General features: G+C 66.2%; 206 protein-coding genes, 2 tRNA genes, 1 other RNA gene and 2 pseudogenes (2 of these 211 running past the window's edge). 74 read left to right on the plus strand and 137 right to left on the minus strand.

The genetic code is table 11. The features are described from left to right. From KEC55_RS08970 to KEC55_RS09000, 7 genes are all read right to left on the minus strand, one after another. Positions 1 to 695, minus strand: partial view of a YhfC family intramembrane metalloprotease gene (locus KEC55_RS08970; protein WP_282505074.1) — the 5' portion only. It extends 94 nt beyond the left edge of the window; only the first 695 of its 789 coding nucleotides appear in the window; it begins with the start codon at positions 693 to 695; its stop codon lies beyond the left edge, outside the window. 54 nt (positions 696 to 749) lie between these two features. Beyond that, positions 750 to 1,793: a LacI family DNA-binding transcriptional regulator gene (locus KEC55_RS08975; RefSeq protein WP_282505075.1), complete on the minus strand. Its 1,044-nt coding sequence runs from the start codon at positions 1,791 to 1,793 to the stop codon at positions 750 to 752. Positions 1,794 to 2,125: 332 nt separating this feature from the next. Beyond that, positions 2,126 to 3,091: a 2-hydroxyacid dehydrogenase gene (locus KEC55_RS08980; RefSeq protein WP_282505076.1), complete on the minus strand. Its 966-nt coding sequence runs from the start codon at positions 3,089 to 3,091 to the stop codon at positions 2,126 to 2,128. Positions 3,092 to 3,094: 3 nt separating this feature from the next. Continuing rightward, complete coding sequence (locus KEC55_RS08985) at positions 3,095 to 4,375, minus strand: MFS transporter (RefSeq protein ID WP_176047928.1); 1,281 nt, start codon at positions 4,373 to 4,375, stop codon at positions 3,095 to 3,097. 168 nt (positions 4,376 to 4,543) lie between these two features. Then, entirely contained in the window at positions 4,544 to 5,536 is a 993-nt protein-coding gene (locus KEC55_RS08990; protein ID WP_282505079.1) for a sugar kinase, read from the minus strand. A gap of 28 nt (positions 5,537 to 5,564) precedes the next feature. Next, on the minus strand, positions 5,565 to 6,329 hold the full coding sequence (locus KEC55_RS08995; protein ID WP_282505081.1) for a sugar phosphate isomerase/epimerase family protein: 765 nt from the start codon (positions 6,327 to 6,329) through the stop codon (positions 5,565 to 5,567). 160 nt (positions 6,330 to 6,489) lie between these two features. Then, on the minus strand, positions 6,490 to 7,383 hold the full coding sequence (locus KEC55_RS09000) for a LysR family transcriptional regulator (protein ID WP_176047925.1): 894 nt from the start codon (positions 7,381 to 7,383) through the stop codon (positions 6,490 to 6,492). Positions 7,384 to 7,495: 112 nt separating this feature from the next. On the opposite strand from KEC55_RS09000, the gene KEC55_RS09005 reads away from it, so the two are divergent. Both KEC55_RS09005 and KEC55_RS09010 read left to right on the plus strand, forming a co-directional pair. Continuing rightward, the gene (locus KEC55_RS09005; RefSeq protein WP_282505084.1) at positions 7,496 to 8,563 is read left to right on the plus strand and encodes a YeiH family protein; all 1,068 of its coding nucleotides are present in this window, start codon (positions 7,496 to 7,498) and stop codon (positions 8,561 to 8,563) included. Between the two features lie 103 nt (positions 8,564 to 8,666). After that, positions 8,667 to 10,400 (plus strand): ClcB-like voltage-gated chloride channel protein, encoded by a 1,734-nt coding sequence (locus tag KEC55_RS09010; protein ID WP_282507510.1) that lies wholly within the window; start codon positions 8,667 to 8,669, stop codon positions 10,398 to 10,400. Positions 10,401 to 10,427: 27 nt separating this feature from the next. Here the strand turns inward: KEC55_RS09010 and KEC55_RS09015 are convergent, their stop codons facing one another. Next, entirely contained in the window at positions 10,428 to 11,048 is a 621-nt protein-coding gene (locus tag KEC55_RS09015) for a TetR/AcrR family transcriptional regulator (protein ID WP_282505085.1), read from the minus strand. Between the two features lie 177 nt (positions 11,049 to 11,225). On the opposite strand from KEC55_RS09015, the gene KEC55_RS09020 reads away from it, so the two are divergent. The 4 genes from KEC55_RS09020 (at position 11,226) to KEC55_RS09035 (ending at position 18,207) form a co-directional block, all read left to right on the plus strand. Continuing rightward, the gene (locus tag KEC55_RS09020; protein WP_282505086.1) at positions 11,226 to 12,335 is read left to right on the plus strand and encodes an efflux RND transporter periplasmic adaptor subunit; all 1,110 of its coding nucleotides are present in this window, start codon (positions 11,226 to 11,228) and stop codon (positions 12,333 to 12,335) included. Beyond that, a complete protein-coding gene (locus KEC55_RS09025) occupies positions 12,332 to 15,481 on the plus strand; it encodes an efflux RND transporter permease subunit (RefSeq protein ID WP_282505087.1) in 3,150 nt (1,049 codons plus the stop codon). The genes KEC55_RS09020 and KEC55_RS09025 overlap by 4 nt, the downstream gene beginning before the upstream one ends. A 2-nt stretch (positions 15,482 to 15,483) precedes the next feature. After that, positions 15,484 to 17,058 carry an efflux transporter outer membrane subunit gene (locus KEC55_RS09030; protein WP_282505088.1) on the plus strand — a complete coding sequence of 525 codons (1,575 nt, stop codon included), beginning with the start codon at positions 15,484 to 15,486 and terminating at the stop codon, positions 17,056 to 17,058. A gap of 120 nt (positions 17,059 to 17,178) precedes the next feature. Further along, positions 17,179 to 18,207 carry a MerR family transcriptional regulator gene (locus KEC55_RS09035; RefSeq protein WP_282505089.1) on the plus strand — a complete coding sequence of 343 codons (1,029 nt, stop codon included), beginning with the start codon at positions 17,179 to 17,181 and terminating at the stop codon, positions 18,205 to 18,207. A gap of 65 nt (positions 18,208 to 18,272) precedes the next feature. Here the strand turns inward: KEC55_RS09035 and KEC55_RS09040 are convergent, their stop codons facing one another. The 4 genes from KEC55_RS09040 to KEC55_RS09055 all read right to left on the minus strand — a co-directional run bounded on the left by KEC55_RS09040 (position 18,273) and on the right by KEC55_RS09055 (position 21,225). After that, positions 18,273 to 18,497 (minus strand): helix-turn-helix domain-containing protein, encoded by a 225-nt coding sequence (locus KEC55_RS09040; RefSeq protein WP_006488139.1) that lies wholly within the window; start codon positions 18,495 to 18,497, stop codon positions 18,273 to 18,275. Between the two features lie 8 nt (positions 18,498 to 18,505). After that, positions 18,506 to 19,066 carry a DUF2975 domain-containing protein gene (locus KEC55_RS09045; RefSeq protein ID WP_282505090.1) on the minus strand — a complete coding sequence of 187 codons (561 nt, stop codon included), beginning with the start codon at positions 19,064 to 19,066 and terminating at the stop codon, positions 18,506 to 18,508. A gap of 156 nt (positions 19,067 to 19,222) precedes the next feature. After that, entirely contained in the window at positions 19,223 to 19,750 is a 528-nt protein-coding gene (locus KEC55_RS09050; protein ID WP_282505091.1) for a M949_RS01915 family surface polysaccharide biosynthesis protein, read from the minus strand. A gap of 77 nt (positions 19,751 to 19,827) precedes the next feature. After that, positions 19,828 to 21,225 (minus strand): sigma-54 interaction domain-containing protein, encoded by a 1,398-nt coding sequence (locus tag KEC55_RS09055; protein ID WP_282505092.1) that lies wholly within the window; start codon positions 21,223 to 21,225, stop codon positions 19,828 to 19,830. Between the two features lie 253 nt (positions 21,226 to 21,478). Here KEC55_RS09055 and KEC55_RS09060 point away from each other — a divergent pair, with 253 nt between their 5' ends. From KEC55_RS09060 to KEC55_RS09070, 3 genes are read left to right on the plus strand one after another with little or no spacing between them, the layout of a single operon-like run. Further along, positions 21,479 to 22,363, plus strand: coding sequence for an MBL fold metallo-hydrolase (locus KEC55_RS09060; protein ID WP_282505093.1), 885 nt, complete (start codon positions 21,479 to 21,481; stop codon positions 22,361 to 22,363). Between the two features lie 34 nt (positions 22,364 to 22,397). Then, positions 22,398 to 24,065, plus strand: a complete 1,668-nt coding sequence (locus KEC55_RS09065) for a bifunctional protein tyrosine phosphatase family protein/NAD(P)/FAD-dependent oxidoreductase (RefSeq protein ID WP_282505095.1) — start codon at positions 22,398 to 22,400, stop codon at positions 24,063 to 24,065. Between the two features lie 18 nt (positions 24,066 to 24,083). Next, positions 24,084 to 24,890: a sulfite exporter TauE/SafE family protein gene (locus KEC55_RS09070; protein WP_282505097.1), complete on the plus strand. Its 807-nt coding sequence runs from the start codon at positions 24,084 to 24,086 to the stop codon at positions 24,888 to 24,890. Positions 24,891 to 24,987: 97 nt separating this feature from the next. On the opposite strand, the gene KEC55_RS09075 is transcribed toward KEC55_RS09070, so the two are convergent. The 4 genes from KEC55_RS09075 to KEC55_RS09090 all read right to left on the minus strand — a co-directional run bounded on the left by KEC55_RS09075 (position 24,988) and on the right by KEC55_RS09090 (position 29,070). Then, positions 24,988 to 25,809, minus strand: coding sequence for an ABC transporter permease subunit (locus KEC55_RS09075; RefSeq protein WP_282505099.1), 822 nt, complete (start codon positions 25,807 to 25,809; stop codon positions 24,988 to 24,990). Continuing rightward, positions 25,806 to 26,732: an ABC transporter permease subunit gene (locus KEC55_RS09080; RefSeq protein WP_282505101.1), complete on the minus strand. Its 927-nt coding sequence runs from the start codon at positions 26,730 to 26,732 to the stop codon at positions 25,806 to 25,808. Before KEC55_RS09080 ends, KEC55_RS09075 begins: the two co-directional genes overlap by 4 nt. Beyond that, positions 26,729 to 27,889: an ABC transporter ATP-binding protein gene (locus tag KEC55_RS09085; protein ID WP_282505103.1), complete on the minus strand. Its 1,161-nt coding sequence runs from the start codon at positions 27,887 to 27,889 to the stop codon at positions 26,729 to 26,731. The genes KEC55_RS09080 and KEC55_RS09085 overlap by 4 nt, the downstream gene beginning before the upstream one ends. Positions 27,890 to 27,975: 86 nt before the next feature. Continuing rightward, positions 27,976 to 29,070, minus strand: a complete 1,095-nt coding sequence (locus KEC55_RS09090) for a polyamine ABC transporter substrate-binding protein (protein ID WP_282505104.1) — start codon at positions 29,068 to 29,070, stop codon at positions 27,976 to 27,978. 394 nt (positions 29,071 to 29,464) lie between these two features. On the opposite strand from KEC55_RS09090, the gene KEC55_RS09095 reads away from it, so the two are divergent. Further along, a complete protein-coding gene (locus KEC55_RS09095) occupies positions 29,465 to 29,668 on the plus strand; it encodes a DUF1289 domain-containing protein (RefSeq protein WP_282505105.1) in 204 nt (67 codons plus the stop codon). Between the two features lie 74 nt (positions 29,669 to 29,742). Here KEC55_RS09095 and KEC55_RS09100 read toward each other — a convergent pair whose 3' ends face one another. From KEC55_RS09100 to KEC55_RS09110, 3 genes are all read right to left on the minus strand, one after another. After that, the gene (locus KEC55_RS09100; RefSeq protein ID WP_282505106.1) at positions 29,743 to 30,384 is read right to left on the minus strand and encodes an OmpW/AlkL family protein; all 642 of its coding nucleotides are present in this window, start codon (positions 30,382 to 30,384) and stop codon (positions 29,743 to 29,745) included. Positions 30,385 to 30,449: 65 nt separating this feature from the next. Then, positions 30,450 to 31,640 carry an NAD(P)H-dependent flavin oxidoreductase gene (locus tag KEC55_RS09105; protein ID WP_282505107.1) on the minus strand — a complete coding sequence of 397 codons (1,191 nt, stop codon included), beginning with the start codon at positions 31,638 to 31,640 and terminating at the stop codon, positions 30,450 to 30,452. Between the two features lie 123 nt (positions 31,641 to 31,763). Next, entirely contained in the window at positions 31,764 to 33,200 is a 1,437-nt protein-coding gene (locus tag KEC55_RS09110) for an aldehyde dehydrogenase family protein (protein WP_282505108.1), read from the minus strand. Between the two features lie 124 nt (positions 33,201 to 33,324). Here KEC55_RS09110 and KEC55_RS09115 point away from each other — a divergent pair, with 124 nt between their 5' ends. Both KEC55_RS09115 and KEC55_RS09120 read left to right on the plus strand, forming a co-directional pair. After that, positions 33,325 to 34,086, plus strand: coding sequence for a hypothetical protein (locus KEC55_RS09115; RefSeq protein WP_282505109.1), 762 nt, complete (start codon positions 33,325 to 33,327; stop codon positions 34,084 to 34,086). A 297-nt stretch (positions 34,087 to 34,383) separates the two neighbouring features. After that, the gene (locus KEC55_RS09120; protein WP_069745285.1) at positions 34,384 to 34,749 is read left to right on the plus strand and encodes a hypothetical protein; all 366 of its coding nucleotides are present in this window, start codon (positions 34,384 to 34,386) and stop codon (positions 34,747 to 34,749) included. A gap of 153 nt (positions 34,750 to 34,902) precedes the next feature. Here KEC55_RS09120 and KEC55_RS09125 read toward each other — a convergent pair whose 3' ends face one another. Then, a complete protein-coding gene (locus KEC55_RS09125; protein WP_282505111.1) occupies positions 34,903 to 35,382 on the minus strand; it encodes a DUF2501 domain-containing protein in 480 nt (159 codons plus the stop codon). 297 nt (positions 35,383 to 35,679) lie between these two features. Between KEC55_RS09125 and KEC55_RS09130 the strand changes: the two genes are divergently transcribed. Continuing rightward, positions 35,680 to 36,219, plus strand: coding sequence for a hypothetical protein (locus KEC55_RS09130; protein WP_282505113.1), 540 nt, complete (start codon positions 35,680 to 35,682; stop codon positions 36,217 to 36,219). Between the two features lie 58 nt (positions 36,220 to 36,277). Continuing rightward, positions 36,278 to 36,853 (plus strand): polysaccharide deacetylase family protein, encoded by a 576-nt coding sequence (locus tag KEC55_RS09135; protein ID WP_282505115.1) that lies wholly within the window; start codon positions 36,278 to 36,280, stop codon positions 36,851 to 36,853. Between the two features lie 12 nt (positions 36,854 to 36,865). On the opposite strand, the gene KEC55_RS09140 is transcribed toward KEC55_RS09135, so the two are convergent. Next, positions 36,866 to 37,858: a phosphotransferase gene (locus tag KEC55_RS09140; RefSeq protein WP_282505117.1), complete on the minus strand. Its 993-nt coding sequence runs from the start codon at positions 37,856 to 37,858 to the stop codon at positions 36,866 to 36,868. Between KEC55_RS09140 and KEC55_RS09145 the strand changes: the two genes are divergently transcribed. Beyond that, positions 37,857 to 38,546 (plus strand): cephalosporin hydroxylase family protein, encoded by a 690-nt coding sequence (locus KEC55_RS09145; protein ID WP_282505118.1) that lies wholly within the window; start codon positions 37,857 to 37,859, stop codon positions 38,544 to 38,546. The two genes, KEC55_RS09140 and KEC55_RS09145, sit on opposite strands and share 2 nt — an antisense overlap. Here KEC55_RS09145 and KEC55_RS09150 read toward each other — a convergent pair. The 6 genes from KEC55_RS09150 to KEC55_RS35110 all read right to left on the minus strand — a co-directional run bounded on the left by KEC55_RS09150 (position 38,503) and on the right by KEC55_RS35110 (position 43,703). Next, on the minus strand, positions 38,503 to 39,708 hold the full coding sequence (locus tag KEC55_RS09150; protein WP_282505120.1) for a glycosyltransferase: 1,206 nt from the start codon (positions 39,706 to 39,708) through the stop codon (positions 38,503 to 38,505). The two genes, KEC55_RS09145 and KEC55_RS09150, sit on opposite strands and share 44 nt — an antisense overlap. A 7-nt stretch (positions 39,709 to 39,715) precedes the next feature. After that, on the minus strand, positions 39,716 to 40,783 hold the full coding sequence (locus KEC55_RS09155; RefSeq protein WP_282505121.1) for an asparagine synthase-related protein: 1,068 nt from the start codon (positions 40,781 to 40,783) through the stop codon (positions 39,716 to 39,718). Continuing rightward, a complete protein-coding gene (locus tag KEC55_RS09160) occupies positions 40,780 to 41,658 on the minus strand; it encodes a 4Fe-4S cluster-binding domain-containing protein (RefSeq protein ID WP_282505122.1) in 879 nt (292 codons plus the stop codon). The genes KEC55_RS09155 and KEC55_RS09160 overlap by 4 nt, the downstream gene beginning before the upstream one ends. 1 nt (position 41,659) lies before the next feature. Continuing rightward, complete coding sequence (locus KEC55_RS09165) at positions 41,660 to 42,655, minus strand: phosphotransferase enzyme family protein (RefSeq protein ID WP_282505124.1); 996 nt, start codon at positions 42,653 to 42,655, stop codon at positions 41,660 to 41,662. Continuing rightward, positions 42,656 to 43,405: an FkbM family methyltransferase gene (locus tag KEC55_RS09170; protein ID WP_282505125.1), complete on the minus strand. Its 750-nt coding sequence runs from the start codon at positions 43,403 to 43,405 to the stop codon at positions 42,656 to 42,658. Between the two features lie 193 nt (positions 43,406 to 43,598). After that, positions 43,599 to 43,703, minus strand: a complete 105-nt coding sequence (locus KEC55_RS35110) for an ABC transporter ATPase (RefSeq protein ID WP_432625182.1) — start codon at positions 43,701 to 43,703, stop codon at positions 43,599 to 43,601. A gap of 62 nt (positions 43,704 to 43,765) precedes the next feature. On the opposite strand from KEC55_RS35110, the gene KEC55_RS09175 reads away from it, so the two are divergent. After that, the gene (locus KEC55_RS09175; protein ID WP_282505126.1) at positions 43,766 to 44,755 is read left to right on the plus strand and encodes an integrase; all 990 of its coding nucleotides are present in this window, start codon (positions 43,766 to 43,768) and stop codon (positions 44,753 to 44,755) included. Positions 44,756 to 45,168: 413 nt separating this feature from the next. On the opposite strand, the gene KEC55_RS09180 is transcribed toward KEC55_RS09175, so the two are convergent. From KEC55_RS09180 to KEC55_RS09200, 5 genes are all read right to left on the minus strand, one after another. Continuing rightward, positions 45,169 to 46,494, minus strand: coding sequence for a hypothetical protein (locus KEC55_RS09180; protein WP_282505127.1), 1,326 nt, complete (start codon positions 46,492 to 46,494; stop codon positions 45,169 to 45,171). 153 nt (positions 46,495 to 46,647) lie between these two features. Beyond that, on the minus strand, positions 46,648 to 46,986 hold the full coding sequence (locus KEC55_RS09185; protein ID WP_282505128.1) for a hypothetical protein: 339 nt from the start codon (positions 46,984 to 46,986) through the stop codon (positions 46,648 to 46,650). A 186-nt stretch (positions 46,987 to 47,172) separates the two neighbouring features. Further along, positions 47,173 to 47,574 carry a hypothetical protein gene (locus KEC55_RS09190; RefSeq protein WP_282505129.1) on the minus strand — a complete coding sequence of 134 codons (402 nt, stop codon included), beginning with the start codon at positions 47,572 to 47,574 and terminating at the stop codon, positions 47,173 to 47,175. A 23-nt stretch (positions 47,575 to 47,597) separates the two neighbouring features. Next, positions 47,598 to 47,891, minus strand: a complete 294-nt coding sequence (locus KEC55_RS09195; protein ID WP_076885857.1) for a hypothetical protein — start codon at positions 47,889 to 47,891, stop codon at positions 47,598 to 47,600. Then, complete coding sequence (locus tag KEC55_RS09200) at positions 47,888 to 48,508, minus strand: recombinase family protein (RefSeq protein WP_282505135.1); 621 nt, start codon at positions 48,506 to 48,508, stop codon at positions 47,888 to 47,890. The genes KEC55_RS09195 and KEC55_RS09200 overlap by 4 nt, the downstream gene beginning before the upstream one ends. A 247-nt stretch (positions 48,509 to 48,755) precedes the next feature. Between KEC55_RS09200 and KEC55_RS09205 the strand changes: the two genes are divergently transcribed. Then, on the plus strand, positions 48,756 to 49,442 hold the full coding sequence (locus KEC55_RS09205) for a hypothetical protein (protein ID WP_282505136.1): 687 nt from the start codon (positions 48,756 to 48,758) through the stop codon (positions 49,440 to 49,442). A 335-nt stretch (positions 49,443 to 49,777) separates the two neighbouring features. Further along, positions 49,778 to 50,242, plus strand: a complete 465-nt coding sequence (gene gvpU, locus KEC55_RS09210) for a gas vesicle accessory protein GvpU (RefSeq protein ID WP_282505137.1) — start codon at positions 49,778 to 49,780, stop codon at positions 50,240 to 50,242. Between the two features lie 376 nt (positions 50,243 to 50,618). Here gvpU and KEC55_RS09215 read toward each other — a convergent pair whose 3' ends face one another. Next, on the minus strand, positions 50,619 to 51,563 hold the full coding sequence (locus KEC55_RS09215; protein ID WP_282505138.1) for a hypothetical protein: 945 nt from the start codon (positions 51,561 to 51,563) through the stop codon (positions 50,619 to 50,621). 1,971 nt (positions 51,564 to 53,534) lie between these two features. Then, the gene (locus tag KEC55_RS09220; protein WP_166964663.1) at positions 53,535 to 55,127 is read right to left on the minus strand and encodes an ABC-F family ATPase; all 1,593 of its coding nucleotides are present in this window, start codon (positions 55,125 to 55,127) and stop codon (positions 53,535 to 53,537) included. 173 nt (positions 55,128 to 55,300) lie between these two features. Here KEC55_RS09220 and KEC55_RS09225 point away from each other — a divergent pair, with 173 nt between their 5' ends. Beyond that, a complete protein-coding gene (locus KEC55_RS09225) occupies positions 55,301 to 55,753 on the plus strand; it encodes a lipocalin-like domain-containing protein (RefSeq protein WP_282505139.1) in 453 nt (150 codons plus the stop codon). A 6-nt stretch (positions 55,754 to 55,759) separates the two neighbouring features. Here KEC55_RS09225 and KEC55_RS09230 read toward each other — a convergent pair whose 3' ends face one another. Next, positions 55,760 to 58,066 carry an AsmA family protein gene (locus KEC55_RS09230; RefSeq protein ID WP_282505140.1) on the minus strand — a complete coding sequence of 769 codons (2,307 nt, stop codon included), beginning with the start codon at positions 58,064 to 58,066 and terminating at the stop codon, positions 55,760 to 55,762. Between the two features lie 152 nt (positions 58,067 to 58,218). On the opposite strand from KEC55_RS09230, the gene KEC55_RS09235 reads away from it, so the two are divergent. Further along, positions 58,219 to 58,920, plus strand: coding sequence for an ABC transporter ATP-binding protein (locus KEC55_RS09235; protein WP_282505141.1), 702 nt, complete (start codon positions 58,219 to 58,221; stop codon positions 58,918 to 58,920). After that, positions 58,917 to 59,720 carry an ABC transporter permease gene (locus KEC55_RS09240; protein WP_089467547.1) on the plus strand — a complete coding sequence of 268 codons (804 nt, stop codon included), beginning with the start codon at positions 58,917 to 58,919 and terminating at the stop codon, positions 59,718 to 59,720. Before KEC55_RS09235 ends, KEC55_RS09240 begins: the two co-directional genes overlap by 4 nt. Positions 59,721 to 59,760: 40 nt before the next feature. On the opposite strand, the gene KEC55_RS09245 is transcribed toward KEC55_RS09240, so the two are convergent. From KEC55_RS09245 to KEC55_RS09255, 3 genes are all read right to left on the minus strand, one after another. Further along, entirely contained in the window at positions 59,761 to 60,234 is a 474-nt protein-coding gene (locus tag KEC55_RS09245; RefSeq protein WP_282505144.1) for a PliI family lysozyme inhibitor of I-type lysozyme, read from the minus strand. A 217-nt stretch (positions 60,235 to 60,451) separates the two neighbouring features. After that, positions 60,452 to 61,003, minus strand: coding sequence for a DUF6013 family protein (locus KEC55_RS09250; protein ID WP_282505146.1), 552 nt, complete (start codon positions 61,001 to 61,003; stop codon positions 60,452 to 60,454). Positions 61,004 to 61,162: 159 nt separating this feature from the next. Continuing rightward, positions 61,163 to 62,179 (minus strand): zinc-binding alcohol dehydrogenase family protein, encoded by a 1,017-nt coding sequence (locus KEC55_RS09255; protein ID WP_282505147.1) that lies wholly within the window; start codon positions 62,177 to 62,179, stop codon positions 61,163 to 61,165. 124 nt (positions 62,180 to 62,303) lie between these two features. Here KEC55_RS09255 and KEC55_RS09260 point away from each other — a divergent pair, with 124 nt between their 5' ends. Next, positions 62,304 to 63,245, plus strand: coding sequence for a LysR family transcriptional regulator (locus KEC55_RS09260; RefSeq protein ID WP_282505149.1), 942 nt, complete (start codon positions 62,304 to 62,306; stop codon positions 63,243 to 63,245). A gap of 167 nt (positions 63,246 to 63,412) precedes the next feature. Then, entirely contained in the window at positions 63,413 to 64,258 is an 846-nt protein-coding gene (gene serB, locus KEC55_RS09265) for a phosphoserine phosphatase SerB (RefSeq protein WP_282505151.1), read from the plus strand. An 87-nt stretch (positions 64,259 to 64,345) separates the two neighbouring features. Here the strand turns inward: serB and KEC55_RS09270 are convergent, their stop codons facing one another. The 4 genes from KEC55_RS09270 to rimO all read right to left on the minus strand — a co-directional run bounded on the left by KEC55_RS09270 (position 64,346) and on the right by rimO (position 68,565). Further along, a complete protein-coding gene (locus tag KEC55_RS09270) occupies positions 64,346 to 65,527 on the minus strand; it encodes a cystathionine beta-lyase (RefSeq protein WP_282505152.1) in 1,182 nt (393 codons plus the stop codon). A 113-nt stretch (positions 65,528 to 65,640) separates the two neighbouring features. Continuing rightward, a complete protein-coding gene (locus tag KEC55_RS09275; protein WP_282505153.1) occupies positions 65,641 to 66,183 on the minus strand; it encodes a hypothetical protein in 543 nt (180 codons plus the stop codon). 90 nt (positions 66,184 to 66,273) lie between these two features. Beyond that, positions 66,274 to 67,200, minus strand: a complete 927-nt coding sequence (locus KEC55_RS09280; protein ID WP_282505154.1) for a sugar kinase — start codon at positions 67,198 to 67,200, stop codon at positions 66,274 to 66,276. A 3-nt stretch (positions 67,201 to 67,203) separates the two neighbouring features. Next, the gene (rimO, locus tag KEC55_RS09285) at positions 67,204 to 68,565 is read right to left on the minus strand and encodes a 30S ribosomal protein S12 methylthiotransferase RimO (RefSeq protein ID WP_059234056.1); all 1,362 of its coding nucleotides are present in this window, start codon (positions 68,563 to 68,565) and stop codon (positions 67,204 to 67,206) included. A gap of 707 nt (positions 68,566 to 69,272) precedes the next feature. Between rimO and KEC55_RS09290 the strand changes: the two genes are divergently transcribed. Genes KEC55_RS09290 through KEC55_RS09300 form a run of 3 tightly spaced genes read left to right on the plus strand, consistent with a single transcriptional unit; the run spans position 69,273 to position 72,418 of the window. Next, on the plus strand, positions 69,273 to 69,653 hold the full coding sequence (locus KEC55_RS09290; RefSeq protein WP_282505155.1) for a hypothetical protein: 381 nt from the start codon (positions 69,273 to 69,275) through the stop codon (positions 69,651 to 69,653). A 57-nt stretch (positions 69,654 to 69,710) separates the two neighbouring features. Then, complete coding sequence (locus KEC55_RS09295) at positions 69,711 to 71,075, plus strand: M16 family metallopeptidase (RefSeq protein ID WP_282505156.1); 1,365 nt, start codon at positions 69,711 to 69,713, stop codon at positions 71,073 to 71,075. Further along, positions 71,072 to 72,418 (plus strand): M16 family metallopeptidase, encoded by a 1,347-nt coding sequence (locus KEC55_RS09300; protein WP_282505157.1) that lies wholly within the window; start codon positions 71,072 to 71,074, stop codon positions 72,416 to 72,418. The genes KEC55_RS09295 and KEC55_RS09300 overlap by 4 nt, the downstream gene beginning before the upstream one ends. A 291-nt stretch (positions 72,419 to 72,709) precedes the next feature. Here the strand turns inward: KEC55_RS09300 and KEC55_RS09305 are convergent, their stop codons facing one another. Next, positions 72,710 to 72,856, minus strand: a complete 147-nt coding sequence (locus KEC55_RS09305) for a PAAR domain-containing protein (protein WP_282507542.1) — start codon at positions 72,854 to 72,856, stop codon at positions 72,710 to 72,712. 27 nt (positions 72,857 to 72,883) lie between these two features. Beyond that, positions 72,884 to 72,967: pseudogene (locus KEC55_RS09310) on the minus strand (PAAR domain-containing protein); the annotation flags it as partial. Between the two features lie 312 nt (positions 72,968 to 73,279). On the opposite strand from KEC55_RS09310, the gene KEC55_RS09315 reads away from it, so the two are divergent. Then, positions 73,280 to 73,534 (plus strand): hypothetical protein, encoded by a 255-nt coding sequence (locus tag KEC55_RS09315; protein WP_176047872.1) that lies wholly within the window; start codon positions 73,280 to 73,282, stop codon positions 73,532 to 73,534. A 166-nt stretch (positions 73,535 to 73,700) separates the two neighbouring features. Here the strand turns inward: KEC55_RS09315 and KEC55_RS09320 are convergent, their stop codons facing one another. The 7 genes from KEC55_RS09320 to KEC55_RS09350 all read right to left on the minus strand — a co-directional run bounded on the left by KEC55_RS09320 (position 73,701) and on the right by KEC55_RS09350 (position 82,080). Beyond that, positions 73,701 to 74,546, minus strand: a complete 846-nt coding sequence (locus KEC55_RS09320) for a lysozyme inhibitor LprI family protein (protein WP_282505159.1) — start codon at positions 74,544 to 74,546, stop codon at positions 73,701 to 73,703. A gap of 404 nt (positions 74,547 to 74,950) precedes the next feature. Then, positions 74,951 to 75,517, minus strand: coding sequence for a polyhydroxyalkanoate synthesis repressor PhaR (gene phaR, locus KEC55_RS09325; RefSeq protein ID WP_011549704.1), 567 nt, complete (start codon positions 75,515 to 75,517; stop codon positions 74,951 to 74,953). A gap of 118 nt (positions 75,518 to 75,635) precedes the next feature. Next, entirely contained in the window at positions 75,636 to 76,376 is a 741-nt protein-coding gene (locus KEC55_RS09330; protein ID WP_166964704.1) for a 3-ketoacyl-ACP reductase, read from the minus strand. 121 nt (positions 76,377 to 76,497) lie between these two features. Beyond that, complete coding sequence (locus KEC55_RS09335) at positions 76,498 to 77,679, minus strand: acetyl-CoA C-acetyltransferase (protein WP_282505165.1); 1,182 nt, start codon at positions 77,677 to 77,679, stop codon at positions 76,498 to 76,500. 99 nt (positions 77,680 to 77,778) lie between these two features. Next, positions 77,779 to 79,662, minus strand: coding sequence for a class I poly(R)-hydroxyalkanoic acid synthase (phaC, locus tag KEC55_RS09340; protein ID WP_282505166.1), 1,884 nt, complete (start codon positions 79,660 to 79,662; stop codon positions 77,779 to 77,781). 360 nt (positions 79,663 to 80,022) lie between these two features. Then, positions 80,023 to 80,862: a peptidoglycan editing factor PgeF gene (gene pgeF / locus KEC55_RS09345; protein ID WP_282505167.1), complete on the minus strand. Its 840-nt coding sequence runs from the start codon at positions 80,860 to 80,862 to the stop codon at positions 80,023 to 80,025. Positions 80,863 to 80,868: 6 nt separating this feature from the next. Continuing rightward, a complete protein-coding gene (locus KEC55_RS09350; RefSeq protein WP_282505168.1) occupies positions 80,869 to 82,080 on the minus strand; it encodes an RluA family pseudouridine synthase in 1,212 nt (403 codons plus the stop codon). 41 nt (positions 82,081 to 82,121) lie between these two features. Here KEC55_RS09350 and KEC55_RS09355 point away from each other — a divergent pair, with 41 nt between their 5' ends. Further along, positions 82,122 to 82,946 (plus strand): outer membrane protein assembly factor BamD, encoded by an 825-nt coding sequence (locus KEC55_RS09355; RefSeq protein ID WP_176047168.1) that lies wholly within the window; start codon positions 82,122 to 82,124, stop codon positions 82,944 to 82,946. Positions 82,947 to 83,067: 121 nt separating this feature from the next. Here the strand turns inward: KEC55_RS09355 and KEC55_RS09360 are convergent, their stop codons facing one another. The 3 genes from KEC55_RS09360 to KEC55_RS09370 form a co-directional block, all read right to left on the minus strand. Continuing rightward, a complete protein-coding gene (locus KEC55_RS09360; protein WP_282505170.1) occupies positions 83,068 to 85,317 on the minus strand; it encodes an ATP-dependent DNA helicase in 2,250 nt (749 codons plus the stop codon). A 55-nt stretch (positions 85,318 to 85,372) separates the two neighbouring features. Beyond that, entirely contained in the window at positions 85,373 to 85,588 is a 216-nt protein-coding gene (locus KEC55_RS09365) for a YdcH family protein (RefSeq protein ID WP_006478692.1), read from the minus strand. A gap of 76 nt (positions 85,589 to 85,664) precedes the next feature. Next, the gene (locus KEC55_RS09370) at positions 85,665 to 86,417 is read right to left on the minus strand and encodes a hypothetical protein (RefSeq protein WP_282505171.1); all 753 of its coding nucleotides are present in this window, start codon (positions 86,415 to 86,417) and stop codon (positions 85,665 to 85,667) included. A 160-nt stretch (positions 86,418 to 86,577) separates the two neighbouring features. On the opposite strand from KEC55_RS09370, the gene KEC55_RS09375 reads away from it, so the two are divergent. Beyond that, positions 86,578 to 88,902, plus strand: coding sequence for a Tex family protein (locus KEC55_RS09375; protein ID WP_282505173.1), 2,325 nt, complete (start codon positions 86,578 to 86,580; stop codon positions 88,900 to 88,902). A 404-nt stretch (positions 88,903 to 89,306) separates the two neighbouring features. After that, positions 89,307 to 90,332 (plus strand): terpene synthase family protein, encoded by a 1,026-nt coding sequence (locus KEC55_RS09380; protein WP_282505175.1) that lies wholly within the window; start codon positions 89,307 to 89,309, stop codon positions 90,330 to 90,332. A 22-nt stretch (positions 90,333 to 90,354) separates the two neighbouring features. Here the strand turns inward: KEC55_RS09380 and KEC55_RS09385 are convergent, their stop codons facing one another. From KEC55_RS09385 to ndk, 17 genes are all read right to left on the minus strand, one after another. After that, complete coding sequence (locus tag KEC55_RS09385; protein WP_282505177.1) at positions 90,355 to 92,271, minus strand: potassium transporter Kup; 1,917 nt, start codon at positions 92,269 to 92,271, stop codon at positions 90,355 to 90,357. Between the two features lie 274 nt (positions 92,272 to 92,545). Further along, on the minus strand, positions 92,546 to 93,142 hold the full coding sequence (locus tag KEC55_RS09390) for a phosphoribosyltransferase (RefSeq protein ID WP_006485899.1): 597 nt from the start codon (positions 93,140 to 93,142) through the stop codon (positions 92,546 to 92,548). A 7-nt stretch (positions 93,143 to 93,149) separates the two neighbouring features. After that, entirely contained in the window at positions 93,150 to 94,496 is a 1,347-nt protein-coding gene (locus KEC55_RS09395) for an adenylosuccinate synthase (protein WP_176047174.1), read from the minus strand. 113 nt (positions 94,497 to 94,609) lie between these two features. After that, complete coding sequence (locus tag KEC55_RS09400) at positions 94,610 to 95,758, minus strand: ATP phosphoribosyltransferase regulatory subunit (protein WP_282505181.1); 1,149 nt, start codon at positions 95,756 to 95,758, stop codon at positions 94,610 to 94,612. Positions 95,759 to 95,859: 101 nt separating this feature from the next. Continuing rightward, entirely contained in the window at positions 95,860 to 96,051 is a 192-nt protein-coding gene (locus KEC55_RS09405) for a DUF2065 domain-containing protein (RefSeq protein WP_006478685.1), read from the minus strand. A 36-nt stretch (positions 96,052 to 96,087) separates the two neighbouring features. Beyond that, a complete protein-coding gene (gene hflC, locus KEC55_RS09410; RefSeq protein ID WP_282505184.1) occupies positions 96,088 to 96,987 on the minus strand; it encodes a protease modulator HflC in 900 nt (299 codons plus the stop codon). 15 nt (positions 96,988 to 97,002) lie between these two features. Further along, positions 97,003 to 98,349 (minus strand): FtsH protease activity modulator HflK, encoded by a 1,347-nt coding sequence (hflK, locus tag KEC55_RS09415; RefSeq protein WP_282505185.1) that lies wholly within the window; start codon positions 98,347 to 98,349, stop codon positions 97,003 to 97,005. Between the two features lie 47 nt (positions 98,350 to 98,396). Continuing rightward, positions 98,397 to 99,572 (minus strand): GTPase HflX, encoded by a 1,176-nt coding sequence (gene hflX, locus KEC55_RS09420; protein ID WP_175029016.1) that lies wholly within the window; start codon positions 99,570 to 99,572, stop codon positions 98,397 to 98,399. Positions 99,573 to 99,644: 72 nt separating this feature from the next. Next, positions 99,645 to 99,884 carry an RNA chaperone Hfq gene (hfq, locus tag KEC55_RS09425; protein WP_014896913.1) on the minus strand — a complete coding sequence of 80 codons (240 nt, stop codon included), beginning with the start codon at positions 99,882 to 99,884 and terminating at the stop codon, positions 99,645 to 99,647. Between the two features lie 142 nt (positions 99,885 to 100,026). Beyond that, complete coding sequence (gene der, locus KEC55_RS09430; protein WP_176047178.1) at positions 100,027 to 101,364, minus strand: ribosome biogenesis GTPase Der; 1,338 nt, start codon at positions 101,362 to 101,364, stop codon at positions 100,027 to 100,029. A gap of 247 nt (positions 101,365 to 101,611) precedes the next feature. After that, positions 101,612 to 102,757, minus strand: coding sequence for an outer membrane protein assembly factor BamB (gene bamB, locus KEC55_RS09435; RefSeq protein ID WP_174433730.1), 1,146 nt, complete (start codon positions 102,755 to 102,757; stop codon positions 101,612 to 101,614). Positions 102,758 to 102,799: 42 nt separating this feature from the next. Then, the gene (locus tag KEC55_RS09440; protein WP_282505187.1) at positions 102,800 to 103,429 is read right to left on the minus strand and encodes a tetratricopeptide repeat protein; all 630 of its coding nucleotides are present in this window, start codon (positions 103,427 to 103,429) and stop codon (positions 102,800 to 102,802) included. Positions 103,430 to 103,484: 55 nt separating this feature from the next. After that, positions 103,485 to 104,825, minus strand: a complete 1,341-nt coding sequence (gene hisS, locus KEC55_RS09445) for a histidine--tRNA ligase (protein WP_176047180.1) — start codon at positions 104,823 to 104,825, stop codon at positions 103,485 to 103,487. Positions 104,826 to 104,845: 20 nt separating this feature from the next. Further along, the gene (gene ispG, locus KEC55_RS09450) at positions 104,846 to 106,150 is read right to left on the minus strand and encodes a flavodoxin-dependent (E)-4-hydroxy-3-methylbut-2-enyl-diphosphate synthase (RefSeq protein WP_282505188.1); all 1,305 of its coding nucleotides are present in this window, start codon (positions 106,148 to 106,150) and stop codon (positions 104,846 to 104,848) included. 112 nt (positions 106,151 to 106,262) lie between these two features. After that, positions 106,263 to 107,276 carry a helix-turn-helix domain-containing protein gene (locus tag KEC55_RS09455; RefSeq protein ID WP_282505189.1) on the minus strand — a complete coding sequence of 338 codons (1,014 nt, stop codon included), beginning with the start codon at positions 107,274 to 107,276 and terminating at the stop codon, positions 106,263 to 106,265. Between the two features lie 164 nt (positions 107,277 to 107,440). Further along, positions 107,441 to 108,580 (minus strand): 23S rRNA (adenine(2503)-C(2))-methyltransferase RlmN, encoded by a 1,140-nt coding sequence (rlmN, locus tag KEC55_RS09460; protein WP_282505190.1) that lies wholly within the window; start codon positions 108,578 to 108,580, stop codon positions 107,441 to 107,443. Between the two features lie 55 nt (positions 108,581 to 108,635). Then, a complete protein-coding gene (ndk, locus tag KEC55_RS09465; RefSeq protein ID WP_011352265.1) occupies positions 108,636 to 109,061 on the minus strand; it encodes a nucleoside-diphosphate kinase in 426 nt (141 codons plus the stop codon). A 249-nt stretch (positions 109,062 to 109,310) separates the two neighbouring features. Here ndk and KEC55_RS09470 point away from each other — a divergent pair, with 249 nt between their 5' ends. After that, entirely contained in the window at positions 109,311 to 110,009 is a 699-nt protein-coding gene (locus KEC55_RS09470) for a Bax inhibitor-1/YccA family protein (RefSeq protein WP_006761414.1), read from the plus strand. A 63-nt stretch (positions 110,010 to 110,072) separates the two neighbouring features. Here the strand turns inward: KEC55_RS09470 and rlmD are convergent, their stop codons facing one another. Beyond that, entirely contained in the window at positions 110,073 to 111,470 is a 1,398-nt protein-coding gene (gene rlmD, locus KEC55_RS09475; protein ID WP_176047183.1) for a 23S rRNA (uracil(1939)-C(5))-methyltransferase RlmD, read from the minus strand. A gap of 220 nt (positions 111,471 to 111,690) precedes the next feature. On the opposite strand from rlmD, the gene KEC55_RS09480 reads away from it, so the two are divergent. After that, positions 111,691 to 112,545 (plus strand): endonuclease/exonuclease/phosphatase family protein, encoded by an 855-nt coding sequence (locus KEC55_RS09480; RefSeq protein WP_282505191.1) that lies wholly within the window; start codon positions 111,691 to 111,693, stop codon positions 112,543 to 112,545. Between the two features lie 30 nt (positions 112,546 to 112,575). Here the strand turns inward: KEC55_RS09480 and KEC55_RS09485 are convergent, their stop codons facing one another. From KEC55_RS09485 to ffs, 10 genes are all read right to left on the minus strand, one after another. Beyond that, on the minus strand, positions 112,576 to 113,352 hold the full coding sequence (locus KEC55_RS09485) for a 3'-5' exonuclease (protein ID WP_282505192.1): 777 nt from the start codon (positions 113,350 to 113,352) through the stop codon (positions 112,576 to 112,578). Between the two features lie 3 nt (positions 113,353 to 113,355). Then, positions 113,356 to 114,444 (minus strand): RNA polymerase sigma factor RpoS, encoded by a 1,089-nt coding sequence (rpoS, locus tag KEC55_RS09490; protein WP_282505194.1) that lies wholly within the window; start codon positions 114,442 to 114,444, stop codon positions 113,356 to 113,358. An 11-nt stretch (positions 114,445 to 114,455) separates the two neighbouring features. Beyond that, complete coding sequence (locus KEC55_RS09495; protein WP_176047187.1) at positions 114,456 to 115,343, minus strand: peptidoglycan DD-metalloendopeptidase family protein; 888 nt, start codon at positions 115,341 to 115,343, stop codon at positions 114,456 to 114,458. A 5-nt stretch (positions 115,344 to 115,348) separates the two neighbouring features. Then, positions 115,349 to 116,281 (minus strand): protein-L-isoaspartate(D-aspartate) O-methyltransferase, encoded by a 933-nt coding sequence (locus KEC55_RS09500; RefSeq protein ID WP_282505197.1) that lies wholly within the window; start codon positions 116,279 to 116,281, stop codon positions 115,349 to 115,351. Continuing rightward, the gene (gene surE, locus KEC55_RS09505; RefSeq protein ID WP_282505199.1) at positions 116,278 to 117,039 is read right to left on the minus strand and encodes a 5'/3'-nucleotidase SurE; all 762 of its coding nucleotides are present in this window, start codon (positions 117,037 to 117,039) and stop codon (positions 116,278 to 116,280) included. Before surE ends, KEC55_RS09500 begins: the two co-directional genes overlap by 4 nt. Positions 117,040 to 117,264: 225 nt before the next feature. Continuing rightward, positions 117,265 to 118,470: a CaiB/BaiF CoA transferase family protein gene (locus KEC55_RS09510; RefSeq protein WP_006496407.1), complete on the minus strand. Its 1,206-nt coding sequence runs from the start codon at positions 118,468 to 118,470 to the stop codon at positions 117,265 to 117,267. A gap of 48 nt (positions 118,471 to 118,518) precedes the next feature. Beyond that, on the minus strand, positions 118,519 to 119,115 hold the full coding sequence (recR, locus tag KEC55_RS09515) for a recombination mediator RecR (protein ID WP_034181272.1): 597 nt from the start codon (positions 119,113 to 119,115) through the stop codon (positions 118,519 to 118,521). 31 nt (positions 119,116 to 119,146) lie between these two features. Then, positions 119,147 to 119,473 (minus strand): YbaB/EbfC family nucleoid-associated protein, encoded by a 327-nt coding sequence (locus KEC55_RS09520; protein WP_014896896.1) that lies wholly within the window; start codon positions 119,471 to 119,473, stop codon positions 119,147 to 119,149. A gap of 95 nt (positions 119,474 to 119,568) precedes the next feature. After that, complete coding sequence (locus KEC55_RS09525) at positions 119,569 to 121,929, minus strand: DNA polymerase III subunit gamma/tau (protein WP_282505203.1); 2,361 nt, start codon at positions 121,927 to 121,929, stop codon at positions 119,569 to 119,571. A 127-nt stretch (positions 121,930 to 122,056) separates the two neighbouring features. After that, positions 122,057 to 122,155: signal recognition particle sRNA small type (ffs, locus tag KEC55_RS09530), an RNA gene on the minus strand. Between the two features lie 390 nt (positions 122,156 to 122,545). Between ffs and trxA the strand changes: the two genes are divergently transcribed. The 8 genes from trxA (at position 122,546) to KEC55_RS09570 (ending at position 131,153) form a co-directional block, all read left to right on the plus strand. Continuing rightward, positions 122,546 to 122,872 (plus strand): thioredoxin TrxA, encoded by a 327-nt coding sequence (gene trxA, locus KEC55_RS09535; RefSeq protein WP_006402348.1) that lies wholly within the window; start codon positions 122,546 to 122,548, stop codon positions 122,870 to 122,872. Positions 122,873 to 123,067: 195 nt separating this feature from the next. Continuing rightward, positions 123,068 to 124,330, plus strand: a complete 1,263-nt coding sequence (gene rho, locus KEC55_RS09540; protein ID WP_006478662.1) for a transcription termination factor Rho — start codon at positions 123,068 to 123,070, stop codon at positions 124,328 to 124,330. Between the two features lie 131 nt (positions 124,331 to 124,461). After that, on the plus strand, positions 124,462 to 124,962 hold the full coding sequence (locus KEC55_RS09545) for a MerR family transcriptional regulator (RefSeq protein ID WP_282505204.1): 501 nt from the start codon (positions 124,462 to 124,464) through the stop codon (positions 124,960 to 124,962). Then, positions 124,959 to 126,515 carry an MFS transporter gene (locus KEC55_RS09550; protein ID WP_282505206.1) on the plus strand — a complete coding sequence of 519 codons (1,557 nt, stop codon included), beginning with the start codon at positions 124,959 to 124,961 and terminating at the stop codon, positions 126,513 to 126,515. Before KEC55_RS09545 ends, KEC55_RS09550 begins: the two co-directional genes overlap by 4 nt. 38 nt (positions 126,516 to 126,553) lie before the next feature. Next, positions 126,554 to 127,387: a zinc-dependent peptidase gene (locus KEC55_RS09555; RefSeq protein WP_282505208.1), complete on the plus strand. Its 834-nt coding sequence runs from the start codon at positions 126,554 to 126,556 to the stop codon at positions 127,385 to 127,387. 158 nt (positions 127,388 to 127,545) lie between these two features. After that, complete coding sequence (locus tag KEC55_RS09560) at positions 127,546 to 127,806, plus strand: type B 50S ribosomal protein L31 (protein ID WP_006753671.1); 261 nt, start codon at positions 127,546 to 127,548, stop codon at positions 127,804 to 127,806. 144 nt (positions 127,807 to 127,950) lie between these two features. After that, positions 127,951 to 129,783: an ArnT family glycosyltransferase gene (locus tag KEC55_RS09565; RefSeq protein WP_282505210.1), complete on the plus strand. Its 1,833-nt coding sequence runs from the start codon at positions 127,951 to 127,953 to the stop codon at positions 129,781 to 129,783. 2 nt (positions 129,784 to 129,785) lie between these two features. Then, complete coding sequence (locus KEC55_RS09570; protein ID WP_282505212.1) at positions 129,786 to 131,153, plus strand: MATE family efflux transporter; 1,368 nt, start codon at positions 129,786 to 129,788, stop codon at positions 131,151 to 131,153. A gap of 11 nt (positions 131,154 to 131,164) precedes the next feature. Here the strand turns inward: KEC55_RS09570 and lipA are convergent, their stop codons facing one another. From lipA to KEC55_RS09600, 6 genes are all read right to left on the minus strand, one after another. Then, on the minus strand, positions 131,165 to 132,130 hold the full coding sequence (gene lipA / locus KEC55_RS09575) for a lipoyl synthase (protein ID WP_282505214.1): 966 nt from the start codon (positions 132,128 to 132,130) through the stop codon (positions 131,165 to 131,167). Between the two features lie 2 nt (positions 132,131 to 132,132). Beyond that, complete coding sequence (locus KEC55_RS09580; RefSeq protein ID WP_282505216.1) at positions 132,133 to 133,248, minus strand: acetoin dehydrogenase dihydrolipoyllysine-residue acetyltransferase subunit; 1,116 nt, start codon at positions 133,246 to 133,248, stop codon at positions 132,133 to 132,135. A 4-nt stretch (positions 133,249 to 133,252) separates the two neighbouring features. Further along, the gene (locus KEC55_RS09585; protein ID WP_176047198.1) at positions 133,253 to 134,257 is read right to left on the minus strand and encodes an alpha-ketoacid dehydrogenase subunit beta; all 1,005 of its coding nucleotides are present in this window, start codon (positions 134,255 to 134,257) and stop codon (positions 133,253 to 133,255) included. A gap of 54 nt (positions 134,258 to 134,311) precedes the next feature. Then, positions 134,312 to 135,295, minus strand: coding sequence for a thiamine pyrophosphate-dependent dehydrogenase E1 component subunit alpha (locus KEC55_RS09590; protein WP_282505217.1), 984 nt, complete (start codon positions 135,293 to 135,295; stop codon positions 134,312 to 134,314). A 77-nt stretch (positions 135,296 to 135,372) separates the two neighbouring features. After that, positions 135,373 to 136,149: an SDR family NAD(P)-dependent oxidoreductase gene (locus KEC55_RS09595; RefSeq protein ID WP_282505219.1), complete on the minus strand. Its 777-nt coding sequence runs from the start codon at positions 136,147 to 136,149 to the stop codon at positions 135,373 to 135,375. A 59-nt stretch (positions 136,150 to 136,208) separates the two neighbouring features. Next, the gene (locus KEC55_RS09600) at positions 136,209 to 137,267 is read right to left on the minus strand and encodes an ATP-NAD kinase family protein (protein WP_282505220.1); all 1,059 of its coding nucleotides are present in this window, start codon (positions 137,265 to 137,267) and stop codon (positions 136,209 to 136,211) included. A 518-nt stretch (positions 137,268 to 137,785) separates the two neighbouring features. Between KEC55_RS09600 and KEC55_RS09605 the strand changes: the two genes are divergently transcribed. Then, the gene (locus KEC55_RS09605) at positions 137,786 to 139,702 is read left to right on the plus strand and encodes a sigma-54-dependent Fis family transcriptional regulator (RefSeq protein ID WP_282505221.1); all 1,917 of its coding nucleotides are present in this window, start codon (positions 137,786 to 137,788) and stop codon (positions 139,700 to 139,702) included. 27 nt (positions 139,703 to 139,729) lie between these two features. On the opposite strand, the gene KEC55_RS09610 is transcribed toward KEC55_RS09605, so the two are convergent. Then, positions 139,730 to 140,173, minus strand: coding sequence for a carboxymuconolactone decarboxylase family protein (locus tag KEC55_RS09610; protein ID WP_282505222.1), 444 nt, complete (start codon positions 140,171 to 140,173; stop codon positions 139,730 to 139,732). After that, positions 140,157 to 140,618, minus strand: coding sequence for a MerR family transcriptional regulator (locus tag KEC55_RS09615; protein WP_282505223.1), 462 nt, complete (start codon positions 140,616 to 140,618; stop codon positions 140,157 to 140,159). Before KEC55_RS09615 ends, KEC55_RS09610 begins: the two co-directional genes overlap by 17 nt. 286 nt (positions 140,619 to 140,904) lie before the next feature. On the opposite strand from KEC55_RS09615, the gene KEC55_RS09620 reads away from it, so the two are divergent. Together KEC55_RS09620 and KEC55_RS09625 are read left to right on the plus strand one after the other, a co-directional pair. Next, positions 140,905 to 141,516, plus strand: coding sequence for a ComEA family DNA-binding protein (locus KEC55_RS09620; RefSeq protein WP_282505224.1), 612 nt, complete (start codon positions 140,905 to 140,907; stop codon positions 141,514 to 141,516). A gap of 88 nt (positions 141,517 to 141,604) precedes the next feature. Beyond that, positions 141,605 to 142,042, plus strand: coding sequence for a YidB family protein (locus KEC55_RS09625; RefSeq protein WP_176047206.1), 438 nt, complete (start codon positions 141,605 to 141,607; stop codon positions 142,040 to 142,042). A 104-nt stretch (positions 142,043 to 142,146) separates the two neighbouring features. Here KEC55_RS09625 and clpB read toward each other — a convergent pair whose 3' ends face one another. Next, positions 142,147 to 144,744 (minus strand): ATP-dependent chaperone ClpB, encoded by a 2,598-nt coding sequence (gene clpB / locus KEC55_RS09630; protein WP_282505225.1) that lies wholly within the window; start codon positions 144,742 to 144,744, stop codon positions 142,147 to 142,149. A 157-nt stretch (positions 144,745 to 144,901) separates the two neighbouring features. Next, a complete protein-coding gene (locus KEC55_RS09635) occupies positions 144,902 to 145,420 on the minus strand; it encodes an Rrf2 family transcriptional regulator (RefSeq protein ID WP_282505226.1) in 519 nt (172 codons plus the stop codon). A gap of 251 nt (positions 145,421 to 145,671) precedes the next feature. Here KEC55_RS09635 and KEC55_RS09640 point away from each other — a divergent pair, with 251 nt between their 5' ends. Further along, positions 145,672 to 146,232: a group III truncated hemoglobin gene (locus tag KEC55_RS09640; RefSeq protein ID WP_282505228.1), complete on the plus strand. Its 561-nt coding sequence runs from the start codon at positions 145,672 to 145,674 to the stop codon at positions 146,230 to 146,232. Positions 146,233 to 146,305: 73 nt separating this feature from the next. On the opposite strand, the gene moaE is transcribed toward KEC55_RS09640, so the two are convergent. The 6 genes from moaE to KEC55_RS09670 all read right to left on the minus strand — a co-directional run bounded on the left by moaE (position 146,306) and on the right by KEC55_RS09670 (position 152,687). Beyond that, the gene (moaE, locus tag KEC55_RS09645; RefSeq protein WP_282505230.1) at positions 146,306 to 146,782 is read right to left on the minus strand and encodes a molybdopterin synthase catalytic subunit MoaE; all 477 of its coding nucleotides are present in this window, start codon (positions 146,780 to 146,782) and stop codon (positions 146,306 to 146,308) included. Positions 146,783 to 146,841: 59 nt separating this feature from the next. Next, positions 146,842 to 147,099 (minus strand): molybdopterin converting factor subunit 1, encoded by a 258-nt coding sequence (gene moaD / locus KEC55_RS09650; RefSeq protein WP_011352296.1) that lies wholly within the window; start codon positions 147,097 to 147,099, stop codon positions 146,842 to 146,844. 19 nt (positions 147,100 to 147,118) lie between these two features. After that, positions 147,119 to 148,366, minus strand: coding sequence for a molybdopterin molybdotransferase MoeA (locus tag KEC55_RS09655; protein ID WP_282505233.1), 1,248 nt, complete (start codon positions 148,364 to 148,366; stop codon positions 147,119 to 147,121). Positions 148,367 to 148,600: 234 nt separating this feature from the next. Then, the gene (gene thrC / locus KEC55_RS09660) at positions 148,601 to 150,052 is read right to left on the minus strand and encodes a threonine synthase (protein ID WP_282505234.1); all 1,452 of its coding nucleotides are present in this window, start codon (positions 150,050 to 150,052) and stop codon (positions 148,601 to 148,603) included. A 14-nt stretch (positions 150,053 to 150,066) separates the two neighbouring features. Next, the gene (locus tag KEC55_RS09665; RefSeq protein ID WP_282505236.1) at positions 150,067 to 151,395 is read right to left on the minus strand and encodes a homoserine dehydrogenase; all 1,329 of its coding nucleotides are present in this window, start codon (positions 151,393 to 151,395) and stop codon (positions 150,067 to 150,069) included. Between the two features lie 53 nt (positions 151,396 to 151,448). Further along, positions 151,449 to 152,687: a pyridoxal phosphate-dependent aminotransferase gene (locus KEC55_RS09670; protein WP_176047214.1), complete on the minus strand. Its 1,239-nt coding sequence runs from the start codon at positions 152,685 to 152,687 to the stop codon at positions 151,449 to 151,451. A 318-nt stretch (positions 152,688 to 153,005) separates the two neighbouring features. On the opposite strand from KEC55_RS09670, the gene KEC55_RS09675 reads away from it, so the two are divergent. The 11 genes from KEC55_RS09675 to KEC55_RS09725 all read left to right on the plus strand — a co-directional run bounded on the left by KEC55_RS09675 (position 153,006) and on the right by KEC55_RS09725 (position 164,838). Beyond that, a complete protein-coding gene (locus KEC55_RS09675) occupies positions 153,006 to 153,380 on the plus strand; it encodes an Mth938-like domain-containing protein (protein ID WP_012328660.1) in 375 nt (124 codons plus the stop codon). Positions 153,381 to 153,504: 124 nt separating this feature from the next. Continuing rightward, positions 153,505 to 155,181, plus strand: a complete 1,677-nt coding sequence (locus KEC55_RS09680) for a glycosyltransferase family 39 protein (protein WP_176047215.1) — start codon at positions 153,505 to 153,507, stop codon at positions 155,179 to 155,181. Between the two features lie 13 nt (positions 155,182 to 155,194). Then, complete coding sequence (locus KEC55_RS09685; RefSeq protein ID WP_153488433.1) at positions 155,195 to 155,566, plus strand: SMR family transporter; 372 nt, start codon at positions 155,195 to 155,197, stop codon at positions 155,564 to 155,566. Between the two features lie 130 nt (positions 155,567 to 155,696). After that, complete coding sequence (locus tag KEC55_RS09690; protein WP_282505240.1) at positions 155,697 to 156,848, plus strand: DegT/DnrJ/EryC1/StrS family aminotransferase; 1,152 nt, start codon at positions 155,697 to 155,699, stop codon at positions 156,846 to 156,848. 6 nt (positions 156,849 to 156,854) lie between these two features. After that, the gene (locus tag KEC55_RS09695; protein ID WP_282505242.1) at positions 156,855 to 157,892 is read left to right on the plus strand and encodes a glycosyltransferase; all 1,038 of its coding nucleotides are present in this window, start codon (positions 156,855 to 156,857) and stop codon (positions 157,890 to 157,892) included. Then, a complete protein-coding gene (locus tag KEC55_RS09700) occupies positions 157,889 to 158,836 on the plus strand; it encodes a formyltransferase (protein ID WP_282505244.1) in 948 nt (315 codons plus the stop codon). The genes KEC55_RS09695 and KEC55_RS09700 overlap by 4 nt, the downstream gene beginning before the upstream one ends. After that, a complete protein-coding gene (locus KEC55_RS09705; protein ID WP_282505245.1) occupies positions 158,833 to 159,888 on the plus strand; it encodes a bifunctional UDP-4-keto-pentose/UDP-xylose synthase in 1,056 nt (351 codons plus the stop codon). Before KEC55_RS09700 ends, KEC55_RS09705 begins: the two co-directional genes overlap by 4 nt. 13 nt (positions 159,889 to 159,901) lie before the next feature. Continuing rightward, positions 159,902 to 160,798 carry a polysaccharide deacetylase family protein gene (locus KEC55_RS09710; RefSeq protein WP_282505246.1) on the plus strand — a complete coding sequence of 299 codons (897 nt, stop codon included), beginning with the start codon at positions 159,902 to 159,904 and terminating at the stop codon, positions 160,796 to 160,798. A gap of 110 nt (positions 160,799 to 160,908) precedes the next feature. Beyond that, entirely contained in the window at positions 160,909 to 161,370 is a 462-nt protein-coding gene (locus KEC55_RS09715) for a peroxiredoxin (RefSeq protein WP_006756046.1), read from the plus strand. Positions 161,371 to 161,703: 333 nt separating this feature from the next. Continuing rightward, positions 161,704 to 163,506, plus strand: a complete 1,803-nt coding sequence (locus tag KEC55_RS09720) for a PhoH family protein (RefSeq protein ID WP_282505247.1) — start codon at positions 161,704 to 161,706, stop codon at positions 163,504 to 163,506. Between the two features lie 237 nt (positions 163,507 to 163,743). Continuing rightward, positions 163,744 to 164,838, plus strand: a complete 1,095-nt coding sequence (locus KEC55_RS09725) for a C40 family peptidase (RefSeq protein WP_282505248.1) — start codon at positions 163,744 to 163,746, stop codon at positions 164,836 to 164,838. Between the two features lie 151 nt (positions 164,839 to 164,989). On the opposite strand, the gene KEC55_RS09730 is transcribed toward KEC55_RS09725, so the two are convergent. The 10 genes from KEC55_RS09730 to KEC55_RS09775 all read right to left on the minus strand — a co-directional run bounded on the left by KEC55_RS09730 (position 164,990) and on the right by KEC55_RS09775 (position 172,612). Then, positions 164,990 to 166,000 (minus strand): inorganic phosphate transporter, encoded by a 1,011-nt coding sequence (locus KEC55_RS09730; protein ID WP_021156518.1) that lies wholly within the window; start codon positions 165,998 to 166,000, stop codon positions 164,990 to 164,992. A gap of 10 nt (positions 166,001 to 166,010) precedes the next feature. Further along, a complete protein-coding gene (locus KEC55_RS09735) occupies positions 166,011 to 166,637 on the minus strand; it encodes a DUF47 domain-containing protein (RefSeq protein ID WP_096503051.1) in 627 nt (208 codons plus the stop codon). A 138-nt stretch (positions 166,638 to 166,775) separates the two neighbouring features. Further along, complete coding sequence (locus tag KEC55_RS09740) at positions 166,776 to 168,158, minus strand: replicative DNA helicase (protein WP_282505249.1); 1,383 nt, start codon at positions 168,156 to 168,158, stop codon at positions 166,776 to 166,778. A 135-nt stretch (positions 168,159 to 168,293) separates the two neighbouring features. Continuing rightward, entirely contained in the window at positions 168,294 to 168,746 is a 453-nt protein-coding gene (gene rplI / locus KEC55_RS09745) for a 50S ribosomal protein L9 (protein ID WP_039366989.1), read from the minus strand. Positions 168,747 to 168,773: 27 nt separating this feature from the next. Then, positions 168,774 to 169,049, minus strand: a complete 276-nt coding sequence (gene rpsR, locus KEC55_RS09750) for a 30S ribosomal protein S18 (protein WP_011657068.1) — start codon at positions 169,047 to 169,049, stop codon at positions 168,774 to 168,776. Between the two features lie 4 nt (positions 169,050 to 169,053). Continuing rightward, complete coding sequence (priB, locus tag KEC55_RS09755) at positions 169,054 to 169,353, minus strand: primosomal replication protein N (protein ID WP_282505252.1); 300 nt, start codon at positions 169,351 to 169,353, stop codon at positions 169,054 to 169,056. 40 nt (positions 169,354 to 169,393) lie between these two features. Beyond that, complete coding sequence (gene rpsF, locus KEC55_RS09760; RefSeq protein WP_004193673.1) at positions 169,394 to 169,768, minus strand: 30S ribosomal protein S6; 375 nt, start codon at positions 169,766 to 169,768, stop codon at positions 169,394 to 169,396. Positions 169,769 to 170,009: 241 nt separating this feature from the next. Further along, positions 170,010 to 170,906, minus strand: coding sequence for an anti-sigma factor family protein (locus tag KEC55_RS09765; RefSeq protein ID WP_282505265.1), 897 nt, complete (start codon positions 170,904 to 170,906; stop codon positions 170,010 to 170,012). Beyond that, positions 170,896 to 171,537, minus strand: coding sequence for an RNA polymerase sigma factor (locus tag KEC55_RS09770; protein WP_282505266.1), 642 nt, complete (start codon positions 171,535 to 171,537; stop codon positions 170,896 to 170,898). The genes KEC55_RS09765 and KEC55_RS09770 overlap by 11 nt, the downstream gene beginning before the upstream one ends. A 163-nt stretch (positions 171,538 to 171,700) precedes the next feature. Further along, positions 171,701 to 172,612, minus strand: a complete 912-nt coding sequence (locus tag KEC55_RS09775) for a LysR substrate-binding domain-containing protein (protein ID WP_282505267.1) — start codon at positions 172,610 to 172,612, stop codon at positions 171,701 to 171,703. A 172-nt stretch (positions 172,613 to 172,784) separates the two neighbouring features. On the opposite strand from KEC55_RS09775, the gene gcl reads away from it, so the two are divergent. The 4 genes from gcl (at position 172,785) to lysM (ending at position 177,276) form a co-directional block, all read left to right on the plus strand. Next, the gene (gene gcl, locus KEC55_RS09780) at positions 172,785 to 174,560 is read left to right on the plus strand and encodes a glyoxylate carboligase (RefSeq protein WP_282505268.1); all 1,776 of its coding nucleotides are present in this window, start codon (positions 172,785 to 172,787) and stop codon (positions 174,558 to 174,560) included. 43 nt (positions 174,561 to 174,603) lie between these two features. Next, on the plus strand, positions 174,604 to 175,413 hold the full coding sequence (gene hyi / locus KEC55_RS09785) for a hydroxypyruvate isomerase (RefSeq protein WP_011657073.1): 810 nt from the start codon (positions 174,604 to 174,606) through the stop codon (positions 175,411 to 175,413). Positions 175,414 to 175,454: 41 nt separating this feature from the next. Next, on the plus strand, positions 175,455 to 176,348 hold the full coding sequence (locus KEC55_RS09790) for a 2-hydroxy-3-oxopropionate reductase (RefSeq protein WP_176047230.1): 894 nt from the start codon (positions 175,455 to 175,457) through the stop codon (positions 176,346 to 176,348). Positions 176,349 to 176,805: 457 nt separating this feature from the next. Next, on the plus strand, positions 176,806 to 177,276 hold the full coding sequence (gene lysM, locus KEC55_RS09795; protein ID WP_059233962.1) for a peptidoglycan-binding protein LysM: 471 nt from the start codon (positions 176,806 to 176,808) through the stop codon (positions 177,274 to 177,276). 90 nt (positions 177,277 to 177,366) lie between these two features. Here lysM and KEC55_RS09800 read toward each other — a convergent pair whose 3' ends face one another. Beyond that, positions 177,367 to 178,389 carry an asparaginase gene (locus KEC55_RS09800; RefSeq protein WP_282505269.1) on the minus strand — a complete coding sequence of 341 codons (1,023 nt, stop codon included), beginning with the start codon at positions 178,387 to 178,389 and terminating at the stop codon, positions 177,367 to 177,369. Positions 178,390 to 178,659: 270 nt separating this feature from the next. Here KEC55_RS09800 and KEC55_RS09805 point away from each other — a divergent pair, with 270 nt between their 5' ends. The 3 genes from KEC55_RS09805 (at position 178,660) to KEC55_RS09815 (ending at position 180,492) form a co-directional block, all read left to right on the plus strand. Further along, a complete protein-coding gene (locus tag KEC55_RS09805; RefSeq protein ID WP_176047233.1) occupies positions 178,660 to 178,950 on the plus strand; it encodes a PsiF family protein in 291 nt (96 codons plus the stop codon). A 257-nt stretch (positions 178,951 to 179,207) separates the two neighbouring features. Next, positions 179,208 to 179,657, plus strand: coding sequence for a hypothetical protein (locus tag KEC55_RS09810; RefSeq protein ID WP_176047234.1), 450 nt, complete (start codon positions 179,208 to 179,210; stop codon positions 179,655 to 179,657). A gap of 247 nt (positions 179,658 to 179,904) precedes the next feature. Beyond that, positions 179,905 to 180,492, plus strand: coding sequence for a BPSL1445 family SYLF domain-containing lipoprotein (locus KEC55_RS09815; protein WP_059233959.1), 588 nt, complete (start codon positions 179,905 to 179,907; stop codon positions 180,490 to 180,492). Between the two features lie 95 nt (positions 180,493 to 180,587). Here the strand turns inward: KEC55_RS09815 and KEC55_RS09820 are convergent, their stop codons facing one another. The 9 genes and pseudogenes from KEC55_RS09820 to mltG form a co-directional block, all read right to left on the minus strand. Then, the gene (locus KEC55_RS09820; protein ID WP_175848316.1) at positions 180,588 to 181,652 is read right to left on the minus strand and encodes a glycosyltransferase family 4 protein; all 1,065 of its coding nucleotides are present in this window, start codon (positions 181,650 to 181,652) and stop codon (positions 180,588 to 180,590) included. 277 nt (positions 181,653 to 181,929) lie between these two features. After that, complete coding sequence (locus KEC55_RS09825; protein WP_282505274.1) at positions 181,930 to 183,105, minus strand: AAA family ATPase; 1,176 nt, start codon at positions 183,103 to 183,105, stop codon at positions 181,930 to 181,932. A 36-nt stretch (positions 183,106 to 183,141) separates the two neighbouring features. Beyond that, positions 183,142 to 184,313, minus strand: a pseudogene (locus KEC55_RS09830) (mechanosensitive ion channel family protein). 89 nt (positions 184,314 to 184,402) lie between these two features. Beyond that, the gene (locus tag KEC55_RS09835; protein ID WP_006485939.1) at positions 184,403 to 184,759 is read right to left on the minus strand and encodes a Rap1a/Tai family immunity protein; all 357 of its coding nucleotides are present in this window, start codon (positions 184,757 to 184,759) and stop codon (positions 184,403 to 184,405) included. Between the two features lie 133 nt (positions 184,760 to 184,892). Next, the gene (locus KEC55_RS09840) at positions 184,893 to 185,603 is read right to left on the minus strand and encodes an ankyrin repeat domain-containing protein (protein WP_282505275.1); all 711 of its coding nucleotides are present in this window, start codon (positions 185,601 to 185,603) and stop codon (positions 184,893 to 184,895) included. Between the two features lie 45 nt (positions 185,604 to 185,648). Then, positions 185,649 to 186,428 (minus strand): TatD family hydrolase, encoded by a 780-nt coding sequence (locus tag KEC55_RS09845; protein WP_282505277.1) that lies wholly within the window; start codon positions 186,426 to 186,428, stop codon positions 185,649 to 185,651. A gap of 114 nt (positions 186,429 to 186,542) precedes the next feature. Continuing rightward, positions 186,543 to 187,571 carry a DNA polymerase III subunit delta' gene (locus KEC55_RS09850; protein WP_282505278.1) on the minus strand — a complete coding sequence of 343 codons (1,029 nt, stop codon included), beginning with the start codon at positions 187,569 to 187,571 and terminating at the stop codon, positions 186,543 to 186,545. A gap of 19 nt (positions 187,572 to 187,590) precedes the next feature. Beyond that, the gene (tmk, locus tag KEC55_RS09855) at positions 187,591 to 188,211 is read right to left on the minus strand and encodes a dTMP kinase (RefSeq protein WP_034188700.1); all 621 of its coding nucleotides are present in this window, start codon (positions 188,209 to 188,211) and stop codon (positions 187,591 to 187,593) included. Beyond that, positions 188,211 to 189,230 (minus strand): endolytic transglycosylase MltG, encoded by a 1,020-nt coding sequence (mltG, locus tag KEC55_RS09860; protein WP_282505279.1) that lies wholly within the window; start codon positions 189,228 to 189,230, stop codon positions 188,211 to 188,213. Before mltG ends, tmk begins: the two co-directional genes overlap by 1 nt. Positions 189,231 to 189,307: 77 nt before the next feature. Here mltG and KEC55_RS09865 point away from each other — a divergent pair, with 77 nt between their 5' ends. Continuing rightward, complete coding sequence (locus KEC55_RS09865) at positions 189,308 to 190,342, plus strand: YgfZ/GcvT domain-containing protein (protein ID WP_282505280.1); 1,035 nt, start codon at positions 189,308 to 189,310, stop codon at positions 190,340 to 190,342. Between the two features lie 76 nt (positions 190,343 to 190,418). Next, positions 190,419 to 191,264 (plus strand): NRDE family protein, encoded by an 846-nt coding sequence (locus tag KEC55_RS09870; RefSeq protein WP_282505281.1) that lies wholly within the window; start codon positions 190,419 to 190,421, stop codon positions 191,262 to 191,264. Between the two features lie 16 nt (positions 191,265 to 191,280). On the opposite strand, the gene KEC55_RS09875 is transcribed toward KEC55_RS09870, so the two are convergent. The 4 genes from KEC55_RS09875 to KEC55_RS09890 all read right to left on the minus strand — a co-directional run bounded on the left by KEC55_RS09875 (position 191,281) and on the right by KEC55_RS09890 (position 193,671). Beyond that, positions 191,281 to 191,721: a GNAT family N-acetyltransferase gene (locus KEC55_RS09875; RefSeq protein WP_282505282.1), complete on the minus strand. Its 441-nt coding sequence runs from the start codon at positions 191,719 to 191,721 to the stop codon at positions 191,281 to 191,283. A 41-nt stretch (positions 191,722 to 191,762) separates the two neighbouring features. Further along, positions 191,763 to 192,722 (minus strand): alpha/beta hydrolase, encoded by a 960-nt coding sequence (locus tag KEC55_RS09880; RefSeq protein ID WP_282507511.1) that lies wholly within the window; start codon positions 192,720 to 192,722, stop codon positions 191,763 to 191,765. 158 nt (positions 192,723 to 192,880) lie between these two features. Beyond that, positions 192,881 to 193,360 (minus strand): PaaI family thioesterase, encoded by a 480-nt coding sequence (locus KEC55_RS09885; RefSeq protein ID WP_174953483.1) that lies wholly within the window; start codon positions 193,358 to 193,360, stop codon positions 192,881 to 192,883. Then, on the minus strand, positions 193,357 to 193,671 hold the full coding sequence (locus tag KEC55_RS09890) for a Dabb family protein (RefSeq protein ID WP_027787175.1): 315 nt from the start codon (positions 193,669 to 193,671) through the stop codon (positions 193,357 to 193,359). Before KEC55_RS09890 ends, KEC55_RS09885 begins: the two co-directional genes overlap by 4 nt. 879 nt (positions 193,672 to 194,550) lie before the next feature. Here KEC55_RS09890 and KEC55_RS09895 point away from each other — a divergent pair. Next, positions 194,551 to 196,692 (plus strand): hypothetical protein, encoded by a 2,142-nt coding sequence (locus tag KEC55_RS09895; protein WP_282505285.1) that lies wholly within the window; start codon positions 194,551 to 194,553, stop codon positions 196,690 to 196,692. Between the two features lie 77 nt (positions 196,693 to 196,769). On the opposite strand, the gene KEC55_RS09900 is transcribed toward KEC55_RS09895, so the two are convergent. The 5 genes from KEC55_RS09900 to KEC55_RS09920 form a co-directional block, all read right to left on the minus strand. Further along, entirely contained in the window at positions 196,770 to 198,170 is a 1,401-nt protein-coding gene (locus KEC55_RS09900; protein ID WP_282505286.1) for a GGDEF domain-containing protein, read from the minus strand. A 261-nt stretch (positions 198,171 to 198,431) separates the two neighbouring features. Further along, positions 198,432 to 199,610, minus strand: a complete 1,179-nt coding sequence (locus KEC55_RS09905; RefSeq protein ID WP_282505287.1) for an acetyl-CoA C-acyltransferase — start codon at positions 199,608 to 199,610, stop codon at positions 198,432 to 198,434. 44 nt (positions 199,611 to 199,654) lie between these two features. Next, the gene (gene pncA / locus KEC55_RS09910; protein WP_282505288.1) at positions 199,655 to 200,287 is read right to left on the minus strand and encodes a bifunctional nicotinamidase/pyrazinamidase; all 633 of its coding nucleotides are present in this window, start codon (positions 200,285 to 200,287) and stop codon (positions 199,655 to 199,657) included. A 40-nt stretch (positions 200,288 to 200,327) separates the two neighbouring features. Beyond that, positions 200,328 to 202,412 (minus strand): 3-hydroxyacyl-CoA dehydrogenase NAD-binding domain-containing protein, encoded by a 2,085-nt coding sequence (locus KEC55_RS09915; protein WP_282505290.1) that lies wholly within the window; start codon positions 202,410 to 202,412, stop codon positions 200,328 to 200,330. 190 nt (positions 202,413 to 202,602) lie between these two features. Next, the gene (locus tag KEC55_RS09920) at positions 202,603 to 204,246 is read right to left on the minus strand and encodes a 3-(methylthio)propionyl-CoA ligase (protein ID WP_282505291.1); all 1,644 of its coding nucleotides are present in this window, start codon (positions 204,244 to 204,246) and stop codon (positions 202,603 to 202,605) included. Positions 204,247 to 204,425: 179 nt separating this feature from the next. On the opposite strand from KEC55_RS09920, the gene KEC55_RS09925 reads away from it, so the two are divergent. The 5 genes from KEC55_RS09925 to KEC55_RS09945 all read left to right on the plus strand — a co-directional run bounded on the left by KEC55_RS09925 (position 204,426) and on the right by KEC55_RS09945 (position 208,257). After that, positions 204,426 to 205,994: a protein adenylyltransferase SelO gene (locus KEC55_RS09925; protein ID WP_282505292.1), complete on the plus strand. Its 1,569-nt coding sequence runs from the start codon at positions 204,426 to 204,428 to the stop codon at positions 205,992 to 205,994. 45 nt (positions 205,995 to 206,039) lie between these two features. Beyond that, on the plus strand, positions 206,040 to 206,471 hold the full coding sequence (msrB, locus tag KEC55_RS09930) for a peptide-methionine (R)-S-oxide reductase MsrB (RefSeq protein WP_282505294.1): 432 nt from the start codon (positions 206,040 to 206,042) through the stop codon (positions 206,469 to 206,471). A gap of 144 nt (positions 206,472 to 206,615) precedes the next feature. Continuing rightward, positions 206,616 to 207,146 (plus strand): septation protein A, encoded by a 531-nt coding sequence (locus tag KEC55_RS09935; protein ID WP_176047256.1) that lies wholly within the window; start codon positions 206,616 to 206,618, stop codon positions 207,144 to 207,146. A 1-nt stretch (position 207,147) separates the two neighbouring features. Next, a complete protein-coding gene (locus KEC55_RS09940; RefSeq protein WP_282505296.1) occupies positions 207,148 to 207,456 on the plus strand; it encodes a BolA family protein in 309 nt (102 codons plus the stop codon). An 18-nt stretch (positions 207,457 to 207,474) separates the two neighbouring features. Continuing rightward, positions 207,475 to 208,257 (plus strand): peptidylprolyl isomerase, encoded by a 783-nt coding sequence (locus KEC55_RS09945; RefSeq protein WP_176047258.1) that lies wholly within the window; start codon positions 207,475 to 207,477, stop codon positions 208,255 to 208,257. Positions 208,258 to 208,428: 171 nt separating this feature from the next. Here KEC55_RS09945 and KEC55_RS09950 read toward each other — a convergent pair whose 3' ends face one another. Next, complete coding sequence (locus KEC55_RS09950; protein WP_282505299.1) at positions 208,429 to 208,974, minus strand: GNAT family N-acetyltransferase; 546 nt, start codon at positions 208,972 to 208,974, stop codon at positions 208,429 to 208,431. A gap of 5 nt (positions 208,975 to 208,979) precedes the next feature. Further along, positions 208,980 to 213,044, minus strand: coding sequence for a phosphoribosylformylglycinamidine synthase (purL, locus tag KEC55_RS09955; RefSeq protein ID WP_282505300.1), 4,065 nt, complete (start codon positions 213,042 to 213,044; stop codon positions 208,980 to 208,982). 328 nt (positions 213,045 to 213,372) lie between these two features. On the opposite strand from purL, the gene KEC55_RS09960 reads away from it, so the two are divergent. The 3 genes from KEC55_RS09960 (at position 213,373) to pgi (ending at position 218,004) form a co-directional block, all read left to right on the plus strand. Further along, positions 213,373 to 214,674, plus strand: a complete 1,302-nt coding sequence (locus KEC55_RS09960; RefSeq protein WP_282505301.1) for an FAD-dependent oxidoreductase — start codon at positions 213,373 to 213,375, stop codon at positions 214,672 to 214,674. Between the two features lie 51 nt (positions 214,675 to 214,725). After that, entirely contained in the window at positions 214,726 to 216,270 is a 1,545-nt protein-coding gene (locus KEC55_RS09965) for an NAD(P)H-hydrate dehydratase (RefSeq protein ID WP_282505302.1), read from the plus strand. Positions 216,271 to 216,381: 111 nt separating this feature from the next. After that, on the plus strand, positions 216,382 to 218,004 hold the full coding sequence (gene pgi / locus KEC55_RS09970) for a glucose-6-phosphate isomerase (RefSeq protein WP_282505304.1): 1,623 nt from the start codon (positions 216,382 to 216,384) through the stop codon (positions 218,002 to 218,004). Positions 218,005 to 218,076: 72 nt separating this feature from the next. Here pgi and KEC55_RS09975 read toward each other — a convergent pair whose 3' ends face one another. After that, a complete protein-coding gene (locus tag KEC55_RS09975; protein ID WP_124450440.1) occupies positions 218,077 to 218,778 on the minus strand; it encodes an ABC transporter ATP-binding protein in 702 nt (233 codons plus the stop codon). Here KEC55_RS09975 and KEC55_RS09980 point away from each other — a divergent pair. Next, on the plus strand, positions 218,777 to 219,445 hold the full coding sequence (locus KEC55_RS09980) for an arylesterase (RefSeq protein WP_282505307.1): 669 nt from the start codon (positions 218,777 to 218,779) through the stop codon (positions 219,443 to 219,445). The genes KEC55_RS09975 and KEC55_RS09980 overlap by 2 nt on opposite strands. 72 nt (positions 219,446 to 219,517) lie before the next feature. Here the strand turns inward: KEC55_RS09980 and KEC55_RS09985 are convergent, their stop codons facing one another. The 7 genes from KEC55_RS09985 to tig form a co-directional block, all read right to left on the minus strand. Next, entirely contained in the window at positions 219,518 to 221,452 is a 1,935-nt protein-coding gene (locus KEC55_RS09985) for a SurA N-terminal domain-containing protein (protein ID WP_282505309.1), read from the minus strand. 320 nt (positions 221,453 to 221,772) lie between these two features. Further along, a tRNA-Asp gene (locus KEC55_RS09990) sits at positions 221,773 to 221,849 on the minus strand. Positions 221,850 to 221,872: 23 nt separating this feature from the next. Further along, positions 221,873 to 221,948, minus strand: a tRNA-Val gene (locus KEC55_RS09995). Positions 221,949 to 222,152: 204 nt separating this feature from the next. Further along, positions 222,153 to 224,576: an endopeptidase La gene (lon, locus tag KEC55_RS10000; RefSeq protein WP_176047266.1), complete on the minus strand. Its 2,424-nt coding sequence runs from the start codon at positions 224,574 to 224,576 to the stop codon at positions 222,153 to 222,155. A gap of 197 nt (positions 224,577 to 224,773) precedes the next feature. Continuing rightward, positions 224,774 to 226,045, minus strand: a complete 1,272-nt coding sequence (gene clpX, locus KEC55_RS10005; RefSeq protein ID WP_006489345.1) for an ATP-dependent Clp protease ATP-binding subunit ClpX — start codon at positions 226,043 to 226,045, stop codon at positions 224,774 to 224,776. A gap of 163 nt (positions 226,046 to 226,208) precedes the next feature. After that, the gene (gene clpP / locus KEC55_RS10010) at positions 226,209 to 226,862 is read right to left on the minus strand and encodes an ATP-dependent Clp endopeptidase proteolytic subunit ClpP (protein ID WP_010092137.1); all 654 of its coding nucleotides are present in this window, start codon (positions 226,860 to 226,862) and stop codon (positions 226,209 to 226,211) included. Positions 226,863 to 227,002: 140 nt separating this feature from the next. Further along, positions 227,003 to 227,746: the 3' portion of a trigger factor gene (gene tig, locus KEC55_RS10015; RefSeq protein ID WP_176047267.1), read on the minus strand. It continues 603 nt past the right edge of the window; the window shows 744 of its 1,347 coding nt (coding positions 604-1,347); its start codon lies off the right edge, out of view; it ends in the stop codon at positions 227,003 to 227,005.

Raw genomic sequence — 227,746 nt, forward strand, 5'->3', positions numbered from 1 at the left:
GGCAGCACACGCACCTGGTACAACAGCGTCGGCGCGGCCGCCAGCGCATGCAGCACGATCGCCAGCGGCAACACGGCCGCGCGGCCGGCGCGCACGCCGCGCCAGACCAGCACCGACAGCGCGAGCTGCACCGCGAACGCCGCGCAGCGTTCGAGCAGCAACAGCAGGATCGACTGTGCCGACAACGTCGCGAGCATCATGTGCAGACGCACCACGGTGTCGACCGGCAGATCGGACAGTTGCGTCTCGAGCTGGCCGCGGCTCGCGAGCCACGCGAGATACGACCACTGGCCCCATACGAGCACGCCGACGAACCAGGCTTCGGCACCGGCGTGACCGATCCCGTAGCCGATCCCGCGACCGTCGCCGGCCGATTCGCCATAACGGCGGTTCAGGAAGCGCATCCCGAGATAGCGGCCGACTTCCTCGAATGCGGCGGTCGCGAGCGCGCCGTACGCGACGAACGCGAGCGGCTGCGTCAGCCAGCCGTCCTCCGGCGTGTGGCTCAGCACGAGCCCGTGGAACGCCCGCTCGACGATCATCGCAAACAACGTGAAGACGGCGACACCGACGATCGTGTCGCGGCGGTTGAGCGCAAGCGGCTTGCGCAGGAGGCGGTAGAGGACGAGCGGCAGCAGCGCGATGATCAGCGTGGCGGCAATCAGCAGCGCCAGCGTGACGGGAGCGACAGTCATGTATTTCCTTGTTCGGGGCAGCGCACCTGACGCGCTGCGTGCCCCGAATGATACTCAGCTTGCGGTCGACGCGCGCGCACACAGCTCGCCGGGCAGCATCGCGACCCGCACGTCGCCCGCCGCGCCGTCGATCCGCTCGTGCACGAACTCGACGGCCTTGTAGCCGATTTCGTAGGTCGGCTGACGGATCGTCGTGATGCCGATCAGCTCGGCCCATTCGGGATCGTCGATCGACAGCAGCGCCGCCTTCTGCTGCCACGCGGCGCCGAAACGCGCGCGCAGGTGGCGCGCGATCGCGAGCGCGACCGGCGCATTCGCGGCGAACAGCGCCGCGCGCACGCCACGCCGTGCCGCGTCGTCGATGCGGGTGTCGATGTCGGCAAGCGCCGCCGCGGCGGCATCGGGCGAGTTCAGGTCGAGCACGACCGTCGGCGGCACCGGCAGCCCGCGCGCGTCCAGCGCCGCACGAAACGCGGCCTCGCGCACGCGCCGCGAGCTGACGCGCTCGAACGGCTGCACGACGAAATGGATCGCGTCGAAGCCGTGTTCGACCAGGTGCGCGAGCGCCATCTCGATCGCATCGGCGTTGTCGAGACCGATCAGGTCGGCCTCGAAGCCCTCGACCGTCCGGTCGACGAGCACGGCCGGGATGCCCGCGCCGCGCAGCGGGCGCAGCACGTCTTCGTCGGCGCCGAGCGCGTTGACGATCAGCCCTTCGACACGGTAGGTCGTGAGCAGCTGCAGGAAGCGCCGCTCCATCTCGACCTCGTTCGCCGCGTGACAGATGAGCGGCATGTAGCCGAGCGCATGGCACGCAGCCTCGACGCCCTGCAGCACTTCGACGGTGTAAGGATTGGTCAGGTCGGCCGCGAGCATGCCGAGCAGCCGGTTGCGGCCGCGCTTGAGCCCGCGCGCCATCTGGTTCGGCCGGTAGTTGAGCCGCGCGATCGCGGACTCGATCCGCTGTCGCAGATCGACGGACAGCACATGCGTCTCGCCGTTCAGATAGCGCGAAACGCTGGTCTTGCCCGTGCCGGCCTCGCGCGCGACGTCGCTGATCGTCGCCGGACGCGTCGTGGAAGGTTGCGAATCGGTCACTGTCGTGCCTCGCGACGTACGATCCGCGCCGCTTCGTGAGCAGACGGACCTTTGTTGTTGGAAACGTAAGCCACCCGGCGGACTCCTCTGTCTGAGCGCTTCTGCGCCTGCGCTGGCCCCGTGTCTGGCGGTCGATCCGCGCAAGTCAGTCGCGTGCAACGGCAGTCGGCCGCCCGGACCTGGCGCGGATCCCCGCCGCGCGACGCCACCGGCAGTGTAGCCGGGCCGTCGATGCGACGAGAGCGGGCGATCATAACGCAGCCAGCCCTCCCGCACCACGATCATCGACTCTAACCGCGCCGGCGCCGCACCGACCGGTTGCCCGAGGCGGCTCAGGCGTGTGCGAGCGCGTCCGGATTGACGAGATTCGTGCGCAGCGTGCCGGCCAGCGCGCCGACCAGGTTTTCCGCGGCGCAGCGCGCCATCGCGTGGCGCGTCTCGTGCGTCGCCGAGCCGATATGCGGCAGCGCGACGACATTCTTCATCTGCAGCAGCGGCGAATCCGCCGGCAGCGGCTCCTGCTCGAACACGTCGAGCCCCGCGCCGCGGATCGTGCCCGCGCGCAGCGCGTCGGCCAGCGCGGCTTCGTCGACCACGGGCCCGCGCGACGCATTGATCAGGATCGCGCCGCGCTTCATCTTCGCGAATTCGGGCCCGCCGATCAGGTGACGCGTGTCCGGCGACAGCGGCACCTGCAGGCACACGAAATCCGACTGCGCGAGCAGTTCGTCGAACGTCACGCGCCGCGCGCCGTATTGGGTCTCGGCTTCCGCGTTCGCGGAGCGGTTCGCGTACAGCACCTGCATCCGGAAGCCGAGCGCCGCGCGGCGCGCGACCGCGCCGCCGATCCGCCCGAGGCCGACGATGCCGAGCGTCTTGCCCTGCACGTCGGTACCGTACAGGTCGGGGCCGATGCTGCGATGCCAGTTCCCGGCCTTCACCCACTCGGCCAGTTCGACCACGCGCCGCGCGGAAGCCAGAATCAGCGAAAACACCGTATCGGCGGTCGACTCGGTCAGCACGTCCGGCGTATGCGCGAGCACGATGCCGCGGCGCGTCAGATCGGCGACGTCGAAGTTGTCGTAGCCGACCGAGATCGTCGACCACGCCTTCAGCCGCGGCGCGCGGTCGAGCATCTGCGGCGTGACCTTCAGGCTCGCGCCGATCGCGCCGTCCGCGTCGCCGAGTGCCGCGGCCAGTGCGTCGGCGCCGTCGGCCTGCACGACGTCCGCATGCTCGCGCAGGTACGCGAGAACGTCATCGGGCAGCGGCTTGTACGCGACGATACGGGGCTTCATGTTTCATTTTCCTTGCAGCGGCGCGGCGAGCGGATGCGCATCGCGCGCCTGGGGTTTGACGGACAGCGTGAGGATCACCGCGGCGACGAGCGCGGCGCTCATGAATGCATACGACGCGACAGGCGACCCGGTCGCACCGTTCAGGTAACCGACGAAGTACGAGCCGACGAACGAGCCGAGCGCGCCCATGCTGTTGATCAGCGCCATTGCGCCGCCGGCGACGTTCTTCGGCAGCAGTTCCGGCACGATCGCGAAGAACGGGCCGTACGGCGCATACATCGCGGCGCCCGCGACGACCAGCAGCGCATACGAGATCCAGAAATGCGACGAGCCGAGCGCGTACGACGCGGCGAACGCGGCCGCGCCGATCAGCAGAAACGGCCACACGAAGCCGCGGCGCGAGCCGACCTTGTCGGACGCCCACGATGCCGCGATCATCGCGATCGTCGCCGCGAGATACGGCAGCGCGGACAGCCAGCCGGTCGCGACCATCCCGAGGTCGGAACCGTTCTTGACGATCGACGGCAGCCACAGCACGAAGCCGTACACGCCGATGCTCCAGCAGAAATACTGCGCGCACAGCTTGATCACGGCCGGCGAGCGGAATGCCTCGCCATAGTTGCGCACGGGCTTGATCGCTGCCTGCTCGGCCACGAGCGCGGCGTCGAGGTCGCGTTTTTCCTGCGCGGTGAGCCACGGCGAATCGGCCGGCTTGTCCTGCACGAGGAACCACCAGCACACGGCCCAGATGACGGCCGGCACGCCTTCGGCGATGAACATGTGGCGCCAGCCGAATTCATGCACGAGATAACCCGACACGATCGACATCCACAGCACCGTGACCGGGTTGCCGAGGATCAGGAACGTGTTCGCACGCGAGCGCTCGTTCTTCGTGAACCAGTTGCTGATGTAGATCAGCATCGCCGGCATCACGGCCGCCTCGACCACGCCGAGCACGAAGCGGATCGCCATCAGCGACGGGATGTTGCTGACCACGCCCGTGAGCGCCGCGCAGCCGCCCCACAGGATCAGGCTGACGAACACGAGCTTCTTCACGCTGCGGCGTTCCGCATAGATCGCACCGGGGATCTGGAAGAAGAAGTAACCGAGGAAGAACAGCGCGCCGATCAGCGACGACAGGCCCTTGCTGATCCCGAGGTCCTGGTTGATGCCGGCCGCCGCCGCGAACCCGTAGTTCGCGCGATCGAGGTAAGCGAGGCTGTACGTGATGAAGACGATCGGCATGATCGTCCACCAGCGTCGGGCTGCAAGATTGGCTGCCATGAGAGTGTCTCCGTATGTCGGCCGGGCCTGGCGCTTCAGCGCCCGGCACGGCCCCATCCTTTAGGGAGTCGGCCGGACCTGGCGCTTCAGCGCTGGGGCCGGCCTCGAACAAAACTACGTGTGCGTCGCGCACGAAATGGATCCGCGGATTGTGCCGTGTCCGGCCTCTCATTGCGCGGTGACGGTTTCCTCTAAGCGATCGGCGCGATTGCTGACATTTTCGAGCCGGTCGAGGGCTTCACGCGTCGGCAGCCCTTCCGAATCGCCGATCACCTGGATCGCGAGCGCGCCGATCCGGTTGCCGCGCGCGACGGCCTGCTCGACGCTCCGGCCTTCCAGCAATGCGCTGACCACGCCGACCGCGAAACCGTCGCCGGCGCCGACCGTGTCGACCACCCGCTCGACACGCTCGCCCACGACCGTGCCCTCGCGGCCGTCGGCCGTACGGAAATACGCGCCTTGCGCGCCGAGCTTGATCACGACGCCGCGCGCGCCCTGTGCGAGATAGAAGCCCGCGATGTCGGCCGGCGTGTCGTACCCGGTGAGCTGCCGCCCTTCGGCGAGGCCCGGCAGCACCCAGTCGGCGAGCGTCGCGAGCGCGTTCAGCGTCTTCGCCATCACGTCGGCGGACGGCCACAGCGTCGGGCGCAGGTTCGGGTCGAACGAGATCGTCTTGCCCGCCGCGCGCATCTCGCGCGCGAGCCGGAACGCCAGCTCGCACGACGTCGCGGAAATCGCCGGCGCGACACCCGTCAGGTGCAGGTGGCGCGCGCCGAGCACGTAGTCGGCCACGTAGTCGTCGCACGACAGGTGGCTTGCGGCCGAGCCCTTGCGGAAATATTCGACGGTCGGATCGCTGCCGTCGTCGTTGCGCGACTTCAGCTGGAAACCGGTCGGGTAACGCGGATCGACGGTCACGCACGACGCATCGATGCCTTCGCGCGCCAGCGTGTCGAGCACGTAGCCGCCGAACGAATCGCTGCCCACGCGGCTCATCCAGCCGACCCGGAAGCCGAGCCGCGACAGGCCGATCGCGACGTTCAGGTCGGCGCCCGCGATCCGCTTCGTGAATTGCCCCGCGTGCGCGAGATGGCCGGGATCGGTCGCGACGAACATCGCCATCGCCTCGCCGTAGGTCACGACATCGAGTGCTGCTTTCATGAATGAACTCCTCGGGATCCTGCTGCCGTCACGCGGTCGCGAGCCACGCGACACGGCGGCATGCATCGCCCGCCAGATCGGTCGCGTCGAACGGAAACTCGATGCCGCGCGGCGCGTACGGCGGCAGCGCCGCGAGCACGCCGGTCACGAGCGCGTCGTCCGGCGCCGGCGCGGCCGCGAAACGGCGCGCGCCCTCACCTTCGACGGCCTTGCAATGAATGTATTCCACATGCGGTGCGAGCACCTGCGCGCAATCGAGCGGCGCTTCGCCCGGCCACTGCCAGTTGCCGATGTCGAACGTCATCCCGAGCGCGTCGCGCAGGCCGGCCGCGGCCAGCGCGTCGAACAGCCCGCGAAACTGCGCGAGCGCGCCGCCGACCGGAAGCTGGCCATTCTCGACCACCACGCGGGCCTTCGCGACGCGCGACAGCGCGACGATGTCGGCCGCGTGTGCATCGCCGGCAAAGCCGCCGAGCTGAAATTTGACGAAGCGCGCGCCGAGCGCGTCGGCTTCCGCGAGCGCGTCGCGCAATGCATCCGCGTCGAGCGCGCCCGTTTCCGTGTACAGCGTGGCCGGCGTCGAGTAGACCGACCACAGCCCGTGGGCGGCGATCTGCGCGCCGAGCGCGGCCAGCGCGCCGGGAGCCGCGTCGTCGTCCGACGCGAACAGTTCGCGCCGCACCTCGAAACCGGTCGCACCGGATGCCGCCACGGTTGCGACGAATGCGCTGTGGCCCTCCTGACGCACGCGGTCCATCCCGAATGCGCTCGCCACGATCACGATGTCTGCCATTTTGCCCTTTTTAACCGGAATGGAACCGGTTCCATTTGCTTGAGACGGATGGTGCGCCTCGCGTCAGGCCCACGCCATAGAGGAAATCCCTAAGATAGTGCACCACGCAGGTATTCACCCGACGGCGCGCAACACGTGTTCCCGGGGCGGCTTCGGCCGCTCAGGCGAGGTCCTGCGCGAGACTCATGTCGAGGAATTGGGCGGCCACGCGCGACGGCGCGCCGCCGTGCGGCACCAGAATGGAGAAATGTCGTGTGAGCGGTGCCGGCGCGAGCGAGCGCAGCACCAGCGCCGCATCCTGATGACGCAGCGACATCGCGGACACGAACCCGACGCCCATCCCGGCGCGCACGGCCTCCTTCACGGCCTCGACACCGGCGATCTCGAACGCGACGCGCATCGGCGCGCCGCCCTGCGCGAACGCGCGCTCGACGAGCTGCCGCACGGCGGAGCCCTCCTCGCGCAACACGAGCGGGTGCGCGGCGAGCGCATCGAGCGTCACACCCGCGTCGTAGCCGGGCGCGGCCAGCGGATGGCCGGCCGGCACAATCGCGACGATCTCGTCCTCGTGCCACGCATGGACGGCCGTGCCGGGCGGCAGCGCCTCGCCGGGCGGCCCCTCGATCAGCGCGATGTCGAGCGACGCCAGCGCGGCCACCACGTCGGCCGTATTACCGCTCATCGTCTGGATCGTCACGCGCGGCGCGAGCGGCTGGAACGCCGCGATCAGGTAAGGCAGCAGGTAGCTCGCGGGCGTCGTGCTCGCGCCGATGCGCAGCGTGCCAGCCTCGAGGCCGCGCACCGCGTCGCGAAACGCACGCGCCTGCGCGAACGTGTCGCGCTGCGCCTTCGCGTACTGCGCGAGCTGCTCGCCGACCGGCGTCAGGCGGATGCCGCGGCCGTCGCGCTGGTACAGCGGCTCGCCGAATTCGTCCTGCAGCAGCCGCAACTGGCCCGACACGGCCGGCTGCGACAGATGCAGCGCCACGGCGGCGTGGCTGATGTTCAGGTGTTCGGCAACGGCGGCGAACGTTATCAGTTGATCCGGGGTCATGGGGATAAATTATCGGATTTCCGGATAGTTTACGTCACAAATCACAATTTTTCATATTGATATAACGAAATTAGGATTACAGCATCGCAACACGTTCCATCACGGTGCTTCCATGTCCACTGCTTCGACTCCCCATCTCAGCCATGCCGCGCCGTCGGTGCGCGGCCAGTTGAACGGCGTGCTGTTCGTCGCGCTGTTCGCCGCCGCCGTCACGAGCCTGTCCCAACTTCCCGCGATCGCGGGGCTCGGCCTGTCGCCGCTGATCGTCGGCATCGTCGCCGGCGCGCTGTACGGCAACGCGCTGCGCGACGGCATGCCGGCCAGCTGGGCGGCCGGCGTCAACTTCTCCGCGCGCAAGCTGCTGCGCATCGCGGTCGCGTTCTTCGGGTTGCGCGTGAGCCTGCAGGAAATCGCGCAGGTCGGCCTGCCGGGCCTCACCGTGTCGGTGCTGGTCGTCGTCAGCACGCTCGTGATCGGCACCTGGGCCGGCATGAAGATCATGAAGCTCGACCGCGATTCCGCCCTGCTGACCGCCGCCGGCAGCGCGATCTGCGGCGCGGCGGCCGTGCTCGCGTTCGAATCGACGCTGCAGTCGAAGCCACACCAGAGCGCAATGGCCGTGGGCAGCGTCGTGCTGTTCGGCACGCTGTCGATGTTCCTGTACCCGATCGCATATCACGCCGGGCTGCTGAACCTCGATCCGGCCGGCCTCGGGCTGTTCTTCGGCGGCACGATCCATGAAGTCGCGCAGGTGGTCGGCGCGGCGAGCGACATCAGCCCGCAGGTCGCGCACGTCGCAACGATCGTCAAGATGACGCGCGTGATGCTGCTGGTCCCCGTGCTGCTGGTGCTCGGCTGGTGGCTCGCCCGCTCGGCTCGCGCGACGGCCGGCGGCGCGCAAGGCAAGCGCAAGGTGGCGGTACCCTGGTTCGCGCTCGGTTTCCTCGGCTTCGTGATCGTCAATTCGCTGAACGTGCTGCCGACGGACGTCACGCATACGCTGAACGTGCTCGACACCTTCGCGCTGACGATGGCAATGACCGCGCTCGGCATCGAAACCCGCGTGGCGCAGATCCGCGCCGCCGGCCCACGGGCGCTGATGACCGGCCTGATCCTGTACGTGTGGCTGATCGTCGGCGGCTACGGGATCACCTGGGGCGTCCAGCATTGGCTTGGCTGAGTTGCCCGCCCGTGACACTTCGCGCGCCGCGCCCGACGGGATGGTCCCGCGGGCGCGGCGCAATGCTATGCTTCGCGTCGTTTTCCATCGCCCTCTTTCAGCCGTGCTCTCGTTCCTGCTGAAGCTGCGCACTCGCGCCCAAAAGCTGTTCCGCCTGTCTGACGCCCATACGATGCTGATCTGGTCGGCCATCGTCGGCGTCGGCGGCGCCTTTGCCACGATGGCGTTCCGCGAAGGCATCGACCTGATGCAGCACCTGATCTCCGGGCAAAGCGGCAGCTTCGTGCAGATGGCGAAGCGCCTGCCGTGGTACGTGCGGTTCTGGATGCCGGCCGCGGGCGGCTTCCTCGCCGGCTGCGTGCTGCTGCTCGCGACGCGCGGCGACAAGCAAGCCGGCAAGACCGACTACATGGAATCGGTCGCGCTCGGCAACGGCGTCGTCCCCGTGCGGCAGAGCCTGTGGCGCAGCGTGTCGTCGCTGCTGACGATCGGCAGCGGCGGCTCGATCGGCCGCGAGGGCCCGATGGTGCAGCTCGCGGCGCTCGCCGCGTCGCTCGTCGGCCGCTTCGTGCACTTCGACCCGCCGCGCCTGCGCCTGCTGGTTGCCTGCGGGGCGGCCGCCGGCATCACGTCCGCATACAACGCGCCGATTGCCGGCGCGTTCTTCGTGTCGGAAATCGTGCTCGGCACGATCGCGATGGAGAGCTTCGGGCCGATGGTCGTCGCGTCGGTCGTCGCGAACATCGTGATGCGCGAATTCGCCGGCTACAAGCCGCCGTACGAGATGCCGGTGTTTCCGGCCGTCACGGGCCCCGAGGTCCTGCTGTTCGTCGTGCTCGGCGCGCTGTGCGGCGTGCTCGCGCCGCAGTTCCTGCACCTGCTCGACGCGTCGAAGAACCAGTTCAAGCGGCTGCCGGTGCCGCTGCCCGTGCGGCTCGCGCTCGGCGGCCTCGTCGTCGGCGTGATCTCGGTGTGGACGCCGGACGTATGGGGCAACGGCTACAGCGTCGTGAACCAGATCCTGCATTCGCCGTGGACCTGGCAGGCGCTCGTCGCGGTGCTCGTGTTCAAGGTGATCGCAACCTCCGCCACGGTCGGCTCGGGCGCGATCGGCGGCGTGTTCACGCCGACACTGTTCGTCGGCGCGGTGTTCGGCTCGCTGTTCGGTCTTGCAATGGAAGCGGTGTGGCCCGGCCATACGTCGGCCTATTTCGCTTACGCGATCGTCGGGATGGGCGCGTTCATGGCGGGCGCCACGCAGGCGCCGCTGATGGCGATCCTGATGATCTTCGAGATGACGCTGAGCTATCAGGTCGTGCTGCCGCTGCTGGTGTCGTGCGTGTTCGCGTATTTCGTCGCGCGCGCGACGGGCACGACGTCGATGTACGAGATCACGCAGCACCACCAGCAGGACGCGCAGGAGCGGCTGCGGCTGCGCACCACGCAAATGCGCGAGCTGATCCAGCCCGCGCAGACGGTCGTGCCGCTCACGGCGAGCGTCGCCGACATGACGCGCGTGTTTCTCGAATATCCGGTGAAGTACCTGTACGTGACGGACGATGCCGGGCGGTTTCGCGGCGCGGTCGCGCTGAAGGACATCACGTCCGACCTGCTCGACAAGCGCGACACGACCGACAAGACGGCCGCGCACTACGCGCACACACCGTTTCCGCTCCTCACGCCCGACATGCCGCTCGCCACCGCGCTCGAACGCTTCATGGCGTTCCAGGGCGAACGCCTGCCGGTGATCGAAAGCGAAGCGGAGCCGACGCTCGCGGGGGTCGTCTACAAGACCTCCCTGCTCGACGCGTACCGCAGGATGACCGGCGAGCGCTGACGCGCGCCGCCGCATCGCCCGCGCCGGTCAGTCCGGCGCGCGCCCCAGCACGACCCGCGCGAAGAATCCCGCCAGCACCGATTCGGCCACGTCGGCCGATACGTGCTGCGGATCGGCCGTGTAGTACGACTGCACGCCGTCGCACAGGCACATCAGCCCGAACGCGAGCGTGTCGGCCGGCAGCAGCAGCGGCGTGCCGGCCCGTTCGGCGAAGCGCTGGATGAACTCGGCCATCTGCACGCGCTTGCCATGCAGGAACTGGTTGAAGCGCACGCGGAACTTCGCGTCGCGCGCCGCCTGCAGCTTCGCCTCGCCCCACAGCAGCGAATATTCGTCGTCGCGAAACAGCGTGCGGTAATACGCGAGCGACATCGATTCCATCTGCTCGCGCGATCCGCCACCTTCGAAAATCGCCTCGAAGTCGGCCCGCACCTCCGCGTGATCGCGCTCCAGCAATTCCAGCAGCAGGTCGGACTTGCTGCGGAAGTTCGAATAGAACGCGCCGCGCGTATAGCCGGCCGCCGCCGCGATGTCCTCGACGCTCGCGGCCACATAGCCTTTCTTCAGAAAAATGCGATGCGCGGCTTTCAGCAGACGTTCGCGCGTCTGGTCCCTGCTCTGCTCGCGAGTTAAGCGCTGTGGTTTCATGGCGCGCAGTCTAGCACCCTTTCCCTTTCGGATTCATCTTTGCATTCAGATACAGGTGTGCATTAGAATTCGCCACAGTTTCTGAATCTGTTGTGCGCGCGCCCTGCCGGCGCCGCTTGGGGCAAGCGCCCGCCGCGCTTGCCGGCTTCGTTCCGCTCCACCTCACCTGGGGGTTTCGTGAATCGCTCCGGTTCCCGCGCCGCGCTGCTGATCGGCGCCGCGCTCGTCCTTGCCGCCTGCCACCCGAAAGAATCCGCGCCGCCCGCCCCGCGCCCCGTCGTCGCGCTGCCCGCGCAGGCCGACACCGCCGCGGCCGCGCGCACGCTGCCTGGCGACATCCAGCCGCGCTACGCCACCCCGCTGTCGTTCCGCATCGCCGGCAAGATCGTCGAGCGCAAGGTGCGCCTCGGCGACACAGTCAAGGTCGGCCAGGTCGTCGCGCTGCTCGATCCGTCCGACGTCGAGAAAAACGCCGCGAGCGCACAGGCGCAGCTCGATGCCGCAACGCACAGCCTCGCGTTCGCGAAGCAGCAGCTCGACCGCGATCGCGCGCAGGCGCAAGAAAACCTGATCGCGACCGCGCAACTCGAACAGACCCAGAACAGCTATACGTCGGCGCTCGCGCAGCGCGACCAGGCGCAACAGCAGCTCGCGCTCGCGAAGAACCAGCTCCGCTACGCGACGCTCGTCGCCGATCATGCGGGCTACATCACCGCCGAACAGGCCGATACCGGCCAGAACGTGTCGGCCGGCCAGCCCGTCTACCAGCTCGCGTGGTCGGGCGATGTCGACGTCGTCAGCGACGTGCCCGAGGCCGCGCTCGCGTCGCTCGCGCCCGGCCATGCGGCGACCGTCACGCTGCCGTCGCTTCCGGGCCGCCAGTTCGCGGCGAAGGTGCGCGAAATCGCGCCGGCCGCCGATCCGCAAAGCCGCACCTATCGCGTGAAGCTGACGCTCGCGACGCCCGACCCGGCCATCCGGCTCGGGATGACCGCGAACGTCGCGCTCGACGGCGCGCCGGCCTCCGGCGACGCACAGCCGGTCACGCTGCCCGCGACCGCGCTGTTCCACGACGGCGCGCAACCGGCCGTGTGGGTCGTGCGCACGAAGGACGACACGCTCGAATTGCGTCGCGTCGAGGTAGCGCGCTTCAACGAGCGCACCGTGACCGTGTCGCACGGGCTGCAGCCGGGCGAGCGCGTCGTGCTCCAGGGCGTGCATACGGTCAGCGCGGGCGAGAAGGTGCGCCCGATCGCGCCGCTGCATCCGGAGGACTTCGCATCGTGAGTACGCCGCACGAAGAAGGCCGTTTCAACCTGTCGGCGTGGGCGTTGCGCCACCAGGCGCTCGTCGTCTACCTGATCGCGCTCGCGACGCTTGCGGGCATCCTTGCCTACACGCGCCTCGCGCAGTCCGAAGACCCGCCGTTCACGTTCCGCGTGATGGTGATCCGCACGTTCTGGCCCGGCGCGAGCGCGCGGCAGGTGCAGGAACAGGTGACCGACCGGATCGGCCGCAAGCTGCAGGAAACGCCGGCCATCGACTTCCTGCGCAGCTATTCGCGCCCCGGCGAATCGCTGATCTTCTTCACGATGAAGGATTCGGCGCCGGTGAAGGACGTGCCCGAGACCTGGTACCAGATCCGCAAGAAAGTCGGCGACATCGGCTATACGTTGCCGCCCGGCGTGCAGGGCCCGTTCTTCAACGACGAATTCGGCGACGTCTACACCAACATCTGGACGCTCGAAGGCGACGGCTTCACGCCCGCGCAACTGCACGACTACGCCGATCAATTGCGCACCGTGCTGCTGCGCGTGCCGGGCGTCGGCAAGGTCGACTACTTCGGCGACCCCGACCAGCGGATCTTCATCGAGGTGAACAACGCGCAGCTCACGCGCCTCGGCATTTCGCCGCAGCAGCTCGGGCAGGCGATCAACGCGCAGAACGACATCTCGTCGGCCGGCGTGCTGACGACCGCCGACGATCGCGTGTTCGTGCGGCCGAGCGGCCAGTTCGACAACGTCGACGCGATCGCCGATACGGTGATCCGCATCAACGGCCGCACGTTCCGGCTCGGCGATCTCGCGACCGTCAAGCGCGGCTACGACGACCCGGCCGTCACGCAGATGCGCGCAAGCGGCCATGCCGTGCTCGGCATCGGCGTCACGATGCAGCCAGGCGGCGACGTGATCCGGCTCGGCAAGGCGCTCGACGCCGAATCGAAGGACCTGCAGGCGCAACTGCCGGCCGGCCTCAAGCTGGTCGAGGTGTCGAGCATGCCGCACGCGGTCGCGCATTCGGTCGACGACTTCCTCGAAGCCGTCGCCGAAGCCGTCGCGATCGTGCTGGTCGTGAGCCTCGTGTCGCTCGGCCTGCGCACCGGGATGGTCGTCGTGATCTCGATTCCGGTCGTGCTCGCGGTCACGGCCCTGTTCATGTACATGTTCGACATCGGGCTGCACAAGGTGTCGCTCGGCACGCTCGTGCTCGCGCTCGGGCTGCTCGTCGACGACGCGATCATTGCGGTCGAGATGATGGCCGTGAAGCTCGAGCAGGGTTATACCCGTGCGCGCGCCGCCGCGTTCGCATACACCAGCACCGCGTTCCCGATGCTGACCGGCACGCTCGTCACCGTATCGGGCTTCCTGCCGATCGCGCTCGCGAAATCGAGCACCGGCGAATACACGCGCTCGATCTTCGAGGTGTCGGCGATCGCGCTGATCGCGTCGTGGTTCGCGGCCGTCGTGCTGATCCCGCTGCTGGGCTATCACATGCTGCCCGAGCGCAAGCGGCACGCGCACGAGGCGCACCTGCCCGACGACCACGAGCACGACATCTACGACACCCGTTTCTACCGGCGGCTGCGCGGCTGGATCGACTGGTGCATCGAGCGGCGCTTCGTCGTGCTGCTGATCACGGGCGCCCTCTTCGTCGTGTCGCTGATGGGCTTCTCGCTGGTGCCGCAGCAGTTCTTCCCGAGTTCCGACCGGCCCGAGCTGCTGGTCGACCTGCGGCTGCCCGAAGGCGCGTCGTTCGCGGCGACGCTGCGCGAGACCGAGCGCCTCGAGAAAGTGATCGACAAGCGCCCCGAGATCGACCACTCGGTGAACTTCGTCGGCAGCGGCGCGCCGCGTTTTTACCTGCCACTCGACCAGCAGCTGCAGTTGCCGAACTTCGCGCAATTCGTGATCACCGCGAAATCGGTCGAGGATCGCGAGAAGCTCGCGACCTGGCTCGAAACCACGCTGCGCGACCAGTTCCCGGCCGTGCGCTGGCGCCTGTCGCGGCTCGAAAACGGGCCGCCGGTCGGTTATCCCGTGCAGTTCCGCGTGAGCGGCGACAGCATCGCGACGGTCCGCTCGATCGCCGAGAAGGTCGCGGCGACGATGCGCGGCGACGCGCGCACGGTCAACGTGCAGTTCGACTGGGACGAGCCGGCCGAGCGCTCGGTGCGCTTCGAGATCGACCAGAAGAAGGCGCGCGAGCTGAACGTCACGTCGCAGGACGTGTCGAGCTTCCTCGCGATGACGCTGTCGGGCACGACCGTCACCCAGTATCGCGAGCGCGACAAGCTGATCGCGGTCGACCTGCGCGCGCCGAAGGCCGATCGCGTCGACCCCGCGAAGCTCGCCGGCCTCGCGCTGCCGACGCCGAACGGCCCCGTGCCGCTCGGCTCGCTCGGGCGCTTCAAGCCGACGCTCGAATACGGCGTCGTGTGGGAGCGCGACCGCCAGCCGACCATCACCGTGCAGTCGGACGTGCGCGCCGGCGCACAGGGCATCGACGTCACGCATGCGGTCGACGCGAAGCTGAACACGCTGCGCGCGCAGCTGCCGGTCGGCTATCAGATCAACATCGGCGGCTCGGTCGAGGAAAGCGCGAAGGCGCAGAAGTCGATCAACGCGCAAATGCCGCTGATGGCGATCGCCGTGTTCACGCTGCTGATGATCCAGCTGCAGAGCTTCTCGCGCGTGCTGATGGTCGTGCTGACCGCACCGCTCGGGCTGATCGGCGTGGTCGCGACGCTGCTGCTGTTCGGCCAGCCGTTCGGCTTCGTCGCGATGCTCGGCGTGATCGCGATGTTCGGGATCATCATGCGCAACTCGGTGATCCTGGTCGACCAGATCGAGCAGGACATCGCCGCCGGCCACGGCCGCATCGACGCGATCATCGGCGCGACCGTGCGGCGCTTCCGCCCGATCACGCTGACGGCCGCGGCCGCCGTGCTCGCGCTGATCCCGCTGCTGCGCTCGAACTTCTTCGGGCCGATGGCGACCGCGCTGATGGGCGGCATCACGAGTGCGACCGTACTGACGCTGTTCTACCTGCCCGCGCTGTATGCGACGTGGTTCCGCGTGAAGCGCGACGAACGCGACCCGCAGGATGGCCCGCCGCCAGGCGGCAGCACGCCGGCCGCGCCGTCGGGAGCCTGACCATGGATCGATCGATGACCCTGAAAACGAAAGCCGTGCGGGCGCTCGCGGTGGCGAGCCTCGCCGGCCCGCTCGCGGGCTGTTCGTGGTTCGCGCCGAGCGGCGAGCCGCCCGCGATGCCGTCGCCCGCGCACTACGGCACCGTGCCGCAAGTACAGCAGACCGTGGCCGCGCAAGGCGTCGCGCAGCAATTCGAGGTCGGCGCGCAGCCGGTGCCCGACTGGTGGAAACAGTACCGCTCCGATGCGCTGAACGCGCTCGTCGACGAAGGGCTGCGCAACAGCCCGACGCTCAGCGCGGCGTCGCATTCGCTGGATGCCGCACGCGAACAGTTGCGCGGACAGATCGGCAGCTCGATGCTGCCGTCGATCGACGCGGGCGGCCAGGCCACGCGCCAGCGCGCACTCGGCGTGCCGATTCCCGCGCTTGGCGCGCCGACGCTGCTGTACGACACCTTCGTCGGGCAACTGCAGGCGAGCTACACGGTCGACCTGTTCGGCGTGTCGCGCTTCGCGAACCGCGCGCTCTCGAAACGCGTCGACGTCAGCGCGTTCCAGCTCGAATCCGCGCGGCGCGCGCTGGCCGCCAATATCGTCACCGCGTCGATCACGGTGTCGGTGCTCAATGCACAGATCAATACGACCGAGCGGCTCGTCGCGCTCGCGAACGACCAGGCGCACGATGCCGAACGCCGCTACGCGCTCGGTTCGGCATCGCGCAGCGACGCGCTGAACGCGCGGCAAAACGCCGACACGTTCGCGGCGAGCCTGCCCGCGCTGCGCCAGCAGCGCGACTCGGCGCGCCACGCGCTCGCGGTGCTGGTCGGCCGCACGCCCGACCAGCCGCCGGCCGACCTCACGCTCGCCGATCTGCACCTGCCCGAACAGGTGCCCGTCGTCGTGCCGTCGGACCTGCTGAAAAGCCGTCCGGACATCCAGGCGGCCGATGCGGGGCTGAAGGCGGCGGCAGCCGAAGTGGGCCTCGCGACCGCGCAGATGTTCCCGCAGCTGTCGCTGTCGGCGGCCATGGGGCAAGGCGGCTTCAGCTGGCCGACGATGCTGTCGGGTGCCGGCGCGATCTGGAACGTCGGCGCATCGCTGAGCCAGCCGATCTTCCACGGCGGCGCGCTGCTCGCGCAGCGTCGCGCGGCGAAGGCGACCTACGAGGCCGCGGTCGATCAATACAAGCAGGCCGTGCTCGGCGCGTTCCAGAACGTCGCCGATTCGCTCGCGGCGCTCGAACACGATGCGGAAGCACTCGATGCGTCGTCGCGTGCCGCGCTTTCCGCGCGCGGCGCATACGACGACGCGGCCGCCCGCGTGCGGCTCGGTGCGTTGCCGCCGTCGGCTGCGCGCGCGAGCGAGCTGCAGTACCGCAATGCGCGGCTCGACGAGATCCGCGCGACCGGCGCGCGGTTCGCAGATACCGCACGGCTTTACCAGGCAATGGGCACGCCGCCGACCGGCAAGGACGGCAAAACCGATAAAACCGGCCAAACCGGTAACACGGCCGGCGACAACGCAACCGGCCACGAAGCGCGCGCCGCCACGCCCGACGCCGCGCCTTCGCCGCAATAAGCCGGCCCGTCGATCGGGCGCATGCGGCACCCCTGCGCGCGCCCGATTGCCGAACTTCCGCTTGACCCTCACGTAGCGTAACGTTCGAGACTCCAGTGTGCGTACCGAACGGAGGAACGAATGCAACTGAAAGTGGGAGAACTGGCGAAACGCAGCGGGCTGACCGTCCGCACGCTTCATCACTATCACGCGATCGGCTTGCTGACGCCTTCGGCGCGCGCCGACAACGGCTACCGGCTGTACGACCGCCACGACATCGCCCGGCTCCACCAGATCCAGGCGTTGCGTCGCTTCGGCCTGTCGCTCACCGAAATCGGCGATCACCTGAACCAGCCTGGCACCCCGCTCGTCGAGCTCGTCGCGAAGCAGATCGCGCTGCTCGACCGTCAGCTTGCGCAAACCGCGCAGCTGCGCGAGCGGCTCGTGACCCTGCATGCGCAGCTCGCGGCGGGAACGGAGCCGGAGCTGGCCGATTGGCTCACCACACTGGAGTTGATGACCGTGTACGACAAATATTTCTCCGAAGAAGAACTCGCGCGCATGCCGATGTACCGGAAGAGCCAGGCGGGCGACGCGGAATGGATCGCGCTCGTCGGCGAGGTCCGTGCGCTGCACGACGCGGGCGTGCCCGCCGAAGACGAGCGCACCCGCACGCTCGCCGCGCGCTGGATGGCGCTGCTCGTGCGCGACACGAACAACGATCCGCGGCTGCTGGCGAAGCTGAACCTGATGCATGAGCACGAACCGGCGATGCAGTCGAAGATCGGCATTTCGACCGAGCTTCGCGACTATGTGCTGCGTGCGTCGTCGGAAACGAAGATGCGGATCTTCGAGAAGTATCTTGCCCCGGACGAGATCCGTTTCATGCGCGCGCACTACGGCGAACGCGCGATGGAATGGCCGCAGCTGATGGGCGACGTACGCGACGCGCTCGAATCGGGTGTGAAAGCCGATTCGCCGCAAGGCCGCGCGCTTGCGCGGCGCTGGCTCGAGCTGTTCTGCAGCTACGCGGGCCACGATCCGGCCACGCATGCGAAATTCCGCGCGGCGCTGGTGAACGAGCCCGCGCTGACGAAGGATTCGTGGACCGACGAGACGCTGATCGGTTTCGTGCGCGAGGCGATGGCGCAGCTGGCGCCTGCGCGCTGAACCTGTGACGAAACGAGCGGCACGCGGATTTCGCGCGCGCCGCCTGCACCGCATCGACGAGCCGGTCAGTCCGGCTCGCCGCCGCCATCGTCGCTGAACGCGAGCAGATCGCCGGGCTGGCAGTCGAGATAGCGGCAGATCGCCTCGAGCGTCGCGAAGCGAATGCCCTTCACCTTCCCCTGCTTCAACAGCGACAGGTTCTGTTCGGTGATGCCAACGGCCGCCGCGAGATCCTTCGAGCGGACCTTGCGGGTCGCGAGCATCACATCGAGCTTGACTACGATCGTCATCGCGCGCCTCAGACGAATTGCTGATGTTCGGCGTCGAGCGCGCTCGCCTGCCGGAGAATGTGCGCAATGACTGCGATGCAGGCCGCGGTGAACAGCGCGACGACGTACGGCAGGCCGAAACCGATGCTGATCATGCGCTGGCCGACCGGCTCGCGCATCGTCGCCCATACGGTCAGCAACGGCTCGCATGCGACGCTCAGCAGCACCCACAGGCCGATCGCGCGCCCCGTCTTGCCGAGATGGCCGGCAGCCTGCACCGAGAAATAGTCGCGGCGTGCGTACGTGCGGAACAGCGCGCGCAGATGACGAAGGCCGTTTGCCAGCGCGACGAGCGGCACGCTCGACAGCAGGATGCCGACCGCCTTCTGCCACCACGGGAATGCAGCGACATCGACGCGCAGGTCAGTCAACACCGAATTGGAGATGCCGAATACGAAGCCGGGCCCCGAGGCTGCGTTCAACGACGGAAACAGCCAGCACGCAGCGTTGAGCACCATCATGCCGACGATGAACCCCAGCGTGACGGTGGCCATCTGCTGGCTGATACGAGCGATGCGATCGGAATGCATGACGTCTCCTCGACGACGAATGAACGAGCGCCGATTGTACGTCGAAAATTATCGTAAAACGATAATTAATTGTCGTCTTATTGATATTTTTTATTGTTCGACATCCTCACCCCCGTTTCAATCGGCGCGTTGCGCGCGCCACGCCCCGATACCGGCCTAGTCGTAATCGCGCTCGCTGATCCCGCGCCAGTGCTTCGTCATGTAGCGCAGAAACGCGGGTTGCGCCTTCAGGTCCGCGTTCGGCACGGGCGCCGCGCCGCCGTCCATGAACTTGCCCTTGACCGTGACGGTTTCCTCGCCGCGCAGCACGTACTTCGTGCCTGCGTCGATCAGGAAGTATTTCACCTGATCGGCACTGACATCGCCGCGGCAGCCGATCTTGTACGCGAACAGGAACTGCTTGCGCCCGTTGCCGAGCAGGTCGCGCATTTCGATCGACTTCGGCACGACATCGAGGATCACGTCGACCGGGCATGCCTTCACGTAGTCGCGCACGGTCCAGTCGGGCCGGCCGTCGTGCGTCGCCGTCACCTTCAACTCGACGTCGTCGCCCGACTCGGCTCTGGCCAGCGTCACCGCGTGCGCGCCGGCCGCATCGGTCCACGCGTATTCAGCGGCCTGCGCCGGGTTGCACAGCACCGCGGCTGCGAGAAACAGGCAAGGCGAAAGGTAGCGTCGTTTCATCGGCGAAGAGGCAGGAACGGAACGCGCCATTATCGGCAAACCCGCGTACCGCTGCCAGCCGCGCGCAACACGCCCGATCAGCGCTCGCGCGAGCCGAGCCCGAGCGCCTTCATCCGCCGGTACAGCGTCCGCTCGCTCATCCCGACCTGCTCCGCGAGCGCCTTGCGCGTACCGTCGAACGTGCGCGCGATCCGCACAAGCTCCGCGTCCGACACGCCGCGCGCATCCTCCGCACGATCTTGCGGCGCGGCTGCTGCCGCGACGAGTTCGGCCGGCAGATGCTCGACACGGATCGTCCCGTCGTCGGCGAACAGGCACGCGCGTTCGAGCACGTTGCGCAGCTCGCGAATGTTGCCGGGCCATGCATACGCATCGAGGCATGCACGCGCGCGCTCGGTCAGCACGTACGGCCGGGCCGCGAACGGCCGCGCGCTCGCATCGCCCGCCTTGGCGCGCGCATTCGCGATCCGTCGCAGGATCGATTCGGCCAGCAGCGCGACGTCGCCGCGCCGTTCGCGCAGCGCCGGCAGCGGAATCGGAAACGCGTTGATCCGGTAGTACAGATCCTGGCGGAACCGGCCGTCGTCGATCATCTCGCGCAGCGGCTTGTGCGTGGCTGCGACGAGCCGGAAATCCGCGCGCAGCGCCTCGACACCGCCGACGCGCCGGAACGTGCCGGATTCGATCAGCCGCAGCAGCTTCACCTGCATGGGCAGCGGCACGTCGCCGATCTCGTCGAGAAACAGCGTGCCGCCCTGTGCGGTTTCGACGAGGCCCGGCTTGCGCTGGTTCGCGCCCGTAAACGCACCCTTTTCGTAGCCGAACAATTCGCTTTCGAACAGCGTCTCGGCAATCCCCGAACAATCGACAACGACGAACGGCCCCATCGCGCGATCGCTCGCCTCGTGCAGCGCGCGGGCGAACAGTTCCTTGCCGGTGCCCGATTCGCCGAGCAACAGCACCGGCAGCGTCGACGGCGCGACGCGCTGCAACGCGCCGAGCGCCGCATTGAACGCGTCGGCGCCACCGACGAGCCCCTCCGCGCTCGGCTGCGCGGACGCGCTGCGCACCGTCGTCAGCCGCTCGACATAGGCGATCACGTTGCCGTCCGCATCGAAGATCGGCCGCAGCTCGACGTCGACGTGCTCGGGGCCGCGCGGCGTGTGATGGATGTGCAGCACGCGGTTCAGCCCGCGCGACTCGAGCGCCTGCTTCATCGGGCAATGCTCGCCGGCCTGGTCGCACGGCACGTCGTAGTGATGCGAGACCTGGAAGCAGTGCCGGCCCACGTGCTCGACGCCCGCCACGCCGAACTGGCGCCGGTACGCATCGTTCGCCGCGAGGATGCGGTAGTCGGGATCAACGACGATCATCGGCTGCGGGTCCTGCTCGAGATAGGCGACGAGAGCGCGCACGTCGGGCATCGCGTCGCGACGCGGCACGGGGACGATCGGAATGGTGTCGTGCGGATTCATGCGAAGGCTCGCTCGGTGAAGAGACGCCCGGGCGGACTGCCAGGCTGACTGCCAATTCTGCCACGACACTGCCAGTTATGGCAGTCACCATTCTCGACCGGCCCCCGATCGCACGGTCACATCGCTGCCGGCGCGCCGAAAACCCGAGCCGAATCAAGCCGCTGGCGCATCGGCCGGTACCGCATCGCCGACTGGCACGTTTCTTGAGACAAAGATCCCGATTGCAGATGCAGAACCCGATCGAGGACACCCCGTGAGCAACGCACCCGCCCTGTCGGTCGAAGGCTTTTTCGACCCGGCGACCCACACCGTCAGCTATCTCCTGCTCGATACCGAGAGCCGCGCGTGCGCGCTGATCGACAGCGTGCTCGACTACGACCCGAAATCCGGCCGCACGCACACGGCCAGCGCCGACCGGCTGATCGCCCGCGTCGCCGAACTCGGCGCGGACGTGCACTGGCTGCTGGAAACCCACGTGCACGCCGACCACCTGTCGGCCGCGCCGTACCTGAAGGAACACGTCGGCGGCCAGATCGCGATCGGCTCGCACGTGCGCCGCGTGCAGCACGTATTCGGCACGCTGTTCAACGCGGGCCCAGGCTTCGCGGAGGACGGCCGCCAGTTCGACCGGCTCGTCGACGACGGCGACACGCTCGCCCTCGGCGCGCTGACGATCCGCGCGCTGCATACGCCGGGCCACACGCCCGCGTGCATGACCTACTGCGTCGACGACGCGACGCAGCGCGCGGCGTTCGTCGGCGACACGCTGTTCATGCCCGACTACGGCACCGCCCGTTGCGACTTCCCCGGCGGCGATGCGCGCACGCTGTACCGCTCGATCGCGCGCGTGCTCGCGCTGCCGCCCGACACGCACCTGTACCTGTGCCACGACTACCAGCCGGGCGGCCGCGACGTGCAGTTCGTGACGACCGTCGCCGAGCAGCGCCACGCGAACGTGCACGTGAAGGACGGTGTGACCGAGGACGATTTCGTCGCGATGCGCACCGCCCGCGACGCGACGCTGGCCATGCCCGTGCTGATGTTGCCGTCCGTGCAGGTCAACATGCGCGCCGGCCACCTGCCCGAACCCGAGAACAATGGCGTGCGCTACCTGAAGATCCCGCTCGACGCGATCTGAGCCTCACGCCCCGCCCCATCCGGAGAACCCCGACATGACCATCCGCAAGCTGACCGACGCGCTGTCGGTCTCGCCGCAGATCGCGGCGGCCGACCTGCCCGCGCTTCGCGCGGCCGGTATCCGCGCGATCATCTGCAACCGGCCCGACGGCGAAGGCGCCGACCAGCCGACCGTCACCGAGATCCGCGCGGCCGCCGCGCCGCTCGGCATCGACGTGCATTACCTGCCGGTCGATACCGGCAAGGTGACCGACGACCAGGCCGCGCAGTTCGGCGCGCTCGTCGCATCGCTCGACGGCCCGGTGCTCGCGTACTGCCGCAGCGGCACGCGTTCGGCCACGCTGTGGGCGCTGTCGCAAGCCGGGTTGCGGCCGCTGAACGACATCGTCGCCACCGCCGGCGCAGCCGGCTATGACCTGAGCGCGCTCGCGTCGCGTGTCGCGCAGGGCGGCCGCCACGCGGCGCCGGCCGTCGACGCGCGGCACGACATCGTGATCGTCGGCGCGGGCGCGGCCGGCATCGCGGTCGCGTCGAGCCTGCTCGCGCGCGACGCGTCGCTCGACATCGCGGTCATCGATCCGGCCGACGTCCACTACTACCAGCCGGGCTGGACGATGGTCGGCGCGGGCGTGTTCCAGCCGGACACCACCGCACGCCGGATGACCGACGTGCTGCCGCGCGGCGTGCACCGGATCCAGGCCGCCGTCGCGGGCTTCGAACCCGACGCGCACACGGTCGTGCTCGAAGGCTGCCGCCGCATCGGCTATCGCAAGCTCGTCGTGTGCCCGGGGCTCAAGCTCGACTGGCACGCGATCGACGGCCTCGCCGACACGCTCGGCCGCAACGGCGTCACATCCAACTACCGTTTCGACCTCGCGCCCTACACGTGGGAGCTCGTGCGTGCGTTCCGTGGCGGCAATGCGCTCTTCACGCAGCCGCCGATGCCGATCAAGTGCGCGGGTGCGCCGCAGAAGGCGATGTACCTGTCGTGCGACCACTGGCGGCGCACCGGCCGCCTCGAAGCCGCGAACGTCGAGTTCCTGAATGCGGGCGCTGCGCTGTTCGGCGTCGCCGACTACGTGCCCGCGCTGATGGAGTACGTGAAAAGCTACGACATTGCACTGTCGTTCGGCCACAACCTCGTCGCGATCGACGGCCCCGCGCGCCAGGCGACGTTCACGCGCGCGCTGCCGGACGGCGGCAAGGAAACCGTCGTGCGCGCGTTCGACATGATCCACGTCGTGCCGCCGCAGAAGGCGCCCGACTTCGTACGGTCGAGCCCGCTCGCGGACGCGGCCGGCTGGATCGACGTCGATCCGGCGACGCTGCGCCACAAGCACTTTCCGGACATCTACGCGCTCGGCGATGCAACCAGCACGACCAACGCGAAAACGGCCGCGGCCGCCCGCAAGCAGGCGCCCGTCGTCGCGCACAACCTGCTCGCGTCGCTCGGCCGCGCGCACGGAGACGCCGCATACGACGGCTACGGCTCGTGCCCGCTCACGGTCGAGCGCGGCAAGATCGTGCTCGCCGAGTTCCTGTACGGCGGCAAGGTCGCGCCGACGTTCCCCGCGTGGCTGATCGACGGCAAGCGCCCGTCGCGGCTTGCGTGGCTGCTCAAGGAACGCGTGCTGCCGCCGCTCTACTGGAAGGCCATGCTCAAGGGCCGCGAATGGCTCGCGAAGCCCGCCGTCGCACGTTGACCGGAGCGCGATGACGTCATGTTGATTTCTCTCGTACTGGGCGGCTTCGTCGGCGCCGTGCTCGGCCTGACCGGCGCCGGCGGCGGCATTCTCGCGGTGCCCGCGCTCGTCGTCGGGATGAGCTGGCCGATGCAGCAGGCCACGCCCGTCGCACTCGTCGCGGTAGCGGGCAGCGCCGCGCTCGGCGCGCTCGAAGGTTTCCGCCGCGGGCTCGTGCGCTATCGCGCCGCGTTGCTGATGGCCGTGGCCGGCGTGCCGCTGACCACGCTCGGCGTGCGGCTCGCGCACCTCCTGCCCCAGCGCCTGCTGCTCACGCTGTTTGCGTTGACGATGCTGGTCGTCGCCGGCCGCCTGCTGCGGCAGGCGTTGCGGCACGCACCCGTCGACGCGGAAGCGTCGCCGCTGTGCGTCGGCCGCGTGAATCCCGATACGGGCCGGCTCGTATGGTCCTGGCCGGTCGGTGTCGCGCTGGCGTCGACCGGCGCGATGACGGGCCTGATGACGGGGTTGCTCGGCGTCGGCGGCGGTTTCGTGATCGTGCCGATGCTGCGCAAGTTCACGAACGTGTCGATGCATGGTGTGGTCGCGACGTCGCTGATGGTGATCGCGCTGGTCGGCACCGGCGGTGTGTTCGCGACGCTCGTGTCCGGCACGCGCGCGCCGCTCGACGTGACGCTGTGGTTCACCGTCGCGACCGCGCTCGGCATGGCCGCCGGCCGCGGCGCGTCGCGCCACCTCGCCGCGCGGCACGTGCAGGCCGGCTTCACGGCCGTGCTCGTGTGTGTTGCGCTCGGGCTGCTGGCGAAGGCCGCATTCGGCGCGTAAGCCGAACGCGGCGACGGATCCGCGTCCCCAAACAAAACGCCCGGCCCGACTCGTCGTCGGCACCGGGCGTTTTTCATTGCTGCGGGCAACGCAGCCGTCAGGTCGCGTACCCCGCGATCCGCTTGCGCTCCTGACGCAGCATCACGAAGTTCGCGATCACGACGCCGGCCGTCACCGCGACGATGAACAGCGTCGCGAGTGCGTTCATCTCCGGGTTCAGACCGAGGCGCACGCGCGAGAACACGACGAGCGGCAGCGTCGTCGAGCCGGGGCCCGACAGGAACGCCGACAGCACGAGGTCGTCGATCGACAGCGTGAACGACAGCAGCCAGCCTGCGATCAGCGCCTGCGAGATCAGCGGCAGCGTGATCGTGAAGAACACCTTCAGCGGCGTCGCACCGAGATCGAGCGCGGCTTCTTCCAGCGACGGGTTCAGTTCGCGCACACGCGACTGCACGATGATCGCGACGTACGAGATGCACAGCATCACGTGGCCGAGCCAGATCGTGAACACGCCGCGCTCGGCCGGCCAGCCGATCCACTTCGCGAGCTCGATGAACAGCAGCAGCAGCGAGATCCCCTGGATCACCTCGGGAATCACGAGCGGCGCGTTGATCATCCCGCTGAACAGCGCGAAACCGCGAAAGCGCCCCATCCGCGCGAGCACGAAACCGGCCCACGTGCCGATGAACACCGATGCAAACGCCGTCAGCACGCCGATCTTCAGCGACAGCCACGCGGCCGTCAGCAGCTCGTCGTCCTCGACGAGCGCCGCGTACCAGCGGAACGAGAAACCCGACCACACGGTGACGAGCTTCGACTCGTTGAACGAATAGACGATCAGGCTGAGGATCGGGATGTACAGGAACGCGAAGCCGGCAAACAGCGCCGCGAACTGCAGGTAACGATTCGGCTTCATCGACGGCCTCCCTGTTCCTTCGCCTGGAAGTGCTGGAACATCGCCATCGGCACGAGCAGCAGCAGCACCATCGCGCAGGTCACCGCCGACGCCATCGGCCAGTCTGCGTTGTTGAAGAACTCGTTCCACATCACGCGGCCGATCATCAGCGTGTTCGCGCCGCCAAGCAGCTCGGGAATCACGTACTCGCCGACCGCCGGAATGAACACCAGCAGGCAGCCCGCGATGATCCCGTTCTTCGACAGCGGCAGCGTGATCTGCACGAACGCCTTCCACGGCTTCGCGCCGAGGTCGTACGCGGCCTCGAGCAGGCGCAGGTCCATCTTCACGAGGTGCGCGTACAGCGGCATCACGAGGAACGGCAGGTACGAATACACCATCCCGATGTACACCGCGTAGTTGGTGCGGTACAGCTCGATCGGCGTATGCGTGAGGCCGATCCACATCAGGAAGTTGTTCAGCAGCCCGTTGTTCTTCAGGATGCCGATCCATGCATACACGCGGATCAGGAACGACGTCCAGAACGGCAGCATCACGCCCATCATCAGCAGGTTGCGGGTCGCCGGATTCGAGCGCGCGATGTAGTACGCCATCGGATAGCCGACCAGCAGACACAGCAGCGTCGTGATCGCGGCCACCCACACCGAGTTCACGTAGGTCGCGAAATACAGGCTGTCCGTGAACAGGAACGCGTAGTGCGACAGGTTCAGCGCGACGTGCACGACGCCGTCGGTGTACGACCCGAGTTCCGTGTACGGCGGAATGCCGAGCTGCAGTTCCGCGAAACTGATCTTGACGACCAGCACGAACGGCACGAGGAAGAACAGCACGAGCCACGTGAACGGCCCGGCGACCACCGCCGACGCGCCCGTCAGGTTGAAGCGCCGCACCGGCCACTCGAGCAGGGACTTGAACGCGTTCATGACGTCAGCACCACGCCGGCCGTCGCGCTCCAGCGCACGTAGATCTCGTCGCCGAGCACCGGCGTGTCGAGCTCGGAAATCGCGAGGCTCGACACGTTCGCGATCACCGTCTTGCCCGCGTCGAGCTTCACGTGATACAGCGAGTAGCCGCCCATGTACGCGACGTTGCTGATCTTGCCGCGCGCCCAGTTGAACGCGCCTTCGGGCGGCTTGCGCGTGAGCGCGATCCGTTCGGGGCGCACCGACACCGTGACCGGCATCCCGAGCGGGCCCGAGATCCCGTGGCTCACGTACAGCCGGCTCGGCAGCTCGGGCGATTCGATGTATACGTGGTCGGGTTCGTCCTCGACGGTCACGCCGTCGAACAGGTTCGTCGAGCCGATGAACTCGGCCGAGAAGCGGCTGTTCGGGTATTCGTAGACTTCGTTCGGCGAGCCGATCTGCACGATCTGGCCTTCGCTCATCACCGCGAGCCGATTGGCCATCGTCATCGCTTCTTCCTGATCGTGCGTGACCATGATGCAGGTGACGCCGACCCTGTTCAGGATGTTGACGAGCTCGATCTGCGTACGCTGGCGGATCTGCTTGTCGAGCGCGGACATCGGCTCGTCGAGCAGCAGCAGCTTCGGGCGCTTGACCAGCGAGCGCGCGAGCGCGACGCGCTGCTGCTGGCCGCCGGACAGCTGGTGCGGCTTGCGCTTCGCGTACTTGCTCATCTGCACGAGTTCGAGCGCCGACGCGACGCGTTCCTTCAGCTCGGCCTTCGGCGTGCCTTCCTGCTTCAGCCCGAACGCGACGTTCGACTCGACCGACATGTGCGGGAACAGCGCATACGACTGGAACATCATGTTCACGGGCCGCTTGTACGGCGGCATCTGCGCGAGGTCCTCGCCGTCGATCAGGATCTTGCCCGACGTGACCGTCTCGAGGCCCGCGAGCATCCGCAGCAACGTCGACTTGCCGCAACCCGAGCTGCCGAGCAGCGCGAACAGCTCGCCCTGGCGCACGGTCAGGTTGACGCTGCGCACGGCTTCGGTGTCGCCGAATTTCTTGACGACGTCGACGATCTGGACAAAGTTCTCGGCGCGCGCATCGGCGCCGGAGGAGGAAACGGAGAACGGCGCGCCCGCAACCGGCGCACCCGACTGGCTATTCATGATGTGCTGCTTCTCTCCTGCGTTAGACGAACAAAGCCCCCGGGGGCACCAGGGGCTTCATGACTGCTGGTTCACTTCGGCTCGCGTCAGCGGCCCGACTTCAGCTCGGTCCACAGACGCGTCTGCAGACGCTGGATTTCAGGCGGCAGCGGCTTGAGCAGGAACAGCGTCTTCACGACGTCGGCCGGCGGATAGACGGCCGGGTCGTTCGCGACGTCGGGCCGCACGTACTTGCGGGCCTCGGCGTTGGCGCTCGGGTAGTACACCGCGTTCGTGATCGCCGCGTGCACCTTCGGATCCTCGATGTAGTTGATCCACTGCAGCGCGGCATCCTTGTTCTTCGCATCCTTCGGGATCGCCATCACGTCGAACCACACCGGCGCGCCGCCCTTCGGAATGTAGTACTCGACCTTGTACGACTTCTTCGCCTCGATCGCGCGATGCTTCGCGATCACGACGTCGCCCGACCAGCCGAACGCGAAACAGATGTCGCCGCCGACCAGGTCGTTGATGTAGCCCGACGAGTTGAATTGCGTGATGTACGGGCGGATCTTCTTCAGCACTTCCATCGCGGCCTTGTAGTCGGCCGGGTTCGTGCTCATCGGATCCTTGCCGATGTAGTGCAGCGCCGCCGCGAACATCTGGTCGGGCGCGTCGAGCACGGACACGCCGCAGGTCTTCAGCTTCGAGATGTTTTCCGGCTTGAACAGGATGTCCCAGTTGTCGAGCGGTACCTTGCCGAGCGCCTGCTGCGCTTTCGTCACGTTGTAGGCAAGACCGGTCGTGCCGTACGCCCAGGGCACCGAGAACTTGTTGCCCGGATCCGCGCCGGCGACGAGCGCCATCAGTTGCGGATCGAGGTACTTGAGGTTCGGCAGCTTCGACTTGTCGAGCGGCGCAAAGATGCCGGCGGCGATCTGCTTGCCCGCGTAGTTGCTGGTCGGCACGACGATGTCGTAGCCCGAGCTGCCCGTCAGCAGCTTCGCCTGCAGCGTGTCGTCGCTGTCGTAGTTGTCGTAGCGGACCTTGACGCCCGACTGTTTCTCGAAGTTCGGGATCGTGTCCTTCGCAATGTAGTCCGACCAGTTATAGACATTGAGCTGCGTATCCTTCGCCGCTGCCGCCGACGCACCCACGCACAGCGCGAGCGCTGCGAACCGGCCCACTACCTTTGCTTTCATCCCGTTCTCCCTCCGGCCGGACGCGTTGCCCGGCTGCCGTCTGCCTCGTCATGACGGCGCATTCTGGCGCGCCGCCCCTCGAAAACCCCGAAAACTACCATCATTCGCGCCCCGTCACAAAAAAATCATGCCGGTGTCGCGCAAACGGAACAGATTCCCGCCGCGGGCCCGTCGGGCCGCCCGTGCAGCGGGGCGTTCCGGAAGAATTCTATCGGGTAATCGGCGGCTGTCCACCGGGAAAAACGGACGGCGGCGAAACTGCGTTCGCGTGCCGGACGCACGGCCGGACAGTCGTGCGTGCGCACCGGTACAGCATGCCGGGCGGCGCCGCCCGACCCGGCGGCCGCGATGCATTAAAATGGCGGCTGACGATTCAACTGCGCGAACCCTTCCGATGGCCTCCAATCTCCACGACCTGCCCGACAGCCCCTGCATCGGCGTGTGCTCGACCCTCTTCGACGAAGTCTGCAAGGGCTGCGGCCGCACGGCCGCCGAAGTATCGAACTGGGTGTTCCTGAGCGACGAAGAAAAGCAGGCGGTGTGGGAGCGCATCACACGCGAAGGCACCGCGATGCGCTTCCAGTACGACAAGCTGTAAGCCGGCCGCGCATAAAAAAAGCGGCATGCCAACCGACACGCCGCCAACCCCAACTCTGTTCTTTTCCTGCCGCGTCAGAACTTCATCCCGACGCCCACGCCAACGATCAGCGGATCGATGTGCAGCGTGCCGATGCCCTTGTCGCCCAGCGTCGCATCGGTGCTCATCCAGATCTTCTTCACGTCGACGTTCATGAACACCTTCTTCGTCACCTGCACGTCCACGCCGAACTGCAGTGCGGGGCCGAAGCTGCTCTTGTTGATCGACACGCCCTGCCCGCCGACGTTGAGCCCGTTGTTGTAGAAGTACGTGTAGTTCAACCCGGCGCCGACGTACGGGCGCACCTTGCCCGCATGGTTGAAGTGATACTGCAGCAGCAGCGTCGGCGGCAGCACGCCCACGCCGCCGAGATTGCCGAGGCTCGACGTCATCTGGTGCCGCGACGTGCCGAGAATCAGCTCGACCCCGAGGTAGTCGCGGATCATGTACGTGAAGTCGAGCTCCGGCACGATCGCGTTGTTCACGCCCGTGTTGATTGCGCCGAGCGTGTCGCTCGCGCGCTCGTTCGGCTGGATGCTGATCGCGCGAAGCCGAACCAGTACGTCACCCTGGTTGATGCCGTCTCCCGGCGACGCCGCGTGCGACAGCGAAGGCATCGCGAGAAGACTCGCCGCGGCAGCGGCAGCGGTGACACAAGTTCGAATCGTTTTATGCATGGTACGGACCCCCAAAGAATGGTTTCCATTCTCCCTGTAGGGTCTTTTCGCCATCTTGATATTGGTCAAGCCAGCGTAAACGTGGGACGGTTTGCCGCAGGCTCGGTCGTACTGCCGGTCAGCAGCAGGTCGAGCAGGTCGCGCACGCTGCGGATCGCACGGCCGAACGGCAACGCTTCGCGGCCGCGGAAGAACAGCCCGTTCGCGACGTCGCCGCGCAGCGCGGCCGCGAGCCGCGTGTCGATGCAGAAGTGGCCGAACTTCTCGATGCCGTCGCGCAAGCCGCATACGCTCAGGCATTCGAGCGCGGTCGGGCAGCGCTGCTTCAACGCACCGAGCTTGGTGCGGATGCGCGTCTCGTTGCGCAGGTAACGATCGAGCCACGGCGTTTTCACCGCGCGTGCGGGCAGCCCCGTCACGCTGACGAATTCGACGATGTCGTCGGGTGTCGCATCGGCGAGCACGCGCTTGAAGTGTGGATGCGCATCGCCCTCTTCCGTCACCGCGAACGGCGTTCCGACCTGCACGCCGTTCGCGCCGGCCGCGAACGCCGCGCGCACCGTGTCGTGACTGTTGACGCCGCCCGCAACGATCAGCGGGATCGTTTCGCGCTCGAGACCGAGCGACGCCATCACTTGCGCGGTCTCGTCGAGCACGCGCGCAAAGTCGAAGCGGTGATCGTGCATGTCGTCGATCTGCGTGACACCGAGGTGGCCGCCCGCGTGCGCCGGATGCTCGATCACGATCGCATCGGGCAGGCGCCCCTTCTTCATCCACTTCTTCAGCACGAGCGCGATCCCGCGACTGTCCGACAGGATCGGGATCAGCGCGATGTCGTGTCCTTGCGTGAGGTCGGGCAGATCGAGCGGCAGGCCGGCCCCCATCACGATCGCGTCCGCGCCCTCGTCGCACGCGGCGCGCACGTAGTCCGCATGCGCGCTCACCGCCTTCATCACGTTGACCGCGATCATCCCGCGCCCTTCGCTGTAAGTCTTCGCGAGACGGATCTCGCGTGCGAGCGCTTCGAGGTTCGCGGCTTCGAGCGTCACGCGATCGGGTTGCGCGCGGCAGCGTGCGAGCAGGTCCGCATGATGGTGGCGCAGGTCGATGCTCGCGATCGTGCCGACCGCGCCTTCGCGCGCGACGCTGCCCGCCAGCCGGTGCGCGGAGATACCGACGCCCATGCCGCCCTGCACGACGGGCAACAAGGTGCGGCCGCGAATCGTCAGCGGCGGAAAGGAAGTGCGTACGGTCATCTGAAACCTCGTCGGAACATCGGAACCGCGATGATCGACGATCCACCGACGCGCACCTTGACGGCCGTCAATAAAAAAACGGCACGCGAGCGTGCCGTTTTCGTTTCATGCCACGAGCAGTGCTCAGGCAGGCTTCGCCGGCTTCAGTTGCATCGACTTGTACTCGAGATACTCTTCGAGCCCGTACACGCCGTTCTCGCGACCGTGCCCCGACTGCTTGTAGCCGCCGAACGGCGCGGCGCCGTTCCAGATGCCGCCGTTGATGTCGACCTGCCCGGTACGGATGCGGCGCGCGACGCGCATCGCGCGTTCGTCGCTGCCGGCCCACACCGCGCCGCCGAGCCCGTACGGCGAATCGTTCGCGATGCGCACGGCTTCGTCTTCATCGCGGTACGTGATGATCGACAGCACCGGCCCGAAGATCTCTTCCTGCGCGATCGTCGATTTCGGATCGACGCGACCGAACACCGTCGGCTTCACGAAGAAGCCTTTCGCGAGCCCTTCCGGCAGGCCCGTGCCGCCCGTCACGAGTTCCGCGCCTTCATCGATGCCGCGCTGGATATACGCCTGCACGCGCTGCTGCTGCACGGCCGACGCGAGTGCGCCGAGGCGCGTCGCGTCCTGCCGCGGGTCGCCCGCGACGTACGTTTCGGCCGCGGCTTTCGCGATCTCGCGCGCTTCGTCGTAGCGTGCTTCCGGCACCAGCATGCGCGTATGCGCGGAGCAGGTCTGCCCCGCGTTCAGGTAGCACGCGTTGACCGTGCCCTTCACGGCCGTCGCGAAATCGGCGTCGTCGAGGATCACCGACGCCGACTTGCCGCCCAGCTCCAGCGCGACGCGCTTGACGCCCGCGGCCGCCAGCTCGGCCACGCGCTTGCCGGCACGCGTCGAGCCCGTGAACGACACCATGTCGACGTCCGGATCGGTGGCCAGCACTTCGCCGACGACCGGCCCGTAGCCGCACACGAGGTTGAACACGCCGGCCGGCAGCCCGGCTGCGTGAATCGCTTCGGCGAGCATGAACGCGTTGAGCGGTGCGACTTCGGACGGCTTCAGGACGACCGTGCAGCCAGCCGCGAGCGCCGGCGCGACCTTCAGCGTGACCTGGTTCAGCGGGTAGTTCCACGGCGTGATCGCCGCGACGACGCCGACCGGCTCGCGCACGACGAGCGAGTTGCCGACCTGTGCCTCGAATTCGAACGACTCGGCGAGCTTCGCGTACGCCTTCCAGTTGTAGATCGGGCCGCCGACCTGGATCGCGCGCGACAGCTTGATCGGCATCCCGACTTCGCCGGTGATCGACTGCGCAAGCTCCTCGCTGCGCGCCTGCAGATGATCGACGATCTTGCGCAGGTAGCCCGCGCGCGTCGCGGCCGGCGTGGCCGCCCAGGTGTCGAACGCCGCGCGCGCGGCGCGGATCGCGTCCTGCGCGTCGGATGCGACGCCTTCGGGAATCCGGCCGATCACGGCCTCGGTGCCCGAGTCGATCACGTCGATCGTGCCGGTTCCGGCCGGTTTGCGCCATGCGCCGTCGATGTAGAACTGGTCGTAGATTTTCATCGTTTTCCGCCTCCAGGGAAGCCGACATTCTAGCGATCGTTTCGGTCGGCCGGTGCGACGATTGACAGCCATTCGAAAGGACTTTAGCCTCGGCGCCTCATTCATCATAAGAAAGGAGAATGCCTTGAGCATCCTGACCAAAATCGAGGGCGGATATCTTCAGGTACTGCGCGTGATCGTGCTGTTGTTCGCGACCGCGGTGCTGATCGGCGGGGTCATTTTCGGCGCGGTCGCACTCGACGCGCGCCTGTCGAAGCCGCAGAAAGTCGAATCGGCCATCCAGGTCGATCCTGCATCGTTCGCGTGGGAGAACGACGCACCCGCCAAGGCCACGCCGGCCGCCGCCGGCGCCGCGGCCAAGGACGACGGCGCGTCGCCCGCGCTGCGCCTGTCGACGCAGTTGTCAGCCATCGTGCAGAAGCACGGCCGCGCGGCCCTGTCGCCCGATTACGCGGTCGACCGCGACGCGTACGAGCCGTCGTTCCAGCGCGTGCTCGGCGACGACGACCATCCGGATATCGGCTACTTCGAGCAGCAGATCGCGTATCTCGACAAGGTGCTGTCGCGCGCGGACGTCGCGGCCGGCGTGAAGAAGAAGGTCAACGCGCACGGCGACGAGTATGCGCGCGAGCAGGCGTACACCGATGTGGTGTCGGCCGTCATCCGCGATTTCTCCGAGCGCTACGACGCACGCCGCACCGCGATCGAGAACGAGAAGAAGGCCGCGGAAGACACGGCCGCCGAGAACGGCCAGACCGCGCGCTACGCCGGCGCCGCCGCACTCGTCGCGCTGTATTCGTTCGTGTCGCTCGCGGTGCTGATCATCCTGATCCGCGTCGAGCGCAGCATCCGCTCGATCGCGCGCGCCACGCACACGCCGAGCTGAACGCCACGCGTCGGCAGCCCGCCCGTCGGGCTGCGGCGGGCCCGGCAACGGGCCCGCTTCGCGGCGAACGCGGCCGCTCTAGGCCGCCCGTTCCCCCGCTTTCGCGCACTTTCCTTTCCCGCCACACCTTCCCTCCGCCGCCGGCCGTGAACGCACGCGCCGCGTCCGTCTCGCCGCCGCCACGTCAGCATCCGCCCGGGTGCGCGGGCAGGCCCGCATCGTGCTATGTTTTTATTATCGGCACCGGCCCATTGCAACCGGCGCCGCCCGGAATCGACGCATTTCGTGAGCGCTGCCATGACCGACGCATCCCATACCCTCGGCTCGCAAGACCGCCTGGAGCTGCTTTGCTGGCTCACCTGCGGCAACCTCGGCGCGTTTTACCTCAACGAATCGTGGCCGGACGCCTCGTTCCAGGTCCAGGCCGCGCACCGCTGGCTCGACCGCCATCACCGCCAGGCCGACTGGCTCGCGGTTGCCAAGCTCGCGGCGCTCGCGCAGGACATCGCGAAACGGCATGCCGGATTCGTCGATGCGTCGTGGGCGCGCGACGCAGTCGAGGAAATCGTCGATACCGACGATCTCGACTACCGCGCGAAACTCGTGCAATGGGTGTACGAAGACTGCTGCAAGGCGCTCGCGGACAAGCGGCTGGCCGATTGAGCCGCCTGCGGCGCCGCGTGCGCGCGGCCACGGCATCGCATTGCGCGACGGCCTTTCCGCCGCTTCGGACGTAACAGTCCGAATAGCTGACGGAGTACGGCGCACGCGCACCGCCCCCTCCGATACTGGCACACGCGAGGCGTGCCGTTGTGCTTACAGCAGCGACTTCGCCTGCGTCAGCACCTTGTCGCAAATCTGCTTGGTCACCTGCTGCTTCAGGCCGCCGCCGCTCAGATCGAGCTTGCTGCCGCCGCCGGCGTCGAGGATCCCGCTTGCGCCGCTCGTATAGCCGCTGTCCGACGACGCATTGCCGCCGAGCTTGCCCATCAGCGCGTCCTTCACCGACGCTGCGCCGCCACCGGACGCACCGCCGAGATAATTGTTCTGGATGCAGAACTGCAGCAGGCCCGCGACGTTGCCGGTGCTGCCCGGCGTCAGCGACGCACCGCCGCCGCCCGTCAGCGCGCCGCCGAGGCCGCCGAGGTTGCCGAGCGCACCGCCCGCACTGCCGCCCGAATCGCCGCCGCCGACCTGTTTCAGGACATCGCCAAGCTGCGCATGGGCCACCGAAAACGGTGCGAGCAATCCGATCAACGCGCCGGCAACGGTCGCGCGGTATAGACGTGCATTCATGTGAAGCCTCCCGGTTGTGACTGCGTGAGTACCGCGAATCGAATCCAAGGATACTCAATCAACCCGTACATGACAGCCTTCATGCACGGTCTGAAACGTCAGGCATCGTGATATCGCGGCGATTTGACAATGCTTGACGGCGTGCCGGCCGGCATCGCAGGCGCGACACGCGATCGAATGCGGGCGCGGTCGATCGCCATTCCGGATCGCCTGTGCGCATGAAGCGTCATAGAATCGTCGTCGCCGGCCGTTTGGCCCCTCCGGCCCGATCTCAACCTCGACCATGAAGGTGCTCGCGTGGCGCTCGCCCATCGAATTCTGCTGATCGCCGGCGCATCGGCTGCGCTGCTCGCCGGTTCCGGCGCTGCCGGTGCGGCACCCGCATCGGCATGCCCGTCGCCTTCGTTCGACCGTTATCCGGCACCGGCCGCCGGCGCGCCGCGCAAGCCCGCCGCATCGCCCCGGTTGACCAGCAAGGAAGCGCGCCTGTACCGCACCGTGATTCGCGACGAATTCACGCAACCGGCCAATTTTGCCGGTCACTATCGCGTGGCGATCTGGGGTTGCGGAACGGATTGCCGGAATTTCGCGATCGTCGACAAGGTCACGGGCGCGACGTACACGATGCCGGGCGTGACAGCCATCTCGGGCGTGATGGGCAACGACGACGAGCGCGTCGATTTCCGCGCCGGCAGCACGCTGCTGATCATCGCCGGCTGCTTCAACGACGAATGCGACGACAACCACGCGAAGGCGGCCCGGTTCTTCTACGAATGGACCGGCACGCGCTTGCATCCGGTCGGCACCTGTCCGCTGGCCATCGAGCCCATTCAGTAGCCGACACGACTTGCGCTATCGTTCCTCCGGTACACCTTTGACGGCACGCCCGCCCGCGATGTCCATTCACCTCAGCTTCGACGACGGTCCAGGCCCGTCGACCCCTCCGTTGCTCGACGTCCTGCGCGACGCATCGTGCAAGGCAACTTTCTTCCTGCTCGGTAAAAATCTGGCGGGCGCACTCGACGTCGCCGCGAGCATGGCGCGCGAAGGCCACCGGCTCGGCAATCACACCCATTCGCACGCAAGGCCGGGCGCACTGGCGCACGACGCACTGATCGACGAGATCGAAGCGACCGACGCACTGATCCGCGATGCCTATAGGGCGGCCGGTGTTACCGCGCCGGACGCGATCCCGCTGCGTCTTCCGTACGGGCTGATGCCGCAGGACGATCGCGCCGGCGTGCTTGCGCGCCTGCGACGCGAACACACGGGCTGGACCGCGATACTCGACGACTGGCAGCGACCGGCACCGTCGCCGCAGGCGCTGTTCGACGCGATGTGCGCGCATGTCGACGCCAGCACAGCGCAGCATCGCGATGTACTGTTCTGCATGCACGACGGGTCGCGACATGGCGAAGCGCGGCCCAACACGGTCGAAGCCGTCCGCCTGTTCCTGAATCGGCGGGACTGACGCAACGGCCGGTCAGCTTCCCGGCGCCGCATTGTCCAGCAACTGTCGCCAGCCACCGAGGAATCCGATGCCGGGCCCCGGCATCCACAAGCCGCGCTGCGCCGCCTCCAGATGAATCAGCGTCTGGTCGGCGCAGAACAGCATCATCAACGCATCGCGATTGGCACGCATCCAGTCCGGCACACCATCGGCTCGCGTCCGTGCATAGGTGAGCAAGCCAGCCTCCCATCGCTGCGCGTTGAACACGAAACGATCGTCCCGGCCCGCGTCGCGCGACAGTGCGAACAGCGCAAACGCCGCCTCGAGCCACTGCACGCCCTGCCCGGCATCGTCGAAATCCAGCACGCCGTTCACCGCAGGCCCGACATACAGCAGGTTGCCCGCGTGATAGTCGCCGTGCAGCCAATGCACGGGCCCCGTCAGCCAGTGCGCGGCAGCGGCGAGATGCGCGCCGATCCGCCGGATCACCGTGTCGTAATCGCCGCTCAAGTCGCCCGGCAGCACCGGCATCGCGCGTACCGCCACGCGCGCATGACGCGCCGACAGCCACGCCAGCGGCGTCGATTCGCTTACGGGTACCGCGGCCAGTGCCGCATGCAGGTGCGCGAGCGCGCGCATCGCATCGATCGCACCGGCGTGCGCGTCATTCGGCAGGCCGGGGTGACCGTCGATATGCTCGAACAGGTGCAGCCAGCTTCCATCGTCGATCTGCACACCGGATTGCGCATCGACGGTCGGCCGCAGCCGCGGCAGCGCGGGCAATGCCGGCGCTGTACGCGTATCACCGAGATGACCGAGTATCGACGCCTCGCGATGCACCTGCTCGACCGGCTTGCCGGACCATGACACGCGCAGCACCGCGCGCCCCGCATCGCACTCGACGAGATACGTTTTGTTAGTATGGCCCGATGCCAGCGCCTGCACGCGTGCCGGCACGATGTTCCAGTACCGGCGAAGCCACGGTTCCAGCGTTTTCACGTCACTCCTACTCGTTGCATTGACCATGTCAGAGCGTCCTTCGGCCCGCATGCGGGACATCAATATCGAATGGCTCACGCGCGCCGCCGAATTCGACCATCTGTTCCAGACGCGCTGGCTCGGCGAGCGCTTCTTCCATCTGCCCGGCGACATGCTCGCGCTCCAGGAGCTGATCTGGCGCGAGCGCCCCGACTGCATCGTGCAGACCGGCATCGCGGCGGGCGGCGGCGTCGTGTTCTCCGCGTCGATGCTGGAACTGGCCGGCGAGCACGGCCGCGTGATCGCGATCGAGCCGCGCCTGCGCGACGACGTCAGGCAGCGCCTGCAATCGCACCGGCTCGCCCATCGCATGACGCTGATCGAAGGCGAATCGTGCGCAGCCGACACGCTCGCGTCGGTACGCGCGCAGATCGGCGACGGCGCACGCGTGATGGCGATCCTCGACCTCACGCATACACACGCACACGTGCTGCGCGAACTCGAATGCTATGCGCCACTCGTGACGGCCGGTAGCTACGCGATCGTGATGGATACGATCATGGAGTATCTGCCCGAGTCGATGTTCGACGGCAAACCGTACGGCCGAGGCAACAACCCGGCCACGGCCGCGCGTGAATTTCTCGCGCGCGACGACCGGTTCGAAGTCGACTCCGACATCGAGGACCGCGTGCTCATGACGCTGTCGCCAGGCGGTTTCCTGAAGCGAGTGCGCTGATCAGGCGCGCAGCCTCCGCCGAGCCGTCGCGCACGTAGCTGTCGCGGATGCGTGCCGCGTGCTCGCGCAGCGAACCGGGACGCAACAGGCGCTCGAGCGCCTCGGCGATATCCACAACGCCGGCCTGCTGCAGATCGAGCACGCACCCCGCGCCGGCCCGCTCGACGAAGTGCGCCGAATGGAACTGGTCGTTACAGAACGGCGACAGCAGCATCGGCACGCCGCACGCGAGCGATTCCATTACTGAATTCGCGCCGCCGTGACTGACGAATGCATGCGTGCGTTGCAGCAGCGCCAGTTGCGGCGCATAACGCACCGCGATCACGCGCTCGTCAGCGGCCGGCAGCAGATCCGAATCGACCAGTTCACCCACCGACAGCACCAGTTGCGCCGACGTCGCCCGCGTCGCGTCGATGACCTTCGCGAACAGGTCCGGATGGTAGTAAAGCTGGCTGCCCAGCGACATGTAGACGAGCGGGCGATCGGCGTCGATGCGCTCCCACGGAAACGCCGTCTCGTCGCCGCGCGGGCCCGACGGCATCGCAGGGCCGACCAGTTCGACACCTGGCGGCGGCGCACCGACCAGCGCGTCGGTCGTGAACGCGAGCGTGAGGTGCGGCGACAGGACATCGCAACCGCGAAAGCGCGCGTCGAGCCCGTAGCGCGCGAACAGGTTCGCGCGTTCCGGCGCGAGCCATCGCACCGTGCGCAGCAGTTCCGAATCGAGATCGTCCGGCAGCACCGGATTCAGCGAATTCGACATCGACACCCACGGCAAGCCTTCCAGCTCGGCGGCAATCGCTGCCGCATAAAGCAGCGGATCGATCACGACCACGTCAGGTCGCCAGTCGCGCAGCACCGCGCGGATGCCGTCCACCTGCGACGGCGCAAGATCGATCAGCAGCGTGCGGATCCAGTGCCGCAGCCAGCCGGCATCGCGAATGTTCGCGGCGAAGCTCGCGCCGCGCGACAGGTCGTGGCGCTCGGGTGTCTCGCGCGGCCCGACGAACACGATGCCGCCGGCGCCATCGAGCTGTTCGCTGATGTCGGCCGGCGCGTAGAACGCGACGTCGCAGCCGGCGGCGCGCAGGTGCTGGGCCGGACCGATGCATGGGTTGACGTGGCCTTTCTCGGGCACCACGCAGAACAGGATGCGTTTCATGAGCGACTCAGGTTGGGCGATGCGCGGCATCGAGGTGAAGGTGCTCGAGATAATCGAGGATCAGTGTCAGCGTCGCCCACAGCACGCGTTCGGTATCGGCCTGCAGCGTGGGGGCGGCAAGGCCAAGCGTGTCGGCCAGCACATGCGTGCGGTCGCGATCGAGCAGCGCGCCGAGATCCATCGCCGGCGCGAGCCGCCCGCGCTTGGGGCCATGCACCAGACGGCCCGGCAGGTTCAGGCGCGCGCCGAGATCGCGCAGGCATTGCTTGTTCGGGTCAGGCGCGATGCTCGTCAGATGCGCGACGACGGCCGCATCGACGAACGGCGGATGCAGGTCGACCGACGCCGCATCGAACAACGCGTGGCATAGCGGCAGATAGTTGGCCGACCGGTCACGGCGCAACACCTGATCCGCGCCGTCGCCGGTAATCGCGACCTCGATGCCGTCCGCGGCCATCGCCTCGGCCAGCAACAGCTTCGCGACCGGATGCAGGTTGAACATCGGTTCCTCGACCGCATGGGTCGTTCTCGGCAGCGCCGCGACGAAATCGGCCTCGTTCGCGCGGACGATCTTCACGTTCGCCTGCATCTGCGTGGCCAGTTCGAGCGCCGCGTCGAGTTCGCAGTAGTCGGGCATGTCGGTCGCGAGAATGTAGGCCGTCACGTGCGGCAGTGCGCCGAGTTCGCGCAGTTGCGCGAGCAACAGCGCCGAATCGAGCCCGCCGCTCAGCGCCAGTGCGACGCGCTTGCCGCTGTCGAGCGCGCGTTGCAGCGACGCGCGCAGCACGGTGTCCAGATCGGCGTACTGTGGCCGTTCCGGCGACGGCTGCACCGCCAGCCCTTCCGGCGAACGGATCAGCGCGTGCCCGGGCGGCACCGCAAGCACGTCGCGCAGCACGGTGCGGCCGACGAGACGCTCGCCGCTCAGGTAGCCCGCGATGGCCGCCGTGTCCGGCGCACCGGCCGGTTGCCCCGCCGCACGCAGCGCGGCGCGAATGCCGGACGCCGACACGCCGCTGCGCGGATGGTAGTGAAGACGATCGAAACCGAACGGGTCGCGCGTGCCGACGATCATGGATAACGGGCCTTCAAGGTGTCCACTTCAATGCGTTTCAGGATGCGATGCGGCGCCACCGGCGCGCTGCCGCCCTGGCAATGCAGGCACGCTTCGAGCGGCGCCTCGCGTTGCAGATAGGCGAGCATCGCGTCGAGCATGCCCGCGTCGTCGCGCAGCGGCAGGCCGTCGGCCTGAAAATCCTTCTCGCCCTTGTAGAGCGTATGGAAATGCGCGGGACGCGTGCACGTGTAGAACATGCCGTCGCGAATCATATGGCAGCGCTCGCGGATCCAGCAATCGTGATAGAGGCGCTGCGCTTCGTCGCGGTCGGTGCCGGGCTGTGCGCGATTCATCGTCGTGAACACGTCCTGCACCTTCCAGTTCAGGCGCACGTCGAAACGCGCGGCCTGACGCTCGACGTAGGCGACCAGGTCGGACGAAAGCGCCGGCTTCGGATAGCGCGAGATCGTCAGCGCATCCACCACCTGCCAGAACGCGTCCGGCATCTCGCCGAGCTTCAGCCCGTTCGTCGTGACGGAGATCACGGGTGCGATGCCCGTCGCGCGCACGCGTTCGACCAGTTCGACGAGCGCCGGATGCAGCAGCGGCTCGCCGCCGACCAGCTTGAACATGCGCGGGCTCAACACCTTCGCAGCCTTGCGCAGATCAGCCTCGATCGATTCGGGGCTCGCATGCCACTCGGGCAACAGCGGCGACAGCGAGCAGCATTCCGCACAGGTCAGGTTGCAATGATCGACGATATGCGCTTCCAGCGAGCGCGTGCGGACGCGACCGTTTTCGACGCGGTAGTCGCGATCGAGCGGCGGCGGGAAGACATGCTGCCGCTCGCCGGACGGTGACGGATTCGGGATCGTGTTCGGATTCGCACTCACTTCAGGTTCCTGCTTCCGTGCAACGGGAAAAGAAATCGACGAGATGGCCACGCGCGTCCACCATCGCGGACGCCATCGTCACCGCGCCGCTCAGGTGCGACGCGAAGCGCGACGGATCGTCGAGCCAGCCTTGCACGACCCACAGCTTGAGCGCGTGCTGCAGGCATGCGGCATCGACCGCCCACGCGATGCGCGCGGGACTCACCGGCCGTACCCGCTGGTATCCGCGCACGAACGCTGCTGCCAGCTGAGGCGCTTCCAGCGGCAGATGATTCAGGCACCGCACCAGTTCGTACTCGCGCGGCGCGCCAATCGACGCTTCCCAGTCGAGGATCAGCGGCGGCAGCCTGCCCGTAAACAGATAGTTGAACTGGTTGTAGTCGTTGTGGATCGGGTGTTGCGGATCGTCGGCGGGAAACGCATCGATGCTGCCGGAATAGTAGCGGTCGAGCATGCGCAGCGCGAGATCGACATAGCGGCGCAGGTTCTCGGTGTTGTCGTTCGAGCGTGCGTGATTCAGCGCATCGAGCAAACTGCGCCGCACCGCATCCGCGTCGATCGCGGCCAGCCGCGCGCGGATCGTGTCGAGCTGCGGCAAACAAAGCTGCTCAAGGCTCAGATGCAACGCCGCCAGGCTCGCACCGAGTGCATCCCATTCGGTCGGTGAAAACGTATCGTAGGTTCTGAACTGCCCGGCTTCCCAGCGCGTCAACATCGCGTGCGATCCTTGCCCCGTCCACAGCGGCTCGCCGGACGTCGTGCGTTTCAGCGTCTGTACATGGAATCGGGGATCGCCGTGCGTTTCGAGGTGCGCGAGGACAGCAGCCTCCTTGGTCGCGCGTGCAAGATGTTCGGACGCATAGAGCTTGACCGCCACACCACCGCCACTGTCAGTCGGCAAATGCCATACGCGATCGCTGACGCGGCGCGGCGCCTCGCTGCGGCCGAGCGCATAGGCATCGCGAATCTCGTCGAAGGTAGCGGCGAGCGCGTCCATTCAGATGTGCTCGGCCGGCCCGTGCCGATACGGATGACCGGTCAGGAACGTGTTGTGCCCGACATAGCGCAGCTTGTACATCGCCGGCCGGAACAGCACCGAAGGATCGTTGTTCGCGATGCCGAGCAGCGGATACAGGTCCTGCCGCACGAAGAATGCGTTGTTGCCCATGTCGTCGCAGCAGACGAGTTCGTAACCCTTCTGCCGGCCGAGATGCACGAGCGATTCGAGGCTCGCGCCGTAATAGGTCGAGCCGTCCCATTCATGGTCCGGATTGAAACACATGACCCAGCGCTCGGGTGGCGTGTAGTACGGGTTGTATTCGATCACGACGATGCGCGGCTTGAACGCTCGCAGGCCGCGCCAGACCCAGTAGTCGTTGCCGTCGATGTCGATCGACAGCAGGTCGAAGTCCTCAGGCGTGTTCGCATCGGCAAGCAGTTGATCGATCGTGTCGGGCTGGACGCGATCGTGATGCAGCAGGACGCGCTCTGCACCTGCGTAGTGCGCGGCAAGCTTGCCGAACCGGTACGCGCTGCCTTCCACCAGCACGCCTGCCCAATCCTGCTCGCGAAGCAGCCGTGCGGTGTTGCTGTTGCGCAGGCCGTCACTCGCGCCGATATCGACGCAGAAGCGGTTGGTCGGCGCGATCCGCTCCATCAGCCGCGCGAGGATGCTTTCCTCTGTGCCCTGCGCGTACAGGCTTGGCGCAAGGCCGGACAGATCGAGCGGGAGAGGATGGTCCTGCATCGAGATGCGGCTCCGGGTCGGAATGGGGAATGGTGGCGTACGTTCGGAGGGTAATTTACCCGAAGTCGATTGAGCAGAGGAAACGGGAATGCGCGACGCTGCCGGGCTTCGGCACAAGCGGAAATGAAAAAGCCCGCCAAGTGCAACTCGGCGGGCCTCTCGGATACATCAGCTCAGGTACGACTCAGGACACTTACTCCTGCCCCTGACTCGTCAGGAACTCCTCGTAATTCCCGCCGAAGTCGAACAGCGTGCTGTCCGTGCGCACTTCGATGATCCGGTTCGCCAGCCCGCTCACGAATTCGCGGTCGTGCGACAGCCAGACCCAATCTGATTTCCTGTAACTATCTGGAGGTCAGAATGGCATCTATCGTTCAACGTGGGTACAAATGGCAAGCCAAAATTCGGGTCCAGGGCCAGCCCATCCGCTCCAAAACTTTCGATACGAGGGAGGCTGCGGAGCAATGGGCGGCCGAACAGGAGGCTATCAAGCCAACTCCCAAGCAGCCCCGTAAGGTCCGCGAGAAGCCCCCTACGCTCACCGTGGGAGACCTCTTTGCACGGTACATCAAAGCCCCTCTACCGGGCCGCCGGAATGTCGAATGGGAGCGCGGAATATGCCGCCGCTTCATCCGCAACGAAAAGAAGCTATGCGCCGTCCCAGCCACGAAGCTGGACAAGCCGCATTTGGTCGAATGGCGGGATCGTCGTATCGGAGAGGTTGCTCCTAGCACGGTAATCCGGGAGCTAGACGCCATATCCGCCGTGTACCGCCTCGCTATAGATGAGTGGGCCGTGGGTCTGACCGTCAATCCGACCAAGGGACTACGCCGGCCCAAGCTCCCGCCTCCCCGCGACGTGAGGCTTGCCATAGGCGACGACGAAAAGCTGATCGCATCCGCTATCGACTACAACCGGGAGATTGCCCCAGCCATCGTTCTGGCAATTGAGACAGCCATGCGTCAGGGTGAGATAGCCAAGCTCCGCTGGGAGCACATCGACCTGGACGCCCGGACGGTTCTGCTACCTATGACCAAGAACGGGACACCCCGAAAGGTTCCTCTATCGAGCCGGGCAATCGAGGCTCTAACGTGGTGTCCTCCGCCGCATCGTGGTCGCGTGTTCAAGCTCACGCAGTCGGCCATGAAATACGCATTCAGTCGTGTACGCGAAGAGTGCGGCCTCGGGACAATCCATTTCCACGACCTACGACACGAAGCGACAAGCAGACTGTTCGAAAAGGGATTGAACGTCCTTGAGGTAGCGACAATAACCGGCCACAAGAACCTCAAGCACCTGCAGCGATACACGCACCTCCGAGCTGAAGACTTAGCGAAAAAGCTAGGCTAAATCGCCGCTTCCGTCAGGGCCCCGTACCGCTGGTTGGCAAGCGACCGGCAAGAAAAAACCCGCGTCAGCCTGAGCTGACGCGGGTTCTTGTCTGGTCGGGGCGAGAGGATTTGAACCTCTTCGAACCCACGGTGGAATAAGGCTCTCCGGGGAGTGTGTCGGTCAAAACCGCCGTGGAAATTGACACATTCGACCCTAGCATAGCACCCGCTGCGGAGCGGCACCTCGGCAGTAGGGCGCCCTCGGACACGGCCCCCCCTCCGTGGGCCGAGTTGGGTAGCGCATCGACCCTCCGACAGGTTGCCTCTGCCGCGAGCAATATCCGCTGGCCGCGATTCCACTTCGTTCGCGCAAACGCCTGCCTTAACATGTCTTGGTGAGCCTTGCGCGAAACCGCCACAATCAACCTGCGGCTATTTTTTCGCCGCTCCCATAGCCTCTTTAAGTAAATCCAGTATTTTATCGGGATTGACCTTTTCCATGGCCTTTCCAATTATGTCATTTATTGGCGTAGCAGGCTCATCCTTAGATAGGACACGAGTTGGATTAGCCCCAAAATTCTTAATGGCATACTCTCGAAGCAGTTTTATCATTTCTGAATCGTCACCCATCTCGTTACGGTAGCCAACGAAAGCGTGCGCAGCCGCCTCCTTGAACGCGTAATCTTCGCTCAATCGCAAACAATGCCCATATTGCCGAGCAGCAAACCAAGTCAGCCAAATTATCGGGCTTGCCACAATGAAACGCAGGACGGCTGCAACGACTCCCGTGACCTGGCTTTTCGTAGCAGCAGCTGATGATGCTCCAGAGCCTATCGCTGCCGCTGAGCTTGCCGTCGCCGCTAACACTTGTGCCGCCGACGAACCTAACGGATTAGCAATAAATTCATGCGTAATCCAAACACCAACCGCCAGTAGAAGCGTGATTCCAATCCCAAATAAAATCGCCCAGTTTTTCTGGTTTTTTTCAAGCCTCTCCCGTCTGGTCTCAAAAGATTTCGCAAGAGCAACCTTGCTCGCCCCCTGAATCGTCCCTTCAACAACTTTTCGATACTCCTCAAATTCATTAATTAAATTTCTTTGTTTTTCAGTTGCTGATGCCAGCTCCGTCGCATATTGCTCCACTCGTTGACGCTCCGCCTCTGCCGTTGCCGCGCTGCCTTGAGCATTAGTTTGCGCAGTACTTGCAGTTCTTTCATGGCCGGCGATTTTTTCGACAGCATCCGCCATATCTTGACTGGCTTTTTGGGCTCCCTGCAATAATCGGGCGGTGTGCTCACTGTCCTCGGCGGCCCGTTTAGCGGCAGCAAGTACCTCATTGGCGTTGGCGAGAATTTCCCGGAACTTAGGATATTTCGCCTCCGCTCCATCTAGAGAGGGAGGCAGTAGCCACGCCAGGGCGGCCCTTATCTGCCAAAGGAAACTATTCAAGGGGCCACAATTCTGAGAAAGCCACTGAGCGCCTTGCTGTTTCGCAGTATTCATGTGATTGGAAATTTGTTGCGTGCTGCTCGTCACGCTAGGCCAATGTATTGCCCGCATAGCGAGGTCGGCCGAGCTACTTTCAACAGATTCCACTCCTCGAAGTGCAAACGCGAACCAGTCGGTCAGCGCATCTGGGCTCGCAACAACGCCGTTGTTTAAGGATATGGATACAGGTAGAGCGCTCGACAGTTCATCCCACTGTTTTTTGGCCCCCCTAAGGATGTCAGTTGTTGGTGTTTGTTTATCGTCCGCCATGGTCACCCCTCTTATTCGATTTACTCACCCGTTATGCACGTGCTGCTCGCATCGGTGGCCGGATGGTCGCCACAAAGCCCAAGTTTGCCACTATATCCCGCCCATCGCGGCGAACATCGGACACCGCGCAGAGGCGGGCGTGGTGTTGTGGCTTTACTTGGCGGGAGCGACCTGAGCGGCCGGAGTACCTAGACCTATTGGCGCTCGCTCCGCCCGCCCCACTTGAGCTGCGTCGTACTTCGATTGAATTTCGCGGCGTTTCATCGTGCCCGCAGACAACTTAGAAAGCATTTTGGGAAGGTCACGAAACGGATCAATCTGTAGGCGGAAGCCGTAGTTGAGCGTGTACTGGTTGTGGTCCCGGTCGTACACGGCGAAAACGCCAGGCGGCAGGTTGTCCTTGAAGAACGCTGCGGCGGCCTTCGGGTCCGAGGGGATTTCACCAGCGACCTTCCCACCACCACGGCGCTGCTGCACATCACGCAGGGCCATGTCGGGGTTGTCGTTTCAGCAAAAATCAGAGGTGAGCAAGTGCCCGCGTTTGCGAAAAAAAACGCGCTGGAAAAGAAAAACCCCGCTCAGTGGCGGGGCTTGGTTGGCCGGTTAGGGCCTACTACCTTGTGTCGGTTTAATTGTCGTTACAGCAAAAAGCCGGTAGGGCCTCTACCATGTGCGGAGTTAATCCGCGAACCCGTAGGCATGCGCCAGGTCCGGGTCTAGCGGCGTGAGCATCTCGGCCACCAGAGTCTTATGGAGGATTTCCTCGGAGGTCTGGTGACGCATGTGGCTCTCGATGCCGGCCGCTGACAGGATCGCCTCCTGTTGAACCACAAGGGCGGCTCCTGCGGCACGGAGGTCCCGACGACTCGCCCGGACACCCTCGGCCTTCAACAGCCGCGCTGCGGTGTCCGCCGCTCGATTGAGAACGGGCACGATATGCGCCGGGATAGCTCGTAGTGCGGTATGGCGCTTGGTGCTCAATGCCGCCGCTGCGGAGCCTGCTGCATCAATCAGCCTCGCCTCCACGTCGGCGGGAATGCGGTAGGCGCGGATGGTTTGTTTCGCGTTCTTCTTCTGCATAGCTTACCGTGTTGGTATTGGTGTTACTGCCGCTCGGCAGTCGCCTCGCACATAGCTGAATCCAGCGCGGCGTACTGCATCTCCAGGGCGTCCAGTTCCTTCGCGAGCCGCAGCATCTGGTCTTCCATCGACGCAGCCCAATGCAGCGCAAGTTCTCCAGACGCCATGCTGGCAATGCCATGACGAGCAAACGCAAAGTGGGCGTCGGACGCTGCCCGTTCGCTTTCGGGTTTCACGAGCCACGCATGATCGCCGTGCAGTCCGGCGTGAGAAAACGCAATACGTGCGCGGATGAGCTGCGTATGCGGTCCAGTCATTTGCTGACCTCCTCGGGGTTGACCGTACTTGCGGAATTCAATGCGCGGGAGATAGTGGCGAGGCCTACACCAAAGTGTTCCGCGAGAGATCGCACGGAGCCGCCGTGTTCCGCGTGATACGCCCGGACTTCTGCGTAATCGACGGCGGGCTTCCGGCCCTTGTACTTCCCTTCAGCTTTGGCTACGGCTATCCCCCGCGCCTGCATCTCGCGCCGGTTCAAATAGTCCGCTGCGCCCTGCGCCGCCATGAACGCCAAGAGCGCGTCGCGAATCCCGAGCCGCAATGGGTCGGTCTCTTGCCCGTCGAACACCATGCCGTTGAGTGTGCATTCGACGCGAACGCCCTTCTTCATCAGGCGTTGCATGGTCTCGTGGAGTTCGTCGTAGCGCCGCGAGATGCGGTCGAGCCAGCGAACCACCAGGACCCCGCCCTTGCGGAGGTCGCGCTCTACGTGCTGCCACTGTTCGCGCTCGGCGGGCGGGACGTGATACCCACTCACCCCTCCATCTACAAACACATCGTCTGCGGCTATGCCCTGGGCGGCTGCGTCTGCGTATTGGCTCGCGGCGGTCTGCCCGTCGAGCGTCGATACACGCCCGTAATAGATACGTCTCATATGCTGCCTTACCTCGTTCCGTTGAAGTGGTGTTTCGAATTATCCATTGTTCCGAAAATCTGTCAACTTCAACGGAACGGAAATGCATGGCCGTTGCGCGTTCGCTACAGGTATACCCGAACGGAACGCGGCGACGCTCGTCGGCTAAACGTTCACTTACCACCTTGTTTGTAAGAAAATTGGGGGGCTTGGCCGCAGCTATGCCGTACAAATAACGTACCTTTTATATTGAAGGAAAGGAGCAGTAGTGTCAGAAGCACTGGATGTTGCAGCGGAAGCAATCTTGGCGAATATGCTCAGGGACTTTGTCCAGCGTTCATTGGATTCCCGCGCATTGCATGACGGGTATACGGGGCCGCTTATCTCCGCGCTCCAGCAAGATATTCTTGCTTCCGGGAATTACACGAGCGTTGATTTCGACCTAGCTCTAAAACAGTTGGAAGATCAGAGGTTCGTCCAGACTGGGCCGCGGAAAGCCTACGAAAACGACCCCAGTTCGTCGCTCGTCTTTATCGGCAGCTACTCTACGCGAGAGTATGCCTATCTAACCGAAAGCGGGTACCGACGGGCGAAGCCCTCACCTAGCTCGCGCGAGCACGGCCAAGGCAGGACCAATGTTCATATATCCGGTGGAACGTTCAACCAATCTCAAATCGGAATTGGCGATAGCGTGAGTCAGCATCTGAGCGTGGATGTCTCGAACGACACCAAAACCATCGAATATCTGCTTGATCTGCTCAAGCAATCAGGGCAGCCGGTGAACGACGCAGCGCGAGCGCACATGGCTGAAATGGTCAGCAAAGCGAACACTGGTGATCTTCCTGCGGTCAAGCCTTTATTTAAGCGCATCTTCGGGACAGCGGTGGACGGCGTGAAACAGACGGCATGGGGTGTTCTCACTGCGATCATTACCAGTCAAATGGGATTGAGTTAGCCGCACCGCGTCCCTCCAGTCACGCCCGTGCTGTCTTCGTGCCGCCTGGGTGTCTCGCCGGGAGGCCATGGGGGGATTTCGGCTCGCGAGGCCGGGGACACCTTGCCACGCATTTCTGGGAGAAAAATGAGGCTGCTACAGTTTTCAAGGGCGTCGGCCATTGACTCCTGATCAAAGCGGCCCGAGTCATCTCAGCCTAAACGGCTTTGCAGGCCGTCATTTTTTTACTCAGTATCTTGGCTAGATTAACCAACCATGTTGACCAACGTTGCCCGTGCGCTCCAGATCGAACTCTTTCCGTTATTATGAGAACTCCACATCACAAGGAAATACAAATGGCCGAGCAGACCAATGCCCCCCGCGAGGGCGAACAGGTAGCGCCGCAACACGTCATCACGACCGCGGAAAATGACTGGTTCCTTCAATCGTTAGTAAGCATAGTCAATGCCAGTGATATGGAGATTGGCATTACGCTGTTTGTCAGTGGTGCACTCGTCAGCGGCCAACTTGTCGGCGGCAAGCACTATTTCGAAGGCTTCGCGTCCGAGTTCGCAACCGGATTCGACGATCCCGAAGTGGCAGCATCATTCAAAAGAAACTTCGAGAAATACGGCGAGATATTTGTCGAGCCGGATGGGACGTACAAGCAAGATTTGGAAGCACCTCACTTCATCCACCTTAAAAATGCGCGAATGTTCCACCCGGGTGGAAAAGCGATTCCTGACAATCGTGGAACATGGTGGCGTGGTCGAATCCGGGAAATTTCCGGATTCAGCTTGGGCTCACTTAGCCAGAGCTAAACAAGCGATCAAAAGTCCACTGCAGTCTGCAGTTCAAGGATGGAATGACTGCAGGCTTGTCCAGCATGGCTCCTGCCCCTTGCTGCAGCAAATTTGTAGCAAAAAAGCCCGCTTGACGCGGGCTTTTGTGCTTTTGGGCATCGGCCCCATCCAGTGATGGAAACTTCTTGCAATGCCCGGTGATGCAGCAGTACCAGCAGCACCTGCGGCTTATCCGACAATGCCTAGCGTACAAACCTACGCCCAGACCTATGCTCATGCTTGCAGGGAATGGGGCGTTATCGACCCAGAACCGCCGTTCGCTGGATCAGACTTTTGGCATCGGGTATCTCCGCATCGGTGCACTGGCATGCTCAATCCGGGTTACGAGGCTGCGCTACTCATTATTGAACTCGTTGTAGCGGTCTTCGTCATCAGGCTCTTCGGCATAATAATCGACGGGGTCAAAGGTAAGGGTCTTAGTAAATTGACTACCGAAGCCCGCCGCGAAAAGTTGATTATGGCCCTTGATAGTGAGCCCACATGCTTTACAGATGAGTTCGGTGGGCAACATCAAAGTCCTAACCACCATTTCGTCGTGTTCCAGCACAGGTGGCTGCTGTCGAAATCCTTCGCCCAGCAGCAGCGCCTTTGAATTGCACGACGGGCAGTCGATTACGTGGCCAAGATTTGGTCTAGCGACGCTCGCCGCGGTCTTTGCCAGTTCATCCCTTTCGTCTTGCGCCTTGTTTTTCCAGACTTCCGCGTGCGCATTGATCAAGCCTTTGACACTTTTGGCTGTTTCATCGGCAGCAGCCGCGAGCATCTTCACTGCTGCGTCGGCTTCGTCTTTGCCGAGAAAATCTCGGAGCGTCTTCTTTTGGAACCTTAGCAACACCTGCGTCGCCTCGAAGAAGCGAGGGAGCCAAGTGTGATTGGCGAGTTTGGAAAAGGGTAATCCGCCGCTATGCAACTCCTCATTTCGCTTGTTGGCCAAACCCTTGCAAAATGATTCGAGTTCTTTGGTGAAATCCGGAATGATCTGTTCGCAACGTAGCAGTACCTCAGAAGTCTGTATCGACTTCGGCACATAGTTTTTTACCTTGGGTTCGAAACCGAAGGCGTAGAGCAGATTCCGACCGTCGGGCTCAGACGCGTCAGCGAGAAGCGCTGGATGGACAAACGCGAGGGCCGACCGAGCCAAGAATTCGAGGGCGAGCGATGCCCAAAAAGGAAATAGGTCGTCTTCCCGTGGTGCCTCAAAAGCCTTGTCTACATAGGCCCGCGCTTTGCTCCACAACAGATCGTGTGTCCAGAGCGACTGCGGATTTGCGTTACCCATCGTTCGATACCCCTACCATCACTCGTTGAATTGTTCTCTGACTCGCTGGCTGACCAACCGCAGGGCGTGCGTGTAGCATTCGCCAGTTGTCTAGGATCAGTACATCGTCAGGCGAGCGCCAGTTTATCTGAACCGGCCGCTGCGCCAACTGGTTGCGGAGACTCGCTGCTATTTCCGCCGCGACAGTTTTGGCGAGTGGCCCGTGCGGCGACATGGTACAAACGTCCCAACGTATGCCGGATTCGCCGCGATGTTGGAAGAACATTGAGCAAAGATACGGCTCGCGTACGCGGGACACTCGCCACAGTGCGCGCCCCCAATCTTCGCGCTTAATCATATCGACCAGTTCGAGGCTATCAACAAGCAAGGTAGGCACCGACTCATCGACCACCGACGCCCGCATAACCAGGTAGCGCGGAGGCAGCGGCCAATGCGCCATATCGGTATGCAACGGGAACTCGCCCAGCCCGTATAGGGAACTCGTCGTGTTTGGTCGTGCGGCTGCCTCGTTCACTGGTCGCAACGACTGAACGACCGGCGTCCCCGAGCCTGAGACCGGTGGGCCGAGCAGTTGTGCAACGGCGTATATATCTGCCGCCCAAGCTGGATCGTGGTGAAATAACCATCCATGATCGACAAGGGTTCTCGTATGTTCTGCGGCGAGTGCAATCACGTCTTGTGTCGAGACTGGGGGAACGGCGATTGTATGCTGCCGGGAAGCAAACTTTACAGGCAGCGTCGAGTCACAGATCTTTCTGTAGCGTGCAGGCAATGACGGATAGCTGAAATTGGCCGGACTGAGTCAGACGATCTGACGCTGTCCGCTTCGTCTAAACCTAGCCTTATACACGTCTCTTTATCGCGGTGTTCACCTTGTAGATAAGCCGCGCAGCCTCGTCTAGTGCCGCGGCGCTGCGTCGAGCGTCCCGCGCGGATTCTCGGAGCAAGGCCGCAGCCTGTTGAAGCGCGGCGACATCAGCATCTGTTACACGGTCACCATTGGCACGCCCAGATGCTACGGCCGCTCGTTTGTTTGCCCATCGCCTTATGACCGTTGGACTCGCCATGTCGTCCGGTAGCTCCCCGAGTGTCTCCATGTTCGCTGCTAACCAAATAGCATCTTGCCGAGTCGTGAATACGATTTCGTCAAAGCCGTGAGCCGTTACCCACGCAGAAAAGGACTGATTCGATACGCACTTACGCTTTCCAGTCGCCAGCGCCTCACCGACCTGGAGCCACCAGCGCCTGTGCGCGTCCTGCGACCGCTCGCGCCTTTCCCTGGCCTTGTCACCTGCTCCCCGCGATAGGGCGCGGCGTCGCGGGGCACCCTCTTGAAGTCGTTCCCAAGCGTCCTGCCCGCGTGCCACGACGGGATCATCCGATCTCTTTGGCTGCGGCGGTTCAATTCGGCTTACCACTTCAGGAGAACCTCGAACGCTGGCCGGAAGCCGATAACCACAATCGCTACCGGGACCGCTACTGCAAGCGGCACCCACCACGGCATTCGGGCGAGTCGCCGTGTTTCCTCGAACTGCCGTTCCGCTTCGTCCAATAGCTGCATGGTAAGGGCACGAGACCTCGCGGCGAATTCCTCGCTCCGGCGCAAACGCATACGGCTCCCCCTGAGTGTACAGGTGATGGTTCCCGATTCTAACTCTCGCCCACTTCGCGCCAGGATTGACGCTGCTCAGCGGCGGCCGCTTTGACGCGGGACCAGGCGCGTCCTCTTTTGCAGGGGACACCCTGCGCCCCACCAGATTGCATCAGATACGGCCGGTAGCTCTGAGCCACCTCTTATAGATCGAAGGGACCCCTGAGCGGTCAACCTGTGCTGAGTTATTCGGCGCGGGGGCACGGGCCACGCGATGTAGCCGATGGGCCGCCTGGGTACAACAAAAAGCCCGCCGAGTACAACTTGGCGGGCCTCTTGGGTACAATTGGGTACATCAGATTGGGTACATTCGACGGAGATTACTCCTGCCCCTGACTCGTCAGGAACTCCTCGTAATTCCCGCCGAAGTCGAACAGCGTGCTGTCCGTACGCACTTCGATGATCCGGTTCGCCAGCCCGCTCACGAATTCGCGGTCGTGCGACACGAAAATCAGCGTGCCTTCGAACTGCTCGAGCGCGATCTGCAGCGACTCGATCGACTCCATGTCCATGTGGTTGGTCGGCTCGTCCATCAGCAGCACGTTGTGGCGGCCGAGCATCAGCTTGCCCCAGATCATGCGGCCCTTCTCACCGCCCGACAGCACCTTCACCGACTTCTTGATGTCGTCCGACGAGAACAGCAGGCGGCCAAGCGTGCCGCGCACCATCGTTTCGTCGTCACCGTCCTTGCGGTACTGGTCGATCCAGTCCATCAGCGTGATGTCGTTCGGGAACTCCTCGTACGTGTCCTGCGGCATGTAGCCGACATTCGCGTTCTCGGACCACTTCACCGTGCCGTGCTCCAGCGCAAGCGCGCCGAGCAGCGAACGCAGCAGCGTCGTCTTGCCCGCACCGTTCTCGCCGATGATCGCGATGCGCTCGCCCGGCTGAACCGACAGGTTGAAGTTCTGGAAGATCGTGCGCTCGTACTTCTTCGTGATGTCTTCGGCCACCACCGCGACGTTGTGCAGCTTCTTCTCGAACTCGAAACGGATGAACGGGTTCTGGCGCGACGACGGCTTGAATTCCTCGATCTTGATCTTGTCGATCTGCTTCGCACGGCTCGTTGCCTGGCGGGCCTTCGACTTGTTCGCCGAGAAGCGGCGCACGAAATCCTGCAGCTCGGCGACGCGCTCCTTCGCACGCGTATTCGCCGCGGCCTGGCGCTCGCGCGCCTGCGCCGATGCGAGCATGTAGTCGTCGTAGTTGCCCGGCCAGACCTTCAGCGTGCCGAAGTCCATGTCGGCCATGTGCGTGCACACCGAGTTCAGGAAGTGACGATCGTGCGAAATGATGATCATCGTCGAGTTGTACTCGTTGAGCGTTTGCTCGAGCCAACGAATCGAGTTGATGTCGAGGTTGTTGGTCGGCTCGTCGAGCAGCAGCACGTCCGGCTTCGAGAACAGCGCCTGTGCGAGCAGCACGCGCAGTTTCCAGCCCGGCGCGACGTCGCTCATCGTGCCGGTGTGGAATTTCTCCTCGATGCCGATGCCGAGCAGCAGCGCGCCTGCGCGTGCCTCGGCGTCGTAGCCGCCGTATTCGGCGAACTTGCCTTCGAGCTCGGCCGCGTGCATGTAGTCGTCGTCGGTGGCTTCCGGGTTCGCGTAGATCGCGTCACGCTCGGTCATGGCGGCCCACATCTCGGTGTGGCCCATCATCACGACGTCGAGCACACGCACGTCTTCGTATGCGAACTGGTCCTGGCGCAGCTTGCCCAGGCGGACGTTCGGCTCCAGCGCGACGTTGCCGGCGCTCGGCTCGAGGTCGCTGCCGAGGATCTTCATGAACGTCGACTTGCCACAGCCGTTCGCGCCGATCAGACCGTAGCGGTTGCCCTCGCCGAATTTGACCGAGATATTCTCGAACAGGGGCTTTGGCCCGAATTGCATCGTGATGTTGGCAGTAGAAAGCACGGCAGGTCCCGTTAAGAGAGAAATCGACGGAAAACCGTGTATTTTAGCAGGTGTCGGAGAAACTGCCGACCGCACCGCCCCGGCAGCGCTTTCCGGCCCCCTGGCCCGCCGCCCGGCGGCCCCGCCAACCCGGCGGCACGCGCCCCACTGCCGCCCTACCGGAATCCCGCATCATGCCTGCCAGCCAGCTTCGCGAACAACTCGTCGGCGCGTGGCGCCTCGTGTCCTACGAAGTCCGTCCGCGCGACGGTGGCACGGCCACCTATCCGCTCGGCCGCGACGCGCGCGGCTGGATTCTCTATACGCCGGACGGCTACATGTCCGCCCAGCTGATGGCCGCCGGCCGGCCGCCCTACGCGAACGGCGACCCGCACCACGGCACCGACGAGGCGTGCGCGGCGGCCGCCCGCGGCTACATCGCCTATTCCGGCCCCTTTCAGGTCGCCAACGACGGTACGCTGACGCACGAAATGGACGTCAGCCTGTTCCCGAACTGGATCGGCAACGTCCAGCAGCGGGTCGCCGTGCTCGACGGCGATCGCCTGCAGCTCGGCCCCGCCGCCCCGGTCCGGCTCGACGGCCGGGAGGTCGACGTCCTGCTGCTGTGGGTGCGCGCGGGCCGCTGACGCCCGTTACTTGCCGGCCTTCGCGGCCGCCCTTTGCGCCGCCTTCGCGTTCATCTGCCCGAACAACTCCGAGCACGGCACATCCTTGTTGTTGCTCGGTGCGATCAGCGGAATCAACGCCGCGAACGGGTTGATCAGCCCGAGCCCGACCATCGCACCGGCGCGCAACGCGAGCGCGGTCGCATCGACGCCGACGTTCGGGTTCTTGAACGTGCCCTTCGCATACAGCGGCGAGCGCAGCGAGAAGATCCGGAAGCCCTTCGTGTGCGGGTGGATCTTCAGGTCGAGCGATTCGTCGCGCAGGTTGATCGGGCCGTCGACGTTGATCAGCGCATCGTCGGTATCGAGCGCGAACACCTTCGGGTCGAGAATCCCGTTGGTTGCGACGAAGTCGATCGCCGCGCAGTTGATCTTCACGTCGTTGTTGCCGAACAGCTTCTCGTAGACGACGTTGGCGACGTTCAGCCCCGCCGCTTCCATCAGCAGGCGGCTGATGCGGCCGTCCGTCACGAGCGCCTTCACTTCGCCGTTCGACGTCGCGGCGAGCGCGGCCGGCGAGTTGCCGGTGGCCGACAGCGACGCGTCGCCGTTGATCTCGCCGAGCGCCGACTGCATCACCTTCTGCGCCGGGAACAGCTGCTTGAGCTTCAGGTGCCGCGCGGCCACCGTGAAGCGGCCCTTCAGCGGCGTGCCGCTGCCGTCGAGATGCGCGGTCGTCGCCAGCGTGCCGCCCGCGACGCCGAACTGCAGCGGCTCGAGCGACAGCACGCCATCCTGCATCACGATGTGCGTGTACAGGTTCGTGATCGGCAGGTTCGAACTCTTTACCAGCTTGCGGCCCGTGAACTTGACGTCCGCGTCGAGCGCACGCCAGCGGTCGGTGCGAAACGTCTCGACCGGCAGCACGCGGCTCGACGGCTGTTTCGTCGTGTCGCCACGCTTCGCCTTGCTCGCGGCCGTATCCGCGCCGATCACGGGTGCGAGGTCGGAGAACTGCAGCAGGTTCGACACGAGTTCGCCCGACAGCTTCGGCCGCGGCTCGCGCTGCTCGTACACCAGCGTGCCGCCGAGATCGCTGCCGCCGACACGGCCGTTGAAGTTCTCGTAGCGGAACGTGCTGGCCTTCCGCTTGAAGTTGCCGATCAATCGCCCTTCGGTCGCGTAAGGCGGCGTATCGGGCAGCGTGATGCCGCTGAGCTGGTAAAGGTGCGACATCGACGTGCCCTGCAGCCACAGCCGCAGGTCGATCGCCGCGAGATGCATCGGATCGGTCAGCGTGCCGACGATCGCGAGCCGCGTGTCGCCGGCCTTCACGTCGGCCTGCAGCGGGAATGGCCGCGACGCGTCCTGGATCGCGAGCACGCCGCCGAGCTTGCCGGTCCCGTTGATCGGCACGTTCTTGTAGCGGCCGTCGACCTTCAGCCCGAACGCATAGGTCGGGCCGGACGGCTTTGCGGGTGCGGCGACGCCGCTTGCGCCAGATGCGGCAGCAACGGCCGATGCGGAAGAAGCGGAAGAAGCAGGTGAAGCGGACGAACCAGGCGAGCCGGAAGCAGCCGAAGCAACGGAAGCCGCCGCCGATGCGCCCGTTGCCGACGACGCACTCGCCGCCGACGCACTCGACGCGGCCTCCGCGTTGGCCTTCGCGCTCAGTTGCGCGGCGCCATGCTTGCCGACACGCTGCGCGGACGCCGCACGCGACGTCTGCTCCTGCTCTTTCAGCACATCGCCGAGCGGGATCGGCTGGCCGAGCGTATCGATCGCGACGGTCAGGTCGGCCTTCGTGATCGCATCGCGATACGTGACGGTGCCCTTGGCAAAGCCGAAACTTTCGAGCCGCACCTTCCACGGCGACGGCTGCGACGATTGCTTGAACTGGAAGGTCCACGTATTGCGGCCGTCGGCCAGCCGCTCGAGGTCGACGGCCGGATTGACGACATCGATCGACGGGATGACGATTTCATGCGCGAGCAGCGGCAGGATCGCGAGATCGAAGTGCGCGGCATCGAGCGTGACGAACTTGGGCGTCTTCGCCCAGTCGGGGTTGCCGATCTCGAGCTGCGTGGCCGAAAAACTCGGCCAGGGCACCCAGGCACGCCAGCCGGTTTCGCCGTCAGGGCGGCGCCAGCCGACCTTGAGATCGCCGTTGATTGCGAACGGACGGCCGAGGGCGGCACTCACCTGTTCGTTGACCCACGGCTTCGCGCGGTTCCAGTCGAACGTGAAGAGAAAGACGCCGGCCGCCGCGATGAGCACCGCGACGATACCGACGATCCATGCAGCCGATTTGCCGATGGCTCGGGTAAGCGTCATGGCGGTTCCGTTGTTGTTCTGAAATGTTGCCGCACCATGCCGGGCCGCGTGCGTGGACGAACGGCGCACGACACCCGCGGCTTTTCAATCGGTATTATGACGCACGCCATGGTGACGTTTCGGCGCCATTAACGCTTTTTTTCATTTGTGACATGACAGCCCCCACCGGCCTCATCGATGCACAGCGCATTACACGGCGCGACGCCAGCAGCGGCAAGACCCTGCTCGCCCCGACCGATTTCAGCCTCGCAGCGGGATCGCGAATTGCTATCACGGGACCATCAGGATCGGGCAAGAGCGTGCTGCTGCGTGCGCTCGCCCTGCTCGATCCGCTCGACGGCGGCCACATCCTGTGGCGCGGCCACGGGATCCGGCGCAGCGCGATCCCGCGCTACCGGCGCAGCGTCGCGTACGTGCGCCAGCGCCCCGCGCAGATGGACGGCACCGTCGAATCGCAATTGCGCTATCCGTATTCGCTCGCGATCTATCGCGACGCGTCATTCGATCGCGCGCGTGCCGAGGCACTCGCCGCGCAGGCCGGCCGCGGCCCCGACTTTCTCGACAAGCGCGCGAGCGACCTGTCCGGCGGCGAAGCGCAGATCGCGGCGCTGCTGCGCGTGCTGCAACTCGATCCCGACGTGCTGCTGCTCGACGAGCCGACCTCCGCGCTCGATCCCGAATCGGCGCGCGCGATCGAGGCGCTCGTCGGCGCGTGGTTCGACGCGGCGCCCGACGCCCGCGCGTACATGTGGATCTCGCACGATCCAGCCCAGGCCGCGCGGATCGGCACGATGCGACTCGTGATGCAGGCCGGCGTCATGCATGTTGCGAACCCGACGGAGGCTGCGCAATGAGCCCAGCACTGCAGGACCTGAGCCTCGTCGACGTCGGCATCGCCGCCGCGCTCGTCGCCGTCAACGGTGCGATCTCGGCGGCGCTGTCGCTCGGCCTCGGCCGCAAGCTCGCGCTCGCGGCGGTACGTACCGTCGTGCAACTGCTCGCGATCGGCTACGTGCTCGGCTGGGTGTTCGGCCATCCGCACTGGTACGTCGTGCTGCCGCTCACCGCGCTGATGACGCTGATCGCCGGTTTCGCCGGTGCGGGCCGCGGCAAGCGCACGTATCGCGGCCAGCGCATCGACAGCATCGCGTCGATCTGGTTCAGCAGCTGGTTCGTGGCGGCGGTCGGGCTGTTCGTCGTGATCCGCATCCATCCGTGGTTCGCGCCGCAATACGCGATTCCGATCCTCGGGATGATTCTCGGCAATACGCTGACGGGCGTGTCGCTCGGCGTCGAGCGGATGATGGAAGAGCTCACGGCGCGCCGCGACCGCGTCGAAACGGCGCTCGCGCTCGGCGCGACGCGCTGGGAAGCCGCGCAGGACGCCGCGCGCCAGGCCGTGCGCGCGGGCATGCTGCCGACGCTGAACCAGATGGCCGTCGTCGGCGTCGTGAGCCTGCCGGGGATGATGACGGGCCAGGTGCTCGCCGGCCAGTCGCCGCTGCAGGCCGTGCGCTACCAGATCGTGATCATGTTCCTGATCGCCGCGGCGTCCGCGCTCGGCACCGTCGGCGCGGTGCTGATGACCTATCGCCGGCTGTTCTCGGCCGACCACCGCTTTCTCGCGTCGCGGCTCGAAGAGCGCGCGCACTGACGCGCGCGGGTACCGTGCGATGCGTTCGCGCGGTGGGCGATCAGCGCACGACGCGGCGCTTGCCGATCGCCTGCCGCAATGCGGCCGCGACGTCCGCGTCGGGCGCGAGCCCCTCGACCGACGCGACGAGCCGCACTGCGCGCGGCGTCGTCACATAGGCCTGCGCGCCGACATAGCCGCCGCTGCCGGCCGAGCGTGTCGTCACGACGAGTGCCTGTGGCGCGCGTGCGCCAAGGTCGGCCGTGAATGCATCGGTGACCGTACCGTCACGCGCATGCAGCGCGCCCGTCACGTAATCGTCGGTATCGAAGCCCGGTGCCGCATGTGCGGTCGAATACACACGCACCGCGTAGCTGCCGGTCGAGCACGGTTCGAGCGCGCCGCTCGACACGACGGCCACCTGTTGCCGCGACGGCAGCTCGACTTTCTTCACGAAACCGCAATCGTCGGCCGCGTGCGCATGCACGGCGACGAGTGCAACGACAGACAGCAGCACGCGCATTCGAAGTTTCATCGGGAGTCTTGCGGGAAGGAAAGGATGCGGGCGAGCATAACGTGACATCTGCATGACGTCACGCACCGCTGCCACACGGCAGCGGCACCATGCCGCGAAGAAGGCATCGGGAAAACATCGGAACGGCGGCACGCAACGCTCACGTGCCGCCCCGTTCACGCCGCCCGCCGAATCCGTTGCGCACGCACCGGACGAAATGCCGGCCCGCGCACGCCGCTCAGCGCTTGATCGACACCGTCACCTTGGTACCGTCGCTCATCGCCACGGACTTCGACCCGCCGTTGGTCGGAATCGACACCCACTTGACCTGGCTCAGCGACACGACGTCCGGGCACTGCAGCGACTTGCCGCCGGCCGTCACGCTGCGCGTGCCCTTCGGCGCGGCCGCCTGGAAGCTCATCTGCACGTTGGCGACACCCTTCGCGTCGACCGACGGCGCGAGCCGCACCTGGGTCTGGCGCACCATCGCACCGTTTGCGTCGCGCGGCAGGTTGTCGGCGTTCGGGCAGCCGTCCGGCATCGCGACCGCACCACTCGGCGGCACCGACTTCCAGTTGAAATCGTCCGTCTCGCCCGAGCGGATCTTGCGGGTCTCCTGCGTGTTGCCGAAGGTCTTCGAGTCGACCTTGACGGTGTATTCGAGCTGTCCGGTACCGCCGCCCTTCAGGCTGCCCTTGACCGGCGGCGCCGCGAATACGCTCGCGCTGACGCACGCCGCCGCGAACACGACCGACCACGATGCGGCGACTGACAAGCTGCGTTGGCTCATGCTGACCTCCTTGTAATGCGGCGGCACGCGCGTGCCGCGCGGTTTTCGATGCATGATGCGCTGCCAGTCTACCGCCAAGCGCGGTGCAATGCGCCGCAAACGCATCGGGTGTTACCCCGCTTGCATTCGCGGCGTCGCAACCTTACGCGGGCGACGCCTTCAGAAACCGCTCAGCACGAGCTTGCCGATCGAACGCCCGGCCTCGAGCAACTGGTGTGCTCGCCGCAGGTTCGCCGCGTTGATCGTGCCGAGCTGTTCGCCGAGCGTCGTGCGCAGCGTGCCGCCGTCGACGAGCCGCGCGACTTCGCCGAGGATCCGGTGCTGCTCGATCATGTCCGGCGTCTCGAACATGGCACGCGTGAACATGAATTCCCAGTGAAACGCGGCACTCTTCGCCTTCAGCAGTTCGACCGGCACCGGCTTCTCGTTCTCGACGATCGTGCAAATGCCGCCTTGCGGCCGGATTACTTCCGCAGCGGCAGGGAAATGACGATCCGTATCGTTGAAGATCAGCACATAGTCGACGTTCGGGTGGCCAGCCTCGCGCAGCTGCGCAGGCAGGTCGCCGAAGTGGTCGACCACCGCATCCGCGCCAAGCGAGCGCACCCAGTCGGCCGACGCCGGCCGGGACGCGGTCGCGATCACGTGCAGCTTGCCGAGCGTCTTCGCGAGCTGGATCGCGATCGAGCCCACGCCGCCCGCGCCGCCGATGATCAGCACCGACTTGCCGGCGTCCGCGCCCTGCGGCGACACGTGCAGCCGGTCGAACAGCGCTTCCCACGCGGTCAGTGCCGTGAGCGGCAGCGCGGCCGACGCGGCGAAGTCGAGCGTGCGCGGCTTCAGCGCGGCGATCCGTTCGTCGACCGTGTGGAATTCGCTGTTCGCGCCGGGCCGCGTGATGCTGCCCGCGTAGAACACTTCGTCGCCGGGGCGGAACAGCGTCACATCGGCGCCGACCGCGACCACCGTGCCGGCCGCATCCCAGCCGAGCACGCGCGGCGTCTCCTCGACCTGCGACTTCGGCGCGCGCACCTTGGTGTCCACCGGATTCACGGAGATCGCCTCGACCTTCACGAGCAGGTCGCGCGGGCCCGGCACGGGCCGCGGCAGCTCCACGTCGAGCAAGGCTTGCGGGTCGTCGATCGGCAGATAGCGGGTCAGTCCAACGGCTTTCATCTCGATACTCCTTTCAGGGAATCCGGGCGGGCTGCGGCGCAGCCCCATGAACGTCATCGTAGGCAACCCGATCCTTCGAGAAAACCGCTATATTTCCTGAAACATTTTCAGGAATTTCAGAACAATGGCGACCGATCCGATTCCGGCTCCCGACAAACCGCTCGACCTGCTCGACGTCGCGCTGTTCGTGCGCGCGGCGCTGCTCGCGAACGTCACCGCGGCCGGGCGCGAGTTCGGCGTGTCAGCGGCTGTCGCGAGCGCGCGCATCGCGCAGCTCGAACGCCAGCTCGGCGCACGGCTGCTGCACCGCACCACGCGCCGCATCAGCCTCACGCAGGACGGCGAGATCTTCATGACGCGCGCCGACGCTCTGCTGTCGGCCGCCGACGCCGCACGCGCCTCGGTCGGTCATGGCCGCACCGAGCCGTACGGACGGCTGAAAGTGTCGATGTCGTCGTCGTTCGGCCGCCAGCACGTCGCGCCGGTGATTCCCGCGTTCCTGCGCCGCTACCCGTCGGTGTCGCTCGACTTGCGGCTGTCCGACGAGATCGTCGATCTCGTCGACGACGGTTACGACGTCGCGATCCGACTCGGCGCACTGAAGGATTCGACGCTCGTCGCGCGCAAGCTCGCCGCCAACCGGCGCGTGCTGTGCTGCTCGCCCGCCTATCTCGCCGAGCACGGCGCGCCGCGCCATCCGGCCGATCTGACGCAGCACGAATGCGTGATCCTCGGCGACCAGCGCGACTGGTCGTTCGCGACGCCGCAAGGCCCGCTGACCGTGCGGGTCGGCGGCCGGCTCGTCGCGAGCAACGGCGAGGCGATTCGCGAAGCGCTCGTCGACGGCTTCGGAATCGCGATCAAGTCGACCTGGGATGTCGGCCCGCTGCTCGCGAGCGGCGCGCTCGTCACGGTGCTCGACGACTATCCGTTCGCGGAAGACGTCGCGATCTGGGCCGTCTATCCGAGTCGCGCGCACGTGCCGCTGAAAACGCTCGCGTTCATTGCGTTCCTCGCCGAGCATTTCGGCGATCCGCCGTACTGGGACGGCCAGGACGCGCGATAACCGCTGCGCCGAACCCGGTTTCGATCCGCCCCCGACCGCCCCGCGCGGCCGACCGGCTACAATGGCGCGTTCGCGACGCAAGGGCCCGACACCGGACGGGGCCCGCGTCCGCAGGCGGCCGCCCGTTGGCCGCGCACGCATTTCATTCGTCTCCCAACCATCCCGTCATGACCCACAACCTCGTCATCCAGAGTCTTGCACCGCTGTCGGACGCCCATCACAAACCGCTGCTCGCGCTATCGCGTGGCACCCGCATCGTGCAGACCGACGATCACGCGCTGCGCATCGAAAACGCGAATCCCGCGCAGCGCCTCGACATCGACGCGTATTGCGGCACGCACGCGCTCGACTTCGCGTTCGTCGAGGCCGGCCGCACGCTCGGCGATTTCGGGCTCACCGTGATGGACATGGATTCGACGCTGATCACGATCGAATGCATCGACGAGATCGCCGATTTCTGCGGGCTGAAAACGCAGGTCGCCGAGATCACCGAAGCGTCGATGCGCGGCGAGATCCGCGACTTCAACGAGAGTCTCACGCGTCGCGTCGCGCTGCTGGCCGGCCTCGACGCGCAGGCACTCGAACGCGTGTACGAGGAACGACTGCAACTGTCGCCGGGCGCCGAGACGATGCTGGCCGGCGTGAAGGCCGCCGGCATGAAGACGCTGCTCGTGTCGGGCGGCTTCACGTTCTTCACCGAGCGGCTGAAGGCGCGCCTCGGCCTCGACTATGCGTACGCGAACACGCTCGAGATCGTCGACGGCAAGCTGACCGGCAAGGTGCTCGGCGAAATCGTCAACGCCGACGTGAAGGCGCGCCTGCTGCGCGACACGTGTGCGTCGCTCGGCCTCGCCTCGAGCCGCGCGATCGCGATGGGTGACGGGTCGAACGACCTGAAGATGATGGCCGAAGCCGGGCTGTCGGTCGCGTTCCACGCGAAGCCGGTCGTGCGCGACGCGGCGACGGTCGCGTTCGACCATGTCGGCCTCGACGGGCTGCTGCGGCTGTTCTGATCCTGCCGCACCGCCCATGAAAAACGCCGGCGCGATGTCGCATCGCGCCGGCGTTTCGTTTTTCCGCGGGACCTTGGCGGCCCGCGATCAGCCGAGTACGCCCTGCATCGCGCGTTCGATGTCCGCGCGCAGGTCGGCTTCGTCTTCCAGGCCGACATAGAAACGCACCAGCGTGCCGCGATGCGGCCAGTCCGGACGCATCGACGCGACGTCGTAAGGCATTGCGAGGCTGCATGCACCGCCCCAGCTCCAGCCGATCGCGAACAGGTCGAGCGACTCGACGAAGCGGTCGATCTGCTCCGCGCTGTAGCGTTCGTCGAACACCACCGAGAACAACCCGCCCGCCCCCGTGAAATCGCGCATGAACGACGCGTGCCCCGGGCAATCGGCGATCTGCGGATGCAGCACCGCCGCGATCTCCGGCCGCGCCTTCAGCCATTGCGCAAGTGCGAGCGCGCTCTTGCTGTGCGCGTCGAAGCGCACCTGCATGCTCGGCAGGCTGCGCAGCACGAGCGAGCAATCGTCGACCGACACGCCGATCCCGCAGCGCATCCGCGCAAGCTTCAGCTTCGCGTGCAGTTCGGCATTCGCGGTAATCGTCGCGCCCATCAGCACGTCGCTGCCGCCCGACTGGTACTTGGTCAGCGCCTGCACCGAGATGTCGACGCCGTGATCGAACGGCTTGAACGCGAGCCCGGCCGAGAAGGTGTTGTCGATCGCGGTGACGATGCCGCGCGCCTTCGCGGCCGCGGTGATCGCCTGCACGTCGGGCACTTCCATCGTCACCGAACCCGGCGCCTCGATCCAGATCAGCCGCGTGTCCGGCTGGATCAGGTCGGCGATGCCGGCGCCGATCAGCGGATCGTAGAAGCGCACAGTGATGCCGAAATCCTTCGCGAGCCAGTTGCCGAAATCGGCGTTCGGCCCGTACACGTTGTGCGGAATCAGCACGTCGTCGCCCGCTTTCACGATCCCGAAGTACACGTTCATGATTGCCGCGAGGCCCGACGGCTGCAGCAGCGCATGCGTGCCGCCCTCGATCTCGGCGAGCCGCTGCGCGAGCGCGAGCGACGTCGGCGTCGCGTGCAGCCCGTAGCGCCACTGGTTGTCGTTGTGCCAGACGAGCGCGCGCATCGTCGCGAGATCGGGAAACACGACCGTCGACGCACGTGCGACCGGCGGCACAAACGACCGGAAGCCTTCCGGAATGACGTCGTCGGGTTGAACGATACGGGTTTGAAGTGCGCGCTTGGGAGTGGATGCAGTCATGACAGGAAGCCGGGCACGAGGCCGTTCGGTTACGGAATATGTCGCTAGATTAGCCAAAATCGGCGCGCTTGGCCCGGTACAATGCGCGCCGCGCCCGCCAAGCCAGCGCGCGCTCAGTCGCCGGTGCGCAGGTTGACGACGCCACCCACCGTCTCGATTTCCTGCACGCGGCCGTCGCGCACCTGCAGCGCCGCGCGCTTGCCTGGCGCCAGGCGCAGCACGACCGGCTGCGGATCCGACTCGTCCGAGTTCATCCGGTCGGCCTTCAGGTCGCCCGTCGTGTCGAAGCGCCCAACCCACACGCCCGTGATGTTCGTGCCGTCGTTCGATTCCTCGATCTCGAGCGTGTCGCCGTCGCGATCGCCCGCGAGCAGCACGACCTCGCCCGTATCGGCGAACTGGTACTCGCCGTGCACGCCTTCCTCGTCCGTCTTCGGGCCGAGATGCACGACGATCGGTCGATCGCCAAGCGTGCCTTCGTAGCGCGGCAGGCGGGCGAACTCGGGATTCGGCTTCAGCGGCCGCGCCGCTGCCGGTTCATCCTGCTGCACGCCCGGCGCGACGGCCTGCGCCACGACCACGCGCGGCATCGCGAGGCCCGCTGCCAGCGCGCCTGCGACGACGAGCGCCCGTTGCCATTCCGAATATCGACCCACCTTGTATTGCTCCTTGCTTCAGATTCGCTCGAAAATCGCGGCGATGCCCTGCCCGTCGTGCGGGGCCGTGGCCGGCGTACGCGTGGCGCGTCAGCCTTGCATCAGGCGTTCCACCGCGTCGCGGTGCGGAATCGGTGCGACCGCGCCGTAGCCTGTCGTCGACAGCGCCGCCGCTGCATTCGCATAACGCGCGGCCGCGAACGGATCGTCGCCCGCGACGATCCGCGCGACGAACGCGCCGCCGAAGCAGTCGCCCGCGCCCGTCGCATCGACAGCCTCGACCGTGAAGCCCGGCACGACGCGCCGCTCGTTCGGCGTCGCGACATACGCGCCTTCCTTGCCGAGTTTCAGTGCGACGACCTGCGGCCCGTGCTCGAGCATTGCATCGACGATCGCATCGCGATCGTTCGCGCCCGTCAATGCCGTGACGTCGTCCCAGCTCGGCAGGCAGATGTCCGTCTGGCGCAGCGCTTCGCGCATCACCGCGCGGGCGCGCGGCAACGGCCACAGCTTCAGGCGCAGGTTCGTGTCGAAGCTGACCTTCGCGCCGTGGCTGCGCGCATGGTCGATCGCCGCAAACGCCGCGTCGCACGCGGCCGTGCTGATCGCGAGGCTGATGCCCGACAGATGCACGGCCTTCGCGGTCGCGAGCGCATCGAGCGGCAGGTCGCCTGTGGCATAGCGGCTCGCCGCGGAGCCCGCGCGCAGATAGTCGAACTGGTGACCATCGGCGCCGTGCGTGACGAAATACACGCCGGTCGGCGCCGTGCGATCGACCCGCACGTACGTCGTGTCGACGTGTTCCGCCTGCCACATGTCGGCCAGCAAGCGGCCGAACGGATCGTCGCCGATCGCCGACACGAAGCCCGTCGTCGCACCCTGGCGCGCCGCCGCGATGCAGAAGTTCGACGTGTCGCCGCCGAAGCCCTGCAGGAATTCGGGATGGCCCGGCTGCGACTGGTTGAATTCGATCATCGCCTCGCCGAGCGCGAGGATCTCCGGAAATGCGGCGGTCATCGCTTACACCTCGCCCCACAGATCGTGACCGTCGGCGCCCGTGATCTTCACGGATACGAAATCGCCGACCTTGTAGCGCTTCGATGCCTTCGTCGCCGGTTCGACATAGACGACGCCGTCGATTTCCGGCGCATCGGCTGCCGTGCGGCCGATACCGCCTTCCTCGCTGACTTCGTCGATCAGCACCTTCAGCGTCTTGCCGACCTTGCGCTGGATGCGGTTCGCCGACACTTCCTCGGCGACTTCCATGAAGCGCGCGCGGCGTTCCTCGCGAACGTCATCCGGGAGCGCGCCGTCGAGTTCGTTTGCCGTCGCGCCTTCGACCGGCGAATACGCGAAGCAGCCGACGCGATCGAGTTCCGCCTCGCGGATGAAGTCGAGCAGCGTTTCGAACTGCTCTTCCGTCTCGCCGGGGAAGCCCGCGATGAACGTGCTGCGGATCGTCAGGTCCGGGCAGATCTCGCGCCACTTCTGCACGCGCTCAAGCACCTTTTCGGCGTTCGCCGGACGCTTCATGCGCTTCAGCACTTCCGGATGCGCGTGCTGGAACGGCACGTCGAGGTACGGCAGCACGTGCCCCTTGAACGGGCCTTCGGCCATCAGCGGAATCACTTCGTCGACGCTCGGATACGGGTACACGTAGTGCAGGCGCACCCATGCGCCGTACTGTGCCGCGAGTTCGCCGAGCGCGGCGACCAGGTCGGTCATGCGCGTCTTGATCGGCTTGCCGTTCCAGAAGCCCGTGCGGTACTTCACGTCGACGCCGTAAGCGCTCGTGTCCTGCGAGATCACGAGCAGTTCCTTCACGCCCGACTTGAACAGGTTCTCGGCTTCCAGCATCACTTCGGCGACCGGGCGCGACACGAGGTCGCCGCGCATCGACGGGATGATGCAGAACGTGCAACGGTGGTTGCAGCCTTCGGAGATCTTCAGGTACGCGTAGTGGCGCGGCGTGAGCTTGATGCCGGCCGCCGGCACGAGGTCGGTGAACGGGTCGTGCGGCTTCGGCAGGTGCGAATGCACGGCTTGCATCACTTCGCCCACCGCGTGCGGGCCGGTGACGGCGAGCACCTTCGGATGGACTTCCTCGATCAGGTTCGAGCCGCTGGCGCTCGACTTCGCGCCGAGGCAGCCGGTGACGATCACCTTGCCGTTCTCGGTCAGCGCTTCGCCGATCGCGTCGAGGCTTTCCTGTACGGCTTCGTCGATGAAGCCGCAGGTGTTCACGACGACGAGGTCGGCGCCGTCGTAGGTGCCGGAGATTTCATAACCTTCGGCGCGCAGCTGCGTGATGATTTGTTCGGAGTCGACGAGCGCCTTGGGGCAGCCGAGGGATACGAACCCTACTTTGGGGGATTGGGACATCTGGATGTGTGGGGGCGTGGCAGCAAAAGCGTGAGTTTACAGCGATTTAGGGGTGGCGAGGCAAAACAGGCGGCCGGCGACTGCATCGACCGTCAAATCGGATGCGCGCCCCGCCAACGCCCCGTCATGCGAGGCATGCTTGATATGTCCCTTCATATTGAAGCAACGCATTGCCGTCCGATCAGCCCGCGCGATGCCCAAACAAAGGAACTTGATGCGCTAACAGCGCCACGCTTCTTTCCGATCCCGGTGTACTTCATTCGCAGGCTTTCGACCGAAAGGAAGGCGAAACGCAGCCTGCGTTCACGATCTTTCATGGGCGAGTCGCGCCGACGAGTACGACCGTTCTGCCCCAAAAATTCGAACTCGTCTCATTTCACGATGATGGGGCGCGAAGTAGCATCGCACCTGAGTCTCCCCGCCCCGTCTGCATTGCCACGTGGGGTCGAATTTGGCTCACCAGCTCGCCACGAGGCCGGGCTGCCTTCGATGTCACGAAGTCGGGCCGCACGAGCCTATCGATTGCGGTCGTGCGTCGATCGCCTTTACCCTGGAACGGGATGCCGAATGAAGGTCACCACCTTGTCCGCACTCGCGCGCCGACTTGCGCTTCTGGTCGCCGTACCGGCCTCGATGAACGCCGAGGCCGCCACGCCGACGATGGCAGAACCGGCACGGCAGCATGCCGCCGGAGTCAATGCGGGCCGATGGCCCCAAACCTCTTCGCGTGCGACAGACTGCCCAGTCGCGCCTCCATTACCGCCACGCTCGACCGGTGCACCGGCGACGAGTCCCGATTTTCCGCCGGTGTTTCAGCGTCGAACAGCCTCCTGCCTACGTTGTTTGCCGGCAAACCCGAGGGCGATGCGTCATCGAAGAAGTCCAAGCCTGACAATCGCTTCCAGGTGATCTGCACATTCAACGGAGATCGCACCGTCTGTCGTTACGCATCGACGGTCAAACAACGCATGGCCGTCAACGGACGCATCACGGCATTAATGTCCCCGCAACGCGCCATCGATCAACGTGCATCGGAAAATATGAAAGACTTCACGTTCGCCGCGCTCGACGCATGGCAGGTCAACTGACCGTCGAGCCGGCACCCGATCTTCCGCGTTCATCCTGCCTACACGAAAGGACGTTCCATGTCAGTACGACGTTTGATATGCACCGGGCTCGCGCTGTGCCTGTTGATTGCAGGCACGGCGATGGCCCAACCCGTCGACGTAGCGGGCTTTACCCACGTCCGCTCCCTGGGCGGTATCGACGAATACCGTCTGGATGCCAACGGTCTCACCGTGCTTGCCTTGCCCGATCCCGCTGCGACGGTGGTCAGTTTCCAGGTGTTGTACCAAGTGGGTTCACGCAACGAAGCCACCGGCACGACCGGCGACACCCACCTGCTCGAGCACCTGATGTTCAAGGGCAGCCGGCACTACAACAAGGCGCTCGGCAATTCACTGAACAGCTACATGGAGCGAGTGGGCGCGACCTTCAACGCAACCACCTCGATGGACCGCACCAACTACTTCGGCACGCTCGGGCGCGATGCGCTGGAAGGCTACATCGCCATCGAGGCCGACCGCATGCGCAACCTCCTGCTGCGCCCGGAAGACCTGGCGAGCGAGATGACGGTGGTACGCAACGAGTACGAGCGAGGCGAGAACAGTCCTTTCACCGCCTTGTTCCAGCAGGTCATGGCCACGGCTTACCAGGCACACCCCTACCACCATCCCACCATCGGCTGGCGTAGCGACATCGAGCATGCGAGCGTGGACAAGCTGCGCCGCTTCTACGACACCTTCTACTGGCCAGACAACGCCACCGTCATCCTGGTCGGCGATTTCCGGCAGGACCAGGCGTTGGGATGGGTCAGGCAGTATTACGGCGGCATCCCGCGCGCGCCCAAGGCCATTCCCGCTGTCACGACCGAAGAGCCGCAGCAGCAGGGGCCGCGAAGGCTGGTGCTCAAACGTGCGGGTGCAACGGGCAATCTGATCATCGCCTTCAAGGGGCCCCGCGCACTCGACCCCGATGCGGCTGCCTTGACCGTACTGGGCCTGGTATTGAGCCAGGGCAAGAGCAGCCGGCTGTATCACGCACTGGTCGACACCACGGTTGCCACGCAAGCAGGCGCCAGCTTCCACGCGCTGCGCGATCCCGGTCCGTTCGTCGTGACGGTTAGCCTGCCGCCCGACGCGAAACACGAGCAGGCCGAGAAAATCGCCTGGACCGAACTGGAGCGTATCAAGACCGAGGGCGTCACTCGCGAGGATATCCAGCGCGTGCTGGGGCCGTACCGGGCCGATCAGATCTACCAGCGTGACGGCGTCCGCTTGACGTCCGCCCGATTGGGCTACGCGGTCTCGCTGGGCGACTGGACACGGTTCGTCACCGAGCTTGAAGAACTGGAGAAGGTGACGCCCGCCGACGTGCAGCGCGTCGCCCGCAAGTACCTCATTGAAAATCAGAGCACAACCGGCTGGTTCGTTCCGGAGCAATCTTCATGAAGCATGTTCGTTTCAACCATCTGCGGACGTGGTTCGTGTGTTTCGCCGTGCTGTGGCTGCCTGTTGCGGCTCAGGCAGGCATCGCCGACCGCGTCGTACGCGCCCAGGCCGGCAGCATCGCGCTGCTGACCTATCCGATGTCGCCGCATGAAATGGTGTCCCTGTCCGGTGTCATGCCCTTGGGCGACGCCGACGCGGCCAGCAAGACAGCCAATCCGGCCGTGCCCCTGCTGACCGGCATGTTGCTGCAGGAAGGCAGCGCCCGTCGCGACAAGGTGGCGATCTCCGCGCTGCTGGACAGCCTGGGTGCGCAGTTGTCGTTCCAGTCCGACGGAGGCTACGTCGGCATACACGGCCAATGCCTGACCAAGGATCTGCCGACGCTGATCGACCTGATGGCCGAGCAGTTGCGCCAGCCAGCCTTCAAGCCGGAGGAACTGGCCAAGGCCAAGACCCGGCTGGAGGCCGCGGTCCGTAACGCCGGAGAAAACCCGTCGGTCCGGGCCAGCGAGGCGCTGTATCGGTCCATCTACCCCGACGCGCACCTCAACGCCCCAGTGCCGCGCGAGCGGATGCTCGAGGCCATTGCCGCTGCCACGCTGGACGATATCAAGGCGTTTCATCGAACCTACTACGGACCGGCACATATGACGCTGGTTGTAGTGGGTGGAGCGGACCCGCGTCGCCTGCAATCGATGGTGACCGAGGCCTTCGCGGGCTGGAGCGGTGGCAAGGACCTCGTGCGACAGAGTCCACCACCCAAGGCGAGCCAGGCCGATACGCAGCGAATCGCGATGAAGGACAAGGCATCCATCAGTGTGATGCTCGGTCAGGCCATCGACCTGCGCGCCAACGATGCCGACTACCTGCCCTTGAGCGCGGCCGTCAACGTCCTCGGGAACGGCTTCACTGGCCGGCTGATGGCGAGCGTCCGCGACAAGGAAGGCCTGACCTACGGCATTCGTGCCAGCCTGTCCGGGCTCTCCCTGATGGACGGCGGATTCTTCATCACCAGCAGCTTTGCCCCGCCCCTGCTGGACAAGGGCGTCGCCAGCACGCGCCACATTCTTGATGCCTGGTGGAAACAAGGCATCACCCAGGCGGAACTGGATGCACGCAAGGACGGCATGATCGGTCGCCATCAAGTCGCGATGGAAACCACTGGGCAGATGGCCGCCATGCTCAGCCAGACGGTGCTCCAGGATCGCCCCCTAAGCGACCTCGATACCTATCCGCAGCGCATCCGCGCCCTGACCGTCGATCAGGTCAACACCGCCATCCGCAAGTATCTGAATCCCGACAAGATGGTGTGGATCGAGGCCGGGACGTTTGCGGAGAAATAGTACGCAGCCTGCTTGTCGTTTCATTCCTACCCGGCCTCGCCGGATCGCTGCTATCGAGTGGGCAAGCGAAGAATCCGGTCCGTTTCCGGAAGCGAGCCGGCTTTCGTTTTTGGCGTCAGGAAGCGTACTCTGCCCGAGCCGAGTTAACGCTCGCTCGCGCAGCGCAGCCGAAGCATTAGTTGCTACCGCGCTGCACTGCCGTGAGGTCGAACCAATTTCCTTCCCGGTCCTAGTTGGAAAATTCCGGCTTTTGACGCTGCGGGCCGTTGCAACCACTGTCGTCGGTGGCGGTCACTCCACCAGCCATCCGGCCTCGCCCTCGACCAGGGTGCCACCATGGCTGGTGGTGTCGCCCTGGCGCGCCAGCGGCTGGCCTTCGATCTCCGTGCCGGTCGAGCCGGTTTGAATCACCGCGCCGCAACTGATGCGGTCGCTCACGCGTGCCACGGCTCGGCCGTTGATGGCGGCAGACTCGGCGCCGCTGACGACGGTCCCCTCACCGTGGATAGGACAGCTGTGTCGGTGGCCGACGAGTACGATAGGCCGCATATCAAGCTCCTTATGATTTGGACTACTTATCCATCACGGGGATCGCGTGCTGAAGCCTTCGTTGCCCTCGGAAGACACGCCCTCCAAGGCTTCCGCCGGCGGCGCTGCGCTACGCACGTTGAACACGCGGCACACCGCGTACCAGCACTAGGCGGAGAACAGGTTGTAGGGGAACAGGATCAACCACATCGGCAGCAGCCAGTTCCTCTTGCCTTGCCACTCGCCCGGCTCGCCGCTGCGCCATGAATGCTGCCAGCCGCTATGCGAAAATTGAGGCTTCCAGTCTCTTCAATCAGCCATATCGGGGCCCGTATGACTACCCACATCACGATCGAATTCACCGAACACGCAGCGGAAGCCATCGGCGAGCAAACCAGCACCAGTTTCTCCTACGACCAGGGTGCGCACGTACCGCAACCGGGCGACTTCGTCGAACTCGAGAATTCGCGGCAGACGTTCCTCGTGATCGGCCGCGTGTTTTCGCTCAAGGCGAACTACAGCGCCGTCAAGCTCGTACTCGACCTGCCACCGTCGGACGACGACCAGGACTTCAGTCCCGCGCACTGAACGACAACGAAACGCATGGCCTCGGTCTGAGCCGCTGGTCATGCGACGCACGCGTGGGTGACATCGCAGCCGATGATCGATCGACATCGGCTGCGCATGCCCTCCGCCGACGAACAATAAAAATGCCCGCCATGGCGGGCCTTGCTGGAACACGGAGCGTCACACGTTACCGCGCATCCGGAAACACCGACGCAGTCAGACACCGCTCGAACCACACCGCATCGTCGCCATCGCCGATCGGCCACATTTCCGCATCGAGTTGCGGCAAACCGGTTGCCGGTGCGGGCGCACGCTTATCGTCACCGGACACCCCCGCACGCATCCACCCCGATTGTGCGCCCCCGTTATCGCACGCATGCCCATGCGCCTGCGTCTCGCAGAACGCCACCGGGCGCACCTTCCCGCCGTCGGCCGCGCTCACCGAGCGGTACTGAAAAACCGCGCCGGTCGCCCAGTCCTCGCTCTGGCTGCAGACGCGCGCACGATGCTGCACATGAACCGCGCCGAAACACGCATATGAAACGTGTGCGCCGCTCGCATCGTCGGGAATGAAATCGCAGTTGCCATCGAAGCCGGTCAACGGGCCGCCCGTGTATTTCGCAAGCCACTGGCGCTCGGCCAACGCTCGCGCGACCAGTCCTTTACCGGACTGATCGTCCAGCTCGGTGCTGCGTCGGTCGATTGCCTTGCGCACTTCATTGACGGCTAGCGGATGGCCATCGTAATCGGCATCGAGACGGTTGTTGCGCGCGGCGATCCAGCGGCGCTGGCTGCGCTCGAGCATGTCGCGAATAGCGGCATCCGGCGCGGCCTTCAGCGCGCCCGCATAGGCCGAATTCATTCGCGCATCGGCTGCCCGCAGCACGGGGCTCGCGCAGATGCGCTTCTCGACTGGTTGCGCGGCCTTCGCGCAATCCATCGCCAGGGCCGGCAAGGCCAAACCCACGCCACACATGAACACCGAAGCAAGACCGGCCAGCCTGACGGTCGATGCCATTCGAATCCTTCGCATGCGCTCTCTCAGTTAGTTTGTTGTTCTCGGCCGCGCCGGATCGAAGCAGCATCGCCTCTCTCGCTTGCCCGGAACCGGTACCGCGCGTTGCCGTGCAGCGCCGCTCCGGGTGCGACAGGCACACACCCGCACCGGGTCGAACACACGCCTTCAGGCGCGGCGTGCCCCGGCTGTCATTCACAGGTGACTGGATCTCGATCGACTGGACAACGGTCATGCCCGCCCCATCCGCGGCGCGAGCATGTCGTGCCGACGATCACGAACGATCGTCGGCGATATCTTTCGGCAGGCGGCAGCCGCGCATCGTCGTGCCCGGGCACGCGATCGGCCGACCCGCGCCACCTTGCTTCGCGGCACCGACGCCCGACGGCTCGCGCCGCCGCGGCCGGCCTGCCGCGACATCGCTACTTCTTTTCCGGCTCCGGCGCACCCGGCTGCTTGAACGGGAACGTGCTGAACATCGACTTCGCCTGGTTCTGCATCTGCTCCTGCATCTGCACGAACATGTTCTTCGACTGCTCGATGTAGCTGGTCATCATCCCTTGCATCATCGGCGCCTGCATGTTCATGAACTGCGACCAGACTTCCGGATTCATCGCGTTGCCTTCGTACAGGTTCTTCGACTGATCCGCGAGCTTGTTCTGGATGTCGATGAACGCCTGGATGTTCTTTTCCAGGTACGTGCCCATCATTCCCTGCATCGCATGGCCGTAGAAACGGATGATCTGCGACAGCATCGACGACGAGAACATCGGCACGCCGCCGCTTTCCTCTTCGAGGATGATCTGCAGGAGGATGCTGCGCGTCAGATCTTCGTTGGATTTCGCATCGACGACCTTGAAATCCTCCTGCTCCAGCACGAGTTGCTTCACGTCGGTGAGCGTAATGTACGTGCTTGTCTCGGTATCGTAGAGCCGGCGGTTCGGGTACTTCTTGATGAGCCGTTCGGCCGTCTTCTTTGTAGTAGTCATGTAACGCCTTTCAGTGCAGCGTAGCGCAAGTGACGAATCCCCGCCGCCCGAATCCGGGAGGCGGGGGCCTTCGGAACACACCCGGCTGCGCGGCCACCCGGCCCGCGCAGCCTGGGCGTCAGCCCATGTGCAGGCCGCCGTTCAGCGAGAAGTCGGCGCCCGTCGCGAAGCCGGAATCGTTCGACGCGAGCCACGCGACGATCGAGCCGATTTCTTCGGGCCCGCCGAGACGTCGCACCGGGATCGTCGCAACGATCTTCTCAAGCACGTCGGGGCGGATCGCCTTCACCATGTCGGTGCCGATATAGCCCGGCGACACGGTGTTGACCGTCACGCCCTTCGTCGCGACTTCCTGCGCGAGCGACATCGTGAAGCCGTGGATGCCGGCCTTCGCGGTCGAGTAGTTGGTCTGGCCGAATTGCCCTTTCTGGCCGTTCACCGACGAAATGTTGATGATGCGGCCCCAGCCACGTTCGACCATCCCGTCGATCACCTGCTTCGTCACGTTGAACAGGCTCGTCAGGTTGGTGTCGATCACGGCCGTCCAGTCTTCATGCGTCATCTTGCGGAACACGACATCGCGCGTGATGCCTGCGTTGTTGACCAGCACGTCGATTTCGCCGACTTCGGCCTTGACCTTGTCGAAGGCTTCCTTGGTCGAGTCCCAGTCGCCGACGTTGCCTTCCGACGCGATGAAATCGTACCCGAGTGCCTTCTGGTCCTCGATCCATTTCACGCGGCGCGGCGAGTTCGGGCCGCAACCCGCGACGACCTTGAAGCCGTCCTTCAACAGACGCTGGCAGATGCTGGTGCCAATGCCGCCCATCCCGCCCGTTACGTACGCAATTCGCTGAGACATGAATCTCACTCCATTTTTTGGTTTCGAGAGCTGCCGAGGCCCCCTCTGACTTCACGTGGCGCCGGCCGAAGCCGCAATCGGCCGGTGCCCCGGATTCGGTTCGACGGTAACGAACGGCCGGTTACGGGCGCTCGACCGCGAGTGCGACGCCCATCCCGCCGCCGATGCACAGCGACGCCAGCCCGCGCTTCGCATCGCGCTTGACCATCTCGTGCAGCAGCGTCACCAGGATCCGGCAGCCCGACGCGCCGATCGGGTGACCGATCGCGATCGCGCCGCCATTCACGTTCACCTTCGACGTGTCCCAGCCCATCTGCTTGTGCACCGCCAGCGCCTGCGCCGCGAACGCCTCGTTGATTTCCATCAGGTCCAGGTCGCCCGGCGTCCAACCCGCGCGCTCCAGGCACCGGCGCGACGCCGGCACCGGGCCCATGCCCATCACGCTCGGATCGACACCCGCGTTCGCGTACGCCTTGATCCGCGCAAGCGGCGTCAGGCCGAGGGCCGCCGCCTTCTGCGCCGACATCACCAGCACCGCCGCCGCGCCGTCGTTCAGCCCCGACGCGTTCGCCGCCGTCACCGAACCGTCCTTCGAGAACGCCGGCTTCAGCCCCGACAGCGATTCCGCCGTCACGCCGTGGCGCACGAATTCATCGGTGGCGAATTGCAGCGGCTCGCCCTTGCGTTGCGGGATCGACACCGGCACGATCTCGTCGTTGAAACGGCCGGCCTTCTGCGCGGCTTCCGCCTTGTTCTGCGACAACGCCGCGAACGCATCCTGCTCTTCGCGCGTGATCCCGTATTCCTTCGCGACGTTCTCCGCCGTGATACCCATGTGGTACTGGTTGTACACGTCCCACAGGCCGTCGACGATCATCGTGTCGACCAGCTTCGCGTCGCCCATCCGGAACCCGTCGCGCGAGCCCGGCAGCACGTGCGGCGACGCGCTCATGTTCTCCTGGCCGCCCGCGATCACGATGTCCGCGTCGCCCGCGACGATCGCGTTCGCCGCCAGCATCACAGCCTTCAGGCCCGAGCCGCACACCTTGTTGATCGTCATCCCCGGCACTGCCGTCGGCAGCCCGGCCTTGATCAGCGACTGGCGCGCCGGGTTCTGCCCCGAACCGGCCGTCAGCACCTGGCCCATGATCACTTCGCTGACCTGATCGGGCTTCACGCCCGCACGCTCCAGCACCGCGCGGATCACCGTCGCGCCCAGCTCGGGCGCCGCAATCTTCGCAAGCGAGCCGCCGAATTTGCCGACCGCGGTCCGCGCGGCCGATACGATCACTACGTCCGTCATTTCCCTGTCCTCCAGGCCCGCACGACACGGCGCATCGTTACCGGCCCTGTTAAAAAAACTGCGGTGCACCGGACAGCGTGCGCCGCTGTCCGGTTTTCGTCAATCGCGCTGCAACACGTAGCGTCCCGGCGCCGGCTCGATCACCGGGAACTGCGCGGAACCGGCTTCGGCGGGCGGCGCCACCTTGCGGCCGCCGTACTGGTCGAGCCATTCGACCCACGTCGTCCACCAGCTTCCCGGCTGTTCGGCCGCACCGGCGAACCAGTCGTCCGCGGATTCGGGCAGGTCGCCGTCGTTGATCCAGTAGCTGCGCTTCTTCTTCGCCGGCGGATTGATCACGCCCGCGATGTGACCCGACGCGCCGAGCACGAACTTAAGCGGGCCCGACAGGATCGACGTCGATGCGTAGGCCGTCTGCCACGGCACGATGTGATCCTCGCGCGAACCGTAGATGAAGGTCGGCACGTCGATCAACGACAGGTCGACGGCGTCGCCGCACACGGTCAGCGCGCCCGGCTCGCGCAGCTTGTTCTCGAGATAGGTATTGCGCAGGTACCACGCGTACATCGGGCCCGGCAGGCTCGTCGAATCGCTGTTCCAGTACAGCAGGTCGAACGGCGCGGGCGTGCGGCCCTTCAGGTAGTTGTCGACGACGTAGTTCCAAACGAGATCGTTCGGACGCAGGAACGAGAACGTGTTCGCAAACTCGACGCCGCGCATCAGCCCCGGTTGCGTGCCGTTCTTGCCGCCGATGGTCTGCTCGCGCATCTGCACGTGCGCCTCGTCGACGAACACGTCGAGGATGCCGGTGTCGCTGAAGTCGAGCATCGCGGTGAGCAGCGTCATCGACGCGGCCGGATGTTCGCCGCGTGCGGCGAGCACCGCGAGCGCGGTCGCGAGCATCGTGCCGCCGACGCAGAAACCGAGCGTGTTGATCTGCTCGCGTCCGCTGACCTGCTGCACGGCGTCGATCGCCGCGAGCAGCCCTTCGTTCATGTAGTCGTCCCACGTCTTGTGCGCGACCGATGCGTCCGCATTGCGCCACGACACGAGGAACACCTGATGACCGTTCGACAACGCGTGCGCGACGAGCGAATTCTCGGGCTGCAGGTCGAGGATGTAGAACTTGTTGATGCACGGCGGGACGATCAGCAGCGGCCGCTCGAACACCTTGTCCGTCTTCGGCGTGTACTGGATCAGCTGGATCAGGTCGTTCTCGTAGACGACCGCACCTTCAGTACACCCGAGGTTCTTGCCGACCACGAACTGCGATTCGTCGGTCTGCGAAATCTTGCCGCGCTGCAGGTCGCCGAGCAGGTTCATCATCCCCTGCCGCAGGCTTTCGCCCTGCGTTTCGAGAATCGATTTCTGCGCGTCGGGATTGAGTGCGAGGAAGTTGCTCGGCGCGGCGGCGGCCGTCCATTGCTGGACCGTGAAGCGGATGCGCTCGCGCGTCTTCGGATCGGTCTGCAGCGAGTCGGCCAGTTCCTGCAGATAGCGCGCGTTGAGCAGATACCACGCCGCCGCAAATGCATGCGCGGGCGACGACTTCCACGCATCGCCACTGAAGCGGCGGTCCTTCAGTTCGGGGGATTCGAGCTTCGCGGCCGCGGCCTGCTGCATCAACGTCATGCAATCGCGCGCGTAGTCGGCCTGCAGCGCTTGGAGCCGTTCGGGCGGAATCGCGGCAACCGGCAGCTTCAACCCCGCGAACGGCGACGCCATGCCACCCAGCCCCGCGAGGCCGCCGAGATCGGGCATCGACGGCATCTGGAACGGAAACGACGCAGGAAACTGGAATGTCGCGAACGGATTAACGGTGGCCGATGCAGACGCGGCGCGCGCGGGATCCGCAAAACCGCGCCACGCGTTCAACCACGACTCGAACATCTGCTGCATCGGCTGGGCGGCCGGATCGAAACCGGTGCTGCCCGCGGAAGTGCCCGCCTGAGCGGACGTCGACGAATTTTTCGATGCTGTCATTACCTGCCTTACCGGTGATTCGTGAGCGTCAATCGTGAAATCCTGCTCGCGCGCGGCGTGCCGGCTGCGAGCCGGGCCGTCATGCTCTGGAGAGGCGTCTCCAGATTCTGCCGCAGTGCGGTATTTTTATCATTATCGTTTTCCCCATGTGAAGCGCCAAGTCAAACCGCTGAACATTTCTGCACGGAGATAATCCGCGTGCAACAGGCGGGACAAGGGTTCCGGCGAAACATAAAACATTTTGTTTGGCTTGACTTCGGGATTTTTCATTCAGTTGCGCGTGCCACGCCGCATTGCCGTCTAAATATCGAAATAACCCGATTTCGCGACGCAACAAACCCCGCGCGCATGCACATGCCGTCAATCGGCCAGCCAGATCACCGCTGCCATGCGGCCCGTCACGCGATCGCGCCGGTACGAATAGAAGCGTGCATGTTCGGTGACCGTACAGGCCGTCCCGCCGCTCACGTGCGCCACGCCCGCACGTGCAAGACGCAGGCGCGCGAGCGCGTAGAGATCGGCGAGAAACTTGCCGGGCGCGCCGTCGATCGCGACGAACGCGAGCCGGGTTTCATCATGCTCCGACTGCGGAGCCGTGTCGAGAAACGCGTCGCGCACGTCCGCGCCGACCTCGAACGCCTGCGGGCCGATCGCCGGCCCGAGATACGCATGCAGCGTGTCCGTCGCACCGCCGGCGAGCGCCGCGACGCGTGCCGCGGTCTGCTCGACGATGCCGGCCGCGAGCCCGCGCCAGCCCGCATGCGCGGCACCGACCGCACGGCCCTGCGCGTCGCACAGCAGCACGGGCAGGCAATCGGCCACCATCACGACGCAGACGGCGCCGGCCCGGTCCGTGACGCTCGCGTCGGCCTGCACCGGCGCTGCAGCCGCGGGCGCCGCCGCGATCACCTCGTCCGCGCGGACGATTTCCGCGCCGTGAACCTGCTCGAGCCACGCGGCGCTCGACTGACCAGCGAGGGCGAGCAAACGTGCGCGATTCGTGGCGACATGGGCCGGATCGTCACCGGTATGCAGACCGAGATTCATCCCGCCCGGCAGCGCGTCTCCAGCCTGCCAGCGCCCGTACGAGCCTTCGCTCACGCCGCCGTCGCGCGTCGTGATCAGCGCACGCACCCGCGGCGACACCTGCCAGTCGGGCTGTACGCAGTCCTGCCACGTCAACGGCGTCAGGTTCGTCATCGGCACTCACGCCTCCTCATCATCGTCCAGGTACGGCTCGTCATCGTGATACTCGCCGCCGAAATCGTCATCGTCGTAGACACCATCGCCGTCGTCGAATTCCTCGTCGCCCTGCCCGAAGCCGAGCGCCGCGACGAGGGTGTTCATGTCGTCCGGCAGCGGGCAGCGCCACTGCATCGCCTTGCCCGTGACCGGATGCACGAGGCCGAGCCGCCATGCATGCAGCGCCTGTCGCGCGAACCCGTCCGGCAGCGGCGTGACCGAGCGCTTGCCGCGCGCCCGCCCGTAGACGGGATCGCCGAGCAGCGGGTGCCCGGCGTGCGCGCAGTGCACGCGGATCTGGTGCGTGCGGCCGGTTTCGAGATCGCACTGGATCGCCGAAACCGGCTGACGTTGCCACAGACATGTGTCAACCGTGCGGAAATGCGTGCGGGCGGGCTTGCCCGACGCGCCCGTGACGACGGCCATGCGCGTGCGCTCGCGCGGATCGCGGCCGATCGGCGCGTCGATCGTGCCTTCCTCGGGCATCGTGCCCCACACGAGCGCGAAGTAGCGGCGCTTCACCGTGCGGGCCTGCAACTGACGCACGAGGTCGGTCTGCGCGGCCAGTGTACGGGCCACCACCATCAGGCCGGACGTTTCCTTGTCGAGCCGATGGACGATGCCCGCGCGCGGCAGGCCGGCCGCCGCGTCGCCGTAGCGATGCAGCAGCCCGTTGAGGATCGTGCCGCTCCAGTTGCCGGCGGCCGGATGCACGACGAGGCCGGCCGGCTTGTTGATCACGACGAGCGCATCGTCCTCGTAGATCACGTCGAGCGGTACGGGCTCCGGCGTGAACGCGAGCTGCTCGGGCAGCAGGTCGGGCACGAGCTCGATTTTCGCGCCGAGCGGCACCGGCTGGCGGATCTTCGCGGGCGCGCCGTCGACCAGCACGCGCTGCGCCTCGATCCAGCTCTGCAGGCGGCTGCGGGAGAATTCGGGGAACAGTTGGGCAAGCGCCTTGTCGAGGCGTTCACCTGCGAGCGACAGCGGCACTTCGACGACGCGCGGCGCATTGTCGACCGCCGCGGACGGCACGACGGGCGGCTGCATTGCGTCGCCAACCAGATCGTCATCGAGGGAATCCCCCGACGCAGCGTCGGAGAGCCGATCGCTTGGGCTATAATCTTCGCGATTTGGTGTGCCCGGCTGGGCATTCTGCGAACTTGAACGGGTCATTTAGACTGGGTCACCGAGACTTGAAGCTAGGACATGCGAGCATGATGAATTCGACCAAACGTACGGCCAGAACCGTCGCCGCCCGGGCTGCGGCGGTAGCGGCCGTGGCCCTCATCGCCGGCTGCCACGGCTTGCCGCAGAAGCAGGACGAGACGGCTACCTGGTCGAATAACAAATTATACTCAGAGGCCCAGGACGCACTGTCCGGCGGCGACTGGGGCAAGTGCGCGAAATATTTCGAATCGCTGCAAGGCCGCGATCCGTTCGGTCATTTCGCGCAGCAGGCACAGATCAACGTTGCATACTGCAACTGGAAGGACAACGAAGCGGCAGCCGCCGATCAGGCCGTCGACCGCTTCATCCAGCTCCACCCCGATCATCCGGATATCCCGTACGCGTACTACCTGAAGGGGATGATCCACTTCAACGACGATCTCGGCCTGTTCGGGCGCTTCTCCGGCCAGGACATGAGCGAACGCGATCCGCAGGCGCTGCGCGAGTCGTACGATGCGTTCAAGGTCGTCGTCGACCGCTTCCCGAAGAGCAAGTATGCGCCCGACGCGGCAGCGCGGATGCGCTACATCGTCAACGCGCTCGCGTCGCACGAAGTGCACGCGGCCGACTACTACTACCGTCGTGGCGCCTACGTGGCGGCGATCAACCGCGCCCAGCTCGCGATCAAGGATTACAAGGGTGCGCCGGCGATCGAAGACGCACTGCACATCATGATCCTGTCGTACAACAAGCTGGATCAGCCGCAACTCGCCGAGGACACGAAGCGCGTGCTCGCGGGCACGTTCCCCGACAGCCCGTACGTCACGGGCCATTCGCGCCCCGGCGCGAAGAAGTCGTGGTGGCAGTTCTGACGAACGCGCGACGCAACGTCCGTTGCACGAACAAAAAACCCGGCCATCGAGCCGGGTTTTTTATTGGCGTCGCATATTGGCGCCGCAGGTGCGACACGCGCGGCCGAAGCCGCGCGTATCGTCACATGCGTTTTTCCGAGCGGTGCTCGTCGAAGAAGTCCTGCACGACCGCGATCTCGCGGGTGCGCTTGAACGGCGGCAGGCTCTGCCAGATCCGGCGCCCGTAGGGCTTGTCGACGAGCCGCGTGTCGCAGATCATCAGCACGCCACGATCCGTCTCCGCGCGAATCAGCCGGCCTGCGCCCTGCTTCAGCGTGATCACGGCCTGCGGTAGCTGGTGCACCGCGAACGGACTCAGGCCCTTCTTCGTCAGCGCGTCGAGGCGCGCGGCCAGCACCGGATCGTCCGGCGGTGCGAACGGCAGCTTGTCGATCACGACGAGCGACAGCGCGTCGCCGCGCACGTCGACGCCCTCCCAGAAACTCTGGCTGCCGACCAGGATTGCATTGCCGTACGCGCGGAAACGGTCGAGCAGCTCGGTGCGGCTCGCATCGCCCTGCACGAGCAGCGGCGTGTTCCAGCCGCGCGATTCGATGACATCGCGCAACTTCGACGCGATCCGGTCGACCGCGCGCAACGTCGTGCACAGCATGAACACGCCGCCGCCGGATGCCTCGATCGCCGGCAACGCGGCATCGAAGACGGCATCGGTAAACGCCGGCGAAGACGGCTGCGGCAGGTTGCGCGGCACGTACAGCAGACCTTGCGACTGGTAGTCGAACGGGCTCGCGAGCGTCATCGAGCGACGCGAACTGAGGCCCATCTGCGCCGCGTAGTGAGTGAAATCGCCGCGCACCGACAACGTGGCCGACGTGAACACCCATGCACGCGGGACGCCCGCACGCTGCTTCGCAAAGATCGGCGCGACCGACAGCGGCGTTTCATGCAGCTGCACGGTATGCGCGAACACCTCGACCCAGCGCACCTTCTCGTTCGGATCGCCGTCGGCGCTCGCCTTGTCGCCGGCCGCTGCCGCGTCGGCCTTCGCGGCCGCTTCCGCCGCACCGGGCGCGACCCAGCCGGCCAGCAGATCCTGCAGCTCGCGCGCGCGCCGCAGGCACGCGCCGAGCGATTCCGCGCGTTCCGCCTGGCTCGCGAGCGCCGACGCGAGCGCATCGAGCGCGACGTCGAGCGCGTCGAGCGCGCCGAACATCGGGTGATCGTCGCCGAGTTGCGCGAGCGACATGCGGACGATCTGGTCGTTCGCGAACGCGAGGCGCAAGTCGCGCGCCGCACGTTCGAGATCGCCGCCGAGCTTCACCCACTCGACCGCGTCGCGCGCATGGCCCAGGCCTTCGGCCACCGTGTCGCGTGCGAGTTCGAGGATCTGCGTGGTCGACAGCGTCTCGCCGAAGAACAGCGTCGCCGTCTCCGGCAGCTGGTGCGCTTCGTCGAAGATGACCGTGTTCGCGTTCGGCAGCAGCTCGGCCATCCCGGTGTCGCGCAGCATGATGTCCGCGAAGAACAGGTGATGGTTGACGACGACGACGTCGGCCTGCTGCGCCTCGCGCCGCGCCTGCATCACGAAGCATTCCTTGTAATGCGGGCATTCCTGGCCGAGGCAGTTGTCGCGCGTCGACGTAACCATCGACCACACGGGTGCCGTTTCCGGCACGCTCGCAAGCTCGGCCTTGTCGCCGCTCTTCGTGATCTTCGCGAAGCGGACGATTTCCTGCAGATACGCGGTGTCCTGCCGCGACGGCAGGCGGCCGTTGTCGGCCGTGCGTTGCAGGTAGTAATGGCACAGGTAGTTCGACCGCCCCTTGAGCATCGCCACCGACACCGGCACCGCGAGCGCGTTGCGCACGGTCGGGATGTCGCGCTGGAACAGCTGGTCCTGCAGGTGTTTCGTGCCGGTCGACACGATCACCTTGCCACCCCACAGCATCGCGGGCACGAGATACGCATAGGTCTTGCCGGTACCCGTACCAGCTTCGACGATCAGCGTGTTGTCGGCCGCGTCGCTATCGGATTCGGCTAGCGTGGCGCCGTCCGCGCCCGGTTCGGCCGCCTTGTCGCCGTCGCCGAGGCGGCGCGCCGGCCGCTTGCGGGTTTCGAAGATCTCGGGCTCGGGCATCCGGCGCGCGGACGCTTCCATCGCGGACGCGACTGCCCGCGCCATCTCGATCTGGGACGTACGCGGCCGATAGCCGTCGAGCGCGCGCGCCAGCAACCCGCCTTCGCCGAAGATCGTGTCGAGTTCGTCGACGCGCTTGCGGCTCAGCTCGAAGGAGCCTTCGGGCGCACGAACGCGCCCGGCGGACGATGTGTCACGCCGGGCATCGGGGGTGGCTTCAAGCGGTGAATTCAAGGCAAGCGTTCCTGTGTCCAGCGCCCTGGCGGCGCCGGCGCTTGCCAGGCCGCGCTCAGGCGCGCTTATCCGGTTCGAGCTGCGATTGCAGCAGAATGATTTTGTCCTTGGCTGCCAGCTTTTCCTTCTTCAGCCGGTGCAGCGTGATGTCGTCGATGTCGGAGTGTCCTTCCTTCAGCTCGATCTCCCGAGCGAGCTGCTGGTGCTGCTCCTGCAATGCAGCCAAACGGTTGTGCAATTCCTGCTGCTGTTCCGTGTGACGGTTTTGCATAGTTGCCTCCTCATCGAAGCAGCGCGACGGCTGGCGTGCCGACGCGCCCGAGACTGATCCCGATCAATCCAACACGTTACTGCCCCTGCTGCTGTTGCTGCTTGGCCTTCTCGGCCGCTTCCTGCTGACGCCGCTCGACATCGGCCTTGTGCTGCGCGGCTTCCTTCTGCTTCTGCTCATAGCGCGTGGCGTTGTCCGCCCGCTCCTGCGCCTTCTGCGCCGCCTGCTGGTGCGCCTGGTCGAGCTTGCGCTGGAAGTCGCCCTGCTTCTGGTCGTATGCCTGCTTGCTCGCGGCACGTTGCGGCCCTTCCGCACCGCGCTGCGCCTGCTTCAGTGCATTCTGCTCCTGCTTGTCGCGGAACGCAGCCGCGTTCGCCGCGTCGTTCGCCGCCCGCTGCGGCGCTTCCGCTGCGTTCTGCGCCTGCTTCAGCGCCTGCTGCTGGTCGCGCTGCTGCGCGCGCACCGCACGCTGCTCGTCGTTGAGCGCGAGTTGCTCCTGACGGATGCTCGCGCGCTCGTCGCGCATCTGGTCGCGCGCCTTGCCGAGACAGTGATTGACGAAGAATTTGCTGTAGCAATCGTGCTCGGCTACCGCATAACGATAATCGTTTTCCGCGGTGCGTTGATTGAGCACTTTTTGACGGGCGTCGAAATCCGGTGCGGCGGAAGCTGCACCGGGCGCGGTCGCGACGGCGTCCGGCGCGGTTGCAACCGAGGCCTGCGCGAACGCGCCGGAAGGCCCGGCAGACAAAGCCGCGGCGAGCGCTGCGCCGAGCGCGACGAGAGAAATTCGGGAAGTTGGCAACGTCGTAGGAAAGCTGCGGGACATGTGTCAAATTCTATCACCCCCGGCTGGACGCTCCGCCATTTATGGCAAAATGCCCCGCTTCACTCACCCGCGGCATCTGGCCCGTCGGGCCCGCCATGCAGCCCGCCGCTTCGGGCCTGCCGGCCCGCGCCGCGATTTCAGCAGGCAGATCATTCACGACATGACGGAAACCGTAGCACTCAAGATCGTACAGCGCATCGCCACTGAACTGTCCGTCCAGCCGCGCCAGGTCGCGGCGGCCGTGCAACTCCTCGACGAAGGCTCGACCGTTCCGTTCATTGCCCGGTACCGCAAGGAAGTGACCGGCAACCTCGACGACACGCAGCTGCGCCAGCTCGAGGAACGTCTCCTGTATCTGCGCGAGCTCGAGGATCGCCGCGCGACGATCCTGTCGAGCATCGACGAACAGGGCAAGCTGACGGACGAGCTGCGCGCCGCGATCGATACGGCCGACAGCAAGCAGGTGCTCGAAGACCTTTACCTGCCGTACAAGCCGAAGCGCCGCACGCGTGCGCAGATCGCCCGCGAGGCCGGCCTCGAGCCGCTCGCGCAGGCGCTGCTCGCGAATCCGCTGCTCGACCCGCAGGCCGAGGCGGCCGCGTATGTCGACGCCGACAAGGGCGTCGCCGACGTGAAGGCCGCGCTCGACGGTGCGCGCGACATCCTGTCCGAACAGTTCGGTGAAACGGCCGAGCTGCTCGGCAAGCTGCGCGACTACCTGCACAACCAGGGCGTCGTGTCGTCGGCCGTCGTCGAGGGCAAGGAAAACGAGGAAGGCGAGAAATTCCGCGACTATTACGACTACGCGGAAACGATCAAGACCGTGCCGTCGCACCGCGCACTCGCGCTGTTCCGCGCCCGTAACGCAGGCGTGCTGACGGTCAAGCTCGGCCTCGGCGAAGAGCTCGACGCGCAGGTGCCGCATCCCGGCGAGGCGATGATCGCGCGCCATTTCGGCATCGCGAACCAGAATCGCCCGGCCGACAAATGGCTTTCGGACGTCTGCCGCTGGTGCTGGCGCGTCAAGGTGCAGCCGCATATCGAGAATGAACTCCTCACGCAGCTGCGCGAAACGGCCGAAACCGAAGCGATCCGCGTGTTCGCACGCAACCTGAACGACCTGCTGCTGGCCGCGCCGGCCGGCCCGAAGGCCGTGATCGGTCTCGACCCCGGCCTGCGCACGGGCGTGAAGGTCGCGGTCGTCGACCGCACCGGCAAGGTGCTCGCCACCGACACGATCTACCCGCACGAGCCGCGCCGCGACTGGGACGGCTCGATCGCGAAACTCGCGCGCATCGCCGCGCAGACGCAGGCCGAACTCATCAGCATCGGCAACGGCACCGCCTCGCGCGAAACCGACAAGCTCGCGAGCGAACTGATCGCGAAGCACCCGGAATTGCGCCTGCAGAAGATCGTCGTGTCGGAAGCCGGCGCGTCGGTCTACTCGGCGTCCGAGCTCGCGGCGAAGGAATTCCCCGACATGGACGTGTCGCTGCGCGGCGCCGTGTCGATCGCACGCCGCCTGCAGGATCCGCTCGCCGAGCTCGTGAAAATCGAGCCGAAGGCGATCGGCGTCGGCCAGTACCAGCACGACGTGAACCAGCGCGAACTCGCCCGCTCGCTCGACGCGGTCGTCGAGGATTGCGTAAACGCGGTCGGCGTCGACGCGAACACGGCATCGGCCCCGCTGCTGGCGCGCGTGTCCGGCCTGAACGCGACGCTCGCGCGCAACATCGTCGACTACCGCGATGCGAACGGCCCGTTCCCGTCGCGCGAACACCTGCGCAAGGTGCCGCGCCTCGGCGACAAGACCTTCGAACAGGCCGCCGGCTTCCTGCGCATCAACGGCGGCGAGAACCCGCTCGACCGCTCGTCGGTGCACCCGGAGGCCTATCCGGTCGTCGAACGGATGCTCGCGAAGATCAGCAAGCGCATCGACGATGTGCTCGGCAACCGCGAAGCCCTGTCGGGCCTGTCCCCGACGGAGTTTGTTGACGAACGTTTCGGCCTGCCGACCGTGCGCGACATCCTGTCCGAGCTGGAGAAACCGGGCCGCGATCCGCGCCCGGAGTTCAAGACCGCGACGTTCCGCGAAGGCGTCGAGAAGGTGTCGGATCTCGTGCCGGGCATGACGCTCGAAGGCGTCGTGACGAACGTCGCCGCGTTCGGTGCGTTCGTGGATATCGGCGTGCACCAGGACGGCCTCGTCCACGTGTCCGCGATGTCGACGAAATTCATCAAGGATCCGCACGAAGTCGTGAAGGCCGGCCAGGTCGTCAAGGTGAAGGTGCTGGACGTCGACGTGAAGCGCCAGCGCATTGCGCTGACGATGCGCCTCGACGACGACGCGGCAGCGCCCGGCATGTCGTCGCGCGGCAGCCAGGATCGCGGCAACGCGGGGCGCGGCGCGGCCCGTCCGCAGCGTTCGCGCGAGCCGGAACCGGCCGGCGCGATGGCCGCGGCATTCGCAAAACTGAAGCGCTGAGCACGCGAAAGCCGCTGACAGAAAAAAGCCCGCCGAAACGCGGGCTTTTTTATTGCGTCGACGCGCGGGTTCGAAAATCGCGATGAAAACCGGATAGGTGCGTTTTCGTCACCATTTCCCTGCTTCCAGTCGGTGAATTAAACAATTCGCACTGCAGCATGCATTTTCTTGACGCTTTGAATACCGCACATAAAATAAATTCGCGAACGGCATTTCAACGCCTTCAATAAGCGAAGCGAACTCGCCGCTCGGCAACCGGTTTCCTCGCGACGCTCATACGCGCCGCGCGTTTCAGGATTCCGTCTTTCATTACCACTTTCTGAAGTCGATTCGCGGCGCATCACATCCGGAATATGTGCCGACCGGCAAGCCAGCGCATATTCGCAAAAATGGATCGGGGAATCATGAAAGCAGATGATCTGGAAACCGAACTGGACGCCTTGCGCATTCCCGTGTTCGATGTGCCGTGGGCCGGTGCCTGTTCACCGCACGTCGAGCGGATCGAATCACGCATGCTCGAATGGGCCGACGCATACGGCCTGCTCGTCTCCGACGCCCATCGGGAGCGCGTCGTACGCACCCGTTACGGCTGGCTCGCCGCGCGCTGCTACCCGAACGCCGATCCGCCTCTGCTGCAGGCACTTGCCGATTACTTCGTGTGGTTCTTTCTCGTCGACGACCTGTTCGTCGATCGCGTGGAGCCGGTCGGCCCCGATACGCTGCGCAACCTGACCGCGATGATCGACGTACTCGACTACGCCTGTACGGGCCCCGAGCCGGTCTACGGCGAGCGCGCCTGGCTCGACGTGTGTCAACGCCTGCGTGCGCGCCTGTCCGCCGAGCATTTCGCGCGCTTCGCGCAAGGCATGCGCCTGTGGGCCACCACGGCCGGATTGCAGATCCTCGGACACCTGAAAGTCGAGCCGGTCGCCGTGCCGCAGTACGAAACGATCCGGCGCCACACGAGCGGCATGAATCCGTGCCTGGCACTGGCGGACGTGGCCAATTCCGGCGCCGTCCCGCCCGACACGTTTCACCGCCCGGAGATCCAGGCACTGTGCAGGCACGCGAACAATATCGTCTGCTGGAGCAACGACATCCAGAGTATCGGAATCGAAGCGCGCCAGCCAGGCCAGTTCCGGAACATGGTGATGGTCCACGCGTCGCGCGGTCATTCGCTGCAGACCGGCATCGACTACACGGCCGCCCGCGTGCGCGCCGAGATCGGCGAGTTCGTACAGTGCGCCGATGCGCTGGTGCCGCACGCCGACACGCGCGTGCGCGGCCTCGTCGACGGCTACCGATACTGGATACGCGGCTATCTGGATTGGGTGGCGCGGGATACGCAGCGCTATGCCGCTGCGTTCGCGGCAAGCGATGCGGACGATCGCAGCCTGATCGCGCTGTCGGAGAACGCGGCGCGCGGCTGAACAGCCTGCGCGCCGCGCGCGGTCAGATCTCGATCTTCGTGCCGAGCTCGACGACGCGGTTTGCCGGAATCGAGAAGAAGTCGGTCGGCTTCGCCGCGTTCTGGTGCATCCACGCGAACACGCGCTCGCGCCAGATCGACATCCCGGGCAGATGGGTCGGCACGACGGTTTCGCGCGCGAGGAAGAACGACGTGTCCATCAGCTCGAACGTCATGTCGTGGGTCCGGCCGAACTCCTCGAGCACGGCCTTCACGTCCGGCGTCTCGTTGAAGCCGTACTCGGCCCTGACGATGTACAGCCCGCCGCCCGCATCACGCGAGGTCTGGCGCTTGTCGTCGCGCACGTAAGGAATGTCGCGCGTGACGAACGTCAGGAAAATGGTCCGCTCGTGCAGCACCTTGTTGTGCTTCAGGTTGTGCAGCAGGCTGACGGGCACGAGCTTGTCGTTGCCGGTCAGGTAGATCGCGGTGCCCGACACGCGATGCGGCGGATGCGCGAGCAGCCCCTGCAGGAACGGCTCGAGCGGAATGCCGTCGGCGGCCGTGCGCTCCTTGACGATGTGACGCCCCTTGTACCAGGTCATCAGCAGGAAGAACAGCAGCGCGCCGATGCCGAGCGGCAGCCAGCCGCCCTGCGCGACCTTCAGCAGGTTCGCGCCGAAGAAGCCGAGGTCGATCGCGAGGAACACCGCGATGATCGCGCCGACCAGCAGCCGGTTCCAGTTCCACACCTTCACCATCACGACGCAGGCGAGCACGGTCGTGATCACCATCGTCGCCGTCACCGCGATGCCGTACGCGGCCGCGAGGTTGTCGGAGCTCTTGAAGCCGACCACGATGCAGAGGATCACGAACAGCAGCAGCCAGTTCACGACCGGCACATAGATCTGGCCGATCGCGAGCTCGGACGTGTGCAGCACCTTCATGCGCGGCACGTAGCCGAGCTGGATCGCCTGCGACGTCAGCGAATAGGCGCCCGAGATCACGGCCTGCGACGCGATCACGGTCGCGACCGTCGACAGCACCACGAGCGGCAGCAGCCCCCATTCGGGCGCCAGCAGGAAGAACGGGTTTTCGATCGCCTTGGGATTCTGGATCAGCAGCGCGCCCTGGCCGAAGTAGTTCAGCACGAGCGACGGCATCACGAGCCCGTACGCGGCGATCCGGATCGGCTTCGCGCCGAAGTGGCCCATGTCCGCGTAGAGCGCTTCCGCACCGGTCAGCACCAGCACGACCGAGCCGAGCACGACGTAGGCCTGCAACAGGTGGTCGGCCATGAACGACGCCGCGTAATACGGGTTGATGGCCGCCATGATGCCCGGCACGCGCACGATGTGGTACACGCCGAGCGCCGCGATCACGATGAACCACAACACCATGATCGGGCCGAACAGCTTGCCGACCAGCGCGGTGCCGTGACGCTGGATCCAGAACAGCGCGATCAGGATCACGATCGTGATCGGCAGCACGAGGTGGGACAGGTGAGGTGTCGCGATTTCGAGACCTTCGACCGCCGACATCACCGAGATCGCCGGCGTGATCACCGCGTCCCCGTAGAACATGCACGCGCCGAAGATCCCGAGCGCCATCAACGCACCCGCGACGCGGGTTTTCGAGTCGAGCGGCCGCAGCGACAGCGCCATCAGCGCGAGCACGCCGCCTTCGCCGTTGTTGTCGGCCCGCATCACGAACAGCAGGTACTTGACGCCGACCACCAGGATGATTGCCCAGAACAGCAGCGAGATCACGCCGAGAATCGACCCTTCGGTGAGCGGAATGCCGTGTGCGGGGCTGAACGCCTCCTTCAGCGAATACAGCGGGCTAGTGCCGATGTCGCCGAACACGACGCCGATGGCTGCTATCGCTAGCGCCCGCATCGAGTGTTGTTGCGTCGAATGCGGCGCGTGTGCGGCGTCGGTCGCGTGGATCGTGTCGTTCATATGAAGCGTAATAATCGGGTCCGGGTCGGACAAAACGAGCGCTATTCTACTCGCGCCCCCGTGAAACGCCGCCCTGCTCTGTTGCCGTGGAACCACGTGATCCACGCTGCGCATGCAATTCGGCGCGAGCTGTGGCAGGGCTGCCATCATAGCCGGGGCCGCGCCGTCTGCCTACCCGATCCTCGGATTGCACCGCTCGGCGCTCCCGGCGCCCCAATGAAAAACGGCGCCGCAAGCGGCGCCGTACAAGGCTTTCCTTCGATCGGCCGGGCGCTTACGCGCCCGATCCGTCGCGCTGCGCGCGACCGCGCTTGATCCACGCCTCGAGGTTGTGCGGACGAACCGTGTCCCACTCCTCGAACGGCTGATGAATCCACGGATTCGTCGGCAGAAACTGCGTGTGATAGTCGGGCTTGACCTTCGAGCACCCCTTGTACCAGAGCACGGCCGAGCGCACGGCCGTCACGGACGGGTAACGCTCCTTCAGGTGCTCCTGCACGCGCGCGAGCGTGACACCCGAATCGACGAGATCGTCGACCAGCAGCACGTTGCCCGCGAGGTTGCCGCGCGTCATCGTGATGTACTGTGCGATGTCGAGCTCACCCTGCTCGGTGCCGGCCGCTTCGCGGTACGAACTCGTCGCGAGAATCGCGAGCGGCACGTCGTAGATGCGCGACAGTTGGTCGCCGACGCGCAGGCCGCCGCGCGCGAGGCACAGGATCTGGTCGAACTTCCAGCCCGAGGCATGCACCTGGAGCGCGAGCAGCTCGATCAGACGGTGATACTCGTCCCAGCCTACCCACAGGTTCTTGTCGTCGTTGCGCGGATCAGTCATCAAGTCTGCCGCCGTCATCGTGATTTGCTGCGTCATCTGAAAATTACACCTTGAACGGATGGCGGAGCAGGATCGTTTCGTCGCGGTCCGGGCCCGTCGACACCATGTCGACCGGCACGCCAGCCACTTCCTGGACACGGGACAGGTACGCCTGCGCGTTCGCCGGCAGCGCATCCCACGTATTGATGCCGACCGTGCTTTCCTTCCAGCCGGGGAACGTTTCGTACACGGGTTCGCAACGCGCCACGTCAGCTGCGCCACGCGGCAGGATGTCCGCATCCTTGCCGTCGATCTTGTAGCCGACGCACAGCTTGACTTCGTCGAGGCCGTCGAGCACGTCGAGCTTCGTCATGCACAGACCCGACACGCCGTTGATCTGGATCGAGCGGCGCAGCGCGGCTGCGTCGAGCCAGCCGGTGCGGCGCGGACGGCCGGTGACCGAACCGAATTCCTTGCCGACGTTCGCGAGCGTGACGCCGATCTGGTCCTGACGCTGCGGATTGTCCGCATCGTACAGTTCGCTCGGGAACGGGCCCGAACCGACCCGCGTGCAATACGCCTTCGTGATGCCGAGGATGTAGTTGAGCTTCTGCGGACCGACGCCCGCGCCGGCCGACGCCGCACCCGCGACGCAGTTGCTCGACGTGACGAACGGATAGGTGCCGTGATCGATGTCGAGCAGCGTGCCTTGCGCGCCTTCGAACAGCAGGTTCTGGCCCGCATTGTTTGCGTCGTACAGGCGGCGCGACACATCGGCCACCATCGGCTTCAGGCGGTCGGCATAGCCGAGCATCGTGTCGAGCGTGGCCTGGAAATCAACGGCCGCGCCACCCAGGTATTGGGTCAGCACGAAGTTGTGGAAATCGAGATTTTCGCGCAGGCGGTCGGCGAAGGTCTTCGCGTCGAACAGGTCCTGCACGCGCAGCGCGCGGCGGCCAACCTTGTCTTCATACGCAGGGCCGATGCCGCGGCCCGTCGTGCCGATCTTGCCCGCGCCCTTGCGCGCTTCACGCGCCTGGTCGATCGCGATGTGGTACGGCAGGATCAGCGTCGTGGCTTCGGAGATGAACAGACGGTCGCGCACGTTCACGCCGGCTTCTTCGAGCTCGCCGATTTCCTTGAACAGTGCTTCGGGGGACAGGACGACGCCGTTGCCGATGTAGCAGGCGACGCCTTCACGCATGATGCCCGACGGAATGAGGCGCAAGATCGTTTTCTTGCCGCCGATGATGAGGGTGTGGCCGGCGTTGTGACCGCCCTGGAAACGCACGACGCCCTGAGCGTGGTCCGTCAGCCAGTCGACGATCTTGCCCTTGCCTTCATCACCCCATTGCGTTCCCACGACGACGACATTGCGCCCGGGAGTCACGTTCACTGCGCTGGCAGACATGTTGATTCGTTAGCTGGTTAAAAACGTATTCTACCTATGTTCGCGGGCGATTCCGAATTTTTCCGTTTCGCTTCAACGATATGCACGCCGAAGCACGGCCCGCGAACGCCTGTTTAGCGGGGTTCGACCACCCATGTGCCGTTGCGCTCGACGAGCGAACGATCGCATGCGAACTCGTCGAGCACGTGGTCGTGGCCCGGCAACGCCTGGATCACGACCTCGCCCGCATCGCGCAGCGCGGCGACGGCCGCGCCCAGTGCGTCGTCCTGCGCCCACGGCGCGAGAATCGCGGTGCCGCGCGCCTCGACCGGCGAAATCCGCGCGAGCTCGCGCAGGTCGAGCGAGAAGCCCGTTGCCGGTCGCGCACGGCCGTACGCCTGCCCGACGTGGTCATAACGCCCGCCGCGCGCGATCGCGTTCGGCACGCCGTCGATGTACGCGCTGAACATTGCGCCGCTGTGGTACGCATAGCCGCGCAGATCGGCGAGGTCGATCGCCACTTCCGCGCCCTTCGCCTGTGCCGCGAGCTGCGCCAGATCGTCGAGCGCCCGCGTGATTTCGGGCAGCACCGGCAGACGCGCACGCGCCTCGGCGAGCACGCTCGCGTCGCCGTAGAGGTTCGGCAGCGCGCGCAGCGCGGCGCGCGTATCGGCGCCGAGATCGTCGGTGAGTTCGTTCAGGAGCGGCACGTCCTTGCCCGACAACGCGTCGTACAGCGACTCGCCGCGCTCGGCGGCCTGCGCGTCGCGTGCCAGCAGCGCCGCGAGCACGCCCGCATGACCGAGGTCGAGACGGATGCGCGACAGGCCCGCGAGATGCAGCGCGTCGAGCATCAGCTGCTGGATCTCGAGATCGGCTTCCAGCCCGGCATGCCCGTAGATTTCCGCGCCGATCTGGATCTGCTCGCGCGTTGCGTGCAGGCCGCGCGGACGCGTATGCATCACGTGGCCCGCGTAGCACAGGCGCGTCACACCCTGGCGGTTCAACAGGTGTGCGTCGATCCGTGCCACCTGCGGCGTGATGTCCGCACGCAGGCCGAGCGTGCGGCCCGACAGCTGGTCGACCAGCTTGAAGGTGCGCAGGCGCAGGTCGGTGCCGCCGCTCGTCAGCAGCGACTCGAGATACTCGAGCAGCGGCGGCATCACCATTTCGTAGCCGTACGAACGGAAGCGGTCGAGCAGCCTGCGGCGCAGCTCCTCGATCTTGCGCGCTTCCGACGGCAGTACGTCGGCGATATTCTCGGGAAGTAACCAGGTCGACATCGGTACGGTCCTACGACGGGAAACGGCGCGCGCCACGCGCGCCGCGAGTTGAATCGGAACTTCGGAATCGGGCGGGACGAACGGCGGATGCGCCGTCCGGATCAAGTGGCGAGCAGCAGCAGCACGAGCCCGAGCACCATCACGATCAGCCCGCCGATCCGGATATGATGCGGCGGCCGCTCAGCTATTCTACGAAACGTGTCGCGCCAGGCGACGGGAAACACGAAGGGGAACGCCCCCTCGATGATCAGCATCAGCGCTACTGCGAGCAACAACGAGCCAGCCAGGTCCATGCGAGCGACGGCGCCGCTCGACGCGGCGCCCCAAGGTCAGTGTTTGCGGGGAGCAGGTGCCGCCGGTGCGGCACCGCCCGTCGGGCTGCGCATGAAGCGGAAGAACTCGCTGTCGGGATCGACGACGATGATGTCGTTGCGCTTGAACGTATTCCGGTAGGCCTGCAGGCTCGCGTAGAACTGATAGAACTGCGGATCGCGACCGAACGCATCGGCGGCGATCGTCGCGGCTTTTGCGTCGCCCTCGCCCTTGATCGTCTGCGCGGACTTGTACGCGTTCGCGAGCACGGCCTGCTGTTCGCGCTCGGCGTCGGCCTTGATCTGCTCGACGTCGGCCGCGCCTTCCGCACGCACCTGCGCGGCCTGATCGCGCAGCGCGCCGATCATCCGTTGATAGACGGCATCCGTCTGCGCGGCCGGCAGGTCGACGCGCGTCAGCTGGACGTCGACCACGTCGACGCCGAAACCGGCCGCCTTCGCCTTGGCCGCGTCGCGGGCCGCATCGGCGATCGCACGCTGGCCGCCAAGGGCGTCGTCGAGCGCGCGCTGGCCGAACGCATCGCCGAGCGCACTCTTCAGCACGCCGGTCAGGCGTTCGGTGGCCGCTGCCGGGTCGCCGCCCGTCGCGGTGAAATACTTCATCGGATCGCTGATCCGGTACTTCACCGCATACGCGACGAGCAGGTCGTGCTTGTCTTGGGTCGCCAGCTGCAGCGGATCGGACGACTCGAGCGATTGCAGGCGCGTGTCGATCAGCGTGGCCGTTTGCAACGGCGGCGGCAGCTTGAAGTGGATGCCCGGGCCCGCGAGTTCGGGCTGCACGCCGTCGCGGCCCGACAGCACGGCCGCATGGCGCGGATCGACGGTCAGGACCGTCGAGGACGCCGCGAAGGCAACGATCACGATTGCGACGACGAGCGCAATGATTCGGTTCATGTTCTGCGCTCCCCGTTACTTCGTATCGTCTTCGCGCGACCGGCTGCGAAACGCTTCGCGCGATCGCAGCACGTCGACACCCGACGCCGCGGCTGCCGGTGCGGCGCTCGCGGGTACGGCCGCAGCCGCGGCCGGCGCGACGGCTGCCGGTGCCGACGCCGCATCGGGCGCGGACGCACCGGTGGACGCCGCGGCATTTTGCCGCCCCTGTTCGACGAGCTTGTCGAGCGGCAAGTACACGACGCTGTTGCCGCCCTTGTTGCCGACGAACACCTTCGTCGCGTTCGAATAGATTTCCTGCATCGTCTCGAGGTACATCCGCTCGCGGATCACCGCGGGCGCCTTCGAGTACTGCGCATAAACCTGCTTGAAGCGATCGGCGTCGCCCTCGGCTTGCGTGACCACGCGATCGGCATACGCCTTCGCTTCGTCGACGAGCTTCGCGGCATCACCCTGCGCCTTCGGCAGCAGGTCGCTTGCATAGGCCTGCGCAGCACGCTTCGCGGCCTCGCGCTCGTCGCGTGCCTTCGCGACTTCGGCGTATGCGGCCTGCGTCTGCTCCGGTGCCGCGACGTTCTGCATCGTGACGGCCGTCACCTCGAGCCCCGACTGGTAGCGGTCGAGGTCGCGCTGGATCGCCGTGGACAGCTGCTCGCGCAGCGCGTCACGGTCCTGGTTCAGCATGTCGGCCGCGCTGCGCGTGCCGACGATCGCGCGTACCGCGGCCTGTGCGGCCTGCGAGACGCTGCGTTCGGGATCGACGCTGCGGAACAGGTAATCGGTGGCGGAACGGATCCGGTACTGGACGATGAAACGGACGTCGACGATGTCGGCATCGCGCGTCAGCATCGCTGCTTCCTTCACGTTCGCGAGACGCACGACGTTGTTGCGGCCGATCTCGATCGAGCGGACCTGCGACGTATCGACGATTTCGTGCGACGCGAACGGATACGGCGCGCGCCAGTGCACGCCCTGGCCGACCGTGCCCGACAGCTTGCCGAGCTGCAGCACGACGCCCGTCTGACCTTCCTGCACGACGAACAGCCCGCTGCCCGCGTAGACCGCGACCAGCACGCCGATCACGATGCCGACGCCGACTCGCGCAGCGCGGCCGTTGTCAGGACGGAAGCCGTTGCCGCCCTTGCCGCCGAACAGGCCGCTCAGACGCCGGTTGAAGTTGCGCCACATCTCGTCGAGATCGGGCGGACCATCGCCGTCACCGCCTTGCGGACGCTTCGATTCGTTCGGACGCGGACGGGATCCGTCTTTGCCATTGCCTTCGCCGCGTCCCCAGCGGGGATCGTTGATCGACAGCAAGGCGCGCATCCGCCGCCAGGTACTCCGCTCGTTGTATTCGTTCACCAGAGTTTGTTCACCAGATAAGACGCCGGCGAACCGGCCGGGACCGGTTAGCGCCCGTGTTCGGAAATCGTGTGGTCTTCGTGTGGTTCAGCGGGTGCGCCGTCGAGCGCGCCGCTGGGTAACGTCGCGCTGGAGAGGTGTTCCGCGGAGGCGATTTCGGCGATGGCGGCACGCAACGTATCAAGACCCTGACCGGTGCGCGCGCTCAAAAAGACGCGCGAAATATTACCATATTCGTCCCGCTCGACCGCGTCGCCGCGGGCCGCCAGCTCGGGCACGGCGTCGATCTTGTTGAACACCAGCACCTGCCGGATCGTGTCCGCGCCAATCTCGTGCAGCACGCCGTTGACCTGCTCGATCTGCTCGAGCCTGACCGCGCTCGACGCGTCGACCACGTGCAGCAGCAGATCCGCGTGGATCGTTTCCTCGAGGGTCGCGCGGAATGCCGCGACGAGCTGGTGAGGCAGCTCGCGGATGAACCCGACCGTATCCGACACGACGATCTGACCGACCTCGTCGCCGAGGTACACGCGCCGCGACGTCGTATCGAGCGTGGCGAACAGCTGGTCGGCCGCGTAGGCCTGCGCTTTCGTCAGTGCATTGAACAGCGTCGACTTGCCCGCGTTCGTGTAGCCGACGAGCGACACCGACATCGTGCCGCTGCGCGCACGCTGCCGACGCTGCGTACTGTGCTGCCGACGCAGCCGGTCGAGCCGCGACTTCAGCATCTTGATGCGTTCGCCGATCAGCCGGCGGTCGGTTTCGAGCTGCGTTTCGCCGGGGCCGCGCAGGCCGATACCGCCCTTCTGCCGTTCAAGGTGGGTCCACGCACGAATGAGTCGTGTCGACAGGTATTGCAGCTGCGCGAGTTCGACCTGCAACTTGCCTTCGTGACTGCGGGCGCGCTGCGCGAAGATGTCGAGGATGAGGCTCGTGCGGTCGACCACACGCCTGTTAAGTGCCTGCTCCAGATTGCGTTGCTGGGCCGGCGCAAGGGCGTGGTTGAAGATGACGATTTCGACGTTGTGCGCGTCGCAGGCAAGCCGCAGCTCTTCGGCTTTGCCGCTGCCGATGAACATCTTGGCATCGGGACTGGAGCGACGACCTGTGAGGGTGACGGCGGGACGGGCCCCCGCGCTGGAGGCGAGAAGACTGAGTTCTTCGAGACTGGCTTCGAAATCGGTCTTGCCGAAATCGATGCCGACGAGCGCTGCGTTGATCAAATTATCGGGTGTCAAGATAAGGCGGCTGGCATCGGTCGCTCGCGGCGACCGGATGCCGGCCGCTGCAATGGGTTAGGACGAGACTTCCGCGTCCGGGTGGAAATTCACCGGGCGCGCCGGCACGACCGTCGAGATGGCGTGCTTGTAGACCATCTGGGTCACCGTATTACGGAGCAACACGACGTACTGGTCGAACGATTCAATGTTCCCTTGAAGCTTGATGCCATTGACGAGGTAGATCGAAACGGGAACGTGCTCTTTGCGCAGTGCGTTCAAAAACGGGTCTTGTAACAATTGCCCTTTGTTGCTCATGGCGTACTCCATCTTTTTTTGCAGGTTGATCTGGATTGGCGGCGAAGAAAAAGAGATCCGGCGCCAATCGCTACACTATAGCTGATTTTGCCTGCCCCGCCCGGGGCGTAGGCCTTGCGGCCTATCCCTTGCGGGGCGTGCTTCAGCCCTTGTCCGCGTACGGGTTGTTCGACGAACGGAACTCTATGCGCAATGGAGTCCCGGTCAGCGAGAAAGTTTCGCGGAACCGGTTTTCGAGGTAGCGTTTGTAGGTTTCCGTGACCGCGTCGAGCGCATTGCCGTGGATGACGATGAGCGGCGGATTCTGGCCGCCCTGGTGCGCGTAGCGCAGCTTCGGGCGCACCGGGCCGCGACGGCGCGGCTGCTGGAATTCGACGGCCTCGATCAGCGCACGCGTGAGCTTCGGCGTCGGCAGCTTCGCCATCGCCGCCGCGTACGCGTCGTCGACCGAGCGCATCAGCGCGCCGATACCCGTCTTCTTCGCGGCCGAAATGAAGTGCGATTTCGCGAAGTCGAGGAATTTCAGCTTGCGGGTCAAATCCGCTTTCGCGCGGTCGCGCGCGTGCTCGTCGAGGCCATCCCACTTGTTGACGCCGATCACGAGCGCGCGGCCCTGCTCGACGACGAAGCCGGCGATGTGCGCGTCCTGGTCGGAAATGTCCTGCTGCGCATCCAGCAGAAGAATGACGACGTTCGCATCGGAGATCGATTGCAGCGTCTTCACGACCGAGAACTTCTCGATCGCCTCGAACACCTTGCCGCGGCGGCGCAGGCCGGCCGTGTCGATCAGCGTATATTTCTTGCCGTTACGCTCGAAGTCGACGTAGATCGAATCGCGCGTCGTGCCCGGCATGTCGAACGCGATCACGCGATCTTCGCCGATCAGCGCGTTCACGAGCGTCGACTTGCCGACGTTCGGACGGCCGACGATCGCGATCTTGATACCGCGCGACGGATCGTTTTCGTCCTCTTCCTCCGGGCGGTCGGCGTAAGCAACCTCCAGGGCCTCGTTGATCATGTCGGTCACGCCGTCGCCGTGCGCGGCCGAGATCGCGCGCGGATCGCCGAGCCCGAGTTCGTAGAAGTCGGTCGCGACCGCCGTGTACTTCATCCCCTCGGCCTTGTTGACGACGAGGAAGATCGGCCGGCCGGTCTTGCGCAGGTAGTCGGCGATCGACTTGTCCTGCGGCGCGAGCCCGTTGCGGCCGTCGACGATGAACACGACGATGTCGGCTTCCTCGACGGCCTGCCGCGTCTGGCGCGCCATCTCGTGCAGGATGCCGTCCTTCGCGACGGGTTCGAAGCCGCCCGTATCGACGACCAGGTACGGCCGCTCGCCGACGCGCCCTTCGCCGTAATGGCGATCGCGCGTCAGGCCCGGCAGGTCGGCGACCAGCGCATCGCGCGAGCGCGTGAGCCGGTTGAACAGCGTGGATTTCCCCACATTGGGGCGCCCAACAAGGGCAATAACCGGTTTCATCTGTGTTTTCTACGGTGAAGCGCAGCAGCGGGAGGCCCGCTGCTGCGGGCGGCTGCGCTGAATGAAAATATCACGAATTCGCGCCGCGTCGGATGCGCGCGCCCGGCGCACGTTGCGCGCCGTCGTCTTTCGTCTCGAACTGCCTTTCAAATACCGAGCGGCCGGGAGCACCGGCCGCCTTCATGCGGCACGGCCGAGGCGCGCGGGACAAGCCCGCCGCGCCGCGGCCGCACCTGTTTACTGCGTGTCAGCGCGGACGGAACCCGTACAGGCCGCCGTCCTTCGTCTGCACGACGAGCGTATTGCCCGCGAGGACCGGCGCCGCCGTAATCGCGCTGCCGTCGGTCTTCATCCGTGCGATGAAGCTGCCGTCTTCGCGCGACAGGAAGTGCACGAAGCCCTTGTAATCGCCCATCACGACCGCATGCCCGAGCAGGTACGGCACGCCGACGTCACGACTCTTCAGCTTGTCGTTGCGCCACAGCTGGTTGCCCGATGCCGCGTCGTACGCCGTCACGACCGACCAGTCGTCGCCGCCGGCGACCACCGAATCGTCCTGTGCAAGACCGCTGCGGCTCGAGAACGCCTTTTCCCACAGTGGGCGGCCCGAGTTCGCATCGAAGCAGCCGAGCTGACCCTGGAACGTCACCGCGCATGCCTCCGCGCCCACGAGCGTCGGCGGGCCGCTGACGTCGTTGATGCGCTCGACCTCGGTCACGCCCTTCGGGAACGACACCGGCGTCTGCCAGAACGGCTCGCCCGTCTGCAGGTTGATCGCGACCAGACCGCCGCCGGGGAAGCCCGCCAGCACCGCCGCGTCACCCGCGAACGTCATGCCGGCCGACACGCGCAGGTTCAGCGGCACCGCGCGGTTGCGGTAGTTCCACTTCTGCTCGCCCGTCTGTGCGTTGAACGCGATCACCTGGCCGTCGATCGTACGGACGACCACGAGGCCGTTGCCGACGAGCGGCGGCGAGAAGATCTCGCCCTGCACGCTGGTCTTCCACAGTTGCTTGCCGTCCGGGCCCAGCACGAACACGCCGCCCTTCAGCGCGCCGACCGCCGTCAGATTGCCGTCGCTGCCGACACCGGCCGACAGGTCCGAACCGACCTTCGAACGCCAGAGCGTCTGGCCCGTCTTCGCGTCGATCTTCTCGACCGAACCGTTTTCGCCCGCCGCATAGACGGCGTCGCCCACGGCCACCGGCGAGAACAGGTAGCGTCCGCCCTTGCCGACGCTCGCCTTCCAGACCTGTTGCACGTCCATGACGGGCTTGAACTCGGTCAGCGGCGTCGGCACGCGACGCGCGTCCTTCGACGACGAGCAAGCCGCCAATGCGAGGACAGCCGCCGCGCAGGCAACGGGCACAGCGTAACGTTTCAGCAAATTCATCGGTTAGCGAAGCAGAAGTTAAGAGGTTAAGGGGACCGCGATTCAGCCGCCGAGCGCGTCCAGCTTGAACTGCACGAGTTGCCGCGCAGACTGGTCGTCCTTCGACAGGCCGTCGAGCGCGAGCTTGTAAGCGGCGCGCGCATCGTCGGTCTTGCCTTGCGCGGCCAGCAGATCGCCGCGACGATCGGCCACGAGGCCCTTGAATGCATCGACCGGCGTACCCGACAGCAGCGTGAGGCCCGCGTCGTACGCCTTTTCGTCGAGCAGCAGCGACGCGAGACGCAGCTTCGCGATCTGCTTGTACTCGTTGTCCTTGGCGTGATCGACGGCCCACTGCAGTTGCGCCTTCGCGCCTGCCGCGTCGCCGGCTGCATACAGCGTCTTCGCGGCCGAGAGCGCCGTCATCTGCGCATACGGCGTGCTGCCGAACTTGTCTTCCATGTCGGCGGCCGCGCGGGCCATCGTCGCCTTGTCGTTCGCGGCGGCGGCCTTCTGGACCTGCTCGTACAGCCCGGACGCCTCGGCAGCCTGACGGCGCTGCCAGTAGTTCCAGCCGTTGAAACCGGCCGCGACGACGAGCGCCGCGAGCACGATCCACGTGGTGAGGTTGCCCCAGCGGGCCCACCACGCCTTGAGACTTTCAATCGATTCTTGTTCGTCGTGATAACTCATCGGCGAGCGATTCCTTCCTGTTCAGGCCTTTCTTGTCGAGCGAATGCCAGCGCGATCAGTCGTCGCCGTCTTCGGCGGATGCAACCATCGCATTGATTAGGAATTCGGTCAAGCTTTCGACCGGTACGGTCTGCTGAACGTTCTTTTCCCCATCCGCACCCGCACCGCGCAGCGCTTTCACGCCCACCGTGCCGTTCGCGACTTCCTCTTCGCCGAAGATCACCGCGAACGCGGCGCCGCTCGCGTCGGCCCGCTTCATCTGCGACTTGAAGCTTGCCGTCGCGCCATCGGCGCTGCAGTGGAAGATCACGTCAAGGCCCGTATCGCGCAGGCGCTCGGCCGCGATGAACGCCTGTTCACGCGCGGTCTCGCCCTGATGCACGACGTACACATCGACACCTTCCTGCTCGGGCGCGAGATCGTCTTCTTTCAGCAGCTCGAGAATGCGCTCGATGCCCATCGCCCAGCCGCACGCGGCGGTCGGCTTGCCGCCGAGCTGCTCGATCAGCGGATCGTAGCGGCCGCCGGCCGCGACCGTGCCCTGCGCGCCGAGCTTGTCGGTCACCCACTCGAACACGGTCAGGTTGTAGTAATCGAGGCCGCGCACGAGACGCGGGTTGATCTTGAACGGAATATTGTTCGCGAGCAGCAGACGCTGCAGCCCTTCGAAGTGCGCGCGCGATTCTTCGCCGAGGAAGTCGATCAGCTTCGGCGCGTTCTGCGCGATCTCCTGCAGCGCGGGATTCTTCGTGTCGAGCACGCGCAGCGGGTTCGTATACAGACGGCGCTTTGCGTCCTCGTCGAGCACGTCGGCGAACTGCTCGAGGTACTTGATCAGTTCGACGCGGTGCGCGGCACGCTCTTCGGCAAGGCCGAGCGAGTTGATCTCGAGCTTGATGCCGGTCAGGCCGAGGTCGTCCCACAGGCGCTGACACATCATGATGATCTCGGCATCCGCATCGGGACCCGCGAAGCCGAGCGCCTCGACGCCGACCTGATGGAACTGGCGATAGCGGCCGCGCTGCGGACGCTCGTGACGGAACATCGGGCCGATGTACCACAGGCGCTTCGGGCCGTCGTACAGCATGTTGTGCTCGATCGACGCGCGCACGACGGCCGCGGTGTTTTCCGGGCGCATCGTCAGGTTTTCGCCGTTCAGCGCGTCGGTGAAGCTGTACATCTCTTTCTCGACGATGTCGGTGACTTCGCCGATGCCGCGCGTGAAGAGCTGCGTGTGTTCGACGATCGGCGTGCGGATGTTTTGGTAGCCGTACGCGCGCAGCAGCGATTTCACGGTAGCTTCGAAGAATTCCCACAGGCCGGCATCCTGCGGAAGGATGTCGTTCATGCCCTTGACGCCGGTGAGCTTCTCGATCTTGCGTTTCTGTTCAGTCATCGTTCGTGTGTTTGGACGAATTAGTTCGTGGCCTCAGCGCGGCCGTAGTTGCGTGCGACGTAGTCGCTGACGATCTGCTGGAATTCCTCGGCGATCCGCTCGCCGCGCAGCGTCTTGACCTTCTCGCCGTCGATGAAGACGGGCGCGGCCGGGTTCTCGCCCGAACCCGGCAGGCTGATGCCGATGTTCGCGTGCTTCGACTCGCCCGGGCCGTTGACGATGCAGCCCATCACCGCGACGTTCATCTTCTCGACGCCCGGATATTCCTTGCGCCAGACCGGCATCTGCTCGCGCAGGTAGGTCTGGATCTGCATCGCGAGTTCCTGGAACAGCGTGCTCGTCGTGCGGCCGCAGCCCGGGCACGCGATCACCATCGGTGCGAACGAGCGCAGGCCCATCGTCTGCAAGATTTCCTGGCCGACGATCACTTCACCCGTGCGCGGCGCGCCCGGTTCCGGCGTCAGCGAGATGCGGATCGTATCGCCGATCCCTTCCTGCAGCAGCACGCCAAGCGCGGCCGTCGACGCAACGATGCCCTTCGAGCCCATGCCGGCCTCGGTCAGCCCGAGGTGCAGCGCGAAGCCGCAGCGGCGGCCGAGCTCGCGGTACACGGCGATCAGATCCTGCACGCCGCTGACCTTGCACGACAGCACGATGCGGTCACGGCCGAGGCCGAGTTCGACCGCACGTTCGGCCGAGCCGATCGCCGACTGGATCAGCGCCTCGTACATCACGCTTTGCGCGCCCCACGGCTGCGAACGTGCACCGTTCTCGTCCATCATGCGCGCGAGCAGGTCCTGGTCCAGGCTGCCCCAGTTCACGCCGATTCGCACGACCTTGTCGTACTTGGCCGCGGCCTCGATCATCAGCGCGAACTGCGTATCGCGCTTCGCGCCTTGGCCGACGTTGCCGGGGTTGATCCGGTACTTCGACAGCGCCTCCGCGCAGCCCGGGTAATCGCGCAGCAGCAGGTGGCCGTTGTAGTGGAAATCGCCGACGAGCGGCACGGTCACGCCCATCCGGTCGAGTTGCTCGCGGATCGCCGGCACGGCGGCGGCGGCCTCGGGCGTGTTGACCGTGATGCGCACCAGTTCGGAGCCCGCGTTCGCGAGTTCCTTGATCTGGATCGCCGTGCCGATCGCGTCGGCCGTGTCGGTATTCGTCATCGACTGCACGCGCACCGGCGCGTCGCCGCCGATCGTCACGAGTTGCCCGCCCCAGCGGACATCCACCGCATGCGATACGCGGCGCGGCTGATGCCCGCCGAACACCGGCTCGGTTGAACAAATCTGACTGCTGCGTGGGGATTGAGCTTCGGATTGCATCGATAGATCCATTTACGCGGAATGCGCCGCGACGCGGCACATGAATTGAAAAAGCGCCGTGCCCTCACGGCCTGCCGACATCGACGACAGGCCTTCGTCACGGCGCTTGACGTCAGGGCAACGTGAACCGTGCCACATTACCCCGCGCTGCCGAATATTTTGCCGGATCGACCGGCTTTCCGTCGAACGCGACTGCGTCGAGGCCTGCCTTGTTGCCGATCGTGACCTTGAACGGCCCGTCACCGGCGACCTGCTTCGTCTCGCCGGCCCGCACCAGCGCCGAGAACAGCTCCTTGCCATTCTTGTCGCGCACGCTGAACCAGCAATCCTGCTTGACCTTCAGTTCGACCATCGACTGGCCTGCCGCGACCACGACGCTCGCCGGCTGGGCCGGCGCGGCGGCGCTTGCCGCCGTCGTGGCCACGACCGGTTGCGATGCAACGGCCGTCGCGACCGGCGCCGCGGGCGCCGGAACAGCCGATGCAATCGCCGGCGCCGCAGATGCGGCCGCCGGGGCCGGAACCTCATTGGCGGCGACGGTCGACGCACCGCTTGCGGCCGCTTCTTCGACAGCGGCCGACGATGCAGCCGAAGCGCTCGCCGCCGACGCATGCTCCGCGTCGTTGCCCTTCAGGCGCGCGAGCAGGCTCGACGAATCGCCGCCAGTGTGCCACATCAGTACGGCGACCACCGCGACGACGACGATCGCCGTTCCCCACAGCCACGGATGATGACGCGACGAGCCACCCAGCGGAATCGATACACGGCCGCGCGGCAGATCCGTCCCCGACGACGCGGGCATCGACAGGTCGACTTCCGGTACCCCGCGCTCACGGCGCAACGCCTGCGCGAACGGTTCCGGGTCAACGCCGAGCATCTTCGCGTAACTGCGCACGACACCGAGCGCGAACGTCACACCGGGCAGATGGCTGATGTCGCCGGCCTCGAGCGCCCGGAGCTTCTGCGGTGCGACCTTGAGTCGCGCCGACACGTCGTCGACCGACCAGCCCTTCGTCTCCCGAAGCTGCGCCAGCCGGCTGCCGACTGCTGCCAGCGATTCCAGTCCCGCCGGTGCCGGTTTCGCGGCATTCGTCTCTGCGCCGTTAGTCGGCTGCGGCTCACTCATCCTTGTCCTCGCGTCGATTCTTCTTCACTGGCGGGCGCCTCCGGCTCCTGCCGGCCGGCACCCGCAACTGTCCATACCATGCGCGGCGCCGAGGCGCCGCGACCGATCGCTATTCGCGTGTTGCACCGCCAAGGGGTTCGGGCGTCCCCGGTCAGGTGCCCCCGTCAAACTGCCCGAACTTCGATGATTTTTCCTGCCGTGCCCGTTCGTTCCGCCAGGCGCGTGCGGTCCTTCACCGCGCCGGCCAGCTGGCCGCACGCGGCATCGATGTCGTCGCCGCGCGTCTTGCGCACGGTCGTGACGACACCCGCGTCGATGAGAACCTGTGCGAAGCGCTTGATCTGCTCCGGCTTCGAGCGGATGAGGCCCGACTCCGGAAACGGATTGAACGGGATCAGATTGAACTTGCACGGCACGTCGCGCGTGACGGCCAGCAGTTCGCGTGCATGCGCTTCGGTGTCGTTGACGCCGTCCAGCATGCAGTATTCGAATGTAATGAAGTCGCGCGGTGCGACTTTCAGATAGCGCTGGCACGCAGCCATCAGCTCGCGAAGCGGATACTTCTTGTTGAGCGGCACCAGCTCGTCGCGCAGCGCATCGTTCGGCGCGTGCAGCGAAACGGCCAGCGCGACCGGCAACTCGGCGCCGAGGCGATCCATCATCGGCACCACGCCGGACGTGGACAGCGTGACGCGGCGGCGCGACAGGCCGTACGCGTTGTCGTCGAGCATCAGCCGCATCGCGGGCACGACCGCGCTGTAATTCAGCAGCGGCTCGCCCATGCCCATCATCACCACGTTGGTGACGACCCGTTCGGCCTTGCCGTTCGGGCCGGGCGCGCGGCCCAGCGACGCTCGCAATGCAAATTCGGCCATGCGGAGCTGGCCGATGATTTCGGCTGTCGACAGGTTGCGGGAAAAGCCCTGCTTGCCCGTCGAACAGAAGCGGCAGTTGACCGCGCACCCGGCCTGCGACGACACGCACAACGTGCCGCGCGTCTCTTCCGGGATGAACACGGTTTCGACCGCATTGCCGCTTCCGACGTCGATCAGCCACTTGCGCGTGCCGTCGGTGGAAACGTGATCGCTGGCGATATCGGGCATCACGATCGACGCACGGCCCTTGAGCTTTTCTCTCAGGGACTTTGCGAGATCGGTCATGCCGTCGAAATCGCCGGCGTTGTACTGGTGGATCCAGCGCTGCAACTGCTTGGCGCGGAACGGCTTCTCGCCGAGGCTGCCGCAGTACGCGACAAGACCCTCGGCATCGAAGTCGAGAAGATTGACGGAAGTTTCGCTCGTCATGATGTGCTGCCTTGCCGCGTGCGCTGGATCCTGCCTACTTGCTGTCAGCCAGGGCTTAACGCGAGTAAACGTTCATTTCCGGGAAGAAGAACGCGACTTCGACCGCTGCCGTTTCTGCAGCGTCCGAGCCGTGAACGGCGTTCGCGTCGATGCTGTCGGCGAAATCGGCGCGGATCGTGCCCTTTTCTGCCTTCTTCGGATCCGTTGCGCCCATCAGGTCGCGGTTCTTCAGGATCGCGCCTTCACCTTCCAGAACCTGGATCATCACCGGGCCCGAGATCATGAAATCGACGAGGTCCTTGAAGAACGGACGCGCTGCGTGAACCGCGTAGAACTTCTCTGCGTCTGCACGCGACAGGTGTGCCATGCGCGATGCGACGATCTTCAGGCCGGCGCCTTCGAAACGGCTGTAGATCTGGCCGATCACGTTCTTTGCCACCGCATCCGGCTTGATGATCGACAGGGTGCGCTCGATTGCCATAAAAACTCCAAAAAATTAAGAAGTTACAGGTTCAAATGAATCCGCTATTGTAGCACGATCCCGTGTATCATTGCGATTGAACCCTTACACATGTGAAAGGTTCCGAATCTATATGTTTTGTGCCGCACGGCCATTGAAACCTCCCGGCACGGAACGTATCTTAGCCATAGCTGCTCCGGTTTGCTGCGCCGCACACCGCGTGTGCCGAACCGGCCCCGGACGCCCACGCGTTCAATGTTAGGAGAAACCATGAACGACTATCCGTACAATTTCGGCCGCGGCGGTTCCGTCAGCACCGCCGAGGTTCGCAACCGCGTGCTGCGGAACACGTACTGGCTGCTCGCGCTGTCGATGGTGCCGACCGTGCTGGGCGCCTGGGTCGGCGTCGCGACGGGCTTCTCGCTGTTCGCGGCCACGAGCCCGATGATGAGCCTGCTCGCGTTCTTCGCGATCGCGTTCGGCTTCATGTTCGCGATCGAGCGGACGAAAAACAGCGCGGCCGGCGTGTTCGTGCTGCTCGGCTTCACGTTCTTCATGGGCCTGATGCTGTCGCGACTGCTGAGCTTCATCCTCGGCTTCTCGAACGGCCCGTCGCTGATCATGCTCGCGTTCGGCGGCACCGGCATCATCTTCGCCGCGATGGCGACGATCGCCACCGTCAGCAAGCGCGATTTCTCGGGTCTCGGCAAGTGGCTGTTCATGGGCGTGATCGTGATCCTGCTCGCGTCGGTCGCGAACATCTTCCTGCAACTGCCGGCGCTGATGCTCACCGTATCGGTGCTCGCGATCGCGATCTTCTCCGCGTACATGCTGTTCGACGTCCAGCGCGTCGTGAACGGCGGCGAGACGAACTACATCTCGGCCACGCTCGCGATCTACCTCGACCTGTACAACGTGTTCACGAACCTGCTCGCCCTGCTCGGCATCTTCGGCGGCAACCGCAACTGATGTTCGCCGTGCACCATGAAAAAACCGGCCTTCGGGCCGGTTTTTTTACGTCCGCCGCCGGGCTCAGTCGCGCTCGAACAGCGCGATCGATTCGACGTGCGACGTATTCGGGAACATGTTCACGACTCCGGCGCCCTTGAGCCGGTAACCGGCCTCGTGCACGAGCAGGCCCGCGTCGCGTGCGAGCGTCGACGGGTTGCACGACACGTAGACGATCCGCTTCGGCAGCGGGCCTTCGCCGCTCTGCGCGATCTCGGCCAGCGCCTTCGACACCGCGAGCGCGCCTTCGCGCGGCGGGTCGATCAGGAACTTGTCGAATGCACCAAGCGCGCGGAGGTCGTCACCCGTCACTTCGAACAGGTTCCGGCACGCGAACGTCGTATGACCGTCGACACCGTTCTCGCGCGCATTCGCCAGCGCCCGCGTCGTCAGCGTGTCGCTGCCCTCGATGCCCATCACTTCGCGCGACAGTCGCGCGAGCGGCAGCGTGAAGTTGCCGATCCCGCAGAACAGGTCCAGCACGCGGTCGTCGCGCGACGGCGCGAGCAGGCGCAGCGCACGCCCCACCAGCACGCGGTTGATCTGGTGGTTGACCTGCGTGAAGTCGGTCGGCTTGAACGGCATGCGGATGCCGAATTCCGGCAGCGTGTAGTCGAGCGCCACGTCGAGCGGATAGAACGGCGTCACCGTGTCCGGGCCCTTCGGCTGCAGCCAGAACTGCACCTTGTGCTCGTCCGCGAACGCGCGCAGCAGCGCTTCGTCGTCCGCGTTGATCGGCTCCAGCACGCGCAGCACGAGCGCCGTGACTTCCGAACCGACCGCCAGCTCGATCTGCGGCATCCGATCGCGGATCGACAGCCCCTCGACGAGCCGGCGCAGCGGCACCAGCATCGCCGACACGTGCGGCGGCAGCACTTCGCAGCTCGTCATGTCGGCAACATAGCTGCTCTTCTTCTCGTGGAAGCCGACCAGCACGCCGCCCTTCTTCGCCACGTTGCGCACGGTCAGGCGCGCACGGTAGCGATAGCCCCACGACGGGCCGTGGATCGGCGCGAACATCGTTTCCGCGCGCAGCTTCGCCAGGTGCCACAGGTTGTCCTCGAGCACGCGCTGCTTGACCGCCACCTGTGCACGCATGTCGAGATGCTGCATCGAGCAGCCGCCACAAGTACCGAAGAACTTGCATTTGGGCTGCGTGCGCATCACGCTCGGGCGCAGAATATCGACAACCGTCGCCTGCTCGTAGCTCGGCTTGCGGCGGTAGCTCGAATAGGTCACGCGCTCGCCCGGCAACGCGCCTTCGACGAAGATGACCTTGCCCGGCTCGCCATCCTCGGTGATCGTGCGGCCGACACCGCGCGCTTCCATGTCGAGCGATTCGATCTCGAGAACCGGGGCGGGCCCGGGCGCGACGGGCGCATTTTTCGATTTGCGCGCAGAAGTGGGGACGGCTTCGGACACCAGCTTTTCCTGACAAACGTTGAAGAAGGCGAGATTGTAGACGACGAAGGCCCGTATCGCCCGCTTTGGATGGGCCGAGCGTCGATACTTGATGATGGACGGCCCTGCATCGCGCCGCAACGGCCACGCAGCCGGCTTACGGCACCGACACCCGCGCAAGACCGCGGAACGCGTCAGGACCAGCCCGAAGCCCGCCACCCAACCACCAGGAGATTCGACCATGCGACTGATCGACTGGAACATCCAATGGGGTCGGGACGCGGACGGCATCGTCGACCTTCCCCGCACCGTCTCGGCGATCCAGCGGCTCGGCGATTTCGACGTACTGTGCCTGCAGGAGGTCACGCGCGGCTTCGGCGCGCTGCCCGGGCAGCCCGGCCCCGACCAGTTCGCCGAACTCGCGGTGCTGCTGCCCGGCTATACGATCATCGGAGCGATCGGCGCCGACCTGCCGGCCATCGAACCGGGCGCACCGCGCCGCCAGTTCGGCAACGCGATCGCGACGCGGCTTCCGGTCGGGCGCGTGCTGCGCCAGTTGCTGCCGTGGCCGGCCGACGCCGGTGCGCCGTCGATGCCGCGCGTCGCGCTGGACGTCGAACTGCAGGCCCCGTTCGGTCCGCTGCGCGTGGTGACCACCCATCTGGAATATTATTCGGCGCGCCAGCGGCTCGCCCAGGTCGACGCGCTGCGCGGCCGGCATCGCGAGGCCTGCGCGCACGCAGAACGTCCGGCGCCCGCCGAGACCGCCGAGGGGCCGTTCAGCGCGACCGGCCAGCCGCGCGACGCGATCGTCTGCGGCGACTTCAACAGTGCGTTCGACAGCGACGCATATCGGCGCTTCCTGGAACCGATCGCGGACGCGCCGCGCTTCGTCGACGCATGGGTCGCGCAACACCCGGGGCGCACGCCGCCACCGACGGCCGGCGTCTACGATACGGTGCAATGGTCGGAAGGGCCGCTCGCATGCGACTTCGCATTCGTGACCGAGACAATGCTGCCGCGCGTCACGCGCTGCGACATCGACGGCGTCGTGCGCGCGTCGGATCACCAGCCGGTGCTGCTCGAACTGGCCTGATCGCGCCGGTTGCGACGCAGGCCGCCCGCGCTACGCGTCGAAACCGGCCAGGTACTCAACCCAGTGCGGCGCCGGCTCCAGCGCGAGCGCGTTCTTCACGATCAGGATCTCGTCCGCGTACTCGCTCGGTGTCAGACCACCGCGCATCAACTGGAACCGGCAGTACAGCAGGTAGGTGTTGACGACGTCGGTTTCGCAATAGTTGCGGATTTCATCGATCCGGCCATCCCGGAACGCCGGCCACACCTGGCTGCCGTCCATCCCGAGCTTGCCGGGGAAACCGCACAGCTTCGCCAGCGCGTCGAGCGGCGCGTTGGCGCGCGCCTGATACATCGCGAGCACGTCCATCAGGTCGGTATGCCGCGAGTGATAGCGCGAGATGTAGTTGTTCCACTTGAATTCGCGGTCGTCCTCGCCGAGATCCCAGTAGCGGGTCGCGGGGATGCCGTGCACGAGCGCACGGTAATGCAGCACCGGCAGATCGAAGCCACCGCCGTTCCACGACACGAGCTGCGGCGTGTATTTCTCGATCACGCGGTAGAACGACTGGATCAGCGTCGCTTCATTGTCCTGCGGCGTGCCGAGCGAGCGCACGCGAAAACCGTTGTTGTCGCGGAACACGCACGAGATCGCCGCGATCCGCTGCAGGTGATGCGGCAGGAAATCGCCGCCGGTCTTCTCGCGGCGTGCGGCGAATGCATGTTCGGCCACCGCGGCATCGTCGAGCGTCGCGGGCAGGTCTTCCAGACGGCGAATGCCGTCGACATCGGGAATCGTCTCGATGTCAAAAACAAGAATCGGAGTCATCAGTTACAGAACGGCGTCCTTGCGCACGCCGTTGGAGGCAAAGAACCGCTTGAGGCGCACCAGCGCTTCCTGCTGGATCTGCCGCACGCGCTCGCGCGTGAGCCCCATCTCGTCGGCGAGCTCCTCGAGCGTCGCCGGTTCGATATGGTTCAGGCCGAAGCGGCGCTCGATCACGTGCCGATGCTTGTCGGACAACCGCGACAGCCACGCGCGCGTCAGCGTTTCGAGCTCGCGGTGCTGCACCTCGGCGTCGGGTGACTGGCTCTGATCGTCGGGCAGCAGGTCGAGCAGGCTGCTCGCGGGATCGAGGTCGAGCGGCGCGTCGAGCGACGCCGTGTGCTCGTTGAGCGCAAGGATGTCGGTGACTTCCTCGGCGGTCTTGCCGGTGAGATAGGCGATGTCGTCGATGCTGGCTTCACGGCGCTCGGCCGCCTCGCCCGTCGACATCGAATTCTTTTCGAGGTGGCGCTTCGCGCGCAGCACCTGGTTCAGTTCGCGGATGACGTGCACGGGCAGGCGCACCGTGCGGGCCTGATTCATGATCGCCCGCTCGATGCTCTGCCGGATCCACCACGTCGCATAGGTCGAGAAACGGAACCCGCGCGTCGGGTCGAACTTCTCGATCGCGTGCATCAGGCCGAGGTTGCCTTCCTCAATCAGGTCGAGCAGCGGCACACCACGGTTCAGGTATCCCTTCGCGATGCTGACGACGAGGCGCAAGTTGCGCTCGATCATCACCTGCCGCGCCTCGAATTCGCCGGCCTTCGCCAGGCGCGAATAGCGCTGCTCTTCCTCGACGGTCAGCAGCGGCTTCACGCTGATTCGGTTCAGGTAATGCTGGATCGTGTCGGCCGTGAGCTCGGCCTGCAGCATCGTGCGGAAATCGTCGACGTCGGGCGCCGCTTCCGGGCGGCCTTCGCGCTCGTCATCGCCACCGTCCGCCTCGGCGTCGCGCGCCTCGATATCGCGTTCGTTGTCCGCGATATCGTCCTCGTCGTCCGTCGAAGCACCTGCTCGCCCCACCGATGCTTGCGTGGCACGACTGATCTTCTCAGACTCGGCTTGCGGCTCGTGGCGCTTCGATTTCGGCATGGTCGTCTCGGTTATTGAGGCGGCAAATACTTCAGCGGATCGACAGGCTTACCCTGCCGGCGAACCTCGAAATGCAGCATCACGCGGTCGGCATCGCTGTTACCCATCTCGGCGATCTTCTGCCCCTTCGTTACCGCGTCCCCCTCTTTTACCATCAAAGCACGATTGTGTGCATACGCCGTGAGGTAAGTCGCGTCGTGTTTGATGATAATGAGGTTGCCGTAGCCGCGCAGGCCGTTACCGGAGTAGACGACGCGGCCGTCGGCCGCCGCCTTCACGGTCTCGCCGGCCGTGCCGCCGATGTTGACACCCTTGTTCTTCGCGTCGTCGAACCCGTTCAGCACGGGGCCGCGCGCGGGCCATGCGAACGTCACGGGGCCGCTCGGGGCCGCTGCCGTATCGCTCGAGCCGGCGGCCGCAGCCGGCGGCGTGGCGAGCGTGGAGGACGTGCCGGCAGCCGGCGTTGCCGGGCCGCTGCTGAGCGGCGCGGTCGCGACGGCGGCGCCCGCGATCGGCGCAGCGACCTGCGTGCCCGCAACGGCGGCGCCCGCCTGCGGCGAAACGCGCAGCAGCTGGTCGACTTCAATCTGATTCGGGTTCGACAGGTTGTTCCACGCGGCGATGTCGCGATAGTTCTGCCCGTTTTCGAGCGCGATCCGGTACAGCGTGTCACCCGGCTTTACCCGGTAGTAACCCGGGGGCGCCGGCGGAAGCGGCGCCGCGGGCTGCGCGGTGCCGGTCGTGCCGAGCGAGCCGGAGCGATCGACGACAGGCGCGTTGTCGAGCCGCGTCGCACAGGCGGCCAGTAGCGTGGAGAACGCAGCCACACAGATCGCGCGCTGGGCGAGTGTGAGCGGTTCCCTGGATCGGTTGTTTTGCATCGCGCGCAACATACTCATCGGTTTCAAATCACTCCGGATTTTAAAGGGACAAAGAAAACGCGATCAAGCCGTGACTCTCGCCATTGCGCGTGCGCGACGCGCTCGACGAGCGTGAGCACCTGATGCTGCCCGCTCTGCGCGCCGACCGGCGCGACGAGCCGCCCGCCGATCGCGAGCTGCTCGAGCAGCGCCTGCGGCACGTCGAGCCCCGCCGCCGCGATCACGATCGCGTCGAACGGGGCCGCGGACGGCAAGCCGACACGCCCGTCGCCGTAGTGCAGACGGATGTTCGGCACGCGCAGCGGCCGCAGGTTCAGCTTCGCGCGCTCATAGAGCGGCTTGATGCGTTCAATCGAATACACGTCGCGTGCCACGTGGCTCAGCACGGCGGCCTGATAGCCGCACCCCGTGCCGATCTCGAGCACGCGCTCGAGTGTGCGGCCGGCCATCGCGAGCTCGATCATGCGCGCGACAACCGACGGCTTGGAAATGGTTTGCTGGTGGCCGATCGGCAACGCCGAATCCTCGTAGGCCTGCGTCGCGAGCCCCGGATCCACGAACATGTGGCGCGGCACCGCGGCCATCGCGTCCAGCACGCGCGCGTCGGTCACGCCGTTCGCGCGCAGTCGTTCGACCATCCGCTCGCGCACGCGTTCCGACGTGAGCGCGAACGCGCCGGCCGGCGCGACGCTCGGCGCAGCCGGTTTCGGCATCGCGGGCTTCAGCGCGGTCGGCTTCGGCGCGGTCGCCGGCTTCGCGGCCGTGGGACCGTGCGCCGCCGACCGCACGGCGGCAGGCTTCACCGCAACCGGTTTCAGCACGGCAGCGGGCTTGTCGGCAGCCTTCGGCACCGCAACCGCCGCATGGCGTTCACCGGCCCGACCTTCCGATTTGCGTGGCGCTCGCTTGAGATCTTCGAGCGCGAGCGGGAACCGCTTCGCGCGCTCGCCGCTCATGAAGCCCGCCCTCCGGCGCGCGCCCATTCGCGCGTCGCGGGCAGCATCTGCGTATGCGTGAGGTCCAGCTGCAGCGGCGTGATCGACACGAAACCGTTTGCGACGGCGTGGAAATCGGTGCCGTCGCTCGCGTCCATCGCCGCGCCCGCGGCGCCGATCCAGTAGATCGGCTCGCCACGCGGGTCGGTCTGGCGAATCACCGGCTGCGACGGATGACGCTTGCCGAGACGCGTGACCTTCCAGCCCTTCAGTTCGTCGTACGGCAGATTCGGAATATTGACGTTCAGCAGCGGGTTGCCCGGCAGCGGATGCGCGAGGTAGTGCTCGACGATCTCCGCGGCGACGCGCGCGGCGTCCGCCAGATGGGTCCAGCCCTTGTCGGCCAGCGAGAATGCGATGGCCGGCACGCCGAACATGATGCCTTCGGTGGCGGCCGCAACTGTCCCTGAATAGAGCGTGTCTTCGCCCATGTTCTGGCCGTTGTTGATCCCGGAAACGACGAGATCCGGCTTCGCATCGGCCATCCCCGTCAACGCGACGTGCACCGAATCGGTCGGCGTGCCGTTCACGTAGAAGAAACCCGTACCCGCCGCACGCTGTACCGACAGCGGCCGCGACAACGTGAGGGAATTCGACGCGCCGCTGCAGTTCTGCTCGGGCGCGATCACCGTGAGCTCGGCCAGCGGCTGCAGCGCTTGGCTGAGCGCGGCGAGACCGGGGGCGAGATAGCCGTCGTCGTTGCTGAGTAGGATTCGCATCCGGCGATTGTAACCGAGGAAAGATGGCGCGAGAGCGACAGTCCGATGGGCGCGAGCGGACGGGTGCGCGCATGTGCGCAGGGTGCGCCGCCGCATGGCGCGGCGTCTTTCAGCACGCTCGGGAAAACGCCATGCCGCCCGGGTTTTCCGCCCCGAAGGAGGTCCCGTCGACGAATGCCTGCGTCGCGGACCTGGCGCGAAGCGACAGGTCCGCGAGCACTTTCCTCAGATCGCGCCTGCTTCGCGCAGCGCGGCAATCGCCTGGGCGTCGTAGCCGAGGCCGCGCAGCACCTCGTCCGTATGCTCGCCGAGCTCGGGCCCGAGCCAGCGCGTTTCGCCCGGCGTATCCGACAGCTTCGGCGTGATGTTCGGCAGCGGAATATCGGTACCGTCAGCCAGTTTGAAACGCTGGATCATCTGCCGGGCAACAAACTGCGGATCGGTAAACATGTCGGCGGCGCTGTAGATGCGCCCGGCCGGCACGTCGGCCGCGTTGAGCACGACCAGCGCCTCGTCGATCGTGCGCGGCGCGAGCCACGCGGCGATCGCGTCGTCGATCTCCTGCGTACGTGGCACGCGCCCGTCGTTTTGTGCGAGCGCCGGATCGTCGGCGAGGTCGTCGCGCTCGATCGCCTTCATCAGCCGCTTGAAGATCGGGTCGCTGTTGCCGCCGATCACGATGCTGCCGTCGCGGCACGCATAGGTATTCGAAGGCACGATGCCCGGCAGCGACGCGCCGGTGCGCTCGCGCACCATCCCGTACACGCCGTATTCGGGCACCACGCTTTCCATCATGTTGAAGACGGCTTCATACAGTGCGACGTCGACCACCTGCCCCGCGCCGCCGTTGACCTTGCGGTGATGCAGCGCCATCAGCGCGCCGATCACGCCGTGCAGCGCGGCGATCGAATCGCCGATCGAGATGCCGATGCGCGGCGGCGGCAGATCGGGATAGCCGGTGATGTGACGCAGCCCGCCCATCGATTCGGCGATCGCACCGAAGCCGGGCCGGTCGCGGTACGGGCCCGTCTGACCGTAGCCGGACAGGCGCACCATCACGAGACCCGGGTTGTCGGCCGACAGCACGTCGTAACCGAGCCCGAGCTTCTCCAGCAGGCCGGGACGGAAGTTCTCGATCACGATGTCGGCCTCGCTCGCGAGCTGTCGCGCGATCGCCTTGCCGGCGTCGGCTTTCAGGTTCAGCGTGACCGATTTCTTGTTGCGCGCCTGGACGGACCACCACAGCGACGTGCCGCCCTGCTCCGGGTGGAGCTTGCGCCATTTGCGCAGCGGGTCACCGCCGTTCGGATCCTCGATCTTGATCACTTCCGCGCCGAATTCGGCGAACAGCCGCGACGCGAACGGCCCCGCGATCAGCGTTCCGAATTCGAGCACTTTGACGCCCGCGAGCGGGCCCTGGCTGGTGCTCATGTGTCTCCCTGGCATGAGGAACGGCGCCGCCGGCAGGCGGCGCCCGGCTTACATCGTGCGGCGATCGAGCATCGCGCGGGCGATGGTGCCCGCGTCGACGTATTCGAGTTCACCGCCCACCGGCACGCCGCGCGCAAGGCGCGTGACCGCGAGGCCGCGCGCCTTCAGCGTCTGACCAAGGTAATGCGCGGTGGCTTCGCCTTCGTTCGTGAAGTTGGTCGCGAGCACGACTTCCTTGACGATACCGTCGGACGCGCGCCGCACGAGGCGGTCGAAGTGGATTTCCTTCGGGCCGATCCCGTCGAGCGGGCTCAGTCGCCCCATCAACACGAAATACAGCCCGCGGTACGTCATCGTCTGCTCGAGCATGATCTGGTCGGCGGGCGTCTCGACGACGCACAGCAGCGTCGGATCACGCTCCTCGTCGCTGCAGACCTCGCAGATCTGCGCTTCGGTGAACGTGTTGCACTTTTCGCAGTGCTGCAGGTGCTCGGTCGCGAACAGCAGCGACCGGCCAAGCCGCTCCGCGCCTTCGCGGTCGTGCTGCATCAGGTGGACCGCCATGCGCTGCGCGGATTTCGGCCCGACGCCGGGCAGCACGCGCAACGCTTCGACGAGAGCAGACAGGGCGGACGGCTGTTTCATACGGCGGCAAACAGTGGCAAGGACGCGGCGCTCAGAACGGCAGCTTGAAGCCCGGGGGCAGCGGCAGGCCCGACGTCATGCCGCTCATCTTTTCCTGCGACGTCGCTTCGGCCTTGCGCACGGCGTCGTTGAACGCAGCGGCGACGAGATCCTCGAGCATGTCCTTGTCGTCCGCGAGCAGGCTCGGGTCGATCGCGACGCGGCGCACTTCGTTGCGGCACGTCATCGTCACCTTGACGAGGCCGGCGCCCGACTGCCCTTCGACTTCGATCAGCGCAAGCTGCTCCTGCATCTTCTTCATGTTTTCCTGCATTTGCTGCGCTTGCTTCATCAGTCCGGCGAGGTTGCCTTTCAACATGGAAATACTCCTTCTTGATCGTGTGAAAACCGGCACGCGGCGCGTGCCGGCCAAAGTGTGCGGGGCGTGATTGTGCCTGTCGCGGGGCGGTCAGTTCAATGCAACGTCGGCGGCACGCCGTCCGGCGCCGAATCGGCGAGCGGACGAACCGAACCCTCGACGATGCGCGCACCGAAGTCGCGCACGAGCTGCTGGACGAACGGATCGCCGTGAATCTCCTGCTCGGCCTCGCGCTGGCGTGCCGCGCGCGCGGCCGCATCGAGCGCCGCCGCGGTGCGCCGTGCGGGCCCGACCTCGACGGCCACCTCGACCGGTTTGCCGAGCGCGTCGGCCAGCGCCGCCTTCAGCTTCGCCACCTGCGCGGCGTCCGCGTACTGCGGCACCGGCACCGAAAGTTTCAGGGTGGTCGCATCGACGGCCGTCAGTTCGCTGTTGAAGGCGAGCTGGTACGCGACGCCCTTCAACGACAACCGCGCGGCCAGCGCCGGCCATTCGCCGTCGAAGCCGAGCGGATCCAGCGCGATGGCGGGCGGCAACGGTCGCGCATCGACCGGCGCGGACGGACGCGTTTCCGCCGGCTTCGGCATCACGCGCACATCGTCGGGACCGCTGTTGAACTCCGGCACGAAGCCGTCGTCCGGGCCGCCGAACATCTCGTCGGCGCTGAGCGGCACGTAGTCGTCGGGCGGAATGTCTTCCCACGGCGGCGAGGCCTGGCGCGACTCGGCAGCCTGCGGCGCACGAGCCGCGGCACGCGGCGTCGGCACCTGCACGGCGGGACGCGATGCGGCCGGCTTCTCGGCGACCGGCTGGGCTGCCGGTTTCGGCGCCGCGCCTGCGCGCCCGCGATCGGACGACACGCGCATTCCCGCATTGCGCAGCACGTCGAGCGCGGCGGCGGCACCGCCTGCGCGCGCGGCCGGACGTGCAGCCGGCTCCGGCGGCGCAGCGCGCGGCACCGGTGCGGCCTGTGCGACCGGTTCTTCGATTTGCGGCGCAACCGCGGCAGCGGCCGCCCCAGGCGGCTCGGGCTCGTTGCGGGCAGGCGGCGGCAGGTCCGGCGCTGCTTGCTGCACGACATCCGTTCCCGGCTGTGGTGTTTCAATGACGGGTGCGTCAACCGGCACCGGTGCGGGCGCCTGAACGGCAGCCGGCTTCGCGGCGGGCGGGCTGGCTTCGCCTTCGGACCGAGCAGGTGCCGAACGCGCGACGGGTGCGATCGGGGCAGCCGGGGCAGCCGCCGGCGGACGCACCGCCTCGACGGGCGCAGCCGCTACGGGCTTCGCCGCAGCGGCCGATGCCGCGGCAGCGCGCGGAGCCGGCACGGCCCGCGGCACGGACGGCTGGCCGCCCGGCGCACTGCCGGCGGCAACCGCCGGCTCGAACGCGAGCATCCGCAGCAGCGTCATCGTGAAACCGGCGTACTCGTCCGGCGCGAGACCGAGCTCCGCACGGCCGACCGTCGCGATCTGATAGAACAACTGCACCTGTTCGGGGCTCAGTGTCTCCGCGAAACGGCGCAGGTCGGCCGCTTCCGGCCATTCGTCGAGTACCGATCCCGGGGCGAACTGCGCCCACGCGATCCGGTGCAGCAGGCTCGCGAGATCCTGCAGCGCGGTCGAGAACGACAGGCTGCGCAGCGACATTTCGTCGGCAATCGTGAGGATTTCGGGGCCGCTGCCAGCCGCGAGCGCGTCGAGCAGGCGCACCATGTAAGTCTGGTCGAGCGCGCCGAGCATGCCCGACACGGCCGACTCGGTCACTTCGTTCGCCGAATAGGCGATCGCCTGGTCGGTGAGCGACAGTGCATCGCGCATGCTGCCCTGCGCCGCACGCGCGAGCAGGCGCAGCGCCTGCTGCTCGAACGTGATCTGCTCTTCGCCGAGGATCCGCTCGAGATGCGACACGATGTGCCCGGCCGGCATCTGCTTCAGGTTGAACTGCAGGCAGCGCGACAGCACGGTAACGGGAATCTTCTGCGGATCGGTCGTCGCGAGGATGAACTTGACGTGCGGCGGCGGCTCTTCGAGCGTCTTCAGCATCGCGTTGAACGCGTGGTTCGTCAGCATGTGCACTTCGTCGATCATGTAGACCTTGAAGCGCGCATCGACAGGCGCGTACACCGCGCGCTCGAGCAGCGCGGCCATCTCGTCGACGCCGCGGTTGCTCGCGGCATCCATTTCGACGTAATCGACGAAACGGCCCTCGTCGATCTCGCGACAGGCGCGGCACACGCCGCACGGCTGCGACGTGACGCCGGTTTCACAGTTGAGTGCCTTGGCGAAGATCCGCGACAGCGTCGTCTTGCCGACACCGCGGGTTCCGGTAAACAGATAGGCGTGATGGAGACGCCCGCCGTCGAGCGCGTGCGTAAGCGCCCTGACGACGTGCTCCTGGCCGACGAGCGAAGCGAAATCCTTCGGACGCCACTTGCGTGCGAGAACTTGATAGGTCATCGGGAAATTGTATCAGTAACGCTGCGTCGCGCCGACACGCGAAACGGTGCGGAGAACGGGCAAAGTGCGGGTCGAACGGAGTGTGATGCAGAAATAAAAAACGCCCGGCGAATGGGGCGAGAAGGAAGGTGACGAGCCCAACCCTCGGCACTGGCGGAAAACGATTGTGGCTGCTTCGTTCCCGACCTGACCAGGTTCACCGCCCCACCATGCGAGGAGGCCCGTCACGGCATATTCTATCACCGCTTCCGGACGAATGCGACCGTTTGTTCGCATCAATGCGAATATCGCCGGGCAAACCGGCGCGCCATCCGTTCGCACGACGCGCAAGCGTGCCCGCCCCTTGTAATCTGCAGGCCAGCCTCCACTTGCATGGCACAACGGTCGAACGTCGCGTCGTACCCCTACTCGCGTAGCGGCTACTATCGCCGCCCGCAGCAGATAGCAATTTAGGCTAATATGACGCCCGAACGACCCGCGAGCCGCGGCATGCAGTGCTTACACCCCTCCTTTCCGGAGCGCGGAGTGGCCTGCCGCAGCGGCCGGCAGCCTACGGCGGCCGGCACGCCGCAACGCGCAAGCAGGCAGTCCCCGAACCGTAAGAGGTATTGACCCAATGAGCGAACAGATCAAACACATCAGCGACGCATCGTTCGAACAGGACGTCGTCAAATCCGACAAGCCCGTGCTCGTCGATTTCTGGGCCGAATGGTGCGGCCCGTGCAAGATGATCGCCCCGATCCTCGACGAAGTCGCGAAGGACTACGGCGACAAGCTGCAGATCGCGAAAATCAACGTCGACGACAATCAGGCGACGCCCGCGAAGTTCGGCGTGCGCGGCATCCCGACGCTGATCCTGTTCAAGAACGGCGCGGCCGCCGCGCAGAAGGTCGGCGCGCTGTCGAAGTCGCAGCTCACCGCATTCCTGGACAGCCACCTGTAATACCGGCAGTTCCGCGGACGTGTTGTCAACCGGCAACACGTCCGCCGTCAAGCCGCCGATCGCTCGCTCAAGCGCGAATCGGCCTATGCTAGAATTAAAAAACGTCGACAAGACGCATTTAAGTCTCTGAGCGCTTCCGCTCGCCCTCCTCCCTTATTTTCTTTCGTCGCTTCTCCTCCCTGGCGGGTTCTCCGTATGCATTTATCCGAGCTCAAGTCTCTGCACGTCTCCGAACTGATCGAAATGGCCAATGGCCTGGAGATCGAAAACGCGAACCGCCTGCGCAAGCAGGAGTTGATGTTTGCCATTCTTAAAAAGCGCGCCAAGACGGGAGAGACGATCTTCGGCGACGGTACGCTCGAAGTGCTGCCGGACGGCTTCGGTTTCCTGCGCTCGCCGGAAATGTCGTACCTCGCGAGCACCGACGACATCTACATCAGCCCGTCGCAGATCCGCCGCTTCAACCTGCACACCGGCGACACCATCGAAGGTGAAGTCCGCACGCCGAAGGACGGCGAGCGATACTTCGCGCTGGTGAAGGTCGACAAAGTCAACGGGCAGCCGCCCGAGGCCTCGAAACACAAGATCATGTTCGAGAACCTCACGCCGCTGCACCCGAACAAGCCGCTGTCGCTCGAACGCGAAATGCGCGGCGAAGAGAACGTCACGGGCCGCATCATCGACATGATCGCGCCGATCGGCAAGGGCCAGCGCGGCCTGCTCGTCGCGTCGCCGAAGTCGGGCAAGACCGTGATGCTCCAGCACATCGCACACGCGATCAAGCAGAACCACCCGGACGTGATCCTGTTCGTGCTGCTGATCGACGAACGCCCTGAAGAAGTGACCGAAATGCAGCGCTCGGTCGCCGGCGAAGTGATCGCGTCGACGTTCGACGAACCGGCCACGCGCCACGTCCAGGTCGCCGAAATGGTGATCGAGAAGGCCAAGCGCCTCGTCGAAATGAAGCACGACGTCGTGATCCTGCTCGACTCGATCACGCGTCTCGCCCGCGCGTACAACACCGTGATCCCCGCATCGGGCAAGGTGCTGACGGGTGGTGTCGACGCAAACGCACTGCAGCGTCCGAAGCGCTTCTTCGGCGCCGCGCGCAACATCGAGGAAGGCGGTTCGCTGACGATCATCGGCACCGCGCTGATCGAAACCGGCAGCCGCATGGACGACGTGATCTACGAAGAGTTCAAGGGCACCGGCAACATGGAAGTGCACCTCGAGCGCCGCCTCGCGGAAAAGCGCGTCTACCCGTCGATCAACCTGAACAAGTCGGGCACGCGTCGCGAAGAAATGCTGATCAAGCCCGAGATCCTTCAGAAGATCTGGGTGCTGCGCAAGTTCATCCACGACATGGACGAAGTCGAGGCCATGGAATTCCTGCTCGACAAGATCCGCCAGACGAAGAGCAACTCCGAGTTCTTCGACCTGATGCGCCGCGGCGGCTGATCGCCTCCGCCCCCGCAAGACGGCCGCCCGCGCAACTCGCCCGGCGGCCGTTTTTCCGCTCCAACCTGAACGTGAACGTACAGGTTGATCTATAATCGCGTCATCGCCCCGACCCAACCCCGCGCCTCCCGATGCCGAACGACGCCCCCACCCCGCTGCTGACCGTGAGCGACGCCGCATCGCGGCTCGGCGTCACGCCGCGCACGCTGAAGTATTACGAAGAGCGCGGGCTCGTCACGCCATCGCGCAGCGGCGGCCGCTACCGCCTCTATGACGAAGCCGACCTCGAGCGCTTCGCGCGCATCCTGCGGCTACGCGCGCTCGGCTTCTCGCTGCACGGCATCACCGAAATGCTGAAGCGCCCGCTGGAAGAAACGGGCGACGGCCGGCGCCGCTATTCGGATGCGTCGCTGCGCGACATCCGCACAGGCCTTGCCGACCAGATCGACACGCTGGACCGGCGGATCGCGGCGGTCCAGCGCGAACTGAAGGAAGCCGTCGCGCTGCGCAAGGAACTGCAGCACGACATCGACTACGTCGAGCGGCGACTCGCCGGTGAAAACCCCGATGCGCTGATCGCGCAGCGGCAGGCCGAAGCCGGTACGCGGCGCACGCACAAGGATCGCGAATGAACGCGGGGGCCGGTCGCCCGCCGCTGTGGAGCCGTGCGAACCTGCGCACGGACCTGTTCCCGTGGGCACTCGCACTCGTCACCGGTGTCGACTACTTCGACAACGCGGTCTTCTCGTTCTTCGCCAGCTATATCGCCGGCGGCATCAACGCGTCGCCCGACGAACTCGTCTGGTCGTCGAGCGCGTACGCGGTCACGGCCGTGCTCGGGATCCTGCAGCAGCAATGGTGGGTCGACCGGCTCGGCCATCGCCGCTACGTCGCCGGCTGCATGCTGATGTTCTCGTTCGGCGCGATCGCGGCCGCGCTCGCCGATACGTCGCTGCAACTCGCGTTCGCGCGCGGTTTCCAGGGGTACTTCATCGGCCCGATGATGGGTGCGTGCCGCATCCTGATCCAGATCAGCTTCAAGCCGCAGGAGCGGCCGCCCGCGACGCGCGCATTTCTGATCATGATCCTGCTCGGCAGCGCACTCGCGCCGATCGTCGGCGGGCTGCTGGTCGCGCATTCGACGTGGCGCGCCCTGTTCGCGTGCACGGCGCCGGCCGGCATCGCATTCGCGATCCTCGCGCTGCTCACGCTGCCCGACTCGGGCCGCACGCCCGACGACGAACGCGGCTCCGGACACTTCTGGCCGTATGTCGTGTTCGCGCTCGCGCAAGGCGCGCTGCAGATCGTGCTGCAGCAGGTGCATTACCAGCTCTACAGCGGCTCGCCGATGCTGATCCTGCTGACGATCGCGGGAATCGGCGCGCTCGCGTGGTTCGCGTATCACCAGTGGAACCACCCGACGCCGCTCGTGCGGCTGCATGCGTTTCGAGAGCGGACCTTCCAGGTCGGGCTGCTGCTCTACATGTTCTATTACTACGAGACGACAGGTTTCAGTTACCTGACGTCGCGGTTTCTCGAAGGCGGGCTCGGCTATCCGGTCGAGAACGCCGGACGCCTGGTGGGCACGATGTCGCTGATTTCGGCCACCGCGCTGTTCGCGTACCTGCGTTATGCGAAGTTCGTCACGCACAAGAAGTGGTTCGTCGTGCCGGGATTCGCGATCGCCGTCACGGCCGCGCTGTGGATGACGCGCATGACGCCGCAGGTCGGCGAAGCCGCGCTGATCGTGCCGCTGCTGCTGCGCGGACTGCTGCTGCTCTTCATCGTGCTGCCGGTGGCCAACCTGACGTTCCGGATCTTCGCGATCGACGAATATACGCATGGCTACCGGCTGAAGAACATCGTCCGGCAACTGACGATCTCGTTCGCGACGTCGTCGGTGATCATCGTCGAGCAGCATCGCGTCGCCGTGCACCAGACGCGGCTCGTCGAGCGCGCGAACGTGTTCGACCCGCTATTTCAGCAGACCGTCGACGCGCTGACGCGCAGCTATGCCGCAGCGGGCCACGCGCTGAACGAGGCGCACGCCCTCGCGATCGCTTCGATCGCGCGGATGGTCGCGCAACAAGCGTCGTTCCTCGCGTCGCTCGACGGCTTTTACTTCCTGGCGGGCGTCGCGCTCGTCGGTGGCGTCTTCGCAGCATGGCAAAAAGAGATCGATTGAGTTAAAAGACAGGCTTTGGATTATCGTCAGCCATCTCCATGCTCTCGAAACTCACCCGCTGGTTCGACGACCGCCGCCGCGACCGTGCGCTGCGCAGCCACCCGATCTCCGACGCGCTGTGGCAGGACACCGTCGAGCGACTGCCGTTCCTCGCGACGCTGGCGCCTGATGCGCTCGGCCGGCTGCGGGAGCTGACGAGCCTGTTCGTCGCGAAGAAATCGTTCTCGACCGCGCACGGGCTGGAGCTGACCGACGAGATGATCGTCGCGATCGCCGCGCAAGCCTGCCTGCCCGTGCTGAATCTCGACCTGTCGCTGTACGACGGCTGGGTCGGCGTCGTCGTGTATCCGGGCGAATTCGTGATCCGCAAGACCGTGCAGGACGAGGACGGCGTGGTCCACGAAGTCGAACAGGACGCGAGCGGCGAGGCCTGGGAAGGCGGCCCGGTGATCCTGTCGTGGGAAGACGCGCAAATGACGGACGGCCGGGACGCGTACAACGTCGTGATCCACGAATTCGCGCACAAGATCGACATGGTCAACGGCGCGGCCGACGGCTATCCGCCCCTGTTTCGCCGCTGGCACGCGCCGCATCTCGATGCGCAGGCCTGGGCCGACGTGTTCGAGCATGCGTACGACCAGTTCTGCGCACGTGTCGACGCGGTGCCGGACCGTGCGTGGGCGCGCTTCGAGCGGGACTCGTTGATTGACCCGTATGCGGCCGACCACCCGTCGGAATTCTTCGCGGTGTGCAGCGAGGCGCTGTTCGTGCGGCCGAAAGCGTTCGAGTCCGAATTTCCGGAGCTGTACCGGCTGCTCGCGCGCTACTACCGGCAGGATCCGGCCGGCACCGGCGCACTCGACGCACGTTGAAAATTATTCGTCAACCATCTGATTTTCTGGCATAATCGCCGTTTTTCGACCTTAGGCAAGTGGCTCGCGCCGGGCTTGGCGTCGTCTGGTATTGCGCAATGTGCGCGGGCCGGCACGGCAAGCGGCGGGTTGGCTACCGCTCTCACCAAGGAAAGACCATGAAAGAAGGCATCCACCCGAATTACCGCGAAGTCGTCTTCCAAGACATGTCGAACGGCTTCAAGTTCATCACGCGCTCGACGATCCAGACGCGCGAAAACATCGAACTCGACGGCAAGACCTACCCGCTCGCCAAGATCGAAGTGTCGTCGGAATCGCACTCGTTCTACACGGGTCAGCAAAAGATCATGGACACGGCAGGCCGTGTCGAGAAGTTCAAGAACAAGTTCGGCGTTCGCGCCAGCGGCAAGGCGAAGTAAGCTTCGCTCCGTATCCGGTGGTTGCATTGCGCCGGTATCGCACAAAAGGGCAGCCCAGGCTGCCCTTTTTTGTCTCTGCTCGCCCGGAAACCGCCGGCCGGCGTCCGGGCATCGACCTGACGCGTCACGGCCGGCGCGTCTACAATGCCGGATGCTCGAAACCGGCTCGTCCGCGCGCGACCGCGCCGGACGCGCGCCCATAACAAAACGCTCATCTGCATGAAGCCTGTCGTCCGTCTCACCGCCTCCGCCACGCGTGCGCTACCGCGCTGGCTGCTGCTCACGCTCTGCCTCGTCTACGCGGCGTTCGGCCTGTTCGGCCGCGACCCGTGGAAAAACGAGGACGCGGCGGGCTTCGGCGTGATGTGGACGATGGCCAAGGGTGGCTGGCACGACTGGCTGCTGCCGAACCTCGTCGGCAAGTTCATCACGACCGACGGGCCGCTCGGCTACTGGCTCGGCGCGCTGTCGATCCGCGGCCTCGGCCCGTGGGTCGATGCCAGCAACGCGTCGCGCGTCGATACGGGCGTACTGTTCTGCGTCGCGTGCGCATTCGTCTGGTACGCGGCCTACCTGCTCGGCCGGCGCGCCGAAGTCCAGCCGTTCAAATACGCATTCGGCGGCGAACCCGAGCCGCGCGACTACGGCCGCACGCTCGCCGACGGCGCGCTGCTGGTGCTCGTCGCATGTTTCGGCCTCGCGGAGCGCGGCCATGAAACGACGCCGCAGCTTGCGCAGTTCGCATGGATCGCGATGCTCGTCTACGGGATCGTGCGCGGCATCGACAAGCCGATGCAGGGCGCGCTGTGGTGGGGCGTCGCGATCGGCCTCGTCGCGCTGTCCGGCAACCCCGTGCTGGTCGTCGCGCTGCTCGCCGGCACGGCCGCGCTGTGGCTCGTCACGCCCGAGATGCGCAACCTGCGCCTGCCGCTGATCGGCGTGCCGCTCGCGGCCGCGATCTTCGCACTGTGGCCGCTTGCCGCGTTCGTCGCGGCGCCCGACGACGCCGCATGGTTCTTCAACCAATGGATCCACGGCAGCCTGATGCGCTTTTCGGGCCCGCCGACCGCGGTGCTCGGCTATGCGGCAAAGAACCTGCCGCTGTTCACCTGGCCCGCGTGGCCGCTCGCGATCTGGGCCTGGTGGAGCTGGGCCGGCATGCGCCGCCGGGCGCACGTCGCGATTCCGCTGTCGGTCGCCGTGCCGCTCGTCGCGCTCGTGATCCTGCAAAGCCAGCAGTCGAACCGCATGTACATGCTGCTGCTGCCGCCGCTCGCCGTGCTCGCGACGTTCGCGCTGCCGACCCTGAAGCGCGGCGCGATCAACGCGATCGACTGGTTCGCGGTGCTGAGCTTCACGATCCTCGGCACCTTCGTGTGGCTCGTGTGGCTCGCGTCGCTCACCGGCTTCCCGCATCCGCTCGCACGCAACCTCGCGCGCCTCGTGCCCGGCTACGAACCGCACTTCAAGATCCTGTCGTTCATCTGCGCAGTGATCGCCACGGTGTGCTGGTGCTTCCTCGTGCGCTGGCGCATCTCGCGACAGCCGAAGGTCCTGTGGCGCAGCGTCGTGCTGTCGGGTGCGGGCACCACGCTGATGTGGGTACTGCTGATGACGCTGTGGCTGCCGATCGTCAACTACGGCCGGACCTATCGCGATGTCGCACAGCAGATCGCCGTGCATTTGCCATCCGACTACGAATGCATCTCGCCCGTGCGGCTCGGTGACGCACAGATCGCGACCTTCGCGTATTTCGGCAACATGCGCTTCGATTTCTCCGGCGACTGCGACGTGATCCTGCGCCAGGACCACGCGGACTTCGGCGAGCCAAGCTCGATGTCGCAATACGTGTGGCGTCTCGTGTGGGAAGGCCGCCGCGTCGCCGACCGCGACGAGCGCTTCCGCCTGTACGAGCGCATCGAACGGCCGAAGGCGCCCGTCAAGAAGCGTCCGCCGCGCCGCCAGGCGGCCGATTGACGATGTTCGGCGACATCCGCCGGATCGTCGGTCTCGCGTGGCCGGTGCTCGTCGGCCAGCTCGCGATCATCGCGTTCGGCGTGATCGACACCGCGATGGTCGGCCGCTACTCGGCCGTCGATCTCGCCGCGCTCGGGCTCGGCTCGTCGATCTACATCTCGATCTATATCGGCCTGACGGGTATCCTGTCGGCGCTGCAACCGATCACCGGGCAGTTGTACGGCGCGCGGCGCTATGCCGAGATCGGAGAAGAAGTACGCCAGGCGCTGTGGCTCGCGCTGCTGCTCGCGATTCCCGGCTTCCTGCTGCTGCATTTTCCCGAGCCGCTGCTGCGTGTCGCGCACACTCCCGCCGCGCTGCACGACCGCACCGTCGACTACCTGCGCATCCTGTCGTACGGGCTGCCTGCCAGCCTCGTCTTCCGCATCTACAACGCGCTGACCAACGCGGCCGGCAAGCCGCGCCTCGCGATGATCCTGCAGATCGGCGCGCTGCTGCTCAAGTTTCCGCTCAACGTGTGGTTCATCTTCGGCGGGTTCGGCGTGCCGGCCCTCGGCGGCCCGGGCTGCGGGCTGGCCAGCACGCTGATCAACTGGGCACTCGCGCTGATCGGCTACACGCTGCTCGCGAAGCTCGACGTGTTCGCGCCGCTCGCGATCTTCTCGCGCTTCTGCTGGCCTGTCTGGGAACGCCAGAAGGCGATCCTGAAGCTCGGCGTGCCGATGGGCCTGTCTTACCTGATCGAAGTCACGTCGTACACGTGCATGGCGCTGTTCATCGCGCAGTTCGGCACGACGACGCTCGCCGGCCACCAGATCGCCGGCAACATCGGCGCCGTGCTGTACATGACGCCGCTGTCGATCGGCGTGGCGGCATCGACCCTGGTTGCGCGCGCGCTCGGCGCCGGACGCCCGGAAGAAGCGCGGCTGCTCGGCCGGCACAGCGTGATGTTCGCGTGCGGCGTGGCGGCCGCCTACGGCGTGCTCGTGTTCACGCTGCGCCCGCTGATCATCGGCGGCTATACGCCGAACCCGGCCGTCGCCGCGGCCGCGATGCCGCTCGTCGCGATCGTCGCGTGCTACCACGTCTTCGATGCGCTGCAGGTCACGTCGGCGTTCGTGCTGCGCGCGTACAAGGTGGCGGTCGTGCCGACCGTGATCTATGCGGTCGCGCTGTGGGGCGTCGGGCTCAGCGGCGGCTACGTGCTCGGCTTCGACGTCGGCGGCATCGCGCCCGCGTGGCTGACCGGCGCGCGCGGCTTCTGGTTCGCGAACACGGTCAGCCTGATGCTCGCAGGCGCCGGGCTCGTGCTGTACCTGCGCCGCGTGAGTCGTGCGCACGCCGCTGCCGCCGCCTCCTCCGCCGCCTGACGCCAGGCCCGCTACGCGTCCTCCAGCACGTCGGCCGCATGATAGGACGACCGCACGAGCGGGCCGGCGACGACTTCCCTGAAACCGAGTTCGAGCGCCTCGTCGCGCCACGCAGCGAACGCCTCCGGGCTCACGTAACGCCGCACCGGCAGATGGTGCGCCGACGGCGCGAGATACTGGCCGAGCGTCAGCACGTCGACGTCGTGCGCGCGCAGGTCGCGCAGCGTGTCGCGCACCTCGTCGTCGCACTCGCCGAGCCCGAGCATCAACCCCGATTTCGTCACCAGCCCCGGTCGCGCCCGCTTCGCCTGCGCGAGCAAGTCGAGCGAGCCGCGATAGTCGGCGCCCGGCCGCGCCGCGCGATACAACGACGGCACCGTCTCGATGTTGTGGTTGAACACGTCCGGCCACGCCGTCGACAGTGCATCGAGCGCTCGCGCCACGCGGCCACGGAAGTCCGGCGTCAGGACTTCGACGCCGATGCCCGGCACGCTCGCGCGCACCGCCGCAATGCACGCGGCGAAATGCGCCGCGCCGCCATCGCGCAGGTCGTCGCGGTCGACCGACGTGATCACGACGTAGCGCAACCCGAGCGCCGCGGCTGCGTGGGCCAGCCGCGCCGGTTCGTCGGGATCGAGCGGATCAGGGCGGCCGTGCGCGACATCGCAGAACGGGCAGCGCCGCGTGCACAGCCCGCCCATGATCATGAAGGTCGCGGTGCGCTGCGCGAAGCATTCGCCGATGTTCGGACACATCGCCTCCTCGCAGACGGAATGCAGCCGATGGTCGCGCAGCACGGCGGCCATGTCGGCCACCGCCGCGCTCATCATCGGCCGCGCGCGCAGCCACGGCGGCTTCGGCAGCGCCGCCCCGGCCGCGGGCTCGACGCGCACCGGAATGCGCGCGAGCTTGTCGCGGCTGCGCGTGCCCGGCTGGCCGAGCGCCGTGAGGCTGGGTCGTTCGAGCGCGGCGGCCATCGTCAGTCTCCGAGAAGCGCGACGATCAGGCGGTTCACGTCGGCGGCCGCCTCCATCTGCACCATGTGCCCGCTGCCGGCGATCACCTCGGCCCGCACGCCGTCCGGCAAGCCCTGCGCATGCTGCGCGGGAATCACCTGGTCGCGCTCGCCCCAGATCACGAGCGTGCGCGGCGCAAGCGTCGCGAGCCGGTCGCGGAACACACGCCGCTGCGCGGCGCCGTCGAACGCGGCATTCGCGATCTTCTCCAGCGCGGCCTGCACGCCTTCGAGCCGCTTGTACTTGACGAGATCCTCGACGAGTTGCCGCGTCACCAGCGCGTTGTCGGCGAACAACGCGCCGAGGTGCGGCTTCAGCGTGTTGCGGCTGTTGCCGGCGACGAAACCGTCGATATACGCACGATTGATGTCGGTGCCGAGCCCCGCGCTCGCGATCAACGTCAGCGACGCGACACGTTGCGGCGCGCGCTCGGCCGCTGCCATCGCAACCGCGCCGCCCATCGAATGGCCGATCAGGTGCGCTTGGTCGATGCCTTTCGCATCGAGCAGCGCGAGCACCGTGTCGGCCAGTTCGTCGAGGCTGCCCGTCTCGACCGCCTTGCCCGATTCGCCGTGACCGGGCAGGTCAAGTGCCCACACCGGACGGTGCGCGGCGAGATCCGCGTGATTGAACAGCCAGTTGTTCAGGTCGCCGCCGAAGCCGTGGATCAGCACGGCGGGCGTGCCAGCGCCTTCGCCGAGCTTCAGGAAGCGCACCGTGCGGCCGCCGATCTGCGCCTTCTCGGGCTGCGGGCCGGCCGCTTCGTCAGCAGCCGCGCTCGGCACGAAATCGCGCTGGAATTCGGCGATCGCCGCATCGATGTCGGCATCGCTCGCCTCGGCCGCCGCGACGACGCCGAGCAGCGCGCCGACCGGCAGCGTGTCGCCTTCCTGCGCGACCTGCCGGCGCAGCGTGCCGTCGAACGCGCATTCGACGCCCGACGAGATCTTGTCGGTCTCGACGTCGAGCACCTCATCGCCCTTGGTCACGCGTTCCCCGAGCGCTTTCAGCCAGCCGTTGACCTGCCCCTGCTCCATCGACAGCCCCCACTTGGGCATCGTGATCATGTGAATCGACATCGTGTCAGCTCCTCGTCTTGAGGACCGCCTGCGCAATCGCATCGGCGGTCGGGATGTACAGGTCTTCAAGCACGCTCGCGAACGGCGCGGGCGTATGCGGCGCGGTGACGAGCTCGATCGGCGACTTCAGCGAATGAAATGCGCGCTGCGCGACGAGCGCGGCGATGTCGGTCGCGATCGAGCAGCGCGGATTCGCTTCGTCGACGACCACCACGCGCCCGGTACGCTCCGCGCTTTCGAGGATCGTTTCCTCGTCGAGCGGCGACGTCGTGCGCAGATCGATCACGTCGCACTGGATGCCGTCCTTCGCGAGCTTCGCGGCCGCATCCGTCGCGAGATGCACCATCCGGCCGTACGTGACGATCGTCACGTCGTCGCCCTCGCGCACCACGTTCGCCTCGCCAAACGGAATCGCATAGGACTCCTCCGGCACGTCGCCTTCGCGCGTATAGAGCAGCTTGTGTTCGAGGAAAATCACGGGATCGTTGTCGCGGATCGCCTGGATCAGCAGCCCTTTCGCGTCGTACGGCGTCGACGGGCACACGACCTTCAGCCCCGGAATGTGCGTGAACAGCGACGTCAGCATCTGCGAGTGCTGCGCGGCCGCACGCAAACCGGCGCCGTACATCGCGCGAATCACGACCGGCGTCACGGCCTTGCCGCCGAACATGTAGCGGAACTTCGCGGCCTGGTTGAAGATCTGGTCGAAACACACGCCCATGAAATCGATGAACATCAGCTCCGCGACCGGCCGCATCCCGCACGCGGCCGCGCCGACCGCCGCGCCGATGTAGCCGCCCTCGGACAACGGCGTATCGAGCACGCGGCCCGGAAACTTGTGGAACAGCCCCTTCGTCACGCCGAGCACGCCGCCCCATGCGTCGTCCTCGCCCGGCGCGCCCGCGCCGCCCGCGTTGTCCTCGCCCATCACGATCACGCTGTCGTCGCGCGCCATTTCCTGCGCGAGCGCTTCGTTGATCGCCTGCGAATAAGTGATCTTCCTTGCCATGTCTGTCTCCTGGAATGTTCGGTTCGCCGTGCCGGCTGCGGTGTCAGGCCGCGCTCACGGATACGACACGTAGACGTCGGTCAGCAGGTCGGCGGCATCCGGCACCGGTGCGGCCTTCGCCTGCGCGACCGCGTCGTCGATCAGCGCCTTCACCTGCGCGTCGACCTCGCGCAGGTCGGCCGTCGTCAGCGCCTCGGCGCGCACGACACGCGTCTCGAAATGCTTCAGGCAGTCCTTCTCGTCGCGCAGCTTCTGCACCTCGCCCGGCGCGCGATAGGTTTGCGCATCGCCTTCGAAGTGGCCGAAATAGCGCGTGAACTTCACCTCGACGAGCGTCGGGCCGCCGCCGTTGCGCGCGCGCTCGACGGCTTCGCCGAGCGCTTCGTGTACCGCGAAGAAGTCGAAGCCGTCGACGATCACGCCCGGCATCCCGAACCCGTTCGCACGATCGGCAATGTTGTCGGTCGCGACCGACCAGCTCGACGACGTCGCTTCCGCATAGCCGTTGTTCTCGGCGACGAAGATCGCGGGCAGCCGCCACACCGACGCAAGGTTCATCGATTCGAAGATCACGCCCTGGTTCGACGCGCCGTCGCCGAAGAAGCACACGCCGACGCCGCCCGTCTTCTTGTGCTTCGCCGCGAGCGCCGCGCCGCATACGAGCGGGCCGCCCGCGCCGACGATCCCGTTCGCGCCGAGCATCCCCATCGACAGGTCGGCGATGTGCATCGAGCCGCCCTTGCCGTGGCAAACGCCGGTTTTCTTGCCGTAGATCTCGGCCATCATCCCGTGCACGTCGACGCCCTTCGCGATGCAATGGCCGTGGCCGCGGTGCGTGGTCGCGACGTAGTCGTCGAGGCCGAGGTGCAGGATCGTGCCGACCGCGGACGCCTCCTCGCCCGCATACAGGTGAACGAAGCCGGGGATCTCGCCCGTCGCGAATTCGACGTGCAGGCGCTCCTCGAATTCGCGAATCGTGCGCATCAGCCGGTAGGCGTCCAGCAGTTTGTCCCTGCTGAGCTGTGTCGAAGCGGTCATGTATGTCTCCTGGGTAGGTCTGACTGCGAATGCCGCCGCGGCGATGCCGTGGCGACGGATTGCACGGCCTGCGGCCGTCAGTGGAACGTGAAGCCGCCGTCGACGTTCACGGCCTGGCCCGTCACGTTGTCCATCGTCGCGAAGAACAGCGCGAGCCGGCCCATGTCCTCCGGCGTCTGCGCGCGGCCCTGCGGGATCAGCGTCAACTGGTGCCGCTGCCACGATTCCTCGACCGTTTCGCCATCGGTCTTCCATTCGTCGGACAGCCGGTCCCACATGTCGGTACGGACGATGCCGGGGCAGATCGCGTTGACGGTCACGCCGTCGCGCGCGAGCTCCTTCGCGAGCGCATTCGTGAAGCCGACGACCGCGAATTTCGATGCGCTGTAGTGCGCGAGATTAGGAAAGCCCTCCTTGCCCGCGATCGACGCGACGTTGATGATCCGGCCGTGCCCCTGCGCCTTCAGATGCGCGAGCGCCGCGCGGCAGCCGAGGAACGTGCCTTTCGCGTTCACGTCCATCACGAAATCCCAGTCGCGTTCGGTCAGCTCGGCAACCGGATGAATGCTGATCACGCCCGCGCAGTTCACGAGGATGTCGAGCCGGCCGAGTTCGGCGAGCGCCTGCGCGACCATCGCGTCGACCTGTGCGGCCTGCGTGACGTCGACCTTCGCAACCGCCGCGCGGCGGCCAAGCGCGCGCACCTCGCGCGCGGTGGCGTCGAGCGCGTCGTCGAGCAGATCGGCCAGCAGGATGTCGGCGCCCGCGCCGGCAAGCGTCAGCGCAATGCCGCGGCCGATGCCGCGCGCGCCGCCCGTGACGATGGCGACCTGTCCTTCGAGTGGGGCTGTCATGGCAATGTCTCCTTGATGATCGTTATGGATGTCGAAATGTGTCGCGAGAAACCGGATGCTCAGTCATGCCATGCGCCGGCGTCGCGCAGCAATTGCCGCGAAGACGCGTAGCGCAGCGTGCGGCCGACATCGACCGTCAGCGGCCCGCGCCAGTCGAGCGAGATCTCGTAGCGATCGCCGCGCGCGACCTCGATCTCGCGCTCGCCGTCGAACGCGAGCGTGCCGCGTTCGAACGGAATCGCCTGCCACGTGCCCGGTTCGAGCCGCTCGCAACTGCGCATCACGACGCGGTCGACGCGACCCGGCGCGATCGGCGCCACGAGCGGCGTGCCGGCCGTCTTGCCGGCTTCCGCGAAGCGCATCGCGAGCCCGTGAGGCGCGCTGCGTTCGAGCGGCGCCCATGCGCCGCCGAGCGCGGACAGGCCGATACCGTCCGGTTCCGCAAACGTCAGGTAGAGCGAATCGATGTCGTCGGATCCGGAGATCGCGCGCGCGCCGATGAAGCGCTGCCGCGCGGCGCACACGTCGACCAGCGCGATTTCCTCACGCCCCGGCTGCGCACCGGCCACGCAACGCACGACGAGCCGCTTGTTGCGCACGAACGCGACCTCGGCCGGCACGGCGCCGGTCGCGGCGAGCCCTGCCGCGACGCCGGCGACGGTCGCCTCGCGATGTTCGGGAAACGCATTGTTGGTGCCGGTGGACAGCGCGACGAGCGGCGTCGCGCCGCAATGCGCGGCCACCGCGCGATGGGTGCCGTCGCCGCCGAGCACGACGATCAGCGCGACTTCCATGCGGTGCAGGTATGCGGCGCCGGCCTGCGTGTCGGCGACGGTATCGGTGATCGGCAGGTCGACGAATTCGACCTCGGGCCAGCGTTCGTGCGGCGCGACCGCGCGATGCGTGTCGATCGCGCGCAGCAGCAGCGTCGCGATGCCCGTGCGGTCGCGCAGCGTCAGCACGCGCTCGACGCCCATCGCACCGAGGCCGGCGAGCAGGCGCACGACCATGTTCGCCTTCTCGGCCGTCGGAAATACGGATGCATGCGTCGTGAGGCGGCGGATGTCGCGCCCCGATGCGGGGTTCGCGATCACACCGACGGTAACGGGCGTCGTCACGGGTTCGTCTCCATCCAGTGGGCCGGCATGCCTGCCCTGCATGTTTCGTCCGCTGCCATCGACGGGCGGCGGATCGTCGTCGCCGACACGACCGCATCGGCTTGCCCGTGATCTCTGCAAGCGGCGTGCCATCGCCGCGGCGATGTCCGTGGAACCCGCGTGCACACTGGTTCGGCAGGCAGGCACGTGTTCGGGATTCGCGATCGTGACGACGCCGCACATGGCGAATCCGCCGGTGCGTCTCACGACGTCGATGCGACGACGCGATCGTCCCGGCATCGGCGCATGCGCACCGCGCTGCCCGCAAACCCCGCACGCGTGCGGCTCGACGCATGCGCCGGCAAGCCTGCCGACCGCCGCGCGCCACGCATGCGGCTGTCTCAACCGCGCGAGACACGGCGAGATACCGGCGAGACGAACGTCTCACGCGCCCCGCGTGCTGCGATGCAATGTGATCCGCCGAACGGGATGTGCTACAAGGACAGCGATATCCCCGCCGTACGGAACCGGAGCCGACCATGCCCTACGCCGTCCCCCAGGCCCAGCACGCCGACCGTGTACTCGGCGCGCTCGCCGGGCGCCTGCCCGCGCCGGCCGACTCCGAGCGTCTCGTGTCGTCGTGGCAACGGTCGCTGGAGCGCTACTGTCTCGACCCCGCTTCATCGATCGGCCCGCGGGTGCTGACCGCGGCCGAGCTGCGCGAAGTGCGCGACAAGGAAGAAGCCTTCCTGCGCGCATCGGGCCAGTGCCTGACCCGGCTGCACGACATGATCCGCGTCGCCGACTACTGCGTGATGCTGACCGACGCGCACGGCGTGACGATCGACTACCGGATCGACCGCGAGCGCCGCAACGACTTCCGTCATGCGGGGCTGCACATCGGCTCGTGCTGGTCGGAAAGCGAGGAAGGAACGTGCGGCGTGGCGAGCGTGCTGACCGATCTCGCGCCGATCACCGTGCACAAGACCGATCACTTTCGCGCGGCGTTCACGACGCTCACCTGCAGCGCGGCGCCGATCTTCTCGCCGGGCGGCGAACTGATCGGCGTGCTCGACGCGTCGGCCGTGCATTCGCCCGACGGCCGCGACAGCCAGCGCCTCGTCTACCAGCTCGTGCGGCAAAGCGCGGCGCTGATCGAGGACGGCTACTTCGTGCACAGCACCGCGCAGTACTGGATCCTGTTCGGGCATCCGAACCGTCACTACGTCGAAGCGCAACCCGAATGGCTGATCGCGTTCGACGAATGCGGCAACATCGTCGCCGCGAACCGGCAAGCGCGCGACGCGCTGCCGGCGCTGCGCGAGCCGCGTCATATCGACGAGATCTTTGATGCGACCGAGATGCCGCTGCGCGATGCCGCGCGGCTCGACACGATCGTCGCACTGCGGCTGCGCGCGACCGGCGCACCGCTCTATGCGCGGTTGCGGGCGCCGCTACGGCGCGCCGGCCGCGAACCCGGCACGGTATCGCGCCGCGCGGGCACCGCGCCACGCCACGTCGGCGCGCTGACGCCGTTCCTGCACAGCAGCGACACGCAGATCGCACAACAGGCCGAACTCGCGCTGCGCGTGGCCGGCAAGCGGCTGCCGATTCTCGTGCTCGGCGAAACCGGTGCGGGCAAGGAAGTGTTCGCACGCGCGATCCACGATGCCGGTGCGCGGCGTGCGCGGCCGTTCGTCGCCGTCAACTGCGGCGCGCTGCCGGACGCGCTGATCGAGAGCGAACTGTTCGGCTATGCGGCCGGCGCGTTCACCGGTGCGCGCAAGCACGGCGCGCGCGGCAAGATCGCGCTCGCCGACGGCGGCACGCTGTTTCTCGATGAAATCGGCGACATGCCGCTCGCGCTGCAGACGCGCCTGTTGCGCGTGCTCGCCGACGGCGAGGTCGTGCCGCTCGGCAGCGATACGCCCGTGCGCGTCGATCTCGACGTGATCTGCGCGACGCACCGCGATCTCGCGCGGATGGTGGCCGACGGGACGTTCCGCGAAGACCTGTACTACCGGCTGAGCGGCGCGACGTTCGAACTGCCGCCGCTGCGCGAACGCGCGGACGTGCGCGACGTGATTGCCGCCGTATTCGCCGAGGAAGCGCAGGCAACCGGCCACGTGCTCACGCTCGACGCGACGCTCGCCGAGCAGCTCGCCGCGTATGCGTGGCCCGGCAACGTGCGGCAACTGCGCAACGTGCTGCGCTATGCGTGCGCGGTGTGCGACGGCGCGCGCGTGACGCGGCACGACCTGCCGGCCGACCGCGCCGTGCAGCTCAGCGGCGCGTCGACCGGCGCACTGCCCGACGACGAACGCGGCCGCATCGTCGCGGCGCTCACCGCGCACCGCTGGCGTCCCGACGCGGCCGCACAGGCGCTCGGCATTTCGCGCGCGACGCTGTATCGGCGCATCGCGAAGCACCGGATCGTCGCGCCGCACCGCGCGTGACGCGCGGGCGCGACTGCGATCATGCGGTCATGCGGCCTGCCCGGCCGCTTCGACCGACTTTCCGGCGTTTCCAGCTTCGGCGGCCGCTTCGTCACGCCGCGTGAACACCTCGTGCGCGGCGAACAGCGCGTTGAGCGCGGCCGGGATACCCGCGTAGACGGCCATCTGCATGAACACCTCGACGATCTCGTCGCGCGTGCAGCCGACGTTCAGCGCGGCCTCGATATGCACCTTCAACTGCGGCTGCGCGTTGCCGAGCGCGGCCAGCGCCGCGATCGTCGCGATCTCGCGCGCTCTCAGGTCGAGTTGCGGCCGGCTGTAGATGTCGCCGAAGCTGAACTCGACCAGCAACCGCCCGAAGTCCGGTGCGATCGGCGCCAGCGCCGCAATCACGCGTTCGCCCACTTCGCCGTCGATTTCCTTCAGTTTGTTCCAGCCGCGCGTGTAGCGGTCTTCAACGAGTCGTTCCATTGTGTCCGTCCTGTTCCGATAAAGCGTGAGAAGGATTTGCCGGTCGGGCCGTATCGCGCTCCTGTGCCTCGTAGTACGTGATCTTGTCGCTGATCGCATCGAGGTTCACCTGCAGCTCCGCGAGATGCGCGCGCACCACATCGCGATGCGCGACCAGCAACCTGCGCCGCGCACCAAATGTCGGCTCGCCCTGCTCGCGCAGTTCCACGAACGCCTGGATCTGCGCAATCGGCATGCCGGTCGCCTTCAGGCGCATCACGAAGGCCAGCCCGGCAAGGTCGGCCGGTGCGTAGAGCCGGTGCCCGGCCGCCGTGCGCGAAATCGCGCGCAGCAGGCCGGCCTGCTCGTAGTACCGCAGCGTGTGCGTCGACACGCCCGTCAATTCGGCGACTTGCCCGATCGTCAGCGGACCGGCGGCGGAGGGTTGGGATACGGTTTTCGACATGGCAGGAACAAGGTTAGGAGTTAGAGTTCACTCTAAGTCAAGCGTTATCGAACGGCCAGCGCGACGACGATACGCTCGCCCCCTGCGACACCGTAAACAATGGTCAAAATCGCCTCCCGGCGCGGTTTTCGGTCTTTACAGCACCGCAAGCCTTCAGCAAGATTCGGTCAGCCTGTCTTAAAAAGGGCACGCATTTGTCCTATGCTTAACGGCGACGCCCGGCCGGGCCTCGCCCCGCCGTCTGTTGCAACAGCCATTCATCCGTCAGAACCAGGGAGCCTTTGCCATGCTGAAAAAGCTGCTGATGCTGTTCGTCGCGCTATCGCTGTCGTTCGCCGCAGGCCTTGCCGCGGCCGTCGAAGTCAACTCGGCTGACCAGGCCGCGCTCGAATCCGTGAAGGGTCTCGGGCCCGTGAAGTCGAAGGCGATCATCGACGAACGCACCAAGAACGGCCCGTTCAAGGACGCCGACGATCTCGCGAACCGCGTGAAGGGCCTCGGCACGAAATCGGTCGGGCACCTGGAGGAAAACGGCCTGACGATCGGCGGCTCGTCGACGCCGCCGAAGGGCGTGAAGCTGTCGAAGCCGGCCGCGACGACGTCGGCGACCACGTCGGCAACGACGTCGGCAGGCACGGCGTCGACGTCCACGACCGCAACGGCAGGCACGACGACCGCAGCGCCGGCCCCGGCGGCAAGCGCACCGGATGCGGCGGCGAAACCGGCCAAGGCGAAACGCGCGTCGAAGAAGGAAAAGGCAGCAGCCGCGGCGGCGGCATCCGCCGATGCGGGTGCGAGCGCACCGGCCGCAGCGTCGTCGGCAAAAGCGACGAAGGGTTCGAAGAAGAAAAGCAAGAAGGACAAGGCAGCCTCCGCCGCCGCGGCGTCGGGCGCCTGATGTGCGCCGCGCGCGCGACGGCGTGCGCGCGGCATTCGTTCAACGGGCGCCCACAGCGTGGCGCCCTTATCGGTAAAGGTGAAAAACCATGGGTCTCCTCGACATCGTTGGCGGTCTGATCGGCGGCCAGGCCGGCGGCAACTCGCAAAGCGCGCTGATCACGACCGCGCTCGAATTCATCAACAACCAGCCGGGCGGCCTGAATGGCCTGATCGAAAAGTTCAAGGCCGGCGGCGCCGGCGACGTCATCGGCTCGTGGGTCGGCACCGGCCAGAACCAGCCGATCTCGCCGGACGCGCTGCAAAACGTGCTGGGCTCGGACGCGATCGGTGCGCTCGCGAGCAAGTTCGGCGTCGACCCGTCGATGGCCTCGACCGTACTCGCGCAGGTGCTGCCGCACGTCGTCAACCACGCGACGCCGGACGGCGCGGTGCCGGCCGACGGCCAGGCGCAGGTCGACCCGTCGAACGTGCTCGGCTCGCTGTCGCAGCTCGCCGGCATGTTCGGCGGCAACAAGCAGGGCTGAAGCCCTGCGTCGTTGCGACGCTCCATAAGCAAACACCCCGCTGAGGCGGGGTGTTTGTTTTTGCGCGCCCGGCGCGAACCGGGCGGGCGGCCGATGGCAGGCGATCAGTGCACGACGCGGTCGAACACGAACTTGCCGTCGTGGACGTCGACCGGAATCACGTCCTTCGGACCGAAGCGGCCCGCGAGGATGAGCTTCGCGACCGGGTTCTCGATCTCCTGCTGGATCGCGCGCTTCAGCGGCCGCGCACCGAACAGCGGATCGTAACCGACCTTCCCGATCTGTTCGAGCGCCGCTTCCGACACCTCGAGCGCCATGTCGAGCTTCGCGAGCCGATCGTGCAGGCGCGCCAGCTGGATCTTCGCGATCGACTCGATGTTGCTGCGGTCGAGCGCATGGAACACGACGACGTCGTCGATCCGGTTCAGGAACTCGGGGCGGAAATGCTGCTTCACCTCGAGCCACACCGCGTCCTTGATCTCTTCCTGCGGCGCCCCCGTCATCGCCTGGATCACCTGCGAGCCGAGGTTCGACGTCATCACGATCACCGTGTTCTTGAAGTCGACCGTGCGCCCCTGCCCGTCCGTCATGCGGCCGTCGTCGAGCACCTGCAGCAGCACGTTGAACACGTCCGGGTGGGCCTTCTCGATCTCGTCGAGCAGGATCACGCTGTACGGCTTGCGGCGCACGGCTTCCGTCAGGTAACCGCCTTCCTCGTAACCGACATAGCCCGGCGGCGCGCCGATCAGCCGCGCGACGCTGTGCTTCTCCATGAACTCGCTCATGTCGATGCGGATCAGGTGCTCTTCCGAATCGAACAGGAACGACGCCAGTGCCTTGCACAGCTCGGTCTTGCCGACACCCGTCGGGCCGAGGAACAGGAACGAGCCGTACGGACGGTTCGGATCGGCGAGACCCGCACGCGAACGGCGGATCGCGTCGGCCACCGCGCCGATCGCCTCATGCTGGCCGACCACGCGCTCGTGCAGCTTTTCCTCGATGTGCAGCAGCTTCTCGCGTTCGCCCTGCATCATCCGCGATACCGGAATCCCGGTCGAACGCGACACGACTTCCGCGATTTCCTCGGCGCCGACCTGCGTGCGCAGCAGGCGCGGACGCGTCGGGTTGTGCTGCTCCTGCTCTTCGGCCTGCGTGACCTGCTTCAGCTGCGCCTCGAGCTGTGGCAGCTTGCCGTACTGCAGTTCGGCGACCTTCTCCAGCTTGCCGTCACGCTGCAGACGCGCGATGTCCGCACGCACCTTCTCGATCTCTTCCTTGAGCTGTGCGCTGCCCTGCACCGCGGCCTTCTCGGCGGTCCAGATCTCTTCCAGGTCCGCGTACTCGCGGCCGAGGCGCTGGATCTCTTCCTCGATCAGCTGCAGGCGCTTCTGCGACGCTTCGTCCTGCTCCTTCTTCACGGCTTCGCGCTCGATCTTCAACTGGATCAGACGACGGTCGAGCTTGTCCATCTCTTCGGGCTTCGAATCGATTTCCATCTTGATCTTCGAAGCAGCTTCGTCGATCAGGTCGATGGCCTTGTCGGGCAGGAAACGATCGGTGATGTAGCGGTGCGACAGCTCGGCCGCGGCGACGATCGCCGGGTCGGTAATGTCGACGCCGTGGTGCAGTTCGTACTTCTCCTGCAGCCCGCGCAGGATCGCGATCGTCGCCTCGACGCTCGGCTCGTCGACGAGCACCTTCTGGAAGCGGCGTTCAAGCGCGGCATCCTTCTCGATGTACTTGCGGTATTCGTCGAGCGTGGTCGCGCCGATGCAGTGCAGCTCGCCGCGCGACAGCGCCGGCTTCAGCATGTTGCCCGCATCCATCGCGCCTTCGGCCTTGCCCGCGCCGACCATCGTGTGGATTTCGTCGATGAAGACGATCGTCTGGCCTTCGTCCTTCGCGATGTCGCTGAGCACGGCCTTCAGGCGCTCCTCGAACTCGCCGCGGTACTTGGCGCCCGCGAGCAGCGCGGCCATGTCGAGCGACAGCACGCGCTTGCCCTTCAGCGTTTCCGGCACTTCGCCGTTGACGATCCGCTGCGCGAGCCCTTCGACGATTGCCGTCTTGCCGACGCCCGGCTCGCCGATCAGCACCGGGTTGTTCTTCGTGCGGCGCTGCAGGATCTGGATCGAGCGGCGGATTTCGTCGTCGCGGCCGATCACCGGATCGAGCTTGCCCGCCCGGGCGCGCTCGGTCAGGTCGACCGTGTACTTCTTCAGCGCCTCGCGCTGGCTTTCCGCGTCCTGGCTATGCACCTGCGAGCCGCCACGCACCGCGGCGATCGCGGCTTCGAGCGCCTTGCGCGTGAGGCCGTGCTGGCGCGCGAGCTTGCCGGCTTCGCCCTTGTCGTCGGACACGGCGAGCAGGAACATCTCGCTCGCGATGAACGTATCGTTGAGCTTCTGCGCTTCCTTGTCGGCCTGGTTCAGCAGCCCGGCCAGCTCGCGGCCGATCTGGATGTCGCCGCCCGTGCCCGTCACTTGCGGCAGGCGCGAGATGGCTTCGTTCAGCGCGCCTTGCAGCGCCTGGATGTGAACACCCGCGCGCGACATCAGCGAGCGGGCGGAACCGTCCTGCTGCGCAACCAGCGCGGCCAGCACGTGAACGGGTTCGATGTATTGATTGTCGCGGCCAGCCGCAAGGCTTTGCGCGTCAGAGAGTGCTTCCTGGAACTTGGTGGTGAGCTTGTCGATTCTCATTTAGTCGAGACCTCCAATTTTCGATTAACACCAAGATGAGGATGGTTATGCGGCTTTCAAGCGAAATTCGGGTTGATTCAGCGCAAAAATTGCTGGATTGGCTGGAAGCGGCCCCGGGACGGGCCACGCTCGGATCGCGGGACGCGGCGCCCGTGTATCAGCCGGCCGCCGACGGCGGCTCGGCGGTCGCCGGGGTGTCGTCCTGCAACGATTCGGCACGCACGAGCGCGACCGGGCGGATGCCGAGCAGCGCCGCGAGCGGCGACGCGGACTCGACCAGCTCGCCGAGCCGGTGACGATCGAGTTCGGCGAAAAACGCATCGCGCGCGGCCGCCAGCACACCCTTCAGGCGGCACTGCGGCTCGATCACGCAGCCGCGCGATTCGCCGTTGTCGTCCGAAAAGCAGCCGACCAGCGCGAAGTCGCTCTCGGTCGCGCGCACGACCTGGCCGACCGTCAGTTGCAGCGATTCCGGAAAGAGCCTCAGCCCGCCATTGCGGCCGCGAACCGTGTCGACCCATCCCAGCTCGCCGAGCTGCTGCACGACTTTCATCAGATGGTTCTTCGAGATGCCGTAGGCATCCGAGATCTCCTGGATCGTCGCGAGCCCCTCGCCGCGTACGGCAAGGTACAGCATTACGCGCAGCGAATAGTCGGTGTAGTCGGTGAGTCTCATGAGCGGATACGGAAATGATCGATCGTGCCCCGATGACGTGAGCCGGGCCGAGCGCGATGCGCGCGGATCCGGCTGACGGTCCCGTTCCACGGCCTCGGGTTGCCGGAATCGCGTGCGCGCAATAAGATGCGTGACATCTACACGTTTTTCAGGGGGTATTGGACGCTATTTTGCGTCAAAATCCGACCGGCGTCCTAACTGACGCCCATGCCGCCACGCGCCCGCGCCCCGATCTACCGGCCCTTTTTGCCATGACTGCCCTGCCCGCCTCGCCCGAATCCGCACCGGCCCGCCCTCGCGACGCCGAGCCGACCGAAGACAACATCCGCGATCTCGTCTACGCGTTCTACGACCGCGTGCGCGGCGATCCGCTGCTCGGGCCCGTGTTCGACGCGAAGCTGGCCGGCCGCTGGGACGACCACCTGCCGAAGATGGTCACGTTCTGGTCGAGCCTCGTGCTCGGCACCAAGGGCTACCGCGGCAACGTGCAACAGGCGCACCAGCCGCTCGACGGGATCGAGCCAGCCCATTTCAGCCGCTGGCTGGCGCTGTTCCTGAAGACGGTCGAGGCGCGCTACGCGCCGCCCGCGGCGATCCGCTTCATGGAGCCCGCGCTGCGGATCGCGCAGAGCCTGCAGTTGAGCCGGTTCGGCTGGGACTATCAGATTCCGCCCGAGCAGCAAGCGCTACTCGACGCGATCGCGCCGCGCCGCCGCGACGCGGGCGACGATCCGCACGCGTTGCCGTCGCGTGCCCGCGGCGAACCGTTTCCGACAAAGATCATCGGGCGCGGCGTCGATCCGGACGCGTAACGCGCGACCCGCGCGATGCCCGGCGATCACGCCACCTGCGGCACTTCGCCGCATCGTTTGTCGGATGCAGCGTTCAGCGCGGCGTATTGCCCGACTCGACACCCCAGCGCGCGAGCGCGGCATCGTCGGTGCTGCGCGCATCGACCCACCGCTCGCCGTCCGGTGTCGTTTCCTTCTTCCAGAACGGCGCCTCGGTCTTCAGATAGTCCATCACGAACTCGCACGACGCGAACGCGTCGCCGCGATGCGACGCAACCGTCGCGACCATCACGATCTGGTCGAGCGGCAGCAGCTTGCCGACGCGATGCACGATCGCGACGTCGATGCCCGGCCAGCGCCGGCCGGCCTCGGCGGCGATCTTCTCGAGCGCCTTCTCGGTCATCCCCGGATAGTGCTCGAGCTCCATCGCGGCGACCGAATCGCCTTCGTTCAGGTCGCGCACCGTGCCGACGAAGCATGCGACCGCGCCGATCTTCGGGTTGCGCGCCCGTAATGCCGCGACTTCGGCGTTCAGATTGAAGTCGTCGGTCTGGATTCGTATCGTTGCCATTACACGTTCCTGTCGACCGGAGTTGGCGCTTGAGCGTCCACTCCGGTCCCATGCAAAGCTCACCCGCCCGTCACCGGCGGAAAGAACGCGACCTCGCAGCCTTCGGTGAGCCGCGTGTCGGGATCGGTCATCTCGTGATTGCACGCCATGCGCAGCGCGCGCCCTTCGGCGAGCGTCTCGGCCCACGCGCCGCCGCGCACGCGCAACCAGGCACGCACGTCGCCGACGGTCGTCACGCTGTCCGGCACGTCGGCCTGTTCGTCGGCGACGCCCAGTGCCTCGCGGACGCTTGCAAAAAATTTCAGCTGAATCTTCATGGTTCGGGAAGCCGTCGCGTTACGACAGCAGTTCGGAAAACGGAATGAAACGCACGGTCTCGCCGGCGCTGATCGCATGCTGCGGCGGATTGTCGATCAGGCCGTCGCCCCAGACCGTCGACGTCAGCACCGCCGAGCTCTGGTTCGGGAACAGGTCGAGGCCGCCGGCCGCGTTGACACGCGCACGCAGGAATTCGTTGCGCCGATCGCCCTTGCCTTGCGAAAAGTCCGCCCGCAGCGACAACGCGCGCGGCGCGACGTCGCGCACACCGGACAGGCGCAGCAGGAACGGCCGCACGAACAGCAGGAACGTGACGAAGCTCGAGACGGGGTTGCCGGGCAACCCGATGAAGTGCGCATCGGCACGTTCGTCGCCGCGGCGCACCGCGCCGTACGCGAGCGGCTTGCCGGGCTTCATCGCGATCTGCCACAGCGCGAGCCGCCCTTCGGACTCGACGGCCGGCTTCACGTGATCCTCGTCGCCGACCGATACACCGCCGCTCGTCAGGATCACGTCGTGATCGCGCGCAGCCTCGCGCAGCGTGTCGCGCGTCGCGGCGAGCGAATCGGGCACGATCCCGTAATCGGTCACGTGGCAGCCGAGCCGCTCCAGCAACCCGCGCAGCGTGAAGCGGTTCGAGTTGTAGATGGCGCCGGGCTTCAGCGGCTCGCCGGGCATCGTCAGCTCGTCGCCGGTGAAGAACACCGCGACGCGAATCCGCCGTGCAACCGACAACTGCGCGCAGCCGACCGAGGCGGCCAAGCCGAGCGCCTGCGGCGTGAGCCGCGTGCCGGCCGGCAGGATCACCGAGCCCTGGCGGATGTCCGCGCCCTGCGCGGTGATCCACTCACCGGCCTTCGGCGTGTGCAGGATCTCGACCGCGTCTCCGTCGGCCGATGTCTGCTCCTGCATCACGACCGCATCGGCGCCGGGCGGCACCGTCGCACCGGTGAAGATCCGCGCGGCCGTGCCGGCCGCGAGCGGTTGAGCCGGATGGCCGGCCGGAATGCGCTGCGACACCGGCAACCGCCGATCGCCGTGCAGCAGGTCGGCGACGCGCACCGCATAACCGTCCATCGCGCTCGTATGCATCGGCGGCACGTCGAGCGGCGAGCTCACGTCAGCGGCCAGCACGCGGCCGAGCGCATCGAGCGTGGCGACGGTTTCGGCGCCGGACAGCGGTTTCGCGGCATCGAGCAGCGCGGCCAGCGCCTCGGCGGTCGACAGCATCGGCGCGCGCGGCGCCGCGGGATTCGGGTTCGACATCGATGGGATCGGGGATCGTTGGAATCAATACGTCATTGTAGCGACGCCGTCACACGGACGCGCGATATGGCGGACATGCGAAAACCGTGATCGGCGCGAACGCGCGGGTCTGGCACTTGTTTCGTGCAACAGGCCATGCCCGGGCGCCAAACGAAACGGCCGGAACCCCGATCCGTGCGACGAATCGGCATTCCGGCCGTCCTGCGCAGCCGGGCCCGCGGGCCCGGCCGTGCGTCATGCGCCCGTGTGGGCGATGATGAAGTCCTTCACCTGCTGCGCGTCGGCGTTCACGACCTCGAAACGCTGCGGCAGCGCCTCGAGCCCGTCGAATGCAGCCGGACGCTCGGCTTCGCGATCGAGTGCCTCGCGAATCGTCTCGCCGAACTTGATCGGCTGCGCCGTCTCGAGCACGACCATCGGCACGCCTGCATCCAGATGCTCGCGCGCGACCTTCACGCCATCGGCCGTGTGTGTATCGATCATCGTGTCGTAGCGCGAGAACACGTCGCGGATCGTCGCGATACGGTCGGTGTGGCTGCTGCGGCCCGACACGAAGCCGAACTCCGCGACGCGCGCGAAATCGCCGCTCGCCGCGAGATCGAAACCGCCCTTCTCTTCGACATCGCGGAACAGCTGCATCACGCGCGCCGGATCGCGGCCGAGCAGGTCGAACACGAAGCGCTCGAAGTTCGACGCCTTCGAGATGTCCATGCTCGGGCTGCTCGTGTGATACGTGTTCTCGGCGCTGCGCACGCGATACGCGCCCGTACGGAAGAACTCGTCGAGCACGTCGTTCTCGTTCGTTGCAACCACGAGCTTCGCGATCGGCAGCCCCATCATCCGCGCGATGTGACCCGCGCAGACGTTGCCGAAGTTGCCCGACGGCACCGTGAACGACACGCGCTCGTCGTTGGACTGCGTCGCTGCGAAGTAACCCTTGAAGTAGTACACGACCTGCGCGACGACACGCGCCCAGTTGATCGAGTTGACCGTGCCGATCTTCTGCTGCGCCTTGAACGCGTGATCGTTCGACACGGCCTTCACGATGTCCTGGCAGTCGTCGAACACGCCTTCGACCGCGAGGTTGAAGATGTTCGGATCCTGCAGGCTGAACATCTGTGCCGTCTGGAACGCGCTCATCTTCTTGTGCGGCGACAGCATGAACACGCGCACGCCGGCCTTGCCACGCATGGCGTACTCGGCCGCGCTGCCGGTATCTCCCGACGTCGCGCCGAGGATGTTCAGCGCTTCGCCGTGCTTCGCGAGCGTGTACTCGAACAGGTTGCCGAGCAGCTGCATCGCCATGTCCTTGAACGCGAGCGTCGGGCCGTTCGACAGTTCGAGCAGCGACAGCGCCGTGCCGTTCTCGGTGCCGAGCGTCTTCAGCGGCGTGATGTCGGACGCGTTCTCGCCGTGGCGCGTGTTGCTGTACACGGCGGCCGTGTACGTGCGGCGCGTGATCGCGCGCAGGTCGTCGGCCGGCACGTCGTCGCAGAACTTTGACAGGATCTCGAACGCGAGATCCGCATACGACAGCGTGCGCCAGCGCGCGAGCTCGTCGGCGGACACCGTCGGATACTCGGCCGGCAGGTAGAGCCCGCCGTCCTTCGCGAGGCCGCCGAGCAGGATGTCGGAGAACGTATGGCGCTCGCCGATGCCGGCGCCGCGCGTGGAGATGTAGTTCATGTCGCCTCTCGTCCTCAGTTCAGCGCTTCCATGCGCAGCTTCGTCACCTTCGACACGACCGTCGCGAGGCTCTCGATTTGCGCGATCGCCGCATTGACGTTCTTCTCGACCGTTTCGTGCGTGATCAGGATGATGTCGGTTTCGCCGTTCGCGTCGTCCACCTGCTCCGATTCCTTCTGCAGCAGCGCGTCGATCGAGATGCCCGATGCGGCGAGGATGCGCGTGATGTCGGCCAGCACGCCGGTCTGATCGGCGACGCGCAGGCGCAGGTAGTAGCCGCTCGTCACTTCCTCGATCGGCAAAATCGGCGTGTTCGACAGGCTGTCCGGCTGGAACGCGAGATGCGGCACGCGATGCTCCGGGTCGGCCGTATGCAGGCGCGTGACGTCGACGAGATCCGCGACCACGGCCGATGCGGTCGGCTCCGCGCCCGCGCCCTTGCCGTAGTACAGCGTCGTGCCGACCGCGTCGCCGTGCACGACGACCGCGTTCATCGCGCCCTCGACGTTCGCGAGCAGGCGCTTCTCCGGGATCAGCGTCGGATGCACGCGCAGCTCGATGCCGTTTTCGGCGCGGCGCGTGATGCCGAGCAGCTTGATCCGGTAGCCGAGCTCTTCCGCGTAGCGGATATCGGTCGCGTCGAGCTTGCTGATGCCTTCGACGTATGCGCGGTCGAACTGCACCGGCACGCCGAACGCGATCGCGCTCATGATCGTCGCCTTGTGCGCGGCGTCGACGCCTTCGATGTCGAAGGTCGGATCGGCTTCCGCGTAGCCGAGCTCCTGCGCGGCCTTCAGCGCGGTCGCGAAGTCGAGCCCGCGGTCGCGCATTTCCGACAGGATGTAGTTGGTCGTGCCGTTGATGATGCCGGCGATGTACTGGATACGGTTCGCGGTCAGGCCTTCGCGCAGCGCCTTGATGATCGGGATGCCGCCGGCGACGGCCGCTTCGAACGCAACCATCACGCCCTTTTCGCGCGCCGCTTCGAAGATCTCGGTGCCGTGCACCGCGAGCAGCGCCTTGTTCGCCGTCACGACATGCTTGCCGTTCGCGATCGCGCGCAGCACGAGCTCCCGCGCGAAGCCCGTGCCGCCGATCATCTCGGCGATGATCGCGATCGACGGATCGTCGACGACTGCATTGAAGTCGTCGGTGATCTGTGCGGCGGCGGCGTCACCGCCGAGCGCTGCCTGCGCCTTGGCCGGGTTGCGCACGGCAATGCGCGCCACCTCGATGCCGCGCCCCGCGCGTCGCTTGATTTCTTCCTGGTTGCGGCGCAGCACCGTGAAGGTGCCGCTGCCCACCGTGCCGAAGCCCAACAGGCCAACTTTGATCGGTTCCATGCTGCGTGTGATCGATGAGTAAGAAGTAGTGAATTCCGTGTGACCCTGCCCGCTCAGACCGAATGGCGCTTGCGGTAGCCGTCGAGGAAGCGTGCGATCCGGTTGATCGAATCGGTCAGGTCGTCGAGGTTCGGCAGGAAGACCACGCGGAAGTGGTCGGGCGTCGCCCAGTTGAAGCCCGTGCCCTGCACCAGCAGCACGCGCTCCTCGAGCAACAGGTCGAGAATGAATTGCTGGTCGTTCTGGATCGGGTAGAGCTTCGGATCGAGGCGCGGGAACATGTACAGCGCGGCCTGCGGCTTCACGCAGGTCACGCCCGGGATCGACGTAAGCATGTCATACGCGAGCTCGCGCTGCTTGAAGAGGCGCCCGCTCGGCACGATCAGCTCGTTGATGCTCTGGTAGCCGCCGAGCGCCGTCTGGATCGCGAATTGCCCGGGCACGTTCGCGCACAGGCGCATCGACGACAGGATGCCGAGCCCCTCGAGATAATCCTTCGCGCGCCGGCGGTTGTCGCCACCGAGGCCCGACACGGCCATCCAGCCCGCGCGGTAGCCGCACGAGCGATAGCTCTTCGACAGGCTGTTGAACGTCACGGTGATCACGTCTTCCGACAGCGAACCCATCGCCGTGTGCTCGAGGCCGTCGTAGACGATCTTGTCGTAAACCTCGTCGGCGAACACGATCAGCCCGTGCTGGCGCGCGATGTCGAGCAACTCGAGCAGCAATTCGTCGGAATAAAGCGCGCCCGTCGGGTTGTTCGGGTTGATGACGACGATCGCCTTCGTGTTCGGCGTGATCTTGCTGCGGATGTCGTCGAGATCGGGCATCCACGCGTTCTGCTCGTCGCACACGTAGTGCACGGGCGTGCCGCCCGACAGGCTCACCGCCGCCGTCCACAGTGGGTAGTCGGGCGCGGGCAGCAGCACTTCGTCGCCATCGTTCAGCAGCGCCTGGGTCGCCATCACGATCAGCTCGGACGCGCCGTTGCCGATGTAGATGTCATCGAGGCCGACGCCCACGACGCCCTTTTCCTGCGTGTAGTGCATCACGGCCTTGCGCGCCGAGAACACGCCCTTCGAATCCGAATAGCCGGACGACGCCGGCAGGTTGCGGATCATGTCCTGGATGATCTCGTCCGGCGCGTCGAAACCGAACGGCGCGAGGTTGCCGATGTTCAGCTTGATGATGCGGTGGCCTTCTTCCTCGAGGCGCTTCGCGTGCTCGAGCACCGGGCCACGGATGTCGTAGCAGACGTTGAGCAGCTTGTTCGACTTCTGAATCGGTTTCACGACGACACGGTTCCTGGGTTGGCCTTGCGGCCGGGGGGGACGGGATCAAAACTGGAAAGCGGCCGGTCTGTGCGCGCTGTCTAGACTGGAAAAAAGCGGGCGGTCGGACGCGGCTTGTGGCGACGCACGACGCAAGTGGCGCCCGGGGGCGACCAAAAAGTTATAATTTAGCGGATTTTGGCCGACTTTCGCAATGCACCATAGCCGCGCCGGGCCCGCGCCGTCAGGCGTCCCTGCGTGGCCAGGCGCGCGAAACCGGCCAAACCGGGCCGCTGAGGCCCTGCGAACCATTCCCCTACGGAACCGCGGAATACCGATTTGAAACTGCACCAGGACACGAGCGGCGCGCTCAATACCGTCACCGGCTACGGCCCCGATTACGTCGACGTCAATCTCGAACGCCATGAAACGAGCGTCATCGTGCTGCCCGGCGCGCCGGTCCAGGCATGGCCCGTGTCGTCGTTCGACGCGCTCGCGCCCGAGCATTTCGCGATGCTGCTCGACCCGACGCCCGAACTCGTGATCTTCGGCAGCGGCGCGCGGCTGCGCTTCCCGCACCCGCGGCTCGTCGCGGCGCTCACGGCCAAGCGGATCGGAGTCGAGACGATGGATTTCCAGGCGGCCTGCCGCACCTACAACATCCTGATGGCCGAGGGCCGGAAAGTCGCCGCCGCGCTCTTAATTGAACGTTAATCCCCGATGCGGTAAAACTCGGGCCGGCGCAGCGGGTCGATCCCCCCGATCGGCCCGGCCAGGCCGCCCGCCCCCGGCGCAACCCGCCGGCGGCCCGTCACAACAACCAACAGGCTGAAAATCCATGAACGATACGCCGTCGAGGCTACCGCTCAATCGCATCACGCTCGTCCTCCTGCTCGTCGCGCTCGCGATCGTCTGGTTCGCGCCGCTCGGGCTGCGCCACCTGATCCCGAGCGACGAAGGCCGCTATGCGGAAATGGCGCGCGAGATGTTCGTCACCGGCGACTGGATCACGCCGCGCTACAACGGCTACAAGTACTTCGAGAAACCGCCGCTCCAGACCTGGCTGAATGCGCTCACGTTCGCGTGGTTCGGCATCGGCGAATGGCAGGCGCGCCTCTACACGGCTGTTGCGAGCTTCGCCGGCGTGCTGCTCGTCGGCTACACCGGCGCGCGCCTGTTCAACCCGCTGTCGGGCTTCCTCGCGGCCGTCGTGCTCGCGTGTTCGCCGTACTGGAACCTGATGGGCCACTTCAACGCGCTCGACATGGGGCTCGCGTTCTGGATGGCGCTGTCGCTCTGCTCGCTGCTGCTCGCGCAACGGCCCGGGCTGCGTCCGGCCGCGGTGCGCGGCTGGATGTGGACGTGCTGGGCCGCGATGGCGTTCGCGGTGCTGTCCAAGGGCCTCGTCGGCCTGATCCTGCCCGGCGCCGTGCTCGTGCTCTATACGCTGATCGCGCGCGACTGGGCGCTGTGGAAGCGCCTGTACCTGGTCAGCGGCCTCGTGATCTTCTTCGCGATCGTCACGCCGTGGTTCGTGCTCGTCCAGCAGCGCAACCCCGAATTCTTCAATTTCTTCTTCATCGTCCAGCAGTTTCGCCGGTACCTGACCCCGGAACAGAATCGCCCGGGCCCGCTGTACTACTTCGTGCCGGTGCTGCTGGTCGGCTTCCTGCCGTGGCTGTCGGTCGCGTGGCAGAGCATCCGCCATGCGCTGCGGATGCCGCGCCAGCCGAACGGCTTCTCGCCGATGCTCGTGCTGCTGATCTGGAGCGCTTTCATCTTCCTGTTCTTCAGCACGTCGCATTCGAAGCTGATCTCCTACGTGCTGCCGGTCGCGCCGGCGCTTGCGCTGATCATCGGCGCGTACCTGCCGCTGATGACGGCCGACCGGTTCCGTCGCCACCTGCTCGGCTACCTCGTGTTCTTCGTCGTCGCGGCGTTCGGGCTCATCTTCCTCGCGTACCAGGGTGACGCCCGCACGCCGAATGCGCTGTACCGCGTGTTCCAGATGTGGCTGTACGCGGGCCTCGCGGTCTCGGCCGCGCTGACGCTCGCGGCCGCATGGCTGAACCGCCGCACTGGCGTGGCCGCCGCGATCACCGCCTTCGGCGCCGCATGGCTCGCGTTCGGCACGATCGGCGGCACCGGGCACGACGAGTTCGGTCGCTACAGCTCGGGCGCGCTGCTCGCCCCCGCCGTGCGCGCCGAACTGGCGAAACTGCCGCCCGACACGCCGTTCTACTCGATCGAGATGCTCGACCACACGTTCCCGTTCTACATGGGCCACACGACGATCATGGTCCAGCGCCAGGACGAGCTCGCGTTCGGGATCTCGATGGAGCCGAACAAGTGGATTCCGACCGTCGACGAATGGATCACGCGCTGGAAGCAGGAAACCCATGCGCTCGCGATCATGCCGCCCGGCCAGTACGACACGCTGGTCAAGCAAGGCGTGCCGATGCGCGTGATCGCGCGCGACAACCGTCGCGTAATCGTCGAGAAACCGCAATCGTAAGGACGCCCGTCGCATGAATCCCGTTTCGTTGGTCTGCATCGTCACCGGCGTGATGCTCAACGCCGTTGCGCAACTTTTGCTGAAAGCCGGCGTCAACGCCGTCGGGCACTTCGAATTCAGCCGTGCGAACATCATCCCGGTCGGCCTGAAGATCGCGACCCAGTTGCCGATCATCGGCGGCCTCGGCTGCTACGTGCTGAGCGTCGTGGTCTGGATTCTCGGGCTGTCGCGGGTCGACGTGTCGATTGCGTACCCGATGCTGTCGCTCGGCTACGTCGTCAACGCGTTCGCGGCCTGGTACCTGTTCGGCGAGGTGCTGTCGGTCCAGCGGCTCATCGGCATCGGCATCATCCTGATCGGGGTGCTCGTGCTCGCACGCAGCTGAGCACGCCCCGCGGCGTTAAGCGTCCGCCTACAAAAAATCACGGTGCGAATCCGCCAACCGGTGTTTAATGCCGGTTTCGGGCGGGATCGCCCGACCCTTTTATTACACGCCATTACAGGCCAACGCGTTCATGAGCCAGAATACCGCTCCGTTTCTGCCGTTCACCCGCCCGGAAATCGACGAGGAAACCATTCAGGGCGTCGTCGAAGTGCTGCGCTCGGGCTGGATCACCACCGGCCCGCAGAGCCAGAAGTTCGAAGCGGCGCTGTCCGAGTACTGCGGCGGCCGTCCGGTCCGCGCGTTCAATTCGGGCACCTGCACGCTCGAGATCGGCCTGCGCATCGCGGGTGTCGGTGCCGGTGACGAGGTCATCACGACGCCGGCGTCGTGGGTCTCGACCAGCAACGTGATCATCGAAACGGGCGCGACGCCCGTGTTCGCCGACATCGATCCCGTCACGCGCAACATCGACCTCGACAAGCTCGAGCAGGCGATCACGCCGCGCACCAAGGCGATCATCCCCGTGTTCCTGTCCGGCCTTCCGGTCGACATGGACCGCCTGTACGCGATCGCGCGCGCGCACAAGCTGCGCGTGATCGAAGACGCCGCGCAGGCATTCGGCTCGACGTGGAACGGCAAGCGCATCGGCGCGATCGGCGACATCGTGTCGTTCAGCTTCCACGCGAACAAGAACCTGACGACGATCGAAGGCGGCGCGCTCGTGCTGAACAACGAGGACGAAGCGACGCTCGCGCAGAAGTACCGGCTGCAGGGCATCACGCGCACCGGCTTCGACGGGATGGACTGCGACGTGCTCGGCGGCAAGTACAACCTGACGGACGTCGCCGCCCGCGTCGGCCTCGGCCAGTTGCCGCACATCGACCGCTTCACCGCGCAGCGCCGCGCGCTCGCCCGTGCGTATTTCGACGCGTTCGACGGAAGCGCGGCCGTGAAGCTCGGCGTCGGCCTGCCGGTTGCCGACTTCGAGAACAGCAACTGGCACATGTTCCTCATCACGCTGCCGCTCGAGCGGCTGACGATCACGCGCGCCGAGTTCATGGCGCAGCTGAAGGAACGCGGCATCGGCACGGGCATCCACTACCCGGCGATCCATCTTTTCACGCTGTATCGCGCGCGCGGCTTCAAGGAGGGCATGTTCCCCCACGCCGAACGGTATGGCGCGTCGACCGTCACGCTGCCGCTGTTCACGCAGATGACGGAAGGCGACGTGCGTCGCGTGGTCGACGCCATCAACCAGATTTGCGAACAATACGGAAAATAAGCGTACATGAGTCACCTTGAAGCACGCGCCGGGCACCCGGGCGCCGGACACCTGGACGCCGGCCGGCCCGAAGTATCGGTCATCATCCCCGTGTACAACGAGGAAGATGGCCTCGCCGCGCTGTTCGCGCGACTGTATCCGGCGCTCGACGCACTCGACACGTCATACGAAGTGATCCTGATCAACGACGGCAGCCGCGACCGCTCGGCCGCGATGCTCGCCGATCAGTTCCACGTACGGCCCGACACGACGCGCGTCGTGCTGCTCAACGGCAACTACGGCCAGCACATGGCCATTCTCGCGGGCTTCGCGCAATCGCACGGCGAGATCGTCATCACGCTCGACGCCGACCTGCAGAACCCGCCCGAGGAAATCGGCAAGCTGATCGCGAAGATGCGCGAGGGCTACGACTACGTCGGCTCGATCCGCAAGCAGCGCCAGGACAGCCTGTGGCGGCGCAAGGCGTCGCAGGTGATGAACCGGCTGCGCGAACGCATCACGCGCATCAAGATGACGGACCAGGGCTGCATGCTGCGCGCGTACAGCCGCCGCATCATCGACACGATCAACGTGTGCGGCGAAGTCAACACGTTCATCCCCGCGCTCGCGTACACGTTCGCGCAGAAGCCGACCGAAATCGAGGTCGCGCACGAGGAACGCTTCGCAGGCGAATCGAAGTATTCGCTGTACAGCCTGATCCGGCTGAACTTCGACCTCGTGACCGGCTTCTCGGTCGTGCCGCTGCAATGGCTGTCGTTCATCGGCGTGATCCTGTCGCTCGGCTCCGCCGCGCTGTTCGTGCTGCTGCTCGTGCGACGCTTCATCGTCGGCGCGGAAGTGCAAGGCGTGTTCACGCTGTTCGCGATCACGTTCTTCCTGCTCGGCGTGATCATCTTCGCGCTCGGCCTGCTCGGCGAGTACGTCGGCCGCATCTACCAGCAGGTGCGCGCACGGCCGCGCTACCTGATCCAGGCCGTGCTCGAGCAGCACGACGGCATGCCGCCGGTGCCAACCGGCGCGAACCGCACGGGAGCCGGCCAATGAAGCCGCGCGCGGTCGTCTTTGCGTATCACAACGTCGGCGTGCGCTGCCTGCAGGTGCTGCTTGCGCGCGGCGTCGACGTCGCGCTCGTCGTCACGCACGAGGACAACCCGAACGAGAACATCTGGTTCGGCAGTGTCGCGTCGGTCGCGGCCGAGCACGGCATTCCTGTCGTCACGCCGGCCGATCCCGCCGATCCGGCACTGCGCCGCGCGGTGTCCGACGCGCAGCCCGATTTCATCTTCTCGTTCTACTACCGTCACATGCTGCCGGTGGACCTGCTCGCGATCGCGCCGCGCGGCGCGTACAACATGCACGGTTCGCTGCTGCCGAAATACCGGGGTCGGGTACCGACCAACTGGGCCGTGCTGAACGGCGAGACCGAAACCGGCGCGACGCTGCACGAAATGGCCGCGAAACCCGACGCGGGCGCGATCATCGGCCAGACCGCGGTGCCGATCCTGCCGGACGACACGGCCACGCAGGTGTTCGACAAGGTCACGGTGGCGGCCGAGCAGACGCTCTGGCGCGTGCTGCCCGCACTGCTCGCGGGCGAGGCGGCACACCTGCCGAACGATCTGTCGACCGGCAGCTACTACGGCGGGCGCAAGCCTGAAGATGGCCGCGTCGACTGGTCGAAACCGGCCGCGCAGGTCTACAACCTGGTGCGCGCGGTCGCGCCCCCGTATCCGGGCGCGTTTACGGACATGAACGGCACGCGTTTCGTGATCGCGCGCGCGCGCCTCGCGGCGCCCGGCAGCGCGGCAGCGGCAGCCGCGGCAGATTTGCCGCCCGGCCTGCACGTAAGCGATAATGCGCTATTCGGCGTCTGCGGCGACAGCCGCGCCCTATCCATTCTCGAGCTGTGGCAGCAGCGCGACGGCAGCGAAACCGTCGTGACGCCCGCGGAATTCGCGCAGTTCATTCATTCTTCCCGTCATTCATGAAAGCAAAAAAAGTCCTGATCCTGGGTGTGAACGGCTTCATCGGCCATCACCTGTCGAAGCGCATTCTTGAAACCACCGATTGGGAAGTGTTCGGCATGGACATGCAGACCGACCGGCTTGGCGATCTCGTCAACCACGAGCGGATGCATTTCTTCGAAGGCGACATCACGATCAACAAGGAGTGGGTCGAGTATCACGTGAAGAAGTGCGACGTGATCCTGCCGCTCGTCGCGATCGCGACGCCCGCCACCTATGTCCAGCAACCGCTGCGCGTGTTCGAACTCGACTTCGAGGCGAACCTGCCGATCGTGCGTTCGGCCGTCAAGTACGGCAAGCACCTCGTGTTCCCGTCGACCTCCGAGGTCTACGGCATGTGCTCGGACGAGCAGTTCGACCCCGATGCATCGGCGCTCACCTACGGCCCGATCAACAAGCCGCGCTGGATCTACGCATGCTCGAAGCAGCTGATGGACCGCGTGATCTGGGGTTACGGGATGGAAGGCCTGAACTTCACGCTGTTCCGTCCGTTCAACTGGATCGGCCCGGGCCTCGACTCGATCTACACGCCGAAGGAAGGCAGCTCGCGCGTGGTCACGCAGTTCCTCGGCCACATCGTGCGCGGCGAGAACATCAGCCTCGTCGACGGCGGCTCGCAGAAGCGCGCGTTCACCGACATCGGCGACGGCATCAGCGCGCTGATGAAGATCATCGAGAACAAGGACGGCGTCGCGTCGGGCAAGATCTACAACATCGGGAATCCGAAGAACAACTTCTCGGTTCGCGAACTCGCGCACAAGATGCTCGAACTGGCCGCGGAATACACCGAGTACGCCGATTCGGCCAAGCAGGTGAAGCTCGTCGAGACGACCTCCGGCGCCTACTACGGCAACGGCTACCAGGACGTGCAGAATCGCGTGCCGAAGATCGACAACACGATGCAGGAGCTCGGCTGGGCGCCGCAGGCAACGTTCGACGACGCGCTGCGCAACATCTTCGAAGCGTATCGCGGCCACGTCTCCGACGCGCGCGCGCTCGTCGAACAGCAAGGCTGATCGGGACGTTCGCTTGGCTCGCATCGTCCTCAAGATCGACGTCGACACGCTGCGCGGCACGCGCGAAGGCGTGCCGAACCTCGCGCGCATCTTCGACCGCTTCAGTGCGCGCGCGACCTTCCTCTTCAGCCTCGGGCCCGATCACACGGGCTGGGCGCTGCGGCGCGTGTTTCGCCCGGGCTTCCTGAAGAAGGTGTCGCGCACATCGGTGGTCGAACACTACGGCGTGAAGCAGCTGATGTACGGCGTGCTGCTGCCGGCTCCCGACATCGGCCGCCGCGCGATCGCCGACATGCGCGCGATTCACGAGGCCGGCTTCGAATGCGGGATCCACACGTGGGATCACGTGTACTGGCAGGACAACGTCCGCGCGCGCGATCGCGACTGGACCGCGCGTGAAATGCAGAAGAGTCACGCGCGCTTCATCGAGATCTTCGGCGCGCCGCCCGTCACGCATGGCGCGGCCGGCTGGCAGATGAACAATGCCGCGTTCGAGCAGATCGATGCATGGGGGATGCGCTACGCATCCGACGGGCGCGGCCATTCGCCGTACCTGCCCGTCGTCGGCGGCCGCACGCTGTCGCACGTGCAGATGCCGACCACGCTGCCGACGCTCGACGAAGTGCTCGGCGTCGACGGCGTCGATACGCACAACGTCGCCGCGCACATTCTCAAGTTCACCGAAACCAATCCGCACGACCAGGTGTTCACGCTGCATGCGGAACTGGAAGGCCAGAAGCTCGCGCCCGTATTCGAGCAACTGCTCGCCGGCTGGCGTGCGCAAGGCCACACGTTTGCGACGATGGGCGACTACCACGCGACGCTGGACCGCGACTCGCTGCCATCGTACCCTGTCACGTGGGGCGAAATCCCCGGCCGCTCCGGCGAACTGATCGTCCAGCCCGACTGAGTTCGCGCGCGAGCCGGCGTCGCCCGCAGCGCGGTTGCCACGCGCTGCCGCGACGCCCCGCCGCACCGCGCCGCCGCAGCGGCGCCTTTCCATAACAACAGGAGAAACACGTGTCTGTCGAAGTTGACCGTCAAGTTCCCGATTTCACTGCACCGGCCACGGGCGGCGACATTTCGCTGTCCGACCTGAAAGGCAAGAAGCTCGTGCTGTACTTCTATCCGAAGGACAACACGCCGGGCTGCACGACCGAAGGGCTGCAGTTCCGCGATCTCTATCCGAAGTTCAAGAAAGCCGGTGCGGAAGTCATCGGCGTGTCGCGCGACAGCCTGCGCTCGCATGACAACTTCAAGGCAAAGCTCGAACTGCCGTTCCCGCTGATCTCCGATGCCGACGAAGCGCTGTGCGCGCTGTTCGATGTCATCAAGATGAAGAAAATGTATGGCAAGGAAGTGCGCGGAATCGAGCGCTCGACGTTCCTGATCGACGCCGACGGCGTGCTCCGTCAGGCATGGCGCGGCATCAAGGTGCCGGGTCATGTGGACGACGTGCTAAGTGCTGTACAAGCGCTTTGAGGCGCGTTATATTGGGCCGCAATGAATGCCAGTTCGCCCCATATTTCTCGTAGCTGCGCCGGTGCTCGATGCGATGCTTCCCGGCACCTGAAGCGCATCACGACGGTATCAGCCGAGCCGCATGTCCCTGTCGACGGGGCAGCGGCTTTTTTTATGGATTGCGCGCCGGCCCTCCCGGTCCGGCCCTAACCGCATCGAGGAGCTGATCGACACTTAGGCGAACCGGCTAGACGAAATTCCTGTGCGCCACCGCGCGCAAACTGCTTGCGTCTACGTCACGCAGGATGCGATCAGCGGCGCACGTCATGCGACACGATTCTCCCGAGGGACACCATGCCTTTGCCTACCCCCCCCAGCAAGCTCGGCAGCCTGCTGCCGCCCGACGAATACAAGGCGAAAGCGCGGCCCGCGAAAGCCGCGAAGAAATCCGCCGAAGGGGACGCATCCACAGCCGGTGACTACGGTCCGGCGAGCGTGGCCCAACCGATGATCGAAGCCGCGAACACGGCCGCGCCGCTGCGCGCCGTCGCGTCTTCGGCGCAGGAAACCGCGAGCGCACCCGCACGCGGTCGCAAGACCAAACAGACGGCCGCACTGTTGCAGCCGATGCAGGCGCCCGCCGAACCCGCGGCGCCGGTCGTCGCGCGCAACGACAAGCCGGCTGCCGACAAACCGGCCGCGGCGCCCGCGCGCGACACCGGCGCCGCGACGAAGTCGCGCAGCCGCAAGCCCGCCGAAGTCGAACAGCAGAAACTGTTCGTGCTCGACACCAACGTGCTGATGCACGACCCGAGCAGCCTCTTCCGCTTCGAGGAACACGACGTCTATCTGCCGATGATGACGCTCGAGGAACTCGACAACCACAAGAAGGGGATGTCCGAAGTCGCGCGCAACGCACGCCAGGTCAGCCGCACGCTGGACGCGCTGGTCGCCGATGCGGGCCCGATCACGGCCGGCATCCCGCTGTCGCGCCTCGGCAGCCGCGAGGCGGTCGGCCGCCTGTACTTCCAGACGAAGCTCACCGACATCGCGCCCGTCGAAGGCTTGCCCGAAGGCAAGGCCGACAACCAGATCCTCGGCGTCGTGCGCGCGCTGCAGCGCGACCGGCCGGACCGCCAGGTCGTGCTGGTGTCGAAAGACATCAACATGCGGATCAAGGCGCATGCGCTCGGCCTGCCCGCTGAAGACTACTTCAACGACCAGGTGCTCGAGGATTCGGATCTCCTGTACAACGGCGTGCGCGAGCTGCCGCAGGACTTCTGGACCAAGCATGCCAAGGGCATGGAGAGCTGGCAGGACACGAAGACGGGCACCACGTACTACCGCGTGACCGGCCCGCTCGTCGCGTCGATGCTGGTCAACGAGTTCGTCTATCTCGAGCCGCAGAACGGCGAGCCGACGTTCCATGCGATCGTCCGCGAACTGAACGGCAAGACGGCGCTGCTGCAGACGCTGCGCGACTACAGCCACCACAAGAACAACGTGTGGGGCATCACCGCGCGCAACCGCGAGCAGAATTTCGCGCTGAACCTGCTGATGAACCCCGAGATCGACTTCGTCACGCTGCTCGGCCAGGCCGGCACCGGCAAGACGCTCGTCGCGCTCGCGGCCGGCCTCGCGCAGGTGCTCGACGACAAGCGCTACAACGAGATCATCGTGACGCGCGCGACCGTGCCCGTCGGCGAGGACATCGGTTTCCTGCCCGGTACCGAGGAAGAGAAGATGCAGCCGTGGATGGGCGCATTCGACGACAACCTCGAAGTGCTGCAGAAGACCGACGACGCTGCCGGCGAATGGGGCCGAGCTGCAACGCAGGAGCTGATTCGTTCGCGCCTGAAGGTGAAGAGCATGAACTTCATGCGCGGCCGCACGTTCGTCGACAAGTACCTGATCATCGACGAGGCGCAGAACCTGACGCCGAAGCAGATGAAGACGCTCGTCACGCGCGCGGGCCCCGGCACGAAGATCGTGTGCCTCGGCAACATCGCGCAGATCGACACGCCTTACCTGACCGAAGGCAGCTCGGGCCTGACCTACGTCGTCGATCGCTTCAAGGGCTGGGGCCACAGCGGCCACGTGACGCTCGCTCGCGGCGAACGTTCACGGCTTGCCGACTACGCGTCGGACATCCTGTAACACCGCAAGCCGGCCGATCGGCCGGCTGTCGACGCCACACGGCGCTCCGTTTCCGGAGCGCCGTTTTTATTTGGGGTCGAAGAGAAAAGTAACGCTTCGTCACGCAACAACGCAGTTTACGCGCGAAACTTCAAGTAAATTCTCAAGAATGGTTGCTTAAGCCCCGCCGGAACGTCTACCATCGGGTCTGTCTGTTGTCATACGATTCGCGAGCGCGCCGCGCTCGCCCGCCTCGCCATGCTTCGAATCTGGGTTCCCGTTGCCGTCGTTTCCCTGCTTGCGGCCTGCTCCAGCGTGCCGCCGCAGTCGGCATCGCGTCCCGCGTCGGGCATGAAGATCACAACACCGCGCGCGTTCCCTGCGCCGGCCAATTTCCCGAAATTCGTCGATCACAGTGTCGGCCAGGAAGAAATCTCGATCCAGGCGATGAGCCTCGTCGGCGTCCCGTATCGCTGGGGCGGCAACACGCCGACGAGCGGCTTCGACTGCAGCGGGCTCGTGCGCTACGTGATCGGCCGCGCGGCCGACGTCAACCTGCCGCGCACGACCGCCGACATGAGCGGCCGCGGCGTGTCGATCGAACCCGACGAGATCGCGCCGGGCGACCTGATTTTCTTCAATACGACCGGGCGGCCGCATTCGCACGTCGGCATCTATGTCGGCAAGCTGCGCTTCGTCAATGCGCCGTCGACGGGCGGCACCGTGCGGCTCGACTACCTGACGAACCCGTACTGGGCCAAGCGTTTCGACGGCATTCGCCGCGTCGCGCCGCCGCGCACGGCACCGACGCCGTTCGATGCGCCGACCTACGAGGCGAAGCGCGACGAGCCGCGCAACCTGCCGGCAGCTGCGCCGGCCGCGGTGGTCGCGACTGCCGCTGCGCCGCGGCCGCCTGTCTATGCATCGTCGCAAGCGAAAACGACGCAAGCGCCTGCACCCACTCCGGTCATCGCGGCCGCGCCGGTCGCGACAACCGCCGCAGCTACACCTGCGGCCCCGGCCGCCGATCCGTACGAACCGCCACCGCCGCGCACACAGGCAGCGCAGCAACAGGCATCCTCGATGAATGACGGCATGACCGCGATGACGGCCAATGCGGCGCCCGCCGCCCCGTCGGAATCCGGCACGCAGATTCCGACGACCGCGCTGACGGCCGCCCAGGCCGCCGCGTTCGATGCCGAACCGCCGCCCGCCACGGCGTCGGCCTCTGCGCGCAGTATCGAGCCCGCCCCCGTGCAGGTATTGCGTGCGTCGACGCAATCCGCGCCCGTCAGCCCGCGCACCAGCACCGCAGACGATCCGATCGCGCGATTTGCGAACGGAAGTTACTGACCGGTTGCCCGAACCGCGGCGGTGAGTAACGTTGGCGGCATCGGCCGCCGCGCCCCGCCTGCTCCGCCTGAAATTCCCCCGCCCCAAAAGAAAATGCGCCGCAGCCTTTCGGCTTGCGGCGCATTTCATGGCGATCCGGCTGTATCGGCGATCAGAAGATCTGGTGGCCGAGCCACCATCCACCGGCCGCGAACAGCGCGGCTGCGGGCAGCGTCAGCACCCACGCCCACACGATGTTGCCTGCGACGCCCCAGCGTACGGCCGACAGCTTCTGCGTCGCGCCGACACCGACGATCGCGCCGGTGATCGTGTGCGTGGTCGACACGGGAATGCCGAGGAACGACGCGATGAACAGCGTGATCGCCCCGCCGCTTTCCGCGCAGAAACCACCGACCGGCTTGAGCTTCGTGATCTTCTGGCCCATCGTACGCACGATGCGCCAGCCGCCGAACAGCGTGCCGAGGCCCATCGACAGGTAGCACGCGCCGATCACCCACGCCGGCGGCGCATCGGCGGTGGCCGATGCGTAGCCGCTCGCGATCAGCAGCATCCAGATGATGCCGATCGTCTTCTGTGCGTCGTTGCCGCCGTGACCGAGACTGTACAGGCCGGCCGACAGCAGCTGCAGCCGGCGGAAGCGCCGGTCGACCTTGCTGGGCGCGGTACGGAAGTACAGCCACGACACGCCGAGCATGAACAGCGAACCGAGGATGAAGCCGAGCAGCGGCGAAATGAAGATGAACGCAACCGTCTTCAGCAGCCCGTCGATGTTCAGCGAGCCCCAGCCCGACTTCGCCAGCGCTGCGCCGACGAGACCGCCGATCAGCGCGTGCGACGAGCTCGACGGAATCCCGTAGTACCAGGTGATCACGTTCCAGCCGATCGCACCAACCAGTGCGCCGAATATGACGTAGTGGTCGACGATCTCGGGGTCGATCGTGCCTTTGCCGACGGTCTGCGCGACTTTGAGGTGGAAGATGAAATACGCGATCACGTTGAAAGCGGCCGCGAACACGACGGCCTGCTGGGGTTTCAGCACCCCGGTCGACACGACGGTGGCGATTGAGTTCGCCGCGTCGTGAAAGCCGTTCATGAAGTCGAATACGAGCGCGACGAGCACAAGCGTCGCGACCATCCAGAGGGCGAGTTGTATCGAATGCATCGTGGTCCGCTCAGGCGTTTTCCAGCACGATGCCTTCGATGATGTTCGCGACGTCCTCGCACTTGTCGGTGATCTCTTCGAGCAGCTCGTAGATCGCCTTCAGCTTGATGAGCGTCTTCACGTCGTCTTCCTCGCGGAACAGCTTCGACATCGCCGCGCGCAGCACGCGATCGGCCTCCGACTCCCAGCGGTCGATCTCCTCGCACTGCTTGAGGATCTGTGCCGACTGCTTCATGTCGGACAGCAACCCGACCGCCTGCTGTACGTGCTGGGCCGACTGCGTGACGATGTGCGCGAGCTGGCTCGCCTCGGACGTGACGGCGCGCACGTCGTACAGCGACACGGCCGTCGCGACGTCTTCCATCAGGTCGAGGATGTCATCCATCGTCGTGATCAGCTTGTGGATCTCGTCGCGATCGAGCGGCGTGATGAAAGTCTTGTGCAGCAGATCGATCGCCTCGTGCGTGAGCTTGTCGGCGGCCTTCTCGGCGGTTTGCACGTTTTGCTTGTGAATCTCGGCGTCGGCGAGATTGTCGATCAGCAGTTCGAGCTCGCGGCCACCGGAAACGATGTGCTTCGCGTGCGCGTTGAAGAGTTCAAAGAACTTGCCCTCGGTGGGCATGAATCGACCGAACATGGGATTCCTGAGAGATTGTCAAACTACTGTCACGAAAACGGGCGACATTGTACCGTTTTCGGTCGCGACGCGACGCGCGCACATGCGCGCGCCGGGATTGGATACAACGTTTGGCGATTTAGGGCTTTACAATCGGCGTTACTCGCCGTAGAACGTCTGCGCCCCTGCAAAGTTATCGAACTTCGTGTATTGCCCCAGGAACGTGAGCCGAACGGGGCCGATCGGACCGTTACGCTGCTTGCCGATGATGATTTCCGCCGTGCCCTTGTCGGGGCTGTCCGGGTTGTAAACTTCGTCGCGGTAAATGAACAGGATCACGTCCGCATCCTGCTCGATTGCGCCCGATTCGCGCAAATCGGACATCACCGGACGCTTGTTCGGACGCTGTTCGAGACCGCGGTTCAGCTGCGACAGCGCGATCACCGGCACATCGAGTTCCTTCGCGAGGCTCTTCAGCGATCGCGAGATTTCCGAGATTTCGGTCGCGCGGTTCTCGCCCTGCGACGAACCCGACATCAGCTGCAGGTAGTCGACGATGATCAGGCCGAGCTTGCCGCACTGGCGCGCCAGACGCCGCGCGCGCGAGCGCAGTTCCATCGGGTTCAGGCCGCCCGTCTCGTCGATGAAGAGCTGCGCCTCGCTCATCTTCTGCACCGCATGCGTCAGCTTCGGCCAATCCTCGTCCGTCAGGCGGCCCGTCCGCATCCGGTGCTGGTCGAGCCGGCCGATCGAGCCGAGCATACGCATCACGAGCTGGGTACCCGGCATTTCCATCGAGAACACCGCGACCGGCAGCCCGTACTCGACCGCGACGTATTCGCCGATGTTCATCGAGAATGCCGTCTTACCCATCGACGGGCGCCCTGCGACGATGATCAGTTCGCCACCGTGCATCCCGGAGGTCATCCGGTCGAGGTCGACGAAGCCCGTCGGCGTGCCCGTGACGTCGCTCGGATTCGCGGTGTGGTACAGCGTGTCGATGCGCTCGACCACCTGCGTGAGCAGCGGGCCGATCTCGAGGAAGCCCTGGTTGCCGCGCGCGCCTTCTTCGGCGATCGAGAACACCTTCGACTCGGCTTCGTCGAGCAGCTGACGCACTTCCTTGCCCTGCGGATTGAACGCGTCGGCCGAGATTTCATCAGCGACCGACACGAGCCGGCGCAGCACCGCACGGTCGCGCACGATTTCGGCATAACGACGGATGTTCGCCGCGCTCGGCGTGTTCTGCGCGAGTGCGTTCAGGTACGCGAGCCCGCCGACGTCTTCGGCCTTGCCGGACGTGACCATCGCTTCGTACACGGTCACGACGTCGGCCGGGCGCGTCGACGCGATCAGCCGGCCGATGTGCTCGTAGATGATCCGGTGGTCGTAGCGATAGAAATCGCCCTGCGACAGGAAGTCGGCAATCCGGTCCCAGGCCGCGTTGTCGAGCAACAGGCCGCCGAGCACCGACTGTTCGGCTTCGACCGAATGCGGCGGGACTTTCAGCGATTCGATTTGGGGATCTTGCGGCGCGTTCATGGGTTGGGATTATCGCGAATAGATCGCAGCTGCGCTACCGCCGAGGCGATCGGGCAATAAAAAAGGCAGGCCCCGGTTGCCCGGGCGCCTGCCCTTGTCCGGACGGCGGAAGCCGCCCGGAAAGCTTGCATACGCTTACGCGTGGTCGCCGATCACGTTGATCGTGACGTCGACGACGACGTCCGTGTGCAGCGCGACCTGGACGCTGTGCTCGCCGATCATCTTCAGCGGGCCTTCCGGCATGCGAACTTGCAGCTTCTCGACTTCGAAACCTGCCTTCTTCAGCAGTTCCGCGACGTCGCCGTTCGTGACCGAGCCGAACAGACGGCCGTCAACGCCCGACTTCTGCGTGATTTCGAACGACTGGCCGTTCAGCTTCTCGCCGACTGCCTGCGATGCTGCCAGCTTTTCAGCGGCGATCTTTTCGAGTTCAGCGCGGCGCACTTCGAATTCAGCGATCGCTTCCTTCGTTGCACGGCGAGCCTTGCGGTTCGGGATCAGGAAGTTGCGAGCGTAACCGTCCTTGACCTTGACGATGTCGCCGAGGTTGCCCAGATTGGCGACTTTTTCCAACAGAATGATTTGCATTCGAATTCTCCTTATGGCGTCGCCGAGTTACGCCTTGTGCTGATCGGTGTACGGCAGCAGCGCGAGGAAACGCGCACGCTTGATTGCCGTGTCGAGCTGACGCTGATAGTGCGCCTTCGTACCCGTCAGACGCGCCGGCGTGATCTTGCCGTTTTCGCCGATGAAGTCCTTCAGCGTTTCCGTGTCCTTGTAGTCGATCTGATCGACGCCTGCAGCCGTGAAACGGCAGAACTTCTTGCGCTTGAAGAGCGGGTTTTGTTGCTGACGACGCTTGTCGAATTTCTTACCAGTCGGGCGGGGCATGATTTCAGTCCTTTCCAATGTCCTGCAATGCTGTGATGTGAAACACCAAGGTTCTCGCGTTGCGGCTTTTCTTGGCCAGGAAGCCCGTGAACAGCGTTTCGACGCCCATTTCACGACTTTCCAGCCTGCCGCTCGCCTCACCGGCCGCCACCGCCTCGATCGTCATTTCGACCTGACGGCGGATGCCTGCTTCGACGACTTCCGTGCGGTGCTGCAATGTGGCGCTAGCGATCGGAACACCTGCCGGCGTATATCGCACCGGTGCGCGTTCGACGACGCTCGCCGTCAATTGCAACCTGTTCACGAGAGTGGCGCGCTCCTTGATGGCTTAATGAATGACGAACTTAAGCCTGCGCTTCGGTCGGCTGAGCTGCAGCCGCCTTCTTGGCTTCTTCGCGCTGAACTTCCTTCATCATCGGCGACGGGCCGGTTTCGGCCTTCTTCATCTTGACGATGAGGTGGCGCAGCACGGCGTCGTTGAACTTGAACGCGTGTTCGAGTTCGTCGAGCGTCGTCTGGTCGCACTCGATGTTCATGCAGACGTAGTGAGCCTTCGCGAGTTTCTCGATCATGTAGGCCAGTTGGCGACGGCCCCAGTCTTCGACGCGGTGGATCTGACCGCCGTGCGACGTGATCGTGGACTTGTAGCGCTCGATCATCGCGGGCACTTGCTCGCTCTGATCGGGGTGCACGATGAATACGATTTCGTAATGACGCATTACACACTCCTTGTGGATTAAAGCCACCCGGGCGTCTGAACCGGTGTGGCAAGTGAGAAGCCGAAGATTCTAACCCGATTACGGGGCACATGCAAGACCAATCAACGATCGGCGCGCGGATTCGGCCATGTTTTCAACGACTTGAACGGGCGGCCGGTGCGCACGGCCGCCCTTCGGCTCTTTTTTATCGGGGTCTGAACTCAAGCCACGCGCGCACCGGCGCGCAGCAGCCATCGCGCCGTCACTCGCTGCGCGTGCCGGAAAGTCGCGCGTCGAGCGCCGTGCGGAACGCCGTGAGCGCCGACGGCTCGGCGTCGGTCACGGCCCACCACGTCATCCCGGCCGCGTCCCAGCGGTCGAGCGCGTAGCCCTGCGACACGGTCGTGTACGGCGCCGCGGGCCCTTCCCCGGCCGGCCGCACGTAGACGTCGATCACATGCTGCCGGTAGCGGTAGACGAGCACCGCGACGCGACGCCGCCCGACGTAGTCGAGCCGGCCGCCGACCAGCGCGAAGCCGTTCGCCGCGAGATCCTCGACCGGCGGCGCATAGTCGAGCCGGCCGTTGAACCACGGCTTGACCGTGTGCCGGTCGGTCGAGATCACGTCGATGTCGCGCGCCGACAGGTCGGCCCGCACGTGGCTCGACACGAGTTCGTCGACCGTGCGGTCGGTGTCGGCGTGGCGCGCGGACAGCGTCATCCCGCCCGCCGCCGCGAGCGCCACCAGCAGCGCGACGCCCCAGCCGAGCCCGGGCAAAGCCGCGACGCGCGGCCCGGTGCCGGCCGTGGCCGGGCGTGCCGACCCGCCAAGCCCCGGCAGCCACGACCACCAGTTGCGCTCGCGCGGCCGGCGCTGCGGCTGCGATCGGGATTCAGGTCGCGGCTCCGCCCGAGACGGCTCGCGGGCAGGCGCGTCGGCCGCGGCAGGCAGGCTCGCCAGAATGCTCGCCCGCAACGCATCCGGCGCACGGTGATAATCGGCCTGCCGCACGGCCTGCACCAGCGTGACGATACGTGCGCGTTCGCGGCGGCACGCGTCGCACCCTTCGACATGCTGCTGGACCCGCAACGCATCGGGCGCCGACAGCTCGCGGTCGACGTCCGCGTCCAGCAACGCTCGCGCTTCGTTACAGTCCATCGATAGCCTCCGATGCGGTTCCGCCGGCCGGCGTACGGCCCGGCCTGCCTTCGGGCGCCGGTGCCGGCGCGCCGCCCAGCAGCGCGGCGAGCTTGCGCCGGCCGCGCGCGAGCCGCGACATCACCGTGCCGACCGGCACGTCCGCGATCGCCGCGATCTCGCGGTAACTCAGGTCCTCCATCTCCCGCAGCACGAGCACCTCGCGGTATTCGGGCGGCAGCTTCGCGAGCGCTGCATTCACGAGCCGCACGTTCTCTCCGCGCAGCAAGTGCGCCAGCGGATCCTCCGTCGCCGGCTGCCAGTCGTCGGGCACATCGGTGTCGTCGAGCGTATCGGGCAGCTCGACTTCGTGCGCATGCGTGCGGCGCCGCCACTCCGTGTACCAGGTGTGGCGCACGATCGTCAGCAGCCACGGCCGCGCATTGTCGCCGCGACACGAATCGACGAAGCGCAGCGCGCGCATGCACGCGTCCTGGACGACGTCGTCCGCATCGCCAGCGTTGCCGCTCAGCCAGCGGGCGAGGTTGTACGCGGCGTCGAGATGCGGCAGCACGAGCACGCGAAACCGCTCGCCGCGCGCGACCGCGTCGTCTGCCACCCGTTCATCGACCGCCTGTCCGGCTTGCGCCACATGACCTCCCTGGTCCCGGCGGCCGATGCCGCGCCCGTTCCGCGCACGGTGCCCGGACAGACCGGCAACGTGCACGCTCGATAACCATACCGTTGCTGCGTCGAGTTTATTCCCGCGCCGGGCACACGAAGCGTAAAAAAATCGCCGGGCCGCCCGCCTCCCGTTATGGCGTGGTGCTCCAGTAACCGGGGCGCGCATATGCGTCGCGCAGGTAGTCGATGAAATAGCGCACGCGCGCCGGCACGTAGCGCTGCTGCGGGTAGACCGCGAGGATGTCGTAGTCGGGCAGCGCGTACTCGTCGAGCACCGTCTCCAGCGCGCCCGTCTCGAGCTGCGCGGCGATTTCCCACGTCGAGCGCCAGCCGAGCCCGAGCCCCTCGGCCACCCAGCGGTGCAGCAGCTCGCCGTCGTTGCAGTCGAGGTTGCCGGCCACGCGCATCGTCGCGATCTTGCCGTGGCGCTGGAAATACCAGCCTCGGTTCTGCCCGCCCTGCAGGTTGAACGCGAGGCAGTTGTGCTTCAGCAGGTCGTCGAGCGACTTCGGCCGGCCATGCTTGCGGAAATACTCGGGCGTGCCGCACACGACGCGCCGGTTCGACGCGAGCTTCACCGCGACGAAGTTCGGATCGACGGCGCCGCCGATCCGGATCGACAGGTCGTAGCCTTCGCGCACGAGATCGACGACGCGGTCGGTCAGGTTGAACGACAGCTGCATCTCGGGCTTGTCGACCAGAAAGCCGGGCGCGTGCGGCGCGACGTGCTTGCGCCCGAACGCGGCGGGCGCCGATACGATCAGGTGGCCGCTGACCGCGCGCCGCCCGGCGGCCAGTTCGTTCTCAGCCTGGTCCCATTCGGACAGCAGCCCGCGGCAGCGCTCGAGGAACGCGGCGCCCTCCTCGCTGACCACCAGCCGCCGCGTCGAGCGGTACATCAGCTTCACGCCGAGGCGCTTCTCCAGCGCGTCGATGCGCCGCCCGAGCACCACCGGCGACACGCCCTCCTCGAGCGCCGCCGCCGCGAGGCTGCCGGCATCGGCCACCCGCACGAACGTCTCGATCTGCTTGAAGCGATCCATCTCCTGTCTCCGTCTCTGTTCCGGCCCCGGCGGGAAGCCCCGTCCGGCCGTCATTCCATACTTTTAGTTTCGAAATAAGCGACTCGGGCTGATCTTATCAAACCTTTCCTGCATCCCTAAAGTGTTCCCAACAGACCCATTCGCAAGATCCGCCACATTCAAGGAGACATTCATGGCCAAGATGAGAGCCGTCGACGCAGCAGTGCTCGTGCTCGAGAAAGAAGGCATCCAGACCGCGTTCGGCGTGCCGGGCGCAGCGATCAACCCGTTCTACTCCGCAATGCGCAAGTCGGGTGGCATCAGCCACGTGCTGGCGCGCCACGTCGAAGGCGCATCGCACATGGCCGAAGGCTTCACGCGTGCGGCCCCGGGCAACATCGGCGTGTGCATCGGCACGTCGGGCCCCGCCGGCACCGACATGATCACCGGTCTCTACTCCGCTTCCGCCGATTCGATTCCCATCCTCGCGATCACGGGCCAGGCGCCGCGTGCACGCCTGTACAAGGAAGACTTCCAGGCCGTCGACATCGAGTCGATCGCGAAGCCGGTCACGAAGTGGGCCGTCACCGTGCGCGAACCGGCGCTCGTGCCGCGCGTGTTCCAGCAGGCATTCCACCTGATGCGCTCGGGCCGTCCGGGCCCGGTGCTGGTCGACCTGCCGATCGACGTGCAGCTCGCCGAAATCGAATTCGACATCGACACGTATGAGCCGCTGCCGGTCTACAAGCCCGCGGCAAGCCGCGCGCAGATCGAGAAGGCGCTCACGATGCTCAACGACGCGGACAAGCCGCTGATCGTGTCGGGCGGCGGCGTGCTCAACGCAGCGGCCGAAGACCTGCTCGTCCAGTTCGCCGAAACGATCGGCGTGCCGGTGATCCCGACGCTGATGTCGTGGGGCGCGATTCCGGACGATCACCCGCTGATGGCCGGCATGGTCGGCCTGCAGACGTCGCATCGCTACGGCAACGCCACGATGCTCGCGTCCGACTTCGTGCTCGGCATCGGCAACCGCTGGGCGAACCGCCACACCGGCAGCGTCGAGGTCTACACGAAGGGCCGCAAGTTCGTGCACGTCGACATCGAACCGACGCAGATCGGCCGCGTGTTCGGCCCGGATCTCGGCATCGTGTCCGACGCGAAGGCCGCACTCGAACTGTTCGTCGCGGTCGCCCAGGAATGGAAGGCCGCCGGCAAGCTGAAGGACCGCAGCGCATGGGTCTCGGAATGCCAGGAACGCAAGCGCACGCTGCAGCGCAAGACGCACTTCGACAACGTGCCGGTCAAGCCGCAGCGCGTGTACGAAGAGATGAACAAGGTGTTCGGCCGCGATACGTGCTACGTCAGCACGATCGGCCTGTCGCAGATCGCTGCCGCGCAGTTCCTGCACGTGTTCAAGGCACGCAACTGGATCAACTGCGGCCAGGCAGGCCCGCTCGGCTGGACGATCCCCGCCGCGCTCGGCGTGCGTGCCGCCGACCCGAGCCGCCCGATCGTCGCGCTGTCCGGCGACTACGACTTCCAGTTCATGATCGAAGAACTGGCGGCCGGTGCGCAATTCAAGCTGCCGTATGTGCACGTCGTCGTGAACAACTCGTACCTCGGGCTGATCCGCCAGGCCCAGCGCGCGTTCGACATGGACTTCTGCGTCCAGCTCGCGTTCGACAACGTGAACGCGCCGGAACTGAACGGTTATGGCGTCGACCACGTGGCCGTCGCGGAAGGCCTCGGCTGCAAGGCGCTGCGCGTGTTCAAGCCGGAAGAGATCGAGCCGGCGCTGCGCCAGGCGCAAACGCTCGCGGAAGAGTTCAGCGTGCCGGTGGTCGTCGAAGTGATCCTCGAGCGCGTGACGAACATCTCGATGGGCACCGAAATCGACGCGATCAACGAATTCGAGGAGCTCGCCGAAAAGGCCGAGCACGCACCGACCGCGATCTCGATGCTCGACTGAACCGCACGACATTTTTGACTGACCGACCGAAGAGGCTTAGCTCATGCCGAAGTTTGCTGCAAACCTGACCATGCTGTTCAACGAAGTGCCGTTCCTCGACCGCTTCAAGGCGGCCGCGGACGCGGGCTTCGACGCCGTCGAGTTCCTGTTCCCGTACCCGTACGCGAAAGAGGAACTCGCCGAGCGGCTCGAGACGCACCGCCTGCGCCTCGTGCTGCACAACCTGCCGGCCGGCAACTGGGACCAGGGCGAGCGCGGCATCGCGTGCCTGCCCGATCGCGTCGGCGAATTCCAGGAAGGTGTCGGCCGCGCGATCGAGTACGCGAAGGCACTGAAGGTGCCGCAGCTGAACTGCCTCGTCGGTATCCCGTCGGCCAGCACGGCGCGCGACAAGACGTTCGTCACGATCGTCGACAACCTGCGCTTCGCGGCCGACGCGCTGAAGCGCGAAGGCATCCGCCTGCTCGTCGAGCCGTGCAACAGCTTCGACATCCCGGGCTTCGCGCTGAACCGCTCGTCGGAAGGGCTCGACGTGATCCGCGCGGTCGGTTCGGACAACCTGTTCCTGCAGTACGACATCTATCACATGCAGCGCATGGAAGGCGAACTGGCCGCGACGATCGAACGCAACCTCGCATCGATCGGCCACGTCCAGCTCGCGGACAACCCGGGCCGTAACGAGCCGGGCACGGGCGAGATCAACTACGCGTTCCTGTTCGCGCTGCTCGACCGCCTGGGCTACGCCGGCTACGTCGGCTGCGAATACAAGCCCCGCACCACCACGACGGAAGGCCTCGGCTGGCTGCAAAGCGTTGCCGGCTGCGCACCGGGCTCGGCGCGTCGCGCCGCCTGAGTAGCGCCCTTCCCGTTTTCAGCCCTATAGGAGACTTTCACATGGCAACCATCGGTTTCATCGGCCTCGGCATCATGGGCGCGCACATGGCGCGCAACCTGCTCAAGGGCGACCACCAGCTCGTCGTGAACGGCGCGTTCCCGATTCCGGACGACCTGCGCGCGAGCGCCAAGGTCGTCGCGAACTCGACCGAAGTCGCGCAGAACGCGGACGTCATCGTCGTGATGGTGCCGGACACGCCCGACGTGCGTAACGTGCTGTTCGCCGACGACGGCGTCGCGAAGGGCCTGACGGCCGGCAAGCTCGTGATCGACATGAGCTCGATCTCGCCGCTCGACACGCAGGAGTTCGCGAAGCAGATCAACGCACTCGGCTGCGACTACCTCGACGCACCGGTGTCCGGTGGCGAAGTCGGCGCACGCGAAGCGTCGCTGACGATCATGGTCGGCGGCCCGGAAGCGGCCTTCGAGCGCGCGAAGCCGCTGTTCGAGAAGATGGGCAAGAACATCACGCTCGTCGGCGACAACGGTGCGGGCCAGACCTGCAAGGTCGCGAACCAGATCATCGTCGCGCTGAACATCGAAGCCGTCGGCGAAGCGCTGCTGTTCGCCGCACGCTCGGGCGCCGATCCGGAACGCGTTCGCCAGGCGCTGATGGGCGGCTTCGCCGCGTCGCGCATCCTCGAAGTGCACGGCGCGCGGATGACGAAGCGCACGTTCGATCCGGGCTTCCGCATCGAACTGCACCAGAAGGACCTGAACCTCGCGCTCGACGGCGCACGCAAGCTCGGCCTCGCCCTGCCGCACACGGCAAGCGCGCAGCAGCTGTTCAGCGTGTGCGCATCGCACGGCGGCAAGGCATGGGATCACTCGGCACTCGTGCGCGCGCTCGAAATCATGTCGAACTTCGAGATCGGCCAGACGCCGGCCGCGTAACGCGACTGTCGCAACGCGCGTTTCCGCTGCAATGGCGGAGGCGCGCGACAGATTTGCGCGATCCGGCCACGGCCGGTCGCATCGATGCGCGAACACGCGCATCACGGTGGGGCGCCCCGCCCTGCATCGCCAACGGCGTGCGGGACGGGGCGAAAAACGCCGCTCTGGGCTGAGAGCGGCGTGGTGGGGTCCGCAGCGGCACCCGGCGGCGCCGGGGAAGCCTTGGTCGGTCAGACGTCGTCGTCGGGTGTCCGCCTGTCGGATTTTGCGTATTACATTTCTTTACGTTCAAGCGTGCGATTTTTCATGCAATCGTCGCGCTGAACGCCTACACTTTCGCCACGCCTTTCGAGAAAACCGCCGCGCTTGCGTTCACCTTCGGTGACCGCGCCCAGCGCGGTGTTTTTTTCGCCACTTCACGGCGCGTTTTCTTTTCAACCACCTAGGGAGTGCAGCGATGGGTCTTCTTTCGTTTATCAAAGAGGCGGGTGAAAAACTGCTGGGTCATGCCGACGCGCAAGCGGCGGAAGATCCGAATGCCGCGAACCAGACTGCGGCCGATGCGATCAAGAATTACATCAGCACGCAAGGTCTCGACACGTCGAACCTGACCGTCGCGTTCGATGGCGCATCGCGCACCGTGACGCTGTCGGGCAGCGTCGCCGACCTCGACACGAAAGCGAAGGTCAAGGTCGCGGCCGGCAACGTGCAGGGCGTCGCGGGCGTCAACGACGACGATCTGCAGCCGGACGATCCGGAAGTGCAGTATCACGACGTGAAGTCGGGCGACACGCTGTCGGCGATCGCCAAGGAAGTGTACGGCGACGCGAACAAGTACCCGGTGATCTTCGAAGCCAACAAGCCGATGCTGTCGAGCCCGGACCGGATCTACCCGGGCCAGAAGCTCGTGATTCCGCCGCAGTCCTGAGCATTCCTGCCGGACTGACGCAAAAAAGGCAGGCCATATGGCCTGCCTTTTTTCATGGGCGACGCGCGCCGCCCGATCGGTGCGTATCGGTTACAGCGTATCGAACGCGCGTTGCAGCGCGTCGCGATCGTGAATGCCGTTCGCGAGCGCGAGCATCAGCAGCACGCGCGCCTTGAACGGGTTCAGCGAACCCGCGCTGACGAAACCGAGCGCATCGTCGTTCGCGGCGCCGTTGCGCATCACATGCCCCGACCCGACGCGCGACGCGCGGACCACTGCCACGCCCGCCTTCACCGCATCGGCCAGTGCCGCCTGCAGCGTCGCGTGGATCGACCCGTTACCGGTGCCCGCGACGACGAGGCCGCGCACGCCGGCAGCCACCAGCGCGTCGACGGCCGTGCGCGTCACGCCCGCATAGCTCGTGACGACTTCGACGGGCGGCCAGGTCGCGGCGATCGCCAGCCGCGTGTCGCGCGAACGCGTGACACGGCGCGCGAATTCGACACGGCCGTCCTGCACCCAGCCGAGTGCGCCGAGCTCCGGCGACTGGAAGGCATCGACCGCATAGGTGCTCGTCTTCACGACGTCGCGCGCGCCGTGGATCCGGTTGTTGAACACGACCAGCACGCCCTGCCCGCACGCGGCCGGATGGCCGGCCACCGTCACCGCGTTCAGCAGGTTCAGCGGGCCGTCGGACGACAGTGCGGTCGCCGGCCGCATCGCGGCCGTCAGCACGACCGGCTTGTCGCCTTTCACGACCAGATGCAGCGCGTACGCGGTTTCCTCGAGCGTGTCGGTGCCGTGCGTGATCACGATGCCGTCGACCGCCGGATCGGCCATCAGCGCGTCGATCCGCGCGGCAAGCGTGTTCCACAGCGGCAGCGCGAGATCCTTGCTGTCGATACTGGCGATCTGTTCGGCGTCGATGCGCGCGACCGACGCGAGCGCCGGCACCGCGTCGACCAGGAAATTGACGCCGAGCGCGCCGGCCTGGTAGCCGGCCGTGCTGGCCGCGTCGGGAGCAGCACCGGCGATCGTGCCGCCGGTAGCGAGCACGGCGATGCGCGGCAGCGCCGCCGCGGACGAAGGAGATGCGGGATTCGGTGTATTCATGGCCGCGATTGTAATGGCTCGCGGCCGGGATCCGGCACGTTCCGGCGCTGCGGCCGACGCCGGCGGCCGCGCGTCATGGTTTGTCCCGATCGCCCGGTCGCACGCGCCGTCAACGGCCGTGGCGTCCGCAACGTTATAGGAAGTGCCGTTTTGGTGTTTTCACATTGATTTGCCATAATCGGAGCGCACGGTGCGATGCGGCCCTATCCGCACGCCGCGTGCTTCGTGACGGCGTCGATAACACGCAATTCACCCCATGGGAGTGTCGAAATGAAAATCCAATCGCTCGTAGCCGCAGTGCTTCTCGGCGGCATGCTGGCTTCCCCCGCATTCGCGGCGAACAGCCAGCAGGACAAGATGAAGGCCTGTAACACCCAGGCAGCCGGCAAGTCGGGCGACGAACGCAAGGCGTTCATGAAGGACTGCCTGTCGGCGAAGCCCGCGAAGGCGATGTCGCAGCAGGACAAGATGAAGGCCTGCAACACGCAGGCGACCGGCAAGAAGGGCGACGACCGCAAGGCGTTCATGAAGAGCTGCCTGAGCAATCAGCCGGCTGCCTGAGTCCCGGCGCTCCCGTATCGAATGCCGCGCACCGCTTCGGCGGGCGCGGCATTTTCGTTTTCGTTGCACGCGCATCGACACCCGCGCTTCCCGCCTGATTTCCCCTTCCCGCCCCGCTTTTCCTGCCCGCCGCCACATGGTGCGGCAATTCGCCGCGTTTTCTTCTATGATGGCTGCAACGCGGCCCACCCAAGTACAAGAAGCGCCATCGGGCCGCCCTCGAGACGGACGCGCACGCGCGTCAAACGGAGGCTTGGATGGCATGGAGACAACACCGCTGGTTCCGCCGCTGGCTGATCGTGATCGTGTTCTGGGCCGTGCCCGTCGCGATCGTCGCCGTTCGCGAGATCCGCGAGGAAATGGCCTACAACAAGGCGGACCTGCAGCTCGCGCTGACCACCTGGCAGCTCACCGACGCGCAGCAGGCCGCAGGCGCCGCCGCGAAGTGCCACGGGGAGCCTGACGAGGCGCGCGCGGCCGGCTGCCCGGTCGACGTGCTCGCCGCCAACGCGCCACGCCAGCAGGCGGCCCGCGACGAATACGTGGTGCGCCGCAATACGCTCGCCGGCTACCTGTGGCACGCGTTCGTCGGCTACTGGGTCGTCCCGGCCGCGTTCCTGTTCGCGTGCGGCGTCGTGATCGCGCTGATCCGCCGTGCGCTGCGCCGCCCCCCGATCAAGCCGCCGGTTCCGCCGGTCACGCACTGACGTACGCCGCAGGCGCCTGCCGCCCTCCCGATCGACCGTCGAGTTCGCCGCGCGCGCCGACCGCGTGCGGGGCGCCCCGCACGCGCCGGCGCCGCTTCGTCCGTTGGCGCGCCGCGACACCCCCAGGCGATTTGACGCTTTTTCATGCGCCGACGAAAAGGGGCTGTAATCCGCTGTGATATAACTGCCGACGTGATCCGCCTCATGAGCGAGACTCACTCCGAACATCATCCGATGGAGAAGAACGATGCAAAAACGGAATCTTGTGCTGAAAGCCGCCGCTGCGCTCATCGTCGGTAGCCTCGCGCTCACCGGTTGCACCACCACCCCGGACAAGCCGGACAACGCCGCGACCAACGCGTCGAAGCGCCAGTCGATCGACGCGAGCGTCGACGCCACGCTGTCGCGCATGTACTCCACGGTCAAGGGTTCCCGCGAACTCGTCGCGAAATCGCGCGGCGTGCTGGTGTTCCCCGAAGTGATCCAGGCCGGCTTCATCGTCGGCGGCCAGTCCGGCAACGGCGCGCTGCGCGTCGGCGGCAGCACGGTCGGGTACTACAACACGTCGTCGCTGTCGGTCGGCCTGCAGGCCGGTGCGCAATCGAAGGCGATCGTGTTCCTGTTCATGACGCAGGAAGCGCTCGACGAATTCCGCGGCTCGGACGGCTGGGCAGCCGGTGCCGGCGCATCGGTCGCGCTCGTGAAGATGGGCGCGAACGGCGCGGTCGACACGACCACGGCCACCGCGCCGGTCCAGGTCGTCGTACTGACGAACGCGGGCCTGATGGGCGACGTGTCGATCAACGGCACGAAGGTCACGAAGCTCAAGATCTGACGCTGACGCACGCGCCTCGCGCGGGCCATGCGAAAACGGCGATGTCCTTGCGGGCATCGCCGTTTTTTTATCCGTCCGCGTGCTGCGTCGGCCGCTCAGGTCGTCGAGTCGATCACCTTGAAGCGCGAGCGCTTCTGCGCGCGGATCACCGACTGGTAGACGTCGACGTACTGCTGCGCCATCCGGCGCGACGTGAAGCGCTCCTCGAAGCGCTGCCGCACGCGCGCACGCGGCAGCAGGTGCAGCCGGTTCACGGCAGCGACCGCACTGATTTCATCCTCGACGATGAACCCCGACACGCCCTCGTCCACCACTTCGGGCACCGCGCCGCGATTGAACGCGATCACCGGCGTGCCGCACGACATCGCCTCGATCATCACGAGGCCGAACGGCTCCGGCCAGTCGATCGGAAACAGCAGCGCATGCGCGCCCGACAGGAATTCGGCCTTCTGGTGATCGGCGATCTCGCCGATGTATTCGACATGCGGCAACGCGAAGAGCGGCTTGATCTCGCGGTCGAAGTACTCCTGGTCGGCCGCGTCGATCTTCGCGGCGATCCGGATCGGCAGCCCGCACTGGCGCGCGATGCGGATCGCCGTGTCGACGCGCTTTTCAGGCGAAATGCGGCCCAAGAATGCGAGATAGCGCGGCTCGACGGGCTGCGGCATGTAAAGCGTGTCGGGCAGCCCGTGATAGACGGTCGTCAGCCATTTCGCCTGCGGCAGCGGCTGGCGCTGCGAGTTCGAAATCGAGATCACCGGCGCCGTATTGAACGTGTCGAACACCGGCTGCTGCTCGGGCAGGTCGAGCCGGCCGTGCAGCGTCGTCACGTACGGCGTTTCCTGCCGGTTGAAGACCGAGAACGAGTAGTAGTCCATGTGGAAATGAAGCACGTCGAAGTCCTTCGCACGGCGCGCAACCGTCTCCATCAGCAGCATGTGTGGCGCGACGCGGTCGCGGATCGACGAGTCGAGCCGCAGCGCGCGCGGCCAGACAGGCTCGAGCTTCGCCCGCGTCGTCGAATCGCCGCTCGCGAACAGCGTCACATCATGGCCGAGCTCGACGAGCGCCTCGGTGATGTAGGACACGACGCGCTCGGTACCGCCGTACAGCTTCGGCGGCACGGATTCGGTCAGCGGGGCGATCTGCGCAATTCTCATGGTCCACGTCTCCTGTGTCCTGTCCCTTGCGGCACGGCCGGCGGGCGATTGCGCCATTGCGCTCGCCCTCCCCATGCAGCGCTGGCCGGCCTGGCGCCGGCCGGATATCCCGACATTATTCGCGATCCCGATGCCCGGAACCGCTCGTCTTGCATTTTATGGGCGTTGTTACAGGCAGGATACATTCCGCTCGCGGGTCAGCCGCTCCGAACCGGGCGCGGACGGATCGATCCGCCCCCTTTAACGATACGGGCCGGAGAACGCGCCGCCCGGCCCGTCAACGCGACGGCCACTTCCAGGCCGGCAGGTCGCGCGTGTCGGCATCGACGAGCGTGGTCGCGCCGAGCTGCTTGTCGAGCACCAGCGATTCGCAGCCGGCCTCGCGCTCGAGCGTCGCGATCAGCCGCGCCGCGTGCGACACGACGAGCACCTGCGAACGCTGCGCGGCCTGCGCGATCAGGCGGCCGAGCGCCGGCAGCAGATCGGGATGCAGGCTCGTTTCCGGTTCGTTCAGCACCATCAGCGCCGGCGGGCGCGGCGTCAGCAGCGCAGCCGCGAGCAACAGGTAGCGCAGCGTGCCGTCGGAGAGCTCGGCCGCCGCCAGCGGCCGCAGCAGCCCGGGCTGGCGCATCAGCACGTCAAAGCGGCCGCGGCCGCCCGGGTTGTCGATCTCGACCGACGCGCCGGGAAAGGCGTCGTCGATCGCCGCATCGAGCGCCGCACCGTCGCCGATTTCGCGGATCGTCTGCAGCGCGGCAGCCAGGTCCGCGCCATCGTCCGCGAGCACCGGTGTATGGGTGCCGATATGCGACTGCCGCGCCGGCGCCTGCGCATCGGTCCGGAAATGGTCGTAGAAGCGCCACGAACGGATGCGCTCGCGCACCGCGATCATCTCGGGCGCACCGGTCGGATCGGCGAACTCGGTCATCATGCTGTCGAAGCTCGCGACCGGCTGCGGAATCGTCTGCCAGTCGCCCGACGCGGTGCGGGCGCGAATCTGCGCGCCCTGCCGGTCGACCAGCAGCGTCGACGGGCGCAGCAGCGCGCCGCCCCAGATGCATTCGCGCTTGACCACCGGATCGAGCCCGAACTGCGAATGGCTCGGCACCGGCAGGCCCAGATCGATCGAATAGCCGAAATCGTCGCACGCGAAGCCGAGCTTCAGGCTCACGGGGCCCTTGCGCACCGTGCCCGTGACCGGCGTATCGCCGGCCAGCATCGCGCGCGAGAAGCGCTCGGGGCCGGCCCACAGCGTCGACGGCAACCCGCCTTCGCGGGCGAGCGACGGGATCACGCGGCCCTGCGCGGTATCGGCGAGCAGCCGCAGCGCGCGGTACACGCTCGACTTGCCGCTGCCGTTCGGCCCCGTGACGACGTTGAGCGCCGCGAGCGGCACGATCAGCTCGCGCAGCGAGCGGTAATTGGCGATGGCGAGCGTGTTCAGCGCGGTCATGGGAAAGAGGAATGGCAGACAGGCACCGGGCCGCACTCAGCGGCCTTCGGCGGCCTGCGGATCGGCAGCGGTATTGGCCGCCGTGCTGGCGGCGGGCGCCCGCGCGTGCGGCCGTTCGGGGTTCGGTGCGTCCGGCGCGGATTCGTGCGGATACAGTTCCGTCCGGCTGCGCGGCAAGCATTGCGGATAGCGGTCCTGCAGGTAGGCGATCAACCCTTCGCGCACGCGGCAGCGCAGATCCCAGCACGACGACGAATCGGCCGCGCTGACGAGCGCGCGCAACTGCATCGCGCGCTCCGTTGCGTCGGTCACCTGCAGCACCTGCACGCGGCCGTCCCACTCGGGCGCCGCATGGACGAGCCGCGCGAGCTCCTCGCGCAGCGGCGCGAGCGGCGTGCGGTAGTCGACCGACAGGTAGACCGTGCCGATGATTTCCGAGCTGCTGCGCGTCCAGTTCGTGAACGGATTCTCGATGATCCACTGCAGCGGCACGACGAGGCGCCGCTGGTCCCACAGCCGCACCGACACGAACGACCCGGTGATTTCCTCGATGCGCCCCCACTCGCCCTGGATCACGACCACGTCGTCGAGCCGGATCGGCTGCGTGAGCGCGATCTGCAGCCCGGCGATCAGGTTGCCGAGCACCGGCCGCGCGGCGATACCGGCGACCAGGCCAGCGACGCCGGCCGACGCCAGCAGGCTCGCACCCACCTGACGCACGTTCGGGAACGTCATCAGCGCGGCGCCGGTGCCGATGATCACGATCAGCACCATCACGGTCCGCACGAGCACCTTGGCCTGCGTATGGATGCGTCGCGCCTGGAGATTGTCGGCCGTATCGATCGGATGGGCCTGGATGATCGCGTCGCCGACGCCGGCCGCGAGCCGCACCAGCAGCCATGTGAGCGACACGATCGAACCGACCGCTGCCGCGGTGCGCATGCCGCGCACGAACGACATGCCGTCGTCCGCCTGGACCCACAGGAATTCGAGCGCCAGCAGCGCGAGCACGACGAGCGACGGCTTGTCGATGTAGCGCAGGATCGCGCTCATCAGCGGATACGGGTGCGCGACGCGCTTGACGATGCGTGCGCCGAGCCGGTGCACGATCGTGACGACCACATGACGATGACCGACACGGCCAGCGTGCCGAGCCACGAATGCAGCGGCGCATCGGCGATGCGCTGCAGTTCCTCGATTGAAATCATCGGCGCCCTCGGGTGATGAGGCGCACGCGCCTCGTCCTGGATGCGTCGGCGACGTCCGGGCCGCGCACGCGCCCGGACACGGCGTCAGGTCAGTTGCCGCTCCTGCACGGAAACGCCTTGCCGAGACCGAGCGACACCGCGGTGCTCGCGTTGTAGTCGGCGAGCTTCGGATTTTCCGCGATGTACTTGCGCACCGCGTCGGTCATCTGCTGCGCCCGGATGTCGGGCGGCAGGCAGAAATACTGCCCGACGCGCGGCCCCGTGGTGCCGCCGATCGCGTCGATCGTGTTGTAGACGCCGTCGGCGGCGCCTTCGATATAGGCCGCGCACGACGCCCGCGACTTGACGTCCGTCTTCGCGCACAGCCGGTCGAGATCCGCGCCCGTGAAAGCCGCCGCCGACAACGGTACGGCAAACGCCGCGGCACAAAACATTGCGCGCAACATGGTGTTCCTTATGTCAATGCGGCCCGAGACCGCCTGCTGCCTTGGCCGGCGCGCCGCCGGACACCCTGCTCCGGCCGGAATCCGGCCGGGCGGGCGCACCGCCCGCCGCCCTGGCCGGTCGCACCGAAAACCGTCATTTTGCACTCTTTTGCGCATCTGCCGGCGCCGATCCGCCGACGCGCTCGGTCCGCTTGCTCAGGATGTCGATCGCGTCCGGCGCCTTGTAGTGCTTCGCGAACTCGAGCGCGGTGATGCCGAGCTGGTTCTTCACCTGCGGATCGGCACCCTGGTCGAGCAGCAGGTTGACCGTCGAAGCATGGTTGCCGCGCGCGGCCATCATCAGCGGGGTCGTGCCGTTCGGCGACGCGGTATCGATGTAGGCGTCGTGATCGAGCAGCAGCTTGACGACCGCGTCCTGGCCGTTGGTCGCCGCGTAGTGCAGCGGCGCCCAGCCCTTCTTGCTGACTTCCGCGCCCTTGTCGATCAGCAGCTTCGCGAGGCCGACGTCGCCGTTCAGCGATGCCAGCATCAGCGCGTTCTCGCCGGCCTTGTCTTCCTTCTCGAGGTCGACGTTCGGCATCGTCGCGATCGCGGCCGCAACCTTGTCCGACTTCTCGCGTGCGGCGATCACCAGGATCGGATCGCCGTTCGGCGCGAGCGTGTTCGGGTCGAGCTTGCCGCTCTTGAGCTGCTTGCCGATGTCGGCGATGTCGTCGAACTTGACGGCCTTGACGATCGCGTCGAGCGACTCGGCATGCGCGCCGGCGGCGGCGAACAGGCCGCTCGCGACCAGCGCGGCGGCGACGAGTGCGCGTTTGGGCAGATGATTGGTCAGCTTCGTCATTGTTGTGGGCTCCTTCCCTGGGTTGTATCGGCTGCGCGCACGTCGTTAGCGGGCGATCTTGAACAGCCGGAAAAAGTTCTGCGTCGTCGCATCGGCGAGCGCCTCGACGGCGATCCCGCGTTCGGATGCGATAAAGCGTCCGACATGGCTGACGTACGCAGGTTCATTCGGCTTGCCGCGATACGGCACCGGCGCGAGGTACGGCGAGTCGGTCTCGATCAGCAGCCGCTCGAGCGGCACGCGCCGCGCGACGTCCTGCACGTCGGTCGCGTTCTTGAACGTGACGATGCCCGACAGCGAGATATGGAAGTTCTGGGCGAGCGCCTGCTCGGCGACGGACCACGGCTCGGTGAAGCAATGCATCACGCCGCCCGGCACGTCCGCGCGCTCCTCGGCCATGATCCGCAGCGTGTCTTCCGACGACGAGCGCGTATGGATGATCAGCGGCTTCATCGTCGCGGTCGCCGCGCGGATGTGCGTGCGAAAGCGTTCGCGCTGCCATTCCATGTCGGCGATCGAACGGCCTTCGAGGCGGTAGTAATCGAGGCCCGTTTCGCCGATCGCGACGACCTTCGGGTGCGCGGCCAGCTCGACAAGCTCCGCGAGCGTCGGCTCGCGCGCCTCCTCGTGGTCGGGATGCACGCCGACCGACGCGTAGACGTTGTCGTGCGCGTCCGCGATCGCGAGCACGTCGGGCAACGTCTCGAAATCGACGGACACGCACAGCGCGTGCGTGACGTCATGCTCGCGCATGTTCTCGAGAACGGCCGGCAGGCGGTCGGCCAGGCCCTTGAAATTGATGTGGCAGTGAGAGTCGACGAACATCGTGTTTCCTGAATACGTAAGGCGCGCGCTCAAGCGCTCGCCGGCAGGCGGCGACGGGCCGCGTCGCCGAGTGATCCGTTCACCGTTTCGCAATCCACGGGAAACAATGCCGGATCACGCGAACATTTCCCGATATCCGAGAAACAATTCCTCGAATACGAGCCGCGCGTTGAGCGGATGGTTCTCGACCGTCCGCTGCCGCGTCACGGCTTTCATGAAGCGTGCGAACGCGTTCGCGTCGACCGACTCCGCGCAGCGCGCGAGCGCCGCCGCGTGCGTCGGGAAGTAGCGCGGCGCGCCCGCCATCCGCTGCGCGAGCAGATCGTACAGCCAGCGCTGCAGCCAGCCGAGCACCAGCGGCACCGGCAGCTTCTGCAACGTCTCGCCGCACGCGAACGGATCGCATTGCGCACCGGCCGCGAGCTGCCCGAGCGTGTAGTCGCGCAGCGGGCGATTCTCGTCGCTCGCGAGCGCCAGCGCGGCGAGCGGCGCGCCGCCGGCTTCGGCAAGCAGCGCGTGCGCGTGGTCGACGCCTTGCGCCGTGAGCCATGCCTCGGCCGCGTCGGGCGCCGGCACCGTCATCGGCCACTGCCGGCAGCGGCTGATGATCGTCGGCAGCAGGCGGTCGATGCGCGCCGACACGAGCAGGAACACGACGCCGGACGGCGGCTCCTCCAGCGTTTTCAGCAGCGCGTTCGACGCGGCGACGTTGAGCGCCTCGGCCGGATACAGCACGACGACGCGCGCGCCGCCGCGGTGCGAACCGACCCCGCAGAAGTCGAGCAGCGCGCGCACCTGCTCGATCTTGATTTCCTTGCTCGGCGCCCGCGTCTTCTTGCCGCCTTCGTCCGCATCGGCCGGCTTCGCGTCGTCCGCGGCACCCGGCGCTTCGCCGGCCAGCGCCTCGGGCAGCACGATCCGGTAGTCCGGGTGGTTGCCCTGCGAGAACCACGTGCAGGCCGCGCAGGCGCCGCACGGCTCGCCGTTCGGCTGCGGCGATTCGCACAGGAAGCCCTGTGCGAGATGCTGCGCGAACTGCAGCTTGCCGATCCCGGCCTGGCCATGCAGCAGCAGCGCATGCGGCCATTGCGCGCGCAGTTGCTGCAGGCGGTTCCAGTCGTCGGTCTGCCACGGATAGATCATGTGGTGCGTTCCTTGCGGGTTACAGCGCGGCGAGCACGCGTTCGAGCTGCTGGCGGATCTCGGGAATCGACTGCGTTGCGTCGACGATCGCAAAACGGTGCGGCGCCTCTTCCGCACGCCGCAGGTATTCGCCGCGCGTGCGCGAGAAGAACGCGTCCGACTCGCTTTCGAACTTGTCGGGCATGCGCGCGGCGCCGCGGCGCTCGCTCGCGACGTGCGGCGCGACGTCGAACAGCACCGTGAGGTCGGGCTGAAACCCGCCCTGCACCCAGCGCTCGAGCGTCTCGAGCTTGTCGCGCGGCAGCCCGCGGCCGCCGCCCTGATACGCGAACGTCGCGTCGGTGAAGCGGTCGGACACGACCCAGTCGCCGCGCGCGAGCGCCGGCTCGATCACGAGCGCCAGATGCTCGCGGCGCGCGGCGAACATCAGCAGCGCTTCCGTTTCGAGATCCATCGGCTGGTTCAGCAGGATCTCGCGCAGTTTCTCGCCGAGCTGCGTGCCGCCCGGCTCGCGGGTGACGACGACCTGCCTGCCGGCCGCGGCCAGCTTGCCCTGGAGCCGTTCGCAGAACCATTGCAGGTGGGTGGTCTTCCCCGCCCCGTCGATGCCTTCGAACGTGATGAATTTACCGCTCGCCATTATTGACCTCGTATGTACTTGTCCACGGCCTTGTTGTGATCGCCCAGCGTGTCCGAGAACACGCTCGTGCCGTCGCCCTTCGCGACGAAATAGAGCGCGCTCGTCTGTGCCGGATTGATCGCCGCCTGCAGCGCGGCTACGCCCGGCAACGCGATCGGCGTCGGCGGCAGGCCGCGTCTTGTGTAGGTATTGTAAGGAGTGTCGGCCTGCAGGTCGCGCTTGCGCAGGCGGCCGTCGTACGCGTCGCCGAGGCCATAGATCACCGACGGATCGGTCTGCAGCGGCATGCCGATCCGCAACCGGTTCGCGAACACGGCCGCGACGAATGCGCGGTCGGCCGCGTGGCCCGTTTCCTTCTCGACGATCGACGCGATCGTCAGCGCTTCGTAAGGCGACTTGTACGGCAACCCCGGGACGCGCGCGGCCCACGCCTCATCGAGACGCGTCTGCATCAGGTGGTACGCACGCCGGTAGATGTTCAGGTCGCTCGTGCCCTTGTCGAACAGGTAGGTATCGGGGAAGAACAGCCCCTCGCCGCTGCCGCGCTGCACGGCGCTGTCCGGCGCGCCGATCGCGCGCAGCAGCTCGGCGTCGCTCATGCCGGCCGTCGAGTGCGACAGATCGGGATTCGCATCGAGTTCCGCGCGCATCCGCTTGAAGGTCCAGCCTTCGATGACCGTTGCGACGTACTCGTTCACGTCGCCGCGCGCGATCTTCTGCAGCACCTCGTAAGGCGTGATGCCGGTCTTGAATTCGTAGTTGCCGGACTTGAGCCGGCTCGACAGCCCGAGCACGCGCGTCATCGCGACGAACCCGAACGGCTCGACCGGCACGCCGCCGCGCTTGAGCTGCAGCGCGACGCTCTTCACGGTGCTGCGCGGCTTGATCGTGACGTCGAGCGACGCCGAGCCCAGCAGCAGCGGCCGGGTCGCCCAGTAATATCCGCCGCCCGCGCCGGCAGCGGCCACAACGACGGCCAGCGCCACGATCGTCGCGGCGCATTTCTTCAGTAGGGACATGGAAACGTGACTCAGGTAAGACCCATATAATACTTGCTCGCCTCCGTCAAAGTCAGGGTTGACTGTTCCCTCATTCCATGAGCACACCGTTCGCTTCACCGGCTGCCCAGGCCGCATCTGCCTCGCTCCCCGCTTTCCCCCGCCCGTCCGCCGCCGATTTCGATGCGCCGGGCGCCTGCATGCCGCTGCCGCAGTTCGGCGTGATCGACGTGGCCGGCGACGACGCCGCCACGTTCCTGCACAGCCAGCTGACCAACGACATCGAGCATCTCGATGCCGCGAGCGCGCGGTTGTCCGGCTATTGCTCGCCGAAGGGGCGCCTCCTCGGCTCGTTCCTCACGTGGCGCGCCGGTCATGGCGTGCGCCTGCTCGTGTCGAAGGATGTGCAACCCGCCGTGCAGAAGCGGCTGTCGATGTTCGTGCTGCGCGCGAAGGCGAAGCTGACGGACGCGAGCGACACGCTCGCGGTGGCCGGCTTCGCGGGCGACGTGCGCGACGCGCTGTCGGGCATCTTCGATGCGCTGCCGGACGGCGTGCACGTGAAGGTCGACGGCCCGGCCGGCGCGCTGATCCGCGTGCCCGACGCGGCCGGCCGCAAGCGCTATCTGTGGATCGGCCCGCGCGCGGAAGTCGATGCGCGCCTCGCGGCGCTCGCCGGCACGCTGCCGGTCGTGTCGCCGGCCGTGTGGGACTGGCTCGACGTGCGCGCGGGCGAGCCGCGCATCACGCAGCCGGCCGTCGAACAGTTCGTGCCGCAGATGGTCAACTTCGACGTGATCGGCGCCGTTAACTTCAGGAAAGGGTGCTACCCGGGCCAGGAGATCGTCGCACGCAGCCAGTACCGCGGCACGATCAAGCGCCGCACCGCGCTCGCGCACGTCGCCGGCGACACCGATACCGTGCATGCCGGCGTCGAGCTGTTCCACAGCGACGATCCGGGCCAGCCGTGCGGGATGATCGTCAATGCGGCGGCCGCGCCCGCGGGCGGCGTCGATGCGCTCGTCGAGATCAAGCTCGCCGCGCTCGACAACGGCACGGTGCACCTCGGTTCGGCCGACGGCCCGGTGCTCGCGTTCGACGCGCTGCCGTACGCCTGGCCGACGGAAGTGTGACGCACTGACAACCCGTTCGGGCGCAAGCTCCTGAGTCGCAGCCGGCGCCCGATGTTTCCTGCGAGAGATTCGCCCGATGTGTCTGATTGCCTTCGACTGGCAGCCCGATGCCGCCGCCGGTCCCGTCTTTACCCTCGCCGCCAACCGCGACGAGTTCTTTCGCCGAACCAGCGCGCCGCTCTCGTGGTGGGAAGATGTGCCTGGCGTACTGGCCGGCCGCGATCTCGAAGCGGGCGGCACGTGGCTCGGCGTCTCGCGCGACGGCCGGTTCGCCGCGCTGACGAACTATCGCGCGCCGTTCGACATCCGCGCGGGCGCCCCGACCCGCGGCAAGCTCGTGTCCGACTTTCTCGGCGGCGCGTCCGTCGCGCCGCTCGAGTATCTCGGCCAGCTGGCCGAGCATGCGGCCGTATATAACGGCTTCAACCTGCTCGTCGGCGACTGGCGGCGGCGCGAACTCGCGTGGTTCTGCAACCGTGCACCCGAAGGCGAAAGCATTGTCGCCGCGCCCGTCGCGATCACGCCCGGCGTGCATGCGCTGTCGAACGCGCGGCTCGATACGCCCTGGCCGAAAGTCGTGCGCAAGCGCGCGGAACTCGGCACGCTGCTCACCGACAATCCGACGCCGTCGCTCGACGAGCTGATTGCGCTGATGCGCGACCCGCATGTCGCGGACGACGACGCGCTGCCGCATACCGGCATCCCGATCGAGCGCGAACGTGCGCTGTCCGCCGCGTTCATCGAGACGCCCGAATACGGCACGCGCGGCACGACCGCGCTGCGCGTCACGATGAAGGAAGGCGTGCGGCTGACGGTCGAGATCAAGGAGCGCTGCGACGACGACGGTTCGCACCGCACCGTCCGTCCGGGTTCGTTCGAGCGCGCGTTCACGTTCGACCTCGACGCAACGCGGCCGCGCTGAACGCACGCACCGCGCGCTACGGCGCGCGCGTCATCTCGACGTGCGGCACACCGGCTTCGACGATCGGTTCACCGACCGCCGCGAAGCCGTGCCGCACGTAGAACGCCACGGCCGAATCCTGCGCGTAGAGCCGCACGGCGGTTTCGCCGCGGTGCCGCGCGGCACCCAGCAACGCGTTCAGCACGGCTGACCCGACACCCTGCCCGCGTACATCGGCCAGCACCGCGACACGGCCGATCGTGCCGGATGGCAGCAGCCTTCCCGTCGCGACCGCGCGACGCGCACCTGTCGCCGCATCGATCCGGTAGGCAACTGCATGGAACGACAGCGGATCGTCGTCGTCGAGTTCCCATTCCGGCGGAATCTGTTGCTCGCGTACGAACACCGCGTCGCGAATGCGCGCAGCGTCGCCGCCCAGCACCGTCCAGTCGCCCGTTTCCACTACGCCGTCCGCCATCGCAGCTCCCATACGGCGCATGCGCCGTCAAATGCCCGCCGTCAAACGTCGTCGAATGCGGCCTTCAGCGCCGCGACCGCATCAATATGTGCGGCCCGCACCTCGGGGATGTAGCCGCCCATCTTGAAGAATTCGTGGATCATCCCCGGATAGCAGACCAGCGTGACCGCGTTGCCGGCCGCGCGCAGCTTCTCCGCATACGCGGCCCCCTCGTCGCTCAGCGGATCGTACTCGGCCGTCGCGATCCACGCCGGCGCGACGCCCGCAAACGACGGCGCACCGCGCGTGCCGTCGAGCGGCGCGAAGCGCCAGTCGTCGCGATCCGCCCGGTCACGCACGTATTGCGTGAAGAACCACTGGATCGTGTCCTGCGTCAGCAGGTAGCCATTCGCGAGCCGCGCGTGCGATTCGGTGTCCTGGTGCCCCGTCACGCCCGGATAAATCAGCAGCTGCAGCGTCAAGCGAATGCCCGCATCGCGCGCGAGCACCGCGCAGACGGTGGCAAGCGTGCCGCCCGCACTGTCGCCGCCGACCGCCAGCCGTGCCGCGTCGATGCCGAACGCGGCGGCTTCTCGATGGAGCCACTGCAACGCGTCGTCGGCGTCGTTCACCGCGGTCGGGAACCGGTGTTCGGGCGCGAGCCGGTAATCGACCGACAGTACCGCGCACTGCGCATCGCGCGCGAACATCCGGCACAGCGCGTCGTGCGTGTCGACGCTGCCGACCGTGAAGCCGCCGCCGTGATAGTAGACGAGCGCGGGCAGCGGCTCCGCGAGGCTCGGCGCGACCGGCAGATACAGCCGCGCACCGATCGTGCGGCCATCGCGCGTCGGCACGACGCATTCTTCCACCGAATGCATCGGCGCCGGTGCGACATCGAGGATCGGCGCGCTCTTCTCGTACGCGGCACGCGCCTGCTGCGGCGTCTGGTGGTGATATGACGGACGTTTCGCGCGCTCGATCATGTCGAGCACCTGGGCGATCTTCGGATTCAGCGGCATCGGGGAAAACAGCGCCTGTGCGGCGCCGCGAGCGGACAAGCGTGACATGATGCCACGCTCGCGCCTGGCCGGCGTGGCGCGCGATATGCGGGAATCCCGTGCCGCAAAAACAAAACGGCCCTGCCTCATTCCAGAGACAGGGCCGTTCGTCCGGGAGCTTACGCGTCGCTCGGGCCGGGCTGGGCGTCCGGCGCGGTGCGCGAGCGTTGCCGCTTGATGTCGCGGCCGACCGCAAGCCGCCGCATGTACTTGAACGTACCGAGCGCCTTCGCGACGAAGTTGCCGTCGCTGTCGCGCACTTCGCCTTCGCAGTAGGCCATCGTCGTCGAGCGGTGCATCACGCGCCCGTAAGCGCGCAGCTCGCCGCGGCCCGGCTGCATGAAGTTCACCTTCATCTCGACCGTGACGACGCCGATGCCGTCGTCGGTCAGGCTGCGCGCCGCCATCGCGAGCGCGATGTCCGCGAGCGTCATCGTCACGCCGCCGTGCGCGATGCTCCACGTGTTCATGTGCCGCTCCTCGAGCGGCAGCACGATCTCGCTGGCGCCGTCCTTCGCGGACACGAGCTGCACGCCGAGCATGTCGACGAACGGGCTTTCGATCGACGGGCCTTCCGTCGGGGTTGCCGCGTCGCTCATCGTGCGCTGTCGACGATGTAGTCGACGCACTCGCGCGATTCGGCCACCGCGACGACGAATTTCTTCACTTCCTGGTGGACCGGGTGCACCTGGTACGCGTCGAGCGCGGCCTTGTCCGCGAAATCGGACACGAGCACGATGTCGGCGGTCGCGTCGAGACCGGGTGTCGCCACGCCGACGTCGATCTGCAGGGTACCCGGCACGAGGTCGCGGCAGCCTTCGAGCTTTTCCTTCAGCTTCAGCGCGTTCTGTGCGCGCGTCGCGCCTTCGGCCGATTCTTTCAACTTCCACATCACAATATGTCTGATCACTTCGGTTGCTCCTGTTCGTTGGTGTTCACGATGCGGGCTCGGCTCCCATCGTGGCCGGCCGGATGATGTCCAGCCAGTCGTCTGTCCGCTTCGCTTGCGCGCGGTCGCGGCAACGGGAAAACAGCGCGTGTCGAATCGGCTGTCGTCCGGCCTTTCCGGCGACGATACGCGCATTTTCACCGCGTCGCTCGCCGACCGTGCGATCCGCGCAAGCGGCGGCAATCGCCAAGCCTACCAAACTTGACGGCTTCGATGGAACGATCGCGCAGTCTTCCATTGAATTGCGGGAACGCGACTTGCCCGGCTTCGCATGCGCCGTTTCAGCGCATGCCTGCTCGCCCCTGCAATGACTCGCGCAAATGCAACGCTTCAATTCCTGTCCGGCAGCAATCGCCGGAATGAAACGTCATTGCCAATTATTTCCTCCCCGCATATCCAGATTCCAATACTTGCCTTCATTAAATCGCACAATTTACCGATTCAATGGGTAATAGTTACGATCGTTTTTTTCACAAAATATCCTGAAATCAGGAAAACATCGTTGACTTCGATTATTCCGAAAATTTAGAATCCCCTACAGCAGCTTACGATTGATTTTCCCTCGCTTCACACAAGCCGGCATCCGCCCGCACGAACACCGTCCGCATTGCTTTTTCTCGCATCGCAGCGGGATGGTGCCCCTTGCCGTTTCAGCTTTCGGCATTTATCGCCCACTCATATATTTTCTGCTCAATTCACTCACCGCAGCAGCATCACATCGTTATTAACACCCGGCATTCACTTGAATGCCCACGATACGGTACCAAACGGACAAAAGATCCGTTGATTCGACCATTCAGATAAAAAATCGCCAATCCAATCACCAGGAGGGACATCAACATGCATCGCCTTGCGAAGTCGCTGTGTCTCTGGTTCGTCTGCGCCAGCCTGCTCGCGGCCTGCAACGACGACGACGTTCAGTCGAACAACCCGCCGTCGATTTCCGCCGCGCTGTCGTTCCGCATGGACACCGGCGGCCAGATCAACGCGTTCTACCGACAGGACAAGGTCGCCGCGCACCTGCTCGTGCGTTCGTCGACGAAGCCGCGCCTGCTCGTGGTCTTCCCCGCCGGCAACAGCGGCACGGGGCTGTGGTTCGACGACACCGCGCAGCCCGTGAACTGGAGCCTCGACACGCCGCCGTCCGCGCTGTCGGCCCCCGATGGGCACGGCCGCCCGCTGTACGGCATCGGCGCCGACGTGTCGGTCGACACCAGCACGCTGACGATCCGCCAGGGCGTGCTCAGCAACGTGCGCTTCCTGCGAGACTTCAACGGCGGCGCGACGATTCCGCAGCAGATCATCACCGCGCCGACCGTCCAGGGCAGCGCCGCGCAATGGCAACGCGACCGCATCGACGGCGCGCCCGGCTATTCGCTTCGCATCACGCTGCGCGACGGCGGCAACATTGCGCCCGCAGCCGGCGGCAAGCTCGTGCTGAACGCGCCGGCCGGCTCGCACACGCTGAAGTTGCACATCGATGCGCTGTCGGGCGAGACGCCGTTGTCGCCAATCACGCGCGCCGACCTGTTCGCGCCGTCCGTGAACCCCGATCCGGTGAGCCAGAACGTGCTCGAATTCCTGAGTTTCAACGACAAGCTGCTGGCCGGCTCGTGGCAATACGACACGTACTTCGGTCGCGACACGCTGATCTCCGTCCGCATGCTGATGCCCGTGCTCGAACCCGCGGCAATCGAGGCCGGCCTGTCGTCGGTGCTGAGCCGCCTGTCGGTCGACGGCAAGGTCGCGCACGAGGAAGGCATCGGCGAATTCGCGCTGGTCGACAACCAGAAGAACGGGAAACCGAACGATCCGACGCCGACCTACGACTACAAGATGATCGACAGCGACTACCTGCTCGCGCCGATCGCGGCCGCATGGCTGATCGACGATACGCGCGGCCACGCGCGTGCGGCTGCGTATCTCGCGCAGCGCGGCAGCGACGGGCAGACCAACGGCGCCCGCCTGGTCGTGAACCTGCTGCACGTCGCGACGACCGCGCAGGCGTTCGCTCAGCAGCCGTCGGTCGCGAACCTGATCCACCTTCGGCCCGGCGAGATCGTCGGCAACTGGCGCGACAGCACCGACGGGCTCGGTGGCGGCGTCTACCCGTACGACGTGAACGCGGTGCTCGTGCCGGCCGCGCTGCGCGCGGCAAACGCGTTCCTCGCGCATGGCCTGCTCGACCCGTACCTCGATGCCGCGCAGCGCGCGACGCTCGCCAACACGGCAAACGAAGCGACCACGTGGGAGACGCAGGCGCCGCCACTGTTCCAGGTCGGCGTGCCGGCCGCGCAGGCGACCACCGACGTGTCGGCCTATGCGCCGTCCGCCGGCGTGCCGCCCGGAGCCGCGCCAAGCGCACCGCTGGCCTTCTACGCGCTGTCGCTCGATCAGCAGGGCAATCCGATTCCGGTGATGAATTCGGACGGCGGCTTCGCGTTGCTGTTCGGCACGCCACCGGACGACCAGCTCCAGCGGATCGTCACCGACGTTACGCGGCCGTTCCCGACCGGGCTCGTGACCGATGCCGGCATGCTGATCGCGAACCCTGCGTATGCGAGCCAGTCACTGTGGCCGAAATTCACGAGTTCCGCGTATCACGGCACGGTGATCTGGTCGTGGCAGCAGGCGATGTGGGTGGCCGGGCTCGATCGCCAGCTCGCGCGTCAGGACCTGTCGGTCGCGACCCGCACGCTGCTCACTCAGGCACGGCAGACGATCTGGCAGGTGATCTCGAACGGGCGCGACATGCGGACATCGGAGATGTGGACGTGGTCCTACGTGAACGGCAAGTACCAGACCGACGCGTTCGGCACGCGCAGCGCCGATGCGACCGAAGCCAACGCGGCCCAGCTCTGGAGTACGACGTATCTCGCGATCCGCGATCCGCAGCAGCGCGCTGGCAAGTACTGGTGGCAGGCGTCGCAGCAGATGCAGGACGGGCAATCGAAGCGCGCGACGGCGGTGGCGTCACGCTAGCGCATTGCCTGTCGCCTGCCGACCGGCATACAAAAGCCCCGGGCGTTGCCGCCCCCGGGGCGTCGGCGAAACCCGGATTACCGCGACACCACGCGGTTGCGCCCTTCCCGCTTCGCCGCGTACAGCCGCTCGTCGACCACCCTCAGCAATGCGTCGACCGTACTTCCATCGACGCCGTATTGCGCAACGCCGACACTGACCGTCACCTGCACGCGCTTGAAATCCAGCCCGAACGGCGAACTCGCGATCGACGAGCGCACGCGCTCGGCCGTCATCCGCGCGCCTTCGAGCGGCATGTCCGGCAGCAGCGCCATGAACTCCTCGCCGCCGACGCGCGCGAGCCCGCCCGCCGGCCGGATCGCCTCGAGGCACTGGCGCACGACGCCGCGCAGCACCTCGTCGCCGATCTGGTGGCCGTACGCGTCGTTGATGTTCTTGAAATTGTCGAGATCGAGCGCGAGCAGGCAGAACGGCGCGCCGTCGCGTTCCGCCCGCACCATCTCGCGCTCGACCTGCGCGATGAACTGCCGGCGGTTCGACGCGCCCGTCATCGGATCGGTCGCGGCCATGTACTCGAGCTTCTGGTTCGTGCGCCGCAGTTCCTGCAACGCGCTCTCGGTGCGCGCCATCGATTCCGACAGCCGGCTCATCAGGTCTTCCTGGCTGTAGATCGCCGAGAACGAACGGGTCGTCTGCAGCGCCTGCACGACGCCGTAGCTGAGCAGGAAGAAGCCGCCCGCGAAAATCGCGTGCGCCAGCCACCACATGTGGTTCCAAGGCTTGCCGAGAATGAATGCGAGCGAAGACAGCGCGAATGCCATGATCGACACGCCGTAGATCACCATCAGCGGCGAGCGGATCCGCCGCGCGAGCAGCAGGCAGACGTTCAGCAGCGAGAACACGAGCGCGCCGCCCTCCATTGACAGCCGCGTGCCGAGCGCGCCGGCAATCGGCGAATACGCGACATAGGCGACGACGACGTTGACGATCACGAAGAACGCGATCCACGGCAGCCACGTCCGCGCGCTCGTGCGTTTCTCGATCCGGTCGGACGGACGCGAATACGACAGCAGGCCCGTCAGCAGCAGGATCGACATCACGAGCCGCGACGCGGGCCCGTACAGCAGAAACAGCCAGATATTGTGGTGCGCCATCCCGGTGAACGCACCGTGCAGCGCATAGATCATCGCGAAGCCGAGAAAGCCGAGCGTCAGCCAGCGCAGCAGCGGCTCGCCGGACGACCGGTAGCACACCCACGTCACGTAGGTGACGAACGCGCCTTCGAGGGTCGCGGCCGCGATCGCGATTTCATGGAATGCGTGGCTCTCGAACACGACGTGCGGGTCGCTGAAGAACCACAGGTAGGCAATCAGATACGCAGGCAGCAACGCGAATCCGATCAGCAGGCATTTCGCGTAGAGCCTGGCGGCCGCGCTGACGACGCGCGGCGGTTCCCCGGCTGCATAGGTCGTACTCATTCGGTCCCCGGTCGGTCTGCTGCGTTGGTTCGAACCTTCGCGGCACGGATCGCGCGATGCACGATCCTGCCCATCGTGCCGAAAGGCAAATGTCAGAGCAAGTATAGGTGGGGCAATTCGTTTGACAAGTAAGGGGAAACGGCATTACCGGGCGCATGCCTTTTGCTTCCCGATTGTTTCGAATCGCGGTTCTGTCTCACCGATTCACGTCGCGGCCGCGAGCGTCGCCGAAGCGACACCGCGGCCGCCACCGGTCAAAGATCAGAGGATTTCGAACAGGCCGGCCGCACCCTGCCCGCCGCCGATGCACATCGTGACGACCACGTACTTCACGCCGCGCCGCTTGCCTTCGATCAGCGCATGGCCCGTCAGGCGCGCGCCCGACACGCCGTACGGATGGCCGACCGCGATCGCGCCGCCGTTCACGTTCAGGCGATCCTCAGGAATCCCGAGTGTGTCGCGGCAGTACAGCACCTGCACCGCGAACGCTTCGTTCAGCTCCCACAAGCCGATGTCGTCGACCTTCAATCCTGCCTGCTTCAGCAGCTTGGGCACCGCGAACACGGGGCCGATGCCCATCTCGTCCGGCTCGCAGCCGGCCACCGCGAAGCCGCGAAACACGCCCAGCGGCTGCAACCCTTCGCGCTGCGCCGCATCGGCGCTCATCACGACGCATGCCGACGCGCCATCCGAGAACTGGCTCGCGTTGCCGGCGGTGATCACGCCGCCCGGCACGGCCGAACGGATCTTCGACACGCCTTCGAGCGTCGTATCGGGGCGAATGCCTTCGTCGGCCGATACCGTCACTTCCTTCGTGAACAGGCGGCCCGTCGCCTTGTCGGCGATGCCCGCGAGCACCGTGATCGGCACGATCTCGTCGCGAAAACGCCCGGCTTCCTGTGCGGCCGCGGCGCGCAGCTGCGACTGCACGCCGTACTCGTCCTGCCGCTCCTTCGAGATGCCGTAGCGCTTCGCGACGTTCTCGGCCGTCTGCAGCATGTTCCAGTAGATCTCGGGCTTGTGCTGGACGAGCCAGCCTTCCTGGACCATGTGCCGGTTCATCTCGTTCTGCACGCACGAGATCGATTCGACGCCGCCGGCAACATACACCTCGCCTTCGCCCGCGATGATCCGCTGCGCGGCAAGCGCGATGGTCTGCAGCCCCGACGAGCAGAAACGGTTCACCGTCATCCCCGGCACGGTCACGGGCAGCCCCGCGCGCAGCGCGATCTGTCGCGCGATGTTCGCGCCGGTCGCGCCTTCGGGGTTCGCGCAGCCCATGATCACGTCCTCGACGCGCGCGGGGTCGAGCTTCGCGCGTTCGAGCGCGGCCGCGACCACGTGGCCACCGAGCGTCGCGCCGTGCGTCATGTTGAATGCGCCACGCCAGGATTTCGCCAGCGGCGTGCGTGCGGTCGATACGATTACGGCTTCGGTCATGCGAGTCTCCTTCGGTCCTGCTTCATATCGGATAGGGAAATGCGCTACGCCGCCGGGCGCGCGCCCGCGGACGTCACATGCGCGACGCCCGCTGCCTGCATCTGTTGCCATGCGTGCGCGAGCGACCCGTTCAGGTCGATCGCACGGCACGCATCGTTGATCACCGCGGCTTCGAAACCGGCCGCGCGCGCATCGAGCGCCGACCACGCGACGCAATAGTCGGTCGCGAGCCCGCAGCACCACACGCGCTTCGCACCGAGCTCGCGCAGGTAGCCTGCGAGCCCCGTGCGCGTCGTGCGGTCGGCTTCGACGAACGCGGAATAGCTGTCGACCTGCGCGTCGCCGCCCTTGCGGATCACGAGCCGCGCCTGCGGGATGTCGAGGTCGCGATGCAGCGCCGCGCCGTCGGTGTCCTGCACGCAATGCACGGGCCACAGCACCTGCTCGCCATACGGCAGCGTGAGCGTGGAAAACGGCTCGCGGCCCGGATGGTTCGCCGCGAACGACACATGCTCGCGCGGGTGCCAGTCCTGCGTCAGCACGACCTGGTCGAAGCGCTGCGCAAGCGCGTTGATCACCGGCACGACCGCATCGCCGTCGGGCACCGCGAGCGCGCCGCCCGGCATGAAGTCGTATTGCACGTCGATCACGAGCAGGACGTCGTCGGTACGTTTCATTGCGTTTCTCCGGGTGTGCGTCGCGCCGCGATCGGGCGCGTCAGCCGTTGAACCCGCGGCCGGCCTTCGCCAGTTCCGCGATCGACGGCGCGAGCTGCCATGCGTCGCCGTTCGGCGCCGCAGCGTAGCGACGAATCGCACGCTCGACGTTGTAGAGGCCGACCACGTCCGCGTACAGCATCGGGCCGCCGCGCCACAGCGGGAAGCCATAGCCGGTCAGGTAGACCATGTCGATGTCGGACGCCTTCGACGCGATCTTCTCCTCGAGAATCTTCGCGCCTTCGTTGACGAGCGCCAGCACCAGCCGCTCGACGATCTCGTCGTCGCCGATCTTGCGCCGCTCGACGCCGCGCTCCGTCGAATACGCGACGACCATCTCGTCGACCAGCGACGACGGCTTCGCCTTGCGATCGCCCGGCACGTAGTCGTACCAGCCGGCACCCGTCTTCTGGCCGAAGCGGCCCTGTTCGCACAGGCGGTCGGCGATCTTCGAGTACTGCAGATCGGGTTTCTCGACATAGCGCCGCTTGCGGATCGCCCAGCCGATGTCGTTGCCGGCGAGGTCGCTCATCCGGAACGGCCCCATCGCGAAACCGAACTTCTCGATCGCGCGGTCGATCTGCGCGGGCAGCGCGCCTTCCTCGAGCATGAACAGCGCCTGGCGGATGTACTGCTCGATCATCCGGTTGCCGATGAAGCCGTCGCACACACCCGACACGACCGCCGTCTTGCGGATCTTCTTCGCGACCGCCATCACGGTCGCGAGTACGTCCTTCGCGGTCTGCGCACCGCGCACGACCTCGAGCAGCTTCATCACGTTCGCCGGGCTGAAGAAGTGCATGCCGACAACGTCCTGCGGGCGCTTCGTGAACGCCGCGATCTTGTCGACGTCGAGCGTCGACGTATTCGACGCGAGGATCGCACCCGGCTTCGCGACTTCGTCGAGCTTCTTGAACACTTGCTCCTTCACGCCGAGCTCCTCGAACACGGCTTCGACGATCAGGTCGGCATCCTTCAGGTCGTCATAGGACAGCGTCGGCGCGATCAGCGCCATGCGCGCGTCGAGCTTCTCCTGCGTGAGCTTGCCCTTCTTCACCTGCGCGTCGTAGTTTTTGCGGATCGTCGCGATGCCGCGTTCGAGCGCGTCCTGCTTCGTCTCGAGCAGCGTGACGGGCAGGCCCGCGTTGATGAAGTTCATCGCGATCCCGCCGCCCATCGTGCCCGCGCCGATCACGCCGACGCGACGGATCTCGCGCAGCGGCGTGTCCGACGGCACGTCGGGGATCTTGCTCGCCGCCCGCTCGCCGAAGAACGCATGGCGCAGCGCACGGCTTTCCGGCGTCATCATCAGCGCGACGAAGCCCTCGCGCTCGGCGATGCTGCCCTTGTCGAAGCCGTGCAGCACACCAGCCTCGATCGCGTCGATGCACTTGTGCGGCGCCGGGAAATTCGGCGCGGCGGCCTGCGCGGAATTGCGCGCGAACTGGATGAAGCCCGCGGCATTGTCGTGGACGATCTTGCGATCGCGCACACGCGGATGCGGCCCTTTCTGTGCGCCGGCCTTCTGTGCGAATGCGACGGCCGCGTCGAGCAGGTCGCCGTCTGCCATTGCGTCGAACAGCCCGCTTTTCGCCAGTTGCTCCGACAGCACGGGCGCGCCCGACACGATCATGTTCAGCGCGGTTTCGAGCCCCACCGCGCGCGGCAGCCGCTGCGTGCCGCCCGCGCCCGGCAGCAGGCCGAGCTTCACTTCGGGCAGCGCGACCTGCGCGCCGGGCGACGCGACGCGGTAGTGCGCGCCGAGCGCGAGCTCGAGGCCGCCGCCCATCACGACGCTGTGCAGCGCCGCGACGACGGGCTTCGCGCTCGCCTCCACCGCGCGGATCACGGTGTGCAGCGTCGGCTCCTGCAGCGCCTTCGGCGTATTGAATTCGGTGATGTCCGCCCCGCCCGAGAACGCACGGCCGGCGCCGGTCAGCACGATGGCCGTGACCGACGGATCCTGCGCGGCGCGATCGAGCGCGTCCATGACGCCCTGGCGGGTCGACAGGCCGAGCCCGTTGACGGGCGGATTGTTGAGCGTGATGACGGCCACGCCGTCGCGAGTCGAGTAATCCACTGCCATCTGCCTGCCTCCATGCATCGCGCGCCGGGGTGGCTGCGCTTCATTGTGCGCGGTCGAACAGCCGCATGTCCGGATGAACTGAGGCAGCATACAACGAAAAAGCACGGTCGTTCAATTTGAATTTTGTTCCCGATCCGGGGTCGGATCGGGCGACCGGTTCGCGGGCCGTCGCCGGCCCGAGGTGCAACGCTTACGGCTCGCACACCGCCGTCGGCAACACGTAATTGCGGAACGTCTCGCGCAGCTTCAGCTTCTGCAGCTTGCCGGTCGCGGTGTGCGGCAGCGATTCGACGAACACGACGTCATCGGGGATCCACCATTTCGCGACCTTGCCTTCGTAGAACGCGAGCAATGTGTCGCGGTTCAGGTTCGCGCCTTCGCGCGGCACCACGACGAGCAGCGGGCGCTCGGTCCATTTCGGGTGCGCACAGGCGATGCACGCGGCTTCGGCCACGCCCGGGTGCGCGATCGCGACGTTCTCGATGTCGATCGAGCTGATCCATTCGCCGCCCGACTTGATCACGTCCTTGCTCCGGTCGGTGATCTGCAGGAAGCCGTCGGGGTCGATCGTCGCGACGTCGCCGGTCGGGAACCAGCCGTCCGTCAGCGGCGACGTATCGCCGCGAAAGTAGTGGTCGATCACCCACGGTCCGCGCACCTGCAGCTCGCCGAACGCGACGCCGTCCCACGGCAGCTCGCGGCCGTCCTCGCCGACGATGCGCATGTCGACGCCGCAGATCACGCGCCCCTGCTTCTCGAGCAGCTTGCGCTGCGCGTCGAGCGGCCGCTGCGACTGCGCCCAGTTGAGCTTCGCGAGCGTGCCGAGCGGCGACAGTTCGGTCATCCCCCATGCATGGATCACGCGCACGCCGTATTCGTCCTCGAAGGTGCGCAGCATCGCGGGCGGGCACGCGGAGCCGCCGATCACCGTGCGGTTCAGCGTCGAGAAGCGCACACCGGCTTCACGCATGTAGTTCAGCAGCCCGAGCCACACGGTCGGCACGCCCGCGGAGAACGTCACGCGTTCGGCTTCCATCAGCTCGTACAGCGATTTCCCGTCGAGATCCTTGCCGGGCAGCACGAGCTTGCCGCCCGTGAGCGGCACGGCGTACGGCAGCCCCCATGCGTTGACGTGGAACATCGGCACGACGGGCAGCACGGCGTCCATCGCGGACAGGTTCATCGCGTCGGGCAGCGCGGCGCCATACGCGTGCAGTACGGTCGAACGATTCGAATACAGCACGCCCTTCGGGTTGCCGGTCGTGCCCGACGTGTAGCAGAGCCCCGACGCCTGCTGCTCGTCGAGGCGCGGCCAGTCATAACGGCCGTCCTCGGCTTCGACGAGCGTCTCGTAGCAGAGGTACGGCGTCGCGCCTGACGGCAGGTGCGCGGCATCGGTCATCGCGATCCAGCCCTTCACGTGCGGGCACTGCGGCGCGATGGCGTCGACGAGCGGCGCGAAATTGATGTCGAAGAAGACGTAGCGGTCTTCCGCGTGATTGACGATGAACGCGATCTGCTCGGGGAACAGGCGCGGGTTGATCGTGTGACATACGGCGCCCATCCCGCCAATCCCGTAGTACGCCTCCAGATGCCGGTAGCCGTTCCACGCCAGCGTGCCGACGCGATCGCCGGTTGCGACGCCGAGCCGCGCGAGCGCCTGCGCCAGCTGCTTCGCGCGGCGTTCGCAATCGCGGTACGTGTAGCGATGCAGGTCGCCTTCCACGCGCTTCGACACGATCTCCGTGTCGCCGGCGTGCCGCGCGGCATGCGAAATCAGCGAGGACACCAGCAACGGCATGTCCATCATCTGGCCCAGCAACGGCTTACCCATCGTCTTGTTCTCCGTGAGGATGCGAATCGGTGACCAGCCTGGCGCGCGTTTCCGTCCGGAAGCCGCCCCCGCGGCGCGCCCGTCAGCGGCCCCGGACGGGCGTGGCGCACGGCGCGCGGGCCACCATGCGGGCGGCGCGGCGCCGCCTTACAATATCGGCTTACCCAGAGGCGCTCAACATGTCGTTTTCCCGAAGCGCAGCCGATGCGGCTGACACCCTCCCCGACCTCGCCGCCACGCTCGGCGCGCCCGCCGCAGGCGCGTTCGTCACGCTCGGCGATGCGTTTCATACGCGGCTGCCGGCCGCGCCGCTTGCCGCGCCGTACGTCGTCGGATTTTCCGGCGAAGTCGCGCAGTTGCTCGACCTGCCGCCGTCGATCGCCGCGCAGCCCGGCTTCGCCGAGCTGTTCGCCGGCAACCCGACACGCGACTGGCCCGCGCACGCGATGCCGTACGCGTCGGTCTATTCCGGTCACCAGTTCGGCGTATGGGCCGGCCAGCTCGGCGACGGCCGCGCGCTGACGATCGGCGAGCGGACCGGCGCCGACGGCCGCCGCTACGAGCTGCAGCTGAAAGGCAGCGGCCGCACGCCGTATTCACGCATGGGCGACGGCCGCGCGGTGCTGCGCTCGTCGATCCGCGAATTCCTGTGCTCGGAAGCGATGCATCACCTCGGCATCCCGACCACGCGCGCGCTGACGGTGATCGGCTCCGATCAACCGGTGGTGCGCGAGGAAATCGAGACGTCGGCCGTCGTCACGCGCGTGTCGGAGAGCTTCGTGCGCTTCGGCCACTTCGAGCACTTCTTCTCGAACGATCGCCCCGACCTGCTTCGCCAGCTCGCCGATCACGTGATCGACCGCTTCTATCCGGCATGCCGCGACGCGGACGATCCCTACCTCGCGCTGCTCGAAGCCGCGACGCTGCGCACGGCCGACCTCGTCGCGCAGTGGCAGGCCGTCGGCTTCTGCCACGGCGTGATGAACACCGACAACATGTCGATCCTCGGCGTGACGATCGACTACGGCCCGTTCGGCTTCGTCGACGCGTTCGATGCGAATCACATCTGCAACCACTCGGACAACAGCGGCCGCTATGCGTACCGGATGCAGCCGCGCATCGCGCACTGGAACTGCTACTGCCTCGCGCAAGCGCTGCTGCCGCTGATCGGGCTGCAGCACGGCATCGCCGACGACGATGCGCGCGCGGAGCGTGCGGTGGACGATGCCCAGGCCGTGCTCGCGAAATTTCCGGAACGTTTCGGCCCCGCGCTCGAACGCGCGATGCGCGCGAAGCTCGGCCTCGAGCTCGAACGCGAGAACGACGCCGAACTCGCGAACAAGCTGCTCGAGACGATGCACGCGAGCCACGCGGATTTCACGCTGACGTTCCGCCGCCTCGCGCAGATCTCGAAGCACGACGCGAGCCGCGACGCCCCGGTGCGCGACCTGTTCATCGACCGCGAAGCGTTCGATGCATGGGCGAACCTCTACCGCGCGCGGCTGTCCGAGGAAACGCGCGGCGACGCCGCACGCGCGGCCGCGATGAACCGCGCAAATCCGAAATACGTGCTTCGCAACCATCTGGCCGAAGTCGCGATCCGGCGCGCGAAGGAAAAGGATTTTTCGGAAGTCGAGCGACTCGCGCAGATCCTGCGCCGCCCGTTCGACGAACAACCCGAGCATGAAGCATACGCGGCGTTGCCGCCCGACTGGGCCGGGTCGCTCGAAGTGAGCTGCTCGTCCTGAGCCCGCAACCCGCGCGTATCGACCGACCGATCAGGAGAACCCCACATGTCCCACGATTCCGACGACAAAACCTTCCCGTACCAGAAGGACGAAGCCGACCTGCGCCGCCGGCTCACGCCGATGCAGTACGAGGTCACACAGCATGCGGCCACCGAGCGTGCCTTCACCGGCGAATACACCGACACGGAAGACGCCGGCATCTACAAATGCATCGTCTGCAGCACGCCGCTGTTCGAATCCGGCTCCAAATTCCACTCGGGCTGCGGCTGGCCCAGCTACTTCAAGCCGCTCAACGGCGAGGTGATCGACGAGAAGGTCGACTATTCGCACGGGATGGTGCGCGTCGAGGTCCGCTGCAACCATTGCGGCGCGCATCTGGGCCACGTCTTCGAGGATGGCCCGCGCGACCAGACCGGTTTGCGGTACTGCATCAATTCGGCTGCGTTAAACTTCGAGTCCCGACCCGAAAACGACTGAGCGGCGCCGGGCGGATCGGCGGGGTCGACCCTCGCCGGCCGGCCAGCCTCGGGCTGGCCGCCCCGATCCGCAACGGTGGTGCCTGGCGGGTCCCTACAACGGTGAAAGGCCGCGCAAGCGGCCTTTCACGCAGCTGCGAGCGCCATGAAATTCCTGTTCGATCTGTTTCCGATCATCCTGTTTTTTGTCGCCTTCAAGGTCTGGGGCATCTTTACCGCCACCGCCGTCGCGATCATCGCGACGCTGGCCCAGGTTGCATGGGTCGCCTTCCGGCACCGGAAGGTCGACACGATGCTGTGGGTCAGCCTTGGCGTGATCGTCGTCTTCGGTGGCGCCACCCTCGTCCTGCATGACGAGAAATTCATTCAATGGAAGCCGACTGTGCTGTACTGGTTGTTTGCGGTCGGGTTGCTTGCCGCGCGTTATGCGTTCAGCAAGAACCTGATCGAGAAGATGATGGGCAAGCAGCTCACGCTGCCGACCCCCGTGTGGGACAAGCTGAACGTCGCGTGGGCGCTGTTCTTCGCGGTGCTCGGCGTCGCGAACCTGTACGTGGTGCACAACTTCACCGAATCGCAATGGGTGAACTTCAAGCTGTTCGGTACGACGGGCGCGATGGTCGTGTTCATCATCCTGCAGAGCCTGTGGCTCACGAAATACCTGAAGGACGAGTGACATGACGGACGCCTTTCTCCACGCCTCACCCGACGAGCGCATCGCGCTGATCGAAGCGCGCCTTACCGCGTCGCTGGCGCCGCTGGCGCTCACCGTGCGCGACGACAGCGCGCAGCACGCGGGCCACGCCGGCGCGTCCGCCGGCGGCCATTTCACGGTCACGATCGTGTCGGCCGCCTTCACGGGCAAGCCGCGCGTCGCGCGGCACCGGCTGGTGTATGATGCGCTCGCTGATGCGATGCAGCGCGGCATTCACGCGCTCGCGATCGTGGCTTACACGCCCGAAGAATTCAACGAATCTTCAATCTAGTCTCATTAGGAATTCCCGATGATCCTGAAATCCCCCCGCCTGTGGGTCGCGGCGGCTGCTTTTGCAGCGGCACCGGCATTTGCCCAGAACATCGCCGTCGTCAACGGCACGCCGATTCCGAAGTCGCGCGCCGATGCGATGGTCGCGCAACTCGTCCAGCAAGGCCAGACCGACGGCCCGCAACTGCAGCAGGCCGTGCGCCAGGAACTCGTGAACCGCGAAATCCTGATGCAGGAAGCGATCCGTGAAGGCATCCCGAATCGTCCGGACGTGAAGGCGCAAGTCGCCGTCGCGCAGCAGACCGTCGTGCTGCGCTCGATGATCGAGAGCTTCCTGAAGAAGAACCAGCCGACCGACGCCGAAGTGAAGGCGCGCTACGACGATCTCGTCAAGGGCGCTGGCGGCAACCGCGAATACCACCTGCACCACATCCTCGTCGACAACGAGCAGCAGGCGAAGGACCTGATCGCGAAGATCAAGGCCGGCGCGAAGTTCGAGGATCTCGCGAAGCAGTTCTCGAAGGATCCGGGTTCGGGCAAGAACGGCGGCGATCTCGACTGGTCCGATCCGAAGGCGTACGTGCCGGAATTCGCGGCAGCGGCGCAGAAGCTGCAGAAAGGCCAGATGACCGACACGCCGGTGAAGACGCAGTTCGGCTGGCACATCATCCGCGTCGACGATATTCGCGACATCGCCCCGCCGCCGCTCGAGCAGGTGAAGGCGCAGATCGCGCAACAGCTCGTGCAGCAGAAGCTGCAGGCGTTCGAGGAAGGTCTGCGTCAGCAGGCGAAGATTCAGTAACGTCGGCGATACTCGCCCGCACATCGAAAAGCCGCTCTTCGGAGCGGCTTTTTTATTGCCCGCAGGCTGACTGCCGGCGCATCACGATACGCTGCGGCGCACCCAAAGAAAAAGCCGCTCCGAAGAGCGGCCTTTCCCGTGTGCCGGATCGACTCGCGCCGCACCCTTGCGTTACGCGGGGTAGAACACGTCGTGATAGCGAACGTCGCCTGACGGCCGCGGCGCTGAGTCGTCGAGCGACAGCGCAAGGAAATACTCGGGCGGCACGCCAGGGAACACGATGTCGCCGGATGGCGCGAAGCCGAAGCGCGTGTAGTACGCGGGCTCCCCGAGCAGCACGCAGCCGCGCGCGCCAAGCCGGCGCAACGCGTCGAGCCCCGTGCGCACCAACCCGGCGCCGATGCTCTGCCTCTGGCAGCCGGGCAGCACCGCGAGCGGCGCCAGTCCGTACCAGCCCTGGCTGCTGGACGGCTCGCCGCCGATCGACACCGGCGAGAACGCAACGTGCCCGATCACGCGGCCGTCACGTTCCGCGACGAGCGATACGCTCAACGCACCATCCGCACGCAGCGCGTCGACGATCCGCCGTTCGAACTGCCCGCCTTCCGGTTCATCCGCGAACGCGGCGACGATCACGCGGCCGATCGCGTCGACATCGCTCGCGCGCTCGTCGCGCAGCGTGACGACCTCGACCGGCGCATTCGGGTCGAACATCATCCCGCTCAACCGATCCAGCGGCGCGCGTTACGGAACACGCGCATCCACGGGCTCGCTTCACCCCAGCTTTCCGGGTGCCAGCTCATTGCGACCGTACGATGCACACGCTCCATGTGCGGCATCAGCACCGAGAAGCGGCCGTCGGCCGTCGTGACCGACGTAATGCCGGCCGGCGAGCCGTTCGGGTTGAACGGATAACGCTCGGTCGCTTCGCCGCGGTGGTCGACGAAACGCATCGCGATCGCGACGCGATCGATGTCGCCCTGCTGCGAGAAGTCCGCATAACCTTCACCGTGCGCGACCGCGACCGGAATCCGCGAGCCTTCCATCCCCGCGAAGAAGATCGACGGCGATTTCTCGACTTCGACGAACGAGAAGCGCGCCTCGAACTGCTCGGACTTGTTGCGCGTGAACTTCGGCCACGCTTCCGCGCCCGGGATCATCGACGCGATGCTCGACAGCATCTGGCAGCCGTTGCAGATGCCGAGGGCGAACGTGTCCGGACGCGCAAAGAACGCCGAGAACATGTCGGCGAGGTTCGCGTTGAAGCGGATCGTCTTCGCCCAGCCTTCGCCCGCGCCGAGCACGTCGCCGTACGAGAAGCCGCCGCATGCAACCGCACCCGCGAAATCGGCAAGATTCGCGCGGCCGGCGAGCAGGTCGCTCATGTGCACGTCGTGCGCGTCGAAGCCTGCACGGTCGAACGCGTAGGCCGTTTCCAGGTGCGAGTTCACGCCCTGCTCGCGCAGGATCGCGACGCGCGGGCGTGCACCCGTCGCGATGAACGGCGCGGCGATGTCGTCGGCCGGATCGAAGCTCAGCACCGGCGAGATGCCCGGATCGGCTGCGTCGAGCAACGCGTCGTATTCGGCATCCGCGCATGCGGGGTTGTCGCGCAGGCGCGCGATGCGCCAGCTCACTTCGCCCCATGCGCGATGGAGTTCGGTACGCGGTGCGTCGAAGATCTTCTTCGCGTCGCGGTACACCTCGATCACGTCGCGGTCGTTGACCGAGCCGATCACGTGCGAGCATGCCGACAGGCCAAACTCGCGCAGCGCGCCGAGCACCGTGTCACGGTCGGACGCGCGCACCTGCACGACAGCACCGAGTTCTTCCGAGAACAGCGCGCGCAGCGTGCGGTCGTCACGACGGCCGCTCGTCTGCTTCGCCCAGTCCTTCGCGTCGCCGTAGTCGGATTCGTGGTTCGGATCGAGCGTCAGCATGTCGACGTTCAGCGACACGCCCGCGTGGCCCGCGAACGCCATTTCGCACACCGTCGCCCACAGGCCGCCGTCCGAGCGGTCGTGGTAGGCGAGCAGCTTGTTCTGCGCATTGAGCGACTGGATCGCGTTGAAGAAGCGCTTCAGGTCTTCCGCGTCGTCGACGTCCGGCGTCGTGTCGCCGACCTGCTGCGTCACTTGCGCGAAGATGCTGCCGCCCATCCGGTTCTTGCCGCGGCCGAGATCGATCGCGATCAGCACGCTGTCGCCCGCATCGGCGACGCGGCGCAGTTGCGGCGTCAGGTGACGGCGCACGTCCTCGACCGGTGCGAACGCGGAGATGATCAGCGACACCGGCGACACCACTTCCTTCGCGACGCCTTGTTCGTCCCACTTCGTCTTCATCGACAGCGAGTCCTTGCCGACCGGGATGCCGATCCCGAGTGCCGGGCACAGCTCCATGCCGATCGCCTTGACCGTGTCGAACAGCGCGGCGTCCTCGCCGGCCGTGCCGCACGCGGCCATCCAGTTCGCCGACAGCTTCAGCTTGTCGAGCGATGCGATCGGCGCGCTCGCGATGTTCGTGATCGCCTCGCCAACAGCCATGCGGCCCGATGCGGGCGCGTCGATCACCGCGAGCGGCGTGCGCTCGGCCATCGTCATCGCCTCGCCCTTGAAGCCCGCGTAATCGAGCGCGGTGACCGCGCAGTCGGCCACCGGCACCTGCCACGGGCCGACCATCTGGTCGCGCACCGACGTGCCGCCGACCGAACGGTCGCCGATCGTGATCAGGAACGACTTGCTGCCGACCGTCGGGTGCTTCAGCACGTCGACCGCGACTTCCGACAGCGCGATGCCCGTCACGTCGACCGGCGTGCGCTCGGTCGCCACGCGCGCGACGTCGCGATGCATGCGCGGCGGCTTGCCGAGCAGCACTTCCATCGGCATGTCGACCGGGTATTCGTCGGCGCCCGTCGCTTCGTCGTCGACGAGCTTCAACTGGCGTTCGTCGGTCGCGACACCGACCACCGCGAACGGGCAGCGCTCACGCGCGCAGATCGCCTCGAAGCGCGGCAGGTCGGCCGGCGCGATCGCCAGCACGTAGCGCTCCTGCGCTTCGTTCGACCAGATTTCGCGCGGCGACAGGCCCGATTCCTCGAGCGCGACCTTGCGCAGCTCGAAGCGCGCGCCCTTGCCCGCGCCGTCGACGATCTCGGGGAACGCGTTCGACAGGCCGCCCGCGCCGACGTCGTGGATGCTCAGGATCGGGTTTTCCGCGCCGAGCTGCCAGCAGCCGTTGATCACTTCCTGCGCGCGACGCTCGATTTCGGGGTTGCCGCGCTGCACCGAGTCGAAGTCGAGCTCGGCCGTGTTCGCGCCGGTCGCCATCGAGCTCGCGGCGCCGCCGCCCATCCCGATCCGCATGCCGGGGCCGCCGATCTGGATCAGCAGCGAGCCTGCCGGCACGTCGTGCTTGTGCGTATGTTGATCGGCGATGTTGCCGAGGCCACCCGCGATCATGATCGGCTTGTGATAGCCATGCACCTTCCCGCCGACGTTCTGCTCGTACACGCGGAAATAGCCGCCGAGGTTCGGGCGGCCGAATTCGTTGTTGAACGCGGCGCCGCCGAGCGGGCCGTCGATCATGATCTGCAGCGGCGATGCGATGCGGTCCGGACGACCGTACGGGCCGTGCGCGTCGTTCGGGTTGCGCTCGCCGACCGGCTGCGCTGCGTCACGTGCGTTTTCCCACGACTGGCGGGCGTCCGGCAGGTCGAGGTTCGACACGGTGAAGCCCGTCAGGCCGGCCTTCGGACGCGCGCCGCGGCCCGTCGCGCCTTCGTCGCGAATCTCGCCGCCCGCGCCGGTCGCCGCACCCGGGAACGGCGAGATCGCCGTCGGGTGGTTGTGCGTCTCGACCTTCATCAGCGTGTGCGTGAGCTCGGTGTGGCGACCGTAGCGCTCGCCCGGCTCGCCGGCCGCGCCCGCGTTGCGCGGGAACCAGCGCTCGGCTTCCGCGCCGACCATGATCGACGAGTTGTCCGAATACGCGACGATCGTGCCCTGCGGGTTCAGCTTTTCGGTGTTGCGGATCATCGCGAACAGCGACATGTCCTGCGCTTCACCGTCGATCGTCCACTGAGCGTTGAAGATCTTGTGGCGGCAGTGCTCGCTGTTCGCCTGCGCGAACATCATCAGTTCGACGTCGGTCGGATTGCGTTCGAGCTTGCGGAACGCGTCGACCAGGTAGTCGATCTCGTCGTCGGCGAGCGCGAGGCCCAGCTCGACGTTCGCGCGCTCGAGCGCGCCGCGGCCGACGCCCAGCACGTCGACGCTCGCCAGCGGCTTGGCCGGCAACTCGTCGAACAGGTGCTTCGCGTCGTCGCGCGCCGCGACCACGCTTTCGGTCATCCGGTCATGCAGCGCATCCACGACGGCTGCGCGCGCGTCGTCGGACAGCGCCTTCTTGCCGCCGAGCAGGCCCGACTTCAGCGTGACCGTGAATTCGACGCCGCGCTCGATGCGGCGCACCTGCGTGAGGCCGCAGTGCTGCGCGATGTCGGTCGCCTTGCTCGCCCACGGCGAAACCGTACCGAAGCGCGGCAGCACGACGAAGGTCTCGACCGTGCCCTTCTCGGCTGCCGGCTGGAACGGCTCGCCATAGTGCATCAGCGCGTCGATGCGCGTGCTGTCGTCGGCCGACAGCGGTTCGGCCGCATTGACGAAGTGCAGGAACTGCCCGCGCACCGCGACGATGTTGGCGTCGATTTGCCTGAGCGTGTCGAGCAGACGGGTTTGACGGAAATCGGAGAGGGCCGAAGCGCCGGGAAAACACGAGAAGTGAGCCATGGGCTGGACTGACGTCGATGAGTCGCGCGAGGTGGCGACGTGGGGCGAAAGGAAGGCCGTAATTATACCCGGAAGTCGGGCGCCCAAGACCGGCCGATCGGTAGTCCGCGTGCACCGCAACGGTGCCCGGGTGCGCACCGCGCACGGCCGCCCGCCGGGCCGGGCCGCGCGGGTGCGGGCGCCGGCCGCCATGGTGCGACTGCACGGCGCATGCTCGCCCGACGCCGGTTTCCGCGATTTTGGCGCTATCATTCCGGGTTCACCGGGCCCGGGCCCTCAGCGAATTCTCACCGGGCGGCGTGCGCGCCGCCCGTCATCGAAGCAATCCATGGATGTCATCGTCATCGGCGGCGGAATCAGCGGCGTCGCCACCGCCTACCAGCTGCGTGCGGCCGGCCATCGCGTGTGCGTGGTCGAACGCCACGCGACCGTCGCGCAGGGTGCGACCTACGGCGACGGCGGCGCACTGCTGCCGAGCCCGCTCGACGTCTGGTTCGGCCCGACCTTCATGCGCCAGCGCCAGCCGCGCGACAGCGGCATCGTCTACAAGCCGGGCTTCAACGGCGGCGTGCGCCGCTTCGTCAAGCAGCTCGGCACGCTGCGCGAGCCCGACGCGTTCGCCGCGCAGTACGCGCGGCTGCGCCCGCTGATCGACGCGTCGCGCGACACGCTCGCCGACATCGAGGCGCGCCTTGAACTCGAATTCGAGCAGAAGCCCGGCATCCTGCACGTCGTGCGCGACCCGCGCGACTGGGAAGCGCTGCAGCCCGCGCTCGACCTGCTGCGCACGCTCGACCAGCCGTACCGCACGCTCACCGCCGACGAATGCGCGGCGCTCGAACCGTCGGTGCCGGCCGAACCCGGCTTCGCCGGCGGCGTGCTGCTCGAAACCGAGCGCACCGGCAACTGCCCGCTGTTCGCGAAACTGGTCAAGCAGACGCTCGACGAGCATGGTGTGCAGTTCCGCTTCGGCGCTGACGTCGCCGCGATCCGCGTCGACAACGGCCGCGCCGCGGTCGAGCTCGTGCCGTCCGGCCAGCGGACCGCGGCCAAGGCACGCGAAGTCGACGTGATTTCCGCCGACGCGATCGTGGTCGCCGCCGGCGCCGGCAGCGTGCCGCTGCTCGAACGGCTCGGCTGGCGCCTGCCGCTGCACCCGGTGCGCGTCCACACGCTCACCGCGCCGGTCGCGTACGAAGAACATGCGCCGCACCTGAGCGTCGTCGATTCGATCAAGCGGATCTCGATCACGCGCACCGATCAGCGGCTGCGCATCGGCGGCGGCGCCGTGCTGCAGAGCCTCGCCGACACCGCGAAACCGCTCGCCGAGCCGCTGTCCGAGGCCGCGCTCGCCCTGCTCGGCCAGGCCGTCCACGACTGGGTGCCGGGCGCCGCCAAAATCTCGGCCGCGCTGTCGTGGCAAGGCATGCAGCTGCTGTCGCCGGACGGCCTGCCCGTCGTGGGTCCGACCCCGCATCCGCGCGTGTTCGTCAATTTCGGGCATGGCCCGACCGGCTGGGGGCTCGCGTGCGGGTCTGCTAAAGTGGTGACCGACTACCTGGGCGGCGACGCCCAGCAGTGGCCCGCCGACACGCTCGCCGCGCTCAGCGCCGGCCGCTTCACGACCTGACCGCCGCGGGCCCGTCTCGTGGCGGCATCCTTGCCAGCCGCCACGATCCCGATGACCGTTACCCGCCCGCTTCCCGATTCCGATCCGATCGCACTGCTGCGCGTCACCGACCTGCGCGCAGCCGAAGCCGACGCCACCGCCGCACTGCCGCCGCACACGCTGATGGGCCGCGCGGGCGCCGCCGCCGCGCACTGGCTGTCCGAGCGCGTCGCCGGCGATGACCGCCCCGTCTGGTTCGCGGTCGGCCCCGGCAACAACGGCGGCGACGCACTGGTGGCCGCCGCGCATCTCCAGCAGCTCGGTGTCGCGACGCAGGCGTGGATGCCGGTACCGGTCAAACCGGACGACGCGCAATGGGCGCTCGGCCTCGCACGCGCGGCCGGCGTCCCGCTGTCGGCCACGCCGCCCGCCTCGCTGGACGAATACGCGTGGGTCGTCGACGGGTTGTTCGGCATCGGTCTCGGCCGCGCGCTCGACGGCGCATTCGCCGAGCAGGCCACGCGCATCGCCGCGCATGCGCGCAACGGCGGTCGTGTGCTCGCACTCGACGTGCCGAGCGGGCTCGACAGCGATACCGGCCGGATCGTCGGCGCGGGCGTCGCCATCGCGGCCACCCATACGCTCACCTTCATCGGCGCGAAGCCGGGCCTCTACACGGGTGACGGCCGCGACCTCGCCGGCGAGGTCGACATCGCGTCGCTCGACGTCGCGCCGCCCGCCGCACCGGCCATCGTGCTGAATGCGCCCGCGCGGTTCGCCGCGGCGCTCCCCGCGCGTGCATTCTCGTCGCACAAGGGCACGTACGGCAGCCTTGCCGTACTCGGCGGCGACACCGGCATGTGCGGCGCACCGATCCTGGCCGCGCGCGCCGCGCTGTTCGCGGGCGCCGGCAAGGTACATGTCGGCTTCCTCGGCGCCGGTGCGCCGCCGTACGATCCGCCCTTCCCCGAACTGATGCTGCACCCGGCCGATACCCTCGACCTCGGTGCGATGAGCGCGATCGCCGCCGGTTGCGGGCTCGGCACGCGCGAGGCCGCGGCGACGCTTGTGCGCGACGTGCTCGCACACGCCGCCGCGACGCTGCTCGATGCCGACGCGCTGAACCTCGTCGCGACGCACGCGGATCTCGCGGCCGCCGTCGCCGCACGCGGCGCGCGCGACAATCCGTGCGTGCTGACGCCGCATCCGCTCGAAGCCGCACGGTTGCTCGGCAGCGACACGGCCGCCGTGCAGCACGACCGCATCGCGGCCGCGCAAGCGCTTGCGGCACGTTATATGGCGATCGTCGTGCTGAAAGGCTCGGGCACGGTGATTGCGGCACCCGACGGCCGCGTGACGATCAACCCGACCGGCAACGCGGCGCTTGCTACCGGCGGCACCGGCGATGTACTCGGCGGCCTGATCGGCGCGCTGCTCGCGCAGCGTGTCGCGCCGTACGAAGCGGCGCTCGCGGGCGTCTACCTGCACGGGCTCGCGGCCGACACGCTGACCGCGAACGGCATCGGCCCTTCCGGGCTCACCGCAGGCGAACTCGCACCGATGGTGCGCTCGCTGATCAATCGCCTTTTTTATCCGTCGCCGCGCGCCGACACGTAACGCCGCTATACTGACTGCCCCGTCGCACGGCGGGCCCTCTCGTCCGCCGGCCTTCCGATCCCGATGAGCCGGCGCGGCATTCCTCCCGATTCACGCTTCACTCGAACCGCCATGACGCTGAATTCGCTCCCCGCCTGGACTGCCCTTCAATCCCACTTCGAACAGATTCGTCACGCCCGGCTGCGCGACTGGTTCGCGCCGGAAAACGATCGCGCGCCGACGCGCGCCGAACGCTTCACGATTCCGGGCGGCGGTCTCGCCGCCGATTTCTCGAAGAACCGCATCAACGACGAAACGCTGCACCTGCTCGCGCAACTCGCGCGCGACGCAGGTGTCGAAGCGCGCCGCGACGCGATGTTCGCGGGCGAGATCGTCAACCCGACCGAAGGCCGCGCCGCGCTGCACACCGCACTGCGCGCGACCGATCCGCAAGCGCCGTTCCACGCACAGGTGAGCGCCGAGCGCGCGAAGATGGCGACGTTCGCGCGCGCCGTGCGCAGCGGCACGTGGACCGGCTACACGGGCAAGCGCATCCGTCACGTGATCAACATCGGTATCGGCGGCTCCGATCTCGGGCCGAAGATGGTCGTGCATGCGCTGCATCACGTCGCGACGCCGGAAATCTCGACCCACTTCGTATCGAACGTCGACGGCGCCGATCTCGCGCGTGTGCTCGAACAAGTCGATCCCGAGGAAACGCTCGCGATCATCGTGTCGAAGACTTTCACGACGCTCGAGACGATGACCAACGCACGCTCGCTGCGCGACTGGTTCGTCGCGCGCGGCTGCCCCGAGGACGCGCTGTCGAAGCACTTCGTCGGTGTGTCGGCGAACCCGGCCGAAGTCGTGAAGTTCGGCATCGCCGCGGAGAACGTGTTCGAAATGTGGGATTGGGTCGGCGGCCGCTATTCGCTGTGGTCGGCGGTCGGCCTGTCGATCATGATCGCCATCGGCCCCGAGCAATTCGACGAACTGCTCGCCGGCGCGAACGACATGGACCGCCATTTCCGCGAAGCGCCGCTGGAACGCAACCTGCCGGTGTTGCTCGGCATGATCGGCATCTGGTACCGGAATTTCTTCGGCTCGCAGAGCTATCTCGTCGCACCGTACTCGGAAGCGCTGCACTACCTGCCGTCGTACCTGCAGCAGCTCGAAATGGAGAGCAACGGCAAATCCGCGCGCCTGGACGGCACCCTCGTCGATTACCCGACGTCGGCCGTTACGTGGGGTGAGCCGGGCACCAACGGCCAGCACGCGTTCTTCCAGATGCTGCACCAGGGGCCGACGATCGTCCCGATCGACTTCATCGCGGTGCTGACGCCCGAGCACCTGCTCGCGAGCCATCATCCCAAGCTGCTCGCGAACTGCTTCGCGCAGAGCGAGGCACTGATGCTCGGCCGTACGCTCGAAGAGGCCCGCAAGGTCGCCGGGCCCGGCAAGGAGGCGCTCGCGCCGCACCTGACGTTCCCCGGCAATCGCCCGACCACGACGCTGCTCGTCGATGCACTGACGCCGCGCACGCTCGGCGCGCTGATCGCGCTTTACGAACACAAGGTGCTCGTGCAGGCAACGGTGTGGGACATCAATCCGTTCGACCAGTGGGGCGTCGAGCTCGGCAAGATTCTCGGCAAGGTCGTGGAAGCCGACCTGTCGGCCGAATCGATCGATCCGGCGAAGCACGACTCGTCGACCACGGCGTTGATCGAGCGCGCCCGCGCGGCGCTCAAGCGCTGACGCACCAGGCGCATGGCCATGCCGGCCGCGCAGTACACCCTGCGCGGCCGGCAGAACAATTCATGCGTGGCGCTATGCCGTATGCGGCGCGACGATGCGACCGGTGTCGAGCGTCACGGTCGTCGCACAGCGACGCGCGAGTTCGGCATCGTGCGTGACGAGCACGAGCGTTGCGCCGTGCGTGCGGTTCAGCTCGAACATCAGGTCGATGACGGCATGGCCTGTCGCCGCGTCGAGACTGCCGGTCGGCTCGTCGGCAAACAGGATCGCCGGGCGCGTGACGAAGGCGCGTGCCAAAGCGACGCGCTGCTGCTCGCCGCCCGACAACAGCTTCGGATAATGCGCGGTGCGCTCGCCGAGCCCGACCTGCACGAGCAGCGCGCGAGCGCGATCCGCCGCATCGCGTGCGCTGATGCCGCCCTGCAGCTCAAGCGGCAGCATCACGTTCTCGAGTGCCGTCAGGTGCGGCATCAGCTGGAACGACTGGAACACGAACCCGACCGCGCCGTTGCGCAGCGCGGCACGTTCGTCTTCGTCGAGCTGGTCGAGCGCGCGGCCGAGCAGGCGAACCGTGCCGCTCGTCGCGCTGTCCAACCCTGCGAGCAGGCCAAGCAGCGTCGATTTACCCGACCCCGACGCGCCGACGATCGCAAGGCTGCTGCCCGGCCGCACGGCAAGCGTGATGCCGTCGAGGATCGTCAGCTCGCCCGTCGCATCGGCGACCCGCTTGCACACGTCATGGACTTCGATGATCGGATCGGTAATCTTGAACATGGACACGACATTTCGCTGGAAAAGACGCACGGCGGTCGCCGCGCTGCTGGGCACCCTGCTGGCCATCGCCGTACCGGCACACGCCGCGACGGCGCCAGCATCGGGCCAGCCCGTGATCGTCGTACTCGGCGACAGCCTGTCGGCCGAATACGGGCTGCCGCGCGATACCGGCTGGGTAGCGTTGCTGCGGCAACGGCTTACAACGGAGCGAGTTGATTATAGCGTCGCGAACGCCAGCGTCAGCGGCGACACCACGAGCGGCGGCCGCGCGCGGCTGCCCGCGGTGCTGCAGCGGCTCAAGCCGTCGATCGTGGTCGTCGAACTCGGCTCGAACGATGCACTGCGCGGCGTGCCGCTCGCGACGACCGAGCAGAACCTGCGCGACATCATCGCCGGCGCGCGGCGCGTACAGGCCAAGGTCGTGCTGGTCGGCATGTACGTGCCACCCAATTACGGCCCCGACTACACGCAGAAGTTCCACGCCGTCTACACGCGACTGTCGAAGGATCTCGGCGTGCCGCTCGTGCCGTTCCTGCTGGCCGGCATCGAGAACAAGCCCGAGATGTTCCAGGCTGACCAGATGCATCCCACTCAGCAGGCGCAGGGCATTCTGCTCGACAACGTGTGGCCGGCGCTGAAACCGTTGCTCGGCAAGCCGCGCGGCTGACGCCGCCTCCCCGCCGGAAAACAAAAAGCCCCGCTCGAAGCGGGGCTTTTTTGGTTGCGTGCGAAACGATGCTCAGTTGTCGCCGTCTTGCTTCTGGCTGGCCGTCGAACCGTACAGCTTCACCTTCGAGCGATCGCGCAGCGCGGTGAGATAGGCCTCGCCTTCGCTTTGTGCGTCGACTTGCGCCATCTGCTGCTGCGCGGCCGCCAGTTGCTGCGGATCGACCGCCGAACCGGGGATCACGGCGTTCACGCGGTAGATCGCGTAGCCGTCCGCGCCGAGATCGACACCGACGTAGGCCGGCAGCGTCTTCGCATCGACCTTGTAGACGGCGCTCAGTGCAGCCGGCGTCAAGCCTTGCGACTGCGTGCGCGACACCTTCTGCGCAGCGGTGAACCCGTCAGCCGACTTCGACTTCTGCAACTCGGCGAGCTTCGCCGCGCCGTCCTTCTTCGCGAGTTCCGCAGCCTGCTCGGCAACGACCTTCTGGCGCACGACGTCCTTGATCGCATCGAGCGCGGGCACGGCAGCCGGCTTGTAGTCGGTCACGCGCGCCGAGATCAGCGTGTTGTTGCCGACGTCGATCGCTTGCGTGTTGTTCTGGCTCTTCACCGAATCGTTCGCGAACACGGCGGCCAGGAACTTCGGATTGTTCAGCGGGCTGGTCGGCGGCAGTTGCGGGTTCGGCGTCGGCGTGACGGTGGCCGTCTGGATCGTCAGCTTGTACTTGTCCGCGGCCGGCTGCAGCGTCTTCGCCTTTTCGTACACGGTCGACGTGAAGCCTTCCGCGTTGTCCGTAAACGCCTTCGATGCGTACTGCTGCTTCAGGTCAACCGCGATCTGGTCCTTCACTTCCGCGAACGGCTTCACGGCCGCCGGCTTCACTTCGGTCGCCTTCAGGATGTGGAAGCCGAGATCCGACTGCACGACACCGCTCACGTCGCCCTGCTTGAGCGCGAACGCGGCGTCGTCGAACGCCTTGCCGCCTGCCGTCGAGCCACGCGTGATGAAGCCGAGGTCGCCGCCCTTCGCTGCCGACGGCGCGTCCTGCGAGTTCTTCTGCGCGATCTGTGCGAACTGGTCCGGATGCGCCTTCACGTCGGCGAGCAGTTGCTCGGCCTTCGTCTTCGCTGCCGCCTTGTCGGCCGCGCTGGCGCTGCCCGGTGCCGCGATGAAGATATGGCTCACGCGCACCTGCGCTTCGGTGCGGAAGTGCGTCGGGTTGTCGTCGTAGAACTTCTTGATGTCCGCGTCGGTCGGCTGCGCGCTCGCGGCCGCTGCGGCCGGCGAATACACGAGGTACTGGATCGTCGCAGTCTCCGGCGTCGCGAAGCTCTGCTTGTGCGCGTCATAGTACGCGGTGAGCTGTGCATCGGTCGGCTGGACCTTCGCTGCGAAGTCGCTCGTCTTCAGCACGAGCGCCTGCACTTCGCGCTGCTGCGCGGCCAGTTCGGACAGACGTTGCGCGAGACTCTTCGGCGTAAATGCACTCGACACGATGCTGGCCGGAATCTGCTGCAGCGACAGGCTGTAGCGCACGCGCTCCTGGTACTGCTCGGGCGTCATCCCCTGGAACGACAGCAGCTGCGCATAGCGCTCGACGTCGATCGTACCGTCGGGCTTCTTCAGCGACGCGATCATCGGGTCGCTCATCAGCGCATCGCGCACGGCGTTGTCGGAGGCGGTGAGGTGGAGGCGTTGCGTCTCGTCGGCCAGCACACGTTGCTGGATCAGGCCGTCGAGCACTTGCTTGCGATGCTCGGGCGTATCGAACATCTTGATGTCGAACTGCCCGCCGAGCGCCTGGCGCGCCTGGTCGATCTGCTGGCGGAACGCGCCGTCGAATTCGACCCGCGTGATCTTGTGCCCGTTGACTGCCGCGACGTTCGCACTGTCGTCGAAGAAGCCGCGGAAGCCTTGGATCCCGACGAAACCCAGCCCCGGCAACACGATCAGGAGCAGGAGCGCCATCATCAGGCGCTGGTGATTACGGAAGAAATCGAGCATGCGTGACGGGAAAATTGGACAAAACGTCCGATATTACAACATACGGGGTGGGACGGGAGAAAAGCAGGTGTGCTGCGTGCGGGCGCGGCCGGCAACGCAAATGAAAAAGCCCGCACAACGCGGGCCTTTTCATTTTTTGGCGGAGCGGACGGGACTCGCCTACATCCTGCAGGCCGCGGATGCGCGTGCACGCGCATCCCTTCGAGTCCCGCCGGAAGCCGCGCAGGCGGCTTCCTCCGCTCCGCAGTCACGCGCCCGCCAGCGGGCGCGATCGACGACACAAATGAAAAAGCCCGCACAAGGCGGGCTTTCTCATTTTTTGGCGGAGCGGACGGGACTCGAACCCGCGACCCCCGGCGTGACAGGCCGGTATTCTAACCGACTGAACTACCGCTCCTTGGTCTGGCTGAATCAGGAAACTGGTGGGTGCTGAGGGGTTCGAACCCCCGACCTACGCCTTGTAAGGGCGCCGCTCTACCAGCTGAGCTAAGCACCCGTTTCCGATTCGTTCTGACTGCGATCTGCGTTTCCGCATCAACAACCAGCGAGCCCGCAAGTTTAATTCATCCCCGATCATTTTGCCAAGCCCCCACGCGATTTTTTTCAACGCTCGTGCACGCGTTTTCAATGCGCATAAAAAAACCCGCGGACACGCCGCGGGTTTCGTGAACAACCGTCAACAACGACGGCGTTCAGGGTCTCAGTGCTTGACGACTTCCGTCGAGCCGGCATCCTTCGCCGCCTCGCCGACCGGCGCTGCTGCCTTCGCCTCTTCTTCCGGCGGCAGCGGCGTCGGCGAACGCTCGAGCGCGAGCTCCAGCACCTTGTCGATCCAGCGGACCGGCACGATCTCGATCGCGTTCTTCACGTTGTCCGGAATGTCCGCGAGATCCTTCACGTTCTCTTCCGGAATCAGCACGAGCTTGATGCCGCCGCGATGCGCAGCCAGCAGCTTTTCCTTCAGCCCACCGATCGGCAGCACTTCGCCACGCAACGTGATTTCGCCCGTCATCGCGACATCGGCACGCACGGGGATACCCGTCAGCACCGACACCAGCGCGGTCGTCATCGCACCGCCAGCGGACGGACCGTCCTTCGGCGTCGCGCCTTCCGGCACGTGGATGTGGATGTCCTGCTTCTCGAACGCTTCGTCCTTGATGCCCAGACGGCGCGAACGCGAGCGCACGACCGAACGCGCAGCCTCGACCGACTCCTTCATCACGTCGCCGAGCGAACCCGTACGGATCACGTTGCCCTTGCCCGGCATCACCGCGGCTTCGATCGTCAGCAGATCGCCGCCGACTTCCGTCCACGCGAGACCCGTAACCTGACCGACCTGGTTTTCCTTCGCCGCGAGGCCGAAGTCGTACTTGCGCACGCCGAGGAACGTGTCGAGGTTTTCACCGTCGACCTTGATCGCACCCGATGCCTTCTTCAGCAGCAGCATCTTCACGACCTTGCGGCAGATCTTTGACACTTCCCGCTCGAGCGAACGCACACCGGCTTCACGCGTGTAGTAGCGGATGATGTCGCGGATCGCCTGTTCGGTGACATCGATCTCGCCGTCCTTCAGCCCGTTGTTCTTCTTCTGCTTCGGCAACAGGTAACGCTGGGCGATGCTGACCTTCTCGTCTTCCGTGTAACCCGACAGACGGATCACTTCCATCCGGTCGAGCAGCGGCGGCGGGATGTTCAGCGAGTTCGACGTCGCGACGAACATCACGTCCGACAGATCGAAGTCGACTTCGATGTAGTGGTCGGCGAACGTGTGGTTCTGTTCCGGATCGAGCACTTCGAGCAGCGCCGACGACGGATCGCCGCGGAAATCCATGCCCATCTTGTCGACTTCGTCGAGCAGGAAGAGCGGATTGCGCACGCCGACCTTCGTCAGGCTCTGCAGGATCTTGCCCGGCATCGAACCGATGTACGTACGGCGGTGGCCACGGATCTCGGCTTCGTCACGCACGCCGCCCAGCGCCATCCGGACGAACTTGCGGTTCGTCGCCCGTGCGATCGACTGGCCGAGCGAGGTCTTGCCGACGCCCGGGGGCCCGACGAGGCACAGGATCGGCGCCTTGACCTTGTCCACGCGCTGTTGCACCGCGAGATACTCGAGGATCCGTTCCTTGACCTTCTCGAGGCCGAAGTGATCTTCGTCGAGTACCTGCTCGGCGTTCGACAGGTCGTTGTTGACCTTGCTCTTCTTGCGCCACGGCAGGCCGATCAGCGTGTCGATGTAGTTGCGCACGACGGTCGCTTCCGCCGACATCGGCGACATCAGCTTCAGCTTCTTCAGCTCGGCGTCGGCCTTCTTCTTCGCTTCCTTCGGCATGCGCGCGGCGTTGATGCGCTTCTCGAGCTCCTCGAGATCCGCACCTTCCTCGCCTTCGCCCAGTTCCTTCTGGATCGCCTTGACCTGTTCGTTCAGGTAGTACTCGCGCTGGCTCTTTTCCATCTGGCGCTTCACGCGCCCGCGGATGCGCTTTTCGACCTGCAGGATGTCGATCTCGGCTTCGAGTTGCGCGAGCAGGTGCTCGAGGCGCTCGATGACCGGGAACATCTCGAGGATGTGCTGCTTCTGGTCGAGCTTCAGCGGCAGGCGCTCGGCGATCATGTCCGCGAGGCGGCCTGCTTCGTCGATACCCGACAGCGACGTGAGGATCTCCGGCGGGATCTTCTTGTTCAGCTTCACGTACTGGTCGAACTGCGACACGATCGCCCGGCGCAGCGCTTCCGTTTCAGCGCTGTCGGCGTGATCGGGCTCGAGCGGCATCACTTCGCAGGAGAACTGCGTCTCCTGTTCTTCGATCGACAACGCCTTTGCGCGCTGCAAGCCTTCGACGAGCACCTTCACGGTGCCGTCCGGCAGCTTCAGCATCTGCAGGATGTTCGCGATACAACCGACCTCGTACATGTCCTTTTCGGTCGGTTCGTCCTTGGCCGCGGTTTTCTGGGCGACGAGCATGATGTGCTTGCCGCCTTCCATCGCTGCTTCGAGGGCCTTGATCGATTTCGGCCGGCCCACGAAGAGCGGAATTACCATGTGCGGGAAAACGACGACATCCCGCAGCGGCAGCAGCGGGAGCGTGATGCGTTCCGGCGGGAGAAGTTGGGTGCCTGACATTTCATTTCCCCATGAGTGGAATCAATTGTTCGGTAATTGAGGCCGCCACAACGAATTGCAAGCCTTCAAGTGCGGGAAATATTCGGTAAGAAAGTAACCACCGCGTTTCGAGTCAGAGTTACCCACAAGATAAACGAAAAAAAGCCGCCCACGGTCTCATGAACGGCCTTTTTCGCAGAACATCGTCGGCAAGCCGGTCAGTTCGAACCCGCCACCTTCGGCGTGTCCTCGTAGATCAGCAAAGGCTTGCCGTCGCCATCGATGACGTTCTCGTCGATGATGACTTTGCTGACCCCTTTCATCGTCGGCAGCTCGTACATCACGTCGAGCAATGCCTGTTCAATGATCGAACGCAAACCGCGCGCGCCGGTCTTGCGGCGGATCGCCTTGCGGGCGACTGCCTGCAACGCGCCCGGCCGGATCTCGAGCTCGACGCGCTCCATTGCGAACAGCTTGTGATATTGCTTGACGAGCGCATTCTTCGGCTCGACCAGGATCTTCATCAGCGCCGCTTCATCGAGCTTGCCGAGCGTCGCGACCACCGGCAAGCGGCCGATCAATTCGGGGATCAGACCGAATTTGATCAGGTCTTCCGGTTCCGTCTCGCGCAGCACTTCGCCCGCGTCGCGTTCCTGCTTGCTCTTGACCGTCGCGCCGAAGCCGATGCCGGTTTTCTCGGTGCGATCGGTGATCACCTTTTCGAGACCGTCGAACGCGCCGCCGCAGATGAACAGGATGTTGGTCGTGTCGACCTGGATGAAATCCTGGTTCGGGTGCTTGCGGCCACCTTGCGGCGGCACCGACGCCATCGTGCCCTCGACGAGCTTCAGCAGTGCCTGCTGGACGCCCTCGCCCGACACGTCGCGCGTGATCGACGGGTTGTCCGACTTGCGGCTGATCTTGTCGATTTCGTCGATGTAGACGATCCCGCGCTGGGCCTTGTCGACCTCGTAGTTGCAGTTCTGCAACAGCTTCTGGATGATGTTCTCGACGTCCTCGCCGACGTAGCCGGCTTCGGTCAGCGTCGTCGCATCGGCGATCACGAACGGCACGTTCAGCAACCGCGCGAGCGTCTGCGCGAGCAGCGTCTTGCCGGAGCCCGTCGGGCCGATCAGCAGGATGTTGCTCTTCGACAGCTCGACGTCGTCCTTCTTGTCGAGATGCTTCAGGCGCTTGTAGTGGTTGTACACGGCCACCGCGAGGATCTTCTTCGCACGTTCCTGACCGATCACGTACTGATCGAGGATGTCGCGAATTTCCTGCGGGCTCGGCAAATCCGACCGGGACAGGCTGGCCTCGACGCCGGCGGCAGCCGCCTCGTCGCGAATGATCTCGTTGCAGAGGTCGATACATTCATCGCAGATGAACACCGACGGGCCCGCGATGAGTTTTTTCACCTCATGCTGGCTCTTCCCGCAAAACGAGCAATACAACAGCTTCTCGCTGTTCGAACCTTTTTTGTCCGCCATGAATGTAGAGCCTCCGGACAGGTAAATGACATGATACGCCGAATGCTCCGGACGCCGCGCCTAGGGCGCGACCGGAGCCGGCTGGATGTGCTTGCCGCAGATGCTCAGGGCGTTCGGGGCAGCAGGGGCCGCCGCACGAATCGGGGCGGCACCCTACTTACGCTCACGGGCGCTTCAGCAACACCTGATCGATCAGCCCGTACGCCTTCGCATCCTCGCTCGACATGAAGTTATCACGGTCGGTGTCGCGCGCGATGCGCTCGACGTCCTGGCCCGTGTGCTGCGCGAGCAACTGGTTCAGCCGCTCCTTCAGGTAGAGGATTTCGCGTGCCTGGATCTCGATGTCGGACGCCTGGCCGCGCGCGCCGCCGAGCGGCTGGTGAATCATCACGCGCGAGTTCGGCAGCGCGAAGCGCTTGCCCTTCGCACCCGACGCGAGCAGGAACGCGCCCATGCTGGCCGCGAGCCCCATGCACAGCGTCGACACGTCCGGCTTGATGAACTGCATCGTGTCGTAGATCGCCATGCCGGCCGACACCGACCCGCCCGGGCTGTTGATGTACAGGCTGATGTCCTTGTCGGGATTCTCGCTCTCGAGGAACAGCAATTGCGCGACCACGAGATTGGCGGTCTGGTCGTTCACTTCGCCGACCATGAACACCAGGCGCTCCTTCAGGAGACGCGAGTAGATATCGTACGAACGCTCGCCGCGGCCGCTCGTTTCGACGACGATCGGCACCAGCCCCAGCGCTTGCGCCTCGAAACCCTGCGGCGCGTTCGAAGCAAGCATGTCCAGCAATTCAGCGCGAGTGATCATTCAATGAACCTTGTTCGAATGGAAAATTGAACGGAAGGAAGCCGCCCGCTCAATCGCCATATTAATGGCAACCGTGCGCTTGACGTAAAAACGGCGTGCGGGCCGTCGCTCCGACAGCCGGCACGCCGCTAGAGCAACACTTACGCTTGCGCCGATGCGCTCGCGAGTGCCTCGAAGCTCACTTCCTTGTCCGTCACCTTCGCCTTGCCCAGCACGAAATCGACGACGTTGCTTTCAACGACGAACGCTTCCATCTCGGCGAGGCGCTGCTGGTTGGAATAATACCAGCGGACCACTTCCTTCGGGTCTTCGTAGCTCTTCGCGAACTCGTCGACTTCCGCGCGGATCTGTTCCGGCTTCGCTTCCAGGTTGTTCGACTTCACGAGTTCGGCCAGCACGAGGCCCAGCTTCACGCGGCGCTCGGCCTGCTCGGCGAACATTTCCGCCGGGATCGGTGCGTCCTTCGCGTTCGGCACGCCGCGCTGCGCCAGATCCTGGCGAGCCATTTCGACGAGGCGTTGCTGGTCTTGCTCGATCAGCGCCTTCGGCACGTCGAGTTCGGAGATCTTCAGCAGCGCGTCCATCACCTGGTTCTTGACGATCGACTGCGTGCGACGCTTCGCTTCGCGCTCGAGGTTTTCCTTGATCTCGCCGCGCATCTTCGTGAGGTCGCCGTCTTCGATGCCGAGCGACTTCGCGAATTCGCCGTCGATTTCCGGCAGGTGCGGCCACTCGATCTTCTTCATCGTGACCGTGAATTGCGCGGTCTTGCCGGCAACGTCGGCACCGTGGTAGTCGTCCGGGAACTTCAGGTCGAACGTACGCGCTTCACCGACCTTCAGGCCCAGCGCGGCGGTTTCGAATTCCGGCAGCATGCGGCCTTC

This window comes from Burkholderia cepacia (assembly GCF_029962485.1).
Taxonomy (GTDB): Bacteria; Pseudomonadota; Gammaproteobacteria; order Burkholderiales; family Burkholderiaceae; genus Burkholderia.

Bases quoted from the DNA above. Each gene is read 5' to 3' on its own strand.
- KEC55_RS09875 (WP_282505282.1), bottom strand. From the start codon at position 191,721: ATGGCGGACGGCGTAGTGGAAACGGGCGACTGGACGGTGCTGGGCGGC.
- KEC55_RS09135 (WP_282505115.1), top strand. From the start codon at position 36,278: ATGTCCATTCACCTCAGCTTCGACGACGGTCCAGGCCCGTCGACCCCT.
- KEC55_RS09455 (WP_282505189.1), bottom strand. From the start codon at position 107,276: ATGAGTGAGCCGCAGCCGACTAACGGCGCAGAGACGAATGCCGCGAAA.
- ndk (WP_011352265.1), bottom strand. From the start codon at position 109,061: ATGGCAATCGAGCGCACCCTGTCGATCATCAAGCCGGATGCGGTGGCA.
- KEC55_RS09315 (WP_176047872.1), top strand. From the start codon at position 73,280: ATGACTACCCACATCACGATCGAATTCACCGAACACGCAGCGGAAGCC.
- KEC55_RS09840 (WP_282505275.1), bottom strand. From the start codon at position 185,603: ATGACGAAGCTGACCAATCATCTGCCCAAACGCGCACTCGTCGCCGCC.
- KEC55_RS09625 (WP_176047206.1), top strand. From the start codon at position 141,605: ATGGGTCTCCTCGACATCGTTGGCGGTCTGATCGGCGGCCAGGCCGGC.
- KEC55_RS09735 (WP_096503051.1), bottom strand. From the start codon at position 166,637: ATGTTCGGTCGATTCATGCCCACCGAGGGCAAGTTCTTTGAACTCTTC.
- thrC (WP_282505234.1), bottom strand. From the start codon at position 150,052: ATGAACTACATCTCCACGCGCGGCGCCGGCATCGGCGAGCGCCATACG.
- KEC55_RS09525 (WP_282505203.1), bottom strand. From the start codon at position 121,929: ATGACCTATCAAGTTCTCGCACGCAAGTGGCGTCCGAAGGATTTCGCT.
- KEC55_RS09300 (WP_282505157.1), top strand. From the start codon at position 71,072: ATGAAGCATGTTCGTTTCAACCATCTGCGGACGTGGTTCGTGTGTTTC.
- KEC55_RS09510 (WP_006496407.1), bottom strand. From the start codon at position 118,470: ATGAGCACCAGCCAGGGCCCGCTCGCGGGCGTCAAAGTGCTCGAATTC.
- hisS (WP_176047180.1), bottom strand. From the start codon at position 104,825: ATGACTGAACAGAAACGCAAGATCGAGAAGCTCACCGGCGTCAAGGGC.
- rho (WP_006478662.1), top strand. From the start codon at position 123,068: ATGCATTTATCCGAGCTCAAGTCTCTGCACGTCTCCGAACTGATCGAA.
- KEC55_RS09740 (WP_282505249.1), bottom strand. From the start codon at position 168,158: ATGAACGCGCCGCAAGATCCCCAAATCGAATCGCTGAAAGTCCCGCCG.
- KEC55_RS09180 (WP_282505127.1), bottom strand. From the start codon at position 46,494: ATGGCGGACGATAAACAAACACCAACAACTGACATCCTTAGGGGGGCC.
- KEC55_RS09935 (WP_176047256.1), top strand. From the start codon at position 206,616: ATGAAATTCCTGTTCGATCTGTTTCCGATCATCCTGTTTTTTGTCGCC.
- KEC55_RS09905 (WP_282505287.1), bottom strand. From the start codon at position 199,610: ATGACCGAAGCCGTAATCGTATCGACCGCACGCACGCCGCTGGCGAAA.
- mltG (WP_282505279.1), bottom strand. From the start codon at position 189,230: ATGTCCCTACTGAAGAAATGCGCCGCGACGATCGTGGCGCTGGCCGTC.
- KEC55_RS09690 (WP_282505240.1), top strand. From the start codon at position 155,697: ATGAGCCAGAATACCGCTCCGTTTCTGCCGTTCACCCGCCCGGAAATC.
- KEC55_RS09215 (WP_282505138.1), bottom strand. From the start codon at position 51,563: ATGGGTAACGCAAATCCGCAGTCGCTCTGGACACACGATCTGTTGTGG.
- KEC55_RS09195 (WP_076885857.1), bottom strand. From the start codon at position 47,891: ATGACTGGACCGCATACGCAGCTCATCCGCGCACGTATTGCGTTTTCT.
- KEC55_RS09100 (WP_282505106.1), bottom strand. From the start codon at position 30,384: ATGCATAAAACGATTCGAACTTGTGTCACCGCTGCCGCTGCCGCGGCG.
- KEC55_RS09230 (WP_282505140.1), bottom strand. From the start codon at position 58,066: ATGACGCTTACCCGAGCCATCGGCAAATCGGCTGCATGGATCGTCGGT.
- KEC55_RS09240 (WP_089467547.1), top strand. From the start codon at position 58,917: ATGAGCCCAGCACTGCAGGACCTGAGCCTCGTCGACGTCGGCATCGCC.
- moaD (WP_011352296.1), bottom strand. From the start codon at position 147,099: ATGAAGATTCAGCTGAAATTTTTTGCAAGCGTCCGCGAGGCACTGGGC.
- KEC55_RS09810 (WP_176047234.1), top strand. From the start codon at position 179,208: ATGGCATGGAGACAACACCGCTGGTTCCGCCGCTGGCTGATCGTGATC.
- KEC55_RS09245 (WP_282505144.1), bottom strand. From the start codon at position 60,234: ATGAAACTTCGAATGCGCGTGCTGCTGTCTGTCGTTGCACTCGTCGCC.
- pncA (WP_282505288.1), bottom strand. From the start codon at position 200,287: ATGAAACGTACCGACGACGTCCTGCTCGTGATCGACGTGCAATACGAC.
- KEC55_RS09000 (WP_176047925.1), bottom strand. From the start codon at position 7,383: ATGACCCCGGATCAACTGATAACGTTCGCCGCCGTTGCCGAACACCTG.
- KEC55_RS09090 (WP_282505104.1), bottom strand. From the start codon at position 29,070: ATGAAAGCAAAGGTAGTGGGCCGGTTCGCAGCGCTCGCGCTGTGCGTG.
- phaC (WP_282505166.1), bottom strand. From the start codon at position 79,662: ATGACAGCATCGAAAAATTCGTCGACGTCCGCTCAGGCGGGCACTTCC.
- KEC55_RS09040 (WP_006488139.1), bottom strand. From the start codon at position 18,497: ATGACGATCGTAGTCAAGCTCGATGTGATGCTCGCGACCCGCAAGGTC.
- KEC55_RS09640 (WP_282505228.1), top strand. From the start codon at position 145,672: ATGACTGCCCTGCCCGCCTCGCCCGAATCCGCACCGGCCCGCCCTCGC.
- KEC55_RS09070 (WP_282505097.1), top strand. From the start codon at position 24,084: ATGTTGATTTCTCTCGTACTGGGCGGCTTCGTCGGCGCCGTGCTCGGC.
- KEC55_RS09075 (WP_282505099.1), bottom strand. From the start codon at position 25,809: ATGAAGCCGAATCGTTACCTGCAGTTCGCGGCGCTGTTTGCCGGCTTC.
- KEC55_RS09470 (WP_006761414.1), top strand. From the start codon at position 109,311: ATGAACGACTATCCGTACAATTTCGGCCGCGGCGGTTCCGTCAGCACC.
- KEC55_RS09590 (WP_282505217.1), bottom strand. From the start codon at position 135,295: ATGACCGCTTCGACACAGCTCAGCAGGGACAAACTGCTGGACGCCTAC.
- pgi (WP_282505304.1), top strand. From the start codon at position 216,382: ATGACGCTGAATTCGCTCCCCGCCTGGACTGCCCTTCAATCCCACTTC.
- KEC55_RS09495 (WP_176047187.1), bottom strand. From the start codon at position 115,343: ATGAGTATGTTGCGCGCGATGCAAAACAACCGATCCAGGGAACCGCTC.
- rpoS (WP_282505194.1), bottom strand. From the start codon at position 114,444: ATGCCGAAATCGAAGCGCCACGAGCCGCAAGCCGAGTCTGAGAAGATC.
- KEC55_RS09550 (WP_282505206.1), top strand. From the start codon at position 124,959: ATGAACGCGGGGGCCGGTCGCCCGCCGCTGTGGAGCCGTGCGAACCTG.
- KEC55_RS09185 (WP_282505128.1), bottom strand. From the start codon at position 46,986: ATGGCCCTGCGTGATGTGCAGCAGCGCCGTGGTGGTGGGAAGGTCGCT.
- KEC55_RS09500 (WP_282505197.1), bottom strand. From the start codon at position 116,281: ATGAGCGGCGAGCGCGCGAAGCGGTTCCCGCTCGCGCTCGAAGATCTC.
- KEC55_RS09355 (WP_176047168.1), top strand. From the start codon at position 82,122: ATGATGAATTCGACCAAACGTACGGCCAGAACCGTCGCCGCCCGGGCT.
- rpsR (WP_011657068.1), bottom strand. From the start codon at position 169,049: ATGCCCCGCCCGACTGGTAAGAAATTCGACAAGCGTCGTCAGCAACAA.
- gvpU (WP_282505137.1), top strand. From the start codon at position 49,778: ATGGCCGAGCAGACCAATGCCCCCCGCGAGGGCGAACAGGTAGCGCCG.
- KEC55_RS09835 (WP_006485939.1), bottom strand. From the start codon at position 184,759: ATGTTGCGCGCAATGTTTTGTGCCGCGGCGTTTGCCGTACCGTTGTCG.
- KEC55_RS09865 (WP_282505280.1), top strand. From the start codon at position 189,308: ATGAGCACACCGTTCGCTTCACCGGCTGCCCAGGCCGCATCTGCCTCG.
- KEC55_RS09680 (WP_176047215.1), top strand. From the start codon at position 153,505: ATGAACGATACGCCGTCGAGGCTACCGCTCAATCGCATCACGCTCGTC.
- KEC55_RS09335 (WP_282505165.1), bottom strand. From the start codon at position 77,679: ATGACGGACGTAGTGATCGTATCGGCCGCGCGGACCGCGGTCGGCAAA.
- KEC55_RS09730 (WP_021156518.1), bottom strand. From the start codon at position 166,000: ATGCATTCGATACAACTCGCCCTCTGGATGGTCGCGACGCTTGTGCTC.
- clpX (WP_006489345.1), bottom strand. From the start codon at position 226,045: ATGGCGGACAAAAAAGGTTCGAACAGCGAGAAGCTGTTGTATTGCTCG.
- KEC55_RS09965 (WP_282505302.1), top strand. From the start codon at position 214,726: ATGACCGTTACCCGCCCGCTTCCCGATTCCGATCCGATCGCACTGCTG.
- KEC55_RS09815 (WP_059233959.1), top strand. From the start codon at position 179,905: ATGCAAAAACGGAATCTTGTGCTGAAAGCCGCCGCTGCGCTCATCGTC.
- KEC55_RS09685 (WP_153488433.1), top strand. From the start codon at position 155,195: ATGAATCCCGTTTCGTTGGTCTGCATCGTCACCGGCGTGATGCTCAAC.
- KEC55_RS09520 (WP_014896896.1), bottom strand. From the start codon at position 119,473: ATGTTGAAAGGCAACCTCGCCGGACTGATGAAGCAAGCGCAGCAAATG.
- KEC55_RS09925 (WP_282505292.1), top strand. From the start codon at position 204,426: ATGTCGTTTTCCCGAAGCGCAGCCGATGCGGCTGACACCCTCCCCGAC.
- KEC55_RS09330 (WP_166964704.1), bottom strand. From the start codon at position 76,376: ATGTCTCAGCGAATTGCGTACGTAACGGGCGGGATGGGCGGCATTGGC.
- KEC55_RS09390 (WP_006485899.1), bottom strand. From the start codon at position 93,142: ATGACGCAGCAAATCACGATGACGGCGGCAGACTTGATGACTGATCCG.
- clpB (WP_282505225.1), bottom strand. From the start codon at position 144,744: ATGAGAATCGACAAGCTCACCACCAAGTTCCAGGAAGCACTCTCTGAC.
- KEC55_RS09400 (WP_282505181.1), bottom strand. From the start codon at position 95,758: ATGTCGACCTGGTTACTTCCCGAGAATATCGCCGACGTACTGCCGTCG.
- KEC55_RS09125 (WP_282505111.1), bottom strand. From the start codon at position 35,382: ATGAATGCACGTCTATACCGCGCGACCGTTGCCGGCGCGTTGATCGGA.
- KEC55_RS09585 (WP_176047198.1), bottom strand. From the start codon at position 134,257: ATGGCAAGGAAGATCACTTATTCGCAGGCGATCAACGAAGCGCTCGCG.
- surE (WP_282505199.1), bottom strand. From the start codon at position 117,039: ATGCGAATCCTACTCAGCAACGACGACGGCTATCTCGCCCCCGGTCTC.
- KEC55_RS09395 (WP_176047174.1), bottom strand. From the start codon at position 94,496: ATGTCTGCCAGCGCAGTGAACGTGACTCCCGGGCGCAATGTCGTCGTC.
- KEC55_RS09620 (WP_282505224.1), top strand. From the start codon at position 140,905: ATGCTGAAAAAGCTGCTGATGCTGTTCGTCGCGCTATCGCTGTCGTTC.
- pgeF (WP_282505167.1), bottom strand. From the start codon at position 80,862: ATGACGAACCTGACGCCGTTGACGTGGCAGGACTGCGTACAGCCCGAC.
- rpsF (WP_004193673.1), bottom strand. From the start codon at position 169,768: ATGCGTCATTACGAAATCGTATTCATCGTGCACCCCGATCAGAGCGAG.
- KEC55_RS09255 (WP_282505147.1), bottom strand. From the start codon at position 62,179: ATGAAAGCCGTTGGACTGACCCGCTATCTGCCGATCGACGACCCGCAA.
- KEC55_RS09175 (WP_282505126.1), top strand. From the start codon at position 43,766: ATGGCATCTATCGTTCAACGTGGGTACAAATGGCAAGCCAAAATTCGG.
- KEC55_RS09035 (WP_282505089.1), top strand. From the start codon at position 17,179: ATGCAACTGAAAGTGGGAGAACTGGCGAAACGCAGCGGGCTGACCGTC.
- KEC55_RS09150 (WP_282505120.1), bottom strand. From the start codon at position 39,708: ATGAAACGCATCCTGTTCTGCGTGGTGCCCGAGAAAGGCCACGTCAAC.
- KEC55_RS09170 (WP_282505125.1), bottom strand. From the start codon at position 43,405: ATGCAGGACCATCCTCTCCCGCTCGATCTGTCCGGCCTTGCGCCAAGC.
- KEC55_RS09085 (WP_282505103.1), bottom strand. From the start codon at position 27,889: ATGAATAGCCAGTCGGGTGCGCCGGTTGCGGGCGCGCCGTTCTCCGTT.
- KEC55_RS09250 (WP_282505146.1), bottom strand. From the start codon at position 61,003: ATGAGCCAACGCAGCTTGTCAGTCGCCGCATCGTGGTCGGTCGTGTTC.
- lysM (WP_059233962.1), top strand. From the start codon at position 176,806: ATGGGTCTTCTTTCGTTTATCAAAGAGGCGGGTGAAAAACTGCTGGGT.
- KEC55_RS09015 (WP_282505085.1), bottom strand. From the start codon at position 11,048: ATGAAACCACAGCGCTTAACTCGCGAGCAGAGCAGGGACCAGACGCGC.
- phaR (WP_011549704.1), bottom strand. From the start codon at position 75,517: ATGACTACTACAAAGAAGACGGCCGAACGGCTCATCAAGAAGTACCCG.
- KEC55_RS09985 (WP_282505309.1), bottom strand. From the start codon at position 221,452: ATGCTCGATTTCTTCCGTAATCACCAGCGCCTGATGATGGCGCTCCTG.
- KEC55_RS09105 (WP_282505107.1), bottom strand. From the start codon at position 31,640: ATGACCGTACGCACTTCCTTTCCGCCGCTGACGATTCGCGGCCGCACC.
- KEC55_RS09350 (WP_282505168.1), bottom strand. From the start codon at position 82,080: ATGACCCGTTCAAGTTCGCAGAATGCCCAGCCGGGCACACCAAATCGC.
- KEC55_RS09095 (WP_282505105.1), top strand. From the start codon at position 29,465: ATGGCCTCCAATCTCCACGACCTGCCCGACAGCCCCTGCATCGGCGTG.
- KEC55_RS09555 (WP_282505208.1), top strand. From the start codon at position 126,554: ATGCTCTCGAAACTCACCCGCTGGTTCGACGACCGCCGCCGCGACCGT.
- tmk (WP_034188700.1), bottom strand. From the start codon at position 188,211: ATGGCGAGCGGTAAATTCATCACGTTCGAAGGCATCGACGGGGCGGGG.
- KEC55_RS09270 (WP_282505152.1), bottom strand. From the start codon at position 65,527: ATGACTGCATCCACTCCCAAGCGCGCACTTCAAACCCGTATCGTTCAA.
- KEC55_RS09725 (WP_282505248.1), top strand. From the start codon at position 163,744: ATGCTTCGAATCTGGGTTCCCGTTGCCGTCGTTTCCCTGCTTGCGGCC.
- KEC55_RS09845 (WP_282505277.1), bottom strand. From the start codon at position 186,428: ATGTTCGTCGACTCTCACTGCCACATCAATTTCAAGGGCCTGGCCGAC.
- msrB (WP_282505294.1), top strand. From the start codon at position 206,040: ATGTCCCACGATTCCGACGACAAAACCTTCCCGTACCAGAAGGACGAA.
- KEC55_RS09895 (WP_282505285.1), top strand. From the start codon at position 194,551: ATGCATCGCCTTGCGAAGTCGCTGTGTCTCTGGTTCGTCTGCGCCAGC.
- KEC55_RS09695 (WP_282505242.1), top strand. From the start codon at position 156,855: ATGAGTCACCTTGAAGCACGCGCCGGGCACCCGGGCGCCGGACACCTG.
- KEC55_RS09615 (WP_282505223.1), bottom strand. From the start codon at position 140,618: ATGTCGAAAACCGTATCCCAACCCTCCGCCGCCGGTCCGCTGACGATC.
- KEC55_RS09165 (WP_282505124.1), bottom strand. From the start codon at position 42,655: ATGGACGCGCTCGCCGCTACCTTCGACGAGATTCGCGATGCCTATGCG.
- clpP (WP_010092137.1), bottom strand. From the start codon at position 226,862: ATGATCACTCGCGCTGAATTGCTGGACATGCTTGCTTCGAACGCGCCG.
- bamB (WP_174433730.1), bottom strand. From the start codon at position 102,757: ATGAATTTGCTGAAACGTTACGCTGTGCCCGTTGCCTGCGCGGCGGCT.
- KEC55_RS09190 (WP_282505129.1), bottom strand. From the start codon at position 47,574: ATGCAGAAGAAGAACGCGAAACAAACCATCCGCGCCTACCGCATTCCC.
- KEC55_RS09570 (WP_282505212.1), top strand. From the start codon at position 129,786: ATGTTCGGCGACATCCGCCGGATCGTCGGTCTCGCGTGGCCGGTGCTC.
- purL (WP_282505300.1), bottom strand. From the start codon at position 213,044: ATGGCTCACTTCTCGTGTTTTCCCGGCGCTTCGGCCCTCTCCGATTTC.
- KEC55_RS08980 (WP_282505076.1), bottom strand. From the start codon at position 3,091: ATGAAGCCCCGTATCGTCGCGTACAAGCCGCTGCCCGATGACGTTCTC.
- KEC55_RS09920 (WP_282505291.1), bottom strand. From the start codon at position 204,246: ATGGGTAAGCCGTTGCTGGGCCAGATGATGGACATGCCGTTGCTGGTG.
- KEC55_RS09050 (WP_282505091.1), bottom strand. From the start codon at position 19,750: ATGAAACGACGCTACCTTTCGCCTTGCCTGTTTCTCGCAGCCGCGGTG.
- KEC55_RS09005 (WP_282505084.1), top strand. From the start codon at position 7,496: ATGTCCACTGCTTCGACTCCCCATCTCAGCCATGCCGCGCCGTCGGTG.
- ispG (WP_282505188.1), bottom strand. From the start codon at position 106,150: ATGCAATCCGAAGCTCAATCCCCACGCAGCAGTCAGATTTGTTCAACC.
- KEC55_RS09950 (WP_282505299.1), bottom strand. From the start codon at position 208,974: ATGATGTTCGACCCGAATGCGCCGGTCGAGGTCGTCACGCTGCGCGAC.
- rimO (WP_059234056.1), bottom strand. From the start codon at position 68,565: ATGTCCCAATCCCCCAAAGTAGGGTTCGTATCCCTCGGCTGCCCCAAG.
- KEC55_RS09405 (WP_006478685.1), bottom strand. From the start codon at position 96,051: ATGGACCTGGCTGGCTCGTTGTTGCTCGCAGTAGCGCTGATGCTGATC.
- recR (WP_034181272.1), bottom strand. From the start codon at position 119,115: ATGAAACAGCCGTCCGCCCTGTCTGCTCTCGTCGAAGCGTTGCGCGTG.
- KEC55_RS09825 (WP_282505274.1), bottom strand. From the start codon at position 183,105: ATGACCGCGCTGAACACGCTCGCCATCGCCAATTACCGCTCGCTGCGC.
- KEC55_RS09850 (WP_282505278.1), bottom strand. From the start codon at position 187,571: ATGATCTATCCGTGGCAGACCGACGACTGGAACCGCCTGCAGCAACTG.
- KEC55_RS09045 (WP_282505090.1), bottom strand. From the start codon at position 19,066: ATGCATTCCGATCGCATCGCTCGTATCAGCCAGCAGATGGCCACCGTC.
- KEC55_RS09225 (WP_282505139.1), top strand. From the start codon at position 55,301: ATGCCTGCCAGCCAGCTTCGCGAACAACTCGTCGGCGCGTGGCGCCTC.
- KEC55_RS09145 (WP_282505118.1), top strand. From the start codon at position 37,857: ATGTCAGAGCGTCCTTCGGCCCGCATGCGGGACATCAATATCGAATGG.
- KEC55_RS09370 (WP_282505171.1), bottom strand. From the start codon at position 86,417: ATGTCCCGCAGCTTTCCTACGACGTTGCCAACTTCCCGAATTTCTCTC.
- KEC55_RS09665 (WP_282505236.1), bottom strand. From the start codon at position 151,395: ATGGAACCGATCAAAGTTGGCCTGTTGGGCTTCGGCACGGTGGGCAGC.
- KEC55_RS09480 (WP_282505191.1), top strand. From the start codon at position 111,691: ATGCGACTGATCGACTGGAACATCCAATGGGGTCGGGACGCGGACGGC.
- KEC55_RS09775 (WP_282505267.1), bottom strand. From the start codon at position 172,612: ATGGATCGCTTCAAGCAGATCGAGACGTTCGTGCGGGTGGCCGATGCC.
- KEC55_RS09485 (WP_282505192.1), bottom strand. From the start codon at position 113,352: ATGACTCCGATTCTTGTTTTTGACATCGAGACGATTCCCGATGTCGAC.
- KEC55_RS09235 (WP_282505141.1), top strand. From the start codon at position 58,219: ATGACAGCCCCCACCGGCCTCATCGATGCACAGCGCATTACACGGCGC.
- KEC55_RS09065 (WP_282505095.1), top strand. From the start codon at position 22,398: ATGACCATCCGCAAGCTGACCGACGCGCTGTCGGTCTCGCCGCAGATC.
- hfq (WP_014896913.1), bottom strand. From the start codon at position 99,884: ATGAGCAACAAAGGGCAATTGTTACAAGACCCGTTTTTGAACGCACTG.
- KEC55_RS09080 (WP_282505101.1), bottom strand. From the start codon at position 26,732: ATGAACGCGTTCAAGTCCCTGCTCGAGTGGCCGGTGCGGCGCTTCAAC.
- KEC55_RS09560 (WP_006753671.1), top strand. From the start codon at position 127,546: ATGAAAGAAGGCATCCACCCGAATTACCGCGAAGTCGTCTTCCAAGAC.
- KEC55_RS09295 (WP_282505156.1), top strand. From the start codon at position 69,711: ATGTCAGTACGACGTTTGATATGCACCGGGCTCGCGCTGTGCCTGTTG.
- KEC55_RS09440 (WP_282505187.1), bottom strand. From the start codon at position 103,429: ATGAGTTATCACGACGAACAAGAATCGATTGAAAGTCTCAAGGCGTGG.
- der (WP_176047178.1), bottom strand. From the start codon at position 101,364: ATGAAACCGGTTATTGCCCTTGTTGGGCGCCCCAATGTGGGGAAATCC.
- KEC55_RS09385 (WP_282505177.1), bottom strand. From the start codon at position 92,271: ATGAACGACACGATCCACGCGACCGACGCCGCACACGCGCCGCATTCG.
- KEC55_RS09595 (WP_282505219.1), bottom strand. From the start codon at position 136,149: ATGACAGCCCCACTCGAAGGACAGGTCGCCATCGTCACGGGCGGCGCG.
- gcl (WP_282505268.1), top strand. From the start codon at position 172,785: ATGGCCAAGATGAGAGCCGTCGACGCAGCAGTGCTCGTGCTCGAGAAA.
- KEC55_RS09720 (WP_282505247.1), top strand. From the start codon at position 161,704: ATGCCTTTGCCTACCCCCCCCAGCAAGCTCGGCAGCCTGCTGCCGCCC.
- hyi (WP_011657073.1), top strand. From the start codon at position 174,604: ATGCCGAAGTTTGCTGCAAACCTGACCATGCTGTTCAACGAAGTGCCG.
- KEC55_RS09375 (WP_282505173.1), top strand. From the start codon at position 86,578: ATGACGGAAACCGTAGCACTCAAGATCGTACAGCGCATCGCCACTGAA.
- KEC55_RS09800 (WP_282505269.1), bottom strand. From the start codon at position 178,389: ATGAATACACCGAATCCCGCATCTCCTTCGTCCGCGGCGGCGCTGCCG.
- KEC55_RS09700 (WP_282505244.1), top strand. From the start codon at position 157,889: ATGAAGCCGCGCGCGGTCGTCTTTGCGTATCACAACGTCGGCGTGCGC.
- KEC55_RS09140 (WP_282505117.1), bottom strand. From the start codon at position 37,858: ATGGTCAATGCAACGAGTAGGAGTGACGTGAAAACGCTGGAACCGTGG.
- KEC55_RS09960 (WP_282505301.1), top strand. From the start codon at position 213,373: ATGGATGTCATCGTCATCGGCGGCGGAATCAGCGGCGTCGCCACCGCC.
- KEC55_RS09945 (WP_176047258.1), top strand. From the start codon at position 207,475: ATGATCCTGAAATCCCCCCGCCTGTGGGTCGCGGCGGCTGCTTTTGCA.
- KEC55_RS09055 (WP_282505092.1), bottom strand. From the start codon at position 21,225: ATGAATCCGCACGACACCATTCCGATCGTCCCCGTGCCGCGTCGCGAC.
- lipA (WP_282505214.1), bottom strand. From the start codon at position 132,130: ATGGCCGCCGCGCTCGAACGACCCAGCCTCACGGCGCTCGGCCAGCCG.
- KEC55_RS09765 (WP_282505265.1), bottom strand. From the start codon at position 170,906: ATGGACTGTAACGAAGCGCGAGCGTTGCTGGACGCGGACGTCGACCGC.
- KEC55_RS09110 (WP_282505108.1), bottom strand. From the start codon at position 33,200: ATGAAAATCTACGACCAGTTCTACATCGACGGCGCATGGCGCAAACCG.
- KEC55_RS09980 (WP_282505307.1), top strand. From the start codon at position 218,777: ATGGACACGACATTTCGCTGGAAAAGACGCACGGCGGTCGCCGCGCTG.
- serB (WP_282505151.1), top strand. From the start codon at position 63,413: ATGACCCACAACCTCGTCATCCAGAGTCTTGCACCGCTGTCGGACGCC.
- KEC55_RS09655 (WP_282505233.1), bottom strand. From the start codon at position 148,366: ATGTCGAACCCGAATCCCGCGGCGCCGCGCGCGCCGATGCTGTCGACC.
- KEC55_RS09290 (WP_282505155.1), top strand. From the start codon at position 69,273: ATGGCCCCAAACCTCTTCGCGTGCGACAGACTGCCCAGTCGCGCCTCC.
- trxA (WP_006402348.1), top strand. From the start codon at position 122,546: ATGAGCGAACAGATCAAACACATCAGCGACGCATCGTTCGAACAGGAC.
- moaE (WP_282505230.1), bottom strand. From the start codon at position 146,782: ATGGCAACGATACGAATCCAGACCGACGACTTCAATCTGAACGCCGAA.
- KEC55_RS09260 (WP_282505149.1), top strand. From the start codon at position 62,304: ATGGCGACCGATCCGATTCCGGCTCCCGACAAACCGCTCGACCTGCTC.
- KEC55_RS09365 (WP_006478692.1), bottom strand. From the start codon at position 85,588: ATGCAAAACCGTCACACGGAACAGCAGCAGGAATTGCACAACCGTTTG.
- rlmN (WP_282505190.1), bottom strand. From the start codon at position 108,580: ATGACGAGCGAAACTTCCGTCAATCTTCTCGACTTCGATGCCGAGGGT.
- KEC55_RS09790 (WP_176047230.1), top strand. From the start codon at position 175,455: ATGGCAACCATCGGTTTCATCGGCCTCGGCATCATGGGCGCGCACATG.
- KEC55_RS09915 (WP_282505290.1), bottom strand. From the start codon at position 202,412: ATGGCAGTGGATTACTCGACTCGCGACGGCGTGGCCGTCATCACGCTC.
- KEC55_RS09280 (WP_282505154.1), bottom strand. From the start codon at position 67,200: ATGACCGCCGCATTTCCGGAGATCCTCGCGCTCGGCGAGGCGATGATC.
- KEC55_RS09380 (WP_282505175.1), top strand. From the start codon at position 89,307: ATGAAAGCAGATGATCTGGAAACCGAACTGGACGCCTTGCGCATTCCC.
- KEC55_RS09805 (WP_176047233.1), top strand. From the start codon at position 178,660: ATGAAAATCCAATCGCTCGTAGCCGCAGTGCTTCTCGGCGGCATGCTG.
- KEC55_RS09030 (WP_282505088.1), top strand. From the start codon at position 15,484: ATGGATCGATCGATGACCCTGAAAACGAAAGCCGTGCGGGCGCTCGCG.
- KEC55_RS09975 (WP_124450440.1), bottom strand. From the start codon at position 218,778: ATGTTCAAGATTACCGATCCGATCATCGAAGTCCATGACGTGTGCAAG.
- rplI (WP_039366989.1), bottom strand. From the start codon at position 168,746: ATGCAAATCATTCTGTTGGAAAAAGTCGCCAATCTGGGCAACCTCGGC.
- KEC55_RS09320 (WP_282505159.1), bottom strand. From the start codon at position 74,546: ATGCGAAGGATTCGAATGGCATCGACCGTCAGGCTGGCCGGTCTTGCT.
- KEC55_RS09200 (WP_282505135.1), bottom strand. From the start codon at position 48,508: ATGAGACGTATCTATTACGGGCGTGTATCGACGCTCGACGGGCAGACC.
- KEC55_RS09900 (WP_282505286.1), bottom strand. From the start codon at position 198,170: ATGAGTACGACCTATGCAGCCGGGGAACCGCCGCGCGTCGTCAGCGCG.
- KEC55_RS09705 (WP_282505245.1), top strand. From the start codon at position 158,833: ATGAAAGCAAAAAAAGTCCTGATCCTGGGTGTGAACGGCTTCATCGGC.
- KEC55_RS09605 (WP_282505221.1), top strand. From the start codon at position 137,786: ATGCCCTACGCCGTCCCCCAGGCCCAGCACGCCGACCGTGTACTCGGC.
- lon (WP_176047266.1), bottom strand. From the start codon at position 224,576: ATGTCAGGCACCCAACTTCTCCCGCCGGAACGCATCACGCTCCCGCTG.
- KEC55_RS09870 (WP_282505281.1), top strand. From the start codon at position 190,419: ATGTGTCTGATTGCCTTCGACTGGCAGCCCGATGCCGCCGCCGGTCCC.
- KEC55_RS09635 (WP_282505226.1), bottom strand. From the start codon at position 145,420: ATGAGACTCACCGACTACACCGACTATTCGCTGCGCGTAATGCTGTAC.
- KEC55_RS09610 (WP_282505222.1), bottom strand. From the start codon at position 140,173: ATGGAACGACTCGTTGAAGACCGCTACACGCGCGGCTGGAACAAACTG.
- KEC55_RS08995 (WP_282505081.1), bottom strand. From the start codon at position 6,329: ATGGCAGACATCGTGATCGTGGCGAGCGCATTCGGGATGGACCGCGTG.
- KEC55_RS09880 (WP_282507511.1), bottom strand. From the start codon at position 192,722: ATGCCGCTGAATCCGAAGATCGCCCAGGTGCTCGACATGATCGAGCGC.
- KEC55_RS09940 (WP_282505296.1), top strand. From the start codon at position 207,148: ATGACGGACGCCTTTCTCCACGCCTCACCCGACGAGCGCATCGCGCTG.
- KEC55_RS09120 (WP_069745285.1), top strand. From the start codon at position 34,384: ATGACCGACGCATCCCATACCCTCGGCTCGCAAGACCGCCTGGAGCTG.
- KEC55_RS09885 (WP_174953483.1), bottom strand. From the start codon at position 193,360: ATGAGCGACGCGGCAACCCCGACGGAAGGCCCGTCGATCGAAAGCCCG.
- hflC (WP_282505184.1), bottom strand. From the start codon at position 96,987: ATGAACCGAATCATTGCGCTCGTCGTCGCAATCGTGATCGTTGCCTTC.
- KEC55_RS09545 (WP_282505204.1), top strand. From the start codon at position 124,462: ATGCCGAACGACGCCCCCACCCCGCTGCTGACCGTGAGCGACGCCGCA.
- KEC55_RS08985 (WP_176047928.1), bottom strand. From the start codon at position 4,375: ATGGCAGCCAATCTTGCAGCCCGACGCTGGTGGACGATCATGCCGATC.
- KEC55_RS09580 (WP_282505216.1), bottom strand. From the start codon at position 133,248: ATGTCGATTCACATGATCACGATGCCCAAGTGGGGGCTGTCGATGGAG.
- KEC55_RS08990 (WP_282505079.1), bottom strand. From the start codon at position 5,536: ATGAAAGCAGCACTCGATGTCGTGACCTACGGCGAGGCGATGGCGATG.
- KEC55_RS09820 (WP_175848316.1), bottom strand. From the start codon at position 181,652: ATGAGAATTGCGCAGATCGCCCCGCTGACCGAATCCGTGCCGCCGAAG.
- KEC55_RS09155 (WP_282505121.1), bottom strand. From the start codon at position 40,783: ATGATCGTCGGCACGCGCGACCCGTTCGGTTTCGATCGTCTTCACTAC.
- KEC55_RS09565 (WP_282505210.1), top strand. From the start codon at position 127,951: ATGCCGGATGCTCGAAACCGGCTCGTCCGCGCGCGACCGCGCCGGACG.